The organism is Pseudomonas sp. UF-293 (genome assembly GCF_058245595.1).
Map to the genome: position 1 here is coordinate 1 of NZ_JBSICA010000003.1, position 230,686 is coordinate 230,686.

Here is a 230,686-nt window from a genome sequence, read left to right on the forward strand (position 1 = left end):
CGTCGGTCCGCCTCGGCGGTGACGCGAGCGTGCGCGGTGAAATCCGGGGCGACGCCGTCGAAACGGTTCAGCGCCAGTGAGTCGTCCAGTGCCTTTTCGCGAAGCTGTTGCAACTCAAGCGTGGCTTCGCCTGCAACTGGCTCGACCTCACCACCCTTGTTCAAATACTCAAGCAGCGCCTGCCGGGTATTTTCCCGATCCGGCTCGGGCAATTGCTCCAGTTCAGCAAACAATGCCTGGGCGCGCGAATCGTCGCTGGCCTTGGCCAAAGTGTCGAAGTCCTGAGATCCGAGCTGGCTCAGCGACTCGATGTAACTGGCCAGCAGATAGTCGCGCTCGTTGTTGTCGGTGTTGCTCCACTGCTCGATCCAGCCGACCACCAGATCCTGATAATCGGCCAGATCGCGCATCACCCCAAGGTCGTCGTTGACCAGCAGAAACAGCGTGTCGTCCTGATAAGGCCCGCGCACCCGGCCAAGAAATTCGCCGATATGCGCCTCGCGAAAACGCCGCGGGTTTTCCCACAGATAGGGTTCGCGTTCGTGCTCCGGCGCATCGCTGACCTGCACCGCCGGCATCCGCGTGGCGTCCGCCTCGGCCAGCGGTTTCGCTGTGCAGGCCACTTCCGCCAGCCACTGTTTGGCCTGGGCCACGGTAAGCAGATGCTCGCCGCCGATCAGACAATGCACCGGGCCGAGATCGACCGCCTGCATGAAGTGCTCGCGCTCCTCCGCGCTGTCCAGCACCTGTCGGCATTTCGCCGCGCTCAACTGCACATCGGCAAAGGTCACGTAAAGGGTGCTTTTGCGCGAGAAGATCAACGCCGGACGTTCCTCGATGGCGCTGCGCTGATCCTCGCTGACGCTTTTGCCGCGATGCAGCAATGCGCTGATGACGCCGTCGAGCACGCGGTATTCGTACAGCTCACCGCTGAGACTGTCGACGATGTACAGCCAACCATCGCGCAAACGGCGGATGCCCATGGGACGCGTGGTCAGGATGTAAGGCAGCGTGATTTCGGTGCTGGGGTCGAAGGGGTTTTCCACCAGGCCGTACGCGAGGGGTAACAGTTGCACGTGGGTGTTGCGCAAGGGGCAGGCGGCTGGCGCACCAATAGGTGCTTTCGAGGCGGCAGCTGCCGCAAGGTTGGCGGGGTGCATCATTGAGCACATTTCCCTGTGTCTGTTTGTGACAGAGAAATGTGCGTGTATCTGGGAAGCGACCGCAGTCAGATCTTTCTGTGTTTTGCGTAGGAATCGAACACTCGGGATGAAGCCTACTAGGGATCGTCCGAAATCTTACAGAGGTTACTTCGGATGAACCGTGAGTAACCCTGAAGGCGTACCCGCGCTCGCAAACCGACGCAGGGCAAACAGAGCCTTTAACAGGCGCATTGCCCGAGGATACGAGCTGTACCGCTCATCGAAACCGTTGTTCAACCCATCCATTGATTGACGCCAAAATAGTGGCCACCTAATATCATGCCGAATGATGCGCTATTGCAGAGACGCCAGCGACTCTTTGCGCTCATCCGCGCCGCTGTCCGGCCGAGCATGGCACCTGATCAGACCGATTATTGCCCGTTGCAGGATCTTCTACATGGACGTTCGTCGTACGTATTCCTCGCGCATCAGTCTTCTGCCCCTGTGGCCGAACGCATCAGTTCATTGGCGTGTCCAAGCGCGGACAGACGTTCCAACTGGCAAACCTCATGGTCTTGCAGCCACTATGAGCGCAGGCCGATGGCCTCGTCGTTGCCAATCCCAGTATCTCGCTGGATCGTGCGGGTAATGGAGCAGAACCAGGGACAAACCAAGTTCTGATAAACAGAGATCTGTACCCCAGGTCCCCCACGGCGGAAAATCGTGTCTGGAGCCCATGCAATGCAACTGATCAACTCTTTACCCTTCGTCATCGACACTGAACCCTATGACGCGTGGAAGCAGCAATGGGCAAATCAGGAAGGCCTGGATATTCATTCGTATATCAACGACCAATGCCACCCGGAACAGATATTGATGTTTTCCACGTTGCTGTTCCCGACGTTCATCGTGTCTGAGGGAGGCGTTTTCCTCGAGCGAAATTTTTCACACGAAGCGTTCGCGCGCTGCGTGAACCTTGCCGCTGGCGACATGGCGGAGGTTGAGCGGCTTATGAATTATGTGAAGATTTATGATGTTTTTGGCCAATACGGAAATGGTGTATCGCCCAGAATATTTTTTCAGCTGTGCGAGATGATCGGGTTTGCCTGGCGAATGGTGTTGAAGGAGAAATTCCCGGACACATTATTCACTGTCGAGGTGTCGAACTCGGATGAGGATTACGGCCCGGTGGTTACGTTCTATCAGGTGAAACAATGATTGATCCCATTCCCAACGCTCGCTGATAAAAAGATTTTTGTCTTGATGTGCTCGCCTCAAGACCGTGGGCGAGCAATTACGTTTCTTGAGTTGAGCCACCAATACAATGCCTAAATTTTCCTGCGTGTGCGGTCAGATAATCAATTTGTCTCATGGTACGTCCGAGTCCGAGTTTTCAATGGTTGCCGAGCGAAAGATAGATGAGCTGGGTGCTGCCTTGGCAGATCGTTGGTTGTCTGAGGAAGAGTTCTATCAGCAGATAGGTGCGAGTGCTACTGCTGTTTATCGCTGCAATAAATGCGAACGACTACATATTGATCAAGGTGGCGGAAACTTTTCTTCCTATATCAAGGAAGTATGATAGAGCGCGCCCACATGCTTTCGGGGAAAGAGTGGGAACTGGATTGTTCACCAGCAAGAGGCTTCAAATGGACTTTTCAATTGCGGAATACGGATTGGTCGGCCCCCTGAATGGAAAACTGTCCAGAACTCAAGTGCGCGAAATTCTGGGAGCCGGTTTCGAAGTGTTCTGGAAAACAGCTGACTCCTTGAATACTACGGATGCTTATTCTCAGCTCGACCTTCATGTCTACTATGACGAACGAGATATGGTTAAAGGGGTAGAATTTTTCGAAAGAAGCACGGTGTCTTGGAGCGGGCACAAGCTGGTAGGCGAAACATCCACGGACGTATTGGCTTTGTTCCGTCGCCACGGTATTGACCCCATCATTGATGATGACGGATTTGAAGTCGGTGAGTTGTGTATGGGGTTTTACGTTGACGATGACGACGACTTGATCACCACTTTATATATCAATCTGCGCCGCGAAAATTCATTCAACGGCGTCGTGCTCTAACAGGAGCCAGAGATGATCATCTGCCCAAGATGTCAGCAGGATTACATTGTCTGTGCCCATGTCAAGGCCACTGGCAAAGAGTTATTCATGTGCCCAGAGTGCGACGCTACCTGGTTTTCAATTGAGGCGATCGGCGTTGCGCCTTTTCTGGATTTTGGGACTTATATGGAAAGCATAGGCTTGTCGATGCTGTGGGACGAGTTGGACATTGTTTCCTGTTCAGAAGACTCAAGAAATGACAGTGTATGATCCGGCAATGAAGTGAGGTTGTTATGAAGGAGTTGTTCGGTCAGCCATACCGCCAGTCAGACCCTTATTGGATTGTCAAAGGGTATTTTGACAGGATGTATGATGATGGCCGTTTCATCGAGGCAGCCGGCTATATTGTTAGGCGTTGGGGGTTCAGTGTTGATGGAGCATACTGTAACTTCCCTGATGTAAATAGCTCATTTGAAGAGGGCCATTTCGAAGGAGTGGAGTTTTCTTATGGGTATCCCTCTAGCGATGCAAACACAATTGTTGTCAGTGAAGAGGTTTGCATGGAATACCTTCGGCTAGCTTGTGATAAATACCTACAGCTCCATCCTGAAAGTAAGGCTGAAGTAGATGTTCTGTTAAGTGGGAGCTATATCTGATAAGTGGAAGTGTTCCATTTGTCTAGCGCAGCTAAAAGTTATCCGATCAAGAGAAAGTTGAAAGATGAATGATTTCGAGTCAGTAAAGAAACTGATTATCCAGTTGGTTAAAGATAAAGCCGGTGATTTTGATGGTGACAGTTGGGAAGGTGATTACAAGCTGAACTGGGAAGCTGAGTTGGCGGAAAGGTTAGCAAGCACTTTCTACAATATGTCCAGAGCGGCATCCGCCAAGGCCGACTCAAACGAAGTGATGTTAAAAGCCGCATTGCTGAATTCACGAACGGACTTCATGGATCTTGCCAATTTTTTTCGGGATATCTATGACGATCTGGATGCGTTGGTAAAACATCCTGCTTGGCCGAAAATCCCCAAGGGTTTTGATTACGGAAAAATCTCTGAGTAGGAGCCAGGGATTGATTTTCGGGCGAGGCAATCCCACCTGGTCAGGAGGCCGGACTACCTCATACTGACGTACACGACAGATGGCAAGCCAAAAACCGTGACGTTTAAAAAGAAGCCAGGCAGTTACTAGAGGTAAAGGCTTGATTACTCAGGATATTGAACTCGTCAACCAGATCTTTCAGTTGGTCGATCCCGGGATTGTCAAGGGATACGATGCTTTCAGCTATAGCGTCGAATGGGGCGGTAACTATATGGAAGCTGAACTTGCCGTTGAGAAAGATGGTGTTGAGAGATGGGATGCCGAAACGGATTTCAATAATTCAAAAATCTACATGCTCGTAGAGAAGCTTCACGAAAATGCAGCTGTAAGGGGCGAACCATGGAAATCCTTTGTGCTGTCGTATCGCGATGGTGAACAAGTGCGAACGAAATTTGGGTATTGAACCACGGGACGTCGAACGGACAGTCATGGTCATCGAAGATCTAGAAGTCATTAAGAGCATTTTCCGAATCGTCCATGAGGAATAATGGGACAGACCACGTTTAAATAAACGTGGTCTATCTCGAGGGGTCAAAGGTTTTTAACTTATGAAGGTTAGTGGGTAAATAAGGATAGATCACGTTTGGGAAGTACTCCGAAAACGTGGTCTGTCCCCTTTTTATCCAGAAGGTTGTTTGGTGCCAAGTATGATGTGGCGATTAAGCAGATGTTGGAATATGCTTCGACTTTAAATCCGGACGACTTTAGGAAGAGATGACAATGATTTTCAATTTATTAGCCCGCGGTGATCTGGGATTGCTTCATGCTGGTATGTCACGAGATGAAACGAGGAAGGCTCTCGGTGGTGGGTTTGAGGAGTTTTTCAAATCCGAGGATTCTTCAGTACCGACTGACGCTTATGATGATTTAGGCATGCATTTATACTTCGATGAGAGCTTCATGGTGAGTGGTGTTGAGTTTTTAAAGTGGAGCCAACTCGTTTGGAAGAGCCAGAAACTGGTCGGTGAAGATGCGCTGCTGGTTCAAAGGTTTTTAATCGCGCAAGGAGAAAAATTGGCTTTCAATAATTCGGGCTTCAATATCATTGATATGGGCTTAAGATTTTACGTGCCCGATCTTGAAGAAGATGATGCCATCGTTGAAGCTGTTTACGTCGAACTCTTCCGTGCATGAAAAACCGCTAGGGGGACGGTTGTATATTTGCCGAGCGTTTTGGATAAATGGGACTATGCATGGTTCTTAGGAAGCTCCATTTCCGCTCCGCTCTGGAGTTTGTACAGTGATTACCGAAGACATAAAGATTGTCCAAGAGATTTTCCAGTTGGTCGAAGCCGGCATCGTCCATGGCTACGATGCGTTCTGCTATGGCGTCGAATGGGGCGGGAACTATATGGAAGCAGAGCTTGCCGTTGAAAAAGATGGTTTTGAACATTGGGATGCCGAAACCGATTTCAATAATTCAAAAATCTACATGCTCGTAGAGAAGCTTCACGGAAATGCAGCTGTAAGGGGCGAACCATGGAATTCCTTCGTGCTCTCGTATCGCGATGTGAACAAGTGCGAACGAAATTTGGTTATTGAATCCGATGTTTCTCAGCCTTTTCACCTGAGATCAAAGATCGCAGCCTTCGGCAGCTACTACACACAATCCGTAGGAGCTGCCGAAGGCTGCGATCTTGTACTTTTCACTTCGGATAAAGCGGCGGCAATCCACTCTCACTCACCGGATCCTGCACGCGCTCGGCGGCGGGAATAGTACGAATCGCCCGCCACAAATCCTCACCCTGCCAATGCTGCCCGGTCTCGCTGTACAGCGCGCCGTTCAGACCATCCAACGCATCCGACAACGGCACAAACCGCGCGGCCATGTCTGCCAGTGTCTCCGGCTGCTGCCGCGCCCAGGCGTCCAGTGCCTGGCGGGTGGCGTGGGGGTCGTTGGCTTGGCTGGCGCGTTTGATGTCGTCGAGCAGGGTGCGTGGGCTCGGGCCGGTCTGGGCGGCGCGGTGGATTGCCGGTTGCCAGCGGGCGCGCCACCAGAGGCCGAAGCCGAGCAGGGTGGTGCAGGCGAGGATCAGGGTGCTGAGTTTCCACCACCACAGGGTGTCGTTGTCGGGCGTGCTCGGTTGCAGGGTGCCGGCCGGGGTGTCGATCTGCAGGCTGGGGTTGTTCGCCACTTGCAGGGTGCGTGCGGGCAGGCTGCTGTGTTCGAGGTGGTCTTCGAAGATGTTCCACCAGACTACGTCGACGGTTGGCAGGTCGATCGCGCCGCTGCGGCTTGGCACCAGGGCTTCGCGCTCTTCGCGGCTGCCGATGATGCCACGATCGCTGCTCTGGTTGCTCAGCACCGGTTGGTCGGGGTAACGACGCAGGCCGTTGACGTCGGTGGCGGGCAGGGCTGGCAGTTGTGAACTGGCGAGGCCTTCGACTTTCAGGGTCAGGCTGCGGGTCAGGGAATCGCCGACCTGGGTGTGGTCCGGTTCCGGGCTCCAGCTTTCGCTGAGGCTGAGGCTGCGCGCCGGCAGCCATGGCGCATCGACCGGGTAGGTCAGCGGTTTCGGTTTGACCGTCAGCGGAATCGACGCCGAGCTGACGCGCATCAGTTTGCCGGGCTTCGGCCCCGAGGCGTCTGCTGAAGGCGCGGTATCGACCAGCGTGGCGCTGAAGGTTTGCGGGGCGATCGTCAGCAGGCCGCTGTGTTGCGGGTAGATCGCGTAGCGCATCTCGATCACGCCGTGGCGCAGGCCGTTGATGTCTTTTTCGTAGGTGCGCGTGTCGCCAAGTTGTTCGATGCGCGCATCGGCGATTTGCAGCGGGCTGAGGCTGCTGTCGTCGTAGAGCGAAACCGAGTGATAAATGCGCAACGTCAGGATGGCCTGCGCCTGCACATAGACGCTGGTCTGATCGAGGCTGGCTTCGATGAACACCGGATCAAGGCTGTTCTTTTCTTCGCGGTTGTCGCTGGCGATCACCTGCACGGTGATCGGCTGGCTCTGCGCTTCGCCCAGTTGCAGCGGCGGAATCACCACGCTGCCGTTCTCTTTCGGCAGCAGGGTAATGATCCAGCGTGTGGTCGCGCGGTTGTCGCCGTTGAGGGTGTTGAGCTGGTTGACCTGGCGCGTGCCGCGCACTTCGAACAACGCTTCCAGCGCCGACAGATCGGGCTTGCCGAACTGGGTGACGTCGTCAGTTTCGAGGGTGAGCTCGACCGTCTCGCCGGAGTTCAGGCGACTGCGATCCACGCTGGCGGTCAGCTCGGCCGCCTGAGCGGTGGCCGTGCAGATCAGCAGGGGCAGCAAGAGAGCGGTGAAGCGGGTCATCGATTGTTTTCCTGATCCTGATGTTGTTGCTGTTCGTACCAGAATTTGCGCCTGAGCAGTTCGCCCGGGTCGTCCGGGATCTTGCCCAGCCATTGCTCGAGCGCCTGACGCTGCTCGCCCTCGAGGTTGTTCTCACTCGGGCGCAGGGTCGGCACCGTATCGGTTTCCTCTTCCTCGTTGCTGCCGGGGATTTCGTTAGGGCCGGGCAGCGGCGGGGCGGTCGGCGGCGGTTCGCTGGCGGATTCGGCCGGTTGCGCCTCGCTCTGGGTTTCGCTGCTCACCGCCGGAGGGGGCGCGGTGGTGGGCGAAGGCTCATCGCCGGGCAGACTTTGTTCGTTCGGCTGGTTGTCCGGCTCGGGCGGCGGCGGGGCGTTTTTCTGCTTCAGCAGGTTTTCCACCAGCGCCTTGTTGGTCTGCGCCGGACGCAGATCCGGTTGCAGTTCCAGCGCCTGTTCGTAGGCGTCGATCGCCGCTTCCAGCTCGCCGCTTTTCGCCAAAGCGTTGCCACGATTGTAGTGGGCGCGGGCATCGCTGCCCTCGGCGAAGCGCTGAGCGGCGCCACTGTAGTCGCCGGCCTCGTACAACGCCACCCCTTGCCACTGATGATCTTCAAAATGCTGCGCGGCTTCGGCCGGGCGTTTCTGTTTGAGCAGATGCAAACCTTGTTGATCGGGGCGCAACCACAAGTCTTCGAAGTCGAAAGCGTAGCTCGGTTGCGGCAGGCACCACAGCAGCGGCAGGCAGAACAGCCAGCCACGGCGCCCGGCACAAGCGGCGAGCAACAGCAGCGGCAACAGCAGCCAGTAACCCTGATCGGCCCACGTATCGAGGCGCACGGTCTGGCCGTCGTCGCGCAGGCTGCGCGGGCCGTTGAGCAGGCCAAGAGCGCCAAGATCAGCCTCGTCGAGACGCGCCGGGTGATATTCGCCGCCCACGCTGTTGAAGAAAGTCGCCAGGCCTGGGCTATCGAGTTGCGGCACGCGGATCGCGCCTTGCTCGTCCTTGAGGAAACTGCCGTCCTCCTGGGCAATCGGCGCACCTTCTGCGGTGCCGATGCCGAGCATCAGCAGTTGCGTCGACTCGCCATTGAGCGCACGGCGAATACCGCGCCGTTCCTCTTCGTTGAGCGACGAACCGATCAGCAAAATCCGTCCCTGTCCCAGCGCACCTTGCTTGAGCAAAGCCAGCGCCTTGCCCACGGCCAGATCGGCGCGGTGGCCGGCTTCCGGCATCAGCGACGGCTTGAGCGCGTCGAGCAGGTTGCGACTGGTTGCGAGATCATCCGACAGCGGCACCAGCGTGTGCGCGCTGCCGGCATAAACGACGATGGCGGTCTGCGCGTCGCTGCGCGCCTGCAACAGGTCGAACAGCTTGCGCCGCGCCTGTTCCAGACGCGTCGGCGGCGAGTCGGTGGCGAGCATTTCCGGGGTGAGTTCGAGCACGACTACCAGCGGATCGGCGGGTTTCTGGCTGGTCTGTTCGACGCGCTCCCAGCTCGGCCCGAGCAAGGCCAGAATAGTCAGCAACCACGCCACGCCAAGGGCGATCCACGGCAATTTGCTCTGGCGCCCGCTACCACCACTGAGCAGCGCAGCGTGAAATGCTGGCGGCAGAATCATCTGCCAGCGACCGGCGCGTTTCTGTCGGTGCCAGAGTTGCCAGAGCAGCCAGCCGAGCAGCGGCAACAGCAACAGCCACCAAGGGCGGAACCAGTGCGGCCAGTCCGCGATCATCGGCGCCTCCGCAGGCGCAAACGCTGCAAGCGCTGACGCCAGTCCGGCAGTGGACTTTGCAAATACAGTTGTTTGGTAAACAGGCGTTGCAGCGGATTGTCCGGCCACAGCTCGCGGACGACCAGCAACAGGCTCAACCACAGCGCCAGCGCCAGCGGCCAGTGATACAAGGCTTGCGCCGGGCGTGCCTGAGTCGGTTGCTGAGTCACCGGTTCGAGCTGATCGAGGGTGTCCTTGATCGCTTGCAGCTCTTTGCCGTCATGGGCGCGGAAGTACTGGCCGCCGGTGATTTCGGCGATGGCCTTGAGCGCCGGTTCATCCAGGTCAAGGCTCGGATTGACCCCGAGCAGGCCGGTCGAGCCGCTGTCCTCGGGATTGGCGCCGATGCCGATCGGATAGATCCTCACGCCTTCACTGGCCGCCAGTTTTGCCGCAATCAGCGGATTGATTTCGCCGCCGTTGTTGGCGCCGTCGGTGACCAGAATCAGCACGCGACTTTGCGCCGGGCGCAGACGCAGGCGTTTCAGGGCCAGACCGATGGCGTCGCCGATCGCGGTGTTCTTGCCGGCGATGCCGATCCGCGCCTCGTCGAGCCACACGCGAACGGTGCGCCGGTCGAAGGTCAGCGGTGCTTGCAGGTAGGCCTGACTGCCAAACAGGATCAAACCGACGCGGTCGCCGTCGCGACTTTCGAGGAAATCACCGAGCAAATGCTGCACCAGCGACAGGCGACTGACTTCTTCGTCCTGCCACTGCATGTCGGGAAAATCCATCGAACCGGACACGTCCACCGCCACCAGCAAATCACGGCCACTGGCGGCAATTGGCAGCGGCTCGCCGAGCCATTGCGGGCGGGCGGCGGCGGTCAGCAGAATCAGCCACAGCAAGATAAACGGCGCCTGCTGCCGCCACGCCGGCAAGTTCGCACGCGCGCGGCGGCGGGCGAGGCCTTCGAGGTCGGCGAGGAAGCTGACTTTGAGTGCCGGCTCGCCGCTGTCGGCCACCGGCAGGACGAGACGCATCAGCCACGGCAGCGGCAACAGCACGAAGATCCACGGCCAGGCGAACTCAAACATGTTTGCGAATCCACGTTTCGACCGCTTGGGTCAGGCCAGCGATGGCTTTGTCGTCGAGTTTGCATTCCGGTTTGTACGCGCCTTCGACCAGCACCATCCAGCGCGTCAGGCCGGCAGCCGGGCAGCGGTTATCGAGGAAGGCCAGCCATTTGCGCCCGTTGAGGGTGTGGCTCTGGCTGTACGGATAGTGGTTGCGGCACAGGCGCTTGAGCAGGCCGTTGAGTTGTTGCAGCCAAGCGCCGGCCGGAGCGCCGTCGTAGGGTTTGGGCATTTGCGCCAGTTCGGCGAGCGCGGCGATGCGCACCGGGTCCAGTGGTTGCTCGGCGCGCACCACCGGGCGTTTCTTCATCGGAATGAAACGCCGTAGCTTCCACACGGCAAAACCCAGCAGCGGCAACAGCAGAAGCAGCAGCCACCAGCCCGGCGCCGGCGGCCAGAAGGCGATCGGCGGCGGTGAGATCAGCGGTTGCAGTTGGTCGAGGCCGTTCATCGACCTTTCCCCGGACGCTGCGGGTTCAGGAACTCGCGCATCTGCTCGACCATTTCGCTCTGCGTGCTCAACGGCATCAGCAACACCCGCAGCTTTTGCGCGAGCAATTCCCAGCGAGCGATGCGCGCTTCGGCCTGAGCGCGGTAGGTCTGGCGCAGGTCGAAGTTCAGCGTGTCGATTTCCAGCTGCGCGCCACGTTCGGCGAAGCGCAGCAGGCCGGCAGCGGGCAAAGCGTGATCGAGCGGATCGGACAGCGGCAACATCAGCAGATCACAATGCCGCGCCAGCAGACTCAACTGCTGCTCGGCGCTGTCGGACAAAGCGCGTTCGTCGCAAATGACGATGGCCAGACTGCCCGGGCGCAGCACTTCCCGCGCGCGGCGCAAGGCCACGCCGAAGGCATCGCGATCCGGCTCGCGCTCGCTGTGCAGCGACTGATTGACCTTGACCAGACGGTTGAGCAATTGCAGCAGGCTCTGCTTGCTGCGCCGAGGCTTGATTTCGTAGTGCTCGTTGTCGCCGAACACCAGCCCGCCGACGCGATCGTTGTGCCCCAGTGCAGCCCAGCCGATCAACGCCGCGACCTGCGCCGCCAGCACCGACTTGAACATCAGCCCCGAGCCGAAAAACAGCCGCGTGCTTTGCTCGACCATGATGAAAATCGGCCGCTCGCGCTCTTCATGGAACAGCTTGGTGTGCGGCTCCTGCGTGCGCGCGGTGACGCGCCAGTCGATGGTGCGCACGTCGTCACCGGCCTGATACACCCGCACCTGATCGAAGTCGACGCCACGGCCACGGAATTTCGAATGATGCAGGCCGATCAGCGGGCTGCGCTGACTTGGCGTGGAAAACAGTTGCACCTCGCGCACGCGGTGACGCATCTCGATCAGCTCGGCGAGGCTGATGCGGATACCGGGTTCGGAGGGCAGGGCGGCGTTCATGGGGGTCAAGCGACGGCGACGACGTCGAGAATCCGCTGCACCACGCGGTCCTGATCGATGCCAGCGGCTTCGGCTTCAAACGACAGAATGATGCGATGGCGCAACACGTCGAATAGCACGGCCTGAATGTCTTCCGGGCTGACGAAGTCGCGGCCGGCCAGCCAGGCGTGGGCGCGGGCGCAGCGATCGAGGGCGATCGAGCCGCGCGGGCTGGCGCCGTAGGCGATCCACTCGGCCATTTCCGGGTCGAACTTGGCCGGGTTGCGCGTGGCCATGACCAGTTGCACCAGGTATTCCTCCACAGCGTCGGCCATGTACAAACCGAGGATTTCCTTGCGCGCGGCGAAAATTGCCTGCTGGCTGACCCGACGCTCGGGCTTGGTCTCGCCGTTCAGCGCCTCGCCACGGGCCTGCTGGAGGATGCGCCGTTCGACAGCGGCGTCGGGGAAGCCGATTTTCACGTGCATCAAGAAGCGGTCGAGCTGGGCTTCCGGCAGCGGATAGGTGCCTTCCTGTTCGATCGGGTTCTGCGTGGCCATCACCAGAAACAGCGGCGACAGCTCATAGGTGCTGCGGCCGACACTGACCTGACGCTCGGCCATCGCTTCGAGCAAGGCCGATTGCACCTTGGCCGGCGCGCGGTTGATTTCGTCCGCCAGCACCAGGTTGTGGAAGATAGGCCCTTGCTGGAAGACGAAACTGCCGGTTTCCGGACGGTAGATTTCGGTGCCGGTGATGTCGGCCGGCAGCAGGTCGGGGGTGAACTGAATTCGATGGAACTGGGCTTCGATGCCCTCGGCGAGTTCTTTGATCGCTTTGGTCTTGGCCAGACCGGGAGCGCCCTCGACCAGCATATGGCCGTCGGCGAGCAGGGCGATGAGCAAGCGCTCGATGAGTTTTTCCTGGCCGAGAATCTGCGTTGAAAGAAAGGTTCGCAGCGCCAGCAGCGCTTCACGATGTTCCATCGGTGACTGTTCCTGGAAAGGGAGTGGCCAGGGCGTTCGGATAACGCCGGGGCTGGGGGCGATACTTTAATCCATCGTGGGGGGCGGCGACTAACGGCATTTTGTGCAAAAGAGCAAAAGATCGCGGCTTTTGGCGGCTTCCCGGTTGGAATGCGATCCCCTGTAGGAGCTGCCGAAGGCTGCGATCTTTTGATCTCCTGTCAGCAGGAAATTTATCGGATGGCAGTTCCGGCCTCTTCGCGAGCAGGCTCGCTCCCACAGGGTCTGGTGTACGCATTCCAATGTGGGAGCGAGCCTGCTCGCGAAAGGGCCAGCCCGGTCAACATCAAATCTCGCTGATAAAGGTGCCGGTGCCATCGAGAATATTCTTCAAAGTCTCGACAACCTCGTCCATATCCACCATGTCCGGATTAAAACTGATCTCCAGCACATCATCGCCATTCAACGCATCGGCATCCGCCGCAGCAATCTCGATCTTCAGCAGATTCGCAGTCAGCGTGACCTTCACCCCGTCGAGCGTCGAAGGCTCGCCATCCAGGGTGATCTCCAGCTCATCCTCATCCGGGTAACGACTCATCAGGAACATCTCGCCCTTGTCGCTATGGCAGCAAAGCATGGCCATGTTGTCTTCTTCGTCGTCGCACGGGTTGACGATCAGTAGGGCGGTGGTCATTTGCATGGGGGGGAATCCTGGGCAGTGGCGGCGGTGAATCTGTTCGAAGGTGCGATTTTGCCAGTCTCTGCTCGTTCGCGCTGCCTGCTTCGGTAAAAAGGGGCAAAGCAGGACATTTCCGTCATTCACTTCCGAGCGGCTCGAAGGAAGGATCCGACGCCCACGTAGGGCAATTGCCGGTCGCAACAAATCCATGCGTAATTGCGATGTTTCCCTTGTGATCGCTACCGTTTTCCCGTTAGTTTCGCCGCTCTTGCGCAACGGAGTGCGTTACGAAAACCCCCAAAAAAGGACCTTTGCCATGACCCGATATTTCGAGCGCGCCGAAGAAATCCGCCACCTGTCCGATGAGCGAGGAGATCTACAAGCGCTATCTGGAAGGGGAGAAAACTTCGCAGCTGATGGAGCAGTTCCAGATTCCTTCAACGGTGCGCAGTCTGCTCAAGGTACTGCCACCGATCGTCAGCGCAGACCTCACCTGTCCTTACTGCGAACTGCCGATGTGGATGCGCCGTCACGCCAGAGGTACTCCGCTTTCGCTGCGCAGTGCATTCAAATGCGTACGCTGTGAGCACCAGCACAGTGTCCCCGGCGCCAATCGCCGCCACACCACGTGCAATTGCAAAGAATGTTTCAAGGTTCGCCAGCAGCAACTGGCCGCCCGCGCAGCACGGGACCGCCTGGAGCTGGAGGCCAGATACGGCGCGCAAAGCCCCGCAGTGCCTTACGCCAATCTGGGGTTTGTGCAGAAATTGACGTTGCTCGCCTTGCTCGATGATGGCTACGGCGCAAACGTTGAATGGATTGCGCCATTGAATGCGCCATCCAGAGAAGAACTGCTCGCCCTGACGTTCGAGGCCCGTGAAGAGCTGCTCAAGGGCCTGCACGAAGCCGCAGTGCTGGCGGTTTCCACCGATTCGGATATCAACGCCTTCGATCGCAGCGAGGGCTGCAATATTCGCGAGTACAGCGCGGTGCGCTGGCTGCCCAACGTCACGCTGGATGGCTTGGCGCGCTGTACCCGAGAGAATCTGTATCTGGCGCTGTATCAGGAGTTGTCGGGCAGCGTGAAGGCTGCCTGGAAGAGCGAAATCTATTCTTTGGTCTTCAGTCTCGCCCGCGAAGAGTCGATTCAGTACATTCGTGTGCTGGCCAGCGAAGTGGATTTCGCCTTCACGGCTGAAGCCCGTGCCGAGGAGGTGGTCGGGCAGTTGCTGCAGGATTTCTCGGTCAGTCAGCTGTATTACTTTGCTCGGCTGGCCGTGAGAAATGCCGCGCATTTCTATGCCACCGGCAATTCCCAGGGGCGCAGTCACGCCTCCAACACCATTCCGCGCAACATGCTCGGCACGGCGCAGGACGCACTGAATCGTAACTGGCGCAAGAACGCCCATCGCGATGCGCGGGTGCCGCAAACGGCCTTGCAGCGGCTGCTTTACGATGTAGTGCTCAAGGACAGCGGCGGCGGATTCTCCAAATCGCCCGGCATGTACTGGCGCGACGAACTGGTTCCGCAATTCTTCAGCGCTGTAGCGTTCGACAGCGACTTGCTCGGCAATCTGCGCCTGTTCTGCCGCGAATGCGATTCGAGCAGCATCGACGCCAGCATGGACAAACAGATCCTGCAGACGATGTGCTACGACTGCGCCACGGTGAGCAAATTCAGAGCCTTCGAAGAGTTGCCGGACTGATCCGCGTCAACCGCTGGCGCTGAACCGGATGCCACGCTCAGGGTCGATTAAAGGGCCTTGGGCGTTTTCGTTTCCGGATATGTAACGTCCTCAAGGCCCGTGCTGGTACGAAAGTCCCGTGAAACGGGGGTGTCGGGCCTGCGTTTCAGCTCACGCCTGCTAGTGTTGATGCAGACGAAACCCTGCATTTACGTGCCAATGACCGAATATGTCGCAGCACCGCAAGCAGACACATTGTCGCACCCATTAAGCTGCGCAACGGATGAGCACCCGTAAAGGCATTGTCGGCAGAGCGGGCAGTCGCTTTTGCAGATGCTCATTCATGGAAGGTGAATGTGACCTGAGTGTCCCGTCCAGCTTCACCCACCTGTCTCCCTGTTTCCTCTGCCCGAGAATCAGGAACAGGGCGACACGAGGCCCGAAAGGGCTGTTGCACGCGACGCTTTCCATCAATAACAAGCTTAAGCGGAGTACCACAGATGGCGTTCTTCACCGCAGCCAGCAAAGCCGACTTCCAGCACCAACTGCAAGCGGCACTGGCGCAGCACATCAGTGAACAGGCACTGCCACAAGTGGCGCTGTTCGCTGAACAATTCTTCGGCATCATTTCCCTGGACGAGCTGACTCAACGTCGCCTCTCCGACCTCGCTGGCTGTACTCTCTCTGCGTGGCGCCTGCTTGAGCGCTTCGATCACGCGCAACCGCAAGTGCGTGTCTACAACCCCGATTACGAACGCCACGGCTGGCAGTCGACCCACACTGCGGTCGAAGTGCTGCACCACGACCTGCCATTTCTGGTCGACTCGGTGCGCACCGAGCTGAACCGTCGCGGCTACAGCATTCACACCCTGCAGACCACCGTGCTCAGCGTACGTCGTGGCAGCAAGGGCGAACTGCTGGAAATCCTGCCTAAGGGCAGCACCGGCGAAGGCGTGCTGCACGAATCGCTGATGTACCTGGAAATCGACCGTTGCGCCAACGCGGCCGAGCTGAATGTGCTGAGCAAAGAGCTTGAGCAGGTGCTCGGTGAAGTGCGCGTCGCCGTCGCTGACTTCGAGCCGATGAAAGCCAAGGTGCAGGACATCCTCACCCAGCTCGACAACAGCGCTTATCCGGTCGATGCCGACGAAAAGAACGAAATCAAGAGCTTCCTGGAATGGCTGGTGGGCAACCACTTCACGTTCCTCGGCTACGAAGAGTTCGTTGTCACCGATCAGGCCGATGGCGGCCACATCGAGTACGACCAGAGCTCCTTCCTCGGCCTGACCAAATTGCTGCGCACCGGCCTGACCTACGAAGACCTGCGCATCGAAGACTACGCCGTGTCTTACCTGCGCGAACCGACCCTGCTGTCGTTCGCCAAGGCTGCGCACCCGAGCCGTGTACATCGTCCGGCGTACCCGGACTACGTGTCGATCCGTGAAATCGACGCCGACGGCAAAGTCATCAAGGAACACCGTTTCATGGGCCTGTACACCTCGTCGGTGTATGGCGAGAGCGTGCGGGTCATCCCGTTCATCCGCCGCAAGGTCGAAGAAATCGAGCGCCGCTCCGGCTTCCAGTCCAAGGCTCACCTGGGCAAGGAACTGGCGCAGGTCCTCGAAGTGCTGCCGCGTGACGACCTGTTCCAGACCCCGGTCGACGAACTGTTCACCACCGTAATGTCGATCGTGCAGATCCAGGAGCGCAACAAGATCCGCGTGTTCCTGCGCAAAGACCCGTACGGGCGTTTCTGCTACTGCCTGGCCTACGTGCCGCGCGACATCTATTCCACCGAAGTCCGCCAGAAGATCCAGCAAGTGCTGATGGAGCGCCTGAAGGCTTCCGACTGCGAGTTCTGGACGTTCTTCTCGGAATCCGTGCTGGCCCGCGTGCAGCTGATCCTGCGCGTCGATCCGAAGAACCGTCTCGACATCGACCCGGTGTTGCTGGAAAAAGAAGTGGTTCAGGCCTGCCGCAGTTGGCAGGACGATTACGCCGCACTGACCGTCGAAAGCTTCGGCGAAGCCCACGGCACCAACGTGCTGGCCGACTTCCCGAAAGGCTTCCCGGCCGGCTACCGCGAGCGTTTCGCCGCGCATTCGGCCGTGGTCGACATGCAGCACCTGCTGAGCCTCAACGAAAAAAATCCGCTGGTGATGAGCTTCTATCAGCCGCTCGGTCAGGTCTCCGGCCAGCGCGAGCTGCATTGCAAGCTGTATCACGCCGACACGCCGCTGGCGCTGTCCGACGTCCTGCCGATTCTGGAAAACCTCGGCCTGCGCGTACTGGGTGAATTCCCGTATCGCCTGCGCCACACCAACGGCCGCGAATTCTGGATTCACGATTTCGCCTTCACCGCCGCTGAAGGTCTGGACCTCGACATCCAGCAGCTCAACGACACCCTGCAGGACGCGTTCGTGCACATCGTGCGCGGCGATGCCGAGAACGATGCGTTCAACCGCCTGGTGCTGACCGCCGGTCTGCCATGGCGCGACGTCGCGCTGCTGCGTGCCTATGCCCGTTACCTGAAGCAGATTCGTCTGGGCTTCGACCTGGGTTACATCGCCAGCACCCTGAACAACCACACCGACATCGCTCGCGAACTGACCCGGTTGTTCAAGACCCGTTTCTACCTGGCGCGCAAGCTCGGCAGCGATGATCTGGAAGACAAGCAACTGCGTCTGGAACAAGCGATTCTGACTGCACTGGACGATGTTCAGGTGCTCAACGAAGACCGCATCCTGCGTCGTTACCTCGACCTGATCAAAGCCACCCTGCGCACCAACTTCTATCAGACGGATGCCAACGGCCAGAACAAGTCGTACTTCAGCTTCAAGTTCAACCCGCATGCGATCCCTGAGCTGCCGAAGCCGGTGCCGAAGTTTGAAATCTTCGTCTACTCGCCACGCGTTGAAGGCGTGCACCTGCGCTTCGGCAACGTTGCCCGTGGTGGTCTGCGCTGGTCCGATCGTGAAGAAGACTTCCGTACCGAAGTGCTCGGCCTGGTAAAAGCCCAGCAAGTGAAGAACTCGGTCATCGTGCCGGTGGGCGCGAAGGGCGGCTTCCTGCCGCGTCGCCTGCCACTGGGCGGCAGCCGTGACGAGATCGCGGCCGAGGGCATCGCTTGCTACCGCATCTTCATTTCCGGCCTGTTGGACATCACCGACAACCTGAAGGACGGCGCGCTGGTGCCGCCGGTCAATGTCGTGCGTCATGACGACGATGACCCGTACCTGGTGGTCGCGGCGGACAAGGGCACTGCGACCTTCTCCGACATCGCCAACGGCATCGCCATCGACTACGGCTTCTGGCTGGGTGACGCGTTTGCGTCCGGTGGTTCGGCCGGTTACGACCACAAGAAAATGGGCATCACCGCCAAAGGCGCGTGGGTCGGCGTCCAACGCCACTTCCGCGAGCGCGGCATCAATGTTCAGGAAGACAGCATCACCGTGGTTGGCGTCGGCGACATGGCCGGCGACGTGTTCGGTAACGGCCTGTTGATGTCCGACAAGCTGCAACTGGTCGCTGCGTTCAACCACATGCACATCTTCATCGACCCGAACCCGAACCCGGCGACCAGTTTCGTCGAGCGTCAGCGTCTGTTCGACCTGCCGCGTTCGGCCTGGACCGACTACGACACCAGCATCATGTCCGAAGGTGGCGGTATCTTCTCGCGCAGCGCGAAGAGCATCGCGATCTCGCCGCAGATGAAAGAGCGCTTCGACATCCAGGCTGACAAGCTGACCCCGACCGAACTGCTCAATGCCTTGCTCAAGGCACCGGTGGATCTGTTGTGGAACGGCGGTATCGGCACCTACGTCAAAGCCAGCACCGAAAGCCACGCCGATGTCGGCGACAAGGCCAACGATGCGTTGCGCGTCAACGGTAACGAACTGCGCTGCAAAGTCGTGGGCGAGGGCGGTAACCTCGGCATGACCCAACTGGGTCGTGTGGAGTTCGGCTTGAATGGCGGGGGTTCCAACACCGACTTCATCGACAACGCCGGTGGCGTGGACTGCTCCGACCACGAAGTGAACATCAAGATCCTGCTGAACGAAGTGGTTCAGGCCGGTGACATGACCGACAAGCAACGCAACCAGTTGCTCGCGAGCATGACCGACGAAGTCGGCAATCTGGTGCTGGGCAACAACTACAAGCAGACTCAGGCCCTGTCCCTGGCGGCGCGCCGTGCCTACGCACGCATCGCTGAGTACAAGCGTCTGATGAGCGATCTGGAAGGCCGTGGCAAGCTGGACCGTGCCATCGAGTTCCTGCCGACCGAAGAGCAACTGACCGAGCGCGTCGCTGAGGGCCACGGCCTGACCCGTCCTGAGCTGTCGGTGCTGATCTCCTACAGCAAGATCGACCTGAAAGAGCAGCTGCTGGGCTCGCTGGTGCCGGACGACGATTACCTGACCCGCGACATGGAAACGGCGTTCCCGCCGACCCTGGTCAGCAAGTTCTCCGAAGCCATGCGTCGTCACCGTCTGAAGCGCGAGATCGTCAGCACGCAGATCGCCAACGATCTGGTCAACCACATGGGCATCACCTTCGTGCAACGACTCAAAGAGTCGACCGGCATGAGCCCGGCGAACGTGGCTGGCGCTTACGTGATCGTGCGCGACATCTTCCACCTCCCGCACTGGTTCCGTCAGATCGAAGCGCTGGACTACCAAGTCAGCGCTGACGTGCAGCTGGAGCTGATGGACGAGTTGATGCGTCTGGGTCGTCGTGCCACGCGCTGGTTCCTGCGTGCCCGCCGCAACGAGCAGAACGCTGCCCGTGACGTCGCGCATTTCGGTCCGCACCTGAAAGAACTGGGTCTGAAACTCGACGAACTGCTCAGCGGCGAAATCCGCGAGAACTGGCAGTCGCGCTATCAGGCATACGTTGAAGCCGGTGTGCCGGAGTTGCTGGCGCGTATGGTTGCGGGTACTTCGCACCTGTACACGCTGCTGCCGATCATCGAAGCCGCAGACGTCACCGGACAGGATCCGGCCGAAGTGGCCAAGGCCTACTTCGCTGTGGGCTCTGCGCTGGACATCACCTGGTACCTGCAACAGATCAGCGCTCTGCCGGTAGAAAACAACTGGCAGGCCCTGGCCCGTGAAGCGTTCCGTGATGATGTCGACTGGCAGCAACGGGCGATCACCATCTCCGTCCTGCAACAGGGCGACGGCTCCCAGGACGTGGAAGCACGCCTGACGCTGTGGATGGCCCAGCACGAAAGCATGATCGAACGCTGGCGCGCCATGCTGGTGGAAATCCGCGCGGCAAGCGGCACGGACTACGCCATGTACGCGGTGGCCAACCGCGAACTGCTGGATCTGGCGTTGAGCGGGCAAGCAATCGTGCCTGCGGTGACTGCGAATGCCGAGCTTGAACTGGCGTAAGTAGTGGCTGAATGAAGAAGCCCCGCTCTCGAAAGAGGCGGGGCTTTTTCATATCTGCCATTCAGTACGTATCGGCGCAGCGGAAGGCGAAGCTAGCGACGCCGTCGACATGGGGCAGGGATGTTCCGGCTACGACAATCTGATGGTTCTGAATAGCAAGGCCTCCCGCCGTGTCGAGCACGTCAGTCAGATTGATGACCAGCACACCGTCGTCGGCAAAATCGCGATCTGCAGAGCCGTCCAATTTGAACTGGGCAATGACGATTTCCGAGTCTTCTTCGCCGTGGGTGCTGGAAACCACAAGGATATGTCCGCCTTCTCGCAGCGTGCCAGAGGTCCATTGGATGCCGAAACGCGCGTTCGAATAAGGCCTCAGAACTGGCCTCCCTTCATTGAAGTCGGTGGCGTATTTCCCATTCCGGTCGACACAAACCAGGACGCCCCTGTGAACAAAATCCTTTGAGGTGGCGCTACCGATGCCAAGGATGTTGCCATCAGGCATTTCTACGAGTTGGTTGATCTGACTGAGCATGTCCAGGCCGTGGAACAGGGCAAAACCCTTATCGCCAAAGCTGCTGACAGGATTACCTGCGGCGTCGAATAGGGCGATCATCGCGCAGTAGCTGTCTTCACGTGAAACGTTACCGGCGATGGCGAACTTGCCGTCCTGGAGCCGGATCATTGAGCCAGCCCACGTGAAGTTGGCCAGGTATCGAATCGCAACGTAACCCTGTCCCTGGCCAAACGTAGTGTCCAGATCTCCGTTGGTTTGCAGCCTGATCAAAAGACCGCATTGGTCGTTGGGGGAATATTGATGGTTGCTGAGTACCATCAGTTTTCCATCGGCCATTTCAATGGTGTGGCCACCGTTGTCGGATGCGGTTGTGCGTTTCTGCCTGGGGTCAACCTCGGACAGGGTGAAGGCGGGAAGCGGAATCGGCGCAACGATTTTTACACCGTGGTCGCCAAATTCGACGCTCGGCGTTCCGTCACTGTTAAACATCGCCAGGCCGCGCTGCGCGCTCGAGAACTCGTGCAGATAAAAGTCGCCATTCAGCAAGATAGACTCGTTCTTGAGAATGTTGATGCTGGCGCCAACGGATCTGTATCCGTGGGCGAAAACACCGCTAGCCACGCCATCTTTCGAAAACGAAGCGTCAGGTGTGCCATCAGCGTTCAACCGCACCACGGCGAACTTATTGCCTGCACTGGCGGCGATCAGCAGCCTGCCGTCTGCTGCGACGGTGATTCCCTTGGCGAAACCATTTTCCTGTTCGGAATATTCAAGCCAGGTGATGCCCTTATTTTCAGGGCCAAAAGTGGGGTCGAGTTTATGCACATTGGTTTTTTTAATCTGAGACATGATCTGCTCCTTGCGTAAGCGGTTTTTGCGTAAAGCGATCAGTCGATGCACACCGGCAAATCAACGCAGTGCTGCTATTTGGAGAGCGTTCGGTCGCGCTGTCCACTGTCAGACCTGACAGTGGACAGCGGCGGATGGTTGTGGATGTGGAAGAAGGGATGGCCAGCCTTGCCGGGGATTTAATGTCTGAGGGTTTTTGTGGTGTCTGGTCTGGCGCCTTCGCGAGCAGGCTCGCTCCCACAGTTGATCGCATTGCAAATGTGGGAGCGAGCCTGCTCGCGAAAAGAGACTTACATTCAATACAACTTTTGAGCTTGTTTACTCTCGAGCATCGACACTTTCTCCGCCGGCCGCACAACCAGATTACTCAGCGAGCGATCAAACTCCCGCAACGCCGCCAGCTGCAATTCCTCCTGCTGATTGATATCCGCCACGATCTCTTCCGAGCGCTTGAAGTCCGCCCACACCGGCGTCAGCTCCCTAGCCTGCGAACCCTTGGCCGTGCCGATGTAGTTCAGCTGCCCATCGTAAAAATCGGCACTGACGTCAGCGCGGATATCCGAGCTGCGCGAGGTGATCAATTGGCTGTGGGTATCGACGATCGCCACCACATCCGGCCTGGCCGCGCGCAGGCTTTGCATGTCCGGGTACACCGTCACCGAGCCGAACTGGCGTTGCAGCGAAGCGTTGACCCACTCCACCGCGCGATCCGGGCTGGCGCTGGCGACGTAGGCATCGTGGATCGGCTGCACCAGCAGGCTGTGTCCAAAACCGGTGCCGGCCTTGGCCTGGTACTCGCGCAGGTATTGGCGATTGGCTTGGGTGCCGGGGCTATAAATCACCCCCAGCGATACGCCGGGACCGCTCTTGACCAAAGTGGCAGTGCTGCGACCGGTCGGGTGCGGCAGCAGCGTGTCGAGAGATGACACGGCTTGCGGGGCAGTGGGAACAGAACAGGCAGAGAGCATCAAAACGCAGATCGCCAGCAGGGTGGGAAGCGCAGGTTTCATGGTGTTTCTCCCGTGAAACAAGGTCTATCGATGAGTGTGCACGGGCCGATGGTTCGGCGGATATTCAGGGTAAACCTGCCGGCCTGACCATTGGCTGAATAACCTGTGCGGGGTTAGTTTTATTGGCTTTAAGCGTTTGCAGGTAATGCCGCTGCGCAATAAAAAAGGCGCAAATAGCCGATTTGCGCCTTTCGTTTATGGCTGATCAGGCAGCCATCAGTTTTCCAGCGGGATCAGCACCTGCTCATCCGGGGCCAGCACCATGAACACCAGCAACTTGGCCGGCTTGGTCGAGCTGGCATTTTTCGACACCAGATGTTCGGACCCGGCCGGCTCGTACCAGAATTGGCCCTTCTTGTAAGTGATCGCTTTCTCGCCCTTGACCTGTGAAATGACCTCGCCGTCGAGCACGTAAGCCATCGCAGTGCCTTCGTGCTTATGGGCGATCGAGGATTGCCCGGGCTTGTAGTCGACTTCGATCATCATGGCTTTCTTGCCGGGGGCGTTTTTCAGCAGTTGTTCCTGCAGAACCGTAATTTTCTCGGACGGATCGTGAGCCATTGCCGATGCGCAAAGGGTGACGGCGAAGGCGGCGGCGAAGAAGGGCTGGGCTTTCATGGCGGGTTACCTGTGATGGTTGGGGTGTGCTCACAGTAGGCCCCAATGTGGCCGGTTCAAACGGCCAATATTCACGAAGGTCAGGTGACCAATTGGCCTCGGATGAATTTCGGTGCGGCACAAATCGCCTTCGCGAGCAGGCTCGCTCCCACAGTTAATTGCATTTCAATGTGGGAGCGAGCCTGCTCGCGAAGGGGACATGTCAGACAATGGGAAAGCTGTTGAAATCGACGCTATTGGCCAGGCGGCTATCGATCAGGTCGATAAACCCCTGCGCCTCGGGCCGGTTGAAATGCGCCTGCATCGCCGCCTCCGACTGCCAGCGCGCGCTGACCGTCCAGCGGTGGCTGTCTTCCGGGCAGCGGTCGACCAGGTAGGAATCGCAGCCCGGGGTTTGGCGCAGGGTGTCGACGATCTTCTGCAATTGCTTGCCGAGCTCTTCCGAGCGGCCCGCAGCAGCTTTCACTTCAACCGTATTGATCACTTCGCTGGACATTGCTCACACTCCTGAATCAGGCCGGACGAATCCTGCTCACTGAGGGATAACGCCTGTGCAGAATAGGCCTGCCGCCGTGAATCACCAATAACCAATCGGCGGTAAAAGCCTTATACCAACGGCTCATGACAGCTGTTCGAGGATGTCACGCAGGCGATCGAGGGCGATGTCGATGTCCAGGGTTTCGATGGCGCCGAAGCCGAAATACAGACCTTCTTTCGCCGGCTGCTGGTAGTAGAAACCACTGATCGCATACAGGCCGACCTCGACCTTTTTTGCCAGCTCAATGACCAGCGGCAAATCGATCGGCACCTTACAGAACACCGCCATGTGAAACCCGGCACTGGCCGGCACAGCTTGCAGCCATGGCGCCAGATCAGTCGCCATGCGCGCCAGGATGCGCTCGCGGCGCTGCGCGTAAATCGTGTGGCAGCGGCGGATGTGCTTGAGCAGGCAACCCTCAGCGATGAACTTCGCCAGCGCCCATTGCGGCAGGGTCGAGGCGTGTAGATCGGTCAACTGCTTGGCGCGAATAACCGCCTCGATGATCGACGGCGGCAGGATCGCGTAGCCCAGGCGCAACTCCGGCAGCAAGGTTTTCGAGAACGTGCCGACGTAGGCGACGATGCCGCGCTGATCGAGGTTGTACAGCGAATCGGTGGGCCGGCCCTCGTAGCGGAATTCGCTGTCGTAATCGTCTTCGATGATGATCGCGCCGAGCTCATGGGCACGTGCGAGCAGGGCCTCGCGGCGCGCCTGACTCATCGCCATGCCGAGCGGAAACTGGTGCGACGGCGTCACATAGATGAGCCGGGTGCCATCGGGAATCTGCTCGACCTGAATACCCTCGGCATCCACCGGCACCCCGACCACTTCGGCGCCATGGGTGCCGAACAGCAAGCGCGCGGGCGGATAACCTGGATCTTCCATCGCCACCAGACTGCCGGGGCGGGTCAGTACGCGGGCAATCAGGTCCAGCGCCTGTTGCGCGCCGTTGCACACGACGATGTCCTCATCCTGACAATTGATGCCGCGAGAAAACGCGATGTGCCGAGCGATCGCATTGCGCAGCGCCGGCAAGCCTTCGGCAACGCTGTAGAAGCCTTTGGACTGCGCCATCTGCCGCATCGCGTGGGCGACGCAACGGCGCCAGTCGTCGTGCGGGAACTGGCCTTTGCTGGTGGCGCCACCGATGAAGTCGTAGCGCAGCGAACCTTCCAGCGTCGGATGGCGGAGGAACACCGGCAGATTGCGCCAGCTCTCGATCACCTCGGCACTGGCCAGCTCGGTGTGGCTCTGCTTGCGCTGCACCTGCGCCGGGCGGGCGTTGACGTAGGTGCCTTTGCCGATCACCCCGGTGAGGAAATTTTCGTAAGTCAGCTGCGCGTAAGTGTCGGAAATGGTCTTGCGCGAAATGCCTAATTGCTCGGCCAGCAAGCGGCTCGGCGGCAACTGCGTACCCGCCGCCAAACGCCCGGATTCAATCGCCGCGCGCAACTGCTGATACAACTGACCGGCAAGATCCTTGCGGCCGTTGATCACGACATGAAGTTCCATACCGACGAGGCTCCCGGGTGTTGAGTGAAGTGTCGGTCAGATTAGCGTTGTTGGGCTTTTGGCAGTAGTTGCGTGGAGTAAAAACCGCAAATTGGCGTAAATCCCTGTGGGAGCGAGCCTGCTCGCGAAAGCGGTGGGTCATTGAACAGATTCGTTGTCTGAGACTTCGCTATCGCTGGCAAGCCCGCTCCCACAGTTTTTGCGGCGTGCACAAATCTTGTGAACGACGTTAAACCCTGTGGGAGCTGGCTCGCCAGCGATGGCGGTGGTGCAGTGGATGAATATTTGTCTGGGAAACCGCTTTCGCGAGCAGGCTCGCTCCCACAGGTATTGCGTTTGGCCGAGGTTCATTGGTGTAGCCGGAATTCGTCGAATTGGGGCTGTAGCAGGCCCACCCCAGCCCGTACCGTGAACTCATTATTCCGCCTGCCGAGAGCCGCGCCATGTCCCTGCGTCTGGATTACTACAACGCGTCGCCCAAGGCGATGAAAGCGATGCTTGCCATGGAGGCGCTGACCAGCAACCTGAGTATCGAAGCACCGCTGCTGCAACTGATCAGAATCCGCGCCTCGCAGCTCAACGGCTGCGCGTTCTGCACTGATATGCACTCGGTGGACGCGCGGCGAGCCGGGGAGAGCGATCGGCGTCTTTACGCGATCGCGGTGTGGCGCGACAGCAACTTCTTCAACCCCCGCGAACGTGCGGCGCTGGCCTGGGCCGAGGCGGTGACGCTGTTGGCCGAAAGCCACGTGCCGGATGACGTCTATCAGCAGGCGCGCGAGCAATTTGATGAAGGTGAATTGGTGGATTTGACGGTTGCGGTCAGCACCATCAACAGCTGGAACCGCTTGGCCGTCAGCTTTCGCCAGACCCCGAGTGACTGAAGATCAAAAGATCGCAGCCTTCGGCAGCTCCTGCAGGGAAATGCGCATGACCCCATGGAGCGGCCGAAGGCTGCGATCCTTTGATGTCGACCTCGCCTAATTCGGCGGCCGCTGCGGTTTCACCGAGGTGCCAAACGTATTGCCCATCCGCGTACTGGTCGCGGCCGGCGTCGCCAGCCCGACCTGATTCGGCGCGCGCTTGTGCACCGGCACATTCAACGCTTCCATATTCTTCTGCGCCGCCGCCGCGCCCTCTGGATTGTTGCCCATCTGCTGGCTCAGGCAATCGTAATTGGGCGCCTTGTAACCGCCGACCGTGACTTCCACACAGCCCAGCGGCTCCTCCGCCTGCGCGGTGCCCACCGTCATCAACAAGACCCACATCCACCGTGATTTCATGTCTGCCTCCTGGCCCGCCCGATTGGGCCGCTCTGGGTTTGAGTCTAGTGCAAGCGCGGCGCAAAACCCGTGATGGTTTTTTTGCACCGCCCGTCATACCAGAGTCATAAATGCCCCGCAGGATAGCGATTTTCAGGGGTGCGCCAGTCGTGCAGCGAGGCAGTTCGCAGATCAGTCTTCAGCGCTCGGCGACGCTTGTGCGCCGCGCGGGTCTGGGGTGGCTGCTCGGTCTGCTGGCGGGCGCGGCCCATGCAGATCCGGCAGCGGCGGACATGCGACTGACCTTGCACATCCCGGCGCAGGAACTGGCCCGGGCGCTGGACCAATACAGCCGCGCTACCGGCGTTGCAGTGCTGGTCGACAGCCAGTTGAGCCGGGGCCGTCGCTCCCTCGCTGTAGATGGCGAATTCACCGCCGCCGACGCCTTGCGCCATCTGCTCGGCGGCACGGGACTGATGGCGCGTTACGCCCGGGCCGATGCGTTCACTCTGCAAGCGGCGCAGGTGGAAGACCTGCCAGTGCCGACGGACAAACCCACGCCGGCCGCTGTCGCGGTCAACCGCAGTTACGCAACGGCGGTGCAAGCGGCGATCGAGCGCAAGCTGTGTCGTTCGCCGCTGACCCGCCCGGGCAGTTATCGCGCGGTGTTGCAGGTGTGGGTCGGGCGCGACGGCGTGGTGCAGCACAACCGGTTGGTGACATCGACCGGCGATGTACGGCGCGATAACGCGCTGGTGGAAAGTTTTCGCAACCTCACAATCGATCGGCCGACGCCCAGCGCCTTGCGCCAGCCGGTCACGTTGCTGTTGTTACCGGAGTCGTCAGGGAAACGCATGGAATGCACGAGATGGGAAGGAGTTTCCGGGGGATGAAAGACGCCGGACAAAGCACGATGGGCCAGCTGTTCCTCAGCTCCTACGAGGATTTTCGCGTGCGCCTGCGCCGCCGCCTCGGCTCCGAGGATCTGGCCAACGACGTGCTGCACGAAACCTGGCTGCGGGTCGATCGCATGGAGACCCCGCCCAACCTGCTCAAGCCCAACGCCTACCTGTATCGCATGGCCCTCAACATTGCCGCCGACCGCCGTCAGGCGGATGCGCGCCTGCTCACCGGCACCGAAGTCGAGGAACTGCTGCAACTGGGCGACGAAGCCCTCGACCCGGCGCGGGTGGTCGGCGGGCAAAAGGAAATGCAGGCCCTGCTCAGCGCCTTGTACGAACTGCCCGCACGGCGTCGGCGGATCTTCATCGCCGCGCGGCTGGAAGAGGCGCCGCACCTGGAAATCTCCCAGCGTTTCGGCATTTCCACGCGCATGGTTGAGAAGGAAATCAAAGCCGCGCTGGGCTTCTGCGCAGCGAAACTTGAAAGAAAAGTGTTTCAGCGGTTCGGTCGCGGGGCCGGAAAACCGTCTAGCGAATAGTGACCCGATTAATCCGTTGAGAATTTGCGCGTTTGAACATCTTTCGACTGAAACCCGCCGAGCCCTCGGCCACCGAGTCTCTGCACAGCGAAGCCCACGATTGGCTGATCCTGCTGACCTCGGGCCGCGCCACCGTCGCCGACGCCCGCGCCTTGCGCGAATGGTGCGCGCAGAGTGGCGAACACGTCCGGGCCTTCGAAGAAGCCAAGCGGCTATGGCATCACCTGCAACCGGCCGCCGAAGCGCTGCAGGGCCGACGCAGTTTCGGTCGACGGGCATTTCTCGGCGGTGCGATTGCCGCATCCGCCGCATTCCTGCTGGTGCGCGGCACCATTCCCGGCGGCTTCGAAGGGCTGGGCGCCGACTACATCACCGAAGTCGGCCAGCAGCGCCGGGTCGAACCGGCACAAGGCGTCAGCCTCGAACTCAACACCCAAACCCGCATTAACCAGCGCAGCGTCGAAAACGGCGTGCAGGGCTTCGAACTGGTCAGCGGCGAAGTCGAAGTACAAACCGCACGCCTGCCACTGGCGATGCAGGCCGGGGCAGGGTGGTTGCGCGCCAGTCAGGCCCGCTTTAACCTGCGCAACACCGACCAGCAAGTCTGCGTGACCTGCCTCGACGGCGCGGTCGACGTCGCCATCGACGGCCGCAACCTGCGCCTCGAAGCCGGCCAGCAAATCACCTACGACGCACGGCAAATCGGCAACGTACAAACCGTCGACACCGCCGCCGTGATGAACTGGCGCCAACAAGTGCTGGTGTTCAACGGCGCGACCCTCAGCCAGATGATCGACGAAATCAACCGCTACCGCCCCGGCATGCTCCTGCTGCTCAATCGCGAACTCGGCCAACGCCGCGTCCAGGCCCGCTTCAACCTCGACCAACTCGCCGGCGTCGCCTTGCTGATTCGTGATGCTTATGGCGTCAAATGCACCGAACTGCCCGGCGGCGTCGTAGTGCTCAGCTAACCAAAGCCCACCGCGATCAAAATGTAGGAGCTGCCGCAGGCTGCGATCTCTTGATCTTGCTCTTGCTTTCTGTGGGAGCTGGCTTGCCAGCGATGACGGCCTAACAGCCACCCAACCTGCAACTGACCGCCCCCAACCCAATTGTGGGAGCAAGCCTGCTCGCGAAAGCGGTTGCCCAACTGACCAATATCTTCCGGTCGCACTCGATCCCTGTGGGAGCTGGCTTGCCAGCGATGACGGCCTAACAGCCACTCAACCTGCAACTGACTACCCCCAACCCAATTGTGGGAGCGAGCCTGCTCGCGAAAGCGGTTGCCCAACTGACCAATATCTTCCGGTCTCACTCGATCCCTGTGGGAGCTGGCTTGCCAGCGATGACCGCCTAACAGGCGGCAAGCCTGCAACTGACCGCCCCCAACCCAATTGTGGGAGCGAGCCTGCTCGCGAAAGCGGTCTACCAGTAACAATAATGTTGACTGACCCACCGCGTTCGCGAGCAGGCTCGCTCCCACATTTGCTTGGTGACTGCCAAATTATTGCAACCCAATCACCTGCCGATAGCGCTCAACCCCCTGCGCCGTCTGCCGACTCAAACTAATCTCCAACCCCAACGGATCCTCCCGCCGATTCCCGCTCAGTTGCCGCCACCCCTTGTCCACCTCCCAAACCCGCACCTGCACATCACTCACCTCGTTCAACACAGCAACCCCATTCCCTGGCGCCGGCAACGGATAGCGACTGCGCGCCTCAGCCACCGCCCGATACAACGTATCCCCCTTGACCCACCACCGAACCCGCTGCAACGCCCCCGGCTGATCCGCCGCGCTGCGAATAATGTCCAGCCGAAACCCCTTGCTGTCACTACTGCGCACCGTCACCGCCGGCGGCGCAGTCGGCGCCTCATCCTCAGCCCCAACCTTGCGCGGCTCGCTCAACTCCACCCCCGCGCGCATGTCCACATCGCGCTGCAACTGATTCAACACCCGCAACAACCCATCGCTCTGCTCACTGCTGGCCTGCAAATGACTGTCCGCCCGCGTCACACTGTCCAGCCCGCGCCAGGCAATCAGACTCACCACCGCCATCAGCAAAATCGCGACCATCACCTCAATCAGAGTGAACCCTTGCTGAGTCTTCATTGAATACTGATCCGCCCACTGCCATCGCGCAGCACACTCAGCCGATTGGCCCCATCCGACAAAATCAGCCGCAACGGCGGATTGATCCACTCAGCATTCAGCACCACCGTCTGCCGGGGCTCCACCCGCACCTCGACCTTCGGGCTCTGCCACGCACGCGGGCGCAACTGCGCATCCTCCTTGAACGACTCAAACCCCACGCCATCATCCTCACGCCGCCCAAACCGAAACCCCTTGGCATCCGTCACCCACACAATCGGCCGCCCATCCGCGCGAGCCTCGGCCTGCGCCACCTGCAACAACTGCGCAACCCGCTCGGCATCCTTGCGCAACAACTGCAACGGATCAGGCCTGATACTCAAACTGATCGCCGCACTGGCAATCCCGATGATCACCAGCACCACCATCAACTCGATCAACGTAAAACCCTGCTGCCTGCTCATCACCCACGCGCTCCTTGGCGTCCCACCCCATCGTGCCCGGCGAACATGTAAGGCATGTGAAATAAAACGGAGAGAATTGCCGCGTAGGCTGGCAGCAGGGACAACAAGGAGCGACAACCCATGAAATTCACCGCACGGATTACCCCGGCGCAAACCGTCCAGGCCCTGGCCCTGCTCGCCGCCCTGGTGGGCGTCGCGACATGGTCGTCGCTGCTGCTGACCTCGGCGGAATCGCACACCCCCGCAGCCGCCCCGCAAGTGCTCGCGGCGAGAAGTGACAGCCCGGCGTTGCAGTGGTTTTCCAATGAGACCGCGCCGGTGGATATCAAGGTGAGCGGGGTAATCGCGGGCGGGAGTGGGACGGTGGCGATATTGAGTTTGAATGATGGCGCGCCGAGGAGTTTTTTGGTGGGGGAGAAGGTTGGGGTTGGGGTGAAGTTGGTGGGGGTTGAGGGGGATGGGGTGGTGATTGAGCGGGGTGGGGAGAGGGTGCGGTTGGGGGTTGAGAGGTTGGGGGAGGGGGTGGAGATGCCGAGGCTGATCCGGCCGGAATTGTAGAGCGGGGAAAAAGGGACATCCCCGAGGTCTTGACGTTTGCTTTTACTCAAAAACCAGATTTTGTTCGTCCGTTGTCGGCCAGTAGCGGGCGTCCGTTAGCGGCTGCTTGCGGCCATAAGCGAACATTCATGACCGAGCGCTTTGATGTGGAAAATCTCGTATGTAAGGCCATTTGCAACCATCTTGACCGTGGTTACATTTGGCAGCGGGATGACCACTCGTCGCCTCAGAGCAGCGTATAAATGGTGATTATCGCGAATGCAGTTATCGAAGGATTTGAATGCGTGACAAATTCCATCTGTTTGTATAACTAATCACAACCTGCTGATCTGCCTGGAATTCCATAGTTTTTTTTCGGGGCTTTATCCGACACTTTTTCACCTCCCGAAACCTTAAGTTTGTCATTACTTACGATAAAATTTGTTTCACTTGATTTCTGAAAACGATCGAGTTTTCCCTGGCCAACTGCGAATTCCTACTACCTTCAAATGGGCTTGTTCTTTGCGCTTTAGGCTTAGCGCATTCCTACTATGAAGGAGCGTAGAAGATGGTCTTGGAAATTCACTCGAGAGTGCAACGTCAATCCGCAGGGGAATGGCGTTCCTTGAAATTGGCTGGCGCCGCTTTATCGTTGGTAGCGGCCATAGCATTGGCTTCGCAAGCTCTCGCGGCTGACGCGGAAAAGCCAAAGCCTGCCTCGGAAGCCACCAAGGCGGCGAACAATGCGTTGCTCAAAGAGTTGCCGTTCAACGACAAGACATCCTTTGAGTTGGCGCATAAAGGATTCATTGCTCCCTTGCCGTCGACGGTCATTAAAGGCGCTTCCGGGAATGTAATCTGGGATCCAACGAAATACGGATTTATCAAGGAAGGCGAGGTAGCACCGGACACGACCAACCCCAGTCTCTGGCGGCAGTCGCAGCTGATCAACATCTCTGGCTTATTCGAGGTGACTGAAGGTATTTACCAGGTTCGCAACTATGACCTGTCGAACATGACCATCGTCGAAGGCAAGGACGGCATCACTGTCTTCGACCCGCTGATTTCCACCGAAACCGCCAAGGCCGCACTCGATCTTTACTACCAGCATCGGCCGAAAAAACCGGTGGTGGCTGTGATCTATACCCACAGCCATATCGACCACTACGGTGGTGTACGCGGCGTGATCAACGAAGAAGATGTGAAAGCCGGCAAAGTGAAGATCTACGCGCCCCTAGGCTTCATTGAGCATGCCGTGGCCGAAAACGTCATGGCTGGCACCGCCATGAGCCGCCGTGCCAGCTACCAGTATGGCAACCTGCTGCCGCCTTCACCGACCGGTCAGTTGGGCGCAGGTTTGGGTACCACCACTTCGGCCGGTACGGTGACGCTGATCCCGCCCACCGACATCATCAAGACCACGGGTGAATCCCATGTTATTGACGGTCTGACCTATCAATTCCTGTATGCGCCTGGCAGTGAAGCGCCGGCCGAGATGCTCTATTACATCAAGGAAAAGAAAGCCCTCAATACCGCCGAAGACTCCACCCATACGTTGCACAACACCTATTCCCTGCGGGGCGCCAAGATTCGTGACCCGTTGGCCTGGTCGAAGTACCTGAACGAAACACTCAAGCTCTGGGGCGATGACGTGCAGGTGATGTATGCCATGCACCATTGGCCGGTCTGGGGCAATAAAGAGGTGCGCGAGCAACTGTCTTCCCAGCGCGACATGTATCGTTATATCAATGACGAAACCCTGCGCTTGGCCAACAAGGGTTACACCATGGTCGAGATCGCAGAGCAGTTCAAACTGCCGAAAGGGATCGCGAACAAATTTTCAAACCGTGGTTATTACGGATCGGTGAACCACAACGTCAAAGCCACCTATGTCTTGTACCTGGGTTGGTTCACCGGCAACCCGGCCACGCTGAACGAACTGCCCCCGGAAGAAGGTGCCAAGCATTACGTGGAGATGATGGGCGGCGAGGAGGCGCTCCTGAAGAAAGCCAAGGAGTATTACGACAAAGGCGAGTTCCGCTGGGTTGCCGAGGTGGTCAACCATGCGGTATTCGCCAACCCGAGCAGCCAGGCGGCGAAGAACCTGCAAGCGGATGCCCTGGAGCAGCTGGGTTACCAGGCCGAGAGCGGGCCGTGGCGTAACTTCTACCTCACCGGTGCCAAGGAGTTGCGCGATGGTGTGATGAAGCTACCGACTCCCGATACCGCCAGCCCAGATACGGTACGGGCGATGGATCTGGATCTGTTCTTCGACTTCTTAGCCATGCGCCTGAATGGCCCGAAAGCGGAAGATAAACATCTATCGCTCAATTTTGATTTCACCGATCTCAAGCAAAAATATTCTGTGGAGATGGTCAATGGCGTGCTCAACCATACGGAGGGCGTGGCAGCGAAAGACGCCGATGCGACGATCAGTTTGACCCGCGATACGCTGAACAAGATCGTGCTAAAGGAAACAACGCTAAAAGATGCTCTGGCTTCCGGTGATATCAAGGAAGAAGGAACCAAGGGCAAGCTGGAGGAGCTGGTGTCCTATATGGATAACTTCGATTTCTGGTTCAACATCGTCACGCCGTAACGAGCGAGTCAGTGGATGTCGGTCTGCGGTAGCGGTTCAAAATGCCGCCGCAGACCAGCATCACATCATTTCGACAATGGAGCGTTCTCATGCGATTCAAAGTACTCGCTGTACCGTTGTGTGTGCTGTCTCTGGCCCTTTCCGGCTGTGCCAGCAAGTACGTGGACCCGGAGCAGTACTCCGGATTTCTCGGCGACTACAGCGTCCTGAAGGAGGAGAAATCGCCTTCAGGTGCAGCTGTCATGCGCTGGATTGATCCGAAAGTCGATGTCAGCAAATTCACCAGCGTTTACGTCGAACCCAGTCAGCTCTTTCCCAAGCCGCAACCTACCGCAAAAATCCCGCAAAAGACCCTCAATGGCATCACTCAGTACTACGATCAGACTTTGAAAAATGCCTTTTCCAGCGCACTTCCGCTCGCCAGCGGCCCAGGTCCGGGCGTGCTGGTGGTACGTCCGGCCATCACCGCAGCCAGTGCCAAGACCAAGGGGTTGCGTCCGTATGAAGTGATCCCGATTGCCTTGGTGGCTGCTGGTGTCAGTGCCGCCACCGGCATTCGTGATCAGGACACCAGCCTCGCGACCGAAGCCGCATTTCTCGATGGAAGTGACAACAAACTGGTCGCCGAAGTGGTGCGCAAGGGCGCCGGCGCTGATCTCGACAACTCCGCGCAAGTCCTGGAGGCCAATGACTTCAAAGCGGTGCTCGATGTCTGGGCACGGGACATGGTCAAGTCTTATGAGCAGTTGAAGAAATAGCGCTAACCACGGCCACCTGACCTGAATCTGCCGAGACGGGTGTCACGCAGGTGGCCGTTCTAACGAAAAGCGTTTGGGGCAAGGTTTCGCAGAGGATGCGCTATGCACACAAGCGGCTACGCTCGCCGATTCCAGGTTTCTTTCTTGGCTCTCAGCCTGGGCTTGCTCAGCGACCATACTTGGGCCGGGGGCATTCTGATTTACGAGGCTGGCCAGGAAGGTAATGGTCTTGCCAATGCGGGGGCGGCCGCATTGGCCACCGATCCAAGCGTGCTCATGAGCAACCCCGCCGGCCTCACAGAGCTAAAGGGCACCCAGATCAGCGCGAATGGGCAGTTGATCCTCGGAGACATGCGGTTCTCCCGTGACAGCAACAACCAATTCAATGGCAACGAAGGCGGCAACGCCCTGCAGTATTTGCCGGGCGCCAGTTTCTTCGTCAGCCACCAGATCGATGATCGTTCGGCCATCGGCTTCGGCATGTACGGCAACTTCGGCCTGGCTCTGGATTACGATGACGATTGGGCTGGCCGCTACTTCAACCAGGAAGCGGCGATCATTGGTGTGTCGTTCCAGCCGACATTAGCGCACAAGTTCACAGATGATCTGTCCATTGGCATCGGCCCACGCATCATGTACGGCTATTACCGCAATGAAACGGCGATCAACAATAACTTGCTCGGACTGCGCGACAGTTCTGATGGTCAACTCGAATACAAGGACACCGACGTCGGTGCCGGCATCAATCTTGGCCTGCTCTATCGAGTGAGCGAACGCACGCGGATCGGCCTGGCTTACACCAGCAAGATTGATCTGGAATTCAAGGACAGTCCCAGCGTGCGCAAAGTCGATAATCCGATCATCAATGCCGCACTACGACGCTTGGATGTCGATTCACTGGAACTGGACATGTCGGTGCCGCAAACCGTGCTGCTCAGTGTTGCCCAAGACCTCGATCCACAATGGAAACTTCTGGGCAGCCTCGGTTGGCAGGACTGGAGTGAGTTCGGCGAAATCGGCGTGGAGGTCGACGCCAATGCCGCCGACGTCAGTCGAACTGCCAACCGGCAGTACAAAGACACTTGGCACGCCTCGATCGGTACCCAGTATCAGGCCACGCCGCGCCTGCGTTGGAGCGTGGGCCTGGGCTATGACAGTTCGGCCGTGGAGGATAAAGACCGAACCGTCGATAATCCGATGGGAGACGCTTGGCGCGTGGCGACCGGGATCAATTACCAGATCGAGGACGGACTGGACTTACATGCGGCGTACACACTGGTTTGGCTAGGCGACATGGATGTGGATCAGAACAAGTCACGTTCGGACACCACCTTATCGGGCACCTATAAGAACGCCGCGTTGCACATCATCGGTGGTGGTGCTACATGGCGGTTCTGAGGACGATTAAAACACCATGCCTTGAGTGTTTGAGCACTATTTGTCTTAGTGCAAAGCGGGTTTTTGACTTCCAAAGGATGCCGAAATGAGCGATGTGATTAACAAGGTCAAACATGAATTCCTGAAAGTGCTCCCGCCCACCATCTTCTTTTTCGTTATCTTGCACATAGTCGCATTGATTCGTTCACTTATGATCAAAGGGTCGGGGGTCGATCTTCCGGTTTCAGCCTCGGTGCTGATTGCGGCCCTCATACTTGGAAAGTCTGTCCTGGTCGCGGATATGCTGCCCTTCATCAATCGTTTTCCCGATAAACCGCTGCTCTGGAATATTATCTGGAAGACACTCATGTATGCATTGGTGGCGTTGCTTGTCCACTACCTGGAGAGGCTCTACGACTACTGGAAGGAAGCCCCGAACCTCATGGAAGCGAACTCCCTGCTATGGGCTTCGATGAACTGGCCTCGTTTTTGGGCGGTGCAGATATTGCTGATCACGCTGATATTCATGTATTGCGTTATTGCAGAATTGGCCCGTGTAATCGGCAAGGATCGGCTAAAGGTGATGTTCGTCGGGCCGCTTCCGCCTATTCAGCGCTAGAGTGCCGAACTGTTTACGCATCACGAGTCCGCGACCACTCGTGGCGAAGGCTCTGGGCAGTGATAAGTCGAGATCGAACGTCTGCTTTTGGCCGAAAGCTGCGTTCTCTAGGGTAAAAGTCAGCTCAACAGTCCGATACGGGACGCATCTGCGCCGCCCAACGTGGCGCAATTGCGCTTCATAAACACAAATGTTTAAAAAGACATCTCTAGTCACGCTCCTAGGCTACACATCCTTGCGCCATTGCCTACAGCTACGCCAGAATCCGCCGGCTTGTGCGCCTTGGGGGCGGGTTCTATTGTGGTCGGGTCGCTGACGAATCAGCGATCGGGTTTGGTAGCCCGGCTTAGACTTGGCGCATAGCGTCACCCGATACAGTCCTTTTGAGGCTGTTGCTTTATGGTGGCCATGCGCAGGGCGTCTTCGGGCGCGCCGGTTTTCCAAGTCGCCGGTCTACCAACCTTCGTATGGCCACCACCCCTTCGTTTGGTAGCGAAAAGATGATGGCTCCTTTTCTATGATTTGGAGATTCACTCATGATCAAACCAACACCCAACCCGCCCGAAACCGATACCACATCTCCCTACGAATTCCTCGATTCCAACAAGCTCCACGAAGCCGCCGACCGCGCGCTCGATCATTACCTGTCGCCAAACAATCTCCTGCCTCCGCCACGTAAGGCGCGTGGGATGTATGCGGTGACGGCGGATACCAAGAATGAAGAACTGCTGGCTGATGCGAGTGAAACGCTTGCTTCGGCGAAGACGATTGCTCAGGACATTTCCAGTTTGCTGCCAGCGCCGCAGCGGCGGGCGTTGTTGGGGGTTGCTCAACTGATCATGTTGGGGGAGCTGGCGGTGAATCGGGTGATGGATAATTTGGAGGTGGCGGGGTGAGGTAGATGTCCCGGGGGCGCCAGAAAGGTGATTTGTTATTAGGACTGGCGCTTTCGCGAGCAGGCTCGCTCCCACAAGATTGTGTGTTGGTCGCGAGATTTGGTTTGACGGCTGAGATCTTGGGGGCGTTGGGAAAACGGCCGGATTTATTTTTGAACAATAGATCCGGCCCTTTTGAATGTTCAGCGGGCGAATGAAATTACCGACCTATCGCCGCACAGATGGTTGCCCATCTAACGGTGCAACCGCTGACGGGGCACCGTATCAACATTTGCCTAGTCGCCCAAATCAACGGCATTACCGTTAGCCCGAACATAATAGTTATCGAATTCACCGCTTTCGACGAACACAAAGCCATGGCGAGTGTAAAAACGATTTGAGGCGCTTTCTTTGAGAGCTCCAACCTTGATGGGACGCCCGATCTCATCAGCCTCTCTGAAAATCCGAGTAAGAACTTCAGAGCCGATTCCTGCTCCTTGAGCACTGGGTATCACATACAGGTGGTCAAGCAGAAGCTCGCTCTGGTGGTCTTTGATTACGACAAAACCGACCAGATCACCTGATACTTCTATGCGGCGTGTGCTGTTAGCGTCGAACCCAGCAAGAAATCGTTCGCGCGCACGATCCGGGTCAAATCGTCCAAGCCGTTCAAGGCTCTCGCGCATGGCCTCAATCCTGATGGCGACCAGATCTTCCAGGTCGTTATTGGAAGCTGCGCATAAAACGACAGCGGAGTTTTGATCAGCGGAGGCTGGCATTTCAAGCACCCTAAACATGGCCGGTCAGTCATTATAGAAAACAGAATCCGCATCACCACTGCTGTCTCGGTTCAATGGAGGCGATGGCATCAGCTTCAGGAGGATGTTTCGCCGGACGCTTACGTCTTTTGGGGCAAGGGGACCGGATCTGCCGTGAGATCCGAGACGCACTCAGGGTTTCGATAAACACCAATGTTTAAAAAGACATCTCCAGTCACGCTCCCAGGCTACATATCCTTGCGCCTTTGCCTACAGCTACGCCAGAATCCGCCGGCTTGTGCGCCTAGGGAGCGGGTTCTATTGTGGTGCGGTCGCTGACGAATCAGCGATCGGATTTGACCGTCCGCCCAATATCAAGGCGCGCCAGCGTTCTGCACTTGTTCAGGCATTGTCTGAAATCATGTTGCGGTGGCTGTGCGTGGGACACCTTCGGGTGTGCCGGATTCCTTGATGTCCGGTCGGTCAACCCGCGTACAGCTGCCACCCTGTTTGTTTGACCGCGAACGGTGGCGGCTCCAGTCATCAAGGAGCTTCACCATGATCAAACCAACACCCAATCCGCCCGAAACCGATCCCACGTCTCCCTACGAATCCCTCGATCCAAACAAGCTCCACGAAGCCGCTGACCGCGCACTCGATCATTACCTGTCGCCAAACAATCTCCTGCCTTCGCCACGTAAGGCGCGCGGGATGTATGCGGTGACGGCGGATACCAAGAATGAAGAACTGCTGGCGGATGCGAGTGAAACGCTTGCTTCGGCGAAGACGATTGCTCAGGACATTTCCAGTCTGTTGCCGGCGCCGCAGCGGCGGGCGTTGTTGGGGGTTGCGCAGTTGATCATGCTGGGGGAGCTGGCGGTGAATCGGGTGATCGATAATCTTGAATTGCCGGGCTAAGACTGACGCCTTCATTCTGCTGCTCTTACCCTCAAAAAAATTACGAGAGCTGGTGACTAGATAGGGGCGGAGCTGTTAACAAATCCGTCCCCAAACCACGTTCTCAAAGCCAGTCCCCAGAGACATTACCTAAAGGTAGCCGTTGTTTTGGTCGTCTGGCTGAATCTCAATTCGCGCGTTTTGCAAAAAGAGATTGGTCATCCCACAGATCCTTGTGTCTCGACCAATGCGGTTGTGCGCATGTCTATCATCGACGCAGAAGCAGCGCATATATGAGCTTTCGGATCTTGGGGAAGGTTCGAAACCCACCAAACCCATATTCATCCAAGCTTTTCTTTTGATACCATCGCGCCACCACCAGGGAGGCGATATGGCAAAGCGGAGTGGATTCGAAAAGGTAATCCGAGCAATTGCCCGGGAGTCAGCAAAACAGCAACGGTTGAATGAGTCAGAGCGTCGCGCGGCAGTACGCGCAGCTGATCGTGCCGAACGGCAGCAGCTTAAAGCTCGCGCGATTCGCGAGCGTGAGCAGGTACGATACGATCGCGAATCCGAGCGAGCGGCAAAGCAAAACTACTTGGAATTTCGTGAGCAGGAAGTCCGAGATGGAAACGCAACCATTCGGTCTTGGATAGACGGGTTGGAGTCCATCTTGTCGGCGTCTTTGATGGTAGACGATACCGTCACATTTGATTCTCTTCGTGTTTTGGACAATCCGCTTCCGTTTGCTCCAGCGAAATCATTGACCACCGTTGTCGAGGGTCCTTCGTTAGAGTTCTTTACGTCGAAGGTTCCTCCCTTGCCTTGGTATCTTTCGTTCATACCAAGCTTCAAAGCCAGGCACACCGACCGATTAAGAATTGCCACAGAACAGTTCAACTCAAGCGAGGAGGAGCATAAGGCTCTTAATGCCCAGCGCTTGGAGGCGCTGAGAAGTGCGCGTGAAGTCTATGAAAGTGGTGTATCCGCGCTCCTCGAAAAAAAGGCACTACGTGATTCCGAAGTCGATGCGTTCCGGTACTCCTACTATGAGGGCGATCCCGAATCGATAGTTGCATATTGCAGTATGGTGCTAGAAACATCTTCTTACCCAGAAGGCTTCCCACAGAATTTTTCGTTGGCATTCGTCCCTGAATCCAAACAACTAGTAGTTGAATACGAACTGCCTTCGCCGGAAATCATTCCTGAAGTAGCAGAATACCGTTACATAAAATCCAAGGACGAAATTACCACTAAGCTTCGTAAAACGGCGGAGACGAAGTTTCTGTATTCTGATCTCGTCGCAAGTATTGCACTTAGATGTCTCCATGAGCTTTTCGAAGCAGATCAAGGAGAGTTCATAGAGGTCTGCTGTTTCAATGGCTACATAAACAGTATCGATCCTGCCACGGGACGGGCAGTGCAACCTCATCTCGTTTCTGTGCGCACTACGCGCGAAATCTTTATGGAAATAGATCTAGCGCGAGTCGATCGTGCCGTCTGTCTTAAAAATCTTGGTGCACACGTCTCCCGGGCCCCAAGCGAAGCGCAACCGGTTCGACCAATAATTGAGTTCAATATGGTCGACAAGCGTTTCGTAGACCAGCAGGATCTGGTATCGCAACTCAGTTCAGCCACCAATCTTATGGATCTGAATCCCTACGAATTTGAAGCTCTTGTCGCGAACCTCTTCGGGAAGATGGGGTTAGAGTCTAAGCTCACCCGATCCTCACGTGATGGAGGAGTCGACTGCATTGCTTACGACCCTCGTCCCATATTAGGTGGCAAGGTTGTTATCCAGGCAAAGCGGTATAAGCATACCGTCGGCGTTTCTGCAGTTCGGGACCTCTACGGGACAATGATGAACGAGGGCGCCAATAAAGGTATTTTGGTCACGACCAGCGGCTACGGTCCAGATGCGTTCGAGTTCGCTAAAGACAAGCCAATCGAATTGATTGAGGGTGGAGGACTTCTCTTTCTCCTTCAGGAAATCGGAATCGAAGCTCGGATCCTAATGCCCGTCGATTAATTGAAACTACGCCAAGCGCTTCTGTAATTTGGGCTCTCCGGCCCGAGACTTTTCCGGCACACAGATGTCATCTAATTCCACGGATTGAAGGTTATGTCGATAGTAGTGATCGTATGTGCTTTTTTTTTTGCTGTTCCCGTAGTTCTCGGTCAACTCGCTCGATTTAAATTCTGGCCTCAATTATGGTGTTGGCTTGTTTTCCAGTCCAATGGTGTTGGATCTTGGTCAGTATTGCATTGGGCAGTGTTGGTATTCGCGGTCGCGACGACTGTGTTTTTTATCTTCGGTGCTTTTGCTATCTCTGGTGTAAAGTTTCAAGCAACTAAGGTTATGTGGCTCTTTACATTTAACTGTATCAGTTCACTCTTCTTTCTTTATTATTACTGGGAAATTCCAAAGAAATGGAAAATTTATGGTGAGCTAATTAAGGCTCTGGTTGTGCCTGTTGTGGTGATCGTAGGAACACTGTCGAAAATCTATTCTGACGCTGGGATTTCTCAGCTTTCCGGCTTAGCACCGCAGGATCTGTCTGGTGCACAACTTTGGCTGACCCTGATTTTTACTCCTGTTATTTGGATGTTAGCGATTTCATTGGGGTTGGGTTATGCCAGTTTGATTCTTATGCCGTTGATACTTCTCAGGAATCTAGTTTATGAGCATCGCTGTAAGAAAAATTCGACGCAAGAACGAGATTCGGTACGCTCTCTGGACTTTGTGGCAATTTTGGCTGTGTTTTTTTCGGGAGTAATGTCTCTAACAATCATGCAAAAAGTCGTGTCTAAAGATTTTTATGAAGTGCCGCTTAGGGAGGCAATCGCGTTCTCCGCTTTTCACCACAGCCCGAGCTACTGTGGGTTGCCAGATGTAAAAGGAGTTTTTATAGCGCCTATGTCAGATAATCGGGCGGCAGTCGCGATAGCTGATGAAAGGCTCGGATACACCTTCGCACCTATTGATTGTTCTCCGAAGCTGAAGAGCGGAGAAGAATTAAGCACCATGATTAAATCGCGGGTCACCGACGCGAATAACGGCGCAAATCTGACTCTCAATCCGCAGAAATGAAATACCACTACGCAGACGCGTTAGGTCTTACGCTGCGAAGCTACGCCAGATCACAGAGGGTTTTGTGGTGGTTGCGCAGTTGTGGTTGGCTGCTGGGGTCTTGAGGTCTTGAGGTCTTGAGGTCTTGAGGTCTTGAGGTCTTAGGTAGTGGGGTTGGCGGGGTGGCTTTGGTAGATGTGCGCATGATGTTGGTTAATAGTCTGTTTTCGCCAGCAGGCTCGCTCCCACGGGGGGTATTTGTTGCGGGAGGGAAGATCAAAAGATCGCAGCCTTCGGCAGCTCCTACTGGGGGTGGGTTAGCAGGGTTTCTAGTTTTGCGAGTGGCGGGGCGTCTTGGTTGCGGTCGAATACCTGGATTCCAACCTTGAGCAGCCGTCCATTTTCTGCGCTGGCGATTACCTGCTCGCAGCGCAACATAAGCCGTCCTTGATCACATTCAACAGCCTTCATTCCATTCGGCAACCGGCCTTCCAGGCGTAGTTCAGCCATCCGGCTCTGCGCGGCAATCAGCGCGATCGATCTATCGCGCAGCAGCCCATTACTCTGCGTCATCAACCCCGCGACGCGCACGGCGGCGGACATGGCGACGGCGATGATCGCCAGTGCCACCAGCACTTCAATCAGGGTGAATCCTTCCTCTCGCGTTCGCGCGCGCATACATGGCCCAAAAGCAAAACCCAGCCCTCGACGCTAACCCCCGTCCTTGACGGCTTGACGACGGAAACACCCGAGGATTTTCAACATCCCTGACATATCTTCTTGCAACACTGCGCGTCGAATTCGGATCAAGCCAGGGAATGTCGAGATGGATATCGCACCTTTGAACACGCTCAGTCAGTCGCCGCGCATGCCGCGTGGGCAGCAGGGTTTTACCTTGATCGAGATCATGGTGGTGGTGGTGATTCTGGGGATTCTGGCGGCGATGGTGGTGCCCAAGGTGCTTGACCGGCCGGATCAGGCGCGGGCGACGGCGGCGAAGCAGGATATTGGCGGGTTGATGCAGGCGTTGAAGTTGTATCGCCTCGATCACGGCACGTATCCGAGCATGAATCAGGGGCTGAAGGTGTTGGTCGAGCGGCCGGCGGATGCGAAGAACAGCAACTGGCGTTCGTACCTGGAGCGTTTGCCGAATGACCCGTGGGGCCGGCCCTATCAGTACCTCAACCCGGGCGCGAATGGTGAGGTCGATATCTTTTCCCTCGGCGCCGATGGCCAGCCTGACGGCGATGGCGTGAATGCCGATATCGGTTCCTGGCAGTTGTAAGGCCGGCCGTGAACACAGGTTCGCTCAACGGGGCGAAGCAACGGGGCATGGCGATTATCAGCGCGTTGTTGATCGCCGCCGTGGTGGCGGTAATTGCGGCGGGGATGTTGACGCGCCAGAGCGTGGCGACCCGTGCGCTGGAGGCCGATCAGCAGCGGGTGCAGGGGCGTTGGGTCGCGGAGGGTGGCTTGGAAATCAGCCGGCAGTTGCTGTGGGATGCGCGCCTGCGTGATCCGTTGACCCGGCGCGATCAGCCTTGGGCGCAGCCGTTGTTGGCGGCGGGTTTTGCCGGGCGGCTGGAGGACGAGCAGGGCAAGTTCAACCTGCGCAATCTGGTCGCTAACGAGCGCATCGATGAGGCGCAGGTGCAGGCGTTTGAGCGTTTGTGCGAGCTCGTCGGCGTGAGTAGCGTTGTCAGCCAGCGCATCCGCCAGCGGGTGATTGCCGGTTATCCGCATCTGCTGAATGCGCAGATTGGTGCGACTGGCAAAGCAGGTTTCGACAGTGGCCGCACGACTTCGCCGGATGCCGATCACAAACCGCAACCGCCGAAGGTGCCGATGCTGCGCACACTCGATGATCTGCGCGGTGTGGAAGGGATGACGGATGCGCTGATCGGCCAACTGGCGCCGTACGTGACGGTGATTCCGGCGACGACGTGGATCAACGGCAACACCGCCACGGCGCAGGTGCTGGCGGCGTATGTGCCGGGGCTTTCGCTGGAGCGGGCGACGGCGTTGATTGCCGAGCGTGACGCCGGACGCTGGTTTATCAATCGCGGCGATTTCGTGAACCGTTTGCGCATGCCGCAGCTGGAAATGAGCAGCGTCAAAGTTGGCATCACCAGTGACTGGTTTCGTTTGCGCGGTGAGGCGCGGCGTGATCAGCGTCGGGTCAGTCTCGACGCTTTGCTGCACCGCAGCGAGGATCGGCTGCCGCAGGTGATCTGGTCGCGGGTGGGTGCATGAGCCAGTTGCGCGTCGCGTTGCCGCCGCTGGCGGAGCTGGAGTTGCACAGCGAAGTGAGCTGCGCCTGGCTGGATCGGCAGGGGCAGTTCAGCCGTGAGGAACGGCTCACTTTGAGTCAGTTGGGGCAACGGCCGAAGCAACCACCGCTGTTGTGCTTTCTGCATCCGGCCGACAGCCTGCTCGCCAGCATTGATCTACCGCCGCTGCCCGCGAACAAAACGGCGGCCGCTGTTCAATGCGCGGCGCAGGCGTTGATGCTCGGCGACAGCAGCCAGATGCATATCGGCCACAGCCCTCGCGATGCGAGCGGGCAGGTGCAGATTGCCTGGGTTTCGCGCCAGCATTTGCAGGGTCTGGCTGCGGTGCTCAAGCAAGCGGGTTTGAGTTTGCGCGGTTTGTATCCGGCGCCGTATAGCCTGCCAGTGGCGCCCGGGGTTGTCGCATGTGTGGCGGACGGTCATTGGCTCCGGCGCGAAAGTTTGAACAGTGCGCAGGTTGAGCCGTTGCTCGGTGACGAAGTTGATGAGGCATCGTTCGCAGCTGACTCGACGCAACGCTGGATCGGTCCCTTGCCCGGTTGGGGTTTGCACGGCGGCCTGCAGCAAACCGGCGGCGAGCAACGTGGCTGGGGTCGCGCTGTCGGGTGTGTGGCATTGGCCGTGGCAGTCTGGGTGGTCGGCCTGAATCTCTACGCCGCTCGCGAGGCGCGGCAGGGCCAGCAGCTCAAGGCGCAGATGAGCCAGCGGGTGAAGCAGGCATTTCCTGAATTGCCGGTAATCCTCAACCCGCTGCAACAGGCGCGTCAGCAACTGGAGCAGCGGCAAAAAGGCGCGGTCGATGACCCGGCGCAGAATTTCAATCGGCTGGTGTTGCAGGCCGGCACCGGCATGCCGTTCATGGCCGGCAGTGTCGAGCGCCTGAGTTACCGCGACGGCGCCTTGCAGCTGGCGTTGCTCAGCGATGCAAATCGTGGCGGCAACGACAAGGACTGGCAAAGCACCTTCGCCCAGGCCGGCATCAGCGTCACTGCCGATGACGCAGGCTGGACTTTGCGCCCGAGCGATGAGCCCAGCGCAAACGCCAACGAAGACGACGACAGCGGAGCAGACGATGAGTAGGGCGACGCTGGCGATTTACCGTGGACGCTGGCAGCGCTTGCGCAGCCAGTTGCAGGCGCGTTGGCAGCCGTTGGCGCTGCGTGAAAAACGCATGGTCGCCGGCATGGCGGTGGTGCTTGTCGGTCTGCTGATCTGGCTGACGCTGGTCAAGCCGCCGTTGGCCACGATCACTTTTTGGCAGAGCGAAACGCCCCAGTTGCGCGCGCAAACCGAGGCGCTGGAAGTGCTGTTGCGCAGCGTTAACGTGCGTCCGCAGGGGCAAAGCGTTGGCCAGTCGCTGGAGCAAAGTCTGCAAGCGGCGGGGCTGGCCGGGCATTACCAATTACAAGCAGCGGAGGGCGGCGCGTGGCAGTTGAATGTCGACGCCGCGCCGGCCGATGCGCTGCTCGACTGGCTGCTCAGCCAGCCATTACAACTTTCTCTGCAGGTGGTCGAGGCGCAGTTGCAACGCGCAAACGAAACCTCGACCGCAGTCACTGCCGGCACATTGTCAGGCACCGTTCGCATGGATCAGGCGCAGGGCGCTAAGGAAGCTTCATGAAGGAGTCACGCTGCAAACCGGCACGTCTGGCGCTGCCGTTGTTGCTGATGGCATTGAGCGCGTGCAACAGCACCACGGCGCCGCAGAATCAGCCGCCGCTGTTGGTCGACAGCGAACTCGGGCGGCCGCTGGCCAACACCCAGCGCAGCGGCGATGCGGTGGCCGATCGCGAACGGGCGCAGGCTCAGGCGCGGCCGGTGCCCAAGCAGTTGCACAACATCAGTCAGCGTGGGCGCAGTGCTGGCGCGGCGCCGAGCAATGCGACCCCGCGCAATCCGTTGGGCGAGCAACCGGTGACGCTGAATTTCGTCGAGGCTGATATTCAGGCGGTGGTGCGTGCGCTGTCGCGGGCCACCGGGCAACAGTTTCTCGTCGATCCAAGGGTCAAGGGCAATCTGACGTTGGTCTCGGAAGGTCAGGTGCCGGCCCGTCAGGCCTACGACATGCTGCTCGCGGCGTTGCGCATGCAAGGCTTCAGCGTGGTCGATGTCGGCGGCGTGGCGCAGGTGGTTCCCGAGGCTGACGCGAAGCTGCTCGGCGGGCCAATCTACAGCGCCGACAAACCGGCCGGCAACGGCATGCTCACGCGCACGTTTCGCCTGCAATACGAGAACGCGGTGAACCTGATCCCGGTGCTGCGCCCGATCGTCTCGCCGAACAATCCGATCAACGCCTATCCCGGCAACAACACTGTAGTCATCACCGATTACGCCGAGAACCTCACCCGCGTCGCACAGTTGATCGAGAGCATCGACACGCCGAGCGCGATCGACACCGACGTGGTGCAGATCCAGAACGGCATCGCCGCCGATATCGCGCCGATGGTGGCCGACTTGCTCGACGCGCCGGGCAACGATCCGACGCAGAAAATCGCCGTGATTGGCGACCCGCGTTCCAACACCATCATCATCCGCGCCGGCAGCCCCGAGCGTACCGAGCTGGCGCGCAACCTGATCTACAAACTCGACAACGCGCAGAGCAATCCGAGCAATCTGCATGTGGTTTATCTGCGCAATGCGCAAGCGGCGAAACTGGCGCAGGCGTTGCGCGGTTTGCTCACCGGCGAGAGCGACAGTGGCAGCAGCGACGCGGCGCGATCAGTGCTCAGCGCGATGGGCAGCAGCACCGGCGGCAATGCCGGGCAGAACGGCCAGAGCAGTACGCCGAGCACTGGCACTTCAACGACGACTGGCAGCGGCGCAACCGGCGGCAGTTATGCCCAGGGCAGTGGCGGCGGCAGCAGCAGTAGTGGCGGTACGCAGAGCAACGAGCAGAACGTTGCTTTCAGCGCTGGCGGTGTGACGATTCAGGCCGATGCCACCACCAACACGCTGCTGATTTCTGCGCCGGAACCGCTGTATCGCAATCTGCGTGAAGTTATCGATTTGCTGGATCAGCGCCGTGCGCAAGTGGTGATCGAGAGCCTGATCGTCGAGGTCGGCGAGGACGATGCCAGCGAATTCGGTGTGCAATGGCAGACCGGTAACCTCGGCGGCAAGGGCGTGATCGGTGGCGCCAATCTGGGTGGCGCGGGTCTCAACACGGGAGCGAAGAACAGCATCGACGTACTGCCGCAGGGCTTGAACCTTGGCTATGTCAACGGCACGGTCGACATTCCCGGCATCGGCAAGATTCTCGACCTGAAAGTGCTGGCCCGGGCGTTGAAGAGCAAGGGCGGCACCAACGTGCTGTCGACACCAAATCTGCTGACCCTGGACAACGAGGCGGCGAGCATTTTTGTCGGCCAGACCATCCCGTTTGTCAGCGGCAGCTACGTCACCGGCGGCGGGGGCACCAGCAACAACCCGTTCCAGACCGTGACCCGCGAAGAGGTCGGCCTCAAGCTCAATGTGCGCCCGCAGATTTCCGAGGGCGGCACGGTGAAGCTGGATATCTATCAGGAGGTCAGCAGCATCGACGAGCGTGCATCCAACAGCGTGACCTCGGCGGGCATCGTCACCAACAAGCGTGCGATCGACACCAGCATTCTGCTCGATGACGGGCAGATCATGGTCCTCGGTGGTTTGCTCCAGGACGGCTACAGCCAGAGCAATGACGCGGTGCCATGGCTGTCGACGATTCCGGGCATCGGCGCGCTGTTTCGCAACGAACGCCGGGCGATCACCAAGACCAACCTGATGGTGTTCCTGCGCCCGTACATCATCCGCGACAGCGAAGCTGGGCGCAGCATCACGCTCAACCGCTATGACTTCATGCGCCGCGCCCAGGGCGGCTTGCAACCGGAACGCAGCTGGGCGATGCCGGACATGCAGGCGCCGCAGTTGCCGACATCTGCGCAAGGCGTGCCGGCGGTGTTACCTGGGTCGGGTCCGCGCGCAACTATCAAAGCGGTGCCCATCCAATGACTCTGACACCACCTCTTGATTTGGAAATCGGACCTGTAGGAGCTGCCGAAGGCTGCGATCTTTTGATCTTGCTCTTCGACGGACTCAAACCGCCAGAGATCAAAAGATCGCAGCCTTCGGCAGCTCCTACAGGGAGGTGTTTGTCTTGAGTCGGTTGCCATATGCCTGGGCCAAGGCGCAGCGCATTTTGCTCCGCGATGATGTGTTGACGGTGTGCCCGTCAACGCCCGGCTGGTCGATCAGCGAGGTGCGTCGGCAGTTCGGTGCGACGCAGGTGGAGCGGGTGCGTGATGACGAGCTCGATGGTTTGCTCGCCAGCGCCTACGCCGACACCGGCAGTGCGGCGGCGGTGGTGGGTGCTGCGGAAAACGAAGTCGATCTCGATCGGCTGATGCAGGACATGCCGGAAATCACCGACCTGCTCGACACCCAGGACGGCGCGCCGGTGATCCGCATGATCAACGCCTTGCTCACTCAGGCCGCGCGCGACGAGGCCAGCGACATTCATATCGAGCCGTTCGAGACCCATTCGGTGGTGCGCTACCGCGTCGACGGCACACTGCGCGATGTGGTCTCGCCGCGCAAGGCATTGCACGGTGCGCTGGTGTCGCGGATCAAGATCATGGCCCAGCTCGACATCGCCGAAAAACGCCTGCCCCAGGACGGTCGCATCGCTTTGCGCGTAGCGGGGCGGCCGATCGATATTCGTGTGTCGACGGTGCCGACCGGCCATGGCGAGCGCGTGGTGATGCGCTTGCTCGACAAACAGGCCGGGCGCCTGCATCTGGAAACCTTGGGCATGGATGCGCAGGTGCTGGCCAAGCTCGATCATCTGATCCGCCAGCCCCACGGCATCGTGCTGGTCACCGGGCCGACCGGCAGCGGCAAGACCACCAGTCTCTACGCGGCGCTGGCGCGGCTGGATGCGAGTACCAGCAACATCCTCACCGTGGAAGATCCGGTGGAATACGATTTGCCGGGGATCAGCCAGATTCAGGTCAACGCCAAGATCGACATGACCTTTGCCCTCGCGCTGCGGGCGATTCTGCGCCAGGACCCGGACATCATCATGATCGGCGAGATCCGCGATCTCGAGACTGCGCAAATCGCTGTGCAGGCCTCGCTCACCGGGCACTTGGTGCTGGCGACGCTGCACACCAACGACGCGGTGTCGGCGGTCAATCGCCTGATCGACATGGGCGTTGAGCCGTTCCTGCTCGCGTCGTCCATGCTCGGCGTCCTCGCGCAGCGCCTGGTGCGGCGCCTGTGCAATCAGTGCAAACAGGAAGACCCGGCCACGCCCGGCACTTGGCGCCCGGTCGGCTGCGCGGCGTGCAACCACACCGGTTACAGCGGCCGCACCGGTATCCACGAATTGTTCTGCATCGACGACGACATCCGCACGCTGATTCACCAAGGGGCAGGGGAGCAGGCCTTGCGCGCGGCGGCGTCGAAAGCGGGCATGTTCAGCCTGCGCGAGGACGGTGAACGCTGGATTCGCAGCGGTTCCACCGCGCCGGAAGAAATCCTTCGCGTGACACGGGACGCCTGATGAATCGCTATCGCTTTGAAGCGGCGGATGCCACGGGAAAAATCGAGTCCGGGCACCTTGAGGCGGACAGCCAGAGCGCAGCGTTCAGTGCCTTGCGCGGACGTGGACTGACCGCGCTGTCGGTGCACGAGGAAAGCAACGTCGCCCGACACGGTGGCGGCGGTTTGTTCAGCGCCAAACTCTCCGACAATGACCTTGCCTGGGCCACACGGCAACTGGCGAGCCTGCTCGGCGCCAGTCTGCCGCTGGAAGCAGCGCTGAGTGCGACGGTCGAGCAGGCCGAGAAAAAGCACATCGCCCAGACCCTCAGCGCCGTGCGCGCCGATGTGCGCAGCGGCATGCGTCTGGCGGAATCGCTGGCGTCGCGGCCACGGGATTTTCCCGAGATTTACCGCGCGCTGATTGCCGCTGGCGAAGAGTCCGGCGATCTGGCGCAGGTGATGGAACGGCTGGCCGATTACATCGAGGAGCGCAACAACCTGCGCGGCAAGATTCTTACCGCGTTCATCTATCCGGGCGTGGTCGGTCTGGTGTCGATCGGCATTGTGATTTTCCTGCTCAGCTACGTGGTGCCGCAGGTGGTCAGCGCGTTTTCCCAGGCGCGGCAGGATTTGCCGGGGCTAACGCTGGCGATGCTCACCGCCAGTGATTTCATTCGCGCGTGGGGTTGGTTGTGCGCGGCGGTTATGGCCGGGGCGTTCTGGAGTTGGCGGCTGTATTTGCGCAATCCGGCGGCGCGCTTGAGCTGGCATCACCGGGTGCTGAAATTGCCGCTGTTCGGGCGTTTTATCCTGGGTTTGAACACCGCGCGATTCGCCTCCACGCTGGCGATCCTCGGCGGCGCCGGCGTGCCGTTGTTGCGTGCGCTGGAAGCGGCGCGGCAGACGCTGTCCAACGACCGCTTGAGCCTGAGCGTCAGCGAGGCCACGGCGAAGGTGCGCGAAGGCGTCAATCTCGCCGCCGCGCTGCGGGTGGAGAATGTTTTCCCGCCGGTGCTGATCCACCTGATCGCCAGCGGCGAGAAAACCGGCTCACTGCCACCGATGCTCGAGCGCGCGGCACAGACGCTTTCCCGGGACATTGAGCGACGGGCGATGGGCATGACCGCCTTGCTCGAACCGCTGATGATTGTGGTGATGGGCGGGGTGGTGCTGGTGATTGTGATGGCGGTGTTGTTGCCGATTATTGAGATCAATCAGTTGGTGCAGTAGCCGCTTTTGATGGTGGCCGGGCTGGCCTCTTCGCGAGCAGGCTCGCTCCCACAGGGGAAACGCATTTCAACTGTGGGAGCGAGCCTGCTCGCGAAAGCGCCAGTCGCGACAACACAAAACTCAAATATTTTGCACCGGCCTGACCCTCACCCGAGTCCCGATCCCGCCATCCTCGGGTTCTCCATTCTGTCATCTGCAACCACCCGCCAACGGCTCCAGCCCGATTCAGCCAAACCCGCGATCCAGACATGCCGCGACACCCCGCAAACACCCGAGAAATCCGCACAAAAATCCCCCCGCAGCTCCCGAGGTTTTTTCCTTTATCTGTCACCGGAAGCTGCGAATTTCTCCCTGCGGCTCCACCACGGTGGACCCTCCGGTGTCATGCAAGCCTTCCGAAACCTGTGTTCCAAACCAAGTTGAAAAGGAGATTCTTCATGTTCAAGCGCACTCTGATCGCCGCCTCACTGACCGTCGCCGCTCTGGCTTCCGCCCAGGCCATGGCCGCTAACGTAACCGGTGGTGGCGCGACCCTGCCTGCCGCTCTGTACAAGGGCTCTGCCAACAGCATTTTGCCAGCCAACTTCAGCTACCTGGGCACTGGTAGCGGTACTGGCAAGACCGCTTTCCTGACCAACAACTCGGCACTGTTCAACACCACCGGCACCGTGCACTTCGCCGGTAGCGATTCGGTACTGAGCACCGCTGAGCTGACCGCTTACACCACCAACTTCGGCACTGCATACGGCCCGCTGATCCAGCTGCCATCGGTAGCCACTTCGGTTGCCGTGCCATACAAAAAGTCCGGCCAGACCGCTTTGAACCTGACCAGCGCTCAACTGTGCGACGCGTTCTCCGGGACCAAGACCACTTGGGGGCAATTGCTCGGCACCGCTGACACCACGCCGATCCGCATCGTTTATCGCAGCACGTCCAGCGGCACCACGGAAATCTTCAGCCGTCACCTGGCGTCGATCTGCCCAACCAAGTTCGCCACCAACTCGACGTTCACCAATGCACGCCTGCCAGCCGGTTCTGCATTGCCTTCGAACTGGGTAGGCGTTGCCGATACCGCCAACGTGGCGCCAACCGTAAACCTGGTTGACGGTTCGCTCGGTTACGTCGGTCCGGACGGTGTTGCCGCTGCCAACAACGCGGTGGTTGCTCGCGTCAACGGCGTGCAGCCAACTCAGGCCAACGTAACGGCGGCGCTGTCGACCGCCGCGCTGCCGACTGATCCGACCAAACCTGAGCAGTGGGCTCCGGTGGTCGCCAACCCGGCCAGCGGTTACCCGATCTCCGCCTACACCAACCTGATCCTGGGTCAGTGCTACAAAGATGCGACTGTGGCCGCTGACGTCAAAGCGTTCCTGACCACCCACTACAGCGTGCCGGGCAACGCCGCCGCAACCCTCGCGCACGGCTTCAGCATCGTGCCAACCAACTGGAAGAACGCAATTACCGCCAACTTCGTCAGCAACACTTCGGGCAACAAGCTGGACATCAACAACGCCAGCGTGTGCAACGCCATCGGCCGCCCATAAGCCTGCGGTTTCATCCGGCAACACGAATGGCAGCCCGTTTTCGGGCTGCCATTTTTTTTGCCGTGGGGCGCCGTTACTCCTCATTCATGAAGTTTGTGTGACATCTGTTCGGTCGTGGCCGGCGACAACCGCCTACGTCCTGACAGCAGGTTGTTGCCGATCTGCGGCCTATCAGAAAAGGATCTTGTCGTGATGCTTGCTCGCCCGTCCCGTCGTCGTAACAACGCCCCCTCGTCCCAACGAGAAACCGCTGACCCGGCGCTGTGGCTGCTCAAGCCGCTGGCGCAGGCTGTGGCGTTGTGTCTGGTGGCTGGCAGCGCGCACGCACAAACGGCATTCAGCTCGGGCTGGTTTGCCGCCAAGGGTGCCGCCCAGCAAAGCGCAGCGGCGCGACCGAATGCGGGCGGGTTGCCGGGCATGGCGCCGCCGCTGGCGCAGCAGCAGAAAGCCAGTCAGCAGTTGCAACGCTCGATCCAGACGTTGAACAACACGGTGGCTGCGATCGCCGCGCAACAGGCTGCGCAGGCGGCCGGTCGGGCGACTGCGTTGGGCTCGGTGCAGTTCGTCCCGGACGGTCTGGGCGAAGGCGGTCTGAAGGTCGACAATAGCCTGACGCAGGGTTGGCAGAACGCCAAAGGCCCGCAGCAGACCCAGGCTGATGGCAAGACCCAGGTGCGTATCGAGCAGACGGCGGACAAGGCGATTCTCAATTGGGAAACCTTCAACGTCGGCCGTAACACCACCGTCGAATTTGCCCAGCAGGCGAATTGGGCGGTTCTGAACCGGGTCAACGATCCAACGGCGCGGCCGAGTCAGATTCAGGGCCAGATCAAGGGCGACGGCACGGTCATGCTGATCAACCGCAACGGCATCGTCTTCAGCGGCAGCAGCCAGGTCAACGTACGCAATCTGGTCGCCGCCGCTGCCGATATCACCGACATTCAATTCCGCGAGCGTGGGCTGTATGTCGACAGCAGCGCCAGTCAACCGACCTTCACCGACGCCGCCGGCAAGGTACTGGTGGAGCGCGGCGCCACGATTGAAACCCACAAGCCCGGCAAGTCCACCGATGCCGGCGGCTATGCCTTGCTGCTCGGCAACGAGGTGCAGAACGACGGCAGCATCAGCACCGTCAAAGGCCAGACCCTGCTTGGCGCAGGCGATCGTTTTTATATCCGCAAAGGCTCGGGTACCGAGGGCAACGGTTTTTCCACGACGTTCGGTAACGAGGTGGTTCCTGGCTTCAACGCCGATTCCGCCGCCGGCAAAGTCAGTAACCAGGGCTTGATTCAGGCAGCAACCGGCGACATCACCCTGACCGGGCATGACGTGCAGCAAAACGGCGTAGCGCTGGCGAGCACTTCGGTGGCCACGCGCGGCACTGTGCATTTGCTCAACCCGGCAAGTGACAGCACCGGCAGTGTCACGCTGGGGCGGGGCAGTGCCACGGCCATTCTGCTCGACAACAGTGACCTGACGGCGCTTGACAGCCAGCATCAGGCGGCGCTGGCCGGGGTCAACGCCAACAACAGAATCCGCAGCGATCAGTCGCGCATCGACATTCAGAGTGGCGGCAGCGTCGAGTTCCAGCAGGGTTCGATCACCCTCGCGACCGGTGGACAGGTCGCGGTGACGGCGGGGCGTCGCAGCGTGGTGCGCGACGGCGCGATGATCGATGTGTCGGGGGCCATTGGCGTGAAAGTCGCGATGGAAAACAACAGCATCAAGATCAACGTGCAAGGCAACGAGCAGCGTGATGCGTCGGTCAATCGCGAAAAAGGTGCGCTCAACAGTAACGATATCTGGGTCGACGTGCGTGAACTGGTGCATGTGCCGGCCGGCACCAATGGTTATGCCACGGATCGCTGGTACACGGCGGGCGGACTGCTCGAGGTAGGCGGCTACCTCGGTACCCAGGGTCATGGCATCGGCGAATGGATGGCGCAGGGCGGCACGCTGAGCTTCGCTGGCAATGATGTGGTCACCGAGAAAGGTTCGCTGATCAATCTGTCGGGCGGCACGCTCGATGTGCAAAGCGGCGAGATTCGCCAGAGCTGGCTGCGCGGCGCGGACGGCAAGTTGTACGAGGTGTCCCGCGCACCGGGAGACCTGCTCTACACCGGGTTGTACAAAGGCTACGAGGACAGCAGCGCACGCTGGGGCCAAAGCCACTATTACTACAGCCCGTTGATCGCGCCGCGCAGTCGTCGGGAGGCCGGCTACACCGTGGGCCGCGATGCCGGTCAGTTGGTGATTGCCACCGGTAATGCCGTGCTTGAGGGGCAGATGCTCGGTGAGGTCTATCAGGGCGAGCGCCAGACCCAGGCGCCGCGTGCGGTCATCGATGGCTACGCGCAGAGCCAGACTGCGCTGGCCCGGCGTGGACAATTGATCGTTGGCAGTTATGACCCGGCGTATATCGCGTCGGCCGGGGGCTTGTTGTACAGCCTCAACCCGTTGCTGGATCAGGTGCAACTCGGCGGCGAGCGCCCGGTCGATGCCGGTGACACCGGACTTGCCGGGGCGGTTGCCGAGGCGCGCCAGGGCAAGTTGTATCTCGACACCGCGCAGCTCGACGGTTGGCGTCCGGGGGCAGTGAAAATTGCTGCGAGAGACCGCATCGAGGTCAACGATGCACTCAGCGTGGATGCCGGTGGCGACATCACCCTGTACGCGCCGGATGTGCAGGTCAACGCCGACCTGAGCGCACGCGGCGGCAGCCTGCAACTGGGCAACGTGCTCAATCAACTGTTGTCGACCACTCGCACCGACACGCTGATCAGCGCGCAAGCGGGCAAGCCGACGCAAGTTTCGCTCGGCGACGGCGTGCGCCTCGACACCCGCGGGCTGTGGAGCAACCTGCGTACCAACCCGGATGACAGCGCCAGCCTGGCCTATGTCAACGCTGGCCGCGTCGCAATTCGCAGCAGCGGTGATATCGAGATCGGCAGTGGCAGCCTGCTCGACGCGTCTTCCGGCGGTGCGGTGTTGGTCAACGGCAAGACACGCGGCGGCAAGGGCGGGGATGTGACGCTGGAGTCCAACGCCATCACCGCGCCGGGCGCCACGCATCTGCGTCTGGACGGCGACATTCGTGGTTATGGCGTGACGGGCGGCGGCACCTTGACGATTCAGGCCGGCAAAGTGCTGATCGGCCAGACCGACCAGGCGCTGGCCGATGACACGCTGCAATTGAATTCGAATCTGTTCAACAAAGGTTTCGCCGCTTACAGCGTCATCGGCCTGAAGGGGCTGGACCTTGCCGACGGTGCGGCGATCGATGTAACGATGCCGGTGTACCGCTTTGCCGAGGCGGCTGTCAGCCAGGCCAGCGGTGCCGATCCGCGCGCGGCACTGCAATTGTGGACCCCGGACTTGTACCAGCAGGACCCGCTCAAGGGCGTGCTGACCCAGCGCGCGGGCGCCAGTCTTGCTTTGCAGGCCGGCGCGAGCCGGATCGGGTTGATCGACCCGACCACCAGCACCCTGACGCTGGGCCAGCACTCGCGGATCACTGTCGACCCGGGCCAGCGCATCGACCTGCGCGGCGGCGGGCAAATCACTGTCAACGGCGAGCTGGATGCCTGGGGCGGCTCCATCGACATTCGCCAACAGCAGTTTGCCGCGATCAACCCGGCAACCTTCGGCGACAACCTTGGCCCGCAGGCTCATGATCGCTCGATCTGGATCGGTGAACACGCCGTGCTCGATGTTGCCGGCCGATCGGCTACGGCCAGCGATGTGCTGGGGCGTACCTATGGCAAGGTCGACAAGGGCGGCAGCATCGTCATCGGCGGCGAGATTAACGCGCAACAGGCCACGGCAACGGCGGCGGATGCCTACATCATCGTGCGCGAGGGCGCGCGGCTGGAGGCGAGCGGCACCGAGGCGGTGATCGATGTCGTAGGGCAAGGTCCGACCCGAGTCGCCAGCGACGGTGGCCGGATCAGTTTGAGTTCCTACAACGGCCTGTACATCGATGGTCAGCTTCAGGCTGCGGCGGGCGGTGCAACAGCTGCAGGCGGGCAGTTGGAAATTGCGCTGGATACACCGCTGTACCTGCTGTCGGCAGCGCAGAACACGGTGCGCCGTCCGCGTGAAATCGTCATCGGTCAACAAGCGCAGGCCGCGTTGCTGCCGAATGATTTGCAGCCAGGCGCTGCCGATGACGGCTTGCACTATGGCCAGGCACGTCTGAGCGCCGACCGCTTGATGTCCGGCGGTTTCGACAATCTGAGTCTGTTCAGCAACGGCCTGTTGTCATTCGATGGCGATGTCGATCTGCACATGAAGCAGAGCCTGAATGTGTATGCCGGCGCGTTGTCGCTGGCAGAAAATTCGCCGGACGCCTCACGTATCAATCTGACGGCGCCGTACATTCGCCTGTCCGGCATCGGCACGTATTTTTCCATCCCCGGTTCGATTCGTCCGCAAGTGCTCAACAGCCCGACCCCGGCATTGTCGTCCGCGCAATTCACAGCGTCGGCCGATCTGCTCGATGTGGCCAACAGCCTGTCTTTCGGCGCCAAGGGCTCGATCGCGCAGTTGAACACGCCGGCCAGCGAGGTCAGCCGACGCGGCTTCGAACAGGTGACGCTGGGCAGCCGTGGCGACCTGCGTTTCCTCGCGCCGGCCGACAAAGGCAAAACGCAGTTGTGGACAGCGGGCGACTTGAATCTCACGGCAGCGCAGATCTATCCCGCCAGCGGCGTTACCGCCGAAGTGCGCGTCGGCTATCAGGACGGCACTGACGACCCGGTGCATACCCTGCGCGTCGCTCAGAACGGGCCGGCACCGGTCGCGCTGCCTTACTCGGTGTTTGGCAGCCTGTCGCTGATCGCCGGCCACATCGTGCAGGGCGGCACGCTGCGCGCACCACTTGGCGCGATCAGCCTGGGCGATGATATTTTCACCAAGACCCGCGAGCTGAACCTGCTGCCGGGCAGTGTCACATCGGTCAGCGGCGCCGGTCTGCTCATGCCTTATGGCGGCACCACCGATGGCATCGACTATCGCTATGACGGCGCATCGGTGGTGTTGCAGGGAATCGCCGGTGGGTCCGCAGGCGTCACGCTGAAATCGCAATATGTCGATGTGCAGAACGGCGCGGTTATTGATCTGTCCGGTGGCGGTGATCTGCGCGGCGCCGGGTTTGTCTCGGGACGCGGCGGTTCCACCGATGCCCGTTTCAACCCACTGGTGCGCAATGCCGCCGACGGCACGTTCAGTCTGCCGGGGCTGGCCAGCAACCCGGTCTATGCGATCGTGCCGGGCAACCAGAGCGCCTACGCGCCAATGCTGGGGGAGGCTGGCGCGGTCGACCCGCGTATTGGCCAGCAGGTGACGATTGGCGCCGGCGTGCCGGGGCTCGCAGCTGGCACCTACACGCTGCTGCCTTCGACCTTTGCCTTGCTGCCCGGCGCGTTTCGGGTCGAGGTCAATGGTCAGGTTGCGCAAAGTCTCACGGGCGCCGCGCAGCAAATGCGCAACGGCTCGTGGAGCAGTGCCGGGCAGATGTCGATTGCCAACACCGGCGTGCGCGACAGTATCGCCAGCCAGCTCATCATCACTTCGGCCAACGTGCTGCGCCGCTATTCGCAGTACAACGAAACCAGCTTCACCGACTTCGTGCGCAGTGACGCCGCGCGGCGTGGCGTGCCGCGAGCGCTGGCGCCGATGGACGGCAAAACGCTCAACCTGCTATTGCTTCAGGGCAGCGAGCGCGACAGTGCCGTGGATTTCAATGGCCAGGTCCTGTTCAAGCCGACCGCAGGCGGCATGACCGGCGGCGCGGTGGTACGCGGCGGCGCGGACGAGATTGAAGTGCTGGGTGCCGGACAACAGCGCAGCGCCGGTTTCGGCGGCGTGTCGTTGTATGCCGAGACTCTGAACAGACTCAACGCCGGGCGCTTGACCCTCGGTGCACAGCCAACCGTGCAGTACGCCACGGCTGGCAATATCATCTCGTTCGAGGGCGCCATGTCGGCCATCACCTTGCGCGAAGGGGCGATTCTGTCGGCCCCCGAGGTGGTCTTGCGAACCAACACAGCGCGCGGTGGCATCACGGTGGAAGCCGGCGCCGGGATCAACACGCTCGGCCGTGGTGAGGTGTCGTACGACTCTTCGGCCGGCTATATCTATCAGCCGGGCGCGGCGAGCCTGTTGCTCGCATCCAACGGCTGGACCAACGTCCTTGCGCCGGAGGTGAACGACAGCACGGCGGCCGGCACCATTCGCATCGGCACTTGCCTTGCGCAGGTGTGCAAGGCGCCGGCGGTGCTGTACTCGGCCGGTAGCATCACCGCCGCCACTGACAAACAGTTCGAACTCGGCGAGTCGGTACGCTTCGGCACCCGCCATCTGACTCTGGCCGTGGGCAATGTGAATGCCGGCAGTGCCCAAGCGCTGGCCGCAGCGGGCGAGCGCGTCCCGGCGGGGCTGACCCTCAGCCAGAACGTGCTTGACCGGCTGCTGCAGGGCGACACGCAGTACGGTGCTCCCGCACTGGAAACCCTGAGCCTGACCGCCCGCGACGCTTTCAATTTCTTCGGCAGTCTGTCCCTCGATACGCTCGACCGGCAGACCGGCCAGAGCCGATTGCAGAATCTGATTCTGACCACGCCGGCCATTTACGGTCAGGGCCAGGCCGCTGACGTGGCCACCCTCCGTACTGCCAGACTCACCTGGAACGGCGCCCCGCAGCGCCCCGGCAGTGTCGTCAGCATGGGGGCTGGCACCGGGGCAGGCACACTGGACATTCAGGCGCAGCGCATCGAATTCGGTTACGGCCCGAACCCGCAAGCCAGCGGCCTGGATCAGAACGATCGTCTCGCGCTGGGGTTTGCCAACGTCAACCTGAGCGCCAGCGAGCGCATCACCGCCAACCATAAGGGCAGCCTCGCGGTGTATCAGCAACAGGGCGCCTACGACCCGGTCAACGGCTACGCCTACAGCGGCGGCAATCTGACCCTGCGCACGCCTTTGCTCACGGGCGAAGCGGCTTCGGTCAACGCTTTCAGGGCCGGTAACGATCTGATCCTGACCGGTAGCGGCGGCCAGGCATCGGCCGATGCGCTGGGCGCCGAGCTGACGCTCGCGGCGCGCAATGTCGTGATCGATGGGCGCATCGCTTTGGCCAGCGGCAAATTGACAGTCAAGGCAGAGGACGACCTGACGCTGACCCACAACGCAGGGCTCGATCTGGCTGGTCGCACGTTGGTCTTCAACGATGTCAACAAATACAGCTGGGGCGGTGATGTGGCGTTGTTCAGCCATAACGGCAATATTCGCCAGGCCGCCGGCTCGCGAATCGATCTCTCGGCGCAGAACCATCAGGCGGGCAGCCTCAGCGCAGTGGCGCTGGCGGCCGACGCCGGGGTAGTCGACCTGCAAGGCGAGATCCTTGGCGCCAGCGGCGGTTATTACGACGCCGGCGGCACGCTGGTGCCGTACAGGGCCGGCGGCGTGGATATCCGGGCGCAAAGCCTGGGCGGCGAGCTGAGCGAGCAATTCGCCGCGCTTAACCAGCGCTTGAACGCCGGCAAAGTGTTCGGCAGCCGCAGCTTCCAGCTCAAGCAAGGTGATCTGCTGATTGGCGATGGACTCAGGGCTGGTGAGGTCAATGTCTCGGTGGACAATGGCAACCTCACCGTGGCCGGCGTGATTGACGCCAGTGGCGAGCGGGTCGGCAACATTCGTCTGTCGGCGAAAAACGGTCTGACAGTGGCCGGCAATGCGCTGCTCGATGCTCACGGCCGGGTGCTGCGGGTCGACAGTTACGGCAAGATCATCGACGCACCGAACCGCGCCATGGTCGAACTCAATGCCGGTGACGGCACGTTGATTCTCGCCTCCGGTGCCCGTATCGATCTGCGCCACGGCACCGATGCGCCGGTCGGCAATCTGCCAGGGCAGAACGATGGTCTGCCGCGCGGCACGCTTGAGCTCAATGCGCCGCGTCTGGGCAGCAACGACATCGCCATCGACGCCAGCGGTACGTTGACCGTGCAAGGCGCACGCTCCATCGGTCTCAACGGTGTGCGCCGCTACAGCGATGCCCGCGACGGCGTTGATCCGGCCGCCAGTGGCCGGCCGTATCAAGTGATCGATCAGGCACTGTTCGATCGCATCGATGTCGACAGCACAAGTTTTGTTGATGCCGCGCTGGCCAACACCGATCTGCTGCAACGCAAACTTGCCGGCCTGAACAATTCCACGTATGCCGATGCGTTCCATCTGCGTCCGGGGGTCGAGATCGTCAGCAAGCGCAGCGATGGCGATCTGCTGGTTGAGGGTGATATCGACCTGTCACGTTATCGCTATGCGAGCCTCAATCCGCACACGCAGAAGACGGCGGCTTACGGCTCCGGCGAATCCGGCAGTCTGGTCATGCGCGCCGGTGGCAATCTCGATATCTACGGCAGTCTCAACGACGGTTTCGCGCCGCCGCCGGAAACGGTTGATGACGCCGGTTGGAAACTGCTGCCGGGGGTACAGCCGTTTGGCGGCGACCTGATCGTGCCCGGCAACGGCGTGACCCTGGCCGAAGGTACGCAATTTCCCTCGGGCACGACACTGAACTACGACCTGCCGATTCAGGCCGGCACGTTAACCAGCGGCACAGTGCTGCCCACTGACGGCACGCTGGCCGAGGCTTACACAATCAGCGCCGGAACTGTGCTGGCGGGTGCGATCCACGATGCGTCGGGCAATTTGTTGTACGCCGCCGGCACCTTGCTGCGCGACAGCATCAGCCTGCCCGCCGGCAGCCGCCTGGGCGCCGGCACTCGCTTGAGCAACGCCGCGGCGCTGCAAGCGATGCTCTGGCCCAAAGGTGTGCCACTGCCCGGCGCGCTGGGTGCCGACAACACCACCGTCGGCGTCAAGTTGAGCGGCGCACTGGCGCTGTTGCGCGGCTCACTGATTCCGTCGATGACCGACGTGGTCCTGGCTGACGGCACTGCGTTTATCGAGCTGCGTGGTTACAGTAACGCCACCCAGCAGGGCAGCAACTGGGCGGTGGCGAGCCTGTTGCCATCGGGCAGTGCCTCGTGGTCGATGCGTATGGTGGCCGGCGCCGATCTGGCGGCGGCCGATACCCGCACGGTGAAACCGTTGACCCGCGAGGGCGATCTGCGTCTGGCCGACACCCATTACGGTTTGAAAGTGGTCGAGAAAAAACTCGATACCGTCTGGGCTGAGGGCAACCCCATGGGTTACCCGGCGGGCGATGTGGTCAGCGCCGACGACCTGTATCTGTGCGATATCCTGCAGGGTGCTTGTATCGCACCGGCCAAGTTCCTCTGGGCCCCGGACAACATCGCCGGCATGCCGGCGGGTACACCGGTCACCGACGACGAGATGTTCTGGTGCGACGCCGATCCTGCGTCCTGCGCGCCAAACAAGGGCGGCATCACGGTTTCTCCGCACACGCAGATGTTCAGCGTGCTGCGCACCGGCACTGGCGATCTCGATCTGCTGGCGGCCGGCAATCTGAGCATGGACTCGCCGTTCGGTGTGTACACCGCCGGCACCCAGGCCAGCGATGTCGATCCGCGTTTCAATCAGCCGCGCGGCCGCCTGACCGACAACGGCAGCGTATTGGGCAGCGGCGGCGCCGACTATGAAAAGTGGGTGGATGGCGGTGCCGAGAGTCTGTACCAGGCCTGGTATCCGACGCTTGGCGGCAATCTCACTGTCCATGCCGGCGGTTCGCTTTCCGGCGATACCGTTGGCCGTCGCGCCGTCAACTCGCAAGCCGACCTTCGCGAACAGGTCGCCAGTGTCTCGGTGGGCAACTGGCTGTGGCGCCAGGGCAGTGGCAACGGTGACGTGCCCACCGCGTGGTGGATCAACTTCGGCAGCTATGCGACCCAACCGCTGCCGGATCAAAGTGTCGATACCGGGCCTTATCTGGTGGGCTTCACCGGATTTGGCACGCTGGGTGGCGGCAATATCAGCCTGCGCGCCGGTGGCGATGCGGGCATGCTCAAGACGCTCGGCGACACGCAGTTCAATCCGCGCAGTCAGGGCTTGATCGTTGCGGTGGGCAGTACCGGGCGAGTCGCCAGCGACGGCAGCCTGCAACTGACCGGCGGCGGCGACATGGACATTCGCATCGGCGGTACGCTCAACCCATCGTTGCAGGCTCGGGCAGGGCAGAACGGCATTTCGGTACCGCGCCATGACCTGCAAGGCGCATTGATCAACCTGCGCGGTGCGGCCGAGATGAACAGTGCCGCGCTGGGCGGCATCAACTTGCAGTACGGCGCGTCAGCCGCCCTGCAGGACCCGCGCGAAGTACGCGCCTACGATCCGTTCACGGCAACAGTTGGCAATGCCGGCGGAGGCCTGGCGCTGATCCCCGGCGATTCGGGGATGCGTTTGAGCACACGCGGCGATCTGGTGCTGGGTGGCGCGGCGGATCCAGGTCGGGTGCGCTTGCAGACCTCCACGCCGTTCACCGATCGTGACGGCGTCGAGCATGCCGGCGGCGGCTTGAGCAGTTTCTCGCTGTGGACCGATCACACCGCCATCGAGCTGTTTTCCGCTGGCGGCAATCTCGCGCCGAGCACCCAGATGGCCGAGTTCTACAACGGCCAATTGGTCACCGGCAGCAACACGGCGCCGACGGATGGCCGCTTTGTCTATCCGTCGATCCTGCGCGCAGTCGCGGCACAGGGTTCGATCTATGCCGGCCCGGCCGCTGCCTACAATCAGGCGAGCGCCTATCCGTTGCTCGCATATTCGCTGCTGTTGGCGCCGTCCAACCGAGGGCAGCTGGAGCTGCTGGCCGGTGACTCGATCTACGCCGGCGGCTATGCCATCAATCAGTCCGGGGCGAGCTTGTCGGCCATTGCTACACCGTTTGCTCCAGCCTTCAACGGTTTTGCCAGCAGTACCTCCGGCAGGCCACTTGTGAGCAACTACAGCAGCGATGGCACGCAGGCCAATAAAAATCTGCGTTACTCGCTGTTTGCCTTCGGTGCAGACACGTATTCCTCCTCCAGCACAGTGCAGGCGCCGGCGCGTTTCTATGCCTTGAGTGGTGATCTGGTCGGTGTTCGCAGTGGCGAGACGCTGAGCTTTTCACCGTCGAACCAGACCTGGTACGAAGCCGCTGGCCCTGTGTGGATGCTGGCAGGGCGCGACATTGTCGCCTCCGGCACTTTCCTCGGCCAGCCATCGACCGTGGCCGATGACATTGGCAGCGGCGCCAATGCGGCGACGTCTACCGGTAATTTGTTCATCCATAACGATCCCCGGGATGTGTCACGTGTCTCAGCGGGGCGGGACATTCTTTACAGCAGCTTTGACATCGCCGGTCCCGGCCTGCTGGACATCAATGCCGGGCGCAACATTCTCATGGAGGACCGCGCCAGTGTGACCAGCCTCGGGCCGATTGCCGCAGGCGATAACCGACCGGGCGCCAGTGTTGTGCTGCAAGCAGGCGCGGGGGCGCAGGGGCCGGATTACTCGCGCTTCATCGCGCGTTATCTGACCCCGCAGAACGTCGCGGATTCGGCTTTGGCCCTGAGTGCGCAACCGGGCAAAGTGGTCAAGACCTACGTCGAAGAACTGCAGAGTTGGCTGATCTTGGGTTACGGCTTCAAGGGTAGCCTCGAACAGGCGCAAGCCTTCTTCGCCGCACTGCCGAGTACCGCACAGGCGATCTTCGCCCGTCAGGTGTACTTCGCCGAACTGCGCGCCGGTGGCCTGGAATACACCGACGCCGACGGCCCGCGCACTGGCAGTTACCTGCGCGGTCGCAACGCCATTGCGGCGCTGTTCCCGATGACTGATGTGGCCGGTAATCCGATTCGCTACGACGGCGACATCACGATGTACGGCGGAGCAGGGGTCAAGACCCTTTTTGGCGGCGATATCCAGATGCTCACGCCGGGTGGCGGCCAAGTGTTCGGCATCGAAGGCGCGGCGCCGCCATCCACGGCGGGGATCATCACTCAGGGTTCGGGCGACATTCAGCTGTACTCGCAGGGCAGCATTCTGCTCGGCCAGAGCCGGATCATGACCACGTTCGGTGGCTCGATTCTCGGCTGGTCGGCCGAGGGCGACATCAACGCCGGTCGCGGCTCGAAAACCACCGTGGTCTACACACCGCCAAAACGCGTGTACGACACCTGGGGCAACGTCACGCTGTCTCCGTCGGTGCCGAGCACCGGCGCCGGTATCGCCACGCTCAACCCAATCGCCGAAGTAGCGCCGGGCAACATCGACCTGATCGCACCACTGGGCACCATCGACGCTGGCGAAGCGGGGATTCGCGTGTCGGGCAACGTCAACATCGCCGCGCTGACGGTGGTCAACGCCGCGAACATTTCGGTGCAGGGCAAAGCGACCGGCGTGCCGGTGGTCTCGGCAGTGAATACCGGCGCAATTACCTCGGCGAGCTCGGCAGCATCCTCAGCCACCCAAGCGGCAGAAGACGTCGCCCGTCAGCAACAGGCAGCCGCGCGGCAGAACCAGGCCTCGGTGTTCACCGTGCAGGTGCTCAGCTTCGGCAATGAGCAACTGGCACCGTCGCGTGATGGTGCCAGTCGTGCGCCAGCGACCGGTTATAACCCGGACAGCCCGGTGCAGGTGCTGGGCGCCGGGGCGCTGGATGAACAGGCGAAGCAGCAGCTGACCGAGGAGGAGCGTGGGCAGCTGACGCTGTAAAGAACTCTCGTGCAGTACGTTTGGGCGGCCGGTTGGCCGCCTTTTTTATGAGTGGTTATGGATATTTTTTACGGGCGTGCAACACGGTCAGAATTTTGATGTGGTCTGTCACCCGATAGACCAGTAAATAATTCGAGTTGATGACCATTTCGCGAGTGCCCGGTATTCGGCCGGAGCGGAAACCATGCGGTATCCAGGAAAGCCTTCGCGCTGCGGCGCTGAGCTTTTGGTGCAGTGCAACTGAAGCGACAGTGTTGCGTTGTTCCAAATATTCGATGATGTCAGCCAGATCTCCAAGAGCCGGTTTACTCCAGCTAACCGGCAGCGCGTCGATTCTTGCGTCTCTCTTCCAGCATCTGACCTAGCAGCACCATTGCCTCATCGTGGGGAACAGGCGGGCGTGGATCATCGAGTGCGGCTTGTACCTTGGCGCGATACCAAAGGTCATATTCCGCAGCCTCTTCTTCGGTTTCGAAGTCTGAAACGATAAGTGAAAGTTCAGCGCTCATCATGACCTCCATGATCAATGTGAAGCAGTCTAAGGGGATGTGGGCTCGTTGTCGTCACTGGCGGGACGAGGGAGACATCATCCCCAAACAGACGATGCAAATCTGTCAGACGCTTCGCCTGTGATGCACGTGAAGTCGATCAGCTGTGTAGTTCAATTCTGCAGGAAATCAGCTTTTGGTCATCGGGCTGACAGCCGCCGCGCAAAGCAGCGGCCACAGCCACGCCGCACTCAGTTGCCGTCCGCCACCTTGCGCTCGATCTCATCGACTTTGCGCTGAAGATCTTCCGCTTCCTGCTCTTTGACCCGAGTGGAAGAAGGCGTGATGACTTTGTCTACGCCTTCGGTCTTGCCGTCGCGATCCTGCAAGTCGCGCTCGACCACGTTCACCGGTTTGCCGCTGGCATCGGTGGGCGGGGCGTTGGGGGTTTTGTCGTCGTTGGGGTTCATGGCGCTGGCCTCCTGTGGGTGTACACATTGGAGACAGCGCGGCGGCAGACGTTCGAAATTTTTCAGCGGCGAGGCCCTCTCCCGCAGGAGAGGGCACAGCGGTTGTTTCAGTCCTTGAGAATGTCGCGGTCCTTGGTTTCCGGGAGGAAGAAGGTGCCGAGTATCGCAGTCGCCACTGCAATGACGATCGGGTACCACAGCCCGTAGTAGATATCGCCGGTGGCCGCGACCATGGCGAACGCCACGGTCGGCAGGAAGCCACCGAACCAGCCGTTGCCGATGTGGTAGGGCAGCGACATCGAGGTGTAGCGGATACGCGTCGGGAACAGTTCGACCAGCCACGCGGCTATCGGGCCGTAGACCATGGTCACGTAGATCACCAGCACGGTCAGCAGGAGCAGCATCATCGGATAATTGATTTTCGCCGGGTCGGCTTTTTCCGGGTAACCGGCGTCTTTCAGCGCTGCGCCGAGGTTGGCGGTGAAGGCGTCGTTGCGGGCCTTGAAGTCGGCGGCGGGGAGGGCGCTGCCTTCGAAGCTCTCGACAACGCGGTCACCGATGCGCACCTGCGCGACTGTGTTCGGTTCAGCGGCGACGTTCTCGTACGGAATCGCCCGTTTCGCCAGCAGCGTCTTGGCCAGGTCGCAGGAGCTGGTGAATTTGGCCTTGCCCACCGGATCGAACTGGAACGAGCACTGCTCGGGACTGGCGATCACCTTGACCGGATTTTTCTCCTGGGCGACGAACACGTCCGGGTTGCCGTACTGGGTCAGCGCAGTAAAGATCGGAAAGTAGGTCAGCGCCGCGAGAATGCACCCGGCCATGATGATCGGCTTGCGCCCGATGCGATCGGACAGGCTGCCGAAAATCACGAAAAACGGCGTGCCGATCAGCAGCGAGCCGGCGATCAGCAGGTTCGCGGTCTGCGGGTCGATCTTCAGCGTCTGCAGCAGGAAAAACAACGCGTAGAACTGCCCGGTGTACCAGACCACCGCTTGCCCGGCGGTGCCGCCGAGCAGCGACATGATCACCACTTTGAGGTTGTCCCAGCGTGCGAAGGATTCGGTCAGCGGTGCTTTCGAAGCCTTGCCTTCGTCCTTCATTTTCTGGAATACCGGCGACTCGCTCAGTTGCAGGCGGATGTACACCGACACGGCCAGCAGAATGATCGACAGCAGAAACGGAATCCGCCAGCCCCACGCCTCGAACGCTTCGGTGCCCAGTGCCGTGCGGCAGGCGAGAATCACCAGCAACGACATGAACAGACCGAGGGTGGCAGTGGTTTGAATCCACGAAGTGAAAAAGCCACGGCGATGACGTGGCGCGTGCTCGGCAACGTAGGTTGCCGCGCCGCCGTATTCACCGCCCAGCGCCAGACCCTGGAGCAGACGCAGGGTGATCAGAATCACCGGGGCGGCGACGCCGATGGTCGCGTATCCGGGCAGCAGCCCGACGATTGCCGTGGACACGCCCATGATCACGATGGTGATCAGAAACGTGTGTTTGCGCCCGATCATGTCTCCCAAACGTCCGAAGACGATGGCGCCGAACGGCCGCACCGCAAACCCGGCGGCAAAGGCGAGCAGGGCAAAGATGAACGCGGTGGTTTCGTTGACGCCAGCAAAGAAGTGCTTGGCGATGATCGCCGCCAGCGAACCGTAGAGGTAAAAGTCGTACCACTCGAAAACCGTGCCCAGCGAGGAAGCGAAGATGACCTTGCGCTCCTCCTTGGTGATGCCGCCGCTGCGGGGCGGTGTGCCGGTGGATGCTGTGTCGATTGTGGCCATGGGTGTTCTCCGTCGTGCTTATTGTTGTAGGCCGGAGTCCCCCGTTACTGCCTGTCGCACTCTGGCCCGTTGGCATCTGCCGCCGTTGCTCTAGCGTGAAGCTTGCACAGTCTGACCGCCTCGCAGGGCTGCAAGGTTTCCTGAAGCATAATCAGCTTTTGCCAGATATCCACTCGGCCTACGCTTTGACCCAACGCTGCCGGCTCCAGGCGCTCAACCAGTCGACCAGAAACACCAGCAACAGCATCGCCAGAATCACCGTGCTCGCCTGGGCTTCCTGGAACAGGCTCAGGCTGACGTAGAGCATCTGCCCCAGGCCGCCGGCGCCGACAAAACCCAGCACGCTGGCCATGCGGATGTTGTTTTCCCAGCGATACAGGCAGTAGGCGAGCAGTTGCGGGGCGAGGTTAGGCAGGGTGCCGTAGCAGAAAGCGAGGATCGGATTGCCGCCCTGCAAACGGATCGCCTCGGCCGGTTGTGGCGGAGTGTTTTCCAATGCTTCGGCAAATAGCCGACCGAGCACCCCGGTGGTGTGCAGGGCAAGGGCGAGGGTGCCGGCGTTCGGTCCGAGACCGGCGGCAAGCACCATCAGCGCGGCCCAAACTAGCTCTGGAATCGCCCGTAAGCCGTTGAGCAGCAGACGCGCTGCGCTTTGCAGCGGCCAGCCGAAACGTCCGGCAGCGGGTAGCGCCAGCACAATGCCGAACAGTGCCGCGAGCAGGGTGCCGAGGGCCGACATGGCCAGGGTTTCCAGTGAACCGTGAGCGATGGCTTTCAGATACCCGGCGCTCAAATCGGGACTGAGAAAACGCTGCACATAACTGCCCATTTGCTTGAGGCTGTTGGCGCTGCCGAGTTCGGCGAGATCCAATTCCAGATAGGCGAAAGACGCGACTACCGAGAGCGCAATGACAGCAAGCAACAGCAGATTGATCAGGCGCCTCATGTCAGCCTCCAGCGCAGCAATCGGCTGAACTGATCGGCGCACAGCACCAGCAGCAGGAACGTCAGCAACATGCTGGCGACTTCACCGCCGGCGAACATGCGGATCGACAGGTCGATCTGTTGCCCCAGCCCACCGGCACCGACAAAGCCCATCACCACCGAGGCACGGATCGCGCACTCCCAGCGATACACCGTGTAGGAGAGCAGTTCGGCGGCGACATTCGGCAGCGTGCCGTAGGCAAACGCCGCCAACCGACCGCTGCCGGCCTGCAAGAGTGCATGCGCCGGGCGCTGGTCGGTGGATTCGAAAATTTCTGCGTAGACCTTGCCGAGCATGCCGCTGTAGGTAATGGCGATGGCCAACACGCCAGCCGCCGGGCCGAGGCCGACCGCGCGGACAAACAACAGTGCCCAAACGATCTCCGGCACGCTGCGCAGAAAGATCAGCAAGCCGCGCACCGGCCAGCGCAGCAAACGTCCGGGCAGGCTCGGCACGCCGCCCCGTGACGCCGCCGAGAGCGACAAAGCACGACTGGCGATCAGGCTCGCCGGCACCGCCAGCAGCAAGGCCAAAGCCATGCCGGCCGTGGCAATCGCCAAAGTTTGCAGGGTGGCTTTGAGCAGCAGTTGCAGGAATGCCTGATCGTGCGCCGGTGGCCAGAATGCCGAAACAAAACGGCCCATTTCGTTCTGGCTATCGGCCTGAAAAAACACGCCCAGGTCCAGCTCACTGAGCTGAATCCCCGGCCACAGCAAAGCCAGCGCCAGCAGCGTCAGCAACAATCGCGGCGCCGCCGCCGGGTCCCGTGAATCGGCTTTCAGCATCGCGGAATCTGCACAATCAAAGGCGCAACCGCCGGCGCTGGCGATTGCAGTTGTTCATTGGCGTACAGCGCATCGAGCTTGTCGCGGCTGACTTCAGCAGAAGGGCAATCGAAAAGAATCTGCCCGTCGCGCAAGCCGATGATCCGTGGAAAGTGTTCCAGCGCCAGATCCACTGCGTGCAGGCTCGCCACCAGCGTGACGTTGTGCTCGCGGGCGTGGCGCGAAAGGATCGACAGCGTATGGCCGGCAAGCACCGGGTCCATGGCCGAGACAGGTTCGTCGGCAAGCAGTATTTCCGGCGCCTGATACAGCACCCGCGCAATGCCGACGCGCTGCAATTGCCCGCCGGACAGCTGCTGGCAATGGGCGAACAATTTGTCGCTCAGATCCAGTCGCGCCAACGCCGCGCGCGCGCCCGCCACATCCAGCGGATGCAGCAGGTTCAGCAGACTTTTGCCCAGACTCCACTGGCCGAGCTTGCCAGCCAGCACTGCGGTGATCACCCGCTGACGCGGCGGAATCGGCGGCGCCTGATGCACCAGACCGATACGCGCGCGCAGGCATTGACGCTGGCGCGCCGACAAGTGCCAGGCGCGTTCGCCGAGCACTTCGATGTCGCCACTGCTGGGCTTGAGCGCGGTGGCCAGCAGATTGAGCAGGCTCGATTTGCCGGCGCCGGACGGACCGATGATTGCGACCTGTTCGCCGGCACCAATCTGCACGTCGATATGGCGAAGGGCATCGACGCCATTGGCGTGGCGCAGGCTGCCCTGGGTGAGGCGTAGGGTCATTTCAACAATTCGGCGGCGCGGGCGGCTTCCTCAATGCCCTTGTAGTTTTCAGGCTTGGTGTCGATGAAGCGACTGGCGGCCTGCAGATCAAGGATCTTCTTCTGTTCAGGGTTGGCCGGGTCGAGGTCGAGGAAAGCTTTCTTGATCTTCGCGGCCAGCTTCGGATCAAGGGTGCCGCGCACGGTCCAGTTGTAATCGAAGTAGGTCGGGGTGGTGGCGAAGACTTTGACTTTGCTGGTGTCGACCTTGCCGGCGTCGACCAGTTTCTGCCAGACGCTGGCGTTCAACACACCGGCATCGACCTTGCCCGCCTGCACCCAGGCAACGGTGGCGTCGTGCGCGCCGGAGTAGGCGACGCGGCTGAAATAGCCTTCAGGCTTGATGCCGTCGTTCTTCAGCATGAAGTAACGCGGCATCAGGCTGCCCGAGGTGGACGACACCGAACCGAAGGCGAAGGTCTTGCCCTTCAGGTCGGCGAGGCTCTTCACGTTCGGGTCGGCGGTGATGAATTTGCTGGTGAACTGCGCATCCTGCTCGCGCTGCACCAGTGGGATCACTGGGGTGGTGGCGTCGGTCTTCAAACGTGCCTGCACAAAAGTGAAACCGCCGAGCCAGGCCATGTCGAGGCGATCGGTGGCCAAGGCTTCAACCACGGCCGGGTAGTCGGCGACGGGGACGAACTGCACCTTCATGCCCAACTGCTGCTCAAGATAGGCACCCAGCGGTTCGAACTTGCGCAGCAGCTCGGTCGGGGCTTCATCGGGAATCGCGCTGACCCGCAACACGTCAGCGGCTTGGGCCATCAAAGCAGAAAAGGACAGCGCCAGACCGGCGGTGAGGGCGAGGGTACGCTTGAACATAGAATTCTCCGTTTCGTAAGCGTCAACATTCGAAGGGCCGCCGGTAGTCAATGGCGCGCCACGTCAGGGTAGACGAAACGGCGAGGTTATACGCATTCGCGAGGAGATTGGCCAGCCTCCGTGCCGGCGCGTTGTGTCTGTTTGTGTGCGGTTGCGTTCAAGCCGCTTCGGGCAGTCTGGCAATCACCTTGATCTCGAAATCGAAACCCGCCAGCCAGGTCACGCCGACAGCGGTAACCGTCGGGAACGGTGCTTCGCCCCAAAACTCAGGCACCACATTCCAGATTGTTTCGAACGTCGAGTGCGGATCGACCATGAACACGGTGATATCCACCGCATCATCGAAGCTGCAACCGGCCGCAGCGAGGATCGCGTTGAGGTTGTGGAAGGCGGTGCGCACCTGATCGCGCAGATCGGCCTCGGGCGAGCCATCCTCACGGCTGCCGACTTGTCCGGAGACAAACAGGAAACCGTTGGAGCGAATCGCCGGAGAGTAACGGTGACGCTCATACAAGGCATGGCGGGCGGGTGGGAAAACTACATCGCGCTTGGACATGGGGCTGACTCCATCAGTGGGTTGATGGAAACGACTTTAGGTATTTGCAGTGCGCGGATAAACGCGCAAGCTTGGCGTTCACTGTTTGCAAATCCCAAACAATCGAGGGGCGCGGATGGACCGGTTCGATGCGATGCAGGCCTTTGCCCGGGTGGTCGAGGCGGGGAGTTTCACCAAGGCTGCCGAAACCTTGCACATGAGCAAGACCACGGTGACGCAACTGGTGCAGCAACTGGAGGCGCGGCTGCGGGTCAAGCTGCTCAACCGCACTACGCGCAAGGTCAATGTCACCGCCGATGGCGCAGCGTATTACGAAAGGGTGGTCAAGCTGCTGGCTGACATGGACGACGCCGAAACCAGCCTGCCTGGCGCCGCCGCACGGCCACGCGGGCGCCTGCGCATCGACGTGCCAAGCCCGTTCGCGCGGCACATTCTGGTGCCGGCGTTGCCGGAGTTTCACGCGCGCTACCCGGACATCCAGATCGACATGGGCGTCAGCGACCGCATCGTCGACATCATCGATGAGAACGTCGATTGCGTGGTGCGCGGTGGTGAGCTGCTCGATCAATCGCTGATGGCGCGCAAGCTTGCCGATCTGCCATTGGGTGTTTTTGCCGCGCCGGCTTATCTGGCTCGCGAAGGCACGCCTGAACACCCGCTGGAACTGCAAGACTCCCATCACCGCGTCGTCGCTTTCCTCTGGGCTCGCACTGGTAAACCGCTTCCCTACACGTTGCACAACGGCACCGAGCGCCTGCAGATCAAGGGCCAGCATGTGCTGGCGGTGGATGACGGCAATGCCTATCTGGCGGCGGGGCTGGCCGGGATGGGGGTGCTGTGGCTGCCGACGTATATGTCTGACGCGCACGTGGAGCGGGGCGAGTTGGTGCAATTGTTTGAAGGCTGGCGCCTGGAAAGCATGCCGCTTTATGTCGCGTATCCGCCGAACCGGCATGTCAGCGTGAAGTTGCGGGTGTTTATCGACTGGATTGTGGCGTTAATGGCGTAGGGGGCTGGTGTGCTTATTGCTTCACGGGAGTGCAGGTCGCCAGAAAAACAACCAACCCGGCGACCCGAACGTGCCAATGGTGAGATGCGCACGTTCGACCCAAGGAGCTATGCGCGTAATGAATATGTATATCGATATCGTCGGCGCCTGCAATCTGAGCTGCCCGTCATGCCCGATGGGTAATTCGGAAAATGCCAACTTCAAGAAAGCCATGCAGCTCGATATGTTCACACAGATTGTCGATAAGGCACGGCGTGAAGGGGTCAAGGCGATCTTTTTGTACAACTGGACCGAGCCGTTGATTCACCCGCGCATCGGTGAGTTCGTCGAAATCATCAACGCTGCAGGCTTGCAAAGCGGCATCAGCTCCAACCTGAACCTGGCCAAGAACATTGAAGCCGCGATGCTCGCCAATCCCTGGTTCTTCCGTGTTTCGCTGTCCGGTTTCCATCAGGACACCTATCGCCAGGGGCATGTCGGTGGCGACATCGAAGTGGTCAAGCAGAACATGATCAAACTGCATGATCTCAAGCAGCGCCATGGGCTGAATACGCTCATCGAAGTGTATTACCACCGCTACCTGGATAACCTCGAAGAAGAGGGATTGATGCGCGAGTTCAGCGAGAGCCTGGGTTTCAATTTCTCCACCGGCTACTCGGTGATGATGCCGCTGGAAAAAACCTTCGCCATCATCGAAGACGATGCCTCGGTCACCGACTCGGACCGCGAAACCCTCAAGCGCCTGGCGTTGCCACCGTATGAAGACCTGGTCAATCTGGTCAAGCAATACCCCAAACAGGCGTGCACTCTGAAAGATGATTGGCTGGTACTCGATTGCAATGGCAATACCGTACTGTGCTGCACGATTTTCAATCAGGCGGAATACAGCGTCGGCAAGTATCTGGACATGCCGGTGCAGGAATTGATGAGTCGCAAATCCACGCAAAAGAACTGCGTGGACTTGTGCAACCGCTGCGCGAAGAACGGTCTGCACATCTACTCTGCATCGCCCAACAAGGGGCCGCTGGAAAGTCATGCCGTCAATCGCATCATCGACTTTCAACGACGCACGATCCTCGAACAGCCGATCGAAAGCGAACGTCTGGGGCGAACAGGTGAAGTCAGCGCCGAGCATTTCGATGAGGCGCAATATCTGCGACTCAACGCCGACGTAAAGACTGCAATCGCCACAGGCGCCTTCTCCAGTGGCTATCAACACTACGTACTGTTTGGGCGTCTCGAAGGTCGGCTCGGGGCGGGGTTGAACACTGCCGTTTGATAGATCCGGGACGACGGCCATGGGTTGTTTGAAGGTGTGGCCCGATGACGTGATTGACTCTTTATCGGTTCCAGCCAACTATCGGCGCACAACAATGTGACCGATGGATTGAAACTTGACCGAACGACGCCAATTCAGCGGAGGCATGAAGGGGAAAAACCTCCGCTATCTGAATGAGCAAAGCGATGACGCGCGGTTGACGCGCACAGGTTTTCTGCTGCTCGAACACTTTTCGCTGCCGGCCTTTACGCAGACGCTGGACGCCGTGGTGACCACTAATCTGTTGCGCCCGGGGCTGTTTACCTCGCGCACCTTCGGGCTGGGTGAGGGCGAGGTTATCAGTGATCTGGGGTTGGTGATCCGCCCCGATGCGCGCCTGGACTCAGCAGCGCTCGAGCAATTGGATCTGCTGGTGGTGTGCGGCGGTTATCGCACCGAGTTGCGAGCGAGCGATGGGTTTGTGCATTTGCTCAAACTGGCGGCGGAGCAGGGCGTAAGTCTTGCCGGATTGTGGAACGGTTCGTGGTTTCTCGGCCGCGCCGGTTTGCTCGACGGCTATCGCTGTTCGATTCACCCGGAACATCGCCCGGCACTGACCGAGATCGCCAAGAGCACCCACGTCAGCAGCGAACCCTATGTGATCGACTGCGACCGCCTCACCGCGTCGAGCCCGTCGGGGGCTTTCCACATGGCGCTGGACTGGATCAAAAGTTTGCACGGCAAAGCGCTGGTCGAGGGTGTCGAGGACATTCTGGCGTTCGAGGAATCGCGCTACCGGCGCATCAAACCGGATGAAAACATCTGCGTCAGTGCGCCGTTGCGTGAAGTGATCAAGCTGATGGACGCCAACCTCGAAGAACCACTGGAGCTGGAGCAACTGGCGGTCTACGCCGGCCGTTCACGGCGCCAGCTCGAGCGCTTGTTCAAGGAGCAACTGGGCACCACGCCGCAGCGCTATTACCTGGAACTGCGCATTACCGAGGCGCGACGCCTGCTGCAACATACCGAGCTGTCGCAGGTGGAGGTGTTGGTGGCTTGCGGCTTTGTCTCACCGAGCCATTTCAGCAAGTGCTACAGCTCGTACTTCGGTTATCGGCCTTCGAAGGAAAAACGGCTGGTCAAATAGACCAGCCGTTTTAATGACTCTGGTGTTTTTCTTCAGAGGTGGTCGGCATCCACTACTGCCTGGGCGAATGCCTTCGGAGCCTCTTGCGGCAAGTTATGTCCGACCCCTCCCTCAATCAGCCTGAACTGATATTTCCCGGTAAAACGCTTGGCATAATCCTCAGGCTTGGGATGCGGCGCTCCATTGGCGTCGCCTTCCAGGGTAATGGTTGGCACGCTGATCGACGGTGCAGTCGCAAGCTTATCTTCCAGCGCTGCATATTTCGCCTCGCCCTGCACCAGGCCCAGACGCCAGCGGTAGTTGAACACTGTGATTTCCACGTGATCGGGGTTTTGCAATGCCTTGGCGCTGCGGTCGAAGGTGGCGTCATCAAACTTCCACTGCGGCGAAGCCAGTTGCCAGATCAGTTTGGCGAAGTCGTGGGTGTTCTTTTCATAGCCGGCGCGGCCGCGCTCGGTGGCGAAGTAGAACTGGTACCACCACTGCAATTCGGCTTTCGGCGGCAGTGGATTCTGCCCGGCGGCCTGATTGCCGATCAGGTAGCCGCTGACCGCCACCAGCGCCTTGACGCGCTCTGGCCACAGCGCTGCGACGATGCCCGCTGAACGCGCGCCCCAGTCGTAGCCGCCAAGCACTGCTTGCTTGATCTTCAGCGCGTCCATGAAGTCGATGACGTCGCTGGCCAATGCCGCCGGCTGGCCGTTGCGCAGAGTGGCTTTGGACAGGAACTGCGTGTCGCCATAACCCCGTGCATACGGCATCAGCACGCGGTAACCCTTGGCCGCGAGCAGTGGCGCGACTTCGTCGTAGCTGTGAATGTCGTAGGGCCAGCCGTGCAGCAGGATCACCACCGGGCCATCGGCAGGTCCGGTTTCGGCGTAGGCCACGTCGAGCAAGCCAGCCTTGATGTGCTTCAGCGGGCCGAAAGGAGAGGGCGCGGAATAGCTGACGGCGGCCGGTTCAGTGGTTTGCGCCTGAGCGCTGCCGACGGCGCCGAGCAGTGACAGCGCCAAGACTGACAAACCAAGTGCGGCTTTGAATTTAGAGGTATGCAGAGCCTGTTTCATGCTGACGTCTCCTTTGCGAGCCTGTGGCCAAGGGGCTGGATGAACCCTTGAAACCCTGGGTGCATTGAAGCGTAGCGACGTATCCGTTCTGTGTCCCCGGACGGCAGTTTTGCAAGGGCGTGTATGACGGCGGGGCGCGTACACAGTGTGATACATGGCGATGAAACGGTGAGTTTTCGCGCGAAAATAATAAGTGGCTGTTTTAAAACAAAAAATATTTCATCTCGGGCTTCCCAAATGAAATGAATGTTGTTAAATTGCGCCCCGTTCTCACAGCGATCCTCACGGAGCCGCTGACCAGAGCTACAGGGGCGTCGCCAAGCGGTAAGGCAGCAGGTTTTGATCCTGCCATGCGTTGGTTCGAATCCAGCCGCCCCTGCCATCTACGAAAAAAACGCCAACTTCGCAAGAAGTTGGCGTTTTTTTATGCCTGCGATTTACCGCGCTTGAGCCAACCGGGCTTGCGCGGCGCCGAAGCACCGCGCAGGCCGGTCACTCAGTGCGGTGCGCGCGGGATGGTTTTCATCAGGTCTTCAGGGCTGATGTGGCCGACCACGCTGCCCGGCTGCGGCAGGTTGAGGATGTGGCCTTTCATCTTGCCGATGATGTGCATCTCGCACGGCTTGCAATCGAACTTCAGCGTCAGCACCTCATCGCCGTGGATCAACTGCATCGGCGCGACCTTGGTACGCACACCGGTGACGCCTTTGGCCTGTTTCGGGCACAGGTTGAAGGAGAACCGCAGGCAGTGCTTGGTGATCATCACTGGCACTTCGCCCGGCTCTTCGTGAGCTTCGTACGCCGCGTCGATCAGCTTGACGCCGTGACGGTGGTAGAAGTCGCGGGCCTTCTGGTTGTAGACGTTGGCGAGGAAGGTCAGGTGCGAATCCGGGTACACCGGTGGCGGCGTGGTTTCGGCCTTGCGGCTGCCACGCGGATGCGCGGCGACGCGGGCCGCCGTCAGCGCTTCGATCACTTCACGACGCAGGGATTTGAGCTGCGAGTTGGGAATGAAGAACGCTTGCGGCGCATCCAGCTTGATGTCGGTGGCGTGATACTGCGTGGTGCCGAGCTGGCCGAGCAGGTCGCGCAGTTGCTCCAGCGCCTGTTCCGGCTTGTTGGCAGCGCCGAACGGCCCGTTCAGGGTGACGCTGGCGCTGATGCCTTCTTCGCTGGTCGCGGTCACTTCCAGCTGTTCTTCACGCAGACGAGCGAACCAGCTCAGGGCGACGCGACGTTCCGAAGAGGTCTTCTGCAAAGCTTGCTGCCAGTTGTGATCAAGGTTGCGATTGAGCGGGTGGCTTGGGCGCAGCTTGAACAGGCCTTCGGGCATTTCGTTCGGCTCGACGCGGTAGCGGTAGCGCTTCTCACCGTCTTCTTCGAACTCGCCTTTGGCTTCGGCGATGTTGGCGCGGAAACCGACCACTTCGCGTTTGACCAGTACGTTCAGGCCGTCACCGTTGGACAGCGGCTCATGGGTGATGACCTGCATGTCACGCTTGCCGACTTTTTCCACGGTACCGACCGGCAGGCCGGTGAAGGTTGGCGAATCGAAGGCGCCGATGTCGATCTTGCGATCGGTAACGAAATAATCGGTGCTGCCACGGTGGAAGGTCTTTTCCGGATCGGGCACGAAGAAATGCACGGTGCGGCCGCTGGAAGCGCGGGCCAGGTCCGGGCGGTCTTCAAGCACATCGTCGAGGCGCTGGCGGTAATAGGACGTGATGTTCTTCACATAGCCCATGTCCTTGTAGCGACCTTCGATCTTGAACGAACGCACGCCGGCCTCGACCAGTGCGCGGATGTTGGCGCTCTGATTGTTGTCTTTCATCGACAGCAGGTGTTTTTCGTAGGCGATCACGCCACCCTTTTCATCCTTGAGGGTGTAGGGCAAGCGGCACGCCTGGGAGCAGTCGCCACGGTTGGCGCTGCGGCCGGTTTGCGCGTGGGAGATGTTGCACTGGCCGGAGAAGGCCACGCACAGCGCGCCGTGGATGAAGAACTCGATCGCCGCATCGGTTTCATCGGCGATGGCGCGGATTTCTTTCAGGTTCAGCTCACGGGCCAACACCAACTGCGAGAAACCGGCCTGATCGAGAAACTTTGCCCGCTCCAGCGTGCGGATATCGGTCTGGGTCGAGGCGTGCAGCTCGATCGGCGGAATGTCCAGCTCCATCACGCCCAGGTCCTGGACGATCAGCGCATCGACACCGGCGTCGTACAACTGATGGATCAGCTTGCGCGCCGGCTCCAGTTCGTTGTCGTGCAGGATGGTGTTGATGGTGGTGAAAATACGCGCATGGTAACGGCGGGCGAATTCGACCAGCTCGGCGATTTCGCTGACTTCGTTACAGGCGTTGTGGCGTGCACCGAAACTCGGGCCGCCGATGTACACGGCGTCGGCGCCATGCAAGATGGCCTCGCGGGCAATGGCGACATCGCGGGCAGGGCTGAGCAATTCCAGGTGATGCTTGGGCAAGGACATAGTTTTTTTAGTCAGGCGGTCACGGGCAAGTCGCGCATTCTACCCGTGAAACGCGCGGCGGGCACGTGTGTGCTGCCCGGTGGTGGCTGACGATCGGGTCAGTTCGGCAAGTTATTGAATTGAATATGCCGGCCTCTTCGCGAGCAGGCTCGCTCCCGCAGGGTCAGCTCCGGGCCGGAATACATCCATTGTGGGAGCGAGCCTGCTCGCGAAAGCGGTGTGTCATCCGAAAATCATTGAAATGACACTTTGCAATTTCAATCAGCCCTTGGCCGCCATCGCCGTCACTTCCACGCGCATCCCTTCAACCGCCAGCGACGCCACGCCCACCGCCGCCCGCACCGGCCACGGCTTGGCAAAGTAGCGTTTATAGACTTCGTTGAACGCCGCGCGATCAGCCATGTCGGTGAGGTAGATGGTCAGGTGCAGCACCCGGTCCATCGAACTGCCGGCACGTTCCAGGGCGACTTTCAGCGCTTGCAGCGTGCACTCGCTCTGCTCGGTGATGCCGCCCAGTTCCAGGCTGCCATCGGCGCGGGTTGGAATCTGCGTGGAAACCATGATCCCGCCGAAGGTGGCAACGTCGGAAGAAATCGAATCGGTGTCGGGATCCGGCGTGAAAATGATGTCTTGATTGGCCATGGGGATCTCTTGTTTGAGTGAATGAAGATTGCGGCAGTTTACAGATTCCCTCCGGCCATGGCCCGCACGGGTTCAGACTGGCAAAGTCGCTTCTTCTGCGGCAATTGCCGCAAGCACACTGGGTCGCGCGCCGATGCGTTGCATATAGGTGGCCAGCGCTGGCCATTCGCTGATGTCGATGCTGAACGTCGGTAGCCAGTTCAGGACCGTGAACAGGTAGGCATCGGCAACGCCGAAGCCGCCCGTCAGATAGTCCCGATCCGTCAGGGTGCCCTCAAGGTAATCCAGCCGTTTGAACAGTTTTTGCCGAAAAATCGCTTTGACCGGCTCGGGGATTTCTACGCTGAACAATGGCGCGCTGGCGGCATGAATCTCTGAGCTGATGAAGTTCAGGTGTTCCTGCAAACGTGCGCGCTGCCACGTACCTGCGGCAGGTGCCACGTCGTTCCCGGGGGCTTGATCGGCGAGAAACTGCAGGATCGCCGGGCCTTCAGTGAGCACTTCGCCGTTATCCAGTTGCAGCGCGGCCACGTAGCCTTTCGGATTGATCTCGCGGAAGTCACGGCCGTCAGCGGTGCGCTTGGTCTGGTTGTTGACGCGGATCATTTCGAACGGCAAGCGGAGTTCGCGCATGACGATATGCGGGGCGAGCGAACAGGTCATCGGTGCAAAGTACAGTTTCATGGCAAGTCCATTGAAAGTGGAGGCGCCACGATCCTCTGCGGGCAAAACTTCCGCAAAGGTCATTTGCAGTGCTAGCGTATGACAAATTCTCATGCGCTCCTTAGCCTTATGACTACCAGACTTCCTTCCCTCAACGGCCTGCGCGCGTTCGAAGCGGCGGCTCGGCATATGAGCTTTACCACCGCTGCGACCGAGTTGAACGTCACGCAGACAGCAATCAGTCACCAGATCAGGCGCCTCGAAACCGAGTTGGGCGTGGCATTGTTCCTGCGCCTCAAGGATGGCCTGGCGCTTAGCGAAGACGGGCAGGCCTACCTGCCGGGGGTGCGTTCTGCATTTCAAGCGTTGCGCCATTCGACGCAACAATTACTCGAGTCGCGCGGGTCCAGCGTATTGACCATCAGCACGCTGGTCTCGGTTGCGTCGAAATGGCTTTTGCCGCGCCTTCCGGCATTTCAGCAGGCGTTCCCGGACATCGATGTGCGCATCAGCGCCACTACCGATCTGGTGGATTTTCGCCGAGGAGGCATCGACGCGGCGATTCGCTACGGACGGGGCGACTGGAAAGGTTTGCGCGCGGACTTTCTCATGGCCGATGAGGTATTTCCCGTGTGCAGTCCGGAAGTGGCGACGACATTGCATACTCCGGAAAATCTGGCTGGTCACACGCTTGTACAAGTTAGCGGCCTCACCGCCAGCGACTGGCAGGCGTGGCTCAGCGCCGCCGGCCAGCCTGCGCAGTTGGCCGACGGCGCGAAGCTGACCTTCGATCTGGCGATGATGGCGGTGCAGGCGGCAATTGACGGGCAGGGCGTGTGCATCGGTCGTTCGACTTACGTAAACGACGATTTGCGTGCGGGCCGATTGGTCGCACCGTTCGACCTGCGCCTGCAGGATGATCTCGGTTTCTATTTGGTTACACCCCATGAAACCGCTGAATCGCCAAAGATCAGCGCTTTCAGAAAGTGGCTTGTGGCGGTGGCCAGCGACACGTTCGTATAAGCATGTATCAACCCCCAGCCGATACACACGGCAACACCAAACTGCGCCTTCGAGACACATCCGCCCTACATGCCGAGCCCAAAGTAGCCCTCACACCAACACTACGCTCAAGAGGGCATCACCATGTACCGTCCACTGTTTCTGGCTTCTGCCGTTGTCTTCGCCTCCCTGACCGGCTTCGCCCATGCGGGGGATGCGCCGGCAACGAGCTGGCAGAAAGGTCTGAGCCGTACCGATCTGGTTCGTCAGGATCTCGGCGCTGACAATCGCGAAGTGATTCAGGCGCGTATCGATTTCGACGCTGGCGTCAGCGCGCCACGGCATGCGCACCCCGGCGTGGAAGTCGCTTATGTCATCAGCGGCACGTTCGAGTATCAGCTCGAAGGGCGGGCGCCGGTGATACTCAAGGCCGGCGATTCGTTGTTCATTCCGGCAGGCGTCGCGCATGTGGCCAAAAACGTTGGCAACGAGAAAGGCGTCGAACTGGCCACTTACGTCGTCCCGAAAGGCGAACCGCTGCTGATCCTCAAGCCGTGATGCGTCGGCCAGCTATTTCGAGTGCGGTTTGCTCATTGCACGCTTGATGCGCATCCAGTCCTGAAAGGCCGCCGTTCGCTTGGCGTCGGCCAGAGCCTTGGCCTCGGTGAAACGAGCCCAGGCTTCAGGGTTGTCGGTATCGTCCCCAATGAGTTGATAGGCCGCTTCTTCCATCAAGTCGGCCTCTCGGAACATTGCGGCGTTATTGGCCATCTCGTCATCCCATGAACGGCCGAAACCGAATCTCAAGAGCTGTTCAGTCATCTTGCGTGATCCTCCTCCCAGACCAGCGGCACCGACTCGCGCCAGTGCACGGCGGTAACGCCAAAGCGTTCTGCCATTGGTTTGGAAAAACGTTTCAACGGAGGCCGACCGGGGCGCGGGATGGGCGCGATTCCTGCGTCGCAACTTGCCCACTGCCACGCTTCGGCGTTGTTCATGTTTTTTGTGCGAATGACGAATGACCTGGGCTTTCCGTGAAGCAGGTAATCGATCACGTACAAATCCGCTACGCTCATACATTTCCTCCAGCTGCTTAAAAAGAGGGATGTCTGGCGAAATGAATAATTCAGAGAAATTGAAACGGGCGTGATGACCGGCTGATTGGGCGCTTTGTAAGCCTGTACGGCAGATCGATTCTGTACAAGTTCGTCTGGAATTTTTGCTGAATTGCCGGTTGTTAAGACAGGAACGCGCCCGCTACGACGCGTTATCAAGTGGGACGAGTCAGGAGTAGATGCACGAGCAGACAAAGTCCGCGTGAACCTCGGTGTTTTCAATCGCCGTGATAAGGCCTGAATGCATGGCTTCTTCAGGATTGATGATGCGCGGCGCTGCTGTCAGATATTTCTCTGTCTCCAGCGCATTTTTTCCGTTGCTCGTACGCTCGGCGACAATCTGGGCGTAGAGATGCAAGTCGTAATCCAGGCTCATGGCGTATTCCGACATGCGCGAGTGATCGACCGAACCTTGCAGGTGCCAATGAAATGGGTGAAACAGAAACTTGCTGTGGGTACAGGCGGTACGGCGCTGGCCAGCGAGGAAGACAACATTGCCCATCGACTCGACCGTTCCCAAATTGTGGGTGTGCACCGGAATAGGCAGGGCCAATAGGAAGTTGTACATCGTGAAACCGTAACTGCATTCACCGCCCATTGTGGCGATGTTGACGATCAGTCGCGGTGCATCTTCCTTTACGGCGAGCGAGGCTTTATCGATCAGTTGGCCGCAAGTCGAGGCGTTGATCGGGCCGGTGAAGTTGATGACATGAACAGGCATGGCGTTTCCCTCGGCTGGTCAGGACTCCTGAGCAATAGCTGTAATTTCGCTTGAATGAAAGTGGGCAGGGGAGCCAGGCTCCACTGCACCCGGCGTATCAACTGTTGCGCCCGCCACCATGGCTGTTTTGACCACCTTTGTGTCCAGCTTCAGAGGCTTTTTCCCGATCGTTGGCAAAGTTGCCGCCGCTGCTCTGGCCGCCCTTGCTGCCCGCTTCGGACGCTCTGTCCCGATCGTTGGCAAAATTGCCACCGCTGTTCTGGCCACCTTTGCTCCCGGCTTCGGAGGCGCGCTCAGGATCATTCTTGAAGTTGCCGCCACTGTTCTGGCCGCCTTTACTGCCGATTTCCTGATAGAACTCTTTATCGTGCGAAGCCGAAGTGGCATCACCACCTTTCTTGCCTGCTTCGTTAACCGACATGCTGCCTTGTTGTTTATCTTGTGCCATTTCAAACTTCCTCATTTTCTCTATATAGGCACTCGGCGAATCAAGGATGCACACACTACGTGCCGTCGTTGTTCGCGAAATGCTCATAAAGGTTACTGATGTCGTTTGCTTTAGTTGGTCTTGCTTGTCTTGTGACTACAAGTTAGACCTATGCGCTAAGAGGAGCGCTCATAAGTCGGCGTTGTATCCGGTGTCCGGGAGTTTTCAGAATTTACTGCAAGTTCCCGGCGTTCATAACATTCCTGCTGAACACTTTCCCGGTGCCTTGGACTGATTTGCTGTCGTTCGACACAAGGTGACACCGACGGACTGTCCGACCTGGTCACGTGCGAACTGCGCGCTGCTTCGGGATACACTTCCGCTCCCTTGTTTCGTTGCACTTCGCCTCGTGCAAAAGCCGGTACCGTTCTCATGATTACGCTCCATCAGCTGATTTCAAAGGGCAGCGAGGCTGCCCTTGTACCGCTTGCTCAGGAATTGCGACCGCCGCCGTGGCTGTTCTGCCCGCCTTTGCGGCCAGCCTCGGATGCTTTTTCACGATCATTGGCAAAGTTGCCGCCCGACGACTGACCGCCTTTCTTGCCGGCTTCAGATGCCTTTTCACGATCGTTTGCGAAGTTACCTGGATTTTTATTTCCTGTGGTCATGATAGCTCTCCGATATCAATTAACGTTTCGCTAGTTATGTCCGTTGTCGCACCGGACATCTACTCCGATTACGAGCCGGCGAAAAATGTTTTGAAAATTTTTCCTCAGGCCGATGAACGGTAACTTTGTGATGAAACTTATACAGTCTGCTGTTTTCTGCGCCGCTTCGTATAACTTTTCAAGTTGCTGGGCGGTGTGCAAAAGAGGTTGGAGTTTGTTACCGCTTCGCTTCGGCTTTCTGACCATTTGTCGGTGCGAAGTTGAACTGTGATTGGCTGAAACTAGAGTCTGTTAAGTGTATGTATTAACTAGTCTGAGGACATTGAGATGACCAATCATCACAAGGATCAACCGTTTGCTGAAGACCCACAGAAAATCAAGGAAGCCGGCAAGAAAGGCGAGAGTCCAGTCAACGTGAAAGTTGATCGGGCCGAGAAGGCACGCGTCGGCGGGCAGCACAGCCATGGAGGCGGCCGTACCGGCAAGGGCGACTGAGTCGGTCGGAAAAGTACCAATCGGCGTCCTCTCTGCGCCGATGCAGAGAGGACTGCTACGCTGAGGCCTATCTGAACCGTGGCAATGGCCGGTCGATCGGTTTGAGCGTCGAGAGCGTATCGCGGATCAGCGGCGCATCTTTTTCAATGTCGTGCAGCCGGTCGCGAATGCGCAACGCTGTCGGATGCCCGCCCTGATGATCAACCCAGTCGGCAATTTCTTTGCAGGCGGCTGCGAGGCGCTCCTGGCGGGCGTCGAGCAGGGTGAGGAGGGTGGTGATGGACTCTTTTTCGGACATGGAACACCTCCGTTCAATGAAACCGCTGAACCGCAACAAAAAGCCCGCATGTTGCGAGCCTTCTGCTGTTGGGGTGCTGCTCCATCAGCTGGTTTCAGTATAGACCCGCTGTTGCCGGGCATCAGCCGGAGTGTTGGCGGGCCGGTAGTTGAGAACTCGCTGCGTTGAGGCGCTGACATTCGCGTTGAGCATCCGCTTGCTCGTCAAAGCCATCGCCGATGAAGCCAGCGGTGCGTGTGTCGCAGATGCGAAACCATGCCGATGCTTCGGCGGGCTCCTGCTGGCTGTCTCCGGCGCGGCGGCCGTGAATGACGATCTTGTTGCAACGCTTCACGACGAAAATGTCTTCCATGGCGCCACCGCAGTTGATTCGTGTCAGATCAACTATAGAAGCCCTGTGCGATCGTGCAAAAAATACCCAGCTCAACTCGTCGGCGGAATCCTTGTGAGAGCGGGCTTGCTCGCGAAGGCCGTGTGTCAGTCGCAAATAGTCCGCCTGACCTGGCGCCTTCTTGAGCAAGCCCACTCCCACAGTGTTTTCCGTTGTACTCAAACTCCCGCCAACTCCCCAAATCTCATGTGGGAGCGGGCTTGCTCGCGAAAGCGGAGTGTCAGCCACAGATAAATTGCCTGACCTGCCGCCTTCGTGAGCAAGCCCACTCCCACAGGGTTTTCCGTTGTACTCAACTCCCGCCAACTCCCCAAATCTCATGTGGGAGCGGGCTCGCTCGCGAAAGCGGAGTGTCAGTCGCAATTAACCCGCCTGACCTGGCGCCTTCGTGAGCAAGCCCACTCCCACAGGATTTCGCGTTACACCCGCCATCCCCGGCAACTCACAAATCCATTGTGGGAGCGAGCCTGCTCGCGAAAGCGGTGTATCAGTCGCAAATAACCCGCCTGACCTGCCGCCTTCGTGAGCAAGCCCACTCCCACAGGATTTCGCATTACACCCGCCATCCCCGGCAACCCACAAATCCATTGTGGGAGCGAGCCTGCTCGCGAAAGCGGTGTATCAGTCGCAAATAATCCGCCTGACCTGCCGCCTTCGTGAGCAAGCCCACTCCCACAGTGTTTTCCGTTGTACTCAAACTCCCGCCAACTCCCCAAATCTCATGTGGGAGCGAGCCTGCTCGCGAAAGCGGTGTATCAGTCGCAAATAATCCGCCTGACCTGCCACCTTCGTGAGCAAGCCCACTCCCACAGGGGTTTTCCGTTGTACTCAAGTTCCCGCCAACCCCACGATGAGCGGCGGGCATCGAGGATCAAGACGCCTCAGTCACTTCGCACATGCGTTCGAGAAACATCGCTAAGGCCACTTCCTCGGCGCGCAGGCCTTTGCGTACGCGCGGGCGGGGCAGTTCGGCAAGGGCGCCGAGCATGAAATGTTCGAGCACGGCAGGGTGGATGTAGCATTTGCGACACACCGCTGGCGTGTTGCCCAGCTGTTTGGCGACGTTCTTCACCGCTTCGACCACATGGCGCTTGGCTTCGGTTTCCGACTCATGCTGCAACTCGCGCAACACCGACAACGCCAAGGCGCTGCCCGCCCAGGTGCGGTAGTCCTTGGCGGTAAATTCAGCGCCGGTAAGCTTTTGCAGATAGGCATTGACGTCGGAGGAGGTGACGGTGTGCCGTTCGCCATTTTCATCAAGATACTGAAACAGGTTTTGCCCAGGGATCTCCAGGCAGCGCTTGATGATTCGCGCCAGGCGACGATCCTTCACGGTGATCTGGTGCTCGATGCCGCTCTTGCCACGGAACTGGAACAGGATCGCGCTGCCGTTGACCTCGACATGCCGACTGCGCAACGTGGTCAGGCCATAAGAGCGATTGTCCCGCGCATATTGCGTATTACCGACGCGGATCAGCGTGGCGTCGAGCAAGGTAATCACCGTGGCCATGACCTTGTCGCGGCTGAAGCCCGGGGCGTCGAGCAGCGCCTCAAGCTGGCGCCGCAGCTTTGGCAGGGCCAGGCCGAATTCGCGCAGACGCGAGTATTTGTCGGCGTCGCGCACTTCGCGCCAGCGTGCGTGATAACGGTACTGTTTGCGCCCGCGTGCATCGCGGCCGGTGGCCTGCAAATGACCGCGCGGGTCGGCACAGATCCACACATCGGTGTAGGCCGGCGGCACCGCGAGGGCATTGATGCGTTTGATTTCGTCCGGGTCGGTGATGCGCTGTCCCGATGGTTCGAAATAAACGAACTTGCCGCGCAGTTTCTTGCGGGTGATACCAGGCTGAGTGTCATCGACGTAATGCAGATCGGCGGGCAGAGCATCTGTCAGCACGGTATCGGGCATGGCGGTTTCCTTCGGTCATACGGCAGTCTGTAACTGATTGACCGCAGGCGCTGGCCGTCGTGCCGAATGATTTATGCGAGCACCGCCACCGCCTTGATCTGCGCCCACAGCCGCTGGCCCGGGTGCACGCCTAATTGATCCCGCGAAAAGCGGGTGATCCGCGCCAGCAGCGGTGTACCCCCGGCATCAAGGCGAATCAGCACATGGGCACTGTTGTCAGCGGCCTGTTCGCTGATCACCGTAACGGGCAGACGATTGAGAATGCTGCTGGCTGCATCGTTATTCAGCGCCAGGCTGATGTCGCGCGCGTGCACTTTGCAGCGCAGAGCCTGGCCCACGGCCATCGGCGCATGGGTGACGCGAATGTTCATTGCAGTGGCCGGCAGTTGCAGGCTGAGCAATTGATAGGTGGCGTCGTAGGCGCTGACCTGGCCTTCGATGATCACCCCGGCGTCATCGCCCAGCGCCAAAGGCAGATCCAGGCGCGCAAGGGTTTCGCCGATCGGGCCGCTGGCGAGGGCTTTGCCATCACGGAGCAACACCAGATGATCGGCCAGACGTGCGACTTCATCCTGCGCATGGCTGACGTACAGCAGCGGAATATCCAGTTCGTCGTGCAGGCGTTGCAGGTACGGCAAAATTTCGCTTTTGCGCCGGCTGTCGAGCGCCGCCAGTGGCTCGTCCATGAGCAGCAGTTTCGGGCTGGTCAGCAGAGCGCGGGCGATGCCGACGCGCTGCCGTTCGCCGCCGGACAGATGCTGTGGATGACGCTCGAGCAAGTGGCTGATGCCGAGCAGTTCTGTGGCCTGGTTGATATCGACGCGGCGTTGCGACCTGGCGATGCGTTTGAGACCAAACTCCAGATTGGCCAGCACCGATAGATGCGGGAACAGGCTGGCTTCCTGAAACACATAGCCAAGCGCACGTTTATGCGGCGGGACGAAGATGCCCTTGGCGCTGTCCTGCCAGACCTCATTGTTGATCTGCACAAAACCCTGCTCGGCGCGCTCCAGCCCGGCGATGCAGCGCAGGCACGTCGTCTTGCCCGAGCCGGAATCGCCAAACAGCGCGGTGACACCGCGGCCCGGCACTTGCAGATCGACATCCAGTTCGAACCCTGGATAAGTGCGTTTCAGGCGTACATCGATCATCGATCAGCTCCAGCCTGCGCGGGTCTTGCGGCTGGAATACAGCGCCAGCAACACCAGAAACGAAAACACCAGCATCGCCGCGGACAGCCAGTGCGCCTGGGCATATTCCAGCGCTTCGACATGGTCGTAAATCTGCACCGAGACCACGCGCGTCTTGTCGGGAATGTTGCCGCCGATCATCAGCACCACGCCGAATTCACCCACGGTGTGGGCGAAGCCGAGGATCGCTGCGGTGATGAAACCGGGGCGTGCCAGTGGCAGGATCACGCTGAAAAACGTATCCCAGGGATTGGCGCGCAAGGTCGCCGCGACTTCGAGCGGACGTGTGCCAATCGCTGAGAAAGCGTTTTGCAGCGGTTGCACCACGAACGGCATGGAGTAGATCACCGAACCGATGACCAGCCCGGTGAAACTGAACGTCAGCGTGCCTAATCCCACCCATTGAGTGAACTGACCGAGAAAACCGTGCGGCCCCAGCGCCAGCAGCAGATAAAAACCGATCACCGTCGGCGGCAGCACCAGCGGCAGGGCGACGATGGCGCCAATCGGCCCGCGCAACCAGGACGAGGTGCGCGACAGCCATAACGCGATCGGTGTGCCGATCACCAGCAGGATCGCGGTGGTCAGCGACGCCAGTTTCAGGGTCAGCCAGATCGCGGCGAAATCGGCACTGGTCAGCGACATTTACAGTTGATACCCGTAGGACTTGATCACTGCTGCGGCTTTCGGGCTTTTGAGGTAATCGACCAAAGCCTTGGCAGCGGCGCTGTCCTTGCCTTTGTTCAAGATCACCGCGTCCTGTTTGATCGGATCATGCAGAGCAGCCGGGACAATCCATGCCGAGCCGCTGCTGATTTTGCCGTCCTTGTAGATTTGCGAAAGCGCGACAAAACCCAGTTCAGCGTTGCCGGTGGAGACGAACTGGTAAGCCTGAGTGATGTTCTGGCCTTCGACGATTTTCGCTTTGGTAGCGTCTGTCAGCTTGAGCTTTTCCAGCACCTGAGTGGCGGCGAGCCCGTACGGCGCGGCTTTCGGATTGGCGATCGACAGATGTTGGTATTGGTTGGTTTTCAGTATTTCGCCTTGCGAATCCACATAGCCCTCTTTCGCTGACCACAGCGCCAGCGTGCCGATGGCGTAGGTGAAGCGCGACCCTTTGACGATCTCGCCTTCCTGTTCGAGCTTTGCCGGGGTGCTGTCGTCAGCTGCGAGAAAAACTTGGAAGGGGGCGCCGTTTTTGATCTGGGTGTAGAACTGGCCGGTGGCGCCGTAAGCAGCGACCAATTTGTGGCCGGTGTCTTTTTCAAAGTCGGCAGCGATGGCCTGGATGGGCGCGGTGAAATTGGCGGCGACCGCCACTTGTACTTCGTCAGCCTGCGCGGCGCCAATGCTGAAAAATACGAGGAATGAGGCGAGGCAGGCAGGGGCGAGGCGTGTGGCAGCAGGTGTCATGTAAGGCTCCGTGATCGGCGTTAAATACTTTGCTTTGGATAACGCCGATACACGGGCGCAATCGCTGTATACGGAAATATATAGCGAGACGCCGCCCAGTGGCGAGGGAATAAATCCGCTCGCCGCGTAAATTCAATGGCGGTTGAGTTTCGCCAGCGCGCCCTCGGCCAGTTGCCGGGTCAGTTCAGCGCTGCCGATGTCCTTGCCCAGCGTCAACGCCTGACCGGCCCAGAGGTTGGCAAAGTCGGAGTCATCCTTGGCCCGCAGCGGCATCAGCGCACCGCCGGCCAATGGAAAGGCCGGCGCTTGCACCGACATCGGGCCGAGCTCGCGCATCGCCCGATTGACGATGCCCCGCGCCGGACGCCCTGTGAAGATGTTGGTGATAGCTGTCTCGCTTTCCTTCGCGGTGCGCAGGGCCTTGTGATGTGAGGCGCTGACTTTCGCTTCAGGAGTAAACAGGTACGCCGTGCCGACTTGCACCGCCGAGGCGCCGAGCATCAACGCCGCTGCAACACCCCGGGCATCGCTGATTGCCCCGGCTGCAATCACTGGCACCTTCACCGCGTCGACCACCTGTGGCACCAAAGCGAAGGTGCCGACCTGGGTGCTCAGATCATCGCTGAGAAACATCCCGCGATGGCCACCAGCCTCATAACCCATGGCGATGATCGCATCGCAGCCATGCTGCTCCAGCCAGATCGCTTCTTCGACCGTAGTCGCAGACGAAAGAATTTTCGCCCCGGTGGCCTTGACCCGATCAAGCAGGGTTTTTTCCGGCAGCCCGAAATGAAAACTCACCAGCTCGGGGCGGAATTCTTCGAGCACGGCACAGGCGGCTTCGTCGAACGGAGCGCGGTTGGACACTGGCGTCGGCGCCTCGAAATCGGCACCCAGTTCGCGGTAATAAGGTTCGAGCAGATTTTTCCAGTCACGGGCTCGCTGTTCATCAGGCGCCGGTGGCTGATGGCAAAAGAAATTGACGTTGAACGGCTTGGTGGTGTGCTGGCGAATCGTCCTCAACTCCTCGCGCAGTTGCTCGCTGCTCAGCATCGCCGCCGGCATTGAACCGAGGCCGCCAGCGTTGCTCACCGCAATCACCATCGAAGAATTGGTCGCACCAGCCATCGGGCCCTGGACGATCGGCAGTTCGATTCCGAGAAGATCAAGGATGCGGGTGTCTGGCCACTGGCTCATATAGCGATTCTCCGAACGATGAAACGGGCAGGGACGGCATGCGGTTTTTAGCAGCAAAACCGGTTGCGGGGCCAGTCTGTAATTCTGAACATGACGTGCAGTTTTTCAGCGTCGGTGCAATCCGCCGCCACCGCCAAACGAGCGGTTCATCATCTGTGAAGAATGGTTGAAGTTGTGCGTTCGCTGATTGCCAACATTGCGTGCGGCAGATTCGCGGTTGAGATTCTGCAGCTGCGCATTGTTGTTCGCGGGTCTGGTTCGGTTGGCACCGCTGCCGGCCACGGATTGCCAGCCGTTGTCGGTTTTCTTGTAAACGTTGCCGTCGCGCCCGGCATAAACGTTGTCGCCGACCCGCGCAGCGCCGCCGTTGCGGCCATGGATACCGCCGTATTGCGTGGTGTTGCCGGTATTGGGGTTGTAAACGGCACCGCGATTGGCACTGACATGAGTGCCGCTGCGGACGTTGCCAGCCGTAACCCGTTCGCCGGCAATGGCGCCGCCGTTCGGGCCGACTGCCACGCCGCTGCGCCCGGCAGCATAGTTGCCGGTGTAGGCGTTATGCACCGCGCCCCGCTGGCCCGCAGCGGCAATGCCGGTGCGCGAGTTGTACGAGGCACCGACCTGACCGGCCCAGCGATTGCCAGTCCAGGCGTTGTAACCTGCGCCATAACGGCTGACCGTCGCACGGTCGCCCCACTGATGATAAAGATTGCCGGTCGTTCCGGCCCAGCCGCCCGGGCCCCACGCCACGGCGCCGCCGCGATAACCATAGGCCGCGCCACCCCAGGCCAGCGGCGCCGGGTACAGGCGCGGACCCCACGCGTAGCCCCAGCCGTAGTTCCCCCACCACGGATAGGCGCCCCAACCCCAGCCCATGGCGACGGTGCTGCCGCCCCAGCTCCAGCCGAATCCGAAGCCAAACGACCAGCCAGTCCACGGCGTGTAACGAATCGCGACGCCGAAACCATAGGTCACCGGCGGCCCGTACCAGACACTGCCGACCCACGGCGTATACGGATAACCGGTGCCGTACACCACAACACCAGTCGCCGGGTCCAGCGTCGAGCCTTGATAGCCCGGCGTGTAGCCGACCACCACGGTATCGCCGCGGGATTCGTAAACCTTCACGTACGTGAGGTAGTGCATCGGCGAACTGGGCGGAATCGAATAAATCACCGCTGGTACTGAAGAGGCCACACTCCAAGGCCCGTTCAGTGAGGTGGCGCTGAACCAGATGCCGTTCTCCACCGCCCACCAACTGTCGTTGTCGACTCGAATAATCGGTGTGGCGCTGTTGGCCACGTATTGCAGCGGCGTATTGCTGATCGCTTTGAGCTGGGGCTCGCCATCAAATTGCGGTGTAGTCATCTTCACCGCGCTTTTCTTGATCGCCGACGTCTGCGGGATGGTTGCGGCAATCGCCGCCTCCTGCGCCTGTGGCGTGCCGGCCACCGAGGCCTTGACGTTCTCTTTGGCGCTGTCGTCAGGAATATTGGCAAAGTCGGCCGGCAGCTTGTCTGCCGGGACAAAGGTCCATGGCCCGCTCATGTCGCTGGCGCGGAACCAGCGTCCGGAGATCAGTACGTAACTGTTCTGGTCGCCGATTTCCTTGAAGATGTGCCCGGTGGTGTTGCTCACGTACAACAGGCTGGTGCCCTGAATCGGTTGCCATTGCGCGGCGCCGTCGGTCACCAACAGTTCCGTTGGCGTGGTGGCGATGAATATTTTCGGCTGCGGCGGCTTGGCCAGGCTGGGAATCTTGTCCTTCGGATCGCTTTGCCCGGTGAGCAGGTCCACCTGGCGGCTCTTGATCGCCGCCTGTTTGGCTTTTTCCAGACTGGCCGGCGGCGCAGCAAGGCGCGTGTAATCGCCGGCCAATTGATCGGCAACCATCCAGCCGTCAAATACATGCAGGTAGTGTTTGCCTTCGGCGTCCTTGAGCAGAAGTGGGCGCGTGTTGATCACCCGTTGCAGCTCCGTTCCTTCCACCGGCCGATAAGCCGCTTCGCCGTCGATGTACACGAGGATTGCCGGGCTCTCGGAGCTGATGATGGTCGGCGGCGTGTTTTCCAGCGGTGCACCGTCGGCTTTCTGTTCGGCGTTGAGCACGCCAACCGCCGCTTCCAGTTGATCGAGGGAGATGGTTTTCTTGCGGCTCTCGGCATCTTTTTTCAGGATGGCGAGCCACGTATCGGCCTGTTTGGCATCGGCGGGGAAGTCGGCCTTGATGATCTTGTACTGATCGAGCGCGACCCAGCGAGTGGCCTTGTCGACCAGCGTATGAGCGCTGAACTGGACGATGCCGTAGGTGGATTTGCCATCGGCGGCTGTGGCTTCGACGGCTGCGCGGGCATTAAGCGTATAGCCGTCCCAGCTGTCGAGTTGCGGCTGATACACCGTCAGCTTGCTCTTGCCGCTGCTGATCACCTGCGGCCATATCGGCTCGCTTGGCGCCGCATTCGGCTTTGACGCCGGTGCGGCTGCCCAGGCATTGCCAAGTGTCAGCAGACATAACATCAGCAGCGAAGGTAAAGCGCTCAGGAAAGGCATCGTCAGCTCCATCGACACACCGGTTTGCAAGGTGAAACCGGGAAAACACAACCGTCGAAAAAGCATAGCCGCCCACCGTGGATTTACCCGGCTGATCGAGCAGTTAGCGCAAAGTCGAGTGTGGCAATGTGTTGCGATGTGCTATTTCAGGGCATGCTTTTTCCAAATCATCTTCGAGAGGCCGTCATGTTCAATGCCATTCTGATCGACAAAGACGACAGCGGTTATCGCGCCAATCTGCAGCAAATCGATGAGCAGCAACTCCCCGAAGGCAACGTCAGCGTTAACGTCGCGTACAGCACCCTGAATTTCAAGGATGGATTGGCGATCACCGGCAGCAGCCCGGTGGTGCGCAAGTTTCCCATGGTGCCGGGGATCGATCTGGCGGGGACTGTCGAGTCCAGTTCGCATGCGGATTTCAAGGCGGGCGATCAGGTGCTGCTCAACGGCTGGGGCGTCGGTGAGAGCCACTGGGGCGGGCTGGCGCAAAAGGCCCGGCTCAACGGTGACTGGCTGATTCCACTGCCTGAAGCGTTCTCTCCGGCGCAAGCCATGGCCATCGGCACCGCAGGCTACACGGCGATGCTGTGCATTTTGGCGCTGGAGCGCCATGGCGTAACGCCGGATCACGGCGAAGTGCTGGTCACCGGAGCCAATGGCGGAGTCGGCAGCTTTGCGATCGCCTTGCTCAGCAAGTTGGGATACCGCGTTGTGGCATCTACCGGCCGTGTGTCCGAGCATGAATACCTGCAGCAATTGGGCGCTGCCGAAATCATTGATCGAGCCATCTTGTCCGAGCCGGGCAAGCCATTGGCGAAGGAGCGTTGGGCGGCGGTGGTCGACTCAGTCGGTAGTCATACGCTGGCGAATGCCTGCGCCAGCACGCGCTCGGAGGGCGTGGTCGCGGCGTGCGGATTGGCTCAGGGCATGGACTTCCCGGCCTCGGTAGCGCCGTTCATTCTGCGCGGCGTGACGCTGGTCGGGATCAACAGTGTGACCCAGCCCAAGACGCGCCGTATCGAGGCTTGGGACCGGCTGGCCAAGGATCTGGATTTGTCGTTACTGCAATTGATCAGTCACGAAATCAGTTTGAGCGAAGCCCTTGAGGCCGCGCCCAAACTGCTCGCCGGGCAACTGCGGGGCAGGGTGGTGGTCGACGTCAATCGTTGAGTTCGCGCTCAAGCAGTTGGCGTTTGCGCTCGACGCCCCAGCGGTAGCCGGAAAGGTTGCCGTCGCTGCGCACCACGCGGTGGCAGGGAATCGCCACCGCCAGGCGGTTGGCCCCGCAAGCCTGGGCCACCGCGCGCATTGAAGTCGGTGCGCCAATGCGTTGCGCGATCTCGGCGTAACTGGCGGTGCGGCCTGCGGGAATCTCACGCAGAGCCTGCCAGACGCGCTCCTGAAACGCTGTGCCGCGAATATCCAGCGGCAAGTTCAGGCCCGTCGCAGGCGCTTCGACAAAACCGACGACGCTGGCGACCAACTGTTCAAATTCGCGGTCGGCGCCAATCAGGTTGGCGTTGCGAAACTGATCCTGCAGGTTGCAGACCAGTTGATGCGGATCGTCGCCGAGCAGAATCGCGCAGATCCCACGGTCGCTTTGCGCCACCAGAATCGCCCCCAGCGAACATTGGCCAACGGCAAAGCGAATGTCGTTGTTCTGCCCGGCGGCGCGGTAATCGGTGGGCTTCATGCCCAGCAGTTGATCGGCTGATTCGTAGAAACGGCTGTTGGAATTGAATCCGGCGTCATACAGCGCGTCGGTCACCGAGCCGCCGTCCGCGAGGCGCGCACGCAGCTTGCGTGAACGATGCGCCATAGCGTAAGCCTTGGGCGTCAGGCCGGTCGCAGCTTTGAATACTCGATGAAAATGAAAAGGGCTAAGGCCGGCGCTGGCGGCGAGGCTGTCGAGCGCGGGCAATGTCTCGCACGCTTCGATCTGCCGGCAGGCCGCTGCGATGATCGCCGCGTGCTGCGCGTCATTCTGGTCCTTGCTGGCGCGTTTGCTCGGCCGATATCCGGCAGCTTCGGCCATTTCGGCAGTGTCGAAAAACTCGACATTCTGCGGTTTGGGCAGGCGCGCAAGGCTGCTCGGTCGGCAATAAACGCCGGTGGTTTTTACTGCGTAGACAAATTGCCCGTCCGCACGCGTATCGCGCGCCACCACCGCGGCCCAGCGTGGATCGTCTTCAATGCTGATCGTCTTCGAAAGCGTGTCCATGAGAGGGAATCCGTTGACCTGTTTGAGTCAGGTTAACCAGCATCGTAACCGGCGACACTCCGCGCCTTGCGGTCAAACTTTTATTGAACACCCGCGACGCGGAAGGTGATGTTGATGCGCCGCTCGCCCAAGAGCGGGTGATGGCCGGGTTTGATTGGCAGCACGCCGTGATAGCGCAGACGGTCCACGCCGCCCCAGACCACCATGTCGCCATGCAGCAGCGGGATGCGCCGGGTTTTATCGCTGCGTTCGAAGCCGCCAAACAGAAACATCGCCGGCAACCCCAGCGACAACGAAACGATGGGCGCGGCATAGCCCTTTTCGTCCTTGTCCTGATGCAGCGACATCTTGGCGCCGGGGACGTATTGGTTGATCAGGCAGGAATCGGCGTGAAAATTCTTGAAACCGGCGCGCTCGGCCGCTTCGTGCGCCAGTTCGGCAAACACCGCCGGCATCGACGGCCACGGCAAGCCGCTGAGGGGATCGACGCTGGAGTAACGATAACCGCTGCGGTCGGTAATCCAGCCCAGTTGCCCGCAACTGCTGGTGCCGACCGACATACTGAAACCGCCGGGCGTGACCATGTGGCGTAGCGGGGCGGCTGCAAGAATGGCTTGGAGCCCGATCAGCAACTGCTCGACCTGTGGCAAGGCGAAGCCGCGCAGCACCCACGATTGTTCGCCGATCTGTTCGGCGCGGGCTTGCTGCACAGGTTCGTTGTCAGCGAACAGGTCAAACGTGGTCGGTTGCATGGTTTGGTTACAGCGCTTTGCTGACCTTGATGTCACTGAGCTCTTCGTCAGCGTGCATTTTCTTCAGCGCCGCTTTCGCTTCCTCGTCAGTGCCGGTTTCCAGTTCAGCGAACTCGAAACGCTGTTCACCGTCCAGTTTGTACTTGATCACGTATTTGGTTTTTTGCGCCACGGTGGTGGTTTCCTTTCAAAATGGGCTGTGCGTCTCAGCTCAGTTTAGTGCTGGAGCGACGGATGATCTTGATCGAATGGGTCAGCGTCGGCTTGCGCGTCACGCTGATCGCGCGGCGGTTGACGGTGTCGATGGTGATGTTCCAGAAACCGGTGCTCGGTGCGGTGATGCGCGCCGGGAAAGTGTCGAACGCGCCGCCGTGGTAGGTGTGACGACCGCCGTTTTTGAAGCTGCGGAAGTTGGCGTCGTTCATCAAACGGATGTTGCACATCTGCGAGCATTGAATGACGACGATGTCGTCTTCGTTGAGGTGCTCGCGCTGGTGAATGAATTTCATGGGCGCCTCCAGAAGGGCTTTTTCTACTAAATCAAAACGATAGCTTGTCGATGGGCGCAGTTTATCAGCCCGCACGGGTTATTATCTGGCCGTCGGGCGTTGCTTTGACAAATTTTGAACAGAACTTCGCCACGGCGGGCGGGTTAAATGCACAGGGCCCCGGAGAAAAGCGGCATTTGTGCTGTCGGACGGTCTTTAACGGAGGATTCATATGAAGTGGGGTGTGGTGTGTGTGCCGTTGATTCTGGCGATGGCCGGTTGTGCAAATGTTTCCGAAATCAATGAGACGCTGCCAACCATGAGCGTGATCTCCGGCAAAAAGCCCCAGGAGTATGCGCAGTGCCTGACCGACAAGCTCGCTGACAGCCGTGGCGCGTTGCAAGTCCAGCCGCAGAAGGACGGGGTGCGAGTGATCGTCCCGGGTAAACTGTCTTCGGGCCCGGCAGCCGTGTTTGATATCGAAGATCGCGCTGGCGGCAGCAGCATCAAGCTGCATGAGCGCATGTCCAATGTGCCGGTTCGCCCTCACGATGTGCAGAAAGCCGCGAACGCCTGCATTTCCGGCTGATAGACTACCGAACATCAGCACCCGATGCCGTCACAGTCCTGCTGTGACGGCATTGTCATTTTTGGAGTTGCGATGAAGCGAGAGCACGTGCGCGAACGCCACGCAGAGGGCCTTATCTCTGCCACCCACGTCATTCAGAACCCGGCCAATCCCGGTGAGTGGATCGTGTTTTTCAAGAAGAGTGCAGGGCGCAGCTACTTCCTGGTGGACGACAATGATGAAGTCGAGTCCTTCAGTCGGCTCGACGATCTGATCGAGGTCGTCCGTGGCCTCGGGATCAAGTTCGCCGAAATCCACATGTAGGCTTATTTGCAGACGACCACGACGTTGCGGGTCTTGTAGTTGCCAACGTCAACGCCCAGGGTTTTGTCATCTTCCTTGGGCGCCGGTGTGCCATCAGTGCCGACGATGCGATAACCGGTGCCGGCGCATGAGGCATCTGCCTTCTCGTAGCACATGGCCCAAGAGTTGGCTTCGCCAGAGCAGTCGATGCTCAGGCCCTGTTCACCATTGTTCAGATAAGTGGGCTGCGAGGTGGCACAGCCGCTCAATACCAATACCGCGAAAAGCAGCTGCAGTTTGTTCAGGTTCATGGTTGCGTGATCTTCAAGTGGGGGACTGGATGCTCTGACAGCGCCGTGATGAAAAGGTTATAGCGATTGGCCACTTGTTTGCCAACAAGGCACAAAAAAGCCCTGCGTTCTGGCAGGGCTTGGCGCAAGTGCTGGCAGGATCAGTCCTGATCTTTGCCACGGCGCTTGGAAGAAGCAGGTGTATCGGTGAACACCGAGGCTACATCCGTCGCCATCTGCTCGCTGTCGAAAGGCCCGGCGATGTGTTCGCCGTTGGTGGTGGTCAGCGTCCACTTGCCATCTTTCTTGTCGATCACATACCCGTTGATGATTTTTACCGCAGCCATCTGGTCTTCTCGTTCGCTGGTTCAAAGGCGCCATGATAGCGGCAAATGCTCGCATTGGGGGCTGATAAGCGTATGGTGATCCAGTTTGCCCGGATCTTGAGCTACGCTGAATTCGCCGCTGAAAAAACCGCAAGGAACTATCCGCGCGAATATTTCTCTATGTTGGCATCGGTTAGCCAGCGCGGGGCATTGTAAGGCGCACGCCGCCTGATTAGACTGCCCCGAAACTCGTACACACAGCCTTTTCAAGGACTTATATGATCAAGAAATGCTTGTTTCCAGCAGCCGGTTACGGCACTCGCTTCCTCCCAGCGACCAAAGCCATGCCTAAAGAAATGCTGCCGGTGGTAAACAAGCCACTGATCCAGTACGGCGTTGAAGAAGCACTGGATGCGGGCCTGACTGAGATTTCCATCGTCACCGGCCGTGGCAAGCGTGCTCTGGAAGACCACTTCGACATCAGCTACGAGCTCGAAAACCAGATCAAGGGCACCGACAAGGAAAAATACCTGGTCGGTATCCGCAAGCTGCTGGACGAGTGCTCGTTCTCCTACACCCGTCAGACTGAAATGAAAGGTCTGGGCCACGCAATCCTGACGGGCCGCCCGCTGATCGGTGACGAACCGTTCGCCGTGGTCCTGGCGGATGACCTGTGCGTCAACATCGATGGTGACGGCGTACTGACCCAAATGGTCAAGCTGTACAAGCAGTTCCGCTGCTCGATCGTCGCGATCCAGGAAGTCGATCCGCAGGAAACCAACAAGTACGGTGTTATCGCTGGCGAAATGATCCGCGACGACATCTACCGTGTGCACAGCATGGTCGAGAAACCAAAGCCGGAAGATGCGCCGTCGAACCTGGCGATCATCGGTCGCTACATCCTGACCCCGGACATCTTCGACCTGATCGAACAGACCGAGCCAGGCAAGGGCGGCGAAATCCAGATCACCGATGCCCTGATGAAGCAGGCCCAGAACGGCTGCGTGATGGCCTACAAGTTCAAGGGCAAGCGTTTCGACTGCGGTGGTGCGGAAGGCTACATCGACGCAACAAATTTCTGCTTCGAAAACTTCTACAAGACTGGCAAAGCTTACTAATAGCATCTGCCTCGTCTGCAAAAGAAAGCCACCTCCGGGTGGCTTTTTCATTTTCCGCCCTTATATGGATAGCAGTGCTTGCCCAATGGATGTCTGCGGGTATGCTGATGGCCTGCCGAGGAGATAGAAATGGCCTACGATTTTGATCTTTATGTGATTGGTGCCGGTTCCGGCGGTGTGCGCGCTGCGCGATTTGCCGCTGGTTTCGGGGCGAAAGTGGCGGTGGCCGAGAGTCGCTATCTGGGCGGCACCTGCGTCAACGTCGGCTGCGTGCCGAAGAAGCTTTTGGTTTACGGCGCGCATTTTGCCGAAGACTTCGAGCAGGCTTCCGGTTTCGGCTGGAATCTGGGTGAGGCGAATTTTGATTGGGCCACGCTGATCGCCAACAAGGATCGCGAGATCAATCGCCTCAACGGTATTTATCGCAATCTGCTGCTCAACAGCGGAGTGACCTTGCACGAGGCGCACGCGAAAATCGTCGGGCCGCACGAGGTAGAGGTCAATGGCGAGCGCTACACCGCCAAGAATATCCTGATCGCGACTGGCGGTTGGCCGCAGATCCCGGAAATCCCAGGGCATGAACACGCAATCGGTTCAAACGAAGCGTTCTTCCTGAAAGAGTTGCCCAAGCGCGTGCTGGTAGTTGGCGGCGGTTACATCGCCGTCGAGTTCGCCGGGATTTTCCATGGCCTTGGCGCCAACACCACGCTGCTGTATCGCGGCGATCTGTTCCTGCGCGGCTTCGACGGTTCGGTGCGCAAGCACCTGCAGGAAGAGTTGACCAAGCGCGGGCTCGATCTGCAATTCAACGCCGACATCGCACGCATCGACAAGCAGTCTGACGGCAGCTTGAAGGCGACGCTCAAGGATGGTCGCGTACTCGAAGCCGATTGCGTGTTCTACGCCACCGGCCGACGTCCGATGCTCGACAATCTGGGCCTGGAAAACACTGATGTGCAGCTCGACGACAAGGGCTTCATCAAAGTCGACGACGAGTATCAGACTACCGAGCCGTCGATTCTGGCGCTGGGCGATGTTATCGGTCGCGTGCAACTGACTCCGGTTGCACTGGCTGAGGGGATGGCCGTGGCGCGGCGTCTGTTCAAGCCCGAGCAATACCGCCCGGTGGATTATAAGATGATCCCGACCGCCGTGTTCAGTCTGCCGAACATCGGCACGGTCGGATTAAGCGAAGAAGAGGCGCGCGAATGCGGCCACGAGGTGGTGATTTTCGAGAGCCGCTTCCGGCCGATGAAGCTGACCCTGACTGACTGTCAGGAGAAAACCCTGATGAAGCTGGTGGTCGATGCCAGGACCGACAAGGTACTTGGCTGCCACATGGTCGGCCCGGACGCTGGCGAGATCGTGCAAGGTCTGGCGATTGCGTTGAAGGCGGGCGCGACCAAGCGCGACTTCGACGACACCATCGGGGTGCACCCGACGGCTGCCGAAGAGTTTGTGACCATGCGCACGCCGGTCAGCGCTTAAACATCCTTCGCTTTGGCCGAGTCTGGCGCTGCCGCAACGGTAGCCGCCAGGCGCAGGCTGTCTTCCAGGCTTGCCTGAGCCTTGAGCAATTCCTTTTCCAGTGACTGATTGAGCTGCGTCTGCTCGTCGACGCTCTGCTTGAGTGCCTGGCTTTCCAGTGTTGCCACGCGCAGACGTTCCTGGAGGAGTGTGCGCTCGCTGTCCATGCGCGTCGCCTGCTCAAGCAATTGATCCTGCCGCTGATTGCTCTGCTTGAGCTGGTCCTGCAACAAGTTCAGCTCGCGCTGGGTGCCACGGTTTTCGGTAAGCAGGCGTTCGTTGTCGCGGTGTAACTGCGTGATCTCATCCTGACGTACCAGTGCACTCTGCTGGGCTTGACGCAGTTCGGCCTGGATCTGCTGGATTTGCCCCTCATGGCGGGCCTGTTCCTGCTCGCGCTGTTCCTTGGTGGCGTTGCGGTAATGCTCCAGCGCATCACGGGCGTGCAGGTGCTTCTCTTCCAGCGAGCGAATCTGCTCGTCCTTGTCCTGCAAGCGCAATTCAAAGTCGGCCAAAGCCTGGTTGAGACCGGCGTTGCGCGTCTGTTCGGTCTGCAGCATCGAGCGGGTGTTGCTCAGCGCCTCGGATTCGCGTTGCAGGGCGGCGCCCTGAATGTCGTGGTCGTGTTCGAGTTTTTCCAGCGCCTGGCGCGTCTGTTTCAGCTCGCCTTCCAGTGCTTCACGTTGTTCCTCGAACTGTTCGCGGGCTTGCTCGATGGGCTCCTGCGCCTGTTCTTTCAGGCGCTGGGCGAGGCGAGAGACGAGGGCGGTCAGCTCATCATCGATCGGTTCTGCTGACGCTTCTGTTGGCTGTGCGCCGTCATCCAGTTCTTTCAAGTAGCGATGGATCGTGGTTTTCGAGCCGGTGTTGCCCATTTCGATGCGTACTGCATCGATGCTTGGGTGTTCGCCGCGAGCCAGGATCGCTGTGCGCGCGATTTGCACCAGTGCTTTGGTAATGCCGCCACGGGCCATGTGAACTCCTACGGTTACGTACTGTGGTACATGCCACTAAAGTACGCAGTGTACCATGCTGAAAATATAGGTAAATATTTGAAATAAAACAGGCGGGATATACTGGTATTACCCAATGTCAGGCGGCAAAATGCGCCTCTGCATGTCTGACCCAGTACGCCAGCGAGAAAACTGCCCATGAATGACATTGATCGCTATCTGCAAGCCGCCACCCGCGACAACACCCGTCGCAGCTATCGCATGGCCATCGAGCATTTCGAGGTGACGTGGGGCGGGTTTCTGCCGGCGACCGCTGACAGCATTACGCGCTATCTGGTAGAGCACGCTGGAGTGCTGTCGATCAACACCCTCAAATTGCGCCTGTCCGCGTTGGCGCAGTGGCACAACAGCCAGGGTTTTGCCGACCCGACCAAGGCGCCGGTGGTGCGCAAGGTGTTCAAGGGCATTCGTGCTTTGCATCCGGCGCAGGAAAAACAGGCCGAACCGTTGCAACTGCAGGATTTGCAGCGCGTCATCGATTGGCTGGAACAGGAAGCACAGATCGCGCGGCAAGAACAGGATCGCCCGACCCTGCTCAAGGCTTATCGGGATCGCGCGCTGATTCTGCTGGGCTTCTGGCGTGGCTTTCGCAGCGATGAGTTGTGCCGCCTGCAGATCGAGCATGTGCAGGCGAGTGCTGGCAAGGGCATCACTTTGTATTTGCCGCGCAGCAAGGGCGACCGGGAAAACCTCGGGCAGACCTATCAGGCCCCGGCGCTGCTCAAGCTGTGCCCAGTGCAGGCCTATATCGAATGGATTACAGAGGCTGCGCTGGTACGCGGCGCGGTGTTCCGCAGCATTGATCGCTGGGGCAATCTGAGCGAGGAGGGTTTGCACGCCAACAGCATCATTCCCTTGTTGCGCCAGGCCTTGCAGCGCGCCGGGATTGCCGCCGCCAACTACACCAGCCATTCGCTGCGGCGTGGCTTTGCGACATGGGCGCATCAAAGCGGCTGGGACCTGAAATCGCTGATGAGCTACGTCGGCTGGAAGGACATGAAATCCGCCATGCGCTATGTTGAGGTCAGCCCATTCCAGGGAATGGCTCGGATTATGGATAAGCCGGATCAACCGTAGAGATCGTTTTCTTCTATTAATACAGTCAGCTAATAGCGAAAACAAATCAGCAGTATCAGGTTTGCCAATGAGCCTTCCGTCGAGTGAGTGGGTAGGATTCACCCATCAACTTCATAACCCCTGACGGAGAGTCATCGATGCCTATCATCAACAGCCAAGTAAAACCGTTCAAAGCTACCGCGTTCAAAAACGGCGACTTCGTTCAAGTCTCGGATGCTGACTTGAAAGGCAAGTGGTCCGTAGTGTTCTTCTACCCAGCCGACTTCACCTTCGTGTGCCCAACCGAGCTGGAAGACCTGGCTGACAACTACGCTGAGTTCAAGAAGCTGGGCGTGGAAATCTACAGCGTTTCGACCGACACCCACTTTGCTCATGCTGCCTGGCACAACACTTCGCCAGCCATCGGCAAAATCGAATACACCATGATCGGCGACCCGACCCACGTCATCTCCCGCAACTTCGACGTACTGATCGAAGAGGCTGGTCTGGCTGACCGTGGCACCTTCGTGATCAACCCTGAAGGCCAGATCAAAATCGTTGAGCTGAACGATGGCGGCGTTGGCCGTGACGCTTCCGAGCTGCTGCGCAAGATCAAGGCTGCTCAGTACGTCGCTGCACATCCAGGCGAAGTTTGCCCGGCCAAGTGGAAAGAAGGCGAGGCCACTCTGGCTCCGTCGCTGGACCTGGTCGGCAAGATCTAAGTCTGTGACATGCAACGCAGGGCGGCACGCCGCACCTTCTTAAGTTAGCTGCACCGCCCAATAAAAATGCCCGGGCGAGATTCGCTCGGGCTTTTTTTCGCCTCAAATAAAGGAAATCGCCCGTATGTTGGACGCCAATCTTAAAGCCCAGTTGAAATCGTACCTGGAACGGGTCACCCAACCGATCGAGATCGTTGCATCCCTCGACGACGGTGCGAAATCCCGTGAAATGCTGGAACTGCTGAAAGACGTTGCCAGTCTTTCGAGCCAAATTACCCTGATCGACAGCGGTGATGATGCCCGCAAGCCATCGTTCTCGATCAACCGCCCGGGCGCTGATATCAGTCTGCGCTTTGCCGGGATTCCAATGGGGCACGAATTTACCTCGCTGGTGCTCGCCCTGCTGCAAGTCGGCGGCCACCCGTCGAAGGCCAGTGCTGAAGTCATCGAGCAGATTCGCTCGCTCAAAGGCGAGTTCAGCTTCGAGACTTACTTCTCGCTGTCGTGCCAGAACTGCCCGGACGTCGTCCAGGCGCTGAACCTGATGGCCGTGCTCAACCCGAACATCCGCCACGTCGCCATCGACGGCGCGCTGTTCCAGGACGAAGTCAACGATCGCAAGATCATGGCCGTGCCGAGCATCTACCTCAACGGCGAGAACTTCGGCCAGGGCCGCATGGGCCTTGAGGAAATCCTCGCCAAGCTCGACACCGGCGCGATTGAGCGTCAGGCCGAGAAAATCAGCGCCAAAGCGGCCTTTGATGTACTGGTCGTTGGTGGTGGCCCGGCCGGTGCTTCGGCGGCTATCTATGCCGCACGTAAAGGCATCCGCACCGGTGTCGCGGCTGAGCGTTTTGGTGGTCAGGTGCTGGATACCATGGCCATCGAGAACTTCATTTCCGTTCAGGAAACCGAAGGGCCGAAACTGGCCACGGCGCTGGAAGAGCACGTCAAGCAGTACGACGTCGACATCATGAACCTGCAACGTGCCGACAAGCTGATCCCCGGCAAAAATGGCGAGCTGCACGAAGTCCACTTCGCCAGCGGCGCGACTCTGAAAGCCAAGAGCGTGATTCTTGCGACCGGCGCACGCTGGCGCGAAATGAACGTCCCGGGCGAGCAGGAATACCGCAACAAAGGCGTGGCGTACTGCCCGCACTGTGACGGTCCATTGTTCAAGGGCAAGAGTGTTGCAGTGATCGGCGGCGGTAACTCCGGTGTTGAAGCGGCCATCGATCTGGCCGGTATCGTGTCGCACGTAACGCTGCTGGAATTCGATGTGCAACTGCGTGCCGACGCCGTGTTGCAGCGCAAACTGCACAGCCTGCCGAACGTCACCGTGATCACCAGTGCGCAAACCACTGAAGTCACCGGCAATGGCGAGAAGGTCAACGGCCTGCGCTACAAGGACCGCACCACTGAGGAATTGCGCACGGTTGAGCTGGAAGGCATCTTTGTACAGATCGGTCTGCTGCCAAACACCGATTGGCTGAAGGGCACCATCGAGCTGTCGCCGCGTGGCGAGATCATTGTCGATAATCGTGGCGAGACTTCGATCTCGGGGATCTTTGCAGCGGGCGACGTGACGACTGTGCCGTACAAGCAGATCGTGATCGCAGTGGGCGAGGGCGCCAAGGCTTCGCTGAGTGCATTCGATCATTTGATCCGGACTTCGGCACCGGCGTAATCGTCAGGTCTGAAATGAAAAAACCCATGAGCGATCATGGGTTTTTTTTGCCTGTCACAAAAGCAAATGTGGGAGCGAGCCTGCTCGCAAAAGCGTCTAATCAGCCAACATCATCGTTGAATGACATACCGCCTTCGCGAGCAGGCTCGCTCCCACAATTGGATTTATACCGTCAGTTACAGCGGCGCAGGCTGAATGATCTCGACCCAGTAGCCATCCGGATCCTTGATAAACGCCAGGCTCTTCATGCGGCCATCGGTGAGGCGCTTCTGGAAATCGCAGCCCAGCTCTTCAAAGCGTGCACACGCTGCGACGATGTCCGGCACCGAAATGCAGATGTGGCCGAAGCCGCGCGGGTCGGTGTTGCCGTTGTGATAGGCGAACTCGGCATCGTTTTCGGTGCCGTGGTTGTGGGTCAGTTCGAGAATGCCCGGGATCGACTTCATCCACTCGGTACGTGCAGCGGCATCGGTCGGGATCTGCGCTTTATCGACCAATGCGAGGAAGTACAGGCTGAACTCGGCTTCAGGGAAATCACGCTTTTCGACCAGCGAGAAACCCAGTACACGGGTGTAGAAATCCAGCGACTTGGTGATGTCCTTCACGCGCAGCATGGTGTGGTTGAACACGAAGTTGCGGGTTGCGCTGTCTGGCGTGGCAGTCACACCGGGAAAAGTGTTCAGTTCGTTGAGGCTCATGGGCCCTCCAATAACAATGGGCGAGTGATTGGACGCAATGATACGCATGCCGGCCGGCATCGCCAAATGCAACGCGGGCTTGCCCTGCGCGAGGGCGGGGCTCAGACTTTGCCTTCTGTCTACGAGTGCGTCCGGCAATGATCCGACTGTTTAAATCCGTGTTTGTTTTTTTTGCATTGTCGTCGGCTGTGGTTTGCCCTGTCATGGCCGAACCCAGCATCACTTGGCCGACGGGCTGGGAGATCGAGGCGTTGCCAGATACCGCGCCGCCAGTCTCTCGACAAAGAGCGGTGAAACACGATGCCGACGGTAATCAAGTAATGGTGATGGAGCTGACCATGACCCAAGTGGAGGCGGGGCATCAGGTCAATTTGCAAGGCGTGTTGCTGGAAATGCGCAAATCCATCCAGAAGGATTTCTTTCGTAGTGGCTATCAGAGCGTCTGCAACCGCATTCATCCGGCGGCACTGGGTTCACTGACTGGCTTGGAAACAACCTGCACGGTGACGGAAAACGGTCGACACGTTTTATCCCAAACATTGGTAGTGGCCGTAGAAACAGACAAGGCTTATGTACTTTCTTACGCCGGTCAGGCCGACGTTTATAAGGCGAGCGCCGACGACATACAGGCGGCGCGGAACAGCCTGAAACTATAAACGTTCGTACTAACTAGCGAATGCTTGATTGCCGGAAAGGATTAACCACAAAGTTGGGCCCGGTGCTCGGCGCAACATCAAGCAGCAAAATGTTTAGGTGTGATGATTCAGCAGCGTTACACAGATGTCGAACTTGTTCGATGAAAATCATTTCATTTGTTAGATATTGTCAATAAAAAAGCCCTGCATCGAGCAGGGCTTTTTATTGGCGTCAGATTAACCGCGCAACCAGGAATCAACGGTGGACGCACCGTACTGTTCTTTCCAGGCTTTCAGACCGCGATGGTTGCCGCCTTTGGTTTCGATCAGCTCGCCGGTGTGCGGATTCTGGTAAACCTTGACGACGCGAGCGCGACGGGTCTTCGGCGCTGCGGACTGCTGCAGACCGGACTTTGCCGGGTTTGGATCGAGGATGGCGATGATGTCTTTCAGGCCTTTGCCATAGGTTTTCATCAGTCCCTGGAGCTTTTCTTCGAATTCGATTTCTTTCTTGAGCCCGGCATCGTTCTTCAGCGATTCCAGCTGTTTGAGCTGTTCCTGAAGGGCCTTTTCAGCTGCGCGAAATTCAGCGAGTCTGGACAATATCTTTACTCCAATAGTGTGTTTGGCTGATACCAACCGCAAACAAAGCTATAAGCCAAGAGCCGTGAAGCGACTCGGTGATAATAGGCTCACCTGTCAGTCTGGCTCAGGTTGAAAAAATTGTAGTAGTTAATGCGACAAGAGTAAATCCTGATGTTGTCTTCATGTAACAACAATGACTTTTTGTATCAATTTGGTGCGGCTGTTCGGCGGGTCGTCCCGTGTATTTAATGAAGAGATAATGTGTCGATGAAATCAGCGGCAGGCATCGGTCTACCGTACAAGTAGCCCTGCAGAAACTTAACGTTATGCTCAGTCAGATAATCAGCCTGAGCCTGTGTTTCGACACCTTCGGCAACAATACCCAAGTCCAGTTTGGCGGACAGCTCGATGATGGAATCGAGAATATGCCTCGATAACGCGTCGATCCCGATCATGGCCACGAAGCTCTGATCGATTTTCAGAAAGTCGACATTGAAGGTGCGCAGATAACCAAGGCTTGAGTGCCCCGTACCGAAGTCGTCAATCGCGATTTTTACACCTAGCGCGTGCAACTGCTCGAAGAGCTGCAGAGTGATGTCGTTCGGCTCGATCAGCTCGCGCTCCGTCAATTCCAGCACCAGCTCCACACTGCCCGGCTCAAACGCTGCCAGAAGATCGCGACAGTCCTCAACCAGCTCCAGGTCCTGGCAATGGCTGGCTGTGATGTTGATGCCTATATGAAACGGTTTGTCGAAGGTTGCAGATTGTGCACCCAGCAGGACGGCCGTCTGTTGCATCAGGGAGCGGGTCATCGGCACGATCAAGCCCGAGTGCTCGGCAAATGGAATAAACAGATCCGGGCGCACCAGCCCCTCTTTGGGATGATTCCAGCGCATCAGTACTTCGGCGCCCGACCATCGCTTGGTGTCGGCGTGAACCACGGGCTGGAAGTACGGAATGAACTCACCGGCTTCCAGCGCGCGCAGCATTTCGTGGCTGGGGGAGGTTGAGCGTTTCTGCACGAAGTGGCCAATCGCACCGGAAACTGCGCCGAAGAAAATCAACAGGCTGAACAGGGGTGGATACTCAGCCGCCATGTAACGCCAGGTTTCACCATCGCGGTAACCAGCCGAGACGCTGAAGCCATAACGCGCGGATTCAAGCACGCTATGCGCAACCGGCAAAGCTGGCAGCGGCCCCTGATGAACTTTGCCGTCTGCGGACAGCCAGTCATTGCCCACTCGCAGCATCAGTAGTGTCTGGCGACCGATCAGACGCAGGATATTGCTCAGGTGATAACCATCAAGCGTGGTCAATGCGCCACCAGGACCGTCGCTGAGACGATAGATCAGCAATGCCGTATCGGGTGTCACGGGATTGCCATTCATCAGCCATAGTTTGCCCTGGTAGTAGTTCCCGGCATTGACAGCTTCCGTGAACTGGCCGAACAGTGAGCTGCAATAGAGATTGTTCTCCCAAACCAGATTGGTCGAGCGAACGAAAGGGCGACGGGTCACCTGTTCGCGCAAGGCCAGTTTCACTTCTTCACAGTCTCTACCCGCTAACGGCAACAGGATTCGCGCCGCCTCGGCGGTGTTGTCGAGCATCAGCTCGAACTGGCGTAAAGCTTGCTCGGCAGTTTCGGCAGCGCTTTGCTCCAGAGTTCGTTCCGCCTGCATATAGAGAATCACACTGCCCAGCACGATTGGCAGCAGACCGCTGAGCAGGGTTACGACGGTGCGGGTGCTGCGTTTGCGGCGGGATCGTGCAGTCAGTGGCATGGACACATCCTGTGGCTTCGAAATCGGGCCCCGGTCAACAACTGAGCCAGAGGGGAGAATAGATGGCAGATGGCTCTTGTGCCGTACGCAAAAAAAGGGATTTTATACAGAGGGCAGACAGGCCTGGTTACGCTGTGTAGAATCGGGTTACGCATACAATAATAATCGTCTTCTGGCAGCAGAAGCCTCGCCCGCAAGAGCCTTGGGTCGACAATGAAGATATTCGGGTTCCAACTGATCTACGGAGACTTCCTCGCCCGCAGCGTGCGTGGCATCTCCTGTGCGCCTCCCTGCACATCACTTTCCTGACAAATAACCCTGGTTAATTGATAAGAAATGATGAGGCGTCACCATGGCAGATTTATACGAAAACCCAATGGGCCTGATGGGCTTTGAGTTCATCGAGTTCGCAGCGCCGACTCCCGGCACGCTGGAGCCGATCTTCGAAATCATGGGCTTCACCAAGGTCGCGACCCACCGCTCCAAGAACGTGCACCTGTACCGTCAGGGCGCCATCAACCTGATCCTCAACAACGAACCCAACAGCGTCGCCTCGTACTTCGCTGCCGAACATGGCCCGTCCGTTTGCGGCATGGCGTTCCGCGTCAAGGATTCGCAGAAAGCCTATTCCCGCGCACTCGAACTCGGCGCTCAGCCGATCCATATCGAAACCGGTCCGATGGAACTGAACCTGCCGGCAATCAAAGGCATTGGCGGTGCCCCGCTGTACCTGATCGACCGTTTCGGCGAAGGCAGCTCGATTTACGATATCGACTTCGTGTTTATCGAAGGCGTTGATCGCAACCCGGTCGGTGCCGGCCTGAAGATCATCGACCACCTGACCCACAACGTGTATCGCGGTCGCATGGCCTACTGGGCGAACTTCTACGAGAAGCTGTTCAACTTCCGTGAAATCCGTTACTTCGATATCAAGGGCGAATACACCGGCCTGACGTCCAAAGCCATGACCGCACCGGACGGTATGATCCGTATTCCGCTCAACGAAGAGTCGTCCAAGGGCGCCGGGCAGATCGAAGAGTTCCTGATGCAGTTCAACGGCGAGGGCATCCAGCACGTTGCGTTCCTCACCGACGACCTGATCAAGACTTGGGATCAGTTGAAGAAAATCGGCATGCGCTTCATGACCGCGCCGCCGGACACTTACTACGAAATGCTCGAAGGTCGCCTGCCAAACCACGGCGAGCCGGTCGATCAGCTGCAATCGCGCGGCATCCTGCTCGACGGTGCGTCGGAGCAGGGCGACAAGCGTTTGCTGCTGCAGATCTTCTCTGAAACCCTGATGGGCCCGGTGTTCTTCGAGTTCATCCAGCGCAAGGGCGACGATGGTTTCGGCGAGGGCAACTTCAAGGCGCTGTTCGAATCGATCGAGCGTGACCAGGTGCGTCGTGGTGTACTGACCACCGAGTAATCTGAAATGAAAAAATCCCGGCCTGCAGCGATGCAGAGCCGGGATTTTTTAAGATCAAAAGATCGCAGCCTTCGGCAGCTCCTACATTTGGAATGCATTTTTCCTGTAGGAGCTGCCGAAGGCTGCGATCTTTTGCTTTTAAGAGCGGCGTTGGCGCGTCAAGTGTTTGAATCCCTCGAAAACCAGCACCACTACCGCCAGCCAGATCGGAATGTAAGTCAGCCACTCGCCCGACTTGATGCTTTCCCCCAGCAACAACGCCACCGCGAGCAACAGCACCGGTTCCACATAACTCAACAAGCCAAACAGACTGAACGGCAGCAAGCGGCTGGCGATGATGTACACCACCAGCGCGGAAGCACTGATCAGGCCGAGCAGCGGAATCAGCCACATCAGTCCCGGATATTGATCGAACACGGCCAGGCCCTGTTCGCCGCCCTGCACAAACCAGTAAGCGACCGGCAGCATCAGGGTCATGTCGACCCACAGGCCACCGAGGTTGTCGGTTTTCAGATATTTGCGCAGCACGAAGTACAACGGATAGCCGACCACGACCACCAGTGTCGCCCAGGAAAAGCCACCAACCTGATACAACTCGTTCAACACGCCGAGGCTGGCAAAAAACACTGCGATTTTTTGCAGATAAGACAAGCTCTCGCCGTAGGCAATCCGCCCGGTCAGCACCATCGCCAGGGGCAACAGGAAATAGCCCAGCGACACATCCAGGCTGTAGCCGTTGAGCGGCGCCCACATGAACAGCCACAACTGCACGCCGAGCAGGGCCGAGGAAACCAGCAGCCCGGCGATCAGCTTCGGCCTGGCCGCGATCAATCGGAACAGCTCCAGAACCCGCCGCCATTCGCCGGAAACCAGCATGAACACGGTCATGCACGGCACGGTCAGGAGCATGCGCCAGCCGAAAATTTCCACGCCGCTCAGAGGCGTCAGCAGCGACGTGTAGTAATACATGACGGCAAACAGCACCGAGGCCGAAACTGATAAAGCGATACCTTTAGACAAACTGCCCTCGCGGCGTGAAGGTTGAACGGGGCGCGCAGGATACGTGGTTTTTGTGCTGAATATTGAGCGGATGCTCATTATTTCCCACATCCTGGAGCCAGGCACAAAACCTGTGGGAGCGAGCCTGCTCGCGAAGAGGCCAGCCGATTCAGTATAGATGTTGCGTCTGTTGCCGCTTCGCGAGCAGGCTCGCTGCCACATTCGATTTGTATAAAACCCGCAATCTGCTTACGCCGCTCATTCCCCGCTTATGCAGTTTTAGGCCGGGCGCGGTTTACGACCCGACACAAAATGGCTCACATCGTTGAACCCCGGGGTCGAAGCATGTCCCGGTGTCACCAGCGAATCGATAAACGCTTCGTCTTCTGCGGTGATCTTCACCGCTTGCGCCAGCGTGTAGGCGTCCCACTGCTGTTCAGTGCGCGGGCCGACAATCGCCGAGGTCACCGCACTGTTGTTCAGCACCCAGGCAATCGCAAACTCGACCATGCCGACGCCGCGCTGCTCGGTGTATTGCTGAATCTGCTGAGCAATGCGCAGCGATTCCACACGCCATTCCGTTTCGAGGATGCGCTTGTCCTGACGCCCGGCGCGGCTGTTGGCGTCCGGCGTCACATCGGGTGCGTACTTGCCGCTGAGCACGCCGCGAGCCAAGGGGCTGTAAGGTACTACGCCAAGGCCGTAGGTTTGCGCGGCGGTGATCTGCTCGGTCTCGGCCTGGCGGTTGACGATGTTGTACAGCGGCTGGCTGATTACCGGGCGATCAACGCCGAGCTTGTCGGCGATGCGAATCACCTCGGCGATCCGCCAGCCGCGATAGTTCGACAGGCCCCAGTAGCGAATCTTGCCCTGGCGAATCAGATCGCCAATCGCCGAGACACTGACTTCCAGCGGCGTGTTGTGGTCTTCGCGGTGCAGGTAATAGATGTCGACATAATCAGTACCGAGCCGCGTGAGGCTGGCTTCGAGTCCGTTGAAAATGTGTTTGCGGCTCAGACCGCTGCGGTTCGGCACACCGTCTACCGGGCCGAAACCGACCTTGGTCGCGAGCACCCATTCGTGGCGATGGCGGGCGATCGCTTCACCGACGATTTCTTCGGAACGGCCATTGGTGTAAACGTCGGCGGTGTCGATGAAATTGATGCCTTGATCCCAGGCCTTGTCGATGATCCGCAGCGAGTCTCCGGCGCTGGTCTGCTCGCCGAACATCATCGAGCCGAGGGTGAGCGTGGAAACCTGCAAGCCCGAGTGGCCCAGTGTGCGATAGCTCATGCCGAAATCCTTTTTGTCGGTGGGTGGGGAATCAATCAAATACCAGAAGCGTTAGAGGCGGAAAAGTGAAACCGAATAAAAAAACGGCCCGAAAGGGCCGTTTTGGTCATGCGCGAAGTTCAGGCCCGCAACGTCCGCGTCATCCGCAACGCCAGCAGACTCCCTCCGACGATCACCGCCGCCAGCACATACAGCGCCGCATCCGTCGAGCCGGTGCTGTCCTTGACCCAGCCCACCAGATACGGGCTCAAGAACCCGGCCATCTGCCCCATCGAGTTGATCAGCGCCAGCCCACCAGCCGCCGCGCCCGCGCTCAGCATGGCGGTTGGCACTGGCCAGAACATTGGCAGGCCAGTCAGCGCGCCCATGGTAGCGATCGTCAGACCGAGAATCGCAATCGCCGGATTCGCTGCGAAATTCACTGCAATCACCAGACCGACAGCGCCCATCAGCATCGGCACCACCAAGTGCCAGCGGCGCTCCTTGCGCAAGTCCGCCGAGCGGCCGACGATCAGCATGAACACCGCTGCGAGCAGATACGGAATCGCACTCAGCCAGCCGATCACCAGGTTATCGCTGAAGCCGAGGTTCTTGATGATCGACGGCAGCCAGAAGTTGATCGCATACACGCCGCTCTGGATGCAGAAATAGATCAGGCCGAAGGCCCAGATCGCAGGGTTCTTGAACACCGCAAGCAGCGAGTCGGTGGCGGTTTTCGGTTTGTTGGCGAGGTCTTCGGCGTGGTCGGCTTCGAGCACCGCGCGTTCGTGGGCGGTCAGCCATTTGGCATTGGCGAAGCTGTCGCTCAACAGGAAATACGCCAGCGCACCGAGGATCACCGTCGGAATGCCTTGCAGCAGGAACATCCATTGCCAGCCAGCCAAGCCACCTTGGCCAGCAGCGAAGTGGTTAAGGATCCAGCCGGAAAAAGGGCTGCCGAGCAAACCGGAGACCGGGATTGCCGACATGAACAGCGCCATGATCCGCCCGCGACGAAAGGTCGGGAACCACTGCGAGAGATACAGCACGACGCCCGGGAAGAAACCGGCCTCAGCCGCACCGGTGAAAAAGCGCAGGGTGTAGAACTCGGTCGGGGTGGTGACGAACAACAGGCAGGTCGACAGTGTGCCCCAGGTGATCATCATCAAGGCAATCCAGCGCCGAGGACCGAAGCGGGTCAGTGCCAGGTTGCTCGGCACGCCGCACAGCACGTAGCCGATGAAGAAAATCCCGGCGCCGAGGCCATATACGGTTTCGCTGAATTTCAGTGCATCGAGCATCTGCAGTTTGGCGAAGCCAACGTTGACCCGGTCGAGGTAGTTGAACAGGTAGCAGATGAAAATGAAGGGAATCAAACGCAGGGTGATGCGTTTGTAGACGGCGTTTTTACCGTCATCGATGGTCTCTGTAGCTGCGGCGCTCTGCGACATAGCGGCTCTCTCTTTATTATGATTTTTTGCGATGCAAAGGGTAACGTTGATCGCCCTGAGAGTCTCGGCCACCTTTGGCCGGATTGTCTTTGTGCCTGAGCACAGGGTTTGCCGCCAGACCCTGTGCGGCTGAACAACCGCTTGTGCCTGAAATGAAGGATTGCCGCCGCTATGTTCGAACTCGATCACGACCTTGCCCAGGACATCGTCGACCGGGCCATGGCCATTTTGCCGTACAACGTTAACGTCATGGACAGTCAGGGCCTGATCCTGGGCAGCGGTGAACCGGAGCGCATCAACACCCGGCATGAAGGAGCGCAATTGGTGCTGGCCAACGGGCGCGTGGTGGAAATCGATGCGCAGACGGCGGTGCATCTCAAAGGCGTGCAGCCGGGGATCAATCTGCCACTGTTGCTCGATCAGCGCTTGATCGGCGTACTCGGCATCACCGGCGAGCCGGAGCAATTGCGCACCTACGCTGAACTGGTGCGCATGACCGCGGAAATGCTCGTCGGCCAGCGCAACCAGCAGGCCGAGCAACAGTGGCGACGGCAGCGTTGCGATGATCTGCTGGCGTTGCTGCTGAGCGAGGCGGGGGATTCGCCGCGTCTGATCGATGAGGCGCAGCAGCTAGGGCTCAAGCCGCAATTGACACGGGTGCCGTATCTGTTCGAGCTGGGGCTTGAGCACGGCCCGGGGCAAACCGTCGAGGCACTGAGTGCGTGGCTGACCTCGCGTTACCCCGACAGTTGGTGCATGAGTTCGGCGAAGTCATCGCTGTTGTGGTGTCGGCCGGCGAGCCAGAACGTCGAGCACGATCGCCTGCTGGAAAAGCTCGATGGCCTCGGCTGGAAGATCCTGCGCATCGCCGTCGGCGGGCAGGCGGATGGCCTCGCCGGGTTGCGTCGCTGTTATCGACGGGTCGGCGACTTGCTGGCGTATGGTCGTGACGTGCTGCCGAATTCGAGACTGCTGACGCTCAATCGTTATCGCTTGCCGGTCATGCTGTGGCGTCATCGCAACGACGATGCGCTGGACGAACTGCTCAAACCACTGCGCAAGGTCATCGCCAAGGACAGCAACGGTCAATTGCTGGCGACCCTGCGCAGTTGGTGCGAGCACGACGGGCAGAGCCAGGCCTGCGCCGAGGCGTTGGGCATTCATCGCAACAGCCTGCGCTATCGCATGGAACGGATTGCCGAGTTGAGCGGGGTTGATCCGTTGAAGCTGGACGGGATGCTGGCGTTGTATCTGGGGGTGCAGCTGTTGCCGCAGACTGATCCGAATTGATCGGTGTATTTCGGGGCCCCTTCGCGAGCAGGCTCGCTCCCACAGTGGCATGCATTTCAAATGTGGGAGCGAGCCTGCTCGCGAAGGGGCCGGATCATCCAATGCAAGTCTTTTGTGGAAATGAACAATAAACGCCGACGCCACTTGTGCAGCCGACCGGCGTCATCGCCCGCGACCGCTGGCAGCATGAACGCCATTGCAACCGGAGAATTCCCATGAAGATCGTCATCGCCCCTGATTCGTTCAAGGACAGCCTGAGTGCCCAAGGCGTTGCCGAAGCCATCGCCCTCGGACTTGCCCAGGTCTGGCCGCAGGCGACGCTGATCAAATGCCCGATGGCCGATGGCGGCGAAGGCACGGTCGAGTCGATTCTCGCGGCCTGCGAAGGTGAACTGCGCCGCACCCGCGTGCGCGGTCCGTTGGGCGCGCCGGTCGATGCTGCCTGGGGCTGGCTGCCGCACAACCACACCGCGATCATCGAAATGGCCGAGGCCAGCGGTCTGCAATTGGTCCCACCGGGGCAGCGCGATGCGTGCATCAGCAGCACCTTTGGTACCGGTGAGTTGATTCGTGCAGCGCTGGACGCCGGCGCGCAACGGGTGATTCTGGCGATTGGCGGCAGCGCGACCAATGACGGCGGTGCCGGGGCGATGCAGGCGTTGGGCGTGAAGTTGCTGGACGCGCACAATCAATCGTTGGTGCCCGGTGGGCTAGCCTTGGCGAATTTGGCGCGATTGGATTTGAGTGAACTTGATCCGCGTCTGGCCGATGTGCGTTTCGACATCGCCGCCGACGTCAACAATCCGCTCTGCGGTCCCCATGGTGCCTCGGCCATTTTCGGCCCGCAGAAGGGCGCGTCGCCTGCGCAGGTTGAGCAACTCGATCAGGCCTTGGGGCACTTCGCCGAACTCTGCGCGCAGGCGTTGGGCAAGGACGTGCGCGATGAGCCGGGCAGCGGCGCGGCGGGTGGACTCGGATTCGCGGCAAAGGCGTATCTCGGCGCACGGTTTCAGGCGGGCGTCGAGGTAGTGGCGGAACTGGTCGGGCTCGCTGAGGCGGTCGAAGGCGCGGATCTGGTAATTACCGGCGAAGGCCGTTTCGATGCGCAAACCTTGCGCGGCAAAACACCGTTCGGTGTCGCGCGGATTGCCAAACAGCATGCCGTGCCGGTGATTGTGATTGCGGGCACCCTGGGCGAGGGCTATCAGGAACTCTATCAATACGGTATCGACGCCGCATTCGCCCTGACCAGCGGGCCGATGAGCCTCGAACAGGCCTGCGCGCAAGCACCTCGGCTTCTGCGTGAACGTGCCAACGATATTGCCCGAGCCTGGCAACTCGCCGCCAAACGCTGATCGGCTTGCCTATGCAGGAGCTGTCGAGTGCAACGAGGCTGCGATCTTTTGATCCTGCTTTTAAAAGTCAAAAGATCGCAGCCTCGTTGCACTCGACAGCTCCTACCAAAGCCAGCGGAGCTGGGTAGATTGTTGTAACGTCCCGAAAAATATTTACCGCAGACCCGAAACCTTCCTCAAGCCTGGCCGATACAACGGTCAGGCGCACACATAACCACAACTCAGTGCCGCCGGACTGTCGCCCGCTATGGGCCAGTGCTCACGGCATGGACGCTCGTAGTTTCTTTCTTTCGAGAGTCCGACCATGTCCCTGCGTAACCTGAATATCGCGCCCCGTGCTTTCCTCGGTTTTGCCTTCATCGCCTTGCTGGTGATTGTCCTTGGCGTGTTTGCCGTCAGCCGCATGACGGTCATTCGTCAGGCGTCGGTCGACATGGACACCAACCAGTTGCCGAGCGTGACCCACCTCAGTGTGGTCACGGAAAACGTCCTGCGCATGCGCATTCTCTCGTTCCGTGTGCTGGTCAATCGCGAGCCGGCCAGCCTGCAAGAGGCAGAAACCCGCATCGCGGTGCTGGTCGACAAGGTGCGCAAAGCTCAGGCCAGCTACGCTGCGTTGCCGGCAGGTCCTGAAGAGCACGCCGTTTTCCAGACGTTTTCGACGACGCTCGATAATTACCTGCAAGCGCAGAACCAGATGCTCGAGCTCTCGCGCCAAGGCAATCTCGAGGCGCTGCGTGCGTTGATCAACACGCGCATCAAGGAAGGCACCGATCAGATGGGCGAGCAGCTCAACAAGCTGATCGGCATGAATACGGCCGGGGCCAGAGCGGCGGCCACTAAGGCCGGTGAAAACTATGACAGCGCCATCACCGGGATCATCATCGTCGCCGTGATTGCAGCGCTGGCCACCGTGTTGCTCGCCTGGTTGCTGACCCGCAGCATCGTCACACCACTCAACCGCGCCGTGCTTGCCGCGCAGACAATTGCCGGCGGTGACCTCAGTAAAGCCATTGAAGTTGACGGCAAGGACGAGCCGGCGCGCCTGCTCGAAGCTTTGGCGGCGATGCAGACCAACCTGCGCAAAACCATCGAGCAGATCGCCGGTTCCGCCACGCAACTGGGCGCCGCTGCCGAAGAACTCAGCGCGGTCACCGAAGAAGCGTCGCGTGGCCTGCAACAGCAGAACAACGAAATCGAACAGGCCGCCACCGCTGTCAACGAGATGACCGCCGCGGTGGAAGAAGTGGCGCGCAACGCCGTTTCGACTTCCGAGGCCTCCAATCAGTCGACCCACGCCGCCCGCGAAGGTCGCGATCAAGTGGTGAAAACCGTCGACGCGATCCAGACCATGACTCACGACGTGCAGAACACCGCGCAGATGATCGAAGGCCTCGCCGCGCAAGGTCGTGACATCGGCAAGGTGCTGGACGTGATTCGGGCCATCGCCGAGCAGACCAACCTCTTGGCACTCAACGCTGCGATTGAAGCGGCGCGTGCCGGGGAGGCTGGCCGTGGTTTTGCCGTGGTAGCTGACGAAGTGCGCGCCTTGGCCCATCGCACCGCACAGTCGACTCAGGAAATCGAAAAAATGGTCGCCGGCATCCAGAACGGCACCGGTGAAGCGGTTTCGTCGATGCAGCAAAGCAATCAGCGCACTCAGTCCACGCTGGAAATGGCCCGCGCGGCCGGTGTGGCGCTGGAGCAGATTACGCAATCGATTCACCAGATCAACGAGCGCAACCTGGTTATCGCCAGCGCTTCGGAAGAGCAGGCGCAAGTCTCCCGAGAAGTCGATCGCAACCTGGTCAATATTCGCGACCTCGCCACGCAATCGGCCGCTGGCGCCAACCAGACCAGCGCCGCGACCCATGAACTGTCGCGCCTGGCAGTGGATTTGAACGCCATGGTGGCGCGTTTCGTGATTTGAGATACGGTGAAGGCTGGAAACCGCGCTAACAGGAGACGTACATGCGCTATTCAGCCTTGACCCAACGAATCGCCGGGGAGGGTGCCGCTGCCTGGCAGATTCACGACCGAGCGCTGGAACTGCGCGCCGAGGGCGTTGATGTTTTGTTGTTAAGCGTCGGCGATCCGGATTTCGATACGCCGTTGCCGATCGTCCATGGCGCGATCGACAGCCTGCTGGCCGGCGATACCCATTACGCCGACGTGCGTGGTCGGTTCGAGCTGCGCAGGCTGATTGCCGAGCGTCATCGCCAGCGCAGTGGTCAACGGGTCGATCCGGATCAGGTGATTGTCCTGCCCGGCGCGCAATGCGCGGTGTACTCAGTGGCGCAGTGTCTGCTCGATCCGGGTGACGAAGTGATCGTCGCCGAGCCGATGTATGTTACTTACGAAGGTGTGTTTGGCGCGTGTGGTGCTACGGTGATCGCGGTGCCGGTGCGCCCGGAAAACGGTTTTCGTGTCGACCCGGCCGATGTCGCCGCGCGCATCACTCCGCGAACTCGCGCCATGCTGCTTAACAGCCCGAACAACCCCAGCGGCGCGAGTTTGTCCTTGCTGATCTGGCAGGAACTGGCGGCGCTGTGCATTCGCCATGACCTGTGGCTGATCAGCGACGAGGTGTACAGCGAGCTTTTATATGAAGGCGAGCACATCAGCCCGGCGAGTCTGCCGGGCATGGCCGAGCGCACCGCGACGATCAACAGTCTGTCTAAATCCCATGCGATGACCGGCTGGCGCATCGGCTGGATGATCGGCCCGAAACCTTTGGCTGAACATCTGGTGAACCTGTCACTGAGTATGCTTTTCGGTCTGCCGGATTTCGTCCAAAAGGCCGCGCAAGTGGCGCTGCAAAGTGATTTGCCGGAGGTCACGCAGATGCGCGAGGAATACCGATTGCGACGGGATCTGGTGTGCGAGCGGTTGCAGGGTTGCGTCGGTTTGCAGCCAATTCGCCCGGATGGCGGCATGTTCGTGATGGTTGATGTGCGCCAGACTGGGCTCGGCGCTCAGGCGTTCGCCGACCGCCTGCTGGAAGGTTATGGCGTGTCGGTACTGGCCGGCGAAGCGTTCGGGCCGAGCGCGGCGGGGCACATTCGCATTGGGCTGGTGGTGGATCGGGTCAAACTGGCGGATGCCTGCGCGAGGATTGCGTTGTGTGCGGTGCAGCTGTTGCAGGCGCGCAGTGCCTGATGTTTTTGTGTTGCCTTCACTGGCCCCTTCGCGAGCAAGCCCGCTCCCACATTTGAAATGCATTCTCCTGTGGAAGCAGGCTTGGCCCACATTTGAAATGCTTTCTCCTGTGGAAACAGGCTTGCTCCCACATTTGAAATGCATTCCTACTGTGGGAGCGGGCTTGCTCGCGAAGGCGGTTTGACAGGCGCCTGAGATCTCAACTTTGCAAGGCGGGGGCATTCACCAGATTCGCCGGCCGCTGCCCATTCAACGCCGCCAGCAGGTTCTCCACCGCACACCGCGCCATTGCTTCACGCGTCTCATGCGTCGCCGAGCCCATGTGCGGCGTCGCCACCACATTGCTCAACTGCAACAACGGCGAGTCATGGTTCAACGGCTCGCGCTCGAACACATCCAGCCCCGCCGCGCGAATACGCTTGTTGCGCAACGCCTCAATCATTGCCTTTTCATCAACCACCTTGCCGCGCGAGATATTGATGAAGATGCTCTCCGGGCGCATCAGCGCAAACTGTTCGGCGCCGATCAAGCGTTCGGTCTGCGCCGTCAGAGGCAAGGTCAGGCAAATGAAGTCGGCTTGCTGAAGCAACTCTTCGAGGCTGCGATATTGCGCGTCAAAGCGCTCCTCGACCGCCGGCTTGCGTGACTGGCTGTGGTAGATCACCGGCATGCCGAAACCGAAATGCCCGCGCTGGGCCAACGCCTCGCCGATGCGGCCCATGCCGATGATGCCCAGCGTCTTGCCATGCACATCGGTGCCGAAATGCGCCGGGCCGATATTACGGCTCCATTGCCCGCCACGGACCATGTTCGCCAGTTCGACCACACGCCGGGCAGTGGCGAGGATCAGGGCAAATCCGGTATCGGCAGTGGTTTCGGTGAGCACGTCCGGCGTGTTGGTCAGCAGAATATTGCGCCGGTTCAGATAATCGATGGCGTAGTTGTCGACCCCCACCGAAACGCTGGCAATCGCCTCCAGCTGCGGCGCCAGATCAAGCAGCGCCGCATCCAGTTTCAAGCTGGCGCCGAGCAAGCCGTGGGCGCGGGGCAGGGCATCGCGCAACTGCATGAGGCCATCGGCGTCGAGGCTTTCGATCAGCGTCACGTCAAACTGCTCTTGCAGACGCGCCATCAGCGCGGGCGAAAGTTTCTTGTACAGCACGACCTGTTTTTTCATGGCAAAAGTCCTTTCAGGAATGCGCCGGCACACGCGGGGTGACAGCGGCTTTGGCGACGACGCGATCACTGGCGCCGGGCTTGAGGAAAATCGTCAGCACCACCGACAGCAGCAGCGCGCCGCTCATCAACAGATAGGAAGCACCGGGCGAACCGGTGGAGCTGTTCAGATAGCCGACCAGATACGAGCCGCCAAAAGAACCGAGCGCGCCCATGCTGTTGATCAGCGCCATGGCGCCGCCAGCGACGTTGGCCGGCAGGATTTCGGGGACGATGGCGAAGAACGGCCCGTACGGCGCGTACATGCAGGCGCCGGCAATCACCAGCAGCGTGTACGACCACCAGAAGTGTTCGGCGCCCAAGGCATACGAGCCGTAGAACGCGATGGAGGCGATCAGCAGCGGCGGCCAGACGAAGCGTTTGCGCTTCTGCAATTTGTCCGAACCCCACGACACCGCGAGCATGCCGATCACCGCCGCCAGATACGGCAGCGCCGACAGCCAGCCAGCCTCGATCATGTCCATTTGCGCGCCGGCCTTGAGGATCGACGGCAGCCACAGCACGAAACCGTAGACGCCGATGCTCCAGCAGAAAAACTGCAGCGCGAGAATAATCACCTTCGGCGAACGGAAGGCCTCGGCGTAGTTCTTCACCGCTTTGATCCCGACCTGCTCGGCGGCGAGGGCGCTTTCCAGATCGTGCTTTTCCTGCTCATTGAGCCACTTGGCCTGAGCCGGACGATCATCGGCCAGACGCCACCAGATAAACGCCCACAGTACCGCCGGCAGACCTTCAATGATGAACATCCAGCGCCAGCTGAAATGCTGTACCAGATAGCCCGAAACCACCGACATCCACAGCATGGTCACCGGGTTGCCGAGGATCAGAAAGGTGTTGGCCCGCGAGCGTTCGGCGCGGGTGAACCAATGGCACAGATACACCAGCATGGCCGGCATCACCGCCGCTTCGACCACGCCGAGCATGAAGCGAATGACGATCAGCCAATAGGCGTTGGATACCACGCCAGTCAGCGTGGCCAAGCCGCCCCAGAGGATCAGGCTGACGAAAATCAGCTTTTTCACGCTGTGCTTTTGCGCGTAGATCGCGCCCGGTACCTGGAAGAAAAAGTACCCAAGAAAGAACAGCGCACCGAGCAGCGAGGACAGGCCAGGCGTGATCATCAGGTCCTCGGCCATGCCCGACGCGGCGGCAAAACCGTAATTGGCGCGGTCGAGATAGGCCAGGCTGTAAGTGATGAATACGATCGGCATGATATACCACCAGCGGCGGGTGGCGAGGGTAGCGGTTTTCATCGGTGTGACTCCTGAGCTTGTTGTTTTTGTCGCAGCAGGTTCATTCATTTACGGTCATCAGGCGGGCCTCTTCGCGAGCAGGCTCTCTCCCACAGAGGATTGCATTCCAAATGTGGGAGCTAGCCTGCTCGCGAAGGCGGATTCAAATTCAACCGATAACTCTTGGCGGGTCGGCAACCCCTCCATATCCCCGCGACTCTGCACCGCGCGACTGCCAATCCAGTTCGCCCGCTGCACAGCCTCGGCAAAACTCTGATGCTCGAGCAGGGCGCTGATCATCCCGACGGCAAAGCCATCGCCGGCACCCACGGTATCGACCACGTTGCTCACCGGCACGCCAGCCACAAAACCCTGATCCAACTGCGTGCGGTAATAAGCGCCCTCAGGCCCGAGCTTGATCGCCACGGCCTCGGCGCCCTGATCCAGATAGAACGCAGCAATGTCGGCCGGGTCGTCGAAACCGGTGAGCAAGCGACCTTCACTCAACCCCGGCAGCACCCAGTGGGCAAGGGCGGCGAGGCGGTTGATCTGGCGGATCATCTCGCCCTCGCTGGCCCACAGGCTCGGGCGCAGATTCGGGTCGAACGACACGCTGCGCCCGGCGTTGCGCATCCGGGTCATCAGCTCGAAGGACATTTCCCGGCTGGAACCTGACAGCGCCGGCGGAATACCGGTGGCGTGTAAGTGACGGGCATTCAGCAGGTTGTCGCTGATGGACTGCGGCGACAAATGACTGGCCGCCGAACCACGACGGAAATACTCGACCTGCGGGTCGCTGCCATCGTCATTGCGTGATTTGAACTGGAAACCGGTCGGGTGATTTGTGTCGACTTCAACGTGGCTGCAATCCAGACCTTCCTTGATCAGCGTCTCGACCACGAAGCGTCCGAGCGAATCGTTACCGACCCGGCTCAGCCACGCGACGTTGAAACCCAAGCGCGACAAGCCGATCGCGACGTTGCTGTCGGCCCCGGCAATCCGTTTGTGAAATTGCTCGACCTTGGCCAGATCGCCGGTCTGCTCGGCGACGAGCATTGCCATGGTTTCACCGAAAGAAAGAATATCGATTTCAGACATGTGCTGGCTCCAGGCGCGATTGACCGAGGCGGGCGAGGGCGGCGACGTGTTCGCGGGTCAGTTGCACCAGATCATCGCCTTGCAGCGGGTACTCGGCGGCGCGCATAACGCCTTGGTCCATGTGCCGCAGCAGTTGTTCCCACAGATGCAGATCGCTGATGGCGGGTGGTACGGCGATCAGTTTGCCGTCGGCGCGGCGCGCAACGGCTTTGCAATGCACGTAACCGACATGACGACCAAGCGCGCGTGCGGCGCTGGCGGCGGACTGGTCCTGCCAATGCCAGTTGCCTATGTCGAAGGTCATCTTGATCGGCAAGTTGTGCTGTTCGACGGCGGCAAAGAAACGCTGGAACGGCTCGATACGTCCGCCGTGCAAGGTCTGGTCGTTCTCCACCAGCAGTTGCACGGGACTGTGTTCGAGTCGCTCGGCCAGTGCCTGCAAATCAGAGTTGTCGGTGAAATAGCCGAGCGACACCTTCAACCATTTCGAGCCAAAAACCTGGGCCTGTTGCAGCGCGGTGATCAATTCTGGATTTGGCTGCGCCTGACCGGCCAGCCACAATTCGGTGGGTGAGGAGTAAATACTTTGCAGACCCTGCGCCCTAGTAGCCTGAGCCAGTTGCGCCGGGTCTTCCCGGGTCAGCAATTCTTCGCGCCACTCGATGCGATTCGCCCCGGCTGCCGCGAGGATATCGATGAAAGAATCCTGCCCACGCTGGCGCACAAGCTCGGCACCGTAGCTGGACAGACTGATGGAAACGGCTGGTTTATTCATTGTTATTTGACCTCTGAAACCGGTTTCATTTTTGTTCAAAAAAATATCAGATGGTTCTGTGGTGTCCTTCCGGGCGTCTTCGCGAGCAGGCTCGCTCCCACATTTGGAATGCGCTCACCTGTGGGAGCTGGCTTGCCAGCGAAAGCGTCAGATCAGACACCGCCAACCTCTCGGGTCGACCCACGCTCAACCAGCATCGGCGCAAAATCCACCATCCGTGCCACTTCATCATCTCCGCGCAAGCGCTTGAGCAAACACTCGAACGCTCGTGCACCTATCTCTTGCGTCGGCTGCGCCAGCGCAGTAATCCCGCTGCCCACCAGCGGATACCAATCCAGATCGTCCAGGGCAATCAGCCCGACATCCTCGAACAAGCGCACACCGAGTGCGCGCAACGCGTGAGTCGCCGCCAGCGCCGCCACGCCATTGGCGCAAAACAGTGCTTTCGGACCGTCAACGTGGGTGTTTAAAAAAGTTTGAAGTTGCGCCTTCAGATCATCGCCGGTTTCCAGCACCGCCCCGGTCAGGGCCGAGCGTTGGGCAATCTGCGCTTGAAAACTGCTGACCCGTTCGATCCGCGAACTGGTGCCATCAAACGGTTCGGTTACCAGCAATAAATCCCGATATCCGCGCTGCTCAAGGTGCGCGAGCGCCATTTCAACTGCTTGCGAGTTGTTCAGTCCGACCATGTCGCTGTCCAGCCCGTCCACTTTGCGATCCACCAGCACCAGCGGCATCTCGCGGCGCAGCTCATGCAGTTCGTCCCGGTGATGGCCCAGCGTGTTCACGATCAGCCCTTCGATGTTGTACGAGCGCAACAGCGCCAGGTGCTGACGTTCCTGCTCGTCATCGCGGTCGGTGTTGCACACCACCAGGCTGTAGCCGTGCGCACGGCAGGCGGTTTCCACCCCGTGCATCACGGCAATCGAATAAGGGTTGCGGATATCGGCCACCAGCATGCCGATCAGCCGAGTGCGCCCGCGTTTCAGACCACGGGCCATTTGGTTGGGGCGGTAGCCGAGTTCATCAATCGCCTGCTCGATGCGCCGGGCAATGGCATCGGAGAGTAGGGCGCGGTCATCGCCGATGAAGCGCGAGACGCTGGCCTTGGATACACCGGCGCGTTCGGCAACATCAAGCATGGTCACGCGGCTGCGCTGGGCGGCGGAGAAGTCGTTCACGGTATGAAACCTTGTTATTGGATTTATAGGCCAAGGCAGAGCCTGAAACCGGTTTCAGGAAACACCAGAAACAATTCGGTCGTCAAGTAAATGATCAGAGGGTTGCCCTACGTTACCGACGGGCGGGTGATTGCCTACCCGAACAAACCGGCGGCAATATTGATCGAAAAGCCCAGAATCGCAGTGTTGAACACAAAACCGATCAGCGACTGCGCCAGTACGATTTTGCGGATGCCTCGCGTCGCTACGCCTACGTCCGATGTTTGAACTGCAACGCCAATCGTGAACGAGAAGTACAGGAAGTCCCAGTAATTGGGAGTGGTCAGCCCTTCAGCAAAACGCAGCGCCGGCTCTTTGCCGTCCCAGGTGTAAAACAATCTGGCGTAGTGCACACAGAAGATCACACCTATCAGCAGCCATGAGCCGGTCACTGTCAGCGCTGTGAACCCGTAGTGCATGAGTTTGCGTGAGGTTTCCAGGTCTTTGCTGCCGGCGAGTTCAAGGGTGATGGTGGCGAGACTGGCCAACGCGGCAATGCACACCACAAACAGCACCAGCCCGGCGTTCTCGTCTTCGACTTCAGCGATGCGTCGCACGTCCGGTGCCTTGGCGCGAATGGTCAGCCAGAACATCAGGATCAGGTATGTCCAGACACCGACGTTCCAGCCAATGAGGATTTTGCTGACGATGGAACCGGCCGGGACCAACAGGCCGGTGGCGAGGCCGAGCAGAGCGGCGGCGGAGAGGCGAGGGTGGGTGCGGGCGAGGAAGCGCATGGTGACTCACGTCGGTGAACTGTCAGTGCACCATAGCGCAGGCGATCCGGCTTTTGTAGGAGCTGCGGAAGGCTCGGGCCGCGATCGGACGATCTTTCGACTTTAGCTTTTCAAGATCAAAAGATCGCAGCCTCGTTGCACTCGACAGCTCCTACATTTGGATCAGTGGGGTTTGCTGAATCGTTGTACGAGTTTCATCACTACGACGAAGAAGACTGGCACGAAGATCACCGCCAGCGTTGCCGTAATCATCCCACCGATCACGCCAGTGCCGATCGCCTGTTGGCTGGCCGAACTGGCGCCGGTGGCGATGGCCAACGGCACCACACCGAGAATGAACGCCAGCGATGTCATCACGATCGGCCGCAGACGCAAACGCGCGGCCTGCAACGTAGCATCGATCAGATCGTGACCTTCGTCATACAAGCTCTTGGCGAACTCGATGATCAGGATCGCGTTCTTCGCCGACAGACCAATGATGGTGATCAGTCCGACCTTGAAGAACACGTCGTTGGGCATGCCGCGCAGTGTCACGGCGAGTACCGCGCCGAGCACACCAAGCGGGACAACGAGCAATACCGAAGTCGGGATCGACCAGCTTTCGTACAGCGCTGCCAGACACAGGAACACCACCAACAGCGACAAACCAAGCAGAATCGGCGCTTGATTGCCTGACAGGCGTTCCTGCAACGACAAACCGGTCCACTCTTGGCCCAGACCTTTCGGCCCCAGCGCAACCAGTCGTTCGATTTCCGCCATGGCCTCGCCGGTACTGTGCCCGGGTGACGGCTCGCCGGAAATCGCAATCGCCGGATAACCGTTGTAGCGGGTCAACTGCGCCGGCCCTTGAATCCAGTTGGCCTGAACGAATGCCGACAGCGGCACCATGTTTCCGGCGTTGTTGCGCACATGCATTTTCAGCAAGTCATCCACCTGACTGCGCTGATCACCTTCGGCTTGCACGACCACCCGCTGCATGCGCCCCTGATTGGGGAAGTCATTGATGTAGCTCGAACCCACCGCAGTGGACAGCACGTTGCCGATGTCGGCGAACGAAACGCCCAAGGCGTTCGCCTGTTTGCGGTCGACGATCAGCTGCACCTGCGGCGCTTCGGCTAGTGCGCTTTCACGGACGTTCATCAATATCGGGCTTTGCTCCGCTGCGGCGAGCAGTTCCGTACGCGCCTGCATCAACGTCGCATGGCCGAGGCCGCCGCGATCCTGCAAACGGAACTCGAAGCCGCTCGATGTGCCGAGACCGTCCACTGGCGGCGGCAGTACCGAGAACGCCATGGCGTCCTTGATCTGGCTCAGCGCCGCGTTGGCGCGGTCGGCGATCGAGCTGGCAGCATCGTCGCTGCCACGTTCCGACCAATCCTTGAGCGTCGAAAACGCCAGCGCTGCGTTCTGCCCGCTACCGGAGAAACTGAAACCCAGGATCACTACGCTGTCACTGATTCCCGGTTCACCGGCGTTGTGCGCCTCGAGCTGTTCGGCCACTTGCACAGTGCGGTTCTTGGTCGCGCCGGGTGGCAGCTGGATATCGGTGATGGTGTAACCCTGATCTTCCGTGGGCAGAAACGAGGAGGGCAGGCGCGCAAAACAGATTCCGAGTCCAATCAGCAGGACCACGTAGATCATGAGGTAGCGACCCGTACGCTTGAGCGCATAGCCGACCCAGCCCTGATAGCGATCGGTCAATTGCTCAAATCGGCGATTGAACCAACCGAAAAATCCGGACTTCTCGTGATGCTCGCCTTTGCCGACAGGCTTGAGCAATGTCGCGCACAAGGCCGGCGTCAACGTCAGGGCGAGGAATGCCGAGAATAGAATCGAGGTGGCCATGGACAGCGAGAACTGTTGGTAGATCACCCCGACCGAACCCTGCATGAATGCCATCGGAATAAACACTGCGACCAGCACCAGCGTAATGCCAATGATCGCTCCGGTGATCTGCGTCATCGCCTTGCGTGTGGCTTCCTTGGGCGATAAGCCTTCGGTGGCCATGATCCGCTCAACGTTCTCAACCACGACGATGGCGTCGTCCACAAGAATGCCGATCGCGAGCACCATGCCGAACATGGTCAGCACGTTGATCGAGAAGCCCAGCGCCAGCATGGTCGCGAACGTGCCCATCAGCGCCACCGGCACCACCAATGTCGGGATCAGCGTGTAGCGCACGTTTTGCAGGAACAGGAACATCACCGCAAACACCAGCAGCATCGCTTCGCCAAGGGTGTAGATCACTTTAGTGATCGAGACTTTGACGAAGGGCGAAGTGTCGTAAGGAATCTTGTACTCCACGCCGGCCGGGAAGTAGCGCGCCAGTTCATCCATCTTCGCCCGCACCAGTGTCGCGGTGTTCAGCGCGTTGGCGCCTGGAGAAAGCTGCACGCCAACGGCGGTGGAGGGCTTGCCGTTCAGGCGTGTGCCGAACTGATATTCCTGACTGCCGATCTCGACCCGCGCGACATCACCGATGCGCACCGTGGAGCCATCGCGATTGGCCTTGAGCACGATGTCGGCGAATTCCTGCGGCGTCGACAACTGGCCTTTGACCAGAATCGTCGCAGTGATTTCCTGCGTGGACGGCGACGGCAGATCACCGATGCTACCCGCTGAAACCTGAGCGTTCTGCGCAACGATGGCTTCGTTGACATCGGCCGGCGTCAGGTTGAACGCGATGAGCTTCTGCGGATCGATCCAGATGCGCATGGCCCGTTCGGCGCCGTACAACTGCGCCTTGCCGACACCATCCAGACGCTTGATCTCGTTCATCACGTTGCGCGCCAGGTAATCGCTGAGCGCCACGTCATCAAGTTTGCCGTCGCTGGAGGTCAGAGTGATCAACAACAGGAAACCGGAAGAAACCTTCTCCACTTGCAAACCCTGCTGATTCACAGCTTGCGGCAGGCGCGACTCGACCACCTTGAGGCGGTTTTGCACATCGACCTGCGCCAGTTCCGGGTTGGTGCCCGGCTGGAAAGTTGCCTTGATCGTCGCGCTGCCCAGGCTGCTTTGCGATTCGAAGTAGAGCAAGTGATCGGCGCCGTTGAGCTCTTCCTCGATCAGGCTGACCACGCTTTCATCGACGGTCTGCGCCGAGGCGCCGGGGTACACGGCGTAGATTTCGATCTGCGGCGGTGCGACGTCGGGGTATTGCGCGACCGGCAACTGCGGAATGGCCAGCGCACCCGCCAACAGTATGAACAGGGCGACCACCCAGGCGAACACCGGACGGTCGATAAAGAACTGCGGCATATAAGAGCGTCCTGCTTACTGACCAGTGGTCTGGGCAAGTGGAAGAGGGGTTTCGTCGATCTGCACCTTTTCCCCGGGACGGGCGTGTTGCAGGCCTTCGATTACGATGCGGTCGCCGGACTTGAGGCCGCCGGTGACGATCCAGCGATTGTTCTGCACTGCGCCCAGTTGCACTGGTTGCTCCGCAACGCGCATCTGCTCATCGACGGTCAGTACCTGGGCGATGCCGGCGCTGTCGCGTTGTACGGCGCGTTGCGGCACGGTGATGCCGTTCTGGATGGTCGCTTGCTCAAGACGTACGCGGATGAAGCTGCCAGGCAGCAGATCGAGATCCGGATTGGGAAATTCGCTGCGCAGGATGATCTGGCCAGTACCAGGATCGACAGTGATATCGCTGAACAGCAGCTTGCCGGGCAATGGATACACGCTACCGTCATCCTGAATCAGCGTGGCCTTCGCCTGATCCTGACCGACTTCCTGCAACTGCCCGGAACGGAACGCTCGGCGCAGTTCATTGAGCTCGCGAGTTGACTGGGTGAGGTCGGCATGAATCGGGTTGAGCTGCTGGATCAGCGCCAGTGGCGTGGTTTCGTTCTGCCCCACCAGCGCACCTTCGGTGACCAGCGCGCGGCCGATGCGGCCGGAGATTGGTGCGGTCACGGTGGCATAACCGAGGTTCAGTTTCGCCCGTTCCAGCGCTGCTTTGCTGGCGGCGACATCAGCGGCGGTCTGCCGGGCAGCGGCGCGAGCGTTGTCGTAGTCCTGACCGCTGATGGCCTGGTCCTCGATCAACTGCGCATAGCGTTGTTCTTGCAGTTTCGCCTGAAAAGCGTTGGCCTCGGCTTTGCGCAGCGCGGCTTCAGCACTGTCCAGATCAGCCTTGAACGGTGCAGGGTCGATGCGGAACAGCACGTCACCCTTTTTAACGTCGCTGCCTTCGCGATAGGTGCGCTGCAACACCACGCCCGCCACTCGCGCACGCACTTCGGCAATCCGTGGCGCGGCGATGCGCCCGCTCAGTTCGCTGCTGATCGACAATGGCTGGGTTTTGACGGTCTCGACGCGCACGGTGGCCGGCGGCGTCTGCTCTTCGGCGTTCGAGGATGAATCACAAGCGCTCAGCGTCAGCGCCAATGCGATCAGGCCGAGCCCGGCCAGCAGTTTTCCAGACATGTACAACCCCCAATATTGAAGGCCGCATCCTACGGCCAGACGGGGAGGTTAGCGGTGAAGCTTTGTAGCTGCTGTGTGAAATTGTGTAAGGGTTTTGCTCGGTGGTGCGCGAGGGCGTATATCCTGCAGGCCTTGAAATTTATTGCGACAGTTCGATCGCTTTCGCGAGCAGGCTCGCTCCCACAGGAGATCGCATTTCAGTGTGCGAGCGAATGAGCCCTGACTGTCGCCCCAGCATTTTCTGGAACACCCCATGCCCAACATCCTCCTGGTCGAAGACGACACCGCCCTCGCCGAACTGATTTCCAGCTACCTGGAGCGCAACGGTTATTCCGTCAGCGTCATCGGCCGTGGCGACCATGTGCGCGAACGGGCGCGGATCAGTCCGCCGGATCTGGTGATCCTCGACCTCATGCTGCCGGGCCTAGACGGCTTGCAGGTGTGTCGCTTGCTGCGTGCCGATTCGGCGACACTGCCGATCCTGATGCTGACCGCTCGCGATGACAGCCATGATCAAGTGCTGGGCCTGGAAATGGGCGCTGACGATTACGTCACCAAACCCTGCGAGCCCCGGGTGCTGCTGGCGCGGGTGCGCACGTTGTTGCGGCGCAGCAGCCTCGGTGAACCGCTGGCGGTCAATGACCGCATCGTCATGGGCAATCTGTGCATTGATCTGTCCGAGCGCACCGTGACCTGGCGTGATCAAGCGGTTGAACTGTCCAGCGGTGAATACAATCTTTTAGTGGTTCTGGCCCGGCACGCTGGCGAAGTGCTGAGTCGCGATCAGATTCTGCAGCGGCTGCGCGGTATCGAATTCAACGGTACCGATCGCTCGGTGGACGTGGCGATTTCCAAGCTGCGGCGCAAATTCGATGATCACGCTGGCGAGGCGCGCAAGATCAAGACTGTGTGGGGCAAGGGCTATCTGTTCAGCCGCTCCGAGTGGGAATGCTGAGCTGATGTTTCGCATCTTGTTTCGCCTGTATCTGGTGACCATCGTCTCCTATAGCGCGGCGATCTATCTGGTGCCGGATCTGGTGGTCATGGCTTTCCGGGATCGCTTTGTCACCTATAACCTGGACTTTTCCCGAGGTCTGCAGTCGCTGATCACCAAGCAATTTCATGCCGCGCCGCAAGAGCAGTGGCCGGCGATTGCGGCCTCGATGGACAAGGAATTCCAGCCGCTGCACATCGTCCTGACGCCAATCGACGACCCGGTGTTCACGCCCATCGAGCAGGAGCGTCTGCACCGTGGTGAAAACGTCGTGCGCATCGGCGATTGGGGCTGGCGCACCCTGGCGGTAACGCCGCTGAATGCGGACATGGCCGTGCGCATGGTCGTGCCGCCCGATCCGGTCGACGTCGATCTGTTGTACTGGAGCATCAACGTGCTGATCGGCGCCATGTTGCTAGGCTGCCTGCTGCTTTGGCTGCGCCCGCACTGGCGCGACCTGGAGCGCCTGAAAAGCACCGCCGAACGCTTCGGCAAGGGCCACTTGAGCGAGCGGACCAAAATTGCGCCGAGCTCGAACATTGGCAGTCTCGCCAACGTGTTCGACACCATGGCTGGCGATATCGAAAACCTGCTCAATCAACAGCGCGATCTGCTCAATGCCGTTTCCCACGAACTGCGTACGCCGCTGACACGTCTGGATTTCGGCTTGGCGCTGGCGTTGTCCGAAGACTTGCCAGCCGCCAGTCGCGAGCGTTTGCAGAGCCTGGTCGCGCATATCCGTGAGCTGGATGAGCTGGTACTGGAATTGCTCTCCTACAGCCGCTTGCAGAATCCAGCGCAATCACCCGAGCGCATCGAGGTGTCGCTGGATGAGTTCATCGACAGTATTCTCGGTAGTGTCGATGAGGAACTGGAATCGCCGGACATCGTGATTGACGTGCTCTTGCACGGTCAGCTCGAACGCTTCGCGCTGGATCCGCGTCTGACCGCCCGGGCTATCCAGAACCTGTTGCGCAACGCCATGCGCTATTGCGAAAAGCGTATTCAGATTGGCGTGCAGGTCATTGCCGGAGGGTGTGAGATATGGGTCGACGACGATGGCATCGGCATTCCTGACGACGAGCGTGAGCGGATTTTTGAACCGTTCTATCGGCTCGATCGCAGCCGTGATCGCGCGACGGGTGGATTCGGCCTCGGTTTGGCGATTAGCCGCCGCGCGCTGGAAGCGCAGGGCGGCACACTAACCGTTGAGAGTTCGCCGCTGGGTGGGGCGCGATTCAGGCTGTGGTTGCCGGCCACGGCCTGAATCTTTAACGGACATCTGATGATTGAATCAGGCCGACGCCAGCCTCTTGCATCCGCTTTATGGCGGCTGCCAGCGAACCTTCCAGATCAATCGCCCGACAGGCATCCAGCACCACAAAGACATTCAATCCCGCCGCACGCGCGTCCAGTGCGGAAAACATCACACAAAAATCCAAAGCCAGGCCGACCATGTAAACGGTGTCGACACCGCGCTCTTTTAGACAACCCGCAAGACCTGTGGTGGTGCTTCGGTCTGCTTCGAGAAAAGCCGAGTAGCTGTCGATGTCGGGATTGCAGCCCTTGCGGATGACCAATTGCGCGTGCGGCAAATCCAGTTCCGGATGAAATTCAGCGCCTTCGCTGGCTTGCACACAATGATCGGGCCACAGGGTTTGTGCGCCGTACGGTAATTCAATGACGTCGTAGGGCTGGTGCCCGGGATGGCTGGACGCAAACGAGATATGCCCGCTCGGGTGCCAGTCCTGAGCTATGACGACTTGCCTGAAGTGGCGCGCGAGCCGGTTGATCAGCGGCACAATCCGGTCACCTTCCGGCACCGGTAATTTCCCGCCGGGAATGAAGTCGTTTTGAACGTCGATGACGAGCAATGCAGCGCGGGACGAAATGGGCACGGGTAAATCTTCCTGGGAATAAAACCTCGGCCAGTTTAGCAGGGCTCCTGTCAGCCGCTGGTCTGCAGCACGCATTGCTGGGTTTTACTGTCCCAGACCTGGCCTTTCGGGCATTCGGGCTTTTTCACGGCATCGCTTTCATCGACGGCGAAAACAGCAGGGCTGGACAGGGCGGCGACCAGCAGCGGGACGGCGAACAGTATTTGTCGAATATTCATGGTCAATCTCCACTTTCATCGGCTCGGAGCAGAAGTTGTTGTTCTCCTTTGCAGTGACTGTTCAGTTCTGCGGAAGATTCAAAGTTCTGCAGCGGGCCATTGACTTGTCATCCGCCGGCAGGCTAATTTCCAGCCCATGACTTTCACCGTATCGCGCTGCCAGCCAAGCATTATTACCGCCATTCCTCATTTGGCGGGCTAGCTCACGACTGCAGCACCCAACCCGCCCTAGAGGCGGGTTTTTACTTTCTGTCTCCGGGGTTCTGAAAAATGTCAGGAGACGACCATGCCGCACAGCCCCGACCAGCAAGCACTGCTTGAGCGCTACGTGAAAAAGATTCTGGCCGCGCCGGTTTACGACATTGCCGTGCGCACGCCATTGCAGCTTGCGCCAGCGTTGTCGGAAGCATTGGGCAATCGGATCCTGCTCAAGCGCGAAGATCTGCAACCGACGTTCTCTTTCAAGATCCGTGGTGCTTACAACAAACTCGTGCAACTGAGCGATGAGCGGCGAGCGCGGGGAGTGATCACGGCGTCGGCGGGTAATCACGCGCAAGGTGTAGCGCTGGCGGCGCGGGAGTTGGGCATCGCCGCGACGATCGTCATGCCGTCTGCCACCCCTGAGCTCAAAGTGCTCGGCGTGCGCAGTCGCGGTGCCGAAGCACTGCTGCATGGCGAAAGCTTCCCGTTTGCTCTGGCCCATGCGTTGCATTTGGCCGAACAGACCGGGTGCACGTTTGTTTCACCGTTCGATGATCCTGACGTGATCGCCGGACAAGGCACTGTGGCGATGGAAATCCTGCGCCAGCATCAAGGCGCGCTGGACGCGATCTTCATCCCGGTCGGCGGCGGAGGTTTGATCGCCGGTATTGCGGCCTACGTCAAATACCTGCGTCCGGAAGTGCGGATCATCGGCGTCGAATCCGAACATTCGGCATGCCTGCAAGCGGCTTTGAGTGCGGACGAGCGGGTGGTTCTGCCGAGAGTTGGTACCTTTGCCGATGGCGTAGCGGTTGCGCAGATCGGCGCGTATGGCTTTGAGGTTTGCCGCTTCTGCGTAGATGAGGTGATAACGGTCAGCAATGACGAACTCTGCGCCGCGATCAAGAATATCTACGACGATACCCGTTCGATCACTGAACCTTCAGGTGCGTTGGCTGTTGCGGGGATCAAGCAGCAAGTAGCGCGCAGCGGCGTTCGTGGTCAGACCTTCATCGCCATCGACTCTGGTGCGAATATCAACTTCGACAGCCTGCGCCATGTCGCCGAGCGCGCCGCTGCTTGCGGCGTGCCGGCGTAATGGCGATCAGGGCAGCAACGGGCGCAGAAACGTGCGCTCGTAACTGACGATGAACTTCTTCTCGACCAGATCGGCCACCAGTGCGGTGCTTTCGGGGTCGGTCATTGCAATATGTCGATAGCTTTCGTAATCGGCCAGTGATGGAAAACTGAACAGACAATAAGCAATGTTGCTGGCGCCTTCCGAGGGGAGAAAGTAGCCGTGATGCGTACCGCCCAAGCGCTCAACGATGTCGAGCCACGCTTTGGCATAAGCTTCGAAAGCGGGCAACTGATAGGGATCGATCACATATCTGACGTGGCAAGTAATCAAGGGCTGGGCTCCGGTTATTCCTGCAGGGCGGTGCCGACTTTGTCCGACGCCGACCAGATGCGATAACGCACTTCGACGTCCGACGGCGCGTACACCACAACCGGCAATTTGCTGTTGTATCGCAACATGAAGCCGTCACCGACGACCGGAACGAAAGCACGTTTTTTCTGGCTGCCGGGCGGGCAGGCCATCATCGTGCTCATCGGGCCGATGACCTTTTCCAGGCGATAGAACGGATAGCCCCAGCCTTGCAGATTCTTTTCATCGAGCACACCGCCCAGACGTTGACGGTTGCAATCCACTTCCAGAGTTTTGCCAGCGAGAATTTCAACCTGGAAATTCTCTTCCTGCTCTTGTTTGGGCAGATGGATGACTTGTCGGGTAAACCCGGCTTCGGCTTTGGGATACGGCGCGATGTCTTCGAGCTTGGCGGCGTGGGCGAGGGTGGAAAGGTTGGCGATCAACAGGCCGGTGATCGCGCAAACGCTTAAGGAATTCATGAAGGCCTCCGTGCGGGTTGAATTTCAATGGGAGACATTCTTGCCGTCATAGTCTGCGAAAGCAAATTTGCCCGGAGATTGCAGATTGCAGGGGACGGGTGGTCGATTCATGCATTTTGCAAATAGCAGGATACTGGCCACATTTCCAAGTGCTTGATTTTGAAGGGAGCAAAACGAACAGATCAAAGGCACGTTTTGTGCGTTCTTTTGGTGAGGCGCACAGGATTTGGGCGCCTACACTCCAATGGGCATTTCGCAGTACCACCACTTGCCGCACCAGGGAAACAGCGGGGGCACACCCGTAAAGGCGCAGCAGAGGGTCAGCGTGAATACTTGATTGGCAATCGCACAGAAAGGAGAGGGTTCGCCATGTTTTTATCTGCCTTGGAATTACGCAATATCATTGAAAGCAGCTTCCTGCCGAAACGCTGCCAGTGCACGTTGACACCAGACTTGTCGATGTCCGTCAAAGTATTTGGCGACCATCGAACCGACCAAGCCGATCTCTACGTCAGTGGAATCGACGCCAGCCGCCTGAACAGCTGCCGTGAAATCAACAACCTGGTCGCAGGCCTGCGTTCCGACCTCGCGCAACAAACGACGACCCATCAAACCAGCGCTCGTTCTCGAGCCGTTTAACCCACCGTCTCACCCAGTTCGACCGTCACGCGCCGGGCCTGCACGAAACCTAGGCCCAGCGCGAACTCGACCAGTACCGCGAGCAAAATCCCGGGGCCGGCATGGCCATTGAGCCATTCGCCAAAACCCAACGCCGCCAAACCGAAACAGCCGACGATGAAACCATTGCTCAGCGCACTGCGTGCCACTGACGGCGGAGCATTGCGCAGCAAATAAAACATCACCCCCAACGCCGCAAACAGCACCGCGCTGCGCCTTGCGACTACGCCAGTGCCTTCCGAGTAGCCAATGCTCCAGATCGCCAGCAACACCTCCGGAAAAAATCCCCAGACCAGCGCCAGCAAAAAACACAGGATGGAAGTGAAGCTCGACAACGTGCGGAACGACAACTGCATGGCCAATCCTTGCGGCAGTAGGGAAGGCCCCGAGCATACGCGTCGAAACCACCCCACGCCTATGGCCAACCGGAAAATCAGAAGCGTCTGTCAGTTCTGCTGACTGCATGCGTCAGATAATTTCCTGTAACTGATTTGTGCGGGCTTGCCGGTGTTGTCGATGTATTTCATGTCGGCGGTGATGACTTTGCATTCCAGGGTCGGCGGCTCGGTTAGCGAAAGCACCTTCGCCACGTGGAGTGGCATGCCGTATTGGTAGGGTGTTTGATTCGACGTGGCGGAGGTGACGTTGGCTTGGGCCAGTGCGGCGTATGAGCTGCAGGCGAGGGTGGCAGTGAGCAGGAAGGGACGAATGTTCATGAGAGGACTCCAGCGTTGCGGGTAGGCGCCCGGCACGAAGCCGGGCGAGCCTGCCGCACTGGGCGTCAGCGGGGGAGAGCTGAGGGTGTGCGGTGATATGGAGTCTCTGACTGTGGCGTTAAGGCTGAGTTAACCGATTTGAGCATGACCTGAGTTATTTACGGTTGCTTTTCCCTTGTCTCGGGCATTTGTCGTTTGCGATATGAATCATTAGGGTACGGGCTTTGACGTGCTCGAAAAAAATTAATGATAAGGCTGTACTGCTAAATTTCAGTACCCTAACTTATCTGGAAAAAACGAGAGCGGTGGGTGAGTGGCCTTCCACGTTTTTGCGAGTTCTTTTGCTTTTTCTAATTGCTCTTTTGACAGCTTTTTTTCTACTTCCGGCAATACGTCGTTAACGTTGTTTATTACGTTTCCACCACCATCAAGCTCCAGTAGATTCGACAATAGTGCGTATGACTTTACCGGGTCTGATTCGAATCCGTATTTTGGTTCAGCTTCGCCAATATATGACGCGTAACCAAAAACTGCAGATGCATAGCCTGAGGCTGCAGCTTTTTCATTCCATTTTCTAAATGATGACAAATCGGCTTTTTCAATCCTGGTAGCGGCAAATCCCATCATGGCTGGTGGATAACCATTCTCTGCAGCGGCTTTCATCCATTTTTCGATTTCATCTGATCTGCTGGAGGGTAGTAGAAACATGCCTCCCCCCTCTTGATACTTGGTCGCTAAACGAAATTGCGCTAATGCAAAACCTTTCTCTGCGGACTTTTCAAGCCATTCATCGTGTCCTGTTATCTCCCATAGTAGGTACATCGACTCAGCGTCACCATGAGATGCCTGATCTGTAGCAAGGTTTTTGGCTTTGTTCATCCAATCTTTAGGCGATTGCTCAGAGGAAGAACAGTTGTTCATAGTTACGCACAAATCTTGATCCGCGCCGCCGAGCCGAATCATAGAGTAAATATTGCCTTTTTTTGCTGATTCCTCGTAAGCCTTTCGCGCTTCTTGAGTCATGTATCTATTGTTTTTTCTTATAGATTCTCCCAGATAGTAAAGTGCTTCATCATCACCGCCCTCGGCTGCTATTTGTAATGTTTCAATTGCGGAGATGGCTTTGTGTTGATTGTATAGTTCAATGCCCTTGATTTTTGCCTGAGATTGTTCGTTCGTAAGCGCCAGTGACTGGGGCGACGCTAACGTTAATAAAATAAGCGTAGTGGTGATCACTTTTGGTAGTGTAAGTGATAAGTTGTCTCTCGATTGCAGTTGGTTAGCTGGTATACCGGTCTTTGTGAAACTTTTGAAAACGATACGGCAGAGCGCGAACGACAAGGCTGTCGATTGTTCTAATTCGGGAAGATTAGCCTCGTACCGGTTATTTCTTGTATTCTGCTTCATTACTAATTAAAAACCTAATTTCCTTGGAAAGAAAGAAAGGGGCGGGTGGGTGGCCTTCCACTCAATAGCATATTTTTCCGCTTCCTCAATCTGGTTCGATGTCATTTTTGCAGCAATTTTAGGAAGCTTCCCTTCCACATAGACTTGAACGTTTCCACCGCCATCCAATTCTTTAAGCAAAGAGACCAGTGCGTAGCCCTTGATCAAATCGACGGGGTAGCCAACTTTGTCGGGCGTGTGGGAAAGATATGCACCATAGGTTGCGACGGCATTTTGATAACCGGTTTTCGCCGCTTCTTCCCACCAATGCCGAACACCTGCCAGATCATTTCGCTGGGAAAGAATCGAAATATATTCGATCATTGCAGGAGGGTAACCTCCTTCCGAAGCAGCCTTTAGCAACTCCTCCTCGGCACTCTTTCTTTTCCAAGGTAGCAAAAATGTGCCTTCCCCCTCGGCGTAACGATTAGCGAGCAACCACTGTGACGGCGCATATCCAACCGCTGCTGATTTCTGCAACCAATCCAACTCTGCAGTCGCGTTGTAAAGCACAGTCATCGCTTCGCCGTCGCCACCCAAAGCGCGAGGTATAGCAGTTTTTATCAATAAATCTAGCCAGTCACTTGGTCTTTTACTACTAGCAGGACATTGGTTGACAACCGAGCACAGGTCTTCCGATACGGTGGCGAGTTTAAACATCGCATAATAATCACCCTGTGATGCTGATGCCTCGTACCATTTTTGCGCTTCGACAGTCATTCCTTGTTTTTTTTTGACGAAGCTCGTCAGCTAAATAGAATTGTGCTTCCGCATCGCCCGCTTCGGCTGCTATGCGAAGTTCCAGTTCTGCTGGTTTGTATTGATTGAAAAGCATTATCCCACGAGCTTTTGCGGCCTGCTGAGTTGGTGTAAGCTCGGCAAGTACATTGCTTGATAAAAGGGTTGCTATTGCGGTTGCTATATATATAAGTGAGCGCGACATTTTTTTATCCCTTGATGTATTTAGCTTGAGGGACATATTTTGCTTTTCCGCCAGGAACAAAAGTTTGTCCGTAGTATCGGGTTCTGTGGCAAAAGCCATCTAGGTTCGCGCCTAAAAGGTTCACGTGCGCTTTATACCGGGCACGCATTTCGTCGTTCGCATCGTCGTGCAGTCGCAGAATTGCTTCTGACATGAAATTGTCCAAGTATCACTGAACAGCGAAGCCTTGTGCCCGATCAAAAACGGCTTTATTCCACCCTCCTTAGAACGGTAGTAGATCGATAAAACCCGCCTCAACTAGCGCTCCATACGACTCCGTTGCTGGCCAGATAATTAACGGCCTTGCCAAGCGCACTTTGCGGTGTCATCACATGAATCCTGACGTGACAACACCGATAGCGAATGCGTGGGCCGTCGTAGCCAGACAGCTTTACTTTAGATTGATGTTCATGCAGAAGTCATGCAGTTCTTAGCTCAGCGCTACCCGCTTGGGGAATCATCGCGAGCTGGACCTCGACATTGTTCTCTTTCTTCGCTAGCCAACGCTCAACGTTGAGGTTATGTTCTGGGCCTTGAGTTGCAGAGCCATAAATATCTTCAGGCGTGAGTTTCTGGAAGCTGAGGGTGTGCAGTCGTTGTCTTGACGTATCGATGCGCCCCATCTCGGCTCGTAGCGAATTGATTTGTTGCAGAACGGTACGGCGATCAGGCTGGAAGGAGTGACTAAGTTCGGCCTCCTTGGCCTTCAATCGTTCCTGCATTTCCTGCAATTGATAGTAAATCTGATCGTATTCAGTCTTGGTCACCACCGTACGACCGGCTTCCTGGGTTTGCTGCCAGCGGCGAAGTGTCGCCCATGCATTGGGAATGTAGGATGGAACCATGTAGTGGTCAGACATCTGGAACAATTGCTGGATAAACATGGCGCGATCCGGTAAATCGCCGAACTTCTTCACCGCCCGTGTACATGCGGCCTCTTCGATGGACTCGCATCCTGGGTTCCAGAGCACCGCGGATTGTTCGCGTCCCTTGAAATGCACCGGCATAAAGTGCCGCAATTCACCTTGGTGCTCATAAGGCGCGCCACCGATTCGCGTCAGACCCAGAGCAAAAATCAGGGCACCCAAAGGCGCAGTGATGAAGCTGATTACTGCACCAGGTATCCAAACACTTTTTCTGGTGTTCATCCAAGGTGCGGGAACACTTGGGATCGGGTCGTTATCGTTGACCATGCGGTGATGCGCGAGGGCTCCTGCGCCCTGTACGAAGTCGGCATCGCCTGCTCTTGGCGAGCCGTAGGTGTAAAGCAAAACGTCGTAACCATTTGCGTGTCGTCTTAGGGACTCGGCAAGCAACGTGGCGATTGCGCCGCCCAAACTATGTCCGCAAATAATTATCTTTTGCCCAACGTGAAACTGGCCAAGATAAATTTCGACAAATTTGCTCAAGGCATCGTAGGCATCGTAAAAGCCTTGGTGAGATTTACCAACGCCCGCCGCAAAAGTGACTTGCTCAGCATCGGTATCACGCAAAAAATCGACGAGCTCCAATGTGCCCCGAATGGCAATTAGAATGAATTCGTCATGATGAGTTATGAAAGCTTGAGTGTTCGTTCCATTTTTTTCTTTACTGTCGTCAAAAAAATGCAGCTTTGCTGGGTGTTCTTGTTTTTCCTTTAGATCAGGTTTGTTCTGGTCATATAGTGTTGGGTCAAAAGGCAGGATCTCAAATCGCTTCGAATACGGTACGTCTTCGTATAATGGATAGTACGCTTTCGCTTGCTCTGCGTTTACTTTCCAAGGCTCCTTGTAGCAAGCCATTCCCTCAGAAAACATGTTTCCGACGCTGGGGTCAAGAGGAAAGCTAACTGTATCTTTCGGATTTTCATCCGGTGACTGACCGAAATTGCAATAGCTCAAAGCAGCAAATAGAGAGAGTTGGTAAAGATTTAAAGCGCTAAATTTGTTATCTTTCGAAAGCATTGGTCGGAAGGCACGTAATGGTCTTACTTCCAGCACGGTGTGCTTGTTCGGTAATAATGCAATTCCGCGCAACTCCGGCTCTTCCGGGCCAAATCCTAAATCCCCCATGATTTTAAGTAAGCTGAAATTTGGTGGGTATTTTCTAGTTGAATAGGGTGGCAAATGGGCGGACTTTTTTACAAGGTCTTTAACTTCGACATGGAAGAACTGCTGAGCTCTTTCTTTTGCTGGATTCTTTTCGACGCGCTGTCCATCTTTGCGCACAAAACGCGTTTTCTCGGCCCTCACTTGAAGTTCGGTAATTGGAAGAGGGTAGCTTCCTCGCTGTAAAAGAGCGTTGTAGAGGTTTTCTGAGCCCTTGTAAGGGCTGTCAACCATGAGTACAACAGGCCCTTGGTAGTGGTTGATTACTTTGGCCGAGCCGTTTGCATCCAATACGCCAATATATTGCTGATGCGCGCTATCTTGTAAGATGTAGGCAAGGTCTCCATACGGCTTGCCGTCGCCATTTTCATCTACTAGCTGAAAGCTGATCCAGTCGCCACGCAATGGACATGCTTCAGACTTGCCGCTTAACAGTGGATCGCAAGGTTTTTGTGACGCCATAAAAAATATCCCTATTCAGTACAGTTTGGGTACACAGTGCACTCGCGACCGTCTGGCATTTTAAAAGACTTAAAATCTTTCGTGTTGCCGCGACAGAAACCGTATTGGTCATCTATGTTTTCTCCCATGCAACGTTTCCAGCCTTTGGGTGATTTTACCCAGGTATCCCCCATGTAGGGACGTTCTTCTTTGGATAGGGAGAATCTAACGGTCAGCGTTTTTCCTGCCAGTTGAGCCCGTTGCAATGAGCTAGTGGTAGATTGGTTTTTCTGTGGTTCATTTATTGCTTTGCACTTCAATATCTTTGTTATATAACGATTCGAGCCGATAGTTCGAAATAACCATTCACACTCTCTTTCCAATAAAGTAGGTGGCGGCAGATTTCGGTCGCTAGCAGCTCCATCCTCGAATGCGATGCTTGTGTGATCTCGGCCCAAGTTAAGTCTCGCAGGACCATACTTTGCATCAATTTCGTAGTCAAACCTTTCTAGAACTATCGGGCAACCGTCTTCGACGCTTGTCAGCGGGATCGTAAATTTCGCTGTCTGAGCGTGTTCATTTAACTTAGTTTTGAATAGTTTTAGACCAGGATGGTTTTTGCCATCTTTTGGCGGTAATTTGCACTTCTCTCCGGTGCGAGGGGTATAAACGGCCTCACCCTTCACTTCAAACCCCGGCGGGAGCTCTGTTAACAAAGTGAAACTGCCCTGCTGAGCAGATGAACAACCTGTAATTCCAATCGCACCTAGCCCAACCAACAAACTGCGAACAAACCCATTGAAAAAATTGCGGTGACACATTTGATTTCCCTCAGTCTCGGTGTGCCATTTCGAGCGTGTGATGCCCAGTGCCTAAATTCAACTCAGTGCGGAGTCATCGCTTTGCTTAGCGAAAAAACGTTCACACCGCGCAAAATGCTTTTCCGATATTTCTCCCGGCAATGGCTGCCAAGCCAGATCTTCAGCACATTTGGGTTGAAGGCGCAGAGTCAACATGAACTCCCGCTGTTCGGGCGTATTCCATTGCCAGACTTCGAGCAGGTCCATCTGTTGTTCCAGCCATTCCAGAATGCTGCGGGTTTCCGAGAGCTTCGCGGCGGCTTCCGCGTGTTGGACCAGCAACCAGCGTTTTAAGTTGGCACTCAAGATTTCGCGGGTGCGTTCCGGTGGGGCGGGAATTTGCAACCACGGCGCCGGATTCGGTACCGGATACATTCCCGGTTTCCCGTTATCTGCGCTTTTCCACTGATCCTCATCCCAATACAGCACGCTGCTGGTTGGGCCAAGCAATAGCGGCCATTCGGTTTCTTTAAGATTGGCCAGGCAACGGGCCATAACGCGGTTATCCTGGAAACGAAACAGCGAGCGCTCGCCGTCTTCATCAATGACCATCCGGGCAATCCAGTGCTGGGTCAGGCTGTCTAGATCAGCCGTGTCCATGCTGCCGATCCAGCCCCAGTTGCGCTGTGGGTCATCGAGCAGTTTGCGAAAGGCATCGTTGCCCGGGTTGCGCAGTTCGGTCAGCCACGGACTGATAGCGGCGAATTTTGAGAACTCGGTACGTCGGTAGAGTTGTACCGAGCGTTGCATAACGCCGGCGCTGTAAAGCGAGGTGACCGGGTTGGGTTCGGCGAGGCTGTCGAGGGCGAGGATCAGCACACGGTTGAGACGGGATTGTTCGCCTATCCAGTTATTAAGCACGTCGCTCATGCTGTGGCTCCCAGATCGCATTTGCCTTCGCGGCAGGCTTCACAGATCGGGCAACGGATGTCACCTGCTTTGCGAGCAGCCTTGGCCAAGGCCATTTGAACTGCTGCCGGTACGAGCAGGGCACCTGCCTTGTCTTTCGCAGCGGCCCATGGAATGACGGGTTCCAGAATTCCGATGCCGGTCCCCACGCCCGGCGCGCCTCCGGTATTGACCTTTACTTCGGCGCCGCTGATGGTCACACCACCGGCATCCACCTTCACAAAACTCCCGCCAGCCTTGGCGGTCAGCTCCATGCCACCCTCGATCACCACTTTCTCACCAGCGTGATAGTGAATCTCGGTTCCAGCCTCGACAAACTGCGCCGTGCCGACCTTCACATGCTGCGTCACACCCACCGTCAGGTGATCATCCGCGCGCATTTCGCTGATGCGGTCCAGATGGGTGATCCGGTGCTCTTCAACCTTGAATTCGCTAAGCACATTGGCTTCAACAGTGTCATGCCGTTCGTTGCCGACGCGGATTTTCTGGTCGTGTTCGATGTTTTCGTCCCAGTCGCGCTGGGCGTGGATGTAGATCTGTTCGGCGCCTTTCTTGTCTTCGATGCGGAATTCGTTGTAGCCCTTGCCGCCCGGGGAGCTGAGGGTTTTGAAGGTGCTGCGGGTCTTGTTGGCGGGCAGGTCGTAGGGGACGACGTTTTCCTTGTGGTACAGGCAGCCGGTGACGAGGGGCTGGTCGGGGTCGCCTTCGAGGAAGGTGACGAGGACTTCCATGCCGATGCGCGGGATCGCGATGCCGCCGTAGGCGCTGCCTGCCCAGCCGCTGGCGACGCGCATCCAGCAGGTGGTTTTGTCGTCGGACTGGCCGTCGCGGTCCCAGTGGAATTGCACTTTGATGCGGCCGTACTGGTCGCAGTGGATTTCTTCTCCGGGCGGGCCGGTGACGACGGCGGTCTGGCTGCCGAGGACTTTTGGTTTCGGGTGTTCGAGGGCAGGGCGGTAGTGCGCGTCCCACGGGGTGGCGAGGAAGCTGTTGCGGTAGCCCTGGTGGAAATCGCTTTTGTTATCGGTGACGTCGCTGGTGACGTTTTCGCCGAGCACTTGCGGCTGTTTGCCTTCGTGGAAGACTTCCAACAGCAGCCACAGGTCGTTCCACTCGGCGCGCGGGTGTTCGGCGAGCGTGAGGAAATGGCCGCTGGTCAGCGTCGGTTCATCAGCTTTGCCTTCGGCAAGTTTGTAGTCGCTGCGATGGCGTTCCAAGGCGCGGGTTGATAGGAACTTGCCGCGCTCGCGAGTCGTGAAGCGGCCGGGGTAATCGTAGTCTTCCAGGTCCGGGACGAACTCGGATTTGACTGCGCCTTCGGGCAGTAGCTTGGGTTTTTCGAAATCGTAGTCGCGACGGCTGACGCGGGTAGTGCGGGTTTCCAGGCGCAGGTTGAAGCGCTTGATCACCGGCTTCTCCGCAGCCATGCCGGAGTCCTGCTGGTAGCTGACCGGCTTCAGTTTGCGGAACACGGTCTGGTCGTCGCCGAACACCAGTTTGTGGCCGCTGCTGCTGTGCTGGAAGTGAAAGTGAATGCCTTCCTCTTCGCACAGACGCTGGATGAAATGCAGGTCGGACTCGTCGTATTGCACGCAATACTCACGTTCCGGGTACTCGGCGCCGAGCTGGAAGCTGTAGGCGTCAGAGAGAATGCCGCGATCTTCCAGCACCTGGGCGATGATTTTCGGCACCGTCAGTTGCTGGAAGATCTGCTGATCATGATTGTGCTGCAGGTAGGCCAGTTGTGGCATCAGGCTGATGCTGTAGCGGGTCAGGGTCTTGCCGGAGTCGCCCTGCTCGATGCGATAGACCTGGCCGTGAATCTTGCCTTCGCCGGTGGCGCCGAACGTCAGGCAGGCGCGCTTGTGCAGCAGCTCTTCGAGCTTCAGGTCGGGGCGGGCGCTGACCAGTTCGAGGTCGAAACGGAACGGTTCGTTGAGGGCTTCGCGACCGGTGAAGCTGAGGACTTGCAGGTCGGCGTTGGCGTCTTCGATCGAGAGGGTGATGTGGGTTGCATTGGCGTCCAGCATGCCTTGAATTCCGTCCGTTGAATAAGCAGGTGATGGATGTTGCAGGATTAGACGGCCTCATTCAAGGCGCAAATGGCGTAGATGTGGGGTTGCGAGGTCATAGGGAAAACCCTTAGGAGGGCGGTTTGGGCCAGTAAAGCCGGGCATCGCATGAATTTTCAGCGTCTGATCGGGCGCTATCGCGAGCAGGCTCGCTCCCACAAGGGATCTACAGTGATCACAGAATATGTGGACATCTGTGGGAGCGAGCCTGCTCGCGAACGGCTTCTACAACCAATGCCAGAACCGGCTCCAGAACCCGCGATTCAAGTCTTCCTTGCAGCCGGCATATTGCTGCGCATACAGATCCGAACGGTTCTGCACCTTGCGCGCGGTCGGCGGTAGCCAGGCTTTGCTCGCGTAGGTCTTGTTGCGAAAGCCGCCCCAACCTTCGTGGTAGTTCAGGTACTGGTTATAGGCGTCGTATTTGTACACGCCGTTGATCGAGGTGGTCTTGTCCATGTACCAGCCGACGAAGTCGATGGCGTCGTCGAAGTCTTCGCGATCGGCCCAGTTGCGGCCGGTGCTTTTCTGGTAGTCGGCCCAGACTTCATCCTTGGCTTGCGCATAGCCGGAAGCGGTGGAGACGCGGCCCCAAGGAATTACCCAGAGCAGATATTTGCGCGGCGTCTTGGCATCGTAGCGATAGCCGGACTCCTGATACATGATCGCGAAAGGCACCTGGATCGGCACACCCCAGCGTTTCTGGGTGACTTGCGCAGCGTCGTACCAGTCGCTTTTCTCGCGGAAGATTGCGCAGATGTCTTCGGGCGAGCGGGGCGGCGAGGTGCCGCAGCCGCTCAGCAGGGTGGCCAGGGTCAGGAGGGCGAGAATGTGCCTGAGATTCAAAAGCTTGTTTCCGTCGTGCGCAAAAAAGGCCGACAGTCTACGCGCTCAGCTCAACTGATGACGATAGGGCAGATCCGGACCGGTTTTGCTGCAGGTCAGCGCGGCGGCTTGTACGGCGAACCTGAGCATGCCGTCAATCTGCTCGCGACTCACCTGCTGCACGCCAGCGACCGAGTCCAGCGAGTGTTCGGTCAGCCAGGTGATCAGCGCGGCCTGGAAGGTGTCGCCGGCGCCTACCGTATCGGCGATCTGAACCTGATTGGCCGGCACCGACCACGAGCCATGGGCGCGACTGAACACCGTTGCGCCGTCGCCTCCGCGCGTCAGGAATACGATCTGGCAGCGATGCTCGAGCCAGCCTTCAATCACCTGCTGCGGATCCTGCTCGGGATAGAGCAGGCTCAGATCCTCGTCGCTGACTTTGATCAGATCGGCCAGGCGCACCAGCGTGGCGATGCGTTCGCGCCATAGATCAATATTTGGCTCGGGGTTGAGGCGCACGTTGGGGTCGAGGCTGATCAGGCGTTTGCCGCTTTCTCGCTGGACCAGCTTCAGCAACGTGTCGCCAATCGGCTGCACCACCAGCGAAAACGAGCCGATGTGCAGGCCGCGAACCTCGTCGCCGAGCGTCGGCAGATGTGCCTCGCTCAGTTGCCGATCGGCGCAGCCTTCGCCACGGAAGCTGTAATGCGGCGAACCGTTGGCGCCGACGGCGACCATCGCCAGAGTGGTCGGTGCCGCGAAATCCACCAGATAGTCCGGACGCACACCTTCCTCCTGCAGCACTTGCTGCAAACGGCGGCCCAGGTAGTCGGTGGACAGGCCGCCGAACAACGCGGAGTCCACGCCTAAGCGGCGCAGACCGACGGCGACGTTGAACGGCGAGCCGCCGGCAATCGCCTTGAAATTGACTTTCGAGGCCAGACCGCTGGCGTCGTTTTCGCTGAAAAAATCAAACAGGGCTTCGCCACACACCAGGTACATAGTTGTTTGCTCGTTATAGGGTTGCGACATGCTGTTGATAGCGTTCGTAGGCCTGCTGGAATGCCGCGACGTTAGCGGCAATCGGCAGGGTCTCACTGCGTGCGTCGAGTTTCACGCAGCGCTCGCATAGATCGGCCAGAGAAACTTCATCGCCATTGGAGCGCGACGCGCACCACGCTGCCTGAATCGCCGCGCCCAGTGCGGCGGCTTCGCTTTGCTCGGTGCAGATCACCGGAGCGTTCATGATGTCGGCGACGATCTGCCGCCACACCGCGCTCTTCGAACCGCCGCCGATCAGGCAAATGCGCAGGCTTTGTAAACCATTCTTTCGGAGCAAATCCAGCCCGTAGCGCAAACCGAAGGTGGTGCCTTCGACAGCGGCGCGGCACAGATTGGCCTGGGTCAGGTTGTCCATGGTCAGGCCATGCAGGCTGCCGGTGGCGTGGGGCAGGGCGGGGACGCGCTCACCGTTGAGGAACGGCAGCATGCTCACGCCTTCGGCGCCGATGGGCGATTGCGCGACCAACTCGTTGAAGGTCGGCAGGTCGAGCTTGAACAGTTCGCGAATCGCACCGGTGGCGTTGGTCAAGTTCATGGTGCAGATCAACGGCAGCCAGCCGCCGCTGGAGGAACAGAACGTGGCGACCGAGGCATCGGCGCTGACGTTCGGCTCCTCCGAATAGGCGTAGACCGTGCCGGACGAACCCAGGCTCATGGTGATCGCGCCGGGCTGGATATTGCCGGTACCAATGGCGCCCATCATGTTGTCGCCACCGCCGCTTGAAACTACAGCGTTGGGGTTGATGCCGAGTTGCTCGGCGACTGCCGGCAGGATAGTGCCAACGGCCGCGTGCGCGTCGATCAGCTCCGGCAGCGCGGTTTGCAAACGCCCGCTGGCGTCGATGTCGCGCAGTATCTGCGAATCCCACTGCCGCGTGCGCACGTTGAAATATCCGGTGCCGGAGGCGTCGCCGTATTCGCTGCAGGCGCGGCCGGTGAGCCAGTAGTTAAGGTAGTCGTGGGGCAGCAGAATCCGAGCGATGCGCGAGAACACGTCAGGATGCTTCTCTTTGGTCCAGAGCAGTTTCGACACCGTGTAGCCGGGCGCAATGACCACGCCGAGGCGTTCCAGCGAACCTTCCTCGCCGCCCAGTTGCGCGAGCAAGCGCTCGTTTTCCGGCGTGGTTTCGGTGTCGCACCAGAGCTTGGCCGGGCGCAGCACTGCGCCTTGCTCATCGAGCAGCACCAGGCCGTGTTGCTGGCCGGAGACGCCAACACCGAGGATCGCCTGGCCGTCGACGTTGGCCGTTTGCACGGCCTGGCGGGTGGCGCTGACGAAAGCTTCGAGCCACTGTTGAACGTCTTGTTCGCGGCGGCCATTGGCGCCGCTGATCATCGTGTGCGGGGCCGCGCCCAGACCGAGCACCTGACCGCTGTCGGCATCGAGGATGATTGCTTTGGTGCCTTGGGTGCCGCAGTCGATACCCAGGAAGAGTTGTTGGCTGGTCACAATGAGGTCCTCAGGATGTCAGGGGGTTTCCGAGTATGGCGGCTATTCGCGAGCAGGCTCGCTCCCACAAGTGATGTTGGAACCCTAACCTGTGGGAGCGAGCCTGCTCGCGAAGACGTCAGTCGCATCGCCGCAGAATCAGGCTAGAACTCGTTGCAATGTTCGCGAAACCCCAAACTCGCGCAGACTCTGGCAGCACCACTCGAACGCTGCAACAAACTCCGCCGACTTCGGTATCGCCGTGCCGAAAATTTCTTCAACACCCAGCAGCCGTTCGCTGATCAGCCCATCATCCGCCACCAGTCCTTGGCAAAACGCTGCTCGTGGGTCCGGAATCGAATACGTATCACCATTCTCGTCCACGCCCTTCAGATACAACGCCCACGCCGCCACGACCAGCGCCGCGCGCTTGGTTTCGCGACCATCGGCGATAAGACGATTGATCGTCGGCACGGTGAATTTGGGAAACTTCGATGAGCCATCCGAACACACACGCTCCAACTGATCGGCAATCGCCTGATTGGAAAACCGCGCCACCAGCGTGTCCTTGTAGTCGCTCAGATCAATGCCCGGTACCGGCGCCAGTTGCGGAGTGACATCCAGGTCCATATAGGCGCGCATGTACTGCACGAACAGCGGATCGTTCATGGTCTCGTGGACGAAGCGATAACCCTTGAGAAAGCCCAGATACGTCAGCGCTAGATGACTGCCGTTGAGCAGTTTGATTTTCATCTCTTCGTACGGCGAGACATCGTCGGTGAACTGCACGCCGACCTTTTCCCACGCTGGGCGGCCGTTGACGAATTTGTCCTCCAGCACCCACTGCACAAACGGTTCGCAGACCACCGGCCACGCATCGTCGACGCCGTGTTTGTCGGCCAGTTGCAGGCGATGCGCGGTGCTGGTCATCGGCGTGATGCGATCGACCATGGCGTTGGGGAAACTGACGCTCTGGTCGATCCAGTCGCGCAGCTGCGGATCACGCAGGGCAGCGAAGGCCAACAGCGCCTTGCGGGCGACGGCGCCGTTGTGCGGCAGGTTATCGCAGGACATCACAGTAAACGCCGGAACACCCGCTGCACGACGTTTGGCCAGCGCGGCGCAGAGGAAACCGAACACGGTGCCCGGCGCCTCGGGATGGGCCAAGTCGTGTTGAATCTGCGGCAGGTGCGCCATGAACTCGCCGTTGCTGTCGTCGATGCAGTAACCGCCCTCGGTGATGGTCAGCGAGACGATACGAATCTGCGGTTCGGCGAGTTTGTCGATCAATGCCTGCGCGCCATCTTCGGCCAGCAGCATGTCGCGGATCGCGCCGATGACGCGTACTTCGGTGTCATCGCTGTCGCCCAGTTCGAAGAGGGTGAACAGGTAATCCTGCTCGCGCAGATCATCGCGGGCACGGCGATCTTCCGGTCGCAGGCCGACGCCACAGATCGCCCAGTCCAGTGCTTCGCCAGTGTTCATCAAGGCATCGGTGTAATAGGCCTGATGCGCACGATGGAAACCACCGACGCCGATGTGGGCGATGCCCTGACGCGTGTCAGCGAGGTCGTAGCCTGGCAGTTGCACCTGGGCGGCGAGGCGATTGAGGTTCTGTTGGTTGAGTTTCATCGGATAGTCTCGAAATCAGGCGGCAGCGCGCAGTGGGCGGGTCAGCGCCATACCTTCGGCGTCGAACAGATGGCAGTGAGTCGGATCCAGGCGCAGGCTCAACTGCTCGCCGTAACGGCTGGCCAGATCGCCGCGCACGCGCATGGTCAGAGCTTCGTCGGCGCTGGTGGTGACGTGGCAGAAGGTGTCGCTGCCAAGGCGTTCGCTGACGTCGGCAGTGACTTGCAACGTGCAGTCACCGGGTTGCGCCAGCTCAAGATGTTCGGGGCGAATGCCCAGCGTGACAGCGCTGCCGACACTGAGGTTGGCGGCGTTGAACGGCAGGGTGATACGCGTGCCGGCGTCCAGCGCAACTTCGCAGCTGGTGCCGTCGATGCGGGCAATCGTGCCTTTGAGGAAACCCATTTTCGGCGTGCCGAGGAAGCCTGCGACAAACAGGTTGGCCGGGTTGTGATAGAGGTCCAGCGGTGAGCCGACCTGCTCGATCCTGCCGCCATTGAGCACCACGACTTTGTCGGCCATGGTCATCGCTTCGACCTGATCGTGGGTCACATAAATCATCGTCGCTTGCAGGTCTTTATGCAGGCGCAGCAGTTCCAGACGCATCTGCACGCGCAACGCCGCGTCGAGGTTGGACAGCGGCTCATCGAAGAGGAAAATCTTCGGGTTGCGCACGATGGCGCGGCCGATCGCCACGCGCTGACGCTGGCCGCCGGACAGCTGTTTGGGTTTGCGCTCGAGCATCGGCCCGAGTTCGAGAATGCGCGCCGCTTCGCCAACCTTGCGCTCGACCTCGGCTTTCGGCACGCCGGCCAGATCGAGGGCGAACGACATGTTCTTCTTCACGGTCATGTGCGGGTACAGCGCGTAGGTCTGGAACACCATCGCCAGATCGCGCTTGGCCGGGCTGACTTCGGTGATGTCGCGGCCATCGAGTTCGATGGTACCGCCGCTGACCTCTTCCAGGCCGGCGATCAGGCGCAGCAGGGTGGATTTACCGCAGCCCGACGGGCCGACGAAGACCACGAATTCCTTGTCGTTCACTTCAAGGTCAATGCCCTTGATGATGGAAAAGCCTTCGAAGCCTTTTTGCAGATTCTTGATTTTCAGGTTGGCCATGAGATGGGCCTCCGCAAATTATTATTCGATTGAACCAGCCGCAAATTTGGACTGTGGGAGCGAGCCTGCTCGCGAAGGGGCCGTGTCAGCCGCCTTCAACGTTGAATGACGCTCCGCATTCGCGAGCAGGCTCGCTCCCACAGGAGTCGTGTTGGTTCTGGGATATTCATTTCACGGCACCAAACGAGAGGCCGCGCACCAGTTGCTTTTGGCTGATCCAGCCAAAGATCAGAATCGGCGCACAGGCCAGGGTCGACACGGCCGACAACTTGGCCCAGAACAGCCCTTCGGGACTTGAATACGAGGCGATCAACGCGGTCAGTGGGGCGGCATTCGACGATGTCAGGTTCAGCGACCAGAACGCCTCGTTCCAGCACAGGATCAGCGACAGCAGCACGGTCGAAGCGAGGCCACCCTTGGCAATCGGCAGCAGTACGCGAACCATTTCCTGCCACAGCGTCGCACCATCGAGGCGGGCGGCTTCGAGGATGTCCTTGGGGATGTCCTTGAAGTAGGTGTAAACCATCCAGACCACGATCGGCAGGTTGATCAGCGTGTAGATCACGATCAGCGCGATGCGCGTGTCGAGCAGGCCGAAACTCTTGGCCAGCAGGTAGATCGGCATCAGCACGCCAACCGGCGGCAGCATCTTGGTCGAGAGCATCCACAGCAGCGTGCCTTTGGTGCGCTGGGTTTCATAGAACGCCATCGAGTATGCCGCCGGCACCGCGATCAACAGACACAGGGCCGTGGCGCTGAATGAGATCACCACCGAGTTCCAGGCGAAGCTGAAGTAGTCGCTGCGCTCGTTGATGTGCAGGTAGTTCTCCAGCGTTGGCGTGAAGATGAACTGCGGCGGCGTGGCGAAGGCGTCGATTTCGCTTTTGAAACTGGTCATCACCATCCAGAAGATCGGGAAGAAAATCACGATCGCGATGGCCCAGGCCAGCGTGCCGAGCAGCAAGCTTTGCAGGCGGCGGGATTGTTGGAGCGTCATGGCAGGCCTCACGCTTTGTCAGTCAGGTTTTTGCCGATCATCCGCACCAGAATGATCGCGGCGATGTTGGCGATGACTACGGCAATCAAGCCGCCCGCCGAGGCCATGCCGACGTCGAACTGCACCAGCGCCTGGTTGTAGATCAGGTAGGCGAGGTTGGTCGAGGCGTAGCCGGGGCCGCCGTTGGTAGTGGTGAAGATTTCGGCGAACACTGAGAGCAGGAAGATCGTTTCGATCATCACCACCACGGCAATCGGCCGCGCCAGATGAGGCAGGGTCAGGTGCCAGAAGATCGCGATCGGACCGGCACCGTCCAGGCGCGCGGCTTCTTTCTGTTCCTGATCCAGTGACTGCATGGCAGTCATCAGAATCAGGATCGCGAAGGGCAGCCATTGCCACGAAACAATGATGATGATCGACAGCAGCGGGTAGTGCGCCAGCCAGTCCACCGGTTGCGCGCCGAACAGCTTCCAGATGTAGGCGAGGATTCCCGACACCGGGTGAAAGATCAGGTTCTTCCAGATCAAGGCACCGACGGTGGGCATGATGAAGAACGGCGAGATCAGCATCACCCGCACCAGGCCGCGCCCAAGGAATTCGCTGGCCTCCAGCAACGCGCTGATCAACACGCCGAAGACCACACTGATCAGCAACACGCTGCCAACCAGCAACAACGTATTGGTCGCACCGGGCATGAAACCCGAATCGGTTAAGAAATACGTGAAGTTCTCAATCCCGACGAATTCGTTTTCACCGGGGTAGAGCAGGTTGTAGCGGATCATCGAAAAGTACAGGGTCATGCCCAGCGGCACGATCATCCACAGCAGCAACAGCGCCACCGAGGGGCTGACCAGAAACCAGCCGGGATTGCGCACCCGCAGCTTGCGCTGGGGTGGCGACAGGTCGATGTGGGCTTTGGCAGTTGAAGTATTCATGGCAATCACAACCGAGTCATACAGACCTATGGAGATCCCCATGTGGGAGCGAGCCTGCTCGCGAAAGCGCTGGGTCAGTGTCATGTGTGTTGGCTGACACGACGCCTTCGCGAGCAGGCTCGCTCCCACAAGAGGCAGGAGCAAGTCGTTCAGCGCTTACTTGGGATAACCCGCGCGCTTCATCTCGCGTTCCGTAGTCTGTTGCGCCGCCGCCAGCGCCTGATCCACCGTGGTCTGGCCGATCAGCGCTGCCGAGAACAGCTTGCCGACCTGGGTGCCGACTGCCTGGAATTCGGGAATGGTCACCAACTGGATGCCAATGTACGGCACCGGTTTCAGCGTCGGTTTGCTCGGGTCAGCGGCTTTCAGCGATTCCAGCGTCACCTTGGCAAACGGCGCGGCGCTCATGTACGCGTCGCTGTAGGTCGAAGCGCGGGTGCCCGGCGGCACGTTGGCGATGCCATCGGTCTTGGCAACCAGCTCGCCGTACTCTTTGGACGTGGCCCAGGCACTGAAGGTTTTCGCCGCGTCTTTGGCCTTGGAGCTGGTCGGAATCGCCAGCGCCCACGAATACAGCCACGCCGAGCCTTTATCCGTGACCTGATGCGGAGCGAAGGTGAAACCGACGTGATCGGCGACCTTGCTCTGAGTCTTGTCGGTGACGAACGAGCCGGCGACGCTGGCATCGACCCAGATCGCACATTTACCGCTGTTGAACAGGGCGAGGTTTTCGTTGAAGCCGTTGCTCGACGCACCCGGCGGGCCGGATTTCTTCATGGTGTTGACGTAGAAATTCAGCGCGTTTTTCCATTCCGGGCCACTGAATTCCGGCTTCCACTGCTCATCGAACCAGCGCGCGCCGTAAGCGTTGGCAACCGTAGTCACCAGCGCCATGTTCTCGCCCCAACCGGCCTTGCCGCGCAGGCAGATGCCGTACTGCTCTTTGTCTTTCTGAGTGAGCTTTTCGGCAAAGTCGGCGATCTCTTCCCATGTCGGACGCTCCGGCATGGTCAGCCCGGCGGCCTTGAACAGGTCGGTGCGGTAATAGGTGATCGAACTCTCCGCGTAGAACGGCAACGCATACAGCGAACCCTTCACCGACAGGCCTTCGCGCACCGAGGGGAAGACGTCGTCTAGGGCGTAACTGGCCGGCAGGTCCTTCATCGGCTCCAGCCAACCCTTGCCGCCCCACAGTGCCGCTTCGTACATGCCGATGGTCAACACGTCGAACTGGCCGCCCTGCGTGGCGATGTCGGTGGTCAGGCGCTGACGCAGGACGTTTTCTTCCAGCACCACCCAATTGAGCTTGATGTCCGGATGCTCGCTCTCGAAAGTCTTCGAGAGTTTCTGCATGCGGATCATGTCGCTGTTGTTGACGGTGGCGATGGTCAGGGTCTGGGCGCCAAGGCTGACGCTGCTGAGGGTCATGCAGGTGAGAGCGAGCAGAGCTTTTGCAGTGGGTTGCATCGTGCACTCCTTTTCTGGCACCCGATGGGGCAGAAGGACAGTTATTGTTTTTGTGTCTTCCGAATGCAGGAAGAATCTGCGCTGATTACAGCCTTCCACGGCGGGGCTGACAAATCATCCCTAGCACTTTTGTTGATACTTTTTTGCACTGGGGTTTGGGCGCGTTAACGGAGGGAGAGGGTTTGCAGCGATCAGGCTTTTTCGAATGTGTACAGGTTTCTGATGCAGCACGTCAGCCTGTGGGAGGGGGCTTGCTCCCGAAGGCGTTGGGTCAGCAACACACATTTCAACTGACAAGCCGTATTCGCGAGCAAGCCCGCTCCCACACAGGATGGTGGGTTGTCAGAGGTGGTTTTGTTCAGTCAGCCGCTGCACCGCCAGCCGCCGATAGTGCGACGGTGTCATGCCCTTGAGTTGCTGAAAGCGCCGATTGAAGTTGGAAATGTTGTTGAAGCCCGATTCGAAGCACACCTCGGTCACCGGTTTGTCACCGTCGGCCAGCAGCTCACAGGATTTGCTGATGCGCAGGCGATTGACGAATTCGATGAAGTTACGCCCGGTGGCTTGTTTGAATACCCGGCTGAAATAGGTCGGCGTCATGCCCAGGTGCTCGGCCACTTCTTCCAGTGAGATGTCCCGGGCGTAATGGCTGAAGATGTAATCGACCGCGCGGTTGGTGCGGTCGATGTTGTGTTCGTCGGCCAATTGCGGCGTGGTCGCACCGGACAGCAATTGGAAATCGTCGGTGGCTGCGAGCAATTCCATGAGGATGAAAAAGTGCCCGAGACGAGTGATGCCGCTGCTGTCAGCGATCCGTTGCATCAAAGTCATGGCCTGACGGATCGTGCGCTTGCAGCGAAACTCGATGCCGTACTGCGCGCGCTCAAGCAGTGGCGCCAGGGATTTCAGCTCAGCGAACACCTGGTGTCCGCTTTCGAACAATTCGTCGGTGAAGTTGACCAGCATGTCGCGCTTCTCCACCACTTCATCTTCAGCGATCTGGCTGATCCAGTTATGCGGCAGGTTGGGACCGGTCAGAAACAGGGTTTCCGGATAGAAGTTGCCAATGTAATCGCCAATGAACACCTTGCCTGAACTGGCGACGATCAGGTGCAGCTCGTATTCCTTGTGAAAATGCCAGCGCACCAGCGGGCAGGGGAAGCCGTGCTGGCGGTAGATGATGGATAACCCGTTATGGTCATCCATCAACTCGTAGGAAGGATCGGTCACGCGAGCAGTTCGATTCATGTCTGAGCGCTTTCTTATGGTAATCGCGAGTAGATCATGCCTCGTTCGACTTGCCATGCGCCAGTTCGCCGACGCGCCTTGCGTGCGATCACGCTGCAGCCGCTGCTCAGGCTTTCCTGGCTGCCTTGTTCAAATTGGCGACTTGGCAAAAGAACACGATTTTCGAGTTTTTAATAAAGTCGAAATTGATGATGTTGCAATTTTCTGCCCAGTTGCTATTCGCCGGGTCAAACCAGCTGTCAAGTTTGTCGAGAATTCGTTGCGGACCACCGGCATTGAAGATGGCTGCCGAGAGTGCCCAGAGCCTGTCTCTGGAAGGAGGATTTTCCATTGTTTTAATTATGTAAGCCAACAGTGTGGAGGTAGGCGTGACGGTCTCCTGGAGCACCGCATTTCCGGCCCACTTCTGTTCAATCTGTTCGCAGAATGTCTTCCAGTCCAAGTGGTAATGTGAAGGGGTCGCCACCAGCAAGCGTTGCGTTCGGCTGACTTTTTTCAATTGCTCAAGTGTCAGGCGCTTGTTTTGCGACGGAATGATGTATTCGCCTAGATGCTTATGCATCACTTCATTGAAATATTTGTAATCGAAAGACTCCTCGCCTCCCTTTAATTCATGGAAGTCCAGAACGATGAACTCGTTGTAGCTTCGCTCCAGAAACGCTTTGATATCTCGAACAAGATCTTCCAGTGTGCGGGACGATCGATATTCGTTATGGGTAAATCGGAATCTGGCTAATCCGCTGGCGTCGTTGTCATAGGCCAGGCGCAGGTCCAATGCCCTCGCGCCGCGGTTGAGCTGGGCATAAAAAGGAACGTCCTGACAAACGACCCAGTTGGCGGTGAGCGGGGCGTAGGAGGCTTCCCCGTCGCAGCCCGCGTTGTGTGTACCCGGCAATGTCATTTCAAGCAATGACAACTTGTCGAGCTCGGGTGTTCTGTCCATCCATTGATGAGGTGCCAGTGTTTCAAATGTGTAATTGTTCATGTTTCATAACCTGCATTTATTGAGAGCTTGCGAGTAATTCGCTTGTGCAGGATGTTTATAGAGTAACTCCGTTAATTGGCAAATAGCCGATGTGATGCAAGTTTTGTAGGGGTGTCAGTTTTTATTGTTCGATAAGCAGTTATTGTTTTTTGCTTCGATCCATTGCGACATATATTGCGTGCTTTTGTGGGAGTGGTGGCGGAGCATGCTGCCGATGAAATTGTTGTCTCGCAGTTTCTTCAAGTTCGATCGGTATTCATCTAGCTTGTTGATTAGTGCCGGCCCATGGAGTGTGCGCTGGTAACGTTCACTTAATAACGTGTTGCCCGCCTGTACGGCAGTCTGCCAATAACTCTCATCTTTATATAATTTGGCCGCATGATTGGCGAAGTCGGTCGCTGAGTGAGTAATCCCGCCGGGCCACGGGGCGTCAGCGTGCATGCCTTCCGCGCCGATGGGCGTTGTAACACTAGGTGTGCCACACAGCATCGCATCAACGAGCTTGCCCTTGATTCCGGCGCCAAAGCGCAAAGGCGCCAGACAAACCCGCGCCGCTGACATCACCTGCAGCGCATCTTCAGCCCAGTTCATCACGTGAAAACCCTGCGCCGCATTGTGCAGGGCTGTGGCTTTGGGAGGCGTGTAGGCGCCATAGATATGCAATTGTGCATCGGGAATTTGCTGACGAATCAGCGGCCAGATCGTCGATTTCATCCAGAGCACGGCATCCCAATTGGGGGCATGCCGGAAGTTGCCGATACTGAGAAAATGCGCACGTTCGACAAAAGGGCGCGGCGATGCGGTGGGCAGGTTGACCATCAGCGGGCACCAATGCAGCAACTGACGGGGCAAGCCGAATTGCTCGACGAGTAATTCGATTTCCACCTCGGAAATCATCAGGTTCAGGTCGCAGCGAAACAAGGCCGCAATTTCCCGTTTGGCGAGGTCCGTAGTTGCCATCAATTCGAACTCTTCGCGCAGTGCCGGCGCAAACACATCGCGCAGGTCATTCTCATCGCTATTGGTTTTCAGGCGATCCTTAAATCGTTGGTGCCGGGCATGACGCAAGCTCTGCAGATCAGATGTTTCGAGTACACGCAGAGCGGCAGGACAGTGTTTCTCCACGCGCCAGCCGAACTGCTCTTCCATCATGAACTGGTCGAACAGCACGATATCCGGCGCCAGCGCGCTGATGAACGTATCGAAACTGCTGTTGTTGAGTTCGATCGGCACTTCGCGAATGCCCAGCGCGCTGAGGTCCTCTTTATGCTCTCCGGGGCCGGCCGGGCTGCTGAAGGTGATGTCCCAGCCTTGCTCAAGGAACGTTTCGAGAATCTGCATGACGTGGCCGCTGGCCGCAGACGAGCGGGGTTCGGGCCAGACGTAGCCGATGATCAGGACTTTGGTGGTGGAAGGCAGTGTCATGAAAACGATCCTGAATATCAGCCGAGTCGGCAAAAAAAGGGCGCAATTAAACCACAGTGATGGTTGTCTGCGCCCCTCTCGTCAGCCCTGCATTTTCAAGCCCTGTTTAAAGAGCCGGTTTGGCCAGATTGAGCAGGAGCGGGCCCTGAAGAAAGTCTGCCGGAGCGGTGCTATCAATCGCATTGGTGATAGCGGAAAGGTTGAACCGAAACGTGGAGTTGCTGGTTTGGTACTGATCGATCAGAGAAACAGCCAAGGTATAGGAGTCGGCATTCAATAACGCCGGATGTTCCTGCACGATTTTTGGCCAGTTCGCAATGCTCGACTCAAAGTCATCGAAATCTTTTAACGAGGCAAAGGCGTAATGAGGGTTTGCCAGATTTTTGGGATGGGCCTTGCGAGGGTTTCTTGCGAAATCCAACAGCCCGACCGCGTTGTACTCTGCTGGAGTGACACCCTTGAACACTTCGCCGTAGTAGAAATCAAGCGTGTCCGGTGCACCGTGGGATATTTCATGCACAAGAATATCGCCGATCCTGGCATCGTCGTATTTGGCCACCGCATAGTATTCATCAAGATTATCCGGGTACATGGCCAGGAAAGTCCTGGTGTTGACATCCAGCTTGGTATTGGAACTTACTGCCGCTTGCCAGCGCTTATAGGCTTGAGGCTGTAACGCAGCAAGGGTATCGCTACCCGGTGGCCGAAAGATCATGTTATCGACACTTAGGAAGTCAAGATCCCTGCGCATCTTTCGCAAGTTGCTGGTGATGTACTCAACTGCCGTATTCGAGTTGTTACCGAACACATGCAAGATGACAGCTCTGACGTCGTTGTTGCGGGCACCGGAGATTAACTGAATAGTGTTGTCGATTTTGCTTTTGGCGTGAGGAATCGCTTTTTTCAGATAGCCACGCGTGTAACTGAACGGCTTTGCTCGCTTGAGAGGGTTACGAAAAAAGTTGACCAGCTTCAGGTTTTTTAACTTTGGTCCCCACGGCTCACCCAAACGGTTCACGGCGTACCATTCATCAGTGTGGCGGATGCCCCATACCTGGAATATGTCACTCGAATTTTGCGCATATTGCCGGGTGCCCAAACGGATAGTGTCTGTATCGACCACCGAGGAAAGTGCATGGTAGGGCGGCGTTGCAGTCCATTTCCGGGCGTCGTGAATGGCGCCTTCAAGTGCGGCCACGCCGCTGTGCCAGCCTTTACGTAATAATTTCGCTCCTTTGAACACCACATCCGTAGCCCCATCCAGCGGGTTGAAGAGACTGTTGACCAGTCCAGCACCCGTGGCCGCAATTTTGCCGGCCTTCGTGGCGATACTCATGCTTTTGGCAACCACACTGGCAATTTTTGCAACAGCAGCGACTACCAAAAGAATGGTCATTGTGGCTTCCAGGGCGCACGCTGCGGCCCCATTGATCTCCCGTTCTACATCGTCGGAAGTCAGATCCTCAATACAGGATTTGAACGGCACGATAATGTTGAGGAATGTATCCAGATCCTTCTCCCGTTTGATCCGCAATGCCTCAAGCCGGGTTTGCCCCCAACACTCTTTGACCAGTTCATCGTAAGTGGCTACAGGTCTGTGCTTGAGCACGAAATTCACCAGGCGATCGAATTCCGTGGAGTAGAAACTCTGATAGTAGCCATTGATCTGTGCCGGTGGCACCGCGGACAGCTCACCGACTCTGTCGATTACTCCCGAACTGACAGCGACAAGACCGGGCGTCACACCATGGGTATAACATTCGATGTCTGTTGGTAATTGATGCACTGTGGCCGGCGCTGAGTAATTTATCCCGGTGCGGCGAACTTTTGGTTCCAACAGATTCTCACGCTGGATAAGTGCTGCCAGTTCAGTGTTTTCACGGCAGACGCCTTGCAACGTGAGTAATTCGTAACACGAAACCTGGCCTTCGAACTCGCAGTAGATCACAACCCCGTAACGGCCTTTTGCTTCATCTATTTCCTGATGACTTTCAGTGGGTTTACGCCCCTCTGTCTTCACGATCGAGTCAACGACCGACGAAATGGGGTTAACGGGCAGATTCGTTATGGTCTGCAGTTTCGCGACCGAGGGTCTGAGGGTGAACATCGTCACCTTGCCTTTGAGCAAGCGAGCCCGGTCAGGCAGTGGCAAGAAAGAGAACGCCTGTTTCAAATGCGTATGCATGGCTTGCGTGTGCGTGAGATAGGCGCGGTTGAACTGGCGATGAAACTCATCATCGGGAGAGACCAGTTTACGCAACAGGTCGGGGAACTCTTTATAAATACTCTCGCCTTTAATCCGGTCCCAATCACGGCTCGCAAGGTCATTGGACATGTGCAGTTCAACCGGTGACAGGTGCATCGTGGTGAACGCGTCCGCCAGCGATGTATTGCGCACTTGCTTGAGGGCGTCTTTTTCAAGATAAGTGCAGCCCTTGGCGGCATGCTTGAGGATGGCCAGTGCAACGCTTCTGCGCGTGGGCAGCGGACGCGTCAATGCTTCAGCGTTTGCGGCAAGGGTTTTGGCATGCTGCACATAGACGTTCGTGGCGACTTTCAGAGCGTCGGGGACAGACTTCTCGACCTCTTCAGGCAAGAGGATTTTATTCAGCACGGCCCAGTCGATTACAGGATCCACCGCAGCCAGAGCGTGGAGTTTCTTGCGCGATTCGGTTAACGGTTCCAGTGTTGAGCGCTGTTGCAGCTGTGCGTAAGTCATCGAGCGGGTCGAGCCTGGCGCGATGATCTCATGCACTGCCACGACTCGGCAGTATTCGACGCATTGCGGTGTGCCCAGTACCAGATTGTCAGGCAGATCCTTGACCAGAAACTCTGGTGCGGGTTCGGCCAGTAACAGATGAGCTGCAAGCGCGGCGTTCTTCGGGCTGACCCGATAGTGCTCGATGAGGTGATTTTCGAACCTGGTCTGGACCTCTGCGAAGGATAGTTCCAGATGCTCGGCGGCATATAAATCGAAGCCGGCCACATGGTTGCGCGGCTCTTGCTCGCCGACTTGCGGGTGGAGATCGACCAGTAGCGATGTCAGCATCAATTGTTTGCGGGACGCTGCGGATCGGGGCTGATTTGGCTGCGCGCCGTACCAGCCCAGATCGCGCACGTAAGCGTCTGTCCAATGAGCAGCGATCGGGCTGGACACCATCAACTCGATAGCGGCCTCGGCTTCGGAGCGTTTGAACGGGGTTGATCGGCCACCCAGAATACGTTCTGACAAATGTTCCAATAAGGACTGGCCTTTCAAATAGCTGGCAATCAGCGCTCGAAGCTCGCCGAGTGGAGTCGCTGAAAGGGTGGCTGCTTCGCCTGCGGCGGCTTTTATCATCTCCCGGTAGTTACCGAGTTCCGGACCAGGATCAGGCGGGGTGGCCATGAATGCCACCAGGCGGGAAACCTCAGCGACATTAAGCGGAATGGAATAGCCGTGAAATGCCAGCCATTGCGCTAAATCGATCTGATCGGTATTCGAAATCTTCCCAGCGGTCAAAGCTGCCATTTCCACCAGAGTCTGAAAGTCTTCTTTCAAATCGGGTGCAAGTACGAAAGCGTTTGCGAGATCAGTAGCGTCGTTGGTAGTGATTGCATATATCTCGCCCTGAGCCGTTACCTCGAAGATAAAGCGTTCGGACAGTTTTAATGTCGCCAGGAGTTTTTTGAAAGAAGCCTGTTCGGACAGCTTTTGCAGTAGCTGCGCGCCCGGGAGCAGGGCATCTTGCAGGGATGATCCTGGCTCCAGAGAAAGTTTTTTTCCGACCAAAGTAATGGTTTGCGTAGGGGCGTAATTTTTTATCAGTTGCCTGAGTTTATAAATCGCTTCTTCTCGCTCGCGATTATCACTCGGCGTGTGATCGTGTTGGAAGCTTGCGTTATTAGAGACTACGGATAAGTTGCGTTGACCCAAAGAGTCAATGTGCTGAATGCTCATAAGTTCACTTGCTGTTGGTTTGTAAGTTCGGCTTATCCTCTTTTCTAAATGGGTGCTTATCAATCAGCTTTGTGTGAGTGAGTTTTTCAGTTGCTCGAAAGTTATAATTTTGTATCGAGATCCTGAGGGGGCTTGCCAAGTTTTGATGGGTTACGGATTTGCAGTGATTATTGCTTTTACTTTGTCGCGCAGTTGGTCGATAGAAAATGGCTTGCCGATGACATACATGTCGCCGGGCACTTGAATGGTCTCGGCATAACCGCTGGCAAACAGGATGGGCAGAGCAGGGCGCAGCTCGCGCGCCTTTTCAGCAAGTTCGCGGCCATCCATGCCAGGCAGGCCGTGGTCGGTCATCATCAAATCGATCGGCTTGCCAGCATCCCTGAGAATCTCTAGCGCCTTGTTGCCGTCCTCAGCCTCTAACACAGCGAACTCCAGCTCCTCCAGCACATCGACGATGAGCATGCGCACGATGTCGTCATCTTCTACGACAAGGATAGTGGAGGCATTGGTAGGCATGGCAGGGCTCTCAAAAAAATGAAATCGGGGGATACCGGGCGATCGAAAATGCCGGACTCTTGCATGAGTAAGTGGCGCATAGCCACAAGTTCCCGAGCTGATACAAAAAAGAACAGCTCGGTGCGACGTGACAAGGATAACCGTTGGCGTCGTCCAATGCGCAGGCGCGTGTAGGAAAATGCCATCATTTGTGTGAGAAAAATGGATCCATGGCGGGGTTTTGGGGCAAACTCTCGGGTTTTCAACAGTTCGACAAGGCTGCCCCATGTCCTCTCCGTCCTCGGTTGATGAACAACGGTTCCGCAAACTTCTGAGTCGCAACGTCAGCCTGCCGCTGGGCGTCGGCGTGCTCAGCGCCGTGTTCTTCGTCTCGCTGATCACTTATTTACTGTCGGTCATCCAGTGGGTCGAGCACACCGACCGGGTGATCAATAACGCCAATGAGGCGGTGAAACTCACCGTCGATCTGGAAACCGGCATGCGCGGCTATCTGCTTAGCGGTGACGAGCACTTTCTTGACCCGTACGAAGTTGCCAAGCCGCGTATCGAGGTCGCTCTCAATACGTTGCTGGAGCTGACCGCCGATAATCCGGTGCAGACCGATCGCCTGCGCCGTTTGCAAGCCTTGCAGGTGGAGTGGGCCAATTACGCGCAGTCGATGATCGATCTGCAGCGCAGCAGCGGTGATTATCGCGGCGCGGTCAAGGCCGGGCGGGGCAAGCGCCTGACCGATGAAATCCGCAAGCAATTCGAGGACGTCATCGAGACCGAGCAAGTGCTGCGCGCCACGCGCAACGAGGATGTGCGTCGCACCACCATCTGGAGCATCACCCTTTACCTGATCTTCATCGTTGGCATCAGCGGTTTGCTGGCCTACATCGGCCGCCGTGATCTGCTCAACCTGTCGACCAACTACAGCGCCAACCTCGCCGCCCAACTGGCCAGCGCCGAACGCCTCGAGAAACAGGCGTGGCTGCGCAACGGCCAGACACAATTGGCCGAGCAGGTGTTGGGGCAACTGACGCTGAACCTGCTGGGGCGCAACATTCTGCAATTCTGTGCGCAATACCTTGGTACTGCCGTCGCCGCGCTTTATGTGCGCGAAGAACATGGCGGCCTCAAGCGCGTGGCGACTTATGGTTTCTCCCGCGAGCAGGAAGAGCTCAATCAAACGATCTACAGCGGCGAAGGCATCGTCGGCCAAGTCGCAGAGCAGGCACGGCTGATCCGTCTCGACGCGGTCCCGGGCGACTATTTCAAAGTCAGCTCCGGGCTCGGTGCAGGCCTGCCGCACAGTGTGCTGGTGGTGCCGACCAGCGATGACGATCGGGTCAATGGCGTGATCGAGCTCGGTTTCCTGCGTCCGCTGTCCGAGCGCGACATCGAACTGCTGGAATTGATTGCCGGCAACATCGGTACCTCGATCGAAGCGGCGCGTTACCGTCAGCGCTTGCAGGAAGTGCTCGCCGAAACCCAGCAGCTCAACGAAGAGCTGCAGGTGCAGCAGGAAGAGCTGAAGACTGCCAACGAAGAGCTGGAAGAACAGTCGCGGATTCTCAAGGAATCCCAGGCGCATCTGGAAACCCAGCAAGTGGAGCTGGAGCAGACCAACGAGCAGCTCGCCGAACAGCGCGATGCGATGGACAAGAAAAATACCGAGCTGAATCAGGCGCAGATTCAACTCGAAGAGCGTGCCGAAGAGCTGCAACGCTCGAGCAAGTACAAGTCCGAATTCCTCGCCAACATGTCCCACGAACTGCGCACGCCGCTCAACAGTTCGCTGATTCTGGCCAAGCTGCTGGCGGAAAACCCGCAGCAGAATCTGTCGGCGGAACAGGTCAAGTTCGCCGAATCGATCTATTCGGCCGGCAACGATCTGCTCAATCTGATCAACGACATTCTCGACATTTCCAAGGTCGAGGCCGGCAAACTCGAAGTGATTGCCGAAAACACCCGCGTCGATCGTCTGGTCGACGGCTTGCGCTCGATGTTCGAACCGTTGGCGGCGGACAAGAAGCTCGCCTTCAGCGTCGAGGTTCAGCCAGACGCACCGGGCTTGCTGTTCACCGACCGTCAGCGTCTGGAGCAGGTGATCAAGAACCTGCTGTCCAACGCGATCAAGTTCACCGAGCACGGCGCCGTCAGCCTGACCATTACCGGGCAGCCGAATGATCACATCGCTTTCAGCGTCAAGGATTCCGGAATCGGCATCGCTGCCGACCAACAGGAAAGTATCTTCGAAGCGTTCCGTCAGGCGGATGGCACCACTAATCGCAAGTACGGCGGCACCGGCCTCGGCCTGTCAATCTCGCGGGATCTGGCGACGTTGCTGGGCGGTTCGATCAGTGTCGACAGCGTACCGGGGCAGGGCAGCACGTTCACCCTGGTGTTGCCGCGTCAGTATCACGAATTCGGTGAGACGCCGGCCGCGCCGCTGACCTTCCACCCGGCACCTGTGACGCCTGCGCCAGTTGCTGTTGCGGCTCCGCTCGCATCGGCGATTCCGGCAGTCATCCCGCGCTTCGCCGACGATCGCGACAAAGCGCCGTTCGCCACCCGCTGCATTCTGGTGGTGGAAGACGAGCCGAACTTCGCTCGTATCCTCTATGACCTGGCGCATGAGTTGGGTTACATGTGTCTGGTCGCCCACGGTGCCGACGAAGGCTACGACCTGGCGCGTGAATTCGTGCCGGATGCGATCCTGCTCGACATGCGCCTGCCGGATCATTCCGGTCTGACCGTGCTGCAACGCCTGAAAGAACGCGCCGAAACCCGGCACATTCCGGTGCACGTGATTTCCGTGGAAGACCGCGTTGAAGCGGCGATGCACATGGGCGCGATCGGCTACGCAGTGAAGCCGACCACCCGCGAAGAGCTCAAGGACGTCTTCGCCCGTCTCGAAGCCAAGCTGACGCAGAAGGTCAAACGCGTGCTGCTGGTCGAAGACGACGATCTGCAACGCGAAAGCATCGCGCGGCTGATTGGCGACGAAGACATCGAAATCACTGCCGTCGGCCTGGCCCAGGACGCGCTGGAGCTGCTGCGCACAACCATCTACGACTGCATGGTCATCGATCTCAAGCTGCCGGACATGCTCGGCAACGACCTGCTCAAGCGCATGTCCACCGAGGACATCTGCTCGTTCCCGCCGGTCATCGTTTACACCGGACGCAATCTGACCCGCGATGAAGAGGCCGAACTGCGCAAGTATTCGCGCTCGATCATCATCAAGGGCGCACGCTCCCCGGAGCGGTTGCTCGACGAGGTCACACTCTTTCTGCACAAAGTTGAATCGCAGCTGTCCCATGAACGGCAGAAGATGCTCAAGACCGCGCGCAGCCGCGACAAGGTCTTTGAAGGTCGTAAAGTGCTGCTGGTGGACGACGATGTGCGCAACATCTTCGCCCTGACCAGCGCGCTGGAACACAAAGGCGCAGTCGTGGTGATCGGCCGTAACGGCCGTGAAGCGATTGAGAAACTTCATGAAGTCGAGGACATCGACCTGGTGCTGATGGACGTGATGATGCCGGAAATGGATGGCTTCGAAGCCACCATGGAAATCCGCAAGGATCCGCGCTGGCGCAAGCTGCCGATCATCGCGGTGACGGCCAAGGCCATGAAGGACGATCAGGAGCGCTGCCTGCAAGCGGGCGCCAACGATTACCTGGCCAAGCCCATCGACCTTGATCGTCTGTTCTCGCTGATACGTGTGTGGTTACCGAAAATGGAACGCATCTAGTGGAACGCAGCAGTCCGGCCGAACGCAACAGCGAAATCGAATTACGCTTGTTGATCGAGGCGATTTACCTGAAATACAGCTACGACTTTCGCGACTACTCCGGCGCTTCGATCAAGCGCCGGGTGCAGCACGCGCTGAGTCAGTTCGAATGCGCGACCATCTCGGCCCTGCAGGAGAAAGTCCTGCACGACCCGACGGCGTTCATGCAGCTGCTGCAGCTGCTGACGATCCCGGTCAGCGAGATGTTCCGCGATCCGTCGCACTTCCTGGCGATCCGCAACGAAGTGGTGCCGCTGCTACGCACCTATCCGTCGCTGAAGATCTGGATTGCCGGCTGCAGCACGGGCGAGGAGGTCTATTCGATGGCGATCCTGCTGCGCGAAGAAGGCCTGCTCGACCGCACGATCATCTACGCCACCGACATCAACCCGCGCTCGCTGGAGAAGGCCAAGCAAGGGATTTTCTCCATGGAAAACGTCCGCGCCTACACGGCCAACTATCAGCAGGCCGGCGGTCAGCGTTCGTTCGCCGATTACTACACGGCAGCCTACGGCTACGCGATTTTCGACAAGAGCCTGTGCGAGAACGTGACGTTCGCCGACCACAGCTTGGCCACCGATAGCGTGTTTTCCGAAACCCAGTTGATTTCCTGCCGCAACGTGCTGATCTATTTCAACAAGAAGTTGCAGGACCGCGCGTTCGGGCTGTTCCATGAATCGCTGTCGCATCGCGGCTTTCTGGTGCTGGGCAGCAAGGAAACCCTGGATTTTTCCAACTATTCGAACCAGTTCGAGGCGTTGGTCAAACAAGAACGGATCTACCGCAAATCATGAACGACACCCCGAGCCTGCCTCGCATCGAGGCCGTCGTGATCGGCGCCTCCGCAGGCGGTGTCGAGGCGTTGCTGACCCTGCTCGGGCCGTTGCGCAAAGGCTATGTGCTGCCGATCATCATCGTTCTGCATTTGCCGGAAGAACGCCGCAGCCATCTGGCCGAAGTCTTCTCCCGCCGTGTGGCGATGCCGGTCAAGGAAGCCGAAGACAAGCAGGACATTGAAGCTGGCACGGTGTACTTCGCCACGCCCGGTTATCACTTGTCGATCGAAGCGGATCGCAGCCTGTCGCTGAGCCTCGAGGACCGCGTGCACCATTCGCGGCCTTCAATCGATTACCTGTTCGAGTCCGCCGCCGACGTCTACGGCCCGACACTCGCCGCCTTACTGCTGACCGGCGCCAATCAGGATGGCGCGCGCGGGTTGGCTTACGTCAAGCGCTGCGACGGCCTGACCATTGTTCAAGACCCCGAGGATGCACAAGTCGCCACCATGCCCCAGGCCGCACTGAACGTTTTGCAGCCGGATCATGTCCTACCCATTCACGGCATCGGCCGTCTGCTAGTCGAGCTGGAACGAATCGCATGCTGAGTAATATCCAAGCCAAACTGTTGATCGTCGACGATCTGCCAGAAAACCTGCTGGCGCTGGAAGCGCTGATCAAGCGCGAGGATCGCACGGTCTACAAGGCTCTGTCGGCGGACGAAGCACTGTCGCTGTTGCTGCAACACGAATTCGCCATGGCCATTCTCGACGTGCAGATGCCCGGGATGAACGGCTTCGAACTGGCCGAGTTGATGCGCGGCACCGAGAAAACCAAGAACATCCCGATCATCTTCGTCAGCGCCGCTGGCCGCGAACTCAACTATGCGTTCAAAGGCTACGAAAGCGGTGCGGTGGACTTCCTGCACAAGCCGCTGGACATTCATGCGGTGAAGAGCAAGGTCAACGTTTTCGTCGATCTGTATCGCCAGAGCAAGGCCATGAAGCAGCAGGTCGAGGCGCTGGAGCAGGCCCGACGCGAGCAGGAAGCGTTGCTGCAACAGCTGCAAAGCACCCAGCTTGAGCTGGAGCAAGCGGTGCGCATGCGCGATGACTTCATGTCCATCGTCGCCCACGAAGTACGTACGCCACTCAATGGCCTGATTCTCGAAACCCAACTGCGCAAGATGCATCTGGCGCGAGACAACGCCTCGGCGTTCACCCTCGACAAGATGCAAGCGATGGTCGATCGCGATGAGCGCCAGATCAAAAGCCTGATTCGCCTGATCGAGGACATGCTCGATGTCTCGCGAATCCGCACCGGCAAACTGTCGATCCGCCCGAGTCGTTTCGATCTGGTGCAACTGGTCAGCAATCTGCTGCAGAATTTTGCCTCGCAAATGGAAGCGGCAGAAACCAGTGTTTCCTTTGAGGCGTCCGAGCCGGTCGAAGGTTGCTGGGACGAGTTCCGCATCGAGCAAGTGGTGTCCAATCTGCTGACCAACGCCTTGCGTTACGGGGGGCGCAGCCCGATTCAGGTGCGCGTTTATCGCGAAGGTGACGAGGCGCGGGTCGAAGTCCAGGACCACGGCATCGGCATCAGCGCCGAGAACCAGAAGCGTATTTTTCAGCAGTTCGAACGGGTGTCCGCCAAGACGGTGGTGGCCGGGCTCGGGCTGGGTCTGTTCATTTCCGAGCAGATCGTCGCCGCCCATGGCGGCTCCATCGTCGTCGAGAGTGAAATCAACGAAGGCGCCCTGTTTCGCGTTTGTCTGCCGATCCAGGAAAACGGCATATCCGACGCAACCTCTGAGTGACCACACGGTCGTATCAGCAGCTATTGACCGAACAAAGGCTTCCCATGAGCGTAGATGCGCAAGATGTAGTACTCGTCGTCGAAGACGAACCGGTTATCTTGATGGTCCTGACGGATTACCTGTCAGGGCAGGGCTATCGCGTGTTGCAAGCGGAAAATGGCGAGCAGGCTTTCGAGATCCTCGCCAGCAAACCTCACCTGGACATGCTGATTACCGATTTCCGCCTGCCGGGCGGTATCTCCGGCGTGCAGATCGCCGAGCCGGCCGTCAAATTGCGACCGGATCTCAAGGTGATCTTTATCAGCGGCTACCCGCAGGAAATCCGCGAGACCGGCAGCCCGATCACCAACAAGGCGCCGATTCTGGAAAAGCCTTTCGATCTGGATGTACTGCAGGAAAAGATTCAGGAATTACTGGCCTGATATGCAGGAGCTGCCGAAGGCTCGGGCCTTCGGCAGCTCCTGCAGGTTCAGCTATTGATCATCTCGCGCACCTTGGCGGTGAGCAGATCAAAAGTGAACGGCTTGGTGATCATCTGCATCCCCGAGTCGAGGAAACCACCGCGCACCGCCGCGTGCTCGGCATAACCGGTGATGAACAACACTTTCAGGCCTGGTCGGTATTGCCGACCGACTTCCGCCAGTTGCCGCCCATTCATCCCCGGCAGACCCACGTCACTGATCAGCAAATCGATACGCTGCGTCGAATTGAGGATCGGCATGGCACCATCGGCATCACCGGCCTCCACGAACGCATAACCCAACTCACTGAGCACGGCGCTGACCAGCACGCGCACAGCCGGATCATCTTCAACGATGAGCACGGTTTCGCCATCCATCGCGTACGGAGCTTGTTGCGAATCCGAGACGGGAATTTCGACTTCCTCACCCCGGAAACGCGGCAGATAGAGTTTTACGGTGGTGCCTTCATCGATTTCACTGTCGATCGACACATGCCCGCGTGACTGTTTGCTGAAGCCATAGATCATCGACAGGCCCAACCCGGTGCCCTGGCCGATCGGCTTGGTGGTAAAAAACGGATCGAAGGCACGGCTGACCACGCTCTGCGGCATGCCGCTGCCATTGTCAGTGACGCTGAGCATCACGTAATCACCGGGTTCCAGGTTGCTGTAGGCCGCAGTGAAATCGCGATGCAGCACCTGATTGCTGGTTTCCACCACCAGCTTGCCACCCTCGGGCATGGCATCGCGCGCATTGATTACCAGGTTGAGCAGGGCGCTTTCCAGTTGATTGGGATCGGCCTCGGCAACCCAGAGGTTGTCGTCCAGGCGCATTTCCAGATGAATGCTTTCATTGAGGCTGCGTTGCAGCAGCTCGCCCATCGACAGCACCAGCGTGTTCATTTGCACGGCTTTCGGGTCGAGGGATTGCCGACGCGAGAACGCCAACAAGCGGTGAGTCAGGCCGGCGGCGCGGTTGGCGGAGGTCACGCCTAGATCGATCAGACTGTCGAGGTCTTCGGTGCGGCCCCGGGCCAGACGTCGGCGCAGCAGTTCCAGGCTACCAATGATGCCGGTGAGCATGTTGTTGAAGTCGTGAGCGATGCCGCCAGTGAGTTGGCCGACCGCTTCCATTTTCTGCGATTGGCGCAGCGCTTCTTCGTTGTGGCGAAGCTGTGCGGTGCGCTCTTCAACCTGTTGTTCGAGGGTTTCCAGAGTCGATTGCAGGCGTCGTTCGCTTTCACTCAGGTCGATCAGCCGATCGCGTGCTTCATATTGTCGTCGCCGCCCACGCAGGGCGGCGGAGACCAGACTGACCAGCGTCGCGGGATGGAAGGGGCGCTCGAGAAAAGTCACGTTGCCGAGCAGGGTGCTGAGACGCGACGGCGGCCCTTGTTCATCGCCGCCATGATGAGTCAGCAGCACAATGGGCATGTCCGACCACGCGGGCTGTTGGTCAAGGTAGGCGATCAGCCCTTCCAGTTCCGGTCCGCGCAACGCCTCAGCAGCAATCAGCAGCAACCCGGCGCCGACCTCCAGTTCGGTGCACAGAGCGCCGAGATTCGGCGCCACCATGCCGCCGTAACCGGCTTCGTTGAGAATCATCAACGCGATCTGGCTGTCACGACCCATGGGCGCCAGCACCAGCACCCGCTCGGCCAACGGCGTGTTGACCGTCACAAGCTTTCATCCTCGAGCAATGGATTGCTCGCTCCCATGTAGGTCGGCACTCCACGCAGCACGCCCTGGAAGGATTCCAGCGGCTGGCCGATTGTCATGCCACGCGAGGAGATCCGGTATTCTCGAATGGTCGATTCGTGGTTGCCGGTACGTTTCTTGATAATCGAGATCGCCCGACGGACTTTGCCGAGGGCTTCGAAGTAACGCAACAGAATCACCGTGTCGGCCAGGTAAGTGATATCGACCGGCGCCTGCATATCGCCCACCAGTCCGTGCTGGGCGACCGTCATGAAAGTCGCCGCGCCTTTGCGGTTCAGGTACAGCAGCAGTTCATGCATGTGCAGCACCAGCGCGTTTTCTTCCGGCATCGCCGCTTGATAGCCGTTAATGCTGTCAATCACCACGGTTTTGATACCCAGCTCATCGACGCAACGCCGCACGCGATGGGACAACTCGCCGGGAGACAATTCGGCGGCGTCGACTTGTTCGATCAGCAAATTACCGGTGGCCTGTAAGGCTTTCAGGTCGATGCCGAGATGACGCATGCGTTCGAACAGCAGGCCCAGCTCTTCATCGAAAATGAACAGCGCGGCTTTTTCACCTCGGGCCACCGCTGCGGCGGCGAAGATCATCGAGATCAGCGATTTGCCGGTACCGGCCGGGCCGAGGATCAGCGTGCTGGAGCCGGTCTCGATGCCGCCGCCGAGCAGGGCGTCCATTTGCGCGATGCCGCTGGACAGCTGTAGACGCGCATAGTCGCCGCGATGCTCTGCCGCCACCAGACGTGGGAAAACGTGGACGCCGTCGCCCATGATGGTGAAGTCGTGGAAACCGCCACGGTATTTCTGCCCGCGATATTTGACCACTCGTACGCGACGACGCTCGGCGCCGTAGCTTGGCGTCAGCTCTTCAAGGCGGATCACGCCATGGGCGACACTGTGCACGGTTTTGTCGAGAGACTCGGTAGTCAGGTCGTCGAGCAGCAGGACGGTGGCGTCGTAGCGCACGAAGTAGTGCTTGATCGCCAGAATCTGCCGACGATAGCGCAGGGAACTCTGCGCCAATAGGCGGATTTCCGAGAGACTGTCGAGCACTACGCGGGTCGGCTTGAAGCGTTCGACCACTTCGAAAATCTGCTTGGTCGCCTCACCGAGCTCAAGGTCCGAAGAGTACAGCAGGCTTTGCTGATGTTCGGCGTTAAGCAGGCTTTCCGGCGGCGTCAGCTCGAAGATCTTGATGTTCTCGTTCAGCTCCCAGCCATGGGAGAGTGCGCCTTGACGCAGTTCTTTCTCGGTTTCCGAGAGAGTGATGTACAGGCAGCGTTCCCCGGCCAGCGCACCGGCGCGGAGGAAATGCAGAGCTACCGTGGTTTTGCCGGTCCCGGGTTCACCCTCAAGCAAAAACACGTGTCCGCGAGACAGGCCACCGGCGAGGATGTCATCCAGGCCCGCGATGCCGACGGCAGCTTTCGCACTGATCAACTCGTTTGATGTAGTCAAAAAACGCCCTCTTATGACTAGGGTAACCGGCGGCTGGCTTAAGTGAGCCGCCTGAGTAACTTGACCTCAGGGCATGTTCACGGTTCCGCTTTTTCTTTCGACAGGTGGTTGATTGCACCCGCTGTACCTTGATTAAAGACCTTGTTGCAGCGCCGGGTCATCCGGATTGAGCTGCTCCAGTTGCGCCAGCAGGATCTGCACATTCTGCAATTGGCCGCTTTCCTTCCAATAGTTGATCAACAGCACTCGCGCCTTGCGGTCGGCGGGGTGGCGCTGAACGATCTCCTGCAATTGTTTCTGCGCTGCCTCCAGTTCTTCCGCGCTGTGCAGGGTAGTGGCGAGGTCGTAGCGATAATCCTTGTTGTCCGGTTCCAGCTCGACCGCTTTGGACAGGCCGAGCAGGGCATATTCACGCTGGCCGTGGTGCAGCAGCCACAGGCCGAGGGCATGTTGCAGATAGGCCGAATCAGGCTGCGCCTTGAGTTGGCGGGCGAGCAACTGGCGAGCGGCATCGCTCTGGCCCTGGCGGTCGAGCACATCGATCTGCATGACCAGCGCCGGCAGGTTGCCCGGTTCCAGGCGCAACGTATTGTCCAACGCCTGTTGGGCCTGTTTATATTCGGCGTTATGGATATAAAGACGTGCCAATTGTGCGTAGTTGGCAGCGCTTTCCGGCTGGCTTTCCAAGGTCTGTTGCCAGCCGTCGATAGCCTGCTGTAGCGGTGCGAAATACAGGCCGAGCTCGTCCGGGGTCAGGCCGAGCAGGGCGTTGATCGCGGCAAAACGGACAGTTTGTTCTTCATCGTCGAGCAACGGCCCAAGCAACAAGCTGCGTTGCCCGCCGGGCACCAGACCGACGATGCTTTTGACCGCTGCGACGCGCACTTGCGGCGCTTCGTGATGCAAGTCGATGTCAGCCAGTTTCAACGCCTGCGGGCTGGGGTAGTTGGGCAGCTCGCCATGCAGCCAGACCCGGCGCTTGACCGAGATGTCCGGGCGGCCCAATTGCTGGTACAACTGGCGCGCCGCTCCGGGTTCACCGGTGCGTGCGGCGTTCAGCGCTTCGCTGTAGCCGTGTTTGATAGCATCGGGGATGGTCGGTGTGCTGCTGCGCCAGGACAGCCAGACGACGCCGAGGATCAGTACGAGGCCTAGGCCGATCAGCAGGTTACGGCGGGACTGAGTCATGCGGGTTTCCGAAAGCTTCGAACTTGAGCAGAGCGGCAAGCTTCGGTCAGCTTGGCGCACGAGTCAAACCATTGCCGGCGAATCGTCCTACGACACGTGTCGACTGTGAAATCCGTCAGGCTTTTGTGGCAGTGTCTACGCTTGCAGAAGTCGTTTTAAAGAGTGTGCCCATGTCAGCGCTGTTCACCTATTTCAAGGCTTTGATCCATCCCGGTCAGGCTGTTTTGCTGTTTGCCCTGCGGACCATTGCCGCCGGGCTGTTGACCCTGTATCTGGCGTTCATCTTCGATCTCGAACAGCCGAAGTGGTCGATCATGGCGGTGGTAATTGTCAGCCAGCCATTGGCGGGCATGGCGCTGGCACGCAGTTTCGGACAAGTGATCGGCACCACAGTGGGTGCGGCGGTGGCGGTGCTGATCATGGCGATTTTTCCTCAGGCGCCGCTGCCGTTCATCACCACGTTGGCGTTGTGGCTGGCGCTGTGCACGGCGGGCGGCACGCTGTTGCGCTACACCAGCTCCCAGGCATTCGTGCTCAGTGGTTACACCGCTGTGGTGGTGGCGTTGCTGGCGATTCCGGATCAGGGCGGCACGTTTCTGCTGGCGGTCACCCGTGTCACCGAAACGTTGCTGGCGGTGGCCTGCGTCTGCGTGGTCAGTTTGCTCACGGCGCGCCCGGAAGCCGTGGCCAAAGGTTATTTCACGAAAATCGATCAGGTCATCAAACTGGCGGCCAGCCACGCCGCCGAAGTGCTTCGCACTGAAGAAAGCGAGGCCGATTTCCAGCGTCGGCAGATGCAACTGCTCGGTGAAATCAGCGCGCTGGAAGGTTTGCGACGTCATTTGTATTTCGATGCGCCACGTTTGCGCAGTGCCGACAACCTGGTATTGCTGCTGGGCAACCAACTGATGCTGCTCACTTCGCGGCTCACCGCGCTGCGTCATCAGCGCGAATTGCTCATTGAACGCTGGGAGGGCGATCTGCCGTTGGAGGTTCAGCAACTGCGGGCCGAGGAACTGGCATTACTTGAACAGCTGGCGCAACAGGGCCGCGCGCTGTCTGGCGCGGATCGGCAGCGCTTCGTCACTTTGCAGCAACAGTTCGAAGCCTTGGCGTACAAGGCTGAGCAGCAGACCGAGAACATGAGCGCGACCCTGCGCTCACTGGCCTGGGCGTTACGCTGGGAGCAGGCGCGGCTACTGCAGCAACTGGAGCAGATTCTCGAACTGAGCGACGCCATTCAGGAAGGCCGCCCCGCCAGTTGCCTCTACCGCGGCCAGAGCAGTCCGCTGCATCTGGATTTTACTTTGGCCTCGATGAACGCCATTCGCGCCTTTACCGCGCTGTTGGTCAGCGGGTTGATCTGGATTGAAACGGCGTGGGATGGCGCGCGTGGCGGGATGATTCTGGTGGGGATTCTCTGCTCGCTGATGGCGACTTTCCCGCGTCCGCTGATGGCCGCGCAAAGCTATGCCCGTGGCTTGGGCCTGGCGCTGGTGGTGTCGGCGTTCTATCAATTCATGCTGGTGCCGGCGATCAGTGATTTCGAGCTGCTCGCCTTGCTGCTGGCGCCGCTGCTGTACGCCATTGCCGTGGGTATTTCCAGTCCGGCTACCGCCGGTATCGGCATGGGCCTTGGCCTGTCCAGTTTCCTCATGCTCGGACCGCAGAACGTCGGCACAGGGCAGAACACGGCGATCCAATGGTTCGAATTCGCCGGCGCCTACGTCAGTGCAGCGATGCTGGCCCTGATCGTCTATTCACTGATCTTTCCGTTCCGTCCGGACTTGCGCATTCGGCGCTTGTACAGCGAAGCGCGGGAGCAGGTGTATCAACTGAGCAAAATGCCGGCGACCGATGAACAACAATTCGCCTTCGAGAGTCGGATGACCGATCGCCTGACCAGCATGCTCGGCCTGCTGCCAGCGGCGAACGATCGCGCCATGCAGAGTCTGTATGAAATCAGTCTGGCATGCGTGGCCTTGGGCGTGGCGATGCATCAATTGCGGCAGCAGGCCTTGAACAATGGGTTGCTCACCGAAGCGTTCAGCCAGCGCCTGGCATCGGCGTTACGCAAGACCGGTCGCCTGGTTGCCGGACGCGATGATGTGCAACTCCCGGCGCTGCTGGCCACGTTGCATCAACTCGGAGATGAGCTGGACGAGCTGCATGCCGCCAGTCATGAACATTTATGGTCGGTGTTTCGCATGCGTGTGGCGCTGCTGATTGTGGTGTCGTTCCTCGAGCGCCACGGCGAACATTTGCAACCTCAAGTTCTGCAAGGAGAACCGCAACTTGCCCATTGATTTCGAAATTGGCGGGGTTTATCTGCCGCCGATTGCCCAGGCACTGTTACTGGCGATCCCGATTTTCATGTTGTTGGACTGGTGCCTGCGGCGCCTCGGTGTGCTGCGGCTGGTCTGGCACGAAGCGCTGTTCGAGGGCGCTCTTTACGCCTGTGTCTGTGCCACGCTGATTCTGTTGATGGGAGCCTGATGTCTTGAAAGCACTAGTTGCACGAATGATGACCGTGGCGGTGGTGATCCTGGCGATCGTCCTCGGCTGGTTCGCCTGGGAGTATTACACCCGTGCGCCGTGGACACGGGATGCCCGGGTGAGGGCGGATGTGGTGACGCTGTCGGCGGATGTCTCGGGGCGGATCGTCAAACTGGCGGTGCAGGATAACCAGCATGTCGACAAGGGCCAGTTGTTGCTGGAGATCGATCCGGCGCGCTATCAACTGGCGGTCGAACATGCCCGGCGTTCGGTGGAAGTGTCCAAGGCTTCGCTGGGGCAATCGCAAGCGGCAATCGTCGCCAGTGAAGCGTTGCTCAAACAGCGCCAGAGCGAGGAGCGCCGCCGACGTACCTTGAAGCAGGGCTTTGCGATTTCCGGGGAGGAGTGGGAGAAATCCAGCACCGACGTGGCGGTTGCACAGGCGGATCTGTTGCGCAATCAGGCCAACCTTGGGCTGGCCGAAGCCAACGTGCAGTTGGCGATTGCCGCGCTGACTCAAGCCGAACTGGACTTGCAGCGTACCCGCGTCGAATCTCCAGTGAGCGGTTACGTGACCAACCTGCTGACCCGCCAGGGTGACTATGCGCAGGCGGGTGGGGCACTGCTGGCTTTGGTCGACAGCGATTCGTTTTACGTCAGTGGTTATTTCGAAGAAACCAAGTTGCCGCGAATCGAAGAGGGTGACCGGGTGCGCATTCAGTTGATGAGCGGTGAGCGTTTCGGCGGCACGGTCGAAAGTATCGCCTTCGCCATTGCCGACCGCGAGAACGCGCCGGGGAGTCGACTGCTGGCCAACATCAATCCGAGTTACACCTGGGTGAAACTGGCGCAACGTGTGCCGGTACGCATTGGCATCGACGGTGATTTTGCCGGAAAGAATCGCTTGCGCGCCGGTACAACCGCCACCGTCACCGTCCTGGAACCCTGATCCTCCTGTAGGAGCTGTCGAGTGCAACGAGGCTGCGATCTTTTGATCTTGGGACGCAGAGCGTCCCCGGCTACATTCCCATCAAGGATCGCAGCCTCGTTGCACTCGACAGCTCCTACACGGGATTGGTGATTCAGTGGCAAAAAAAACCCCGCGACCGAATGATACGCGGGGCAAAGAAATTGGTTGGTTGCGGCCAACCAAAGGAGCTCTTTAACAACCTTTACTTGCTGGCGACCGTCTCCGGTTGCCAGCCACCGCCGAGGGCCTTGTAGATCGCGACAATGCCGCGATACAACTCGACTTCGGCCTGGGCCTGACTGTCTTCGGCATTCAGGCGCTCGCGTTGGGCGTCGAGCAAGACGAGGAAGTCGGTGGTGCCTTCGCGGTAGCGAATTTCCGCCAGATCGGCAGCCTTGCGACTCGACTCGCTCTGACGAATCAGCGAGATCAAACGTTGCTGACGTTTGCCGTAATCGCTGAAGGCGTTTTCCGATTCTTCCAGAGCCAGCAGCACCTGTTGCTCGTAGTTGGCCAGGGCGCCTTCGGCATCGGCATCGGCGCCGCGCAAACGGGCACGGACGCTACCGAGGTCAAACGCAGCCCAGGTGATGCTCGGGCCGAGCGCCCAGGCGTTGGCCGCCGAGGAACCGATCTGCGAGCCTCGTCCGGCGGTCCAGCCGAGGAAGCCGCTGAGGCTGACCCGGGGGAACAGGTCGGCTTTGGCCACGCCGATGCGCGCAGTGGCCGAGGCCAATTGCCGCTCGGCGCTAAGGATGTCCGGACGACGTTGCAGCAGCTCACCCGGATCACCGATCGGCAGCGCCTTGGCGATGGCCGGCAGATCTTTCGGGCTCAGGTCGACGGTCAGTTTGTCCGGGCGCTCACCGAGCAGGGTGGCAATACGGTTCTTCTGCCGCACCTGTTCCGCCTGCAACTGCGGCACGGTGGCTTCAACGTTGGCCAGACGCGCATCGGCGCGCTCGACATCGAGCTGATCGCCGACACCGGCGTCACGCAGGCTGATGGTGATCTTGCGTGATTCCTGCTGGTTGTTGAGGTTGGCCACGGCGATTTTTTCCCGCAGCTGGGCACCGCGCAGTTGACCGTAGGCGTCGACCAGTTCGGCAATCATGGTGACTTGCAGCTGATACAGATCAGCTTCGGCGGCCTGCTGGTCGGCATCGCTGGCTTCCAGATTGCGCTGGATGCGGCCGAACAGATCGAGTTCCCAGGCCATGTCCAGGCCGAGGTCATAGCGTTCGCTATTGACCCGGTCGGTGGTCTGGCCGGGAATCTGGCCCTTGCCCAAGTCGCTGCTGGCGCGGCTGGTGATGGTCGGCATCGCGTCGTTGCTGGCGTCGTCGCGGATCGCTCGAGCGGCTTTCCAGCGGGCGAACGCCACGCGCAGTTCACGGTTGCCTTGCAGCGACTGGCTCACCAACTGGTTCAGGGTCGGATCGTCGAATTGCTGCCACCAGATGCCTTCGAATTTCGAACGGTCGAAGTTCTTTTGCCCGGCGGCGCCGTCGGTGGCGGTCGTAATATTGGCCGCCTCCGTGGCTGGGGTCTTGTAGTCGGGGCCGACGGCGCAGGCGCTGAGGGCCAGCAGCAGTAGACTCGGCAGGAAGACTTTCAGACTCATTGTTGCGCCTCCAGTTTCAGAGCTTTGGCTGCTTTGCGCTGCTCGCCGCGTTCGACAAAGTTACGGATCAGCACGTAAAACACGGGCGTCAGCAGCAGGCCGAAGAAGGTTACGCCGAGCATCCCGGAGAACACCGCCACACCCATGGCGTGACGCATCTCGGCACCGGCACCGCTGGAGAACACCAGTGGCACCACACCCATGATGAACGCGAAGGAGGTCATCAGGATCGGCCGCAGACGCAGGCGGCAAGCTTCCAGTACCGCTGCGAGCGGGTCGAGGCCTTCTTCCTGTTTGTCCTTGGCAAACTCGACGATCAGAATCGCGTTCTTACAGGCAAGTCCCACCAGTACGATCAAGCCGATCTGAGTGAAGATGTTGTTGTCACCGCCGGAGATGATCACACCGGTGATGGCCGACAGCAGGGTCATCGGTACGATCAGGATTACCGCCAGTGGCAGGCTCCAGCTTTCGTATTGTGCGGCGAGCACCAGGAACGCCAGCAGTACGCAAAGCGGGAACACGAACAGCGCGGTGTTGCCAGACAAAATCTGCTGATAGGTCAGGTCGGTCCATTCGTAGGTCATGCCGTTCGGAAGTTCTTCCTTGAGCAGTTTCTCGATGGCTTTTTCGGCCTGGCCAGAGCTGTAGCCCGGGGCTGCGGCACCGTTGATTTCAGCGGTGATGAAGCCGTTGTAGTGCATCACGCGGTCCGGCCCCGAGGTGTCGCTGACCTTGATGAAGGTCGCCAGCGGGATCATTTCGCCTTTGTTGTTGCGTACTTTCAGCTGACCGATCTGGTCGGATTCAAGGCGGAACTGCTGTTCGGCCTGAACGTTGACCTGATAGGTGCGCCCGAAGCGGTTGAAGTCGTTCGCATACAGCGAACCCAGGTAAATCTGCAGGGTGTCGAAGATGTCGCTGACGGCCACGCCGTGGGTCTTGGCTTTTTCACGGTCGATAGCAGCATCGACTTGCGGCACGTTCACGGTGTAGCTGGTGAACAGGCCGGCCAGTTCCGGGACGTTGTGGCTTTTGTTGATGATGTTCATGGTTTCTTTGTACAGCTCGTCGTAGCCGAGGTTGCCCCGGTCTTCGATTTGCAGGCGGAAACCACCAATGGTGCCCAGACCTTGTACCGGCGGTGGCGGGAAGATCGCCATGTACGCTTCCTGAATGTTCGCGTACTGGCCGTTCAAGGCGCCGGCAATCGCGCCGGCGGACATGCTCGGGTCTTTACGCTCGTCGAACGGTTTCAGGGTGACGAAGACGATGCCGGCGTTCGGGCTGTTGGTGAAGCCGTTGATCGACAGGCCCGGGAACGCTACGGCGCTTTCCACGCCTGGCTGTTTCAGTGCGAGGTCGGACATGCGCTTGATCACGTCTTCGGTGCGATCCAGGCTCGCGGCGTCCGGCAATTGCGCGAAGGCCACCAGGTATTGCTTGTCCTGGCCGGGTACAAAACCGGTCGGCGTGCTGGAGAAACCGAAGAAGGTCAGCACCATCAGGCCTGCATACAGGAGCAGGGCGATGCCGCTGCTACGGATGACCCGGCGCACGGTACCGACGTAGCCATGGCTGGCGCGGTCGAAGAAACGGTTGAACGGACGGAACAGCCAGCCGCCGAAGATCTTGTCGAGCACTTTCGAGAAGCGGTCTTTCGGCGCGTCGTGACTTTTCAGCAACACAGCAGCCAGCGCTGGCGACAGAGTCAGCGAGTTGAATGCCGAGATCACTGTCGAGATCGCGATGGTCAGTGCGAACTGTTTGTAGAACTGCCCGGTGAGGCCGGAAATGAACGCCGCCGGAATGAACACCGCACACAGCACCAGTGCCGTGGCCACGATCGGCCCGGTCACTTCACGCATGGCACGTTTGGTCGCTTCGACCGGCGTCAGTCCGAGTTCTATGTTCCGTTCGACGTTCTCCACCACCACGATGGCGTCGTCGACCACGATACCGATGGCCAGTACCAGGCCAAACAGCGACAGGGCGTTGAGCGAGAAACCGAACAGGTGCATCACCGCAAACGTACCGATCAACGATACCGGCACCGCCACCAAAGGAATGATCGAGGCGCGCCAGGTCTGCAGGAACAGGATCACCACCAGCACCACGAGGATCAGCGCTTCGAACAAGGTGTGAACCACTGCCTCGATCGAGCCACGAACGAAGATCGTCGGGTCATACACGATGCTGTAGTCCATGCCCTGCGGGAAGCCTTTCTTCAGCTCTTCCATCTTGCCGCGCACTTCGTTGGAAATGTCGATGGCGTTGGAGCCTGGACGCTGGAAGATCGGAATCGCCACCGCTGGCTGATTGTTCAGCAGCGAGCGCAAGGCGTACTGGCTGGAACCCAGTTCGATGCGCGCGATGTCTTTCAGGCGAGTGATCTCACCGTCGTCGCCAGCGCGAATGACGATGTTCTCGAACTCTTCTTCGGAAACCAGACGGCCCTGAGTGTTGACCGATAGCTGGAAACTTTGCGCGGTCGGCGCAGGAGGAGCGCCCAATTGGCCGGCGGCGACCTGACGGTTCTGCTCGCGAATCGCGGTGACCACATCGGTCGCGGTCAGATTGCGCGAAGCGGTCTTGTTCGGGTCAAGCCAGACACGCAACGAGTAGTCGCCCATACCGAACAACTGCACGTCACCGACACCACCGAGACGAGCGAGCTCATCCTTGATGTTGAGGATCGCGTAATTGGACAGGTAGAGCATGTCGTAGCGCTTGTCCGGTGAGGTCAAGTGCACAACCATGGTCAGGTCGGGCGAAGCCTTGTCGACGGTGATACCGATACGCGTCACTTCTTCTGGAAGTTTCGGCTCGGTTCGGGTCACCCGGTTCTGTACCTGCACCTGCGCGTTGTCCAGGTCAGTGCCCAGGGCAAAAGTGATGGTCAGGGTGATCTTGCCGTCAGCAGTCGATTGCGAGGACATGTACAGCATGTTCTCGACGCCGGTGATCGCCTGCTCCAGAGGAGCGGCCACGGTTTCACCGATGACTTTGGGGTTGGCGCCCGGGAAGTTGGCACGCACGACCACGGTCGGCGGCACGACTTCCGGGTATTCGCTGATCGGCAACTGGAACAGCGAGATCGCACCGGCGATCAGGATCAACAGCGACAGCACCGCTGCGAAGATCGGCCGGGAAATGAAGAATTGGGAAAAATTCATCGGAGTTGTCGTCCCTTAACCGCGTGGGGTCGTAGCAGCCAGCTTCGCACCCGAACCCGATGCGCCCTTGGCAGGGGCAACTTTGGGCAGGTTGCTGGCTTCTAGCGCTTGACGTTGTTGAGCGAGGGCGGCGAGGGTCTGCTCGCTGGCCATCGGAATCACTTCAGGGGTGACCGGTGAGCCAGGACGCACCCGTTGCAGACCCTTGACGATGATCGTGTCGTCCTTGTTCAGACCGTTGCGCACGATGCGCAGGCCTTCGATCTTCGGACCGAGTTCAACGGCGCGGTAGGCAGTCTTGTTGTCGCCATCCATTACCAGCACGAACTTCTTGCCCAGGTCGGTGCCGACAGCTTCGTCATTGATCAGCATGGCGTTGTAGGTGCCGCTGCCGACCAACTTCAAGCGAGCGTAAAGCCCCGGGGTGTAGGTGCCGTCAGCGTTGTCGAAGACTGCGCGGCCACGGATGGTGCCGGTTTTCGGGTTGACCTGGTTGTCGACGAAGTTCATCTGGCCCAGGTGCGGGTTGCCGTCCTCGTTGGACAGGCCCATGTACACCGGCGTGGTGGCGCCACGCTGACCATTGCGGGCCAGCTGGGTGTATTTGAGGAACACGCGTTCATCGGCGTCGAAGTAGGCGTAGACCTTGTCGGTGGAGACGACGCTGGTCAGCGCGGTGGTGTCGGCGGTCACCAGGTTGCCGGCAGTGATTTCGGCGCGGCTGACGCGGCCGCTGATCGGTGCGGTGACGCGGGTGAAACTCAGGTTCAGTTTGGCCAGGTCCAGTTGTGCCTGCAGAGCACCGACGGCAGCGCGGGCCTCCTGAGCAGCGCTGGTGCGCGAGTCGGCCAGTTCAGCGGAAATGGCATTGCTGGTACGCAGACGTTCGCCGCGAGCTGCTTCGTTTTCACTGCGAGTGGCGGTAGCGCGGGCTTGGGCGACCAAAGCTTCGAGGCGGCGTACCTCGGCCTGGAATGGACGCGGATCGATCTGGAACAGCAGGTCGCCTTTCTTGACCAGCGCGCCTTCAGTGAAGGCGACCTGATCGATCTGGCCCGAAACCCGTGGCCGGATTTCAACGGTTTCCGGCGCTTCAAGGCGCCCGGTAAATTCGTCCCACTCGTTGACCGGTTGTTCCAGCACCTTGGCCACACTGACTTTGGCAGCGGGCGGGGCACCGGCAGTCTCCGGAGCTTTGCCGCAGGCGCTCATCACCAGTACGGCCAGCATGGCCAACGGGAAGCGCAAATGTTTGAGTGATTGTTCCATGGATGCAATCCGCCGAAGTATTGAAGATGGGCGGATGATGCTCGGCGCGGGTGTGATGGCACGAATCGAATGAAGCAAAGGTAACTATCATTCGGAATGATATAAGAACCGAGGCAGCCCTCTAGCATGCACCTTTCGTTAGGGGGCTAACAATGTGTTTTCTTGCAAATCTGTCTTGCGTGACGAGCAATGATCAAACAAGGCGCTGGCGAGAGGGGAGTCATAAATAAAGAAACGGCCATGAGGCCGTTTCGATCCGCGATTGCGGCTGTTGATCAGTTGAAGCCCTTGCGATTGGCACCGAACCGATTGGGGCCGGGTTGGCTGTCTTGTGCCAGGAACACGATGTTGACGATTGGCAGCAGAATCCACCAGCCGCTGCGGTCAGTGTCGTGCATGCGTCGTACACCGACCGCAAGACTCGGCAACAGCATTGCCAGGTTGTACAGGCTTTGCAGGACACCACCGGTTTTGAGAATGCCGTCCACCACGCTGATGGCAATGGCGATGCTCATGTTGATCAGAAAGAACATCCAGTATTCACGGCGCGTGGCGCGCCCGTTGAACACCGCATATTTCTTCAGTGCTTCCACGTACGGGTTGCCGCTTGCCATAACGGGGCCACTGGCAATTGAATGCAGTGGCGCTTGAGGTGCGCCGCACTGGGGGCATGCCAATGCCAGTGTACTTATTTCCTTGGCGCAACCACGGCAGAAAACCAGGCTCATGTTTTTTTCCCTAAAAAATGGTCAGTCGAAAGACGGGACAGATACGCCCCGGGTGTTTCGTTGGTGCAGACGTCGCCGCCAACGAAAAGCAGAGAGACTGAATGCCCGACTCTCCATTGGCGGGGCGGCGGTAATCTAATCGTTACCATACGGTTTGTCATCGGCTCTCGGCATTCGGTTTGTGGGGCTGCAGCTGAAGCCAAACCAGATCGTCACCAAATCCACTTGGGCAAGAAGCATCCGAAAGCATTTCGCTCTAACATGAGCTGATATTCATGCTGTCACCTTCTGCCTCCGCCGGAACCTTTATCTATGCGCGACCTGCCTCCGACTGCGACCCTGCGTGCTTTTGAAGTGGCCACCCGGCACCCGACGTTCACCGCTGCCGCTCAAGAGTTGCATGTGACCCAGAGCGCCGTCAGTCATCAGCTTCGGCACCTGGAAGAACTTTGGGGCTTGCAACTGTTCGAGCGCGGCAAAGCGTTACGCCTCACTGCGGCGGGGGCGACGCTGGCGCCGATCGTGCGCGAATTTTTCATCAGCCTTCAAGCAACGTTGGAGGATCTGCGTGAGCAAAAGGACAGGGTTCGCCTGACTGTCAGCACTACCTATTCATTCGCGTTGAAGTGGCTACTGCCACGCTTGCCGAGCCTGTCACGCCAGCATCCGGAACTCTTGGTGTCGCTGGACACCACGGACAAGATCATTCACTTCGCCAACGGCGAAGCCGACGTCGCAATCCGCTTGGGCAAGGGCAATTATCCCGGTCTGTATTCGGAATTCCTTTTTGGTGAGCAGGTGTTTCCCGTGGCCAGCCCCGAACTGCTGCAGCGCGTCGGCATGCCCGGCAGTCCGGCAGAGTTGCTGCAGATGCCGTTGCTGACTCGCGATGGCGCCGAACTGGTGCCGAAATGGGAGGTATGGTTTCAATCCATCGGTCTCGCATTTTCGCCGCTGCGCGAAAGCGTCAGGTTTGGCGACACCAACATGACGGTCGAAGCTGCACTGCTCGGTCAGGGCGTGGCACTGGTGCGCAGCGGGCATGTCGAGAATGAAATCGGCGACGGCCGCCTGGTGAGGCTGTTCGATGTACCGTTCGCTTCGCCGCTGGCCTACTACTTCGTCTGCCCCAAAGGCATTGAAGCACAGCCGCACATCCTCAGATTTCGTGAATGGTTGCTTGGTGAGGCGTTGAAGGCGCAGAGCGCCCAGCGCTGAGGCATGAGCTTTTGCTCATGCTTCAATGAGGAAACTTCGCTGTAATGCCAATGCCAGTGATGCCTAGAATGCCGCATGCCAATCCATCTCGTACTTCTCGTTCTGTTCGCCGCGCTCCTGCACGCCAGCTGGAACGCGCTGCTGCGCGGCGGCGCTGATCGGCTCTGGTCGATGACCATGATGTGCGTGGCCATTGCCATCGTCTGCGCCGTCGCCGCACTTTTCTTGAGCCCGCCGGCACCTGAGAGCTGGGGTTACGCGCTGCTGTCGGCACTGCTGCATGTCGGCTACAACCTGTTTCTGGTGCGCAGCTATCGGGTCGGTGACCTTGGGCAGATCTATCCGATTTCGCGCGGCTCGTCACCGGCGCTGATCACCCTCGGCGCCGCGCTGTTCGCCGGCGAAACCATTACTCCAGCTGAGCTGCTCGGCATCGGCCTTGTGTCGGGCGGGATCATGTCACTGGCCTTTCGCGGACGCAGCCTGTCGGTGCCGAGCCTGCCATATGCGCTGGGCACTGGTTGCTTCATTGCCGCCTACAGCGTGGTCGATGGCATTGGCGCCAGGCTGTCGGGGGCGCCGCTGGCTTACACCGTTTGGATGAGCGCCCTGTGGGGCGTGCTGATGCCGCTGGTGTATATCGGCCTGCGCGATGCTCGCAGTCTGTTTTCCGTACGGCCCGGCATGCTGACCGCTGTGGTCGGCGGACTGGTCTCGTTGCTGGCCTACGCAATTGTTATCTACGCCATGAACGAAGCGCCACTGGGCGCGGTGTCGGCCCTGCGCGAAACCAGCGTGTTGTTTGCGGCGTTGCTCGGCTATTTGTTCCTCGGTGAAAAGCTCACCGTCCGCAGGATGCTGGCATGCGTGGTCATCGCCAGCGGCGCCATCATCATCGGCTGACACAGACCAACTGCTCAGGAGAACGTCGCATGGATAACGTTTCGCAAACCCCGCTGATTCTGATCACCGGCGGCAGTCGCGGAGTCGGCGCCGCCACCGCCCGACTCGCCGCAGCACAAGGCTACGACGTTGCCATCAGCTACGTCGCCAACGAGTCCGCCGCGCTGGCGGTGGTGGCCGATGTCGAAGCATTGGGGCGCAAGGCGCTGGCGGTGCGCGCCGATAGCGCTGACCCCGAGCAGGTTGCTGCGCTGTTCTCGGCAATTGATCATTCATTCGGGCGGATCGACGTGCTGGTCAATAACGCTGGCGTGCTGGCGAAACAGTCCCGCATCGAAGACCTGGGTTTCGAACGCATGCAGCGCATCTTCGCGGTCAATGCCCTTGGGCCAATCCTGTGTGCGCAGCAGGCGGTGAAGCGCATGGCACTGCGCCACGGCGGAACGGGTGGCGTGGTGATCAATATTTCGTCCGCCTCGGCGCGCTTGGGCAGCCCGAATGAATACGTCGACTACGCAGCATCGAAAGGCGCGCTGGAAACCTTCACCATCGGCTTCGCCAAGGAAGTCGCGCGAGAAGGGATTCGGGTCAACTGCATTCGCCCGGGGCACATCTATACCGACATGCACGCCAGCGGCGGCGAACCGGGACGGGTGGATCGCGTGAAGGACTCGATCCCGATGGGGCGGGGCGGTCAGCCGGAAGAGGTGGCGCGGGCCATCTTGTGGCTGGCCAGCGCGGAGGCTTCGTTTGTAACCGGGACTTTTCTGGATGTGACGGGTGGCAAGTAGTTGCTACAGGCTATCAGGGTCGCCAAAGAACATTTTGACTTGGCTCTATTACGCTGGTTTTGCAGAGAAATGTTTAAGCTATGCCCCCAATTTTGCCCCCAGTCGCCGCGGTTGAGCGGGCGATTTGGCTTGGCGATTTCTGATGCGGAGCAGGATGGACTTCCACGGTTTTCAGTGTACGCCAGTCGGCTTGTTCGGAGCATGCCTGATGATTGATTGCCCAGGGCAGGGCGTCAAGCGCACTTTAGGACCGTACAGCGTCCTTGCGCATCTATCATTTTCAACTTGCTCGCTGCTCGGCAAACCCAGGCGGCTGGTCTACGTGAGCCGTAGCTAGGCGCGCTGTGCGTCGCGCGCGTGACAGTGATGGCAACGGCTACGACTGCCACGACAGCCATGCCGGTTGAGTGAGAATGAATCAGGCCATGCTTGAACTACGGCTCGTCGCGCGGATGGCCACGGCCTTGGTGATCGTGCCTTCTGACTCGCTACATTCCGAGTTGGTCGAGCCGCGTGCAGATGGTATGGAGTCGCATCATTTTGCCGGACACCTCTTCGCTCGCGCTCGACAACCTAGCGGGCACTGATCCGGCTGGTTACGCTGGCCTTGAGGATGGTGTCGATTGGCTCTGGGATCGAATCTTTGCAGGTGCTGCGTTGACGACATTGCTGGGTGTCGGTGCGGAGTTGGCCGCACCGGAGAATCGCCAAAACGGTGATCGCGTCATCATCGCAGGGCGTCACAGCATACAGGACAGCGTGAATGAGGTGGGGCAGGAGATGACCCGACGCAACCTGAACATCCAGTCAACGCTGACTGAGCGTCCAGATTGCCGGTCCGCGTCATCGTCAATCGCGATCTGATTCTGGGGCCGTATCAGCCTCTGTTCTTCGATCGGGGGATATCAAGATGAGCGCATCGCGCAAGCTGCGGCTGGGGCCGCTCTCCAAGACCGAGAGCGTCAAGCCGACCACCATGTGCCCAGCGAGATTGAAAGCCGACTTGGACCGCTATGCGGCATTACACGGTCAAGCGTATGGCGAGACCGTCGATGCAGCGACTCTCATTCCGTACATGCTGGAGGCCTTTATGGTATGGGACAGAGGATTTAAGAAGGGCGACCCGAAATAGCCGCGTAGGACACACTAGGCTTACGGTCCCACACTGCGCATTCGGGGATCCTGGAGCCTGGATCGAGCGCGAGGGACCGGTTCAATTTGGCTAGGGAACGGTCCTCAAGGGCGGCTGGACTGTTAGCCGAGCCGGCCATGGCGTTCGAGTATTCGCATCAAAATGCTGTTCGCATGACTGAAGTTCTCGCGCTGATCGCGAAGCTCATAGGCCCATTTTTCGCCATGGAAGAGATTGTTGCGTAGGCGCCAGACGATCATCAGGAGAACTAACATTCGGTCGCGTGGGGTGTCGTTCACTCCTTCAACAACCTCCTGAACGAGACTAAGGTGGTCTGAGGGCCGGAGTTTCAGGTGAGGGAAATGGTGAGTCTATTCACCGTCGGCATAGTAACGGTTCCGAAAATAGGCAAGCTCCCCCTCGTAGAGCTCAGCTCCTAGCGTTCCGTCCAAAGACCAGGCATCGATTCGATCGCGGATGCGATCAGTCCGGGCGTGGTTCTCCATGATCTGTGCCTCGAAAAGACTCCAAAGAAAGGCGAAGTCGAATATGACGCGGCGATCAAGATCTGGTAGGCGCCGAAAGCCGGGGGCTCGGGCTTCAAGCCATTGTTCACTTGCACTAAGTTCCTTGTCAGTCATGGCTCAGTCGTCCAAGTATTCGTGGCGTGGGTCCAAGTCCGAAAAGTCCGTTAGCGTGTCGCAGTTCAGACAGTGGTACATCTGTGATGCATTTTGAAAGTGCATGCCGCACAGGCAGCCGCAGTAGGGGCAGCATTCATGGATCTCAAGATCGCCCCATTCCCATACCCCAAGATACTCCGGCACAGCGTCACAGTCATAGCCAATGACCTGGCACGCATCAGCGTTCTTGGCGACAAATCCGTCTAGGCCAGCGCGCATGAGAATGGGCAAGATATCTGCAGGCTCGATTGCGAACCACTCGCCGCGCACATGGGGCGACTCGAAGTGCTGATGAAGCTGGCGTTCAAGCTGAAAGGCATCGGCTACTTCGATCCATCCGAGCAGTTTCAGATCAAGAGGGTTACCGGTCTGGAGATTGCGCTTACGCTCCTCGATGTTCTTCGCCACCCCGATCTTGATAGAAGAGCATCCGTTTTCATCTTCATCAATGAAATAGACCGGCATCTTATTTCCCCTAGGCCTTCAACCGAGCCGGTCGAGCAGCATTTCGACCATTTCTTTGTTCGAGTAGGCGACAATGTCGAGCGGACGGTTTTCCTGCCGCATTAGTGCGATTAGGACACAGGCCGTGAAGGCCCAGAATGATGAATCGGCTGGCAAAGTGTAGCCACGGATCATTGCTGTCAGCCGTTCGTTGATCGGTGGGTATTCGCTATCGCCCCAACGTGCATGGGGCGGCGTCATCGCATGAACGACAACGGCAGCGAGCGTGATGCCCATCGCGCGCTTGCTCTGGACCTGGGCGAAATCGTGTCCGTGTACCTTCGCATAGGCGGCGAGCTCGCTTGTCATGAAAGTTCGGGCATAGGTGTCGCAGGCGATTTCCTCTTCAGGTCGCGTAGAGGGCGCGCGTTTATCGGCGCAGAACATGACGTGCTGGAATTCGTGTAGCAGGGCGAAGGCCAAGGCGAGCGCAACAAGGTCGAATGCCGCCATGTGCTGAATGTTGCCCAGGCCATCACGGTCGGCGCTCGGCAGGGGGATGTCCATCGGCCAGGATACGTCTGAGGTCTGTTCGGCTGTGATGAGCGACTGGGCGGCGGCGATGCGCTGCTTGTAGTCGAATTCATATTGGCCGCGCTCTTCATCGACACTGAGGGCTTGGTCGAGCGGTAACCCGTTGGATGTCGCGACAACTAAGGCTGGTGCGTACACTTCGATGGCCCGCCACGAGCTGAAACCAAGCAGCCAGAACAAGTCGATCGTCTTAGTGTCGAACTGGATACGCTTCTCGTTGGCATTCATCGTCACGCCCTTTTTACTTGGCGCGATCTCGACGGCATGGCCGTATTGGCTCCAAAGACCGCTTATTTCATCGGCTCGCTCGGGCACGGCGCCGCGGAGGAGATGTAGGATGATCGTCCGATCAGATGGCTCATTCGTCATTGTCGTTGTCTATTCTGTGCTCGTGGGGGGCAGGTGGTTGGCGACGGTCACGCGGCTTGCTCGTCACAGCGGGTTTGCCGTCCATCTGTAGATGAGTGACCGATGAGATGACTGAGTTCGCCCAAATCGTGCTGCATTCGATGTCGCCATCGCGTTCAAACCAGTGGGTCGCGCCGGGGATGAGATCAAACGGGATGGGATGTGTTGCCAATGGGTTGTGAAACACTTCCAGTTCCTGACACCAAGCTTCGCCCCACGGCCAGAGTGCTTGGTATTCGGCACTGTCGACGGCAAGGTTGAAATCGATAGGCTCTAATGCGCCCGGAGTTCGGTCGAAGAGAATGCCGCGCCTGATCATCGTCAGCCCGGGCGGTCGCCATCCTGCCAAGAAACCCATGCGGTTGAATTTGGCAAGCGTTGCAGAATTACTGAAGATGACGGCCGAGAGGTGTGCGAAATTTGGGTCGAGGAAGAGCCCAGCAGGAATGCTGTGTTGGCCCGCCAGATTTGCGATCGGCACTCCAATCGCGCGACGATCAGTGCCATCTCCGGTGACGTCCGCGCGTAAGCCGTAAAGGTAGGTGGGAAGAGCCTCGCGGCTCCAAACCATGGAGCCGAAATCATGGAAGTCGGCGATCGCTAAGGCGAACGGCTGTCCTTTTACATGGCCCAGTTCATGATAGTTGCGCTGGAGCTTGCCGCGCAGCGTCTTTGCGAATCGTTCTGCCGGGTTGCCTGTGAGCCGTTCAATGCGATCCTTTGGGGCATGAACCCATTTCCCGATGCCGCCGGCGCGTGGAAGCTCGGAGTTTGCTGTAACTGCCTCAATCCAGCATGCGTTACCTTCCTTTTCGATCAAGAAGTCGGGAGAGACATGGTCTTGTCGGACGTTCAAACCCTGCTCACGAAAGCAGCTGAAAAGGTAGAGCTCGAACAGACGGGACGCGAAGTTGTTGGTTTGAAAATCCGAGACGAAATTGGCGTCGGGGTTGGGAAGCGCGAGGTAGCATTCGCCGACCGCCATGAGCGCCGGCAGATGGTTGATCGTGGTTGTCAGCAGCTGGAACTCTGGAGAAGTCCCACGCGGCCCCGGTTTCAGCAAATGCGGGCGACGCCTGACTCCTGGCGGCAATGGTTCCGGTGGATCACTGGCACGCATAGCGACGGTGAGTCGCTCTAGTGCAGCCTCGGGTGTGGAGTAGGGCCCGCTTTCATCTACTTTGATCCAACAGTGGTCGATGCGGCGGCGCATGGCCAGATATGTGAAAGCTCCTGTGTCCGGATCAAGAAGAATGCAGCCGGTTACGCCACCAGTTCCGGCCTGATAGGCACTGAAAATATGTGCGGGGTCGAAATTGGGACCGTGTTCGAGCGACAGGGCATAGAGCTCGAATTGGCGCTGGCTGATTGGGGAGATTTCTAGCATTGGCAGCGCACCGACCTCATGGTCAAAGACAGTTGAATCAACGGATCAGCAGGCACTTTGGCGCACTTTGATCAAAGAGTCGTTCTTCCCTGCAACGGGACATTGACGTTCTGCAGAGGTGGCAGGAAGACACCAAAAGCCGCCAGCTCAAAGGAAGGCGCAGACGCGCCCGATCCTTAACACTAGGTCGAGCGCGCGTTCAGAATGCGCTATATATCTAAAGGCGAATCATTTTAGGGACAGAACATGACCACCGTCTATATTGATGAAAGCGGCCACAGCGGGGACATGATCAACAGCGGCAATGCTTACGACTTCAAGGGCCAGCCCTACTTTGCCCTGGCCGGTATTGGTCTTGAGGACGGTCATGACTGGGATGATCGCATCAATGAGCTGCGAAGCCGTCACCGCATTTCTGCCGGCGAACTCAAGTCTAAGTCGCTGACAGCCAAGCCAAGATTTTCGGCCGAAGTCATCCATGGATTGCTTGATCAGCGCGCTCCGCTTTTCATCGAGGTGGTCGACAAGCGTTTTTTTATCTGCACCAGCATCACCTCGTTCCAACTCTTGCCAGCATGCCTTGGCTATACCGAGTCGGTAAAGCTCCACTTCATCAAGAACACGGTGGCAGACTTCCTGTACTTTCACGCGTCCGAGCGCGTCCTCGATACATTCGTCGCCTCGTGCCTGGCGCCGGGTGACACGACGCTCCGCGCCTCATTCGCCGTGCTGCGCGACATGGCTACAGATCTGGGCTACACCGGATCGGCCATGCAAATCGCGGAAGGCATTGCCCACATGGTGCAGGAGGCTGAAGCCGAATACGGCGAGCAACGTGATAACGGTGGCGAGGTTTGGTCGCGGTTTCTTCCGCCCCCCGATCTCAACAAACATGCGAAACAGGTCTGGATGTTGCCGAACCTGACGTCATTTACGAGTATCTATGCCAGGATGAATCGCTATTACAGTAAGCGCTTGGCCGGCATCCGCTTGGTACACGACCAGCAATTGGAGGTGGAGAACATTCTGCGCCAGGGAAAAATGACGGCCGAAAACCTTAGCCGCTCCGTGGATCTGCCCTACACCCCGCAGTCTGACTACCGGTTCGAGGAAGAAGCCAGCATCGAGTTTGCGCAATCGCATGAGGCCATCGGCGTGCAGCTGGCCGACATCGTTGCGGGCACCGTGATGCGCTACTTTCGCGACACGGACGCCAGTACGCCCGTGTCGAGCGAACTGCGCGAGGCCATGATGCGACTCATTGACGAGGGCGATGAGCGAAGAGGCTATGGCCTCAATCAAGTAGTAGCTACAGCCAACGTCCGACATGCCGAATGAGTGATTCAACTCTGGTGTCATCCACCATCACGGCCCACCCCCGTGCGGCGGACACCTGAGCGCAGTAGAGGGTCAAGGCAGGGAGGCATCCAGCACTGTTTCGAAGGCAGATGCGTTGCCCCTCAGAACGTGATCTAAACTTCCGAATACATTCCGAAGCTCTTGCCGGTAGGCGACCTTCGTTGGCAAGTTGGCCCCCTGGATCACGGCGGTCAGGAATGACGCTGCAACATCTGCCATCTTCGGATCGCCCTGGAGTTGCACATGGCTGCGAATGGCGACTTCTAGCAGATACGTCTTGAAGGAAGCAGATAGCTTCTCACTCGGAATGATGTCTTGCAGCATTGCGCCAAGCACCTTAGTAGCTTCTTTGGAGATGTAGTGGCGATCAAAATTACCGGCAGAAAGCGTTGCCTGCGGGATTTCAGAGTCATCCATCTGCGCGCACTGCTCAGCCCAATCCGTGGCGATGCTGACGAGGCGATAGAGGATATAGTGAAAGGGCGTCGGCCACTCCTGATAGGCATCTTCGTCGGGTGGTCCGGACATTTGCTTGAGGATCTTTTCGGCGAAGTCGTCAAAGTAGTGCAGCCACATATGGTCTTGGAGTCCCTGGTGGATGCCTTCGTGCACCATGATCTCAAAGAGTGTGATGCCGGAATTGATTGGACAGCGAAACCGCCCACTCTGCTGGTAGGAGCCTAGCGGCTGGTTAAGCTTCTCGGCCAAATTCCGGTCTTCATCCAAGCGGCGGCATACTGAGTCACCTATTGCCGCCTCCAAGCCGTTCTTCACCGCCATGGCTGCATCAGCGAAGAAAAAGCGAAGTAACCGATTGCTATCCGGCAAATACAAGCGGCTTCCACCATTAAGATTTTGATTGTTTTTCAGCTCGACATAGAGGCGGCTTCCCGGCGCGTCCAGCAATGCGTCGATGTAATGCGCTATGAAGTCGGAGCGTATTGCTTCGTCAGTCTCCAGCAGTTTTAGACAGAAATGTGGGTGCGCCTGCGCCAAGTGAACGATCAAGTCAGGTGAGGTGAGCAGATTCAACAGGATCTCCCGGGCTTGTAGGCTGGCCTGGTCTCGCTCCGCGCATCTTGATTTCAATATTTGCAACACGCGGCGCAACTGTTTGCGCCAGGCTGAAGGGGATTTAGGGGCTTCCCCACGCAGGAGCGCAGCCAGTTCATTCTTGGAATTGCCCCGGTTTTCGATCCAGCGCACCAGCCAAGACTGTTGCTGGGTCAGGGAAATGAGTGTCGGCAGTTGGGGTTCGACCAGCAGCACCAGCTCATCGTAGCGTTTCGTCAGGTGCAGATTTTCGATTAGCTCACGAAAGACGTGAACGCGCCCTCGGGCCAGTATCGGAAAGCGTGTTCGCCAAAAGAAGTAGAGCGCCACCGAGAGCAGCAGCAGATACACCGCACTGGAACTGTCGAGCCCCCATTTCCAAGGCCCCAAGCTGTAGTACAGCCCAAGTTGCACCAAGGCCGGGGCGAACACCAAGTAGTGGACAAGAAAAAGCACTGTTCCACCCACGACCCAATCCACCCAGGTCGTGCAGAAGCGAAGCCGGAGTCGGTTAGTGGGAGAGATGAGCGCCCACACGGCGGCGATGACTCCCAATATGGTGAGCAGGCCCGTAGTGTCTATAGGAGCGGAGGCCGTCATTGGAGCTGTTGCATCCTTCCGTTGGTCGATGGGATCACACCCAGGTGCAATTTGCGTCCATACCGGTGCAAAGCATCACGGTGAGGAAAACCGATGTTTGTTCTCAAACATCGGACAATCAATCTACGCATCGAGAGCTCAATGCCGCAGCCGTTAGCGATCCAGCCTAACCCTCAATCGACGTGCGCGTTCGCGGAAAGCCTCTTCGCCGCCCTCCAGAATGTCGCAAACCGCCTTGCGAATAGCAGTGTTCTCAAGGCCGCCAGAAGTGTATTTGAATGGGGGCAAACCACCAGCAGGATGCGGACCGGCGTCGGCGACAATGATTTGGTCCGCATCGGTGTTGATGACGAGGTTGGCATTGTGCGTGACCATGATTACCTGGCGTTTGGCCTTGGCCGCGATAAACAGGGCGACCAACTCCTCGAACACAGATTTGGGGTCCAAGTTCTCCTCTGGCTGATCGATGATGAGTGGACGATCGTCAGCATCGTCCAGTGCCAAGTAGAGAAGGAGAAGTACGATTCCCCGCGTTCCAGGCGACAGTTTGCGGATATCCATTCCGTCATAGACTATTTCGTATCGCACAGAGATGTGATCGGTGGCGAAAAGCCAGTGCGCGAACTGCTTCAACCAGCCACGAAACTCTGCTTGTTGATTCTGGCCAAAGGGGGCCTGGCTCAGAAGGTCGCGCATGTATAGCGAAATGAAGTTCGCCATCGCTGCCTGTACGTCGGCAGCCGACCCTGTTTCCCATGCTGATCGTAGGGTTGTGTCCGCCAGAGCGATTAGTGCACCGCGGCCTTGGAATGGCCCGGCCTTCCGTCGGTCGAGAAGGTCTTCTTCAGCCACAGCTCCCCAGGTGGCAACGTCGACGACGCGGCGAACCGAGAACCCGAGCTTGCGAAGTGTGCCGGTGGACGCATTCAAGCGCGCCATCAGCGGTCCATAAAGATCGGAGAGCGAATTCTGCTCATTGATGATCGCCTGAAATACTCGGCCATAAGCCTCATCGCGCTCGCTTTGGAGTTCCTTACGACGCGCGCCAGCTCCTTGAGCGTCGGCTAGGCGTGATTGAAGGGTAATGAGCGCGGCGTTCTCTTGGGCGATGCGCTTTGACAGGGTGGAGTACTGACCGCGAATGATATTGTCGGCGCTTAGTAGGACCTCCAGCCGGGCCATTTCAGCCAACAGCGTATTGAGGGTTAATTTGGATAGGTCAGCAGTATCTGGGAAGAGCGGCGTGTTCGGGTCGCTGGTCGGAGTGGCCGGACCTGTGAGCGCTGCGATCTGCTGATCGGACCATGTGACATAGCTGGTCAAACTCGTATCGACATCGCCTTTATAGATCAGCAGGAATTCATCCCATTGCTCCTGACTGAGGCCGCTGAGAACATGCCGCTCTTGGCTTGGCGAAGCAGCTCGGGGGCCTTGGTATTGCGAGTGCTGACGACCTCATCCTGCAGAGCAACGAATGTTCGGCGCTGATTGCCGTAGGCCTGGATCGTGCCGCGCAGCGTCTGCACGGCCTGTCCGAGCTGGGTGTGGCGAATGGCCTGCGCCTCAGTTCCCTTTACGACAAGCTTGGCGAGATCTTCGTTGTAACTCTTGATCTGGCCGTTCTTTTGCGTGACTTGCAGCGCTAGGCCTATGACAGCAGCTTCCTTTTCAATCTCCGTGGCAATGCGCTCGGATAAATCGGCGATTGCCTCAGCCTCCCGTTCTCTGGCCTGCTGGAAACGGGCGGTGCGAAAATCCCTTAATTCGGCAAAGTCGATTGCGCCGTCAAGATCATCCTGCGGGTGGGCATCAAAGATCACACGCTCTACCTCCTCGATAAGTCCATCGGAGACGCCAGCAGAGGAGCAAAGCTCCTCTACGAATTGCTGCGACAAGTAGCGCGCTCGGGGAAAGGCTAAATGACCGTTTGCATCGCGACCGTCGAGGAAGCGTGTGACTGAAGTACCTCCACCCCATGTCAGCGTTGAAGTCGCGTGGCCAAGCAACTGGCGGGCACGGACGAGAAATGACGGGCTGATATTTGCGCTCGCACTCCAGCTACCTGGGGTGATTGCGTCACAGCCGGCTGCAATCATGTCAGCAAGCGCGGTCTTGCCTGAGCCGCGCGCGCCGATGATTGCGACGAGCCCAGGATTAAGTGGTATGTCCGGAGTTGCTGCCCAACTGGCATCTCCAATAGCTATGTTCGAGATAACTTGGGAAGGCATGGCCGTGGACGGCGATTCGCTGCCGACATAAGCACGACCTTCGGGGTCGATACAAGCCTGGCGGAGGGCATCGAACTCTAGACCACCCTTGATCCACGAATAACGCTCTTCAACCGGCTGGCCTACGGTTTTCTGGTCGTGTGCGTCGCTGCCGTGGAGGCAGGGCTTGCAGCCGCCATATCGCTCCTTCAGTTGGTCGAGCGTCACGCCCTTACGACCAGACCAGAACTCGCGCTGTGCCGTACTACTTGAGAAGATGATGTGGGCGAACTTTTCGATCTCCTGACGCATGGTTGCGTCTGCGGCTTGGCGCAACCCCGAAGTTCCGTCGCCCGTCGCGCCTGCAACCGCGATGAGGATGTTGGTCTTCGCCCAATCGCTCTCTCGCATAACGCGGCGAAGCTGGTCAAAATTTACCTTGAATTGCGTGGCACCGTGCGAAAGCGCCGCACGATCATCGAGAATGCTAGTGTCGGCTTTCTTTCCGAGCGAAATCAGATCTTGGCGGGTGCAGTTGAAGGTATCGCCATGCGCCTGGAATTGAAGGCGCTGAAGGATGCGGTGCAGTTCTGCGACGTGGTTCGGGTCTTCAGGGCTGACTAGGAGATGCAAATTGACGAAGCCAGACTTTGCAGCGACATCTAAACGCAATTCGACGTTGGGAAAAATGAGCTGCACATCTTGTAAACGGCCAGCCGCCTTTTGCCTTAGCACCTCTTCGTAGGTGTCAGTAAGGTAATAGTCAGTCACCGCCAGCGCCTCAATTTTCGGCGCGACTGTCTCAAGCTTTTTGAGGTAGACATCCCAAGGGGAGTCGCTGCCAAACTGATTATTTAGGACAGTTCCCGGCGCATGGATGTGCGGTTCCCAGCGACGCCATTCAGACCCACGACCAATCATTTGCTCATCCTTGGCGGCCATAGACCGTCCTTGTGACCATCTTTGAAGACCTGCTCGGCGTGACCGAAGCAGACGTATTTCTAACACTTTATAAGATTTCTGAAGGGATGAGCACTTAGCTAGGCACAGCAATGCCGGCTCTCCAAGAACTAAGTCGATCTTCTGGAAGGAGGGATGAGGTATGCAAACTCAACAAAGATGCAAATGACAGGGGCTATCTGGTATTTCGGGTGGCCGAATTCGGTCCTCGAGCTACCTTTACTGGATGTGCTCACTAAAACGTTGGACTCCATTAAATTACTGCGTGGACGTTTCGGTGTTGCATTTAGCCAATAGAATGGAGGCGGGGGATGGCGCATTTTCAGGCATCAATGGAGGGCGACAAGCAGGTCTTGCTCGGCCGAATTGTCACCATGGATGATCGCGGTACAGTGCATGAACGCGGTGCGCTATGTATCGAGGGCGATCGGATCTCTGCTGTAGTATCGGATCCAGCCCACATTCCGGCCAGTTTCGCCGATGTGACTGCGGTCCAGACGCAAGGCACCCTCTATCCAGGTCTCATCGAACTGCACAATCACCTGAGCTACAACTTCCTGCCCTTGTGGTCGGTGCCCAAACGCTACACCAATCGTAACCAATGGCGTACGCAAGAACCGGACTACGACATCTCTGTTGCTCTACCAGCCAAGCTCCTCGGCTCGAATGTAGATCAGGACTATGCGCGCAGTATCGCCCGGTTTGTCGAATGTCGTTCGTTGTTGGGAGGCACCACCACGACACAGGGCCTCAGCTCCGGCGGCACGGGAGGCAAGAAATGGTACCGCGGGCTGACCCGGAACGTTGAAGCGCCATATGACCCTGTTTTCCCGGCCGCGGGCGGCCACACGCTGGACTATCTGCCCGCCGAAATCGCCACGGCCCTGGTACCTGCTCTGCAGAAGGATCGTCCTTTCTTTTATCACCTCAGTGAAGGCACCGATGACGATGCCCGTCAGCGCTTCCTAGACCTTGAGTACGCGCCCAACACTTGGGCCATCGATCGCGACCTCATCACGATCCACTGCACAGCGCTGAAGGCGGAGCATTTTCCTCGGCTAGAGGCTGCCGCCGGCATGGTGTGGTCACCGCTGTCGAACTTGCTTCTCTATGGAGAAACGGCGAATGTCGTCGCAGCAAAATCAGCAGGGGTCCAAATCGCGCTCGGCTCGGACTGGTCACCCAGCGGCAGCAAGAACCTTCTGGGTGAACTCAAGATCGCGAGGCTGGTCAGCCAGCATCACAACAGCCTATTCACTGACGAAGAGCTTGTCCGCATGGTGACGTCCACGCCAGCCAGGATGCTTGGTTGGCAAGGACTGGTCGGCAGTATTGAGCGCGGCAAGAAGGCAGATATCCTGATACTTGAGGGAAGCTACCAAGACCCCTACGAGCAACTGATCACGGCGCGCGAAGATCATGTCATTGCTGTTGTGATTGACGGCCGGCCTCGCCACGGACGCATGGGCTTTCTCGATTTTGATGCCAGCCAGCAGGAGCGATTCGTGATCGGCGGCAAGGACTACGCCCTTGACCTCACCGAACAAGGTGACGACCCTTTGGCCGGACTCTCGCTCGGGACCGCGATAGCCAAACTCACCTATGGCCTGGCCAACTTGACTAAGTTGGCCGCTGAGGCACCGGTCCCCACGGCAATGGCGTTCAGTCTGATTGAGGATCAGGTGCTCAGCATCGACTTTGACCTCGATGAGGGCGAAGACTTCAGGGGCGTGCAAGACAAGGTACGAAAAGCCGCACCAATACTCAGGCCGCTGCCCATGGCGCCCATCACAGCGGTCGATGATGCGGCATTCCGTGATGCACTTAAAGCTAACGTCAATTTGCCGGACTACTTAAAGAACGCTCTTTAGTACCGTTGTCCGATGTTGCGGTGGACTATCACATCACCAGCGCCACATTGGCTGGCAGGAGATGAAACCAGAGGAGCTGTTGTGTGGTGCGAATTTGCAAAATCGAGATCCAGAATTTCAGGTCTATTCGATCCCTTTCCTGGCGGCCGTCGTCGGGTCTGAACTGCCTGATTGGTCCAGGAGACAGCGGCAAGACTACCATCCTCGATGCGATCGACCTGTGTCTAGGGGCTCGGCGCAATGTCGCGCTCGGGGATACCGACTTCTTCAGTCTGGATGTTACCCAGCCTATCCGCATCACGCTAACCGTAGGTGCATTGCCTGACCCGTTGAAGGACTTGGATACCTATGGCCATTATCTGCAGGCATTCAACAGGGAGACCGGCTTGGTCGAGGAAGAGCCTCGACAGGGACTCGAAACCGTACTCACGTTGCGCCTGACTGTGGACAGCGAACTGGAGCCGGCCTGGTCGCTCGTTTCCGAGCGTGCCCAGGCGCTAGGCCTGGAGCGCAATATCGCCTGGAAGGACCGGCTCTCGCTTGCGCCTGCACGACTGGGGACATACTCCAGCTCCAACCTGTCATGGACGCGCGGATCTGTACTCAACCGGCTTTCCGAAGAGCGCCCCAACCTAGGGGCTGAACTGGCGCATGCTGCCCGCGAGGCCCGGGCCAGCTTTGGCAACCAGGCGGGCATCCAACTGGCTGAGACGCTGCAAATCGTCACCCAGAAGGCAAATGAGTTGGGGGTTCCCGTCGGAGCCCAAGCCCAAGCCCTGCTGGATGCACACGCTGTTTCCATCGCAGACGGTGCAATCGCCTTGCATGATGAGAGCGGTGTGCCCTTGCGCTCACTGGGCACAGGCTCGTCCCGGCTGCTTGTTGCAGGTTTGCAGCGTGCCGCGGCGCAGCGCGCATCCATAGCCCTGGTGGACGAAGTGGAATATGGCCTGGAACCGCATCGGCTTGTCAGGCTGCTCGACTCCCTCGGTGCGAAGGAAAATCCGCCACCGCTACAGGCTTTCCTTACGACACACTCGCCGGTTGCCGTACGAGAACTCAGTGGAGACCAGATATTCGTGGTCCGAAAAGGACTGGACGGTGCGCATCTAGTCCAACTGGTTGGTATCGCCGATGACGTGCAAAGTACTATCCGGCTTGACCCCGAGGCATTTCTCGCCCGCAGCGTGATAGTCTGTGAGGGTGCAAGCGAGGTAGGGCTTATTCGCGGTCTGGACCAATGTTGGACTCTTGCGGACGGGCGCTCGATGCTGGCGGCGGGGACTGCCTACGTCAACGTAGGTGGAGGCGAGCCTGACAGATGCTTTGTTCGCGGAATCGCGCTCCGGAAATTGGGCTACCGCGTCCTGGTGCTGGTAGATGCAGACAAGCCGCCAACGCCCGCGACCGTACAAGAGTACGAAGCCCTAGGCGGAGAGTTCATCACCTGGAGGCAGGGCCGCGCTTTGGAGGACGAGCTGTTCCTCAGCCTGCCCGACTCCGCGGTGGACTTGCTGCTTCAACGTGCTGTCGATCTGCTCGATGAAGAACTGGTGTCGGCGCACCTCCAGACCCAGTCGAACGGCCAGGTCACTCTCGCGGGCATTCGGCAGCAGCGGCAACAGGGGATCGCGTATTCCCCAGAGACTCGGCAAATCCTTGCCGTAACCTCACGCTATCGGAAGAACGGTTGGTTCAAGTCGGTGACCAAGTTTGAGGCCCTGGCGCGAGATATTGTTGGCCCTTATCTCCATGTTTCGGATGCCGGATTCCTCGGCCTTATCGAGCAGTTGTACAGGTGGGCACATGCCGCTTGAGTACGATCTGTTTGCTTTTCGTCGCGGCACCATCACGGCCCCGGCGGGCTGTGGCAAGACTCAAATCATCGCTGATACGCTGACCCAGCATGCTGGCGCCAAGCCTGTTCTCATCCTTACCCACACCAATGCGGGCGTGTCCACGCTGCGGCTGCGTATGCAGCGCGGTAACGTTCCTTCTTCCGCTTACCGCATCACAACCCTAGACGGGTTCGCTATGCGTTTGGTAGGCACCTTCCCTGAGCGGAGCGAGATTTCTCCTGGCATCCTCCAGCTCAGGAGTCCGGGCACCGACTATCCCGCAATTCGGCAGGCCGCTTGCCAACTGGTACAGGGAGGACATCTGAACGAGACCCTGGCGGCGTCGTACGCGCATCTCATCGTAGATGAATACCAGGATTGCAACCTGGTTCAGCACGCCCTAGTCACAGCCATCGCCGCTACGCTGCCCACCTGTGTGCTCGGCGACCCGATGCAAGCCATCTTTGGCTTTGGCGGAAACCAACTGGTGGACTGGAATGCGCACGTGTTACCTCAGTTTCCACTTATTGGGGAACTCAACCATCCCTGGCGCTGGATCAATGCCGGCACCGCAGCCCTTGGCCAGTGGCTTCTGCATTGTCGCCATGTCCTGTCCGCAGGTGGCAATATAGACCTGCGTCAGGCTCCCGCTGAGGTCACTTGGGTTCAGTTACTCGTCGGTACGGTCGACCATCAACGGCTGATAGCCGCGAGGACTGCGGCGGTGACCCCAGGGGGGCAGGTGTTGGTGATTGGCGACAGCCGTAACCCGCGGGGGCGTCGGCAGATGGCCAGCCAGACACCAGGCGCTACCGCCGTAGAGCCGGTGGACTGGGCCGACCTTACTACCTTCGGTCTGCTCTTCAATCTGGGCGCGGCGGATGCATTGACACGGCTGGTCCATTTCGCGGGCGAACTAATGACCCAGGTCGGTGTGGCTGCCTTGTTGGTGCGGCTTGAAAGCCTCTTGCGTGGCACCGCACGCAATCCCCCAACACTCGCGGAGGCAGCGCTATTGGCTTTCGCGGCGGGCCCGAGTTTCCCTCTGGCCGAGAACGCACTTCGCGCCTTGACGTGTCAGGATAATGCACGCGTCTTTCGGCCTGAAATCCTGCGTGGCTGCATACGCGCGATGCAGATTGCGGCGGGTGGTGGTTGTTCCTTTGCCGAAGCCACCATTCGAGAGCGCGAACGCAACCGGCATGAAAGGCGACCGCTGGCGCGTCGTTCCATCGGTAGTACTTTGTTGCTGAAGGGTTTGGAGGCTGAAGTAGCGGTCATACCGAGTCCAGAGACAATGGACGCCAAACACCTTTACGTCGCCATGACACGTGGTTCAGCGCGGCTGGTAGTCTGCTCGGCCACGCCAGAGCTCGTCCCTTTGCCGCCCGGCCGATGATTCAGCTTGAGCATCTGACTATCAGAAACATAATAACGTGCAGAATTGCCCCGATGACGTACAGCGACAATGGAGGCCTTGGGTGCCGCTAGTTGGTGGGGGTTGGACCGCCGCAAAAGGTTCGCTGATGGGCTGCCGCAAAGATGATCCAGCATTGACGGTCAACGGACTGCCCCCCTAATACATCGTGCGCTTTAATGCGCAGATGAATTCTTAATTCAGCAGTGCTAATGAATGTCGCATTGACATCATTTTGTAAGAGTCTGTCAGAATGGCAGGATTGAATTGCATTTTCTGAGTGGGCGCCCCTACAGCTGCAACTACGGGTCATTCCGAGCGATCTCTTGGGTTAAGGTAACTATCGAGGCGAAAAAAATGGATGCTCATTGGAGCGCAAAACATACGTGCCCACGCTGTGGTCAGGAGTTCCCATTTCCTGCCCTAAAAGCTTGGGGACAGCACAAATCAGAGTGTATGGCGTCATCGAAGCCTGCGGTCCCCAAGAGGAAGCCCACGAAAGCGAAGGACTAGTTCCTATTAAACCCATTGCTCGTGGATTTAGGGTGCATCATACGTGGCGTGTTGCGTGCAAACGCAACCAATGTGATCTATGAACGAACTCACAGATTGATTGGGTAGTAAAGGAGCAAGAACTCCCCATCATCGTTCTGACGGGGCTATTCCAATTAGCAGGTTATCGCTCAACTCGGCTCAGGTAGCTTTCCGCAGGTTTATCACCGTCCACTGAGCGACAAGCGTGTACCCAGATATCGAGAGGGCCTGCAACGTCTTCTAGAGTTTTGCGCCCCTTCGACGTAACGACGAGCGCGACTCCTTCTCCCCAGAATTGATCTTGATCAACATCCAGCGGGGCGCCATCACGCCACCAGATTAGTTTCGCAACGCAATCGCCGGCCTGATCAATGTAGTTCATCCAATTATCTGGATCATGTTGCCACTCCAGACGCTGCAGCCACTCAGGGCACAGCACCAATAAATGCTCTGGATAACTAGGTATGCGACTGATCGACACCCTTCGGACAATAGTCGGAGATGGCTCCTCAGGCGCCCACACTCCTTCAATCCACAGGGCGCCGGGAAGTGAGTAGCCCGTGCTCGCTCTGCGTTCCTTGTCGGCAAAGAACGGCGCTCTTGCCCTTGTCATTTCAAGGTTGCGTCTGACAAGACGGCAGTAAAAATGGGATATCTCGGCAATGACGGAGTCGCCGTTATCCATCAGTGGCGAAATGTCGAGTTCAGTCTCATCCAGCCACTGCATCTGCCCCGAATGCCACCCTGCGTCTCGGTGCGCGGAAGGACGTGGCATGAAGGCTGGTCGTACCGTCGGACCAATGAGCGGTGGCGCGTCGGCTTGATAGTTCATTCCATAGAGCAATTTGGGGATGGCGGGTGCTCCCACTAGTCCTGCCAGACGAAGCTCTCCCGCAACATGGCGAAGCGCTCTGAGCGCTGCGAGCATATGCGGTCTCATGAAGGTGATCTTCATGTCCAATTTAGACAGCCCGGATTGCAAGCGCGTTGTCTCGGATTGGCCAAATGCCTCCAACCCACCCCATGACTCAATCAGGGAGTAGCAGCGATGGCGGATGGTTGCCATTGAGATGCCGGTTCGGGCAAGGTCATCGACTTGAGAGGTGAGTGCAGCTGTCCATCCGAGTGGGTCGTTCACACGCATCGCCCCGGACGAGGGGTCGGTCAGAAACGAGGGGTCGAGTTCACCCTTGCGGGCAGGCATCTGCAAACGATAGAAAAATGGTAGCTCTTGTCGTGTCATTGCCCAGGCGTTTCCCCAACGATCCAGAAGACAACTTGCGAAGACAGCCACTACGTAGTCCGGATCATTTACCAACGGCGAAATCCGATCGGCCCAATCCGTCGCAGCAGCGTGCATGTCGCGCAGAAGTAGCTGAAGCGCCTCCGCTGGCTCATCCGTGTTGCCTTCCAATAGGGCATCCACCAGTAAATGGAAGGCCGCCCTGCCTTGGGTTGCCCTCGATAGCTGCAGGGCACCAGCGCGGGCAAGATTTGTCAGTTCAATGGCAGAAAGGGAAAAGGCCCATTGGAACAGCGCGGCAATCAGTGCTTCATCAGATTCAGGGGCCTCCGTTGGAAGGTTCATCTGAGCGAGCGAATGCTCTCTGGTCGTTGCAAGTTGTTCGGCAAGAAGCTCCCACACTGCTGCCCAATTTGGCGTTGCGCAGATAGTCGACAGCACATCCTTAGTGTCAAATAGGATCGGAGATGAATTGTCCGGTGCGGTAATGAGTTCCTCGAGTAAGTCTGCGTAGGCTTCTTTATGCACCTTTGATCCATCAAGCTCGATGAGTGCTTGAAAGTACTTTAGCTTCGCTGCGCCTCTCCAGTAGCTCCAGCCAGGGCGTCCATCGTCATGGCTCTGGCTATCATTCACCAGACGCCTAGCCAGTGTCTTGTCATCTTCGGCAAGCGCTCGTTCGATCAGTGAGAAGCGGGCATGGCTGTCGCGTTGGATGAAGGGCCAGCGTTCAAAAATGGAAGTCGCTTCTTCCAGTGTTGCGGTATCCAAGAGGCGCGAGAATGCGCGGGCGGAGTCGTAGCTCGGAGCTTTATCGCGGCTAAGCTCATCATCAAGGAGGCTCAATGAGCCAATGCCATCGTACTTTCCTGGCGTGCCCCTATCATGAGGTATGGGTGTCTCAGCTTGCCAACGACGCAGTGCATCATTGGCGCGCTCGTTTTCGATTCCCCTTTGCCTCAGTGCCGCGACGAGGCGCTGAAGCAACCTGACTCGTGCTGCGCTCGTGCTGTGAATCTCAATACCATCCAGCAGGTTTCCAACAACCGTGGAAAGGTCTGATTCTGGAGCAATGGCAACGACTTGGCTGACGAACTCGCCGGTTTGATCCTCCCGGTAGTAAGGTTCGGTGTAGAAAGGAAGGGCAAGTGATCTCCAAGTGACCGCGCATGACGCGGCCAATTCTGGATTTCGTCGGACTACTCCGATCATCAGCGCATTGATAGCGCGATCCCAGCTCAAAAGCCCCTCTGAGGTGAGCACTTTGGCGGCGCGATACCCGAGTGCAGAATCGCACAACGCCGCCTCTGTCAGCGCTCTGGAGGCCAGACGGTGAGCAGCATCACGGCCCTCCGTCAGGTTCATGCCGGCAAGCTGTTCTAGCATAAGGACTACACGCTGCGCGCGACCGTCAGGATCCTGATGGTTGGCGCATTCTAGAAGATCTCCCCACAAAGAGTATTGTGGATCTTTTTTGGCCGGCAAGGCGTAGCCGAGCGTGTTGGTATGCAGCTGTTGCAACAGTTCGCGGGCACGTTCGGTGTTGCCCATCTCAGCGAACAGTTTTGCCAGGCCTGCGATCAGATCGATGTGTTCTTCAGGGGTATTACCGTGGATCACTCCCAAAAGGTCTTCCAGTCGATCGAAGGCTGCTTGCATATCGCCATTGCTGTGAAAAATCTCTTCAATCGCCGCTCTTCGGGAAGGAATGTTCTGCTTGGCGGTCCCCTTTCTATTGGCAAATGACGAGTCAAACAGTTGCACCACTGCTTTGAATTCTTGCTCGCCACACATTGAGGCGATCCGTATCATCATCTGGCTCAAGATCGGATCAATGTTGCTCAGTTGATGGGTCGCATAGAATTCACTAGAACTGGCGGCGCGAGCATTGTCGAGAAAGCCAAGCAGAGCTTGAGTCGCCTGAACGACTTCGCCTAGCGCGATTTCATGACCAGTACGTGCTCGACCCAGCAGCATGCCAATCGTGTTGGCATGATGCTGCAGTGGTCTCAGTACCGGACTCTTCGACTTTGCGGTATTGGTAACGGGTAGCCTAAGTGCTGCGGCGAGTGCTGCGTGCTGTATGATTGCATGGGTGATGTTCTCCGCATTGTGCTCACCGATGGCGTTATCCATTGATGCGATGGATGGAGTTTCCAGTCCTTCAAAAATCGTAGTGGATACTGTTTCGTTACCGAGGCGCAGGGCGAGGGTCGCCAATTGCCTGCGCATACCACTAGCAATGCCTGGGAAGCTTGGATGTGTATACGCGGCGTCGACAAATGTGTGTGCTCTATCAAGTTCTCGGCGATCGTATGCGCGTAGGCCGGCTTCTATCAACAGGTAGGGCAGTTCAGGGTCACTGACACCAAGCTGCAGTGCCGTGAGCGATGGGTCGCTATCAGGATCAGCGAGCATGGCCGAACGGGCTATGTTGCACCGAAGTGTGGTGATGTCCACAGTGTCCAGCCCGTGTCCGCCTTCGGTGGCGGTCAACTTTGCCAAACACATCTCTATCTGTTCCGCGTCCCGAAAGTGGAAGACCCGCTGTGCCCACTCTTCCAAATCTGAGTGAATAGGGGACGACTGTGAGTCCTTGGAGAAGGGGTTAATCTCATTGAATAGAGCCTTGGCACTATCGATTTCGCCTGCTACAAGAAGCGCATCAATAGCCTTGTAGTGGTCACCGATTTGCCCCTCTGCCATCGTTCGGACCCCATCAATATCGCCGAGCGCCAGCAACGCATCGACAACTGAAGGGGCGTACTCAATTGCGGAGGAGCGGCGTTCCATTTCATCTCGTGCGAGCAGCAGACGAAAGACCGCAGATGCGTCTGGCTCGTGCTTGGCACAAATCAATGCCAAGCGAATGTCACCTTGGATCTCAGTCGCTGAGCGTGAATCTGCAAGTTGATGCCTGAATCGGCGCGGCTGTGCCAGCCTGAGTACCTCCTGGTGTAGCTCGGCGCGTGCCAGGTACCTCAACTCGAGCCAGCGCTGCGGGTTATCGGATTCTGCAAGGCGGGTGAGCTCCGCCAGCTTGCGATAGATCAATGGTGCATAGTCTGGGTCGAGTTTCCCAAAGCGAAGTTTGGGTTGTTCCAGTACAAACAGGCGGAAGCTGTTGTGGAACACACTCCAGCCGTGAGTGGTCTGGCTGAGTAGATGGCTCGTCGACCTCAATGCGGTTTCTACAGCGTGCTCTGACGTGGCCACTGCCAGCAATTCGGGTGGGATTGGACCTTCAGCGCGTGCAATAAAATCGATGACCTTTCTCGCGTCTGCATCATCGGAAATTTCGCGCCAAGCCGCCTTGTAGACGCGCTCGATGTCGCCTTCAAAGCTGAAGGCCCCGTTCAACAGTGCGTCCCGACGAGCTGTGTCTGCCTGACGCAGAGCTTCTATCAAGTACCGCGCTACTAGAGGGTGTCCCTGGCAAAGCTCATAGATGCTAGGTCGGGGCACGGCTTCGTCCAACCCAAGCTTCAGTGCCATCTCGCTGACGGCTTCTGGTGAGAGCGGTGCGATCTGAATATTACGATCCGCCAGGGAGGCTTGTTCCCGAACCTGATGCTTGAGGCTAGTCAGTTCCAGTCGCTGGGTTCCGAGCAGGATCAATACGCCCGCTGGCAGCGTCTCTGGAAGTGGCAGCTCTGCCAGTAGTGAGCGAGCAGGGTGCTCTTCTCGGGGGATGTGATCCAATCCATCGACGATGATCAGTGTGCGGATGCCTTCATCGCGATAACGGTCTCCAGATTGGCGTAGCAGTTGCTCAAGCTCTAGCTGTCGCTCTTGAAGGGTGTTGTTGCGGGCCAAGCGTCCCGCCAAGCCACTTTGCCTAAGCTGAGTGTTGAGATCGTCGAGGAAGTCATCGGCTTCGGCACGGCCAATACCTTGGCCTTCGCCAGGCATGTAGGCAAGGTATCACACCAGCTGCAGCTTCGGCCCGCCACTGAGTGCCGATTGGAGTAGAGTTGACTTACCAGCTCCTGGAGGGCCGACAAGGGCCAGGTATCCGTGGTCCAGTCGGTCAATGCATTCCAGAAGTTGTTGTTCGGTTTTACGATTGCGCTGAACGTGCTCGCCAATAGGGAATTGGTGGGGGCGGTGCACGATGAAGCGATCCTTCCAGCCAAGTTCTGCAAGCAGCTCGGCGCGGCTCCAACGATCCTTATTGCGTCGGTCGGCGACCAAGTCGGGGAGTTTTGAGGCAATTTGCTGGACTAGCTTTAACGACGCTGACGACAGGCGATGGCTCAAGATGAAGTCAGCGGCTGATCCCGTTAGAAAATGGACGGCATGCAGGAACGTCTCGAAATCCGCGTCAGGGAGTTTGGACGCCGCCGCAAGTTTGTCAATGAAGGGCTGCCAACGGGTGGCTTGCCATTCGGATAGGGTGCGGCTGTGGTAAAGCTCAAACTCACGCAAGAAAGCAGCGCTGTGATCGTCCTTGTCGCTTAGCAAGTGATCATTAGTGGTGGGTATGTCGTTGGTAACGAAGCGAACTTCTGTCAAGGCCTCACCATGGGATTGGCGCAGACTCGCCCATGCGGTCACCAGCTTCAGCAACATGCCTTCTGCGCCAAGCAGCAGGGCTTCAACCTGGAAGGCTTTGGGGAACGTGGAGGTCTTGAATTGGTGACCGACTGCCATTCCCGGAAGGCCTAGTACGAGATCGTCAGCGATGCCTGCGCTACGATCAGCTAGTCCAACCCAATTCAACTGGTCTTTATCTAACGCGGCATAGATCGCTGCTGCGCCGGATTGATACTGTTGAACGAATCCGCGTTGAGCGTTGCGTTCGCCCTCTCCTGAGGGCATGGTGTTGGCTGGCTCTGTCATTATGCCTCTCAACTATCCGTACTGTCCGTGAATGACGGACGTTGTTCAATCCATGAGGTAAAGCAATCCGGTGGTCTTAAGTGCGCGGGCGCACTGCGGGGACAGTGTGACGCCCCAGGAGTGATCATATCAACTCGGCTTGAGGTCGCACGCTATGCAGGTGCTCCTGTCCCAATCGTCCCGGACGAATACAGTCCGAGTGGAGCGGAAAGGTCTGACAGGGCAGGGTTTTCGGTGCTCACTGCATCCAATCCATTATCGAGCGCCATGAGCCGTCGGGGAGCGGCAAGAGAGCGGTTCAGTAGCGAGTGCACCCCATAGTCGATTCTGCGTGTCGAGCTCCAATGGGATGCTACGGAATTTAAGCTTTTTCGACTTTAAGAAAAGGATTGTCGGCAGGCATCGTTTCGAACAGCAGTTCCGGCCTTTCTAGCAAGTAACCTTTGAGTCTTGCTTTCTTCCGAGGGCCTTCGACCCGACAGATCCAGATGTTCAAACCATCGTCCCGTTTCCTGTGAACCTTCAGTTTTTCGAACTGCTTCTGCACCCAACGCCACTCTTCAATCTCTTGATCGGATTCCTGTGAGATACCAGGAAACTCCCGCGCGTAGCGTTGGAAGAGAACTGGTGTGACCAATAGCACGGTGCCGCTCACCGTGTGGATTTTAGCCTTGCTGTCGTTGATGATCAGCTTGTGGTTATGGATGCCTTCCTTGACCCAATTTAGGAAAACCTGACCTGGGTTGTTCGAAGGGGGGCCTGAGACTTCGAGAGCATTTTCTGACGGCGTATCACGCACCTCCGTTTCTCCCATTTCGAACATATCCAGCAACGTTCCGAGGTAGTCGGCATTCTCCATCGGCATTGGCTTGGGCTGCGATGGGCTTTGAGTTGATTTTGTACTGACTGCCTTGGGCGGTAGTGGTGATACCGGAGCGTCGGGTGAGTGCTCATCGGCCGCAACGCTCACCGTTCCGCTGAAAGCCTCGGGGCGTTCGAAGCTCCCCCAAATCAACGCCGGTTGAAGGCGCAGAAAGGTAAAGCTCTGCTGCCAGTTGCCCTGTGCAACAAGCGCGGTCCAGATGGCTTTGCCTTCTGGTGTGGACTCAACCAACCCATGTGATTGCAGTTCGTCGAACACAGCAATGTTGGATGAAGGAATGCCCTCAATCGATTGCGACAGCAGATAGGCTCGCAGCTTGTCCGTGACCGTTTTGCTGACCAGCCACAGTGCGTCTTGAGTCAACCAACCCGCGGCGCCCGGCTGGTTGAGTTTCAGTTCTTGTTGAACCAGATGACGCAGTCCGCTGATCAAGTGATGTTGCAACGAATGAATCGGCGCTTGCAGCGCCTTGCTCGGGTTGCCACCGATGTTCTGTGCAGTGGAAACACGATCGGCCTGAATGACCAACTCACCGAGCACGCCGGCACGTTCGTACTGGCCCGCCAGGACATACAGCAGACTGGCCCACAGTGGCGGAAATCCACTGAGCCAATCGAGGATTGGGCGGTCGAGAATTTGGGTGTAGAGCAAGCCTGCGGCGGCACCGTGCAAGTGGTAATCACGAGCCTTGATGTAACGAAAACGGTAGGGCTGATCCAGGGAGCCCTGCCAAGGATGCCAAACACGACCATCCTGGCGTTCGACCAGCAGGTCCACGGCGATCTTGCCGATATCATGCAGCAGGGCGCCATAGGCGATGCCAGCGGACCAGGCGTCAGTCTGGGCGGCCTGGTCTTCGGGCGCAGCGCCGGTCGGAAGCAGATACGACTGACGCAGTTTCAAACTGCAGGCGACCAGTTCTAGTCCATGGTCGAGCATGCCGCCGAGATAAGCATGGTGGTGCGTCTCGCTGGCCGGGAGTTGCTGGACTTGTTCGGCGTAGCGATGGATCGGATTTAAATAGAGTTGGATGAACTGCGCGTGGGAGAGGGCGGTGTACTGCCAGATGCGATCGAGCAACTGGCGGCGATGCTCCGCTGCCAACAAGCTGTGGGCCGACTCGATGGGCAGGTAACCTTCGGCGACGCTCACGGTCGGTGGCGGAGGGGGCTTCTGCCTTTTGTGGCGAAACAGACTGAGCATCGTGACCTCCGGGAGGTGGCAGGGTCAGTGGCCTTTTAGCCTTTTCGGATAGAGCTCTTACCCTTGAGTCCCCATTCCCTTCCAACCCTTATCCGTCCTTTTGGCTCGTGTCCCTTTATGCGGCAATCGGAATATGGATACTGCCAGGCATCATTTTTTTGAGGGGCTAGTACGGAAAAGACAAGAGTCGGTACACTGCGGTGCATATTTTTTAGGTCTTGCCATGAACCTCACTGACGCCACGCTCGTGCTGCTCCTTGCGGCACGTATCCATGGGACCGACGAAGCCGTCCGAGCCTCGGCGAAGAGCGTGGTCAAGAAGTTGCCGCGCAGTAAGCGTGATCTGATCTACAAGGTAATCGATAGCCGAAGTCCGCTCGAGCTGTTGGATTTTCTGGCGCAGAACCTGGATGCGGAATGACAGGTTGCGGGTGTGTGCCCCTCTCTTGTTCTTTGCGTGAGGGGCCCGCCGTATGATTCCGTCTGCTTTCTGGAAACAGAAAAAAGGGCCCTACTCGCGTTGGGCCCTGTGATGCGATTGCAGCGGTGAGGTAACGATCACACTCCATCGTTCATGCATCGTGAGTCATCCATTACCATCTGCTTCAGTTGCTGCTCCAGGTTGAGCACATACTCCGAGGCGCTTCGGGCCTGACCGCTGGCGCGAAAGATCGCACGTTTGTCAGCCTTGAGCAGCCTGAGCCAGGAGTCGATGTAGCCTTCGTGCCGCAGCTCCCCCTGTATACCGGCGTAGGCACATAAAAAAGCGGCGCCCATTTCGGCGATCAACTCCTCAAATGCGTAGCCTGGCGAGCCGAACGGACAGGATGAGGTCACGCCTTCGCGCTGCAACCGAGAGTGATGTCCGGTCCAGTGCGTCAGCTCGTGCAGTGCGGTGGCGTAGTACCCATCTCCGTTGTGAAATTGCGCTTTTGTCGGCAGTTGGATGAGATCCCTGATCGGGTGGTAAAAGGCTTCGTCGGCAGATCGATGAACGATGTGTGCACCGGAACTTAACAGCAGATTTTCCGCAGCACTGTTGGCCAGGAAGGGATCGGTCGGGTCCGTATCGAGTAAGGTTTCGTTGAACGTTTCGAGCCCCTCCGTTTGCTCGATGTTGAACAGAAAATGCGTCCTGAGAATGCCAAAGTGAGCGACCTTGGGTTGACCGTTCTCATCGAGGACCGGTTGGCCTGACTCGGTCTGTTCCTCGCGCTCCATCGGCTTGTAGAGCACCGCCAGGGTGCTGTGCTCACCCTTACGGATGTGCCCACCGGCCTTTCTGGCTTGGTTGAAGGTCAGCCAACGATCTTGAGTGAACCCCTGCAATCGGGCCTCGGCCCAGAGCAACGGCAAATTGATCCCCGAATAGGGACGCCGCGTGATTGCGTTGATGGGGTAGGGTTGATGATGACCGACGTTAGCTGAGCCACTTGAGGACCAGGGTTTGATCCAGGGCGCAACGCCTTGGTCCAATGCAGTAACGATCTTGTCTGTCACGTCTTGATAGATATCGCGCATGGCATTTTCCTCAATAGAAAGCGGAGGAACGCCTTGCCCGTCGGGGAGGGTTCCCCGGTTGGGTGATGGGCTGGATTGATGCAGGTCTTGCATGCCGTCCGAATGTGGGGGGGGGGGGCGCGCCGCCAATGCGCTTAGCGCTGATGCTCTCCTGCAAGCGCTATCAGCAAGGCGTCAGGCTGGTCCGGCTCGTGGAATAGGCAGAGGCTCAGTTGCAGCAAAGGGTTTTGGTGTGGATGATCGGTTGACGCGATGTGTGCTACCTCGAACACCACATAGGGCTCGTGTGGATAGGCCAGATGAGCCTCGAAAGCTGCGCGCAATACGTTGCTCAGGCGATCGACCAGCAGCTTCTCAGGATGACCTGAGCGCTCGAGCAGTACTGCGCATTGCCAGGCGGCAGGGGTGAACACAATGGGCAATCGAAGGGTGTTCAGAGTTTCGGGTGTAAGTGAGTCGGACATGGTGTGTCTCCGTTGAAAGCGCGAAGAAACCATCCCGTGGGGGAAAGAATTTCCCCGCGGTGGGTTGAAGAAAAACAAGAAGGTTTGCCTGGCGAGCAGAGCTCGGACGGCGCTCAGGAGAGCAGTAGGCGTTCATCATCGTAGAAACGGTGACCGTGCGAGCTACCGAACGCTAATCGCACTTGGGGAAGAACCATCACCGAAGTGACGTAGCCTTGAAGGTTCTGGCTGCCTGAGCAGGGTGCTGTCGATAACAGCGATCCGTACCTTGTATTTAGCGGAGCGATTTATACCGGTCAACCTCCGAAGAGGAGCTGTGTCATGTTGTTCGTCTTCTGTCTTCCAGTGACGATTTTTTGACTGGGCAAGCTGATAAACGGTCAAGCACGGACAGTTTTCAGTAGTAGGCTGTTACTCCTGTCTCAATCATGAAAACGCTCAAAAGAGGGCGAGAACATGCCGACTCAGAACCCTGTTCAGAATTTACGTGCTCACCGCTTGGCATACGCCTGTGGCATGTCGGTAAAGCGTGGTTATCGCAAATTGAAAGCGTTTGAATCCCGCCTGGCTGAGCGTGCGGTGACGGCAGGTATGCCTGCGGGTAAATTACTCGTTCGCGGGAGCTTTCTGATTGTCCAGTTAGCTCTGCTCGGAGCATTTCTTTTTGTTAGCTTCTGGTTGTTTGCGCTGATGTGCACAATCGTCGTATTAGCAGCTATCCCAATTCAAGGTCCAGACACTCCAGATATTGACGATCTCGATGATCCAATGCATAGAACGTCTTGGCCTGAGCGGTACGATAAGTGGGGTTCTCTGAAGTAGTCTCTTGGTTATTTTGAGCTCGATTTACCCGAAACAATTCTTGCACCGCTCATCAACTGAGAGGTTCCGTTAGAGCTCGCTGTCTGTGCTGCGTGGGTTCCCCTGCTAAGCATTCCCTCTACGCCTGAACCCACGCTATATCCTGCCCAGCTCATGGCCCCTAGAAACAGCATCGGCAGCACGATGAACATCGCCCCCATCACGTACTCGATCACCTGTGCCGTGACTGTCCCGTCCATAAACCCGGACGTAGGTAGCGACAACAGCGCTTGATTGGAAGCCGAAACTTGGTTGTACAAGGTGTCGAGCATGCTGGAGTCGACCCAGCGCGCCAGTTCCCACCAGAAGCTCAGCATGTGTAAGGTGAACAGCGCGAACGTCACGGTCATGACGGTCTTCAACTGATAGGTACTGACCAGCAGGATCAACGGCAAGCTGATGATGACGCCCATGATGAGGAAAGCCTGCACCATCGGCAGGGCGGCGCGTAGCGCATTCATCGCCGGGAAGTTGCTGAAGGAACCTAGGGCCAAGCCGGTATTGGTGGCCAGGTTATTAAGCCCCTGATTGATCGAGCCGCCACGAGCGCTGGAACCATAGTCCTCGTACACCTGTCCGGGCGACATGGACATCGATTGCTGGCGCGGACTGACCAGTTCGCGCAGGGTGGCATCCTCGATCTCGTTGCTCGAGCGGCCAGTCAGCCAACCTTTCAGCTGAGTCAGCAGAGATGGATCAACCTGCTGGATCAACCGCTCGCGCAAACCAACACCGCTGTCGCTCCACCACTGCTTGCAAGTGGGGTAGCCCGCGCCATTCTCCAGCCGCGGCAAGGAAACATCGCGGCTTTCGTCATACGGCCAACTGATTCGCGGTGTGCGTGAACGATTCGTGTCGTAGTAGCCGGGCGTGTCTAGAAGATAGCTTGAGCCGATCCAGGACGCGTCGTGACTTTGTGCCTTGTCCAGTTGCGGGCGATTGGTAAACAACCGAGAACGGGAATAGCCATAACAGTCGCGGGTGAAGTCGGCGACTTCCTGCAGCAGTACCTGGCTGTCGATGCGCGAGCTGTCGATCTCCATGCGCATCTGCCGGATATCCGGTTCGCAGGGGATGGAGGCGGTGGCCGCCGCGGTCACGCCTTTGCTCAAAGCATGCACCAGAAACCACCAGATCGGCACGTTCGCGGAGCGTTCGCCGATGGTATTAAAGGTCGTCCCCCAGGCGGTTTCCGCTGGCTTGGCCACACTCACGCCGCAGCGCTGGCTGGCTGCATCATCGAACGCCATTGACGAGAGGCTCAACGGAAAGACCGGCGCGCAGCCGAACAGTACGACGATGTAGGCCAGCCATAACCGGTTCTCGATCCGCGGCACCGAGAGCAATCCCTTGTTACCTTCATCCGCGCCTTGCTGACGGGCCGACAGCCATTCCTGGAGGATGATCGCGCCGAAGGGCGCGGCAAACAGCCCGGTATCGGATAGTACACTCCAGAGGCCGTTGTTGATGATCCAGGCTAGCAGCGAGAGGTAAAACTCTAGGTAGCTGTTGGTGCTCATGAGCATGGTGGTGACCTCACAGTCGGGTGAGCTCGACGCAGGTAAAAAGCACGAGCCCTAATGCCCCGATGCGCTTCACGCGCAGTCGATCCTGTGGTCGATGTCGGTAGCGCCGAAGCAGATCCCACCAGAGCGCAAAGAGGGCGGCGTATAGCAGGGCGCGCCACCACCGCAGATAAGGCCGTGCGGATTCGAATGCCTGCTGCCAGGCCTCAAAACTACCCAGCGCAGTGCGGCCGATCCATGCGACCAGTGCGGCGGCGAGGGTCATCACTGCGGCAATCCCCAGACCCGAAAGCAGAGTGAATAGCACTGAGCGTTTCATGGCTCACTTGCGCCTAGCGTCAGCATCATTGAGTCGACCGGGCTCGGGGTCGCCTTGCTCGACGGTACGCGAAGCCTCGCCACCGCCGGCATGTCGATCGAGCACCAGGCTGGCGGTATTGGTGGCGAGCATCTGCCGGACCTGCAGTTCGGTCTGCAGCAGGCGTATTTCGCGCTCCAGAGCGTCGATGTTTTTCGTCAAGGCGGTCTGGGCCGGCTCGGCGGAAGCAATGTTCGGTTCGTGACTGCCCGCCAGCAGGGTGCGCAATAGCAGCAGCGCTTTGTCGAGCACGCTGGACAGGGCTGTCTCGCTGGCCAGACGCCGCGCCAGGAGTTCCTGATCGGGATCGTCGCGCAGGGCTTCGATCACACCACGGGTCACCGGCAGCATTGAACTGGAGGCTTTCGCCAGGTTGCCAGGGGTCAGCGGCAGCGAGCCCGACAGCAACCTTTGCAGGGCCTTGAGGCGTTCGCTGTAGGCTTCCTGAATCAGCGGTGTCAATCCGCTGCCAGCGGTCGCACGCAGGGTTTCGCAGGTGTCGCAGGTCGCGACTTCGCTCTCGCCCAACACGCGAACGGCCCATTCGGATTCCTCCTGGGGCGAGGTCCATGTCTGGCAAATAGCCCCGCCTAAGCAGTCGCTGCTACTGATCGAGCTGCTGTCATCCACCGTACGGTTATGCAGCAGGTTATAGCCCGCGCTTACCACGTCGGAAGTCACACGAATGGGCGTCTGCCCGTTACCTCCGGCCTTTGAGCCGCCGACCCAGGACACCCCATTGTTGCCGTTTTGGGCCTCGGTGTTTTTCACTGCGGCCACTGCATCACCGCCGGTTTGCTCCAGGTTGCCCTGCATCTCCTGGTTCTTGGCCAGCGCGCCCCAGCCGGCTTGACCGACCTTGTCCCCCATCTTTTCGGCCATGGCCTGGCAGGTCAGCTTGGAGCGGTCGAAGTCGATACGCCCCTGCATCACCCCGTTGCTGAGCAACTCATAGAGTCCGGGGTTGGCGCGCTGGATGATCAATGCTGGCAGCGACATCACGGCTTGGGTCGCGTTCTGCACGATGCTGCCCATGATCTGCTGGAAACCTTCGGTGACGCCGTTCAACTGGTTCTGCAGGGTATTGGTGAGGCTCATGTTTCCGCACATCATGTTTGCTCGCCAGGACCCGCCGACACCGAGACCGCTGGGTCGGTAGAGCGAGCTCGGTGAGCCCACTGCCGAGCCGCCACCGATGGTGTACATCACTCGGTCGTCGAGCACTTCGCCTTGAGTGCCCAGACGGTAATTGTCCTCGGCGGCATGGACATGCGTGGCCATGGCGAGCAGTCCACAGAGCAACAGACTCATCGTGCCCAACCAGGGTCGCGCGAGAAGCTGACTCATGACGCACCTCCTTCAAAGTCGATGCTGAACAGGAAGGTATGTCCCTCACGTTTGCAGCAACTATAGGGACGCCACAGCGACCAGGCGTAGCCACCATCCGCGCTCTGTACCGGATCGCTGGGGAAGATGGCGCACGTGGGCTGCACCTGGGGGTAGAGCAATTGCCATTTGTGGGTCGAAGCGTCGTTTTCAACGATCGGACCCGGCGGCCAGTAGCCGTCGAGTTTGGCGGGCGTGAGTGGTAAGTACACATGCGGCTGCCAGTTGCGGGTAATCACATCGCCGGCCCGTTGCGCCATGACTGCGGCCGCCTTGAAATCGTCGGGCTGTACCAGAAAGCCCTGCCGGGGATAAACGTTGCCCCACATGTTTCCCGAAGCCTGACGTCCGATTTCACGGATCCCCGGCATGAGCGACTCGGGGTAAAGACTTTCCGGGATGCCATGACGCCACGCCAGCGAGTCCAGGGTGCTCAGGTAGTAGGGCATGAACGCAGTTGCACCGCTGGCGCAGGCATAGCCGGATTGCGAAGCCAGTTGCGTGGCAGCCCAGCCACCGGGGTGGCCGATGCCATCGACGTTCTTGAAACGGGGTAGATTGTCGCGATGAGTGTTCGGCGTGATCAGGTTACCGCCACCTTCCGCACCACTGATGGGAGCGGAGAGGGTGGCCATCTCGGTCCAGGGGTTATTGCCGGTGGTGGCGTAGCTCGAGACCACCAGCTCAGGAATGAATTGACGAACCTTGGTCGAGGTTTTGACTGTGCAGCCGAAGGGCGTGCAGAGGAGCCAGAAACAAATGCCGACGACCCTGTATTCGAGACAGCTTGGAGAAAGCACGGAGGACGTGATGCTGCCGGTGTCCAGCGCCATGCTTGGGCCGCACGCCAGCAGGACGCTCAGCGCCAATGGGCTTAGCTTTGTGGGTGGGTTTGACGAGCAGGCAACAGGCATGATCCAGGCTCTTGGTGTATGGCCTGGGCAGGTTCGGTTAGGGATTGAAGATTGTCAGTGGAAATTATGAAGGCGGATCTATCGGGTTTGTGAAACGCGAGACTATTATTTGACGTGAAGGGCGCTGCGCAGGATATCGGGTTCCACAAGTAACTGATCTGCGGTAATTTCGAAAATATTGGCGAGCTTGCACAGGACCAACAGCGACGGGTTGCCCGTGCATCGTTCGATTTGACTGACGTAGGTGCGATCCACCTCGGCCATGAGCGCAAGCTGCTCTTGGGTAAGGTCTTTCACGCGTCGCATCAAGCGGATGTTTTCCGCCAGCTGCAGACGAAGCTGTTCGTAGTCTTGAGTCATGTGCGCAAATTGCGCCTTGAGGGACTCTCAATCCACGGGATATAGTCTACATTGGTACTGATCTAGGCCATTTGATGCTCATGCCTGTTATTGAGCGTTCATTTGGTGTCGTTAGGATTTTCGAGGCTGGACTCTGCGTCTAACAATAAATCAGAAATCTAGGGTGGGTATGGACGAAAACTACATTTCAATTCCTGCGGCGGATGGTTGCCCAAGTCTTCTGACACCTTGGGGCAACGAATTTGCCCCAATGATTGAACGTGGCGTGCAATGTGCCCAAGCTTGGCTTGATACGCCGGGTGAGATTCCACTGTGGTGGGAGCTGGCTCAAACCCGCAAGACCTTCCCTGTCGGTGACTGCCAGGATGCCTTTGAAGCCGGATTCTTGTTGAGGATTCAGCAACGGCTCCGGGGCGTAGCGCAATAACTGGTCACTCGCTTTAGGGCGCGAGGCCTGAATATTCCCCTATGCTGGTTCTATTCCTCGCGCTCTATCGATTCGTTCAGCTACGCGATAAGCCGCTTCCAACTCTGAGCAGCCATTCTCTTGCATCAGTGTCCAACGCTCGGCCTTTTCCTCGGGCTCCGTCATGGCCAGGGCGAGGTAAAGGCTGGGCGGCACGGCTCGAAACAGCGTTTCGAGCTTCTTCGACAGCACGACCCCCTCGGTATATTTGCCCGGCTCCTTACTGGCGGAGAGCAACAAGGCTTTCTGTGCCGGCGTGAGTTTCTTGAAGCGAGCGATTTCTTCGATTTCCGCGGGCGGCATGTTCAAACAAATCCACCATTCGATCATGTTGAGCATGGTCTGCGCGGCCGTGGGGAAGTCGGCAAGGTTCTGTGTGGCGAGCCAGAACCAAGCGCCGAGCTTTCGCCACATCTTCGTCCCCTTGACCACGAATGGCGCCAGCAGCGGGTTCTTGGTGATGATATGGCCCTCGTCGGTGACCATGATGATCGGTCGGCCCAGATACTGGTCGCGCTCGGCAAGATTGTTCACGGTGTTCATCAGGCTGATGTAGCTGATGGACATCTGTGCTTCGTAGCCTTCGCGAGCGTAAGTGGCCAGATCGACAATGGTCACATCGCTTTCGGGCCAGGGCGTACCTTCGCGATCGAACAGTTCGCCCTCGAAACCCTGGCAAAATAGGTCGATGGACTCGCCCATTTCCTGGGCACGCTCACGACGCTTCTCCGGCAAGTGCGGGTCGGCGGCGACGCGCAGCAAGGCGTCGCGCACGTCGCGGGTCAGTACCTGACGGCCCGCGGTGACACACATCTGCGCCGCATCCAGAATGCACTCGCGGATCAAGCTGCGATCGGCTCGATTCAGGCGCGCCTCTTCCTTGGCCTCGCCGCCGGTGATCATCAGGCGGGCGGTGATTTCCAGTTCGCCGAGAACATCGCGCTGCTCTTCGCGACTGGTTACCACCTCATCGTCCAGCTCATCGATCGACAGACTGGCTACCTGATCCGGTTGCTCGACCAGACGCCAAGCATCGGCGAACGGGGCGAGACTGACCGAGGCGCCAGGTTTCAATTGGACCTTGTTGACCGACAGGCCCTGTGTCGCGAAGTAGTCTCCCTGCAAGCCGAATGAGTTGCCGGCCTCGACGATAAACAGGCGAGGGCGGTACACCGCCATGACCTGCATCAGTAGGGTGACTAGGGTGGCCGACTTGCCGGCGCCGGTGGGGCCGAACAACAGCAGATGACCATTCATGGCCCGGTCCAGGCGTGACAACGGATCAAAGCTTAGCGGTGATCCACCGCGATTGAATAGGGTGATGCCAGGGTGGCCGGTACCTGTGCTGCGGCCCCAGACGGGAACCAGGTTCGCCAGGTGCTGGGCGAACATCAGGCGCGTGTACCAGTTGCGCGTGTCGCGGGCCGGGTTGTAAGCCATCGGTAACCAACGCAGGTAGCTGTTGCAGGCGGCGACTTCATCGCCTTCACGTACCGGTTGCAGCCCCGCACCCAGCAGCGCGTTGGCAAGGCTGACCGAGTGCTGGTGCAGTTGCTGCTCATCGTGACCGCGCACGTAGAACGCCAGCGTGCCGCGGTACAGCTTGTGCTGGCGGCCGATGATCGCACGAGCCTCTTCAACGTCTTGGCGGGTCTGGGTCGAGGCCAGGTTTTCACCGATGGCTTTGCGGGCCAGGCGGTTCAACTGCTCCTCGAGCACATCTTGGGGTTTGACCACCAAGGTCAGACTCATCACCGTACCTTCGGGTAACTGGTCGAACAGCGCATTCACCGCGTCGCCCTTGCGGGTTTCACCAGTGAGTTGGCCAATCACGGGGGGGCGCCGCACTTTGTCCACCACCATGACCCGATGGGGTTGACCATCGAAGTACCAGAGTCCGCGCTGCACATCTGAATGCGGCTCATTGAAAAACAGCCGCTCGGCGAAATCGTGATCGAAGGGCAGTTCCAGCGACTCGCCGTCGCCCGACTCCGGATAGGCCACACGGCGGTAGAACTCCTCGGGTGCGTCATCAGTGAGCCTGGGTGCTGGATTGAACCAGGGCAACAACCAGGCATACAAACCTCGGCCATCGACCCGCGTCGATTGCACCCCGCGCGCCTGCAACGAAGCAGCGATACGTTCGCAAGCCTGTTGCAGGGATTGCACCGGGGTGAGTCCCGTCTCCTCAGCGTCAGACTCAAGCCAGCGATAGACCACCAGGCGCACCCGTCGGTTGTTGCCGCGCCACGGCAGGCGCGTCACCACCTTATCCTCAAACAGACCACCGGGCTTGGCGATGGCCTTCAGATGTCGGCGAGTAAGCTCCAAATAGGCTTCGGTGAAGACCGTGCCTCGCGCATTGTCTTGAATATAATCGGTGAGCCGGGTCAGGTAGGGGGTGAAGTCGTTGTCGTCCTGGCAGAAAAACTGCGCCACCCAAGGCGCTTGATCCAGTTCGTCAAAGCTATCCTGCAGGGCATCCTCGAGGGCATCGCGGGCGGCCATCAACCAATCGGGTTCGCGCCCTTCGGTGCCGATGGGCAGCAACTCGAATACCGCCCCCACCGAACGATTGTCATCCAGCAGAAAACACTGCTCGGTGTCGAGGTATTCGACCCAAGGCAGGTGATCGGTGAAGCTGGGGTGGTGCGCATGCAGTGCGGCTTCATCGGTCAAGGTGGCACGAGGGCGCAATGGGTTGCGCCAGGCTTTCCACGCGGGAGTGCGCTTGCCCGAGTCGCCGGTACGCACTACAAGTCTTCCTGGCGTTCACCCGGCAATGCGTACTGCACACGTTGGTAGAACGGAAAGACAGTCGAGTAACCCGGGACCGGTGCCTGCTCGGTACCACTCAAATGCGGATACACGTATAGCACTAGATCGGGATTGGGCAGGCGAGGGAACAAATTGTGGATCTCGTTCGTCGCTGTACGCGTGTACGGTTCCTGGAGAGCAATGGAGAAATCTGCCTGGGCCAGCGGGCGGCGTAACTGCTGTCGAGCATCCAGCAGTTGCTGCTGAGTGCCTTGCGAACCGGCGCCGTTCCAGATGTCCAGCATGGTTTGCTCGCCATGGGGCAGCAGCGTGTCCTTGTCGGTGGAACACCCCGCCAGAACCCAGCAGAACACGCTAATCCAGGTCAGGCAGAGAGGCATGGTCTTTTTCATGGCGAACGCTCCGGCCCTTGGGCTCGTAGTCGATGGTGATCTCATGGTCGAGGTGCAGGGCGACCTGTGCGGCCGGTGGCACGTACACGGCCGCAAAGGCCTCGCCATACAGCTTGTTGACCCACTCTCGGATGTCGCTGACGCCACCGCTGAGGATTGAATTCAGTGCGCTATTACCACTGCTGCTGGTGACCCCGAAGGCACTGCCGCCCGAACTGATCACGCTGCTGTTGTTCTGCTCATCCCCGAGCAAGGCAGCGACGCCGGCGCCGGCGGCAGTGATCAGGCTCTGGCTACCGAGGTACTGCTGGGCGTTCGAGCGGCGCTCGCCGGCGATGCACGGGATGCCATACGGATCGGACAGGTAACCGAGTCCTCCGCGGATCTTGTCGGTGTTTGAGCTCTGGGTGGTGGAGGCATTGCGGTTAGTGACCGCCTTCGGCTGCGGTACCGTGCGGATGGTGCCGTCTGTGAATACGAAAGTGATCGACTCGACCTGTCCGCGTACGCAGGACAAGGTCCAGTCACCGGATGCGGTGCCGCTCATCACGGCACCCGCAACGTCCGGCAGGTCGATGCCGTTGGCGGTCAGGTTCTCCGGGCCGACCAGCACCTTGAAGGGGTAGGGATCATTCACGGTGCCGTCTACTGGGACTCGGCCGATCAGCGCGGTCATGGCGACCGAGCCCATCAATGTCGCGTTTTCGGGAATGGTGTAGATCGGCTGCGCGCCTTCGGTACGATCAACGGATCGCGTCAGGTCGCGCTCACCCTTGGTGGCAGCGCGCAGCTGTTTCTGGCTGCGATCAATAGCATTATCTTTCAAGCCTTCCAGTGAGTTGAAGGCGGTAGTCAGACTCAGTGCGGAGGAAGTCTTGGTTTTGGCTCGGGCGTCGGAGACTGGAGCATCCGAGGGTTCAATCCACTGCAGTGCATCATTGGCAAATTGTCGCCCTTCAAACTGGGCGCCGTCGCCGGGCTCAAGCCCCAATCCGATTGGCATGTCCTTGCTTTTGCCAGTCAGCCCCGATAACTGTTCCTGCAATTGCGTCAGTAGGCCGCGAGCCTGGCGACTGTCTTGTTCTGCTTTGAGCCGGGCGTCGTTGGCTTGTCGACGGCCTTCGTCGACCTGCTGGGTCACGCTACCAAGCGCGGTCTGGATGCGCGAATCGACACTGTTTTCCCGCTCGCGCAGGCGATTGTTCTCGGTCTGCAGCGAATCGTTGTGTTTCTTCAAACCGAGCATGTCGCTGCGCATGGCCTTCACCTGCCCGACCAGGGTGGCGACCGTGTCGCGTGGGGTATCGCCCGCAATGCCGAGCGACTTGGCTTGCTCGGCGGATATCTGAATGTTTTTCTGATCAACCGGGTTCTCCGGAGAGAGGGTGCTGCCACCCGTGACCCAGGTTTTCAGGATGATCAGAACCACGCCCAGCAGCGCAGCCGGTACCAGCCATCTGAGCAAGGCGTTAGCTTTCATCGTCAGCACCTCGCGCAATAGGCGGGAGTAGCACCGCTTGTTCGAGGCCGGCACCGCGAGTGACGAGGTAGGCGATCGTGGTGTCTTCAGCACTGCCGACAGGCCCGAGGAACGCATGCTGGAAGGCCGCGGCGAACAGCTGGGCCTGCAGCCGACGCGGATCGAGTTGCACTGTCTCTGGACCACGGTTGCGCAGCTTCACCGCCGTTACCCAGTAATCACCGAGTCGCCAGGCGGCGATGGGTGTGCTGGACACGTTTTCCGTCGGCAGCAGGGTCGGCAGTTCAGTGCGCAACTTAAGCGGTACGCGGCGTATGCCGGGCAGGGATTCTACAGTGCGCAGCGGCGCGTACAGGCTCTGTGCGGCATAGCGCGTCAACGCGACCGGGATCGGTGTACGTTCGGGAACAGGGACGGTGTTAGATTCAGCCTCGGAAGCTTGTCCTTGCCCCTGAGCATTCTTGAGAATACGCACGGGCTCCAGCGGGTGATCGCCAGGCGTGGCCGCGATATCCAGGAGGATGATTTCGCCCGTCGCGACCGATTGCAGTTGCAGGCGGGTCGGGGCAATGGCTTCCGACGCTTGCAGGTACAGCGTGCCGCCGGTCGATTGCACACGCAGCTTGCCCGTCAGGGTTGAGGGAACGCCGACGCGAACAGCCTCATCGACAAAGACCACCCGCTCCTGATTGATCCCCAGTGGGACCGCGAGAGGAAGGCGTTCCCAGCGCATCAGTTCGACGGCTTGTGCTGCTGCTCCCCATAGCATCAGTACGACGGTGAGTCCCAGGGTAGAAATCCGCTTCATGGCTCACCTCCAGGCAGGGAAATTTTTTGCGGAGTGCCCTGATAACAGTCCAGTGCCAGCCCCCACTTATTACGCTCGGGATCCAGGTCAAAACGCACTACGCGTAATGGATACCGCACCACCACCCGTTTCACCGGTTCGGCGGCGTAATACTCATCGGCATTGAGATCGAGCTTGACCAGCCAGCTGTCGCGGTCGAGTTGCTTGACCCTGAGCTCCGGATCCTCGCTGTAGCCTCGCCCCAGAATTTCGTAGACGCCACGCACCCGCTGGCGCAGTTCGCCAGCGGCCTTGCGGTACTCATAATCACCGTCGAGAAAGGCCTTGCAGGCGGGTGTCAGGTAAGACTGCAGGCCATAGATGGCGCGGCGATAATCCTGCTCGCCATCCGAGGGCCAGCGGTTGAGCTGACCGAAGATGTACAGGGCAAAGGCATAGACATTCTCTGAGGGGATATCCCACCACTTGCGCGTGCTGCCCGAGCGCAGATCTGGCGGTACATGCACCGTCAGATCGGTCGGCGCCGAGCGCCAGCCATACCAGAGTCCGGCACAGACAAGGGCGAGGATCATTACCGCCAGACGCAGGCTGAAGATGTGGGCCTGCTGGGCATCCACCTTGTTCCGAAAACGGCTCATCGCTGCCTCCGGGACAGAGCAGGGCGCAGCCGACGCGAGCGACGGACCGTCCAGGCGCCGGAGTGAAGGATCAAACTCCCGCGACCCAGGTGCCAACGGCTGGCCAATACCCATTCGAGCTTGCGGTACAACCAGGTCTCGGGACGTGCCCGTTTGGCCCGACGCAGTAGCGTGCCACCGGCAAATAGCACCAGCGCCATGCCCGCGATCATGCCGGTCGGTGCCACGGCAATGGAAGCGGTGGCGATCGCCAGAGGAACGCCCAGCAGCAGGCCGACGAGTGCGCCGACACCGAGCGCTACCCACATCTCATCATTGGTCAAACCACGCAATACGGCGGGATCACGATTGAGTCGCTCCGGCAGAAAGACCAAGGTGCCGTCGGCAAGACGTTCGATAGTGTCGTTCATGTCGACCTCACAGAATCGCGGCGGCCTTGGTCAGGAACCAGATGATGATCACCACCAGCAGGGCGCCAATGCCGACTACAGCGCCGAGATCTTTCCAGGTTTTGCGTTGGTTCTGCACATCGGCATACACCGTCAGCGAGTGCCAGGCCACACCCAAGAAAGCGAGCAGGGCGATCAGCAGGCCGAGCAGGATGCCGCCGTCGTAGGCGTAGTTTTTGATCGTTTCGATCAACCCGGAACCTTCACCACGCGACGGGGCTTCCATGGTCGGGAGTTCAGCAAAAGCCAAGCTTGGACCGAGCACCAGCAGCAGACCAATCAAGCGCTGACTGGCACAATCACGCAGGTTGTTTTTCAGGGGGGCAAGGCACTTGAGCATGGCGGCGATCTCCTGGATTAGGACAGGGTGAAGAACATCAGTGCGAGCAGGGCGAGCAAGACGCGCGCGGCGCTGCCGCCGAAGGCACCGAATCGCACGCTGCCGCTCGCCCAACCACGGTAAGCCGTCCACATCACCCAGGCACACCACAGCAAAGCCAGGACGAGAACCAGAGACAGCCAAAGTGTCGAACTGCTCTGCGCCGAAAAGCCGGATGCGTTTTGGAAGGCCGCGGTCTGGGCGTCAGTCATGCTCATGGCGAGGACTCCGCGGACGGGATGTCGAGTCGGTAATCGCCGACCAACTCAGTTGGATCGCGGGGTTGCGCACGGGAAGGGGATAGATAGCCCTTCACACCTTGGCGAATACGCTGGATATCGTGAGTCAGGCGAGGGTAGTCAAAGCGATAACGTGTATTTGATTCTGGTGCTTCAGAACGTGACGCCCGTTGTACCAACGTGTCGAGGGTATCGAGCTGTCGGATGAGTAGAGTGAGCTGCTGCTCCTGCTCTCCCGCTGCATAGCTGTCGCTGTGAGCCGCAATCAGAGTGAGCATGAGAAAACGAATAGGAAAAACGGACATTTTTGTTGGTCCCGACATTGGTCTGGAATTAAGATCTCCGAGGGAAGAGAGAGCGTCAGCAGATTATTCGAGCTGGGTGTGATCGGTTTTTGATTTCAGTTGTCATTATGGAGCTATGGAAGTGCTGGAAGGAATTAAGGATAGAGTTGTAGTTGAAGTTGCTGAAAGCCTGGCTGGGCGCTCTGATGAGGAGATTTTGCAATTCTTTAGGTCAACTGCGACATTTGCAAGGAAGTATGCAGTAAGTTACGAGCTCGAAGGGCCGATGCATCTGGTGCTCGATAATAGTATTATTCAGTCCTTTAAACACAGGTTGACTGATGCTAACCGCGATCTGCAGGCATTGTCCTATACTGTGTTCACTAGGTTTGTAACAGGTTGGAGCGATCGCGAGACGTATTTGGCCGTTACGCCGGCAGCCCTCTATGAACATATGGGGCGTCGGGGGGATATTACGGCTGAAGAGGCGTTATGTGCACTCGAAGAACTGCAAGTGTTTTTCGTTGGTACAGGTCTACGTATGACATGGGTAGGTTTTAAGTCTATAGAGGATTTGGTGGAGAGTCTTGTGGCAATCCGTGCTGATGACTTATATCTGACAAAGTACTTTAAGCAAGTTAAAGAGAGGAGTTGGAGGACTGATCTCAAGGCGCCTTTCGGTGTGAAAATTCCCTTGGGTATTGCATATCGTGAGATACCCGATGATTTGCCACTGAAATACTTTAGCCCAGGGTATGTTAAGTTTGTGCTGGCTAGTCGAGTTGAACAGTCTATCATCCGAGAGTCACAGCATAACCCCGAGGCAATGCCGATTGGTAGCGGTCCATTGTCTGATGCTCTAGCTGATCTCAACGAGTTTAATAAAAAGGGGGCTTTGTCAGGGTTAGGGGATATCGACATGTTACAAGTGTGTGATGGCTCTCGACAGTATCAAGACAGGGCCGGTTATGTTTTGGTGGGACAGACGCTGGACGCTAAACTCGCAGAGGTTCTTCAGCATAGACATTCGTACTTCGAGAGTATGGGAGTCGAATTCGGGAGCCCAAATGCGGAGCAACAGACTAGAGATATGGTCAATTTTATGTTTTCAAAACCATTTTCGGAACACCAGAAGCGTGGGGAATGGATTCAGCCTATGTTGAAGGATTTTGTGGATACAATCGCCAGTGGTTGTAAAGTGGCAATTTCCAATGCCAATCATAGCTAGTGCATTGATCCACAGTGCAGTCGTAAAATTTTAAAGGTACTTCTTGAATGTCGCCGCAGTGATTGCCGTTGTTACCCCAAGCATCGCGGCGCACGGTACAAAAATAACGAGTGGGTTGAGCGAAAAGGGCAGTGATAGGTAAATAATCCAGGGCACGATTAGCAATGGTGTCACTGCCCGCTTAGCACGGTGATAGACGAAACTGCTCTCTCGCCCAGCGCCAAATTTTCGCAGGTCTCGGCGCATCAGGCCATCCACAAAACCGGTGAGCATGGCCAGCAGAAACAGAGGGGTAGCCAGGACCAGAATGAACAGGTGCACCACGAAGGTAAATGTTACATACACCGCCGCCAGCACGAAATCCTCAATGCTTACGTAGAGCCGATTGATCCCGCTCCAGAAGCCATTACCCTGGCTCGATACCCGCGCCTGCTGGGCAAAGTCCGCAAAGCCGGTGTTGACCAGTAGCCACTGATTGAGGAAATCCAGCACCTGGACAATCGTTTGCCCGGGTTGTTGAATGATGAGTGAGGATTTGAAGTGGTCGCTGAGCCAACCCAACTCATTGGTTAGCATGGCCTGGCTGTGTCGCCAGCCCTGATCACCCCAGAAGAGCATCAGGCCCGCGAACTCAATCAGAATCGAGAACAGCAACGAGGCGATCAGCAAGCCAATGATGCGCAGTACCTGGCTGATCGCCGAGACAATCAGTCCTGGGCGCTGGATCG

200 protein-coding genes, 1 tRNA gene and 3 pseudogenes (1 of these 204 cut by a window edge) are annotated in these 230,686 nt (G+C 58.7%); 79 read left to right on the forward strand and 125 right to left on the reverse strand.

Annotation, left to right across the window (positions count from 1 at the left end; all coding sequences use genetic code 11):
- Positions 1–1,163 (reverse strand): toxin VasX (locus tag AC4IHP_RS04755; RefSeq protein WP_490830989.1); only part of this gene is annotated, 1,163 nt, incomplete at its 3' end.
- A gap of 720 nt (positions 1,164–1,883) precedes the next feature.
- Here AC4IHP_RS04755 and AC4IHP_RS04760 point away from each other — a divergent pair.
- The 9 genes from AC4IHP_RS04760 to AC4IHP_RS04800 all read left to right on the forward strand — a co-directional run bounded on the left by AC4IHP_RS04760 (position 1,884) and on the right by AC4IHP_RS04800 (position 6,014).
- Positions 1,884–2,360, forward strand: a complete 477-nt coding sequence (locus AC4IHP_RS04760) for a hypothetical protein (RefSeq protein WP_490830990.1) — start codon at positions 1,884–1,886, stop codon at positions 2,358–2,360.
- Positions 2,361–2,466: 106 nt separating this feature from the next.
- Positions 2,467–2,721 (forward strand): DUF8617 domain-containing protein, encoded by a 255-nt coding sequence (locus AC4IHP_RS04765; RefSeq protein WP_490830991.1) that lies wholly within the window; start codon positions 2,467–2,469, stop codon positions 2,719–2,721.
- A gap of 67 nt (positions 2,722–2,788) precedes the next feature.
- Positions 2,789–3,217: a hypothetical protein gene (locus AC4IHP_RS04770; protein ID WP_490830992.1), complete on the forward strand. Its 429-nt coding sequence runs from the start codon at positions 2,789–2,791 to the stop codon at positions 3,215–3,217.
- A 12-nt stretch (positions 3,218–3,229) separates the two neighbouring features.
- Complete coding sequence (locus AC4IHP_RS04775) at positions 3,230–3,466, forward strand: hypothetical protein (RefSeq protein ID WP_263220075.1); 237 nt, start codon at positions 3,230–3,232, stop codon at positions 3,464–3,466.
- Positions 3,467–3,489: 23 nt separating this feature from the next.
- Positions 3,490–3,852 carry a ribonuclease toxin immunity protein CdiI gene (gene cdiI / locus AC4IHP_RS04780; RefSeq protein WP_490830993.1) on the forward strand — a complete coding sequence of 121 codons (363 nt, stop codon included), beginning with the start codon at positions 3,490–3,492 and terminating at the stop codon, positions 3,850–3,852.
- Positions 3,853–3,916: 64 nt separating this feature from the next.
- Positions 3,917–4,258 carry a hypothetical protein gene (locus AC4IHP_RS04785; protein ID WP_490830994.1) on the forward strand — a complete coding sequence of 114 codons (342 nt, stop codon included), beginning with the start codon at positions 3,917–3,919 and terminating at the stop codon, positions 4,256–4,258.
- Between the two features lie 139 nt (positions 4,259–4,397).
- Complete coding sequence (locus AC4IHP_RS04790; protein ID WP_130903350.1) at positions 4,398–4,700, forward strand: hypothetical protein; 303 nt, start codon at positions 4,398–4,400, stop codon at positions 4,698–4,700.
- A 317-nt stretch (positions 4,701–5,017) separates the two neighbouring features.
- Positions 5,018–5,431, forward strand: coding sequence for a hypothetical protein (locus AC4IHP_RS04795; RefSeq protein WP_490830995.1), 414 nt, complete (start codon positions 5,018–5,020; stop codon positions 5,429–5,431).
- Positions 5,432–5,537: 106 nt separating this feature from the next.
- A complete protein-coding gene (locus AC4IHP_RS04800; RefSeq protein ID WP_490830996.1) occupies positions 5,538–6,014 on the forward strand; it encodes a hypothetical protein in 477 nt (158 codons plus the stop codon).
- Here AC4IHP_RS04800 and AC4IHP_RS04805 read toward each other — a convergent pair.
- The 7 genes from AC4IHP_RS04805 to AC4IHP_RS04835 form a co-directional block, all read right to left on the reverse strand.
- Positions 5,944–7,575 (reverse strand): BatD family protein, encoded by a 1,632-nt coding sequence (locus AC4IHP_RS04805; protein WP_490830997.1) that lies wholly within the window; start codon positions 7,573–7,575, stop codon positions 5,944–5,946. The genes AC4IHP_RS04800 and AC4IHP_RS04805 overlap by 71 nt on opposite strands.
- A complete protein-coding gene (locus tag AC4IHP_RS04810; protein ID WP_490830998.1) occupies positions 7,572–9,308 on the reverse strand; it encodes a tetratricopeptide repeat protein in 1,737 nt (578 codons plus the stop codon). Before AC4IHP_RS04810 ends, AC4IHP_RS04805 begins: the two co-directional genes overlap by 4 nt.
- The gene (locus AC4IHP_RS04815) at positions 9,305–10,384 is read right to left on the reverse strand and encodes a vWA domain-containing protein (RefSeq protein WP_460119637.1); all 1,080 of its coding nucleotides are present in this window, start codon (positions 10,382–10,384) and stop codon (positions 9,305–9,307) included. The genes AC4IHP_RS04810 and AC4IHP_RS04815 overlap by 4 nt, the downstream gene beginning before the upstream one ends.
- Positions 10,377–10,874 (reverse strand): DUF4381 domain-containing protein, encoded by a 498-nt coding sequence (locus tag AC4IHP_RS04820; RefSeq protein ID WP_490830999.1) that lies wholly within the window; start codon positions 10,872–10,874, stop codon positions 10,377–10,379. The genes AC4IHP_RS04815 and AC4IHP_RS04820 overlap by 8 nt, the downstream gene beginning before the upstream one ends.
- Complete coding sequence (locus AC4IHP_RS04825; protein ID WP_016774988.1) at positions 10,871–11,815, reverse strand: DUF58 domain-containing protein; 945 nt, start codon at positions 11,813–11,815, stop codon at positions 10,871–10,873. The genes AC4IHP_RS04820 and AC4IHP_RS04825 overlap by 4 nt, the downstream gene beginning before the upstream one ends.
- A 5-nt stretch (positions 11,816–11,820) precedes the next feature.
- Entirely contained in the window at positions 11,821–12,780 is a 960-nt protein-coding gene (locus tag AC4IHP_RS04830; protein WP_007913915.1) for an AAA family ATPase, read from the reverse strand.
- Between the two features lie 325 nt (positions 12,781–13,105).
- Positions 13,106–13,459, reverse strand: coding sequence for a hypothetical protein (locus AC4IHP_RS04835; protein ID WP_460119633.1), 354 nt, complete (start codon positions 13,457–13,459; stop codon positions 13,106–13,108).
- A 341-nt stretch (positions 13,460–13,800) separates the two neighbouring features.
- On the opposite strand from AC4IHP_RS04835, the gene AC4IHP_RS04840 reads away from it, so the two are divergent.
- Positions 13,801–15,144 (forward strand): hypothetical protein, encoded by a 1,344-nt coding sequence (locus tag AC4IHP_RS04840; protein WP_490831000.1) that lies wholly within the window; start codon positions 13,801–13,803, stop codon positions 15,142–15,144.
- 479 nt (positions 15,145–15,623) lie between these two features.
- Positions 15,624–20,519, forward strand: a complete 4,896-nt coding sequence (locus AC4IHP_RS04845) for an NAD-glutamate dehydrogenase (RefSeq protein WP_490831001.1) — start codon at positions 15,624–15,626, stop codon at positions 20,517–20,519.
- A 61-nt stretch (positions 20,520–20,580) separates the two neighbouring features.
- On the opposite strand, the gene AC4IHP_RS04850 is transcribed toward AC4IHP_RS04845, so the two are convergent.
- The 5 genes from AC4IHP_RS04850 to pdxR all read right to left on the reverse strand — a co-directional run bounded on the left by AC4IHP_RS04850 (position 20,581) and on the right by pdxR (position 25,563).
- On the reverse strand, positions 20,581–21,882 hold the full coding sequence (locus AC4IHP_RS04850) for a delta-60 repeat domain-containing protein (RefSeq protein ID WP_490831002.1): 1,302 nt from the start codon (positions 21,880–21,882) through the stop codon (positions 20,581–20,583).
- Between the two features lie 296 nt (positions 21,883–22,178).
- Complete coding sequence (locus AC4IHP_RS04855) at positions 22,179–22,892, reverse strand: ATPase (protein WP_490831003.1); 714 nt, start codon at positions 22,890–22,892, stop codon at positions 22,179–22,181.
- Positions 22,893–23,108: 216 nt separating this feature from the next.
- A complete protein-coding gene (locus AC4IHP_RS04860) occupies positions 23,109–23,510 on the reverse strand; it encodes a cupin domain-containing protein (RefSeq protein ID WP_490831004.1) in 402 nt (133 codons plus the stop codon).
- A 202-nt stretch (positions 23,511–23,712) separates the two neighbouring features.
- On the reverse strand, positions 23,713–24,006 hold the full coding sequence (locus tag AC4IHP_RS04865; RefSeq protein WP_460119621.1) for a putative quinol monooxygenase: 294 nt from the start codon (positions 24,004–24,006) through the stop codon (positions 23,713–23,715).
- 123 nt (positions 24,007–24,129) lie between these two features.
- Positions 24,130–25,563 carry a MocR-like pyridoxine biosynthesis transcription factor PdxR gene (gene pdxR / locus AC4IHP_RS04870; RefSeq protein WP_490831005.1) on the reverse strand — a complete coding sequence of 478 codons (1,434 nt, stop codon included), beginning with the start codon at positions 25,561–25,563 and terminating at the stop codon, positions 24,130–24,132.
- Positions 25,564–26,006: 443 nt separating this feature from the next.
- On the opposite strand from pdxR, the gene AC4IHP_RS04875 reads away from it, so the two are divergent.
- Positions 26,007–26,447, forward strand: a complete 441-nt coding sequence (locus AC4IHP_RS04875; protein WP_130886981.1) for a carboxymuconolactone decarboxylase family protein — start codon at positions 26,007–26,009, stop codon at positions 26,445–26,447.
- A gap of 96 nt (positions 26,448–26,543) precedes the next feature.
- On the opposite strand, the gene AC4IHP_RS04880 is transcribed toward AC4IHP_RS04875, so the two are convergent.
- The gene (locus AC4IHP_RS04880; protein WP_490831232.1) at positions 26,544–26,831 is read right to left on the reverse strand and encodes a hypothetical protein; all 288 of its coding nucleotides are present in this window, start codon (positions 26,829–26,831) and stop codon (positions 26,544–26,546) included.
- Between the two features lie 164 nt (positions 26,832–26,995).
- Between AC4IHP_RS04880 and AC4IHP_RS04885 the strand changes: the two genes are divergently transcribed.
- The 3 genes from AC4IHP_RS04885 to AC4IHP_RS04895 are packed head-to-tail and all read left to right on the forward strand — an operon-like array spanning position 26,996 to position 29,237.
- Positions 26,996–27,718, forward strand: coding sequence for a secretin and TonB N-terminal domain-containing protein (locus AC4IHP_RS04885; protein ID WP_460119616.1), 723 nt, complete (start codon positions 26,996–26,998; stop codon positions 27,716–27,718).
- The gene (locus AC4IHP_RS04890) at positions 27,715–28,266 is read left to right on the forward strand and encodes an RNA polymerase sigma factor (protein ID WP_041480103.1); all 552 of its coding nucleotides are present in this window, start codon (positions 27,715–27,717) and stop codon (positions 28,264–28,266) included. Before AC4IHP_RS04885 ends, AC4IHP_RS04890 begins: the two co-directional genes overlap by 4 nt.
- 32 nt (positions 28,267–28,298) lie before the next feature.
- Positions 28,299–29,237: a FecR family protein gene (locus AC4IHP_RS04895; protein ID WP_490831006.1), complete on the forward strand. Its 939-nt coding sequence runs from the start codon at positions 28,299–28,301 to the stop codon at positions 29,235–29,237.
- Between the two features lie 533 nt (positions 29,238–29,770).
- Here AC4IHP_RS04895 and AC4IHP_RS04900 read toward each other — a convergent pair.
- Both AC4IHP_RS04900 and gspH read right to left on the reverse strand, forming a co-directional pair.
- On the reverse strand, positions 29,771–30,376 hold the full coding sequence (locus AC4IHP_RS04900) for a type II secretion system protein GspJ (RefSeq protein ID WP_490831007.1): 606 nt from the start codon (positions 30,374–30,376) through the stop codon (positions 29,771–29,773).
- Positions 30,373–30,819, reverse strand: a complete 447-nt coding sequence (gene gspH / locus AC4IHP_RS04905; protein WP_490831008.1) for a type II secretion system minor pseudopilin GspH — start codon at positions 30,817–30,819, stop codon at positions 30,373–30,375. The genes AC4IHP_RS04900 and gspH overlap by 4 nt, the downstream gene beginning before the upstream one ends.
- A gap of 120 nt (positions 30,820–30,939) precedes the next feature.
- Here gspH and AC4IHP_RS04910 point away from each other — a divergent pair, with 120 nt between their 5' ends.
- From AC4IHP_RS04910 to AC4IHP_RS04935, 6 genes are all read left to right on the forward strand, one after another.
- Positions 30,940–31,377 carry a type II secretion system protein N gene (locus AC4IHP_RS04910; RefSeq protein ID WP_490831009.1) on the forward strand — a complete coding sequence of 146 codons (438 nt, stop codon included), beginning with the start codon at positions 30,940–30,942 and terminating at the stop codon, positions 31,375–31,377.
- A 547-nt stretch (positions 31,378–31,924) separates the two neighbouring features.
- Positions 31,925–33,955 (forward strand): alkyl/aryl-sulfatase, encoded by a 2,031-nt coding sequence (locus AC4IHP_RS04915; RefSeq protein WP_490831010.1) that lies wholly within the window; start codon positions 31,925–31,927, stop codon positions 33,953–33,955.
- 89 nt (positions 33,956–34,044) lie between these two features.
- Positions 34,045–34,713 (forward strand): DUF3313 domain-containing protein, encoded by a 669-nt coding sequence (locus AC4IHP_RS04920; protein ID WP_490831011.1) that lies wholly within the window; start codon positions 34,045–34,047, stop codon positions 34,711–34,713.
- A 144-nt stretch (positions 34,714–34,857) separates the two neighbouring features.
- The gene (locus AC4IHP_RS04925; RefSeq protein WP_490831012.1) at positions 34,858–36,111 is read left to right on the forward strand and encodes an OmpP1/FadL family transporter; all 1,254 of its coding nucleotides are present in this window, start codon (positions 34,858–34,860) and stop codon (positions 36,109–36,111) included.
- 85 nt (positions 36,112–36,196) lie between these two features.
- On the forward strand, positions 36,197–36,709 hold the full coding sequence (locus AC4IHP_RS04930) for a hypothetical protein (RefSeq protein WP_280035659.1): 513 nt from the start codon (positions 36,197–36,199) through the stop codon (positions 36,707–36,709).
- Between the two features lie 536 nt (positions 36,710–37,245).
- On the forward strand, positions 37,246–37,605 hold the full coding sequence (locus tag AC4IHP_RS04935) for a DUF6124 family protein (protein ID WP_490831013.1): 360 nt from the start codon (positions 37,246–37,248) through the stop codon (positions 37,603–37,605).
- Between the two features lie 275 nt (positions 37,606–37,880).
- Here AC4IHP_RS04935 and AC4IHP_RS04940 read toward each other — a convergent pair whose 3' ends face one another.
- On the reverse strand, positions 37,881–38,363 hold the full coding sequence (locus AC4IHP_RS04940; RefSeq protein WP_252886318.1) for a GNAT family N-acetyltransferase: 483 nt from the start codon (positions 38,361–38,363) through the stop codon (positions 37,881–37,883).
- A gap of 537 nt (positions 38,364–38,900) precedes the next feature.
- On the opposite strand from AC4IHP_RS04940, the gene AC4IHP_RS04945 reads away from it, so the two are divergent.
- The 3 genes from AC4IHP_RS04945 (at position 38,901) to AC4IHP_RS04955 (ending at position 42,330) form a co-directional block, all read left to right on the forward strand.
- Positions 38,901–39,260 (forward strand): DUF6124 family protein, encoded by a 360-nt coding sequence (locus tag AC4IHP_RS04945; RefSeq protein WP_490831014.1) that lies wholly within the window; start codon positions 38,901–38,903, stop codon positions 39,258–39,260.
- A gap of 370 nt (positions 39,261–39,630) precedes the next feature.
- Positions 39,631–41,268: a restriction endonuclease gene (locus AC4IHP_RS04950; protein WP_490831015.1), complete on the forward strand. Its 1,638-nt coding sequence runs from the start codon at positions 39,631–39,633 to the stop codon at positions 41,266–41,268.
- 93 nt (positions 41,269–41,361) lie between these two features.
- Entirely contained in the window at positions 41,362–42,330 is a 969-nt protein-coding gene (locus AC4IHP_RS04955; RefSeq protein WP_490831016.1) for a hypothetical protein, read from the forward strand.
- Positions 42,331–42,612: 282 nt separating this feature from the next.
- On the opposite strand, the gene gspI is transcribed toward AC4IHP_RS04955, so the two are convergent.
- On the reverse strand, positions 42,613–42,987 hold the full coding sequence (gspI, locus tag AC4IHP_RS04960; RefSeq protein ID WP_490831017.1) for a type II secretion system minor pseudopilin GspI: 375 nt from the start codon (positions 42,985–42,987) through the stop codon (positions 42,613–42,615).
- Between the two features lie 148 nt (positions 42,988–43,135).
- On the opposite strand from gspI, the gene gspG reads away from it, so the two are divergent.
- The 9 genes from gspG to AC4IHP_RS05005 all read left to right on the forward strand — a co-directional run bounded on the left by gspG (position 43,136) and on the right by AC4IHP_RS05005 (position 65,572).
- Positions 43,136–43,594 (forward strand): type II secretion system major pseudopilin GspG, encoded by a 459-nt coding sequence (gspG, locus tag AC4IHP_RS04965; protein WP_076562599.1) that lies wholly within the window; start codon positions 43,136–43,138, stop codon positions 43,592–43,594.
- Positions 43,595–43,641: 47 nt separating this feature from the next.
- The gene (gene gspK, locus AC4IHP_RS04970; protein WP_490831018.1) at positions 43,642–44,562 is read left to right on the forward strand and encodes a type II secretion system minor pseudopilin GspK; all 921 of its coding nucleotides are present in this window, start codon (positions 43,642–43,644) and stop codon (positions 44,560–44,562) included.
- Positions 44,559–45,680 carry a type II secretion system protein GspL gene (gspL, locus tag AC4IHP_RS04975; protein WP_490831019.1) on the forward strand — a complete coding sequence of 374 codons (1,122 nt, stop codon included), beginning with the start codon at positions 44,559–44,561 and terminating at the stop codon, positions 45,678–45,680. The genes gspK and gspL overlap by 4 nt, the downstream gene beginning before the upstream one ends.
- Complete coding sequence (gene gspM / locus AC4IHP_RS04980) at positions 45,673–46,221, forward strand: type II secretion system protein GspM (RefSeq protein ID WP_490831020.1); 549 nt, start codon at positions 45,673–45,675, stop codon at positions 46,219–46,221. The genes gspL and gspM overlap by 8 nt, the downstream gene beginning before the upstream one ends.
- Positions 46,218–48,587, forward strand: coding sequence for a type II secretion system secretin GspD (gspD, locus tag AC4IHP_RS04985; protein WP_490831021.1), 2,370 nt, complete (start codon positions 46,218–46,220; stop codon positions 48,585–48,587). Before gspM ends, gspD begins: the two co-directional genes overlap by 4 nt.
- Positions 48,588–48,732: 145 nt before the next feature.
- A complete protein-coding gene (gene gspE, locus AC4IHP_RS04990; protein ID WP_460119587.1) occupies positions 48,733–50,139 on the forward strand; it encodes a type II secretion system ATPase GspE in 1,407 nt (468 codons plus the stop codon).
- Positions 50,139–51,350 carry a type II secretion system inner membrane protein GspF gene (gspF, locus tag AC4IHP_RS04995; protein WP_258638292.1) on the forward strand — a complete coding sequence of 404 codons (1,212 nt, stop codon included), beginning with the start codon at positions 50,139–50,141 and terminating at the stop codon, positions 51,348–51,350. The genes gspE and gspF overlap by 1 nt, the downstream gene beginning before the upstream one ends.
- Before the next feature lie 437 nt (positions 51,351–51,787).
- Positions 51,788–52,894, forward strand: coding sequence for a substrate-binding domain-containing protein (locus AC4IHP_RS05000; protein ID WP_490831022.1), 1,107 nt, complete (start codon positions 51,788–51,790; stop codon positions 52,892–52,894).
- Between the two features lie 192 nt (positions 52,895–53,086).
- Complete coding sequence (locus AC4IHP_RS05005; protein ID WP_490831023.1) at positions 53,087–65,572, forward strand: filamentous hemagglutinin family protein; 12,486 nt, start codon at positions 53,087–53,089, stop codon at positions 65,570–65,572.
- Positions 65,573–65,627: 55 nt separating this feature from the next.
- Here AC4IHP_RS05005 and AC4IHP_RS05010 read toward each other — a convergent pair whose 3' ends face one another.
- The 9 genes from AC4IHP_RS05010 to AC4IHP_RS05050 form a co-directional block, all read right to left on the reverse strand.
- Entirely contained in the window at positions 65,628–65,840 is a 213-nt protein-coding gene (locus tag AC4IHP_RS05010; protein ID WP_460119579.1) for a type II toxin-antitoxin system RelE/ParE family toxin, read from the reverse strand.
- Between the two features lie 46 nt (positions 65,841–65,886).
- A complete protein-coding gene (gene relB, locus AC4IHP_RS05015; protein WP_490831024.1) occupies positions 65,887–66,081 on the reverse strand; it encodes a type II toxin-antitoxin system RelB family antitoxin in 195 nt (64 codons plus the stop codon).
- Positions 66,082–66,311: 230 nt separating this feature from the next.
- Positions 66,312–66,530 (reverse strand): hypothetical protein, encoded by a 219-nt coding sequence (locus AC4IHP_RS05020; protein WP_490831025.1) that lies wholly within the window; start codon positions 66,528–66,530, stop codon positions 66,312–66,314.
- A 107-nt stretch (positions 66,531–66,637) separates the two neighbouring features.
- Positions 66,638–68,317 carry an MFS transporter gene (locus AC4IHP_RS05025; protein WP_490831026.1) on the reverse strand — a complete coding sequence of 560 codons (1,680 nt, stop codon included), beginning with the start codon at positions 68,315–68,317 and terminating at the stop codon, positions 66,638–66,640.
- Positions 68,318–68,495: 178 nt separating this feature from the next.
- Positions 68,496–69,263, reverse strand: coding sequence for a phosphonate ABC transporter, permease protein PhnE (gene phnE, locus AC4IHP_RS05030; RefSeq protein WP_460119573.1), 768 nt, complete (start codon positions 69,261–69,263; stop codon positions 68,496–68,498).
- Complete coding sequence (locus tag AC4IHP_RS05035) at positions 69,260–70,087, reverse strand: PhnE/PtxC family ABC transporter permease (RefSeq protein WP_460119571.1); 828 nt, start codon at positions 70,085–70,087, stop codon at positions 69,260–69,262. Before AC4IHP_RS05035 ends, phnE begins: the two co-directional genes overlap by 4 nt.
- The gene (locus AC4IHP_RS05040) at positions 70,081–70,878 is read right to left on the reverse strand and encodes a phosphonate ABC transporter ATP-binding protein (protein ID WP_460119569.1); all 798 of its coding nucleotides are present in this window, start codon (positions 70,876–70,878) and stop codon (positions 70,081–70,083) included. Before AC4IHP_RS05040 ends, AC4IHP_RS05035 begins: the two co-directional genes overlap by 7 nt.
- Positions 70,875–71,738 (reverse strand): putative selenate ABC transporter substrate-binding protein, encoded by an 864-nt coding sequence (locus AC4IHP_RS05045; RefSeq protein WP_490831027.1) that lies wholly within the window; start codon positions 71,736–71,738, stop codon positions 70,875–70,877. The genes AC4IHP_RS05040 and AC4IHP_RS05045 overlap by 4 nt, the downstream gene beginning before the upstream one ends.
- Before the next feature lie 157 nt (positions 71,739–71,895).
- Positions 71,896–72,294 carry a RidA family protein gene (locus AC4IHP_RS05050; RefSeq protein WP_490831028.1) on the reverse strand — a complete coding sequence of 133 codons (399 nt, stop codon included), beginning with the start codon at positions 72,292–72,294 and terminating at the stop codon, positions 71,896–71,898.
- Positions 72,295–72,409: 115 nt separating this feature from the next.
- Here AC4IHP_RS05050 and AC4IHP_RS05055 point away from each other — a divergent pair, with 115 nt between their 5' ends.
- The 3 genes from AC4IHP_RS05055 to AC4IHP_RS05065 all read left to right on the forward strand — a co-directional run bounded on the left by AC4IHP_RS05055 (position 72,410) and on the right by AC4IHP_RS05065 (position 75,708).
- On the forward strand, positions 72,410–73,303 hold the full coding sequence (locus AC4IHP_RS05055) for a LysR family transcriptional regulator (protein WP_460119563.1): 894 nt from the start codon (positions 72,410–72,412) through the stop codon (positions 73,301–73,303).
- 118 nt (positions 73,304–73,421) lie between these two features.
- Positions 73,422–74,582, forward strand: a complete 1,161-nt coding sequence (locus AC4IHP_RS05060) for a radical SAM protein (protein ID WP_490831029.1) — start codon at positions 73,422–73,424, stop codon at positions 74,580–74,582.
- A gap of 115 nt (positions 74,583–74,697) precedes the next feature.
- Positions 74,698–75,708, forward strand: a complete 1,011-nt coding sequence (locus AC4IHP_RS05065) for a GlxA family transcriptional regulator (RefSeq protein ID WP_490831030.1) — start codon at positions 74,698–74,700, stop codon at positions 75,706–75,708.
- Positions 75,709–75,740: 32 nt separating this feature from the next.
- Here AC4IHP_RS05065 and AC4IHP_RS05070 read toward each other — a convergent pair whose 3' ends face one another.
- Positions 75,741–76,775 (reverse strand): alpha/beta fold hydrolase, encoded by a 1,035-nt coding sequence (locus AC4IHP_RS05070; protein ID WP_490831031.1) that lies wholly within the window; start codon positions 76,773–76,775, stop codon positions 75,741–75,743.
- A 307-nt stretch (positions 76,776–77,082) separates the two neighbouring features.
- Between AC4IHP_RS05070 and AC4IHP_RS05075 the strand changes: the two genes are divergently transcribed.
- Positions 77,083–77,157, forward strand: a tRNA-Gln gene (locus tag AC4IHP_RS05075).
- A 114-nt stretch (positions 77,158–77,271) separates the two neighbouring features.
- Here AC4IHP_RS05075 and AC4IHP_RS05080 read toward each other — a convergent pair.
- The 3 genes from AC4IHP_RS05080 to gstA all read right to left on the reverse strand — a co-directional run bounded on the left by AC4IHP_RS05080 (position 77,272) and on the right by gstA (position 80,586).
- Entirely contained in the window at positions 77,272–79,260 is a 1,989-nt protein-coding gene (locus AC4IHP_RS05080; RefSeq protein WP_490831032.1) for a peptidase U32 family protein, read from the reverse strand.
- 261 nt (positions 79,261–79,521) lie between these two features.
- Positions 79,522–79,902: a RidA family protein gene (locus AC4IHP_RS05085; protein WP_056789594.1), complete on the reverse strand. Its 381-nt coding sequence runs from the start codon at positions 79,900–79,902 to the stop codon at positions 79,522–79,524.
- 72 nt (positions 79,903–79,974) lie between these two features.
- On the reverse strand, positions 79,975–80,586 hold the full coding sequence (gene gstA / locus AC4IHP_RS05090) for a glutathione transferase GstA (protein ID WP_460119551.1): 612 nt from the start codon (positions 80,584–80,586) through the stop codon (positions 79,975–79,977).
- A 108-nt stretch (positions 80,587–80,694) separates the two neighbouring features.
- On the opposite strand from gstA, the gene AC4IHP_RS05095 reads away from it, so the two are divergent.
- A complete protein-coding gene (locus tag AC4IHP_RS05095) occupies positions 80,695–81,588 on the forward strand; it encodes a transcriptional regulator GcvA (RefSeq protein WP_490831033.1) in 894 nt (297 codons plus the stop codon).
- Positions 81,589–81,711: 123 nt separating this feature from the next.
- The gene (locus AC4IHP_RS05100) at positions 81,712–82,125 is read left to right on the forward strand and encodes a cupin domain-containing protein (RefSeq protein ID WP_490831034.1); all 414 of its coding nucleotides are present in this window, start codon (positions 81,712–81,714) and stop codon (positions 82,123–82,125) included.
- A gap of 12 nt (positions 82,126–82,137) precedes the next feature.
- Here AC4IHP_RS05100 and AC4IHP_RS05105 read toward each other — a convergent pair whose 3' ends face one another.
- From AC4IHP_RS05105 to AC4IHP_RS05125, 5 genes are all read right to left on the reverse strand, one after another.
- Positions 82,138–82,389, reverse strand: coding sequence for a hypothetical protein (locus tag AC4IHP_RS05105; protein WP_490831035.1), 252 nt, complete (start codon positions 82,387–82,389; stop codon positions 82,138–82,140).
- Entirely contained in the window at positions 82,386–82,643 is a 258-nt protein-coding gene (locus tag AC4IHP_RS05110; protein WP_490831036.1) for a DUF6555 family protein, read from the reverse strand. Before AC4IHP_RS05110 ends, AC4IHP_RS05105 begins: the two co-directional genes overlap by 4 nt.
- Positions 82,644–82,851: 208 nt before the next feature.
- Positions 82,852–83,403, reverse strand: coding sequence for an ATP-dependent Clp protease proteolytic subunit (locus AC4IHP_RS05115; protein WP_490831037.1), 552 nt, complete (start codon positions 83,401–83,403; stop codon positions 82,852–82,854).
- Positions 83,404–83,500: 97 nt separating this feature from the next.
- Positions 83,501–83,851, reverse strand: coding sequence for a con-10 family general stress protein (locus AC4IHP_RS05120; RefSeq protein ID WP_016774939.1), 351 nt, complete (start codon positions 83,849–83,851; stop codon positions 83,501–83,503).
- Positions 83,852–84,321: 470 nt separating this feature from the next.
- Positions 84,322–84,498 carry a con-10 family general stress protein gene (locus AC4IHP_RS05125; RefSeq protein ID WP_490831038.1) on the reverse strand — a complete coding sequence of 59 codons (177 nt, stop codon included), beginning with the start codon at positions 84,496–84,498 and terminating at the stop codon, positions 84,322–84,324.
- 327 nt (positions 84,499–84,825) lie between these two features.
- Here AC4IHP_RS05125 and AC4IHP_RS05130 point away from each other — a divergent pair, with 327 nt between their 5' ends.
- Positions 84,826–84,993 (forward strand): con-10 family general stress protein, encoded by a 168-nt coding sequence (locus AC4IHP_RS05130; RefSeq protein ID WP_110645428.1) that lies wholly within the window; start codon positions 84,826–84,828, stop codon positions 84,991–84,993.
- 67 nt (positions 84,994–85,060) lie between these two features.
- Here the strand turns inward: AC4IHP_RS05130 and AC4IHP_RS05135 are convergent, their stop codons facing one another.
- The 8 genes from AC4IHP_RS05135 to AC4IHP_RS05170 all read right to left on the reverse strand — a co-directional run bounded on the left by AC4IHP_RS05135 (position 85,061) and on the right by AC4IHP_RS05170 (position 93,941).
- Entirely contained in the window at positions 85,061–85,291 is a 231-nt protein-coding gene (locus AC4IHP_RS05135) for a hypothetical protein (protein WP_490831039.1), read from the reverse strand.
- Positions 85,292–85,412: 121 nt separating this feature from the next.
- Positions 85,413–85,643, reverse strand: coding sequence for a hypothetical protein (locus AC4IHP_RS05140; RefSeq protein WP_039764049.1), 231 nt, complete (start codon positions 85,641–85,643; stop codon positions 85,413–85,415).
- A gap of 910 nt (positions 85,644–86,553) precedes the next feature.
- Positions 86,554–87,591: a DNA topoisomerase IB gene (locus tag AC4IHP_RS05145; protein ID WP_490831040.1), complete on the reverse strand. Its 1,038-nt coding sequence runs from the start codon at positions 87,589–87,591 to the stop codon at positions 86,554–86,556.
- Between the two features lie 71 nt (positions 87,592–87,662).
- Positions 87,663–88,742, reverse strand: a complete 1,080-nt coding sequence (gene modC, locus AC4IHP_RS05150; RefSeq protein WP_490831041.1) for a molybdenum ABC transporter ATP-binding protein — start codon at positions 88,740–88,742, stop codon at positions 87,663–87,665.
- Positions 88,743–88,745: 3 nt separating this feature from the next.
- Positions 88,746–89,426, reverse strand: coding sequence for a molybdate ABC transporter permease subunit (gene modB, locus AC4IHP_RS05155; protein WP_460119532.1), 681 nt, complete (start codon positions 89,424–89,426; stop codon positions 88,746–88,748).
- A complete protein-coding gene (modA, locus tag AC4IHP_RS05160; protein ID WP_490831042.1) occupies positions 89,427–90,194 on the reverse strand; it encodes a molybdate ABC transporter substrate-binding protein in 768 nt (255 codons plus the stop codon).
- A gap of 132 nt (positions 90,195–90,326) precedes the next feature.
- Positions 90,327–91,391, reverse strand: a complete 1,065-nt coding sequence (locus AC4IHP_RS05165; RefSeq protein WP_490831043.1) for an NAD(P)H-dependent flavin oxidoreductase — start codon at positions 91,389–91,391, stop codon at positions 90,327–90,329.
- Between the two features lie 105 nt (positions 91,392–91,496).
- Complete coding sequence (locus AC4IHP_RS05170) at positions 91,497–93,941, reverse strand: autotransporter (protein ID WP_490831044.1); 2,445 nt, start codon at positions 93,939–93,941, stop codon at positions 91,497–91,499.
- A gap of 186 nt (positions 93,942–94,127) precedes the next feature.
- Here AC4IHP_RS05170 and acuI point away from each other — a divergent pair, with 186 nt between their 5' ends.
- Entirely contained in the window at positions 94,128–95,111 is a 984-nt protein-coding gene (gene acuI, locus AC4IHP_RS05175) for an acrylyl-CoA reductase (NADPH) (RefSeq protein WP_490831045.1), read from the forward strand.
- Here acuI and ada read toward each other — a convergent pair.
- The 4 genes from ada to AC4IHP_RS05195 all read right to left on the reverse strand — a co-directional run bounded on the left by ada (position 95,101) and on the right by AC4IHP_RS05195 (position 97,423).
- A complete protein-coding gene (gene ada, locus AC4IHP_RS05180) occupies positions 95,101–96,162 on the reverse strand; it encodes a bifunctional DNA-binding transcriptional regulator/O6-methylguanine-DNA methyltransferase Ada (RefSeq protein WP_490831046.1) in 1,062 nt (353 codons plus the stop codon). The genes acuI and ada overlap by 11 nt on opposite strands.
- A gap of 80 nt (positions 96,163–96,242) precedes the next feature.
- Positions 96,243–96,914, reverse strand: a complete 672-nt coding sequence (gene alkB / locus AC4IHP_RS05185) for a DNA oxidative demethylase AlkB (RefSeq protein WP_490831047.1) — start codon at positions 96,912–96,914, stop codon at positions 96,243–96,245.
- A 7-nt stretch (positions 96,915–96,921) separates the two neighbouring features.
- Complete coding sequence (locus tag AC4IHP_RS05190; protein ID WP_165368422.1) at positions 96,922–97,086, reverse strand: hypothetical protein; 165 nt, start codon at positions 97,084–97,086, stop codon at positions 96,922–96,924.
- A gap of 34 nt (positions 97,087–97,120) precedes the next feature.
- On the reverse strand, positions 97,121–97,423 hold the full coding sequence (locus AC4IHP_RS05195; RefSeq protein WP_007912251.1) for a DUF1883 domain-containing protein: 303 nt from the start codon (positions 97,421–97,423) through the stop codon (positions 97,121–97,123).
- 211 nt (positions 97,424–97,634) lie between these two features.
- On the opposite strand from AC4IHP_RS05195, the gene AC4IHP_RS05200 reads away from it, so the two are divergent.
- Positions 97,635–97,991 (forward strand): hypothetical protein, encoded by a 357-nt coding sequence (locus AC4IHP_RS05200; protein ID WP_071172600.1) that lies wholly within the window; start codon positions 97,635–97,637, stop codon positions 97,989–97,991.
- A gap of 72 nt (positions 97,992–98,063) precedes the next feature.
- Positions 98,064–98,294, forward strand: coding sequence for a hypothetical protein (locus tag AC4IHP_RS05205; RefSeq protein ID WP_039762740.1), 231 nt, complete (start codon positions 98,064–98,066; stop codon positions 98,292–98,294).
- A gap of 2 nt (positions 98,295–98,296) precedes the next feature.
- Here AC4IHP_RS05205 and AC4IHP_RS05210 read toward each other — a convergent pair whose 3' ends face one another.
- Positions 98,297–98,584: a hypothetical protein gene (locus AC4IHP_RS05210; RefSeq protein WP_460119516.1), complete on the reverse strand. Its 288-nt coding sequence runs from the start codon at positions 98,582–98,584 to the stop codon at positions 98,297–98,299.
- Between the two features lie 140 nt (positions 98,585–98,724).
- On the reverse strand, positions 98,725–98,910 hold the full coding sequence (locus AC4IHP_RS05215; protein ID WP_016774922.1) for a hypothetical protein: 186 nt from the start codon (positions 98,908–98,910) through the stop codon (positions 98,725–98,727).
- A gap of 257 nt (positions 98,911–99,167) precedes the next feature.
- Between AC4IHP_RS05215 and galU the strand changes: the two genes are divergently transcribed.
- Together galU and gorA are read left to right on the forward strand one after the other, a co-directional pair.
- Positions 99,168–100,007 (forward strand): UTP--glucose-1-phosphate uridylyltransferase GalU, encoded by an 840-nt coding sequence (galU, locus tag AC4IHP_RS05220; RefSeq protein ID WP_024013124.1) that lies wholly within the window; start codon positions 99,168–99,170, stop codon positions 100,005–100,007.
- Between the two features lie 129 nt (positions 100,008–100,136).
- Complete coding sequence (gene gorA, locus AC4IHP_RS05225) at positions 100,137–101,495, forward strand: glutathione-disulfide reductase (RefSeq protein ID WP_490831048.1); 1,359 nt, start codon at positions 100,137–100,139, stop codon at positions 101,493–101,495.
- Here the strand turns inward: gorA and AC4IHP_RS05230 are convergent.
- Positions 101,492–102,508 (reverse strand): DNA-binding protein, encoded by a 1,017-nt coding sequence (locus tag AC4IHP_RS05230; protein WP_460119512.1) that lies wholly within the window; start codon positions 102,506–102,508, stop codon positions 101,492–101,494. The genes gorA and AC4IHP_RS05230 overlap by 4 nt on opposite strands.
- 177 nt (positions 102,509–102,685) lie before the next feature.
- Between AC4IHP_RS05230 and AC4IHP_RS05235 the strand changes: the two genes are divergently transcribed.
- From AC4IHP_RS05235 to ahpF, 3 genes are all read left to right on the forward strand, one after another.
- A complete protein-coding gene (locus tag AC4IHP_RS05235) occupies positions 102,686–103,624 on the forward strand; it encodes a site-specific integrase (protein WP_460119510.1) in 939 nt (312 codons plus the stop codon).
- 137 nt (positions 103,625–103,761) lie between these two features.
- Positions 103,762–104,325 (forward strand): alkyl hydroperoxide reductase subunit C, encoded by a 564-nt coding sequence (gene ahpC, locus AC4IHP_RS05240; RefSeq protein ID WP_016774916.1) that lies wholly within the window; start codon positions 103,762–103,764, stop codon positions 104,323–104,325.
- A 124-nt stretch (positions 104,326–104,449) separates the two neighbouring features.
- Positions 104,450–106,012, forward strand: coding sequence for an alkyl hydroperoxide reductase subunit F (ahpF, locus tag AC4IHP_RS05245; protein WP_490831049.1), 1,563 nt, complete (start codon positions 104,450–104,452; stop codon positions 106,010–106,012).
- 176 nt (positions 106,013–106,188) lie between these two features.
- On the opposite strand, the gene gloA is transcribed toward ahpF, so the two are convergent.
- Entirely contained in the window at positions 106,189–106,710 is a 522-nt protein-coding gene (gloA, locus tag AC4IHP_RS05250) for a lactoylglutathione lyase (RefSeq protein ID WP_490831050.1), read from the reverse strand.
- Between the two features lie 137 nt (positions 106,711–106,847).
- Between gloA and AC4IHP_RS05255 the strand changes: the two genes are divergently transcribed.
- Positions 106,848–107,366, forward strand: coding sequence for a DUF4946 domain-containing protein (locus tag AC4IHP_RS05255; protein WP_490831051.1), 519 nt, complete (start codon positions 106,848–106,850; stop codon positions 107,364–107,366).
- Positions 107,367–107,582: 216 nt separating this feature from the next.
- Here the strand turns inward: AC4IHP_RS05255 and AC4IHP_RS05260 are convergent, their stop codons facing one another.
- Positions 107,583–107,948 carry a histone-like nucleoid-structuring protein, MvaT/MvaU family gene (locus tag AC4IHP_RS05260; protein ID WP_039762749.1) on the reverse strand — a complete coding sequence of 122 codons (366 nt, stop codon included), beginning with the start codon at positions 107,946–107,948 and terminating at the stop codon, positions 107,583–107,585.
- Positions 107,949–108,175: 227 nt separating this feature from the next.
- Entirely contained in the window at positions 108,176–109,711 is a 1,536-nt protein-coding gene (locus AC4IHP_RS05265) for an EAL domain-containing protein (RefSeq protein WP_490831052.1), read from the reverse strand.
- Positions 109,712–110,063: 352 nt separating this feature from the next.
- Here AC4IHP_RS05265 and hppD point away from each other — a divergent pair, with 352 nt between their 5' ends.
- Complete coding sequence (hppD, locus tag AC4IHP_RS05270) at positions 110,064–111,140, forward strand: 4-hydroxyphenylpyruvate dioxygenase (protein ID WP_016774910.1); 1,077 nt, start codon at positions 110,064–110,066, stop codon at positions 111,138–111,140.
- A gap of 138 nt (positions 111,141–111,278) precedes the next feature.
- On the opposite strand, the gene rarD is transcribed toward hppD, so the two are convergent.
- From rarD to AC4IHP_RS05285, 3 genes are all read right to left on the reverse strand, one after another.
- Positions 111,279–112,160 carry an EamA family transporter RarD gene (rarD, locus tag AC4IHP_RS05275; protein WP_490831053.1) on the reverse strand — a complete coding sequence of 294 codons (882 nt, stop codon included), beginning with the start codon at positions 112,158–112,160 and terminating at the stop codon, positions 111,279–111,281.
- 258 nt (positions 112,161–112,418) lie between these two features.
- Positions 112,419–113,432 (reverse strand): aldo/keto reductase, encoded by a 1,014-nt coding sequence (locus AC4IHP_RS05280; protein ID WP_490831054.1) that lies wholly within the window; start codon positions 113,430–113,432, stop codon positions 112,419–112,421.
- 119 nt (positions 113,433–113,551) lie between these two features.
- Entirely contained in the window at positions 113,552–114,862 is a 1,311-nt protein-coding gene (locus tag AC4IHP_RS05285) for an MFS transporter (RefSeq protein ID WP_490831055.1), read from the reverse strand.
- Positions 114,863–115,033: 171 nt separating this feature from the next.
- Between AC4IHP_RS05285 and AC4IHP_RS05290 the strand changes: the two genes are divergently transcribed.
- From AC4IHP_RS05290 to AC4IHP_RS05305, 4 genes are all read left to right on the forward strand, one after another.
- The gene (locus AC4IHP_RS05290) at positions 115,034–116,152 is read left to right on the forward strand and encodes a sugar diacid recognition domain-containing protein (protein ID WP_490831056.1); all 1,119 of its coding nucleotides are present in this window, start codon (positions 115,034–115,036) and stop codon (positions 116,150–116,152) included.
- Positions 116,153–116,367: 215 nt separating this feature from the next.
- The gene (locus AC4IHP_RS05295) at positions 116,368–117,507 is read left to right on the forward strand and encodes a glycerate kinase (RefSeq protein ID WP_490831057.1); all 1,140 of its coding nucleotides are present in this window, start codon (positions 116,368–116,370) and stop codon (positions 117,505–117,507) included.
- 304 nt (positions 117,508–117,811) lie between these two features.
- Positions 117,812–119,437, forward strand: a complete 1,626-nt coding sequence (locus tag AC4IHP_RS05300) for a methyl-accepting chemotaxis protein (RefSeq protein WP_490831058.1) — start codon at positions 117,812–117,814, stop codon at positions 119,435–119,437.
- A gap of 41 nt (positions 119,438–119,478) precedes the next feature.
- Positions 119,479–120,666: a pyridoxal phosphate-dependent aminotransferase gene (locus AC4IHP_RS05305; protein ID WP_490831059.1), complete on the forward strand. Its 1,188-nt coding sequence runs from the start codon at positions 119,479–119,481 to the stop codon at positions 120,664–120,666.
- A 199-nt stretch (positions 120,667–120,865) separates the two neighbouring features.
- Here AC4IHP_RS05305 and AC4IHP_RS05310 read toward each other — a convergent pair whose 3' ends face one another.
- The 8 genes from AC4IHP_RS05310 to AC4IHP_RS05345 all read right to left on the reverse strand — a co-directional run bounded on the left by AC4IHP_RS05310 (position 120,866) and on the right by AC4IHP_RS05345 (position 131,398).
- Positions 120,866–121,843: a 2-hydroxyacid dehydrogenase gene (locus AC4IHP_RS05310; RefSeq protein WP_490831060.1), complete on the reverse strand. Its 978-nt coding sequence runs from the start codon at positions 121,841–121,843 to the stop codon at positions 120,866–120,868.
- Positions 121,844–121,856: 13 nt separating this feature from the next.
- Complete coding sequence (locus tag AC4IHP_RS05315; protein WP_490831061.1) at positions 121,857–123,155, reverse strand: MFS transporter; 1,299 nt, start codon at positions 123,153–123,155, stop codon at positions 121,857–121,859.
- A gap of 57 nt (positions 123,156–123,212) precedes the next feature.
- Positions 123,213–124,232 (reverse strand): sugar kinase, encoded by a 1,020-nt coding sequence (locus AC4IHP_RS05320; protein ID WP_490831062.1) that lies wholly within the window; start codon positions 124,230–124,232, stop codon positions 123,213–123,215.
- Entirely contained in the window at positions 124,225–125,007 is a 783-nt protein-coding gene (locus AC4IHP_RS05325) for a sugar phosphate isomerase/epimerase family protein (RefSeq protein ID WP_490831063.1), read from the reverse strand. Before AC4IHP_RS05325 ends, AC4IHP_RS05320 begins: the two co-directional genes overlap by 8 nt.
- A 152-nt stretch (positions 125,008–125,159) precedes the next feature.
- Positions 125,160–126,188: a LacI family DNA-binding transcriptional regulator gene (locus AC4IHP_RS05330; RefSeq protein ID WP_460119479.1), complete on the reverse strand. Its 1,029-nt coding sequence runs from the start codon at positions 126,186–126,188 to the stop codon at positions 125,160–125,162.
- A 134-nt stretch (positions 126,189–126,322) separates the two neighbouring features.
- Positions 126,323–126,964, reverse strand: coding sequence for a DUF1345 domain-containing protein (locus tag AC4IHP_RS05335; RefSeq protein ID WP_490831064.1), 642 nt, complete (start codon positions 126,962–126,964; stop codon positions 126,323–126,325).
- Between the two features lie 162 nt (positions 126,965–127,126).
- Complete coding sequence (locus tag AC4IHP_RS05340; RefSeq protein ID WP_490831065.1) at positions 127,127–130,225, reverse strand: multidrug efflux RND transporter permease subunit; 3,099 nt, start codon at positions 130,223–130,225, stop codon at positions 127,127–127,129.
- Between the two features lie 15 nt (positions 130,226–130,240).
- Positions 130,241–131,398 carry an efflux RND transporter periplasmic adaptor subunit gene (locus tag AC4IHP_RS05345; RefSeq protein ID WP_490831066.1) on the reverse strand — a complete coding sequence of 386 codons (1,158 nt, stop codon included), beginning with the start codon at positions 131,396–131,398 and terminating at the stop codon, positions 130,241–130,243.
- Between the two features lie 253 nt (positions 131,399–131,651).
- Between AC4IHP_RS05345 and AC4IHP_RS05350 the strand changes: the two genes are divergently transcribed.
- A complete protein-coding gene (locus AC4IHP_RS05350; protein WP_016774890.1) occupies positions 131,652–132,353 on the forward strand; it encodes a response regulator in 702 nt (233 codons plus the stop codon).
- 4 nt (positions 132,354–132,357) lie between these two features.
- On the forward strand, positions 132,358–133,659 hold the full coding sequence (locus AC4IHP_RS05355; RefSeq protein WP_490831067.1) for an ATP-binding protein: 1,302 nt from the start codon (positions 132,358–132,360) through the stop codon (positions 133,657–133,659).
- A gap of 4 nt (positions 133,660–133,663) precedes the next feature.
- On the opposite strand, the gene pncA is transcribed toward AC4IHP_RS05355, so the two are convergent.
- Together pncA and AC4IHP_RS05365 are read right to left on the reverse strand one after the other, a co-directional pair.
- The gene (pncA, locus tag AC4IHP_RS05360) at positions 133,664–134,290 is read right to left on the reverse strand and encodes a bifunctional nicotinamidase/pyrazinamidase (protein ID WP_490831068.1); all 627 of its coding nucleotides are present in this window, start codon (positions 134,288–134,290) and stop codon (positions 133,664–133,666) included.
- 50 nt (positions 134,291–134,340) lie between these two features.
- Complete coding sequence (locus AC4IHP_RS05365; protein WP_460119466.1) at positions 134,341–134,508, reverse strand: hypothetical protein; 168 nt, start codon at positions 134,506–134,508, stop codon at positions 134,341–134,343.
- Between the two features lie 286 nt (positions 134,509–134,794).
- On the opposite strand from AC4IHP_RS05365, the pseudogene ilvA reads away from it, so the two are divergent.
- A pseudogene (ilvA, locus tag AC4IHP_RS05370) lies at positions 134,795–135,784 on the forward strand (threonine ammonia-lyase, biosynthetic); the annotation flags it as partial.
- 30 nt (positions 135,785–135,814) lie between these two features.
- Here ilvA and AC4IHP_RS05375 read toward each other — a convergent pair.
- Entirely contained in the window at positions 135,815–136,120 is a 306-nt protein-coding gene (locus AC4IHP_RS05375) for an NIPSNAP family protein (protein ID WP_056789713.1), read from the reverse strand.
- Between the two features lie 14 nt (positions 136,121–136,134).
- A complete protein-coding gene (gene eco, locus AC4IHP_RS05380) occupies positions 136,135–136,620 on the reverse strand; it encodes a serine protease inhibitor ecotin (RefSeq protein WP_150635153.1) in 486 nt (161 codons plus the stop codon).
- Between the two features lie 369 nt (positions 136,621–136,989).
- Here eco and AC4IHP_RS05385 point away from each other — a divergent pair, with 369 nt between their 5' ends.
- Positions 136,990–137,259, forward strand: coding sequence for a DUF1652 domain-containing protein (locus AC4IHP_RS05385; protein ID WP_041480220.1), 270 nt, complete (start codon positions 136,990–136,992; stop codon positions 137,257–137,259).
- Here AC4IHP_RS05385 and AC4IHP_RS05390 read toward each other — a convergent pair.
- From AC4IHP_RS05390 to AC4IHP_RS05495, 22 genes are all read right to left on the reverse strand, one after another.
- Positions 137,256–137,654 (reverse strand): hypothetical protein, encoded by a 399-nt coding sequence (locus tag AC4IHP_RS05390; RefSeq protein WP_129999415.1) that lies wholly within the window; start codon positions 137,652–137,654, stop codon positions 137,256–137,258. The genes AC4IHP_RS05385 and AC4IHP_RS05390 overlap by 4 nt on opposite strands.
- A 90-nt stretch (positions 137,655–137,744) precedes the next feature.
- Positions 137,745–138,014, reverse strand: coding sequence for a DUF2790 domain-containing protein (locus tag AC4IHP_RS05395; RefSeq protein ID WP_490831069.1), 270 nt, complete (start codon positions 138,012–138,014; stop codon positions 137,745–137,747).
- Between the two features lie 270 nt (positions 138,015–138,284).
- Positions 138,285–139,421, reverse strand: coding sequence for a tetratricopeptide repeat protein (locus AC4IHP_RS05400; protein WP_490831070.1), 1,137 nt, complete (start codon positions 139,419–139,421; stop codon positions 138,285–138,287).
- Between the two features lie 6 nt (positions 139,422–139,427).
- A complete protein-coding gene (locus tag AC4IHP_RS05405; protein ID WP_490831071.1) occupies positions 139,428–140,180 on the reverse strand; it encodes an SEL1-like repeat protein in 753 nt (250 codons plus the stop codon).
- Complete coding sequence (locus AC4IHP_RS05410; RefSeq protein WP_490831072.1) at positions 140,131–140,502, reverse strand: hypothetical protein; 372 nt, start codon at positions 140,500–140,502, stop codon at positions 140,131–140,133. The genes AC4IHP_RS05405 and AC4IHP_RS05410 overlap by 50 nt, the downstream gene beginning before the upstream one ends.
- Positions 140,503–140,861: 359 nt before the next feature.
- Positions 140,862–142,991 carry a lipase family protein gene (locus AC4IHP_RS05415; RefSeq protein WP_490831073.1) on the reverse strand — a complete coding sequence of 710 codons (2,130 nt, stop codon included), beginning with the start codon at positions 142,989–142,991 and terminating at the stop codon, positions 140,862–140,864.
- Between the two features lie 11 nt (positions 142,992–143,002).
- Entirely contained in the window at positions 143,003–143,791 is a 789-nt protein-coding gene (locus AC4IHP_RS05420) for a hypothetical protein (protein WP_336352579.1), read from the reverse strand.
- A gap of 57 nt (positions 143,792–143,848) precedes the next feature.
- Positions 143,849–144,700, reverse strand: a complete 852-nt coding sequence (locus AC4IHP_RS05425; protein WP_490831074.1) for a DUF4123 domain-containing protein — start codon at positions 144,698–144,700, stop codon at positions 143,849–143,851.
- Entirely contained in the window at positions 144,697–146,769 is a 2,073-nt protein-coding gene (locus AC4IHP_RS05430) for a type VI secretion system Vgr family protein (protein ID WP_490831075.1), read from the reverse strand. The genes AC4IHP_RS05425 and AC4IHP_RS05430 overlap by 4 nt, the downstream gene beginning before the upstream one ends.
- 267 nt (positions 146,770–147,036) lie before the next feature.
- Complete coding sequence (locus tag AC4IHP_RS05435; protein WP_071172569.1) at positions 147,037–147,657, reverse strand: transglycosylase SLT domain-containing protein; 621 nt, start codon at positions 147,655–147,657, stop codon at positions 147,037–147,039.
- A 45-nt stretch (positions 147,658–147,702) separates the two neighbouring features.
- Positions 147,703–148,641, reverse strand: a complete 939-nt coding sequence (locus tag AC4IHP_RS05440) for a carbohydrate kinase family protein (protein WP_490831076.1) — start codon at positions 148,639–148,641, stop codon at positions 147,703–147,705.
- Between the two features lie 13 nt (positions 148,642–148,654).
- Positions 148,655–150,151, reverse strand: a complete 1,497-nt coding sequence (gene xylB / locus AC4IHP_RS05445; RefSeq protein WP_490831077.1) for a xylulokinase — start codon at positions 150,149–150,151, stop codon at positions 148,655–148,657.
- A gap of 138 nt (positions 150,152–150,289) precedes the next feature.
- Positions 150,290–151,762: a mannitol dehydrogenase family protein gene (locus AC4IHP_RS05450; RefSeq protein WP_490831078.1), complete on the reverse strand. Its 1,473-nt coding sequence runs from the start codon at positions 151,760–151,762 to the stop codon at positions 150,290–150,292.
- A gap of 15 nt (positions 151,763–151,777) precedes the next feature.
- Positions 151,778–152,881 (reverse strand): ABC transporter ATP-binding protein, encoded by a 1,104-nt coding sequence (locus AC4IHP_RS05455; RefSeq protein ID WP_490831079.1) that lies wholly within the window; start codon positions 152,879–152,881, stop codon positions 151,778–151,780.
- A 166-nt stretch (positions 152,882–153,047) separates the two neighbouring features.
- On the reverse strand, positions 153,048–153,878 hold the full coding sequence (locus tag AC4IHP_RS05460) for a carbohydrate ABC transporter permease (protein ID WP_016774872.1): 831 nt from the start codon (positions 153,876–153,878) through the stop codon (positions 153,048–153,050).
- Between the two features lie 8 nt (positions 153,879–153,886).
- Positions 153,887–154,813, reverse strand: a complete 927-nt coding sequence (locus AC4IHP_RS05465; RefSeq protein ID WP_460119438.1) for a carbohydrate ABC transporter permease — start codon at positions 154,811–154,813, stop codon at positions 153,887–153,889.
- Positions 154,814–154,969: 156 nt separating this feature from the next.
- On the reverse strand, positions 154,970–156,280 hold the full coding sequence (locus AC4IHP_RS05470; RefSeq protein ID WP_460119436.1) for an ABC transporter substrate-binding protein: 1,311 nt from the start codon (positions 156,278–156,280) through the stop codon (positions 154,970–154,972).
- Between the two features lie 342 nt (positions 156,281–156,622).
- Positions 156,623–157,528: a helix-turn-helix domain-containing protein gene (locus AC4IHP_RS05475; RefSeq protein ID WP_460119434.1), complete on the reverse strand. Its 906-nt coding sequence runs from the start codon at positions 157,526–157,528 to the stop codon at positions 156,623–156,625.
- Positions 157,529–157,634: 106 nt separating this feature from the next.
- Entirely contained in the window at positions 157,635–158,513 is an 879-nt protein-coding gene (locus AC4IHP_RS05480) for a phosphatidylinositol-specific phospholipase C domain-containing protein (protein WP_490831080.1), read from the reverse strand.
- Positions 158,514–158,627: 114 nt separating this feature from the next.
- The gene (locus AC4IHP_RS05485) at positions 158,628–159,938 is read right to left on the reverse strand and encodes a glycosyltransferase (protein WP_490831081.1); all 1,311 of its coding nucleotides are present in this window, start codon (positions 159,936–159,938) and stop codon (positions 158,628–158,630) included.
- Between the two features lie 106 nt (positions 159,939–160,044).
- Entirely contained in the window at positions 160,045–163,878 is a 3,834-nt protein-coding gene (locus AC4IHP_RS05490; RefSeq protein ID WP_490831082.1) for a hypothetical protein, read from the reverse strand.
- 150 nt (positions 163,879–164,028) lie between these two features.
- Entirely contained in the window at positions 164,029–164,397 is a 369-nt protein-coding gene (locus tag AC4IHP_RS05495; RefSeq protein WP_460119426.1) for a response regulator, read from the reverse strand.
- Positions 164,398–164,662: 265 nt separating this feature from the next.
- On the opposite strand from AC4IHP_RS05495, the gene AC4IHP_RS05500 reads away from it, so the two are divergent.
- The 5 genes from AC4IHP_RS05500 to AC4IHP_RS05520 are packed head-to-tail and all read left to right on the forward strand — an operon-like array spanning position 164,663 to position 171,189.
- On the forward strand, positions 164,663–168,136 hold the full coding sequence (locus AC4IHP_RS05500) for a response regulator (protein WP_490831083.1): 3,474 nt from the start codon (positions 164,663–164,665) through the stop codon (positions 168,134–168,136).
- Positions 168,136–168,969 (forward strand): CheR family methyltransferase, encoded by an 834-nt coding sequence (locus AC4IHP_RS05505; RefSeq protein ID WP_041480257.1) that lies wholly within the window; start codon positions 168,136–168,138, stop codon positions 168,967–168,969. The genes AC4IHP_RS05500 and AC4IHP_RS05505 overlap by 1 nt, the downstream gene beginning before the upstream one ends.
- Entirely contained in the window at positions 168,966–169,559 is a 594-nt protein-coding gene (locus tag AC4IHP_RS05510; RefSeq protein ID WP_460119422.1) for a chemotaxis protein CheB, read from the forward strand. The genes AC4IHP_RS05505 and AC4IHP_RS05510 overlap by 4 nt, the downstream gene beginning before the upstream one ends.
- The gene (locus AC4IHP_RS05515; protein WP_460119420.1) at positions 169,553–170,767 is read left to right on the forward strand and encodes a hybrid sensor histidine kinase/response regulator; all 1,215 of its coding nucleotides are present in this window, start codon (positions 169,553–169,555) and stop codon (positions 170,765–170,767) included. Before AC4IHP_RS05510 ends, AC4IHP_RS05515 begins: the two co-directional genes overlap by 7 nt.
- 44 nt (positions 170,768–170,811) lie before the next feature.
- Positions 170,812–171,189 (forward strand): response regulator, encoded by a 378-nt coding sequence (locus tag AC4IHP_RS05520; protein WP_039761562.1) that lies wholly within the window; start codon positions 170,812–170,814, stop codon positions 171,187–171,189.
- A gap of 47 nt (positions 171,190–171,236) precedes the next feature.
- Here the strand turns inward: AC4IHP_RS05520 and AC4IHP_RS05525 are convergent, their stop codons facing one another.
- From AC4IHP_RS05525 to AC4IHP_RS05535, 3 genes are all read right to left on the reverse strand, one after another.
- Entirely contained in the window at positions 171,237–172,907 is a 1,671-nt protein-coding gene (locus AC4IHP_RS05525) for an ATP-binding protein (protein ID WP_122611340.1), read from the reverse strand.
- Positions 172,904–174,406 (reverse strand): ATPase domain-containing protein, encoded by a 1,503-nt coding sequence (locus AC4IHP_RS05530; protein WP_460119417.1) that lies wholly within the window; start codon positions 174,404–174,406, stop codon positions 172,904–172,906. Before AC4IHP_RS05530 ends, AC4IHP_RS05525 begins: the two co-directional genes overlap by 4 nt.
- Positions 174,407–174,538: 132 nt before the next feature.
- On the reverse strand, positions 174,539–175,594 hold the full coding sequence (locus AC4IHP_RS05535) for a tetratricopeptide repeat protein (protein WP_490831084.1): 1,056 nt from the start codon (positions 175,592–175,594) through the stop codon (positions 174,539–174,541).
- Positions 175,595–175,764: 170 nt separating this feature from the next.
- Here AC4IHP_RS05535 and AC4IHP_RS05540 point away from each other — a divergent pair, with 170 nt between their 5' ends.
- The 3 genes from AC4IHP_RS05540 to AC4IHP_RS05550 are packed head-to-tail and all read left to right on the forward strand — an operon-like array spanning position 175,765 to position 179,039.
- The gene (locus tag AC4IHP_RS05540) at positions 175,765–177,900 is read left to right on the forward strand and encodes an FUSC family protein (protein ID WP_490831085.1); all 2,136 of its coding nucleotides are present in this window, start codon (positions 175,765–175,767) and stop codon (positions 177,898–177,900) included.
- Positions 177,890–178,090, forward strand: a complete 201-nt coding sequence (locus AC4IHP_RS05545; protein ID WP_016774855.1) for a DUF1656 domain-containing protein — start codon at positions 177,890–177,892, stop codon at positions 178,088–178,090. Before AC4IHP_RS05540 ends, AC4IHP_RS05545 begins: the two co-directional genes overlap by 11 nt.
- Before the next feature lie 25 nt (positions 178,091–178,115).
- The gene (locus AC4IHP_RS05550) at positions 178,116–179,039 is read left to right on the forward strand and encodes an HlyD family secretion protein (protein ID WP_490831233.1); all 924 of its coding nucleotides are present in this window, start codon (positions 178,116–178,118) and stop codon (positions 179,037–179,039) included.
- Positions 179,040–179,262: 223 nt separating this feature from the next.
- Here the strand turns inward: AC4IHP_RS05550 and AC4IHP_RS05555 are convergent, their stop codons facing one another.
- From AC4IHP_RS05555 to AC4IHP_RS05570, 4 genes are all read right to left on the reverse strand, one after another.
- Positions 179,263–180,684: an efflux transporter outer membrane subunit gene (locus AC4IHP_RS05555; RefSeq protein ID WP_490831086.1), complete on the reverse strand. Its 1,422-nt coding sequence runs from the start codon at positions 180,682–180,684 to the stop codon at positions 179,263–179,265.
- Complete coding sequence (locus AC4IHP_RS05560; RefSeq protein WP_460119410.1) at positions 180,681–183,860, reverse strand: efflux RND transporter permease subunit; 3,180 nt, start codon at positions 183,858–183,860, stop codon at positions 180,681–180,683. The genes AC4IHP_RS05555 and AC4IHP_RS05560 overlap by 4 nt, the downstream gene beginning before the upstream one ends.
- A gap of 15 nt (positions 183,861–183,875) precedes the next feature.
- Entirely contained in the window at positions 183,876–185,129 is a 1,254-nt protein-coding gene (gene mexE, locus AC4IHP_RS05565; protein ID WP_490831087.1) for a multidrug efflux RND transporter periplasmic adaptor subunit MexE, read from the reverse strand.
- Between the two features lie 275 nt (positions 185,130–185,404).
- Positions 185,405–185,857 carry a DUF805 domain-containing protein gene (locus AC4IHP_RS05570; protein WP_490831088.1) on the reverse strand — a complete coding sequence of 151 codons (453 nt, stop codon included), beginning with the start codon at positions 185,855–185,857 and terminating at the stop codon, positions 185,405–185,407.
- 312 nt (positions 185,858–186,169) lie between these two features.
- Here AC4IHP_RS05570 and gcvA point away from each other — a divergent pair, with 312 nt between their 5' ends.
- The 5 genes and pseudogenes from gcvA (at position 186,170) to AC4IHP_RS05595 (ending at position 189,901) form a co-directional block, all read left to right on the forward strand.
- Positions 186,170–187,075: a transcriptional regulator GcvA gene (gcvA, locus tag AC4IHP_RS05575; protein WP_490831089.1), complete on the forward strand. Its 906-nt coding sequence runs from the start codon at positions 186,170–186,172 to the stop codon at positions 187,073–187,075.
- A gap of 75 nt (positions 187,076–187,150) precedes the next feature.
- Positions 187,151–187,978, forward strand: coding sequence for an EamA family transporter (locus AC4IHP_RS05580; protein ID WP_490831090.1), 828 nt, complete (start codon positions 187,151–187,153; stop codon positions 187,976–187,978).
- A gap of 29 nt (positions 187,979–188,007) precedes the next feature.
- Positions 188,008–188,769, forward strand: a complete 762-nt coding sequence (locus tag AC4IHP_RS05585; RefSeq protein ID WP_460119401.1) for an SDR family oxidoreductase — start codon at positions 188,008–188,010, stop codon at positions 188,767–188,769.
- Positions 188,770–189,276: 507 nt separating this feature from the next.
- Positions 189,277–189,683: pseudogene (locus AC4IHP_RS05590) on the forward strand (TraB/TrbI/VirB10 family type IV secretion system protein); the annotation flags it as partial.
- Positions 189,680–189,901 carry a DUF2274 domain-containing protein gene (locus tag AC4IHP_RS05595; protein WP_490831091.1) on the forward strand — a complete coding sequence of 74 codons (222 nt, stop codon included), beginning with the start codon at positions 189,680–189,682 and terminating at the stop codon, positions 189,899–189,901. The pseudogene AC4IHP_RS05590 and the gene AC4IHP_RS05595, both read left to right, overlap by 4 nt.
- Before the next feature lie 122 nt (positions 189,902–190,023).
- On the opposite strand, the gene AC4IHP_RS05600 is transcribed toward AC4IHP_RS05595, so the two are convergent.
- The 5 genes from AC4IHP_RS05600 to AC4IHP_RS05620 form a co-directional block, all read right to left on the reverse strand.
- Positions 190,024–190,200: a hypothetical protein gene (locus AC4IHP_RS05600; RefSeq protein ID WP_490831092.1), complete on the reverse strand. Its 177-nt coding sequence runs from the start codon at positions 190,198–190,200 to the stop codon at positions 190,024–190,026.
- A gap of 72 nt (positions 190,201–190,272) precedes the next feature.
- On the reverse strand, positions 190,273–190,542 hold the full coding sequence (locus AC4IHP_RS05605) for a hypothetical protein (protein ID WP_490831093.1): 270 nt from the start codon (positions 190,540–190,542) through the stop codon (positions 190,273–190,275).
- Positions 190,543–190,545: 3 nt separating this feature from the next.
- Entirely contained in the window at positions 190,546–191,049 is a 504-nt protein-coding gene (locus AC4IHP_RS05610; protein WP_490831094.1) for a GIY-YIG nuclease family protein, read from the reverse strand.
- An 18-nt stretch (positions 191,050–191,067) separates the two neighbouring features.
- A complete protein-coding gene (locus AC4IHP_RS05615) occupies positions 191,068–191,991 on the reverse strand; it encodes a phage exclusion protein Lit family protein (protein ID WP_490831095.1) in 924 nt (307 codons plus the stop codon).
- A complete protein-coding gene (locus AC4IHP_RS05620; RefSeq protein WP_490831096.1) occupies positions 191,981–193,417 on the reverse strand; it encodes a hypothetical protein in 1,437 nt (478 codons plus the stop codon). The genes AC4IHP_RS05615 and AC4IHP_RS05620 overlap by 11 nt, the downstream gene beginning before the upstream one ends.
- 246 nt (positions 193,418–193,663) lie before the next feature.
- Here AC4IHP_RS05620 and AC4IHP_RS05625 point away from each other — a divergent pair, with 246 nt between their 5' ends.
- Positions 193,664–194,755 carry a DUF3800 domain-containing protein gene (locus tag AC4IHP_RS05625; RefSeq protein WP_490831097.1) on the forward strand — a complete coding sequence of 364 codons (1,092 nt, stop codon included), beginning with the start codon at positions 193,664–193,666 and terminating at the stop codon, positions 194,753–194,755.
- A gap of 72 nt (positions 194,756–194,827) precedes the next feature.
- Here the strand turns inward: AC4IHP_RS05625 and AC4IHP_RS05630 are convergent, their stop codons facing one another.
- A complete protein-coding gene (locus AC4IHP_RS05630; protein WP_490831098.1) occupies positions 194,828–196,429 on the reverse strand; it encodes a hypothetical protein in 1,602 nt (533 codons plus the stop codon).
- 153 nt (positions 196,430–196,582) lie between these two features.
- Positions 196,583–199,557 (reverse strand): annotated as a pseudogene (locus tag AC4IHP_RS05635) (TrlF family AAA-like ATPase).
- A 350-nt stretch (positions 199,558–199,907) separates the two neighbouring features.
- Here AC4IHP_RS05635 and AC4IHP_RS05640 point away from each other — a divergent pair.
- The 3 genes from AC4IHP_RS05640 to AC4IHP_RS05650 all read left to right on the forward strand — a co-directional run bounded on the left by AC4IHP_RS05640 (position 199,908) and on the right by AC4IHP_RS05650 (position 204,704).
- Complete coding sequence (locus AC4IHP_RS05640) at positions 199,908–201,467, forward strand: amidohydrolase family protein (protein ID WP_490831099.1); 1,560 nt, start codon at positions 199,908–199,910, stop codon at positions 201,465–201,467.
- A gap of 83 nt (positions 201,468–201,550) precedes the next feature.
- Positions 201,551–203,284, forward strand: coding sequence for an ATP-dependent nuclease (locus tag AC4IHP_RS05645; RefSeq protein WP_490831100.1), 1,734 nt, complete (start codon positions 201,551–201,553; stop codon positions 203,282–203,284).
- Entirely contained in the window at positions 203,274–204,704 is a 1,431-nt protein-coding gene (locus AC4IHP_RS05650; protein ID WP_490831101.1) for a UvrD-helicase domain-containing protein, read from the forward strand. The genes AC4IHP_RS05645 and AC4IHP_RS05650 overlap by 11 nt, the downstream gene beginning before the upstream one ends.
- Before the next feature lie 694 nt (positions 204,705–205,398).
- Here AC4IHP_RS05650 and AC4IHP_RS05655 read toward each other — a convergent pair.
- The 3 genes from AC4IHP_RS05655 to mobH all read right to left on the reverse strand — a co-directional run bounded on the left by AC4IHP_RS05655 (position 205,399) and on the right by mobH (position 213,427).
- A complete protein-coding gene (locus tag AC4IHP_RS05655; protein WP_490831102.1) occupies positions 205,399–210,411 on the reverse strand; it encodes a hypothetical protein in 5,013 nt (1,670 codons plus the stop codon).
- 12 nt (positions 210,412–210,423) lie between these two features.
- Positions 210,424–211,341: a hypothetical protein gene (locus AC4IHP_RS05660; protein ID WP_490831103.1), complete on the reverse strand. Its 918-nt coding sequence runs from the start codon at positions 211,339–211,341 to the stop codon at positions 210,424–210,426.
- A 361-nt stretch (positions 211,342–211,702) separates the two neighbouring features.
- Entirely contained in the window at positions 211,703–213,427 is a 1,725-nt protein-coding gene (gene mobH, locus AC4IHP_RS05665) for a MobH family relaxase (protein WP_490831104.1), read from the reverse strand.
- Positions 213,428–213,650: 223 nt separating this feature from the next.
- Here mobH and AC4IHP_RS05670 point away from each other — a divergent pair, with 223 nt between their 5' ends.
- On the forward strand, positions 213,651–213,848 hold the full coding sequence (locus AC4IHP_RS05670) for a DUF7740 domain-containing protein (protein ID WP_174395415.1): 198 nt from the start codon (positions 213,651–213,653) through the stop codon (positions 213,846–213,848).
- 137 nt (positions 213,849–213,985) lie between these two features.
- Here the strand turns inward: AC4IHP_RS05670 and AC4IHP_RS05675 are convergent, their stop codons facing one another.
- Together AC4IHP_RS05675 and AC4IHP_RS05680 are read right to left on the reverse strand one after the other, a co-directional pair.
- Complete coding sequence (locus tag AC4IHP_RS05675) at positions 213,986–214,948, reverse strand: ArdC family protein (protein ID WP_490831105.1); 963 nt, start codon at positions 214,946–214,948, stop codon at positions 213,986–213,988.
- A gap of 134 nt (positions 214,949–215,082) precedes the next feature.
- Positions 215,083–215,412: a hypothetical protein gene (locus AC4IHP_RS05680; RefSeq protein WP_490831106.1), complete on the reverse strand. Its 330-nt coding sequence runs from the start codon at positions 215,410–215,412 to the stop codon at positions 215,083–215,085.
- Between the two features lie 456 nt (positions 215,413–215,868).
- On the opposite strand from AC4IHP_RS05680, the gene AC4IHP_RS05685 reads away from it, so the two are divergent.
- The gene (locus AC4IHP_RS05685; protein ID WP_490831107.1) at positions 215,869–216,234 is read left to right on the forward strand and encodes a DUF3742 family protein; all 366 of its coding nucleotides are present in this window, start codon (positions 215,869–215,871) and stop codon (positions 216,232–216,234) included.
- 8 nt (positions 216,235–216,242) lie between these two features.
- On the opposite strand, the gene AC4IHP_RS05690 is transcribed toward AC4IHP_RS05685, so the two are convergent.
- The 5 genes from AC4IHP_RS05690 to AC4IHP_RS05710 all read right to left on the reverse strand — a co-directional run bounded on the left by AC4IHP_RS05690 (position 216,243) and on the right by AC4IHP_RS05710 (position 220,817).
- Positions 216,243–217,799 carry a conjugal transfer protein TraG N-terminal domain-containing protein gene (locus AC4IHP_RS05690; RefSeq protein ID WP_490831108.1) on the reverse strand — a complete coding sequence of 519 codons (1,557 nt, stop codon included), beginning with the start codon at positions 217,797–217,799 and terminating at the stop codon, positions 216,243–216,245.
- A gap of 10 nt (positions 217,800–217,809) precedes the next feature.
- On the reverse strand, positions 217,810–218,118 hold the full coding sequence (locus AC4IHP_RS05695) for a hypothetical protein (RefSeq protein WP_490831109.1): 309 nt from the start codon (positions 218,116–218,118) through the stop codon (positions 217,810–217,812).
- Between the two features lie 3 nt (positions 218,119–218,121).
- The gene (locus tag AC4IHP_RS05700; protein ID WP_490831110.1) at positions 218,122–219,504 is read right to left on the reverse strand and encodes an integrating conjugative element protein; all 1,383 of its coding nucleotides are present in this window, start codon (positions 219,502–219,504) and stop codon (positions 218,122–218,124) included.
- Positions 219,501–220,457: a TIGR03756 family integrating conjugative element protein gene (locus AC4IHP_RS05705; protein WP_490831111.1), complete on the reverse strand. Its 957-nt coding sequence runs from the start codon at positions 220,455–220,457 to the stop codon at positions 219,501–219,503. Before AC4IHP_RS05705 ends, AC4IHP_RS05700 begins: the two co-directional genes overlap by 4 nt.
- Positions 220,458–220,562: 105 nt before the next feature.
- Positions 220,563–220,817: a helix-turn-helix domain-containing protein gene (locus AC4IHP_RS05710; RefSeq protein WP_490831112.1), complete on the reverse strand. Its 255-nt coding sequence runs from the start codon at positions 220,815–220,817 to the stop codon at positions 220,563–220,565.
- 169 nt (positions 220,818–220,986) lie between these two features.
- Here AC4IHP_RS05710 and AC4IHP_RS05715 point away from each other — a divergent pair, with 169 nt between their 5' ends.
- Positions 220,987–221,244: a LasR-specific antiactivator QslA gene (locus AC4IHP_RS05715; protein ID WP_223505362.1), complete on the forward strand. Its 258-nt coding sequence runs from the start codon at positions 220,987–220,989 to the stop codon at positions 221,242–221,244.
- Positions 221,245–221,283: 39 nt separating this feature from the next.
- On the opposite strand, the gene AC4IHP_RS05720 is transcribed toward AC4IHP_RS05715, so the two are convergent.
- The 9 genes from AC4IHP_RS05720 to AC4IHP_RS05760 are packed head-to-tail and all read right to left on the reverse strand — an operon-like array spanning position 221,284 to position 228,751.
- Positions 221,284–224,037 carry a conjugative transfer ATPase gene (locus tag AC4IHP_RS05720; protein WP_490831113.1) on the reverse strand — a complete coding sequence of 918 codons (2,754 nt, stop codon included), beginning with the start codon at positions 224,035–224,037 and terminating at the stop codon, positions 221,284–221,286.
- Positions 224,037–224,453, reverse strand: a complete 417-nt coding sequence (locus AC4IHP_RS05725) for a TIGR03751 family conjugal transfer lipoprotein (protein WP_490831114.1) — start codon at positions 224,451–224,453, stop codon at positions 224,037–224,039. Before AC4IHP_RS05725 ends, AC4IHP_RS05720 begins: the two co-directional genes overlap by 1 nt.
- Positions 224,416–225,933: a TIGR03752 family integrating conjugative element protein gene (locus tag AC4IHP_RS05730; RefSeq protein WP_490831115.1), complete on the reverse strand. Its 1,518-nt coding sequence runs from the start codon at positions 225,931–225,933 to the stop codon at positions 224,416–224,418. Before AC4IHP_RS05730 ends, AC4IHP_RS05725 begins: the two co-directional genes overlap by 38 nt.
- On the reverse strand, positions 225,923–226,741 hold the full coding sequence (locus tag AC4IHP_RS05735) for a TIGR03749 family integrating conjugative element protein (protein WP_490831116.1): 819 nt from the start codon (positions 226,739–226,741) through the stop codon (positions 225,923–225,925). Before AC4IHP_RS05735 ends, AC4IHP_RS05730 begins: the two co-directional genes overlap by 11 nt.
- The gene (locus AC4IHP_RS05740) at positions 226,738–227,379 is read right to left on the reverse strand and encodes a PFL_4703 family integrating conjugative element protein (RefSeq protein WP_016978885.1); all 642 of its coding nucleotides are present in this window, start codon (positions 227,377–227,379) and stop codon (positions 226,738–226,740) included. Before AC4IHP_RS05740 ends, AC4IHP_RS05735 begins: the two co-directional genes overlap by 4 nt.
- A complete protein-coding gene (locus AC4IHP_RS05745; RefSeq protein ID WP_490831117.1) occupies positions 227,376–227,789 on the reverse strand; it encodes a TIGR03750 family conjugal transfer protein in 414 nt (137 codons plus the stop codon). The genes AC4IHP_RS05740 and AC4IHP_RS05745 overlap by 4 nt, the downstream gene beginning before the upstream one ends.
- A 7-nt stretch (positions 227,790–227,796) precedes the next feature.
- Positions 227,797–228,168 carry a TIGR03745 family integrating conjugative element membrane protein gene (locus tag AC4IHP_RS05750; protein ID WP_490831118.1) on the reverse strand — a complete coding sequence of 124 codons (372 nt, stop codon included), beginning with the start codon at positions 228,166–228,168 and terminating at the stop codon, positions 227,797–227,799.
- A gap of 17 nt (positions 228,169–228,185) precedes the next feature.
- Positions 228,186–228,425 carry a TIGR03758 family integrating conjugative element protein gene (locus tag AC4IHP_RS05755; RefSeq protein ID WP_103408638.1) on the reverse strand — a complete coding sequence of 80 codons (240 nt, stop codon included), beginning with the start codon at positions 228,423–228,425 and terminating at the stop codon, positions 228,186–228,188.
- A complete protein-coding gene (locus AC4IHP_RS05760) occupies positions 228,422–228,751 on the reverse strand; it encodes an integrative conjugative element protein, RAQPRD family (RefSeq protein ID WP_490831119.1) in 330 nt (109 codons plus the stop codon). The genes AC4IHP_RS05755 and AC4IHP_RS05760 overlap by 4 nt, the downstream gene beginning before the upstream one ends.
- Before the next feature lie 115 nt (positions 228,752–228,866).
- On the opposite strand from AC4IHP_RS05760, the gene AC4IHP_RS05765 reads away from it, so the two are divergent.
- Positions 228,867–229,958 carry a hypothetical protein gene (locus AC4IHP_RS05765; protein ID WP_490831120.1) on the forward strand — a complete coding sequence of 364 codons (1,092 nt, stop codon included), beginning with the start codon at positions 228,867–228,869 and terminating at the stop codon, positions 229,956–229,958.
- Between the two features lie 30 nt (positions 229,959–229,988).
- Here AC4IHP_RS05765 and AC4IHP_RS05770 read toward each other — a convergent pair whose 3' ends face one another.
- On the reverse strand, positions 229,989–230,686 hold the 3' portion of the coding sequence (locus AC4IHP_RS05770; protein ID WP_490831121.1) for a TIGR03747 family integrating conjugative element membrane protein. The gene runs 34 nt beyond the window's last position; only the last 698 of its 732 coding nucleotides appear in the window; the start codon falls outside the window, past its right edge; it ends in the stop codon at positions 229,989–229,991.

Excerpts from the sequence above, each read along its gene's own strand:
- AC4IHP_RS05520 (WP_039761562.1), top strand. The coding sequence starts at position 170,812 with ATGAGCGTAGATGCGCAAGATGTAGTACTCGTCGTCGAAGACGAACCG.
- ahpF (WP_490831049.1), top strand. The coding sequence starts at position 104,450 with ATGTTGGACGCCAATCTTAAAGCCCAGTTGAAATCGTACCTGGAACGG.
- AC4IHP_RS05625 (WP_490831097.1), top strand. The coding sequence starts at position 193,664 with ATGACCACCGTCTATATTGATGAAAGCGGCCACAGCGGGGACATGATC.
- gspL (WP_490831019.1), top strand. The coding sequence starts at position 44,559 with ATGAGCCAGTTGCGCGTCGCGTTGCCGCCGCTGGCGGAGCTGGAGTTG.
- acuI (WP_490831045.1), top strand. The coding sequence starts at position 94,128 with ATGTTCAATGCCATTCTGATCGACAAAGACGACAGCGGTTATCGCGCC.
- mobH (WP_490831104.1), bottom strand. The coding sequence starts at position 213,427 with ATGCTCAGTCTGTTTCGCCACAAAAGGCAGAAGCCCCCTCCGCCACCG.
- AC4IHP_RS05300 (WP_490831058.1), top strand. The coding sequence starts at position 117,812 with ATGTCCCTGCGTAACCTGAATATCGCGCCCCGTGCTTTCCTCGGTTTT.
- AC4IHP_RS05285 (WP_490831055.1), bottom strand. The coding sequence starts at position 114,862 with ATGTCGCAGAGCGCCGCAGCTACAGAGACCATCGATGACGGTAAAAAC.
- AC4IHP_RS05140 (WP_039764049.1), bottom strand. The coding sequence starts at position 85,643 with ATGGAAGACATTTTCGTCGTGAAGCGTTGCAACAAGATCGTCATTCAC.
- AC4IHP_RS05760 (WP_490831119.1), bottom strand. The coding sequence starts at position 228,751 with ATGTCCGTTTTTCCTATTCGTTTTCTCATGCTCACTCTGATTGCGGCT.
- AC4IHP_RS05195 (WP_007912251.1), bottom strand. The coding sequence starts at position 97,423 with ATGAAATTCATTCACCAGCGCGAGCACCTCAACGAAGACGACATCGTC.
- AC4IHP_RS05420 (WP_336352579.1), bottom strand. The coding sequence starts at position 143,791 with ATGTGTCACCGCAATTTTTTCAATGGGTTTGTTCGCAGTTTGTTGGTT.
- AC4IHP_RS04815 (WP_460119637.1), bottom strand. The coding sequence starts at position 10,384 with ATGTTTGAGTTCGCCTGGCCGTGGATCTTCGTGCTGTTGCCGCTGCCG.
- AC4IHP_RS04915 (WP_490831010.1), top strand. The coding sequence starts at position 31,925 with ATGGTCTTGGAAATTCACTCGAGAGTGCAACGTCAATCCGCAGGGGAA.
- AC4IHP_RS05115 (WP_490831037.1), bottom strand. The coding sequence starts at position 83,403 with ATGCCTGTTCATGTCATCAACTTCACCGGCCCGATCAACGCCTCGACT.
- AC4IHP_RS04825 (WP_016774988.1), bottom strand. The coding sequence starts at position 11,815 with ATGAACGCCGCCCTGCCCTCCGAACCCGGTATCCGCATCAGCCTCGCC.
- AC4IHP_RS05135 (WP_490831039.1), bottom strand. The coding sequence starts at position 85,291 with ATGTCCGAAAAAGAGTCCATCACCACCCTCCTCACCCTGCTCGACGCC.
- AC4IHP_RS05095 (WP_490831033.1), top strand. The coding sequence starts at position 80,695 with ATGACTACCAGACTTCCTTCCCTCAACGGCCTGCGCGCGTTCGAAGCG.
- AC4IHP_RS05730 (WP_490831115.1), bottom strand. The coding sequence starts at position 225,933 with ATGAAAGCTAACGCCTTGCTCAGATGGCTGGTACCGGCTGCGCTGCTG.
- AC4IHP_RS05265 (WP_490831052.1), bottom strand. The coding sequence starts at position 109,711 with ATGCCACTGACTGCACGATCCCGCCGCAAACGCAGCACCCGCACCGTC.
- AC4IHP_RS05410 (WP_490831072.1), bottom strand. The coding sequence starts at position 140,502 with ATGGCTTTTGCCACAGAACCCGATACTACGGACAAACTTTTGTTCCTG.
- AC4IHP_RS05765 (WP_490831120.1), top strand. The coding sequence starts at position 228,867 with ATGGAAGTGCTGGAAGGAATTAAGGATAGAGTTGTAGTTGAAGTTGCT.
- AC4IHP_RS05510 (WP_460119422.1), top strand. The coding sequence starts at position 168,966 with ATGAACGACACCCCGAGCCTGCCTCGCATCGAGGCCGTCGTGATCGGC.
- AC4IHP_RS04950 (WP_490831015.1), top strand. The coding sequence starts at position 39,631 with ATGGCAAAGCGGAGTGGATTCGAAAAGGTAATCCGAGCAATTGCCCGG.
- AC4IHP_RS04775 (WP_263220075.1), top strand. The coding sequence starts at position 3,230 with ATGATCATCTGCCCAAGATGTCAGCAGGATTACATTGTCTGTGCCCAT.
- AC4IHP_RS05355 (WP_490831067.1), top strand. The coding sequence starts at position 132,358 with ATGTTTCGCATCTTGTTTCGCCTGTATCTGGTGACCATCGTCTCCTAT.
- alkB (WP_490831047.1), bottom strand. The coding sequence starts at position 96,914 with ATGCAACCGACCACGTTTGACCTGTTCGCTGACAACGAACCTGTGCAG.
- gloA (WP_490831050.1), bottom strand. The coding sequence starts at position 106,710 with ATGAGCCTCAACGAACTGAACACTTTTCCCGGTGTGACTGCCACGCCA.
- AC4IHP_RS05320 (WP_490831062.1), bottom strand. The coding sequence starts at position 124,232 with ATGTCTGAAATCGATATTCTTTCTTTCGGTGAAACCATGGCAATGCTC.
- AC4IHP_RS05305 (WP_490831059.1), top strand. The coding sequence starts at position 119,479 with ATGCGCTATTCAGCCTTGACCCAACGAATCGCCGGGGAGGGTGCCGCT.
- AC4IHP_RS05580 (WP_490831090.1), top strand. The coding sequence starts at position 187,151 with ATGCCAATCCATCTCGTACTTCTCGTTCTGTTCGCCGCGCTCCTGCAC.
- AC4IHP_RS05230 (WP_460119512.1), bottom strand. The coding sequence starts at position 102,508 with ATGGCCCGTGGCGGCATTACCAAAGCACTGGTGCAAATCGCGCGCACA.
- AC4IHP_RS05640 (WP_490831099.1), top strand. The coding sequence starts at position 199,908 with ATGGCGCATTTTCAGGCATCAATGGAGGGCGACAAGCAGGTCTTGCTC.
- AC4IHP_RS04910 (WP_490831009.1), top strand. The coding sequence starts at position 30,940 with ATGAAATTCACCGCACGGATTACCCCGGCGCAAACCGTCCAGGCCCTG.
- modC (WP_490831041.1), bottom strand. The coding sequence starts at position 88,742 with ATGATCGATGTACGCCTGAAACGCACTTATCCAGGGTTCGAACTGGAT.
- ada (WP_490831046.1), bottom strand. The coding sequence starts at position 96,162 with ATGGACACGCTTTCGAAGACGATCAGCATTGAAGACGATCCACGCTGG.
- pdxR (WP_490831005.1), bottom strand. The coding sequence starts at position 25,563 with ATGGAACTTCATGTCGTGATCAACGGCCGCAAGGATCTTGCCGGTCAG.
- AC4IHP_RS05500 (WP_490831083.1), top strand. The coding sequence starts at position 164,663 with ATGTCCTCTCCGTCCTCGGTTGATGAACAACGGTTCCGCAAACTTCTG.
- AC4IHP_RS04850 (WP_490831002.1), bottom strand. The coding sequence starts at position 21,882 with ATGTCTCAGATTAAAAAAACCAATGTGCATAAACTCGACCCCACTTTT.
- AC4IHP_RS05615 (WP_490831095.1), bottom strand. The coding sequence starts at position 191,991 with ATGACGAATGAGCCATCTGATCGGACGATCATCCTACATCTCCTCCGC.
- AC4IHP_RS05460 (WP_016774872.1), bottom strand. The coding sequence starts at position 153,878 with ATGACGCTCCAACAATCCCGCCGCCTGCAAAGCTTGCTGCTCGGCACG.
- ahpC (WP_016774916.1), top strand. The coding sequence starts at position 103,762 with ATGCCTATCATCAACAGCCAAGTAAAACCGTTCAAAGCTACCGCGTTC.
- AC4IHP_RS04880 (WP_490831232.1), bottom strand. The coding sequence starts at position 26,831 with ATGTGGGTCTTGTTGATGACGGTGGGCACCGCGCAGGCGGAGGAGCCG.
- AC4IHP_RS05110 (WP_490831036.1), bottom strand. The coding sequence starts at position 82,643 with ATGAGCGTAGCGGATTTGTACGTGATCGATTACCTGCTTCACGGAAAG.
- AC4IHP_RS05080 (WP_490831032.1), bottom strand. The coding sequence starts at position 79,260 with ATGTCCTTGCCCAAGCATCACCTGGAATTGCTCAGCCCTGCCCGCGAT.
- AC4IHP_RS05295 (WP_490831057.1), top strand. The coding sequence starts at position 116,368 with ATGAAGATCGTCATCGCCCCTGATTCGTTCAAGGACAGCCTGAGTGCC.
- AC4IHP_RS04890 (WP_041480103.1), top strand. The coding sequence starts at position 27,715 with ATGAAAGACGCCGGACAAAGCACGATGGGCCAGCTGTTCCTCAGCTCC.
- AC4IHP_RS05680 (WP_490831106.1), bottom strand. The coding sequence starts at position 215,412 with ATGTCCGACTCACTTACACCCGAAACTCTGAACACCCTTCGATTGCCC.
- hppD (WP_016774910.1), top strand. The coding sequence starts at position 110,064 with ATGGCAGATTTATACGAAAACCCAATGGGCCTGATGGGCTTTGAGTTC.
- AC4IHP_RS05205 (WP_039762740.1), top strand. The coding sequence starts at position 98,064 with ATGAAGCGAGAGCACGTGCGCGAACGCCACGCAGAGGGCCTTATCTCT.
- AC4IHP_RS04930 (WP_280035659.1), top strand. The coding sequence starts at position 36,197 with ATGAGCGATGTGATTAACAAGGTCAAACATGAATTCCTGAAAGTGCTC.
- AC4IHP_RS05280 (WP_490831054.1), bottom strand. The coding sequence starts at position 113,432 with ATGAGCTATCGCACACTGGGCCACTCGGGCTTGCAGGTTTCCACGCTC.
- AC4IHP_RS05235 (WP_460119510.1), top strand. The coding sequence starts at position 102,686 with ATGAATGACATTGATCGCTATCTGCAAGCCGCCACCCGCGACAACACC.
- AC4IHP_RS05710 (WP_490831112.1), bottom strand. The coding sequence starts at position 220,817 with ATGACTCAAGACTACGAACAGCTTCGTCTGCAGCTGGCGGAAAACATC.
- AC4IHP_RS05700 (WP_490831110.1), bottom strand. The coding sequence starts at position 219,504 with ATGAGTCAGCTTCTCGCGCGACCCTGGTTGGGCACGATGAGTCTGTTG.
- gspK (WP_490831018.1), top strand. The coding sequence starts at position 43,642 with ATGGCGATTATCAGCGCGTTGTTGATCGCCGCCGTGGTGGCGGTAATT.
- AC4IHP_RS05475 (WP_460119434.1), bottom strand. The coding sequence starts at position 157,528 with ATGAATCGAACTGCTCGCGTGACCGATCCTTCCTACGAGTTGATGGAT.
- AC4IHP_RS05705 (WP_490831111.1), bottom strand. The coding sequence starts at position 220,457 with ATGCCTGTTGCCTGCTCGTCAAACCCACCCACAAAGCTAAGCCCATTG.
- AC4IHP_RS05470 (WP_460119436.1), bottom strand. The coding sequence starts at position 156,280 with ATGCAACCCACTGCAAAAGCTCTGCTCGCTCTCACCTGCATGACCCTC.
- AC4IHP_RS05085 (WP_056789594.1), bottom strand. The coding sequence starts at position 79,902 with ATGGCCAATCAAGACATCATTTTCACGCCGGATCCCGACACCGATTCG.
- AC4IHP_RS05495 (WP_460119426.1), bottom strand. The coding sequence starts at position 164,397 with ATGCCTACCAATGCCTCCACTATCCTTGTCGTAGAAGATGACGACATC.
- AC4IHP_RS05550 (WP_490831233.1), top strand. The coding sequence starts at position 178,116 with ATGATGACCGTGGCGGTGGTGATCCTGGCGATCGTCCTCGGCTGGTTC.
- AC4IHP_RS05345 (WP_490831066.1), bottom strand. The coding sequence starts at position 131,398 with ATGTCTGGAAAACTGCTGGCCGGGCTCGGCCTGATCGCATTGGCGCTG.
- AC4IHP_RS04860 (WP_490831004.1), bottom strand. The coding sequence starts at position 23,510 with ATGAAAGCCCAGCCCTTCTTCGCCGCCGCCTTCGCCGTCACCCTTTGC.
- AC4IHP_RS05165 (WP_490831043.1), bottom strand. The coding sequence starts at position 91,391 with ATGAGCCAGTGGCCAGACACCCGCATCCTTGATCTTCTCGGAATCGAA.
- gstA (WP_460119551.1), bottom strand. The coding sequence starts at position 80,586 with ATGAAACTGTACTTTGCACCGATGACCTGTTCGCTCGCCCCGCATATC.
- AC4IHP_RS05170 (WP_490831044.1), bottom strand. The coding sequence starts at position 93,941 with ATGCCTTTCCTGAGCGCTTTACCTTCGCTGCTGATGTTATGTCTGCTG.
- AC4IHP_RS04760 (WP_490830990.1), top strand. The coding sequence starts at position 1,884 with ATGCAACTGATCAACTCTTTACCCTTCGTCATCGACACTGAACCCTAT.
- AC4IHP_RS04830 (WP_007913915.1), bottom strand. The coding sequence starts at position 12,780 with ATGGAACATCGTGAAGCGCTGCTGGCGCTGCGAACCTTTCTTTCAACG.
- AC4IHP_RS05695 (WP_490831109.1), bottom strand. The coding sequence starts at position 218,118 with ATGAAACGCTCAGTGCTATTCACTCTGCTTTCGGGTCTGGGGATTGCC.
- AC4IHP_RS04765 (WP_490830991.1), top strand. The coding sequence starts at position 2,467 with ATGCCTAAATTTTCCTGCGTGTGCGGTCAGATAATCAATTTGTCTCAT.
- AC4IHP_RS04820 (WP_490830999.1), bottom strand. The coding sequence starts at position 10,874 with ATGAACGGCCTCGACCAACTGCAACCGCTGATCTCACCGCCGCCGATC.
- gorA (WP_490831048.1), top strand. The coding sequence starts at position 100,137 with ATGGCCTACGATTTTGATCTTTATGTGATTGGTGCCGGTTCCGGCGGT.
- AC4IHP_RS05425 (WP_490831074.1), bottom strand. The coding sequence starts at position 144,700 with ATGAGCGACGTGCTTAATAACTGGATAGGCGAACAATCCCGTCTCAAC.
- AC4IHP_RS05540 (WP_490831085.1), top strand. The coding sequence starts at position 175,765 with ATGTCAGCGCTGTTCACCTATTTCAAGGCTTTGATCCATCCCGGTCAG.
- AC4IHP_RS04945 (WP_490831014.1), top strand. The coding sequence starts at position 38,901 with ATGATCAAACCAACACCCAATCCGCCCGAAACCGATCCCACGTCTCCC.
- AC4IHP_RS04855 (WP_490831003.1), bottom strand. The coding sequence starts at position 22,892 with ATGAAACCTGCGCTTCCCACCCTGCTGGCGATCTGCGTTTTGATGCTC.
- AC4IHP_RS05130 (WP_110645428.1), top strand. The coding sequence starts at position 84,826 with ATGACCAATCATCACAAGGATCAACCGTTTGCTGAAGACCCACAGAAA.
- AC4IHP_RS05335 (WP_490831064.1), bottom strand. The coding sequence starts at position 126,964 with ATGCGCTTCCTCGCCCGCACCCACCCTCGCCTCTCCGCCGCCGCTCTG.
- AC4IHP_RS04785 (WP_490830994.1), top strand. The coding sequence starts at position 3,917 with ATGAATGATTTCGAGTCAGTAAAGAAACTGATTATCCAGTTGGTTAAA.
- AC4IHP_RS05290 (WP_490831056.1), top strand. The coding sequence starts at position 115,034 with ATGTTCGAACTCGATCACGACCTTGCCCAGGACATCGTCGACCGGGCC.
- AC4IHP_RS04865 (WP_460119621.1), bottom strand. The coding sequence starts at position 24,006 with ATGTCCAGCGAAGTGATCAATACGGTTGAAGTGAAAGCTGCTGCGGGC.
- AC4IHP_RS05610 (WP_490831094.1), bottom strand. The coding sequence starts at position 191,049 with ATGCCGGTCTATTTCATTGATGAAGATGAAAACGGATGCTCTTCTATC.
- AC4IHP_RS05350 (WP_016774890.1), top strand. The coding sequence starts at position 131,652 with ATGCCCAACATCCTCCTGGTCGAAGACGACACCGCCCTCGCCGAACTG.
- AC4IHP_RS05570 (WP_490831088.1), bottom strand. The coding sequence starts at position 185,857 with ATGAGCCTGGTTTTCTGCCGTGGTTGCGCCAAGGAAATAAGTACACTG.
- AC4IHP_RS04835 (WP_460119633.1), bottom strand. The coding sequence starts at position 13,459 with ATGCAAATGACCACCGCCCTACTGATCGTCAACCCGTGCGACGACGAA.
- AC4IHP_RS05455 (WP_490831079.1), bottom strand. The coding sequence starts at position 152,881 with ATGGCCAACCTGAAAATCAAGAATCTGCAAAAAGGCTTCGAAGGCTTT.
- AC4IHP_RS05050 (WP_490831028.1), bottom strand. The coding sequence starts at position 72,294 with ATGTCCAAGCGCGATGTAGTTTTCCCACCCGCCCGCCATGCCTTGTAT.
- AC4IHP_RS05000 (WP_490831022.1), top strand. The coding sequence starts at position 51,788 with ATGTTCAAGCGCACTCTGATCGCCGCCTCACTGACCGTCGCCGCTCTG.
- AC4IHP_RS05255 (WP_490831051.1), top strand. The coding sequence starts at position 106,848 with ATGATCCGACTGTTTAAATCCGTGTTTGTTTTTTTTGCATTGTCGTCG.
- AC4IHP_RS05740 (WP_016978885.1), bottom strand. The coding sequence starts at position 227,379 with ATGAGCCGTTTTCGGAACAAGGTGGATGCCCAGCAGGCCCACATCTTC.
- AC4IHP_RS05310 (WP_490831060.1), bottom strand. The coding sequence starts at position 121,843 with ATGAAAAAACAGGTCGTGCTGTACAAGAAACTTTCGCCCGCGCTGATG.
- AC4IHP_RS04770 (WP_490830992.1), top strand. The coding sequence starts at position 2,789 with ATGGACTTTTCAATTGCGGAATACGGATTGGTCGGCCCCCTGAATGGA.
- AC4IHP_RS05045 (WP_490831027.1), bottom strand. The coding sequence starts at position 71,738 with ATGTTCAAGCGTACCCTCGCCCTCACCGCCGGTCTGGCGCTGTCCTTT.
- AC4IHP_RS04940 (WP_252886318.1), bottom strand. The coding sequence starts at position 38,363 with ATGCCAGCCTCCGCTGATCAAAACTCCGCTGTCGTTTTATGCGCAGCT.
- AC4IHP_RS05490 (WP_490831082.1), bottom strand. The coding sequence starts at position 163,878 with ATGAGCATTCAGCACATTGACTCTTTGGGTCAACGCAACTTATCCGTA.
- modA (WP_490831042.1), bottom strand. The coding sequence starts at position 90,194 with ATGACACCTGCTGCCACACGCCTCGCCCCTGCCTGCCTCGCCTCATTC.
- AC4IHP_RS05620 (WP_490831096.1), bottom strand. The coding sequence starts at position 193,417 with ATGCTAGAAATCTCCCCAATCAGCCAGCGCCAATTCGAGCTCTATGCC.
- phnE (WP_460119573.1), bottom strand. The coding sequence starts at position 69,263 with ATGAGGCGCCTGATCAATCTGCTGTTGCTTGCTGTCATTGCGCTCTCG.
- AC4IHP_RS05400 (WP_490831070.1), bottom strand. The coding sequence starts at position 139,421 with ATGAAGCAGAATACAAGAAATAACCGGTACGAGGCTAATCTTCCCGAA.
- AC4IHP_RS05485 (WP_490831081.1), bottom strand. The coding sequence starts at position 159,938 with ATGACACTGCCTTCCACCACCAAAGTCCTGATCATCGGCTACGTCTGG.
- AC4IHP_RS05405 (WP_490831071.1), bottom strand. The coding sequence starts at position 140,180 with ATGACTGTCGAAGCGCAAAAATGGTACGAGGCATCAGCATCACAGGGT.
- galU (WP_024013124.1), top strand. The coding sequence starts at position 99,168 with ATGATCAAGAAATGCTTGTTTCCAGCAGCCGGTTACGGCACTCGCTTC.
- gspM (WP_490831020.1), top strand. The coding sequence starts at position 45,673 with ATGAGTAGGGCGACGCTGGCGATTTACCGTGGACGCTGGCAGCGCTTG.
- AC4IHP_RS05070 (WP_490831031.1), bottom strand. The coding sequence starts at position 76,775 with ATGAAACAGGCTCTGCATACCTCTAAATTCAAAGCCGCACTTGGTTTG.
- AC4IHP_RS05060 (WP_490831029.1), top strand. The coding sequence starts at position 73,422 with ATGAATATGTATATCGATATCGTCGGCGCCTGCAATCTGAGCTGCCCG.
- AC4IHP_RS05365 (WP_460119466.1), bottom strand. The coding sequence starts at position 134,508 with ATGAATATTCGACAAATACTGTTCGCCGTCCCGCTGCTGGTCGCCGCC.
- AC4IHP_RS05125 (WP_490831038.1), bottom strand. The coding sequence starts at position 84,498 with ATGACCACAGGAAATAAAAATCCAGGTAACTTCGCAAACGATCGTGAA.
- modB (WP_460119532.1), bottom strand. The coding sequence starts at position 89,426 with ATGTCGCTGACCAGTGCCGATTTCGCCGCGATCTGGCTGACCCTGAAA.
- AC4IHP_RS05660 (WP_490831103.1), bottom strand. The coding sequence starts at position 211,341 with ATGACAGAGCCAGCCAACACCATGCCCTCAGGAGAGGGCGAACGCAAC.
- AC4IHP_RS04955 (WP_490831016.1), top strand. The coding sequence starts at position 41,362 with ATGTCGATAGTAGTGATCGTATGTGCTTTTTTTTTTGCTGTTCCCGTA.
- AC4IHP_RS05735 (WP_490831116.1), bottom strand. The coding sequence starts at position 226,741 with ATGAAGCGGATTTCTACCCTGGGACTCACCGTCGTACTGATGCTATGG.
- AC4IHP_RS05430 (WP_490831075.1), bottom strand. The coding sequence starts at position 146,769 with ATGCTGGACGCCAATGCAACCCACATCACCCTCTCGATCGAAGACGCC.
- AC4IHP_RS05585 (WP_460119401.1), top strand. The coding sequence starts at position 188,008 with ATGGATAACGTTTCGCAAACCCCGCTGATTCTGATCACCGGCGGCAGT.
- eco (WP_150635153.1), bottom strand. The coding sequence starts at position 136,620 with ATGAATTCCTTAAGCGTTTGCGCGATCACCGGCCTGTTGATCGCCAAC.
- AC4IHP_RS04845 (WP_490831001.1), top strand. The coding sequence starts at position 15,624 with ATGGCGTTCTTCACCGCAGCCAGCAAAGCCGACTTCCAGCACCAACTG.
- AC4IHP_RS05555 (WP_490831086.1), bottom strand. The coding sequence starts at position 180,684 with ATGAGTCTGAAAGTCTTCCTGCCGAGTCTACTGCTGCTGGCCCTCAGC.
- relB (WP_490831024.1), bottom strand. The coding sequence starts at position 66,081 with ATGAGCGCTGAACTTTCACTTATCGTTTCAGACTTCGAAACCGAAGAA.
- cdiI (WP_490830993.1), top strand. The coding sequence starts at position 3,490 with ATGAAGGAGTTGTTCGGTCAGCCATACCGCCAGTCAGACCCTTATTGG.
- gcvA (WP_490831089.1), top strand. The coding sequence starts at position 186,170 with ATGCGCGACCTGCCTCCGACTGCGACCCTGCGTGCTTTTGAAGTGGCC.
- gspI (WP_490831017.1), bottom strand. The coding sequence starts at position 42,987 with ATGCGCGCGCGAACGCGAGAGGAAGGATTCACCCTGATTGAAGTGCTG.
- AC4IHP_RS05595 (WP_490831091.1), top strand. The coding sequence starts at position 189,680 with ATGAGCGCATCGCGCAAGCTGCGGCTGGGGCCGCTCTCCAAGACCGAG.
- AC4IHP_RS04920 (WP_490831011.1), top strand. The coding sequence starts at position 34,045 with ATGCGATTCAAAGTACTCGCTGTACCGTTGTGTGTGCTGTCTCTGGCC.
- AC4IHP_RS05685 (WP_490831107.1), top strand. The coding sequence starts at position 215,869 with ATGCCGACTCAGAACCCTGTTCAGAATTTACGTGCTCACCGCTTGGCA.
- AC4IHP_RS05120 (WP_016774939.1), bottom strand. The coding sequence starts at position 83,851 with ATGGCACAAGATAAACAACAAGGCAGCATGTCGGTTAACGAAGCAGGC.
- AC4IHP_RS05670 (WP_174395415.1), top strand. The coding sequence starts at position 213,651 with ATGAACCTCACTGACGCCACGCTCGTGCTGCTCCTTGCGGCACGTATC.
- AC4IHP_RS05105 (WP_490831035.1), bottom strand. The coding sequence starts at position 82,389 with ATGACTGAACAGCTCTTGAGATTCGGTTTCGGCCGTTCATGGGATGAC.
- AC4IHP_RS05055 (WP_460119563.1), top strand. The coding sequence starts at position 72,410 with ATGGACCGGTTCGATGCGATGCAGGCCTTTGCCCGGGTGGTCGAGGCG.
- AC4IHP_RS05315 (WP_490831061.1), bottom strand. The coding sequence starts at position 123,155 with ATGAAAACCGCTACCCTCGCCACCCGCCGCTGGTGGTATATCATGCCG.
- AC4IHP_RS05415 (WP_490831073.1), bottom strand. The coding sequence starts at position 142,991 with ATGGCGTCACAAAAACCTTGCGATCCACTGTTAAGCGGCAAGTCTGAA.
- AC4IHP_RS05755 (WP_103408638.1), bottom strand. The coding sequence starts at position 228,425 with ATGAGCATGACTGACGCCCAGACCGCGGCCTTCCAAAACGCATCCGGC.
- AC4IHP_RS05715 (WP_223505362.1), top strand. The coding sequence starts at position 220,987 with ATGGACGAAAACTACATTTCAATTCCTGCGGCGGATGGTTGCCCAAGT.
- gspF (WP_258638292.1), top strand. The coding sequence starts at position 50,139 with ATGAATCGCTATCGCTTTGAAGCGGCGGATGCCACGGGAAAAATCGAG.
- AC4IHP_RS05440 (WP_490831076.1), bottom strand. The coding sequence starts at position 148,641 with ATGTACCTGGTGTGTGGCGAAGCCCTGTTTGATTTTTTCAGCGAAAAC.
- AC4IHP_RS04935 (WP_490831013.1), top strand. The coding sequence starts at position 37,246 with ATGATCAAACCAACACCCAACCCGCCCGAAACCGATACCACATCTCCC.
- AC4IHP_RS05605 (WP_490831093.1), bottom strand. The coding sequence starts at position 190,542 with ATGACTGACAAGGAACTTAGTGCAAGTGAACAATGGCTTGAAGCCCGA.
- gspH (WP_490831008.1), bottom strand. The coding sequence starts at position 30,819 with ATGAGCAGGCAGCAGGGTTTTACGTTGATCGAGTTGATGGTGGTGCTG.
- AC4IHP_RS04805 (WP_490830997.1), bottom strand. The coding sequence starts at position 7,575 with ATGACCCGCTTCACCGCTCTCTTGCTGCCCCTGCTGATCTGCACGGCC.
- AC4IHP_RS05675 (WP_490831105.1), bottom strand. The coding sequence starts at position 214,948 with ATGCGCGATATCTATCAAGACGTGACAGACAAGATCGTTACTGCATTG.
- AC4IHP_RS05395 (WP_490831069.1), bottom strand. The coding sequence starts at position 138,014 with ATGAACATTCGTCCCTTCCTGCTCACTGCCACCCTCGCCTGCAGCTCA.
- AC4IHP_RS05630 (WP_490831098.1), bottom strand. The coding sequence starts at position 196,429 with ATGACGGCCTCCGCTCCTATAGACACTACGGGCCTGCTCACCATATTG.
- AC4IHP_RS05655 (WP_490831102.1), bottom strand. The coding sequence starts at position 210,411 with ATGCCTGGCGAAGGCCAAGGTATTGGCCGTGCCGAAGCCGATGACTTC.
- AC4IHP_RS05560 (WP_460119410.1), bottom strand. The coding sequence starts at position 183,860 with ATGAATTTTTCCCAATTCTTCATTTCCCGGCCGATCTTCGCAGCGGTG.
- AC4IHP_RS05100 (WP_490831034.1), top strand. The coding sequence starts at position 81,712 with ATGTACCGTCCACTGTTTCTGGCTTCTGCCGTTGTCTTCGCCTCCCTG.
- AC4IHP_RS05450 (WP_490831078.1), bottom strand. The coding sequence starts at position 151,762 with ATGAAACTCAACCAACAGAACCTCAATCGCCTCGCCGCCCAGGTGCAA.
- AC4IHP_RS05035 (WP_460119571.1), bottom strand. The coding sequence starts at position 70,087 with ATGCTGAAAGCCGATTCACGGGACCCGGCGGCGGCGCCGCGATTGTTG.
- AC4IHP_RS05340 (WP_490831065.1), bottom strand. The coding sequence starts at position 130,225 with ATGCCGCAGTTCTTTATCGACCGTCCGGTGTTCGCCTGGGTGGTCGCC.
- AC4IHP_RS05040 (WP_460119569.1), bottom strand. The coding sequence starts at position 70,878 with ATGACCCTACGCCTCACCCAGGGCAGCCTGCGCCACGCCAATGGCGTC.
- AC4IHP_RS05215 (WP_016774922.1), bottom strand. The coding sequence starts at position 98,910 with ATGGCTGCGGTAAAAATCATCAACGGGTATGTGATCGACAAGAAAGAT.
- AC4IHP_RS05650 (WP_490831101.1), top strand. The coding sequence starts at position 203,274 with ATGCCGCTTGAGTACGATCTGTTTGCTTTTCGTCGCGGCACCATCACG.
- AC4IHP_RS05745 (WP_490831117.1), bottom strand. The coding sequence starts at position 227,789 with ATGAACGACACTATCGAACGTCTTGCCGACGGCACCTTGGTCTTTCTG.
- AC4IHP_RS05515 (WP_460119420.1), top strand. The coding sequence starts at position 169,553 with ATGCTGAGTAATATCCAAGCCAAACTGTTGATCGTCGACGATCTGCCA.
- AC4IHP_RS04840 (WP_490831000.1), top strand. The coding sequence starts at position 13,801 with ATGAGCGAGGAGATCTACAAGCGCTATCTGGAAGGGGAGAAAACTTCG.
- AC4IHP_RS05480 (WP_490831080.1), bottom strand. The coding sequence starts at position 158,513 with ATGAACAATTACACATTTGAAACACTGGCACCTCATCAATGGATGGAC.
- AC4IHP_RS05020 (WP_490831025.1), bottom strand. The coding sequence starts at position 66,530 with ATGAACCCCAACGACGACAAAACCCCCAACGCCCCGCCCACCGATGCC.
- AC4IHP_RS05385 (WP_041480220.1), top strand. The coding sequence starts at position 136,990 with ATGTTTTTATCTGCCTTGGAATTACGCAATATCATTGAAAGCAGCTTC.
- AC4IHP_RS05025 (WP_490831026.1), bottom strand. The coding sequence starts at position 68,317 with ATGGCCACAATCGACACAGCATCCACCGGCACACCGCCCCGCAGCGGC.
- gspD (WP_490831021.1), top strand. The coding sequence starts at position 46,218 with ATGAAGGAGTCACGCTGCAAACCGGCACGTCTGGCGCTGCCGTTGTTG.
- AC4IHP_RS04795 (WP_490830995.1), top strand. The coding sequence starts at position 5,018 with ATGATTTTCAATTTATTAGCCCGCGGTGATCTGGGATTGCTTCATGCT.
- AC4IHP_RS05200 (WP_071172600.1), top strand. The coding sequence starts at position 97,635 with ATGAAGTGGGGTGTGGTGTGTGTGCCGTTGATTCTGGCGATGGCCGGT.
- AC4IHP_RS05145 (WP_490831040.1), bottom strand. The coding sequence starts at position 87,591 with ATGCCCGATACCGTGCTGACAGATGCTCTGCCCGCCGATCTGCATTAC.
- AC4IHP_RS04875 (WP_130886981.1), top strand. The coding sequence starts at position 26,007 with ATGTCCCTGCGTCTGGATTACTACAACGCGTCGCCCAAGGCGATGAAA.
- AC4IHP_RS04900 (WP_490831007.1), bottom strand. The coding sequence starts at position 30,376 with ATGAAGACTCAGCAAGGGTTCACTCTGATTGAGGTGATGGTCGCGATT.
- AC4IHP_RS05325 (WP_490831063.1), bottom strand. The coding sequence starts at position 125,007 with ATGAATAAACCAGCCGTTTCCATCAGTCTGTCCAGCTACGGTGCCGAG.
- AC4IHP_RS04810 (WP_490830998.1), bottom strand. The coding sequence starts at position 9,308 with ATGATCGCGGACTGGCCGCACTGGTTCCGCCCTTGGTGGCTGTTGCTG.
- AC4IHP_RS05535 (WP_490831084.1), bottom strand. The coding sequence starts at position 175,594 with ATGACTCAGTCCCGCCGTAACCTGCTGATCGGCCTAGGCCTCGTACTG.
- AC4IHP_RS05390 (WP_129999415.1), bottom strand. The coding sequence starts at position 137,654 with ATGCAGTTGTCGTTCCGCACGTTGTCGAGCTTCACTTCCATCCTGTGT.
- AC4IHP_RS05005 (WP_490831023.1), top strand. The coding sequence starts at position 53,087 with ATGCTTGCTCGCCCGTCCCGTCGTCGTAACAACGCCCCCTCGTCCCAA.
- mexE (WP_490831087.1), bottom strand. The coding sequence starts at position 185,129 with ATGGAACAATCACTCAAACATTTGCGCTTCCCGTTGGCCATGCTGGCC.
- AC4IHP_RS05690 (WP_490831108.1), bottom strand. The coding sequence starts at position 217,799 with ATGCTCATGAGCACCAACAGCTACCTAGAGTTTTACCTCTCGCTGCTA.
- AC4IHP_RS05725 (WP_490831114.1), bottom strand. The coding sequence starts at position 224,453 with ATGAAAAAGACCATGCCTCTCTGCCTGACCTGGATTAGCGTGTTCTGC.
- AC4IHP_RS05465 (WP_460119438.1), bottom strand. The coding sequence starts at position 154,813 with ATGAATACTTCAACTGCCAAAGCCCACATCGACCTGTCGCCACCCCAG.
- gspG (WP_076562599.1), top strand. The coding sequence starts at position 43,136 with ATGGATATCGCACCTTTGAACACGCTCAGTCAGTCGCCGCGCATGCCG.
- AC4IHP_RS05750 (WP_490831118.1), bottom strand. The coding sequence starts at position 228,168 with ATGCTCAAGTGCCTTGCCCCCCTGAAAAACAACCTGCGTGATTGTGCC.
- AC4IHP_RS05210 (WP_460119516.1), bottom strand. The coding sequence starts at position 98,584 with ATGAACCTGAACAAACTGCAGCTGCTTTTCGCGGTATTGGTATTGAGC.